This window comes from Bradyrhizobium sp. USDA 4454 (assembly GCF_054822705.1).
The window spans coordinates 2,442,675-2,667,052 of the sequence record NZ_JBTRCN010000001.1 but is presented as its reverse complement, the minus strand read 5'-3'; the positions used below and the strand labels follow the sequence as shown (position 1 = coordinate 2,667,052).

At 63.4% G+C, this 224,378-nt stretch carries 216 protein-coding genes and 6 pseudogenes (2 of these 222 cut by a window edge); 72 read left to right on the top strand and 150 right to left on the bottom strand.

The annotated features are described in order from the left end of the window. The 6 genes from ACVIW0_RS12175 to ACVIW0_RS12150 form a co-directional block, all read right to left on the bottom strand. A protein-coding gene (locus ACVIW0_RS12175; protein ID WP_461352551.1) for a cobalamin-independent methionine synthase II family protein crosses the window boundary here: on the bottom strand, nt 1-1,001 show its 5' portion. 118 nt of this gene lie to the left of the window's left edge; the window shows 1,001 of its 1,119 coding nt (coding positions 1-1,001); its start codon is at nt 999-1,001; its stop codon lies off the left edge, out of view. Nucleotides 1,002-1,020: 19 nt separating this feature from the next. After that, nucleotides 1,021-1,737: an ABC transporter ATP-binding protein gene (locus ACVIW0_RS12170; RefSeq protein ID WP_461352550.1), complete on the bottom strand. Its 717-nt coding sequence runs from the start codon at nt 1,735-1,737 to the stop codon at nt 1,021-1,023. Beyond that, entirely contained in the window at nt 1,730-2,482 is a 753-nt protein-coding gene (locus ACVIW0_RS12165; RefSeq protein WP_461352549.1) for an ABC transporter ATP-binding protein, read from the bottom strand. The genes ACVIW0_RS12170 and ACVIW0_RS12165 overlap by 8 nt, the downstream gene beginning before the upstream one ends. Further along, entirely contained in the window at nt 2,479-3,510 is a 1,032-nt protein-coding gene (locus ACVIW0_RS12160; RefSeq protein ID WP_461352548.1) for a branched-chain amino acid ABC transporter permease, read from the bottom strand. The genes ACVIW0_RS12165 and ACVIW0_RS12160 overlap by 4 nt, the downstream gene beginning before the upstream one ends. A gap of 7 nt (nt 3,511-3,517) precedes the next feature. After that, complete coding sequence (locus ACVIW0_RS12155) at nt 3,518-4,387, bottom strand: branched-chain amino acid ABC transporter permease (protein ID WP_461352547.1); 870 nt, start codon at nt 4,385-4,387, stop codon at nt 3,518-3,520. Between the two features lie 99 nt (nt 4,388-4,486). Next, a complete protein-coding gene (locus ACVIW0_RS12150) occupies nt 4,487-5,668 on the bottom strand; it encodes an ABC transporter substrate-binding protein (RefSeq protein ID WP_461352546.1) in 1,182 nt (393 codons plus the stop codon). A gap of 365 nt (nt 5,669-6,033) precedes the next feature. On the opposite strand from ACVIW0_RS12150, the gene ACVIW0_RS12145 reads away from it, so the two are divergent. Beyond that, entirely contained in the window at nt 6,034-6,324 is a 291-nt protein-coding gene (locus tag ACVIW0_RS12145) for a hypothetical protein (protein ID WP_461357306.1), read from the top strand. Nucleotides 6,325-6,339: 15 nt separating this feature from the next. Here the strand turns inward: ACVIW0_RS12145 and purU are convergent, their stop codons facing one another. Beyond that, nucleotides 6,340-7,203 (bottom strand): formyltetrahydrofolate deformylase, encoded by an 864-nt coding sequence (gene purU, locus ACVIW0_RS12140; RefSeq protein ID WP_461352545.1) that lies wholly within the window; start codon nt 7,201-7,203, stop codon nt 6,340-6,342. Nucleotides 7,204-7,340: 137 nt separating this feature from the next. On the opposite strand from purU, the gene ACVIW0_RS12135 reads away from it, so the two are divergent. After that, nucleotides 7,341-8,186: a uroporphyrinogen-III synthase gene (locus tag ACVIW0_RS12135; RefSeq protein WP_461352544.1), complete on the top strand. Its 846-nt coding sequence runs from the start codon at nt 7,341-7,343 to the stop codon at nt 8,184-8,186. On the opposite strand, the gene ACVIW0_RS12130 is transcribed toward ACVIW0_RS12135, so the two are convergent. The 4 genes from ACVIW0_RS12130 to ACVIW0_RS12115 form a co-directional block, all read right to left on the bottom strand. After that, nucleotides 8,183-9,160: a tripartite tricarboxylate transporter substrate binding protein gene (locus ACVIW0_RS12130; protein ID WP_461352543.1), complete on the bottom strand. Its 978-nt coding sequence runs from the start codon at nt 9,158-9,160 to the stop codon at nt 8,183-8,185. The two genes, ACVIW0_RS12135 and ACVIW0_RS12130, sit on opposite strands and share 4 nt — an antisense overlap. A 114-nt stretch (nt 9,161-9,274) precedes the next feature. Beyond that, nucleotides 9,275-10,219, bottom strand: a complete 945-nt coding sequence (gene fcl, locus ACVIW0_RS12125; RefSeq protein ID WP_461352542.1) for a GDP-L-fucose synthase — start codon at nt 10,217-10,219, stop codon at nt 9,275-9,277. Then, entirely contained in the window at nt 10,200-11,297 is a 1,098-nt protein-coding gene (gene gmd / locus ACVIW0_RS12120) for a GDP-mannose 4,6-dehydratase (RefSeq protein ID WP_461352541.1), read from the bottom strand. Before gmd ends, fcl begins: the two co-directional genes overlap by 20 nt. A 142-nt stretch (nt 11,298-11,439) precedes the next feature. Continuing rightward, nucleotides 11,440-12,114, bottom strand: a complete 675-nt coding sequence (locus tag ACVIW0_RS12115) for a Crp/Fnr family transcriptional regulator (protein WP_461352540.1) — start codon at nt 12,112-12,114, stop codon at nt 11,440-11,442. A gap of 401 nt (nt 12,115-12,515) precedes the next feature. Here ACVIW0_RS12115 and ACVIW0_RS12110 point away from each other — a divergent pair, with 401 nt between their 5' ends. From ACVIW0_RS12110 to ACVIW0_RS12085, 6 genes are all read left to right on the top strand, one after another. Then, nucleotides 12,516-13,337: an ABC transporter ATP-binding protein gene (locus tag ACVIW0_RS12110; RefSeq protein ID WP_076858884.1), complete on the top strand. Its 822-nt coding sequence runs from the start codon at nt 12,516-12,518 to the stop codon at nt 13,335-13,337. Continuing rightward, nucleotides 13,334-15,262: an AMP-binding protein gene (locus ACVIW0_RS12105; protein ID WP_461352539.1), complete on the top strand. Its 1,929-nt coding sequence runs from the start codon at nt 13,334-13,336 to the stop codon at nt 15,260-15,262. Before ACVIW0_RS12110 ends, ACVIW0_RS12105 begins: the two co-directional genes overlap by 4 nt. 37 nt (nt 15,263-15,299) lie before the next feature. After that, nucleotides 15,300-16,193 (top strand): branched-chain amino acid ABC transporter permease, encoded by an 894-nt coding sequence (locus tag ACVIW0_RS12100; protein ID WP_461352538.1) that lies wholly within the window; start codon nt 15,300-15,302, stop codon nt 16,191-16,193. Nucleotides 16,194-16,196: 3 nt separating this feature from the next. Continuing rightward, nucleotides 16,197-17,270, top strand: coding sequence for a branched-chain amino acid ABC transporter permease (locus ACVIW0_RS12095; RefSeq protein WP_461352537.1), 1,074 nt, complete (start codon nt 16,197-16,199; stop codon nt 17,268-17,270). 51 nt (nt 17,271-17,321) lie between these two features. Next, entirely contained in the window at nt 17,322-18,605 is a 1,284-nt protein-coding gene (locus ACVIW0_RS12090; protein WP_461352536.1) for an ABC transporter substrate-binding protein, read from the top strand. A 183-nt stretch (nt 18,606-18,788) separates the two neighbouring features. Next, on the top strand, nt 18,789-19,628 hold the full coding sequence (locus tag ACVIW0_RS12085) for an ABC transporter ATP-binding protein (protein WP_461352535.1): 840 nt from the start codon (nt 18,789-18,791) through the stop codon (nt 19,626-19,628). Nucleotides 19,629-19,703: 75 nt separating this feature from the next. Here the strand turns inward: ACVIW0_RS12085 and ACVIW0_RS12080 are convergent, their stop codons facing one another. Beyond that, complete coding sequence (locus tag ACVIW0_RS12080; protein WP_461352534.1) at nt 19,704-20,855, bottom strand: AGE family epimerase/isomerase; 1,152 nt, start codon at nt 20,853-20,855, stop codon at nt 19,704-19,706. A 107-nt stretch (nt 20,856-20,962) separates the two neighbouring features. Between ACVIW0_RS12080 and ACVIW0_RS12075 the strand changes: the two genes are divergently transcribed. Continuing rightward, nucleotides 20,963-22,186 (top strand): phenylacetate--CoA ligase family protein, encoded by a 1,224-nt coding sequence (locus ACVIW0_RS12075; RefSeq protein ID WP_461352533.1) that lies wholly within the window; start codon nt 20,963-20,965, stop codon nt 22,184-22,186. 104 nt (nt 22,187-22,290) lie between these two features. Further along, on the top strand, nt 22,291-22,821 hold the full coding sequence (locus ACVIW0_RS12070) for an HAD-IIIA family hydrolase (protein WP_461352532.1): 531 nt from the start codon (nt 22,291-22,293) through the stop codon (nt 22,819-22,821). A gap of 32 nt (nt 22,822-22,853) precedes the next feature. Here ACVIW0_RS12070 and ACVIW0_RS12065 read toward each other — a convergent pair whose 3' ends face one another. From ACVIW0_RS12065 to rfbA, 6 genes are all read right to left on the bottom strand, one after another. After that, on the bottom strand, nt 22,854-23,951 hold the full coding sequence (locus tag ACVIW0_RS12065) for a DegT/DnrJ/EryC1/StrS family aminotransferase (protein ID WP_461352531.1): 1,098 nt from the start codon (nt 23,949-23,951) through the stop codon (nt 22,854-22,856). Between the two features lie 18 nt (nt 23,952-23,969). Continuing rightward, nucleotides 23,970-24,437, bottom strand: a complete 468-nt coding sequence (locus ACVIW0_RS12060; RefSeq protein WP_461352530.1) for an acyltransferase — start codon at nt 24,435-24,437, stop codon at nt 23,970-23,972. Then, nucleotides 24,434-25,495: a Gfo/Idh/MocA family protein gene (locus ACVIW0_RS12055; RefSeq protein ID WP_461352529.1), complete on the bottom strand. Its 1,062-nt coding sequence runs from the start codon at nt 25,493-25,495 to the stop codon at nt 24,434-24,436. Before ACVIW0_RS12055 ends, ACVIW0_RS12060 begins: the two co-directional genes overlap by 4 nt. A gap of 208 nt (nt 25,496-25,703) precedes the next feature. Beyond that, nucleotides 25,704-26,534 (bottom strand): class I SAM-dependent methyltransferase, encoded by an 831-nt coding sequence (locus tag ACVIW0_RS12050; RefSeq protein ID WP_461352528.1) that lies wholly within the window; start codon nt 26,532-26,534, stop codon nt 25,704-25,706. Between the two features lie 113 nt (nt 26,535-26,647). Then, nucleotides 26,648-27,706, bottom strand: coding sequence for a dTDP-glucose 4,6-dehydratase (gene rfbB, locus ACVIW0_RS12045; RefSeq protein WP_461352527.1), 1,059 nt, complete (start codon nt 27,704-27,706; stop codon nt 26,648-26,650). Nucleotides 27,707-27,717: 11 nt separating this feature from the next. Further along, nucleotides 27,718-28,608, bottom strand: coding sequence for a glucose-1-phosphate thymidylyltransferase RfbA (gene rfbA / locus ACVIW0_RS12040; protein ID WP_461352526.1), 891 nt, complete (start codon nt 28,606-28,608; stop codon nt 27,718-27,720). 291 nt (nt 28,609-28,899) lie between these two features. Between rfbA and ACVIW0_RS12035 the strand changes: the two genes are divergently transcribed. Then, nucleotides 28,900-30,261, top strand: coding sequence for a hypothetical protein (locus ACVIW0_RS12035; RefSeq protein WP_461352525.1), 1,362 nt, complete (start codon nt 28,900-28,902; stop codon nt 30,259-30,261). A gap of 65 nt (nt 30,262-30,326) precedes the next feature. On the opposite strand, the gene ACVIW0_RS12030 is transcribed toward ACVIW0_RS12035, so the two are convergent. The 35 genes from ACVIW0_RS12030 to ACVIW0_RS11860 form a co-directional block, all read right to left on the bottom strand. Then, nucleotides 30,327-31,631: a nucleotide sugar dehydrogenase gene (locus tag ACVIW0_RS12030; RefSeq protein ID WP_461352524.1), complete on the bottom strand. Its 1,305-nt coding sequence runs from the start codon at nt 31,629-31,631 to the stop codon at nt 30,327-30,329. A gap of 155 nt (nt 31,632-31,786) precedes the next feature. After that, nucleotides 31,787-32,530, bottom strand: a complete 744-nt coding sequence (locus tag ACVIW0_RS12025; RefSeq protein ID WP_461352523.1) for a hypothetical protein — start codon at nt 32,528-32,530, stop codon at nt 31,787-31,789. Between the two features lie 8 nt (nt 32,531-32,538). Next, nucleotides 32,539-33,057 (bottom strand): GNAT family N-acetyltransferase, encoded by a 519-nt coding sequence (locus ACVIW0_RS12020; protein WP_461352522.1) that lies wholly within the window; start codon nt 33,055-33,057, stop codon nt 32,539-32,541. Next, a complete protein-coding gene (locus tag ACVIW0_RS12015; RefSeq protein ID WP_461352521.1) occupies nt 33,050-33,757 on the bottom strand; it encodes a WbqC family protein in 708 nt (235 codons plus the stop codon). The genes ACVIW0_RS12020 and ACVIW0_RS12015 overlap by 8 nt, the downstream gene beginning before the upstream one ends. 13 nt (nt 33,758-33,770) lie before the next feature. Beyond that, complete coding sequence (locus tag ACVIW0_RS12010) at nt 33,771-34,562, bottom strand: ABC transporter permease (protein ID WP_461352520.1); 792 nt, start codon at nt 34,560-34,562, stop codon at nt 33,771-33,773. Continuing rightward, complete coding sequence (locus ACVIW0_RS12005) at nt 34,559-35,776, bottom strand: ABC transporter ATP-binding protein (RefSeq protein ID WP_461352519.1); 1,218 nt, start codon at nt 35,774-35,776, stop codon at nt 34,559-34,561. Before ACVIW0_RS12005 ends, ACVIW0_RS12010 begins: the two co-directional genes overlap by 4 nt. Continuing rightward, nucleotides 35,776-36,936: an ABC transporter ATP-binding protein gene (locus ACVIW0_RS12000; RefSeq protein WP_461352518.1), complete on the bottom strand. Its 1,161-nt coding sequence runs from the start codon at nt 36,934-36,936 to the stop codon at nt 35,776-35,778. The genes ACVIW0_RS12005 and ACVIW0_RS12000 overlap by 1 nt, the downstream gene beginning before the upstream one ends. A 284-nt stretch (nt 36,937-37,220) precedes the next feature. Continuing rightward, nucleotides 37,221-37,976: a polysaccharide deacetylase family protein gene (locus ACVIW0_RS11995; protein ID WP_461352517.1), complete on the bottom strand. Its 756-nt coding sequence runs from the start codon at nt 37,974-37,976 to the stop codon at nt 37,221-37,223. Nucleotides 37,977-38,208: 232 nt separating this feature from the next. Continuing rightward, complete coding sequence (locus ACVIW0_RS11990) at nt 38,209-39,078, bottom strand: class I SAM-dependent methyltransferase (protein ID WP_461352516.1); 870 nt, start codon at nt 39,076-39,078, stop codon at nt 38,209-38,211. Then, nucleotides 39,079-40,005, bottom strand: a complete 927-nt coding sequence (locus tag ACVIW0_RS11985; protein WP_461352515.1) for an NAD-dependent epimerase/dehydratase family protein — start codon at nt 40,003-40,005, stop codon at nt 39,079-39,081. It lies immediately after the preceding gene. 6 nt (nt 40,006-40,011) lie between these two features. Continuing rightward, the gene (locus tag ACVIW0_RS11980; RefSeq protein WP_461352514.1) at nt 40,012-41,922 is read right to left on the bottom strand and encodes a glycosyltransferase; all 1,911 of its coding nucleotides are present in this window, start codon (nt 41,920-41,922) and stop codon (nt 40,012-40,014) included. A gap of 265 nt (nt 41,923-42,187) precedes the next feature. Beyond that, nucleotides 42,188-44,080: an asparagine synthase (glutamine-hydrolyzing) gene (gene asnB, locus ACVIW0_RS11975; RefSeq protein ID WP_461352513.1), complete on the bottom strand. Its 1,893-nt coding sequence runs from the start codon at nt 44,078-44,080 to the stop codon at nt 42,188-42,190. A 32-nt stretch (nt 44,081-44,112) separates the two neighbouring features. Continuing rightward, complete coding sequence (locus ACVIW0_RS11970; RefSeq protein WP_461352512.1) at nt 44,113-45,111, bottom strand: NAD-dependent epimerase/dehydratase family protein; 999 nt, start codon at nt 45,109-45,111, stop codon at nt 44,113-44,115. 135 nt (nt 45,112-45,246) lie between these two features. Continuing rightward, nucleotides 45,247-46,308 carry a non-hydrolyzing UDP-N-acetylglucosamine 2-epimerase gene (gene wecB / locus ACVIW0_RS11965; protein WP_461352511.1) on the bottom strand — a complete coding sequence of 354 codons (1,062 nt, stop codon included), beginning with the start codon at nt 46,306-46,308 and terminating at the stop codon, nt 45,247-45,249. After that, a complete protein-coding gene (locus tag ACVIW0_RS11960; RefSeq protein WP_461352510.1) occupies nt 46,308-47,366 on the bottom strand; it encodes an NAD-dependent epimerase/dehydratase family protein in 1,059 nt (352 codons plus the stop codon). The genes wecB and ACVIW0_RS11960 overlap by 1 nt, the downstream gene beginning before the upstream one ends. 2 nt (nt 47,367-47,368) lie before the next feature. Continuing rightward, the gene (locus ACVIW0_RS11955) at nt 47,369-48,301 is read right to left on the bottom strand and encodes an NAD-dependent epimerase/dehydratase family protein (RefSeq protein ID WP_461352509.1); all 933 of its coding nucleotides are present in this window, start codon (nt 48,299-48,301) and stop codon (nt 47,369-47,371) included. Between the two features lie 13 nt (nt 48,302-48,314). Next, a complete protein-coding gene (locus ACVIW0_RS11950; protein ID WP_165124661.1) occupies nt 48,315-49,262 on the bottom strand; it encodes an NAD-dependent epimerase/dehydratase family protein in 948 nt (315 codons plus the stop codon). A gap of 23 nt (nt 49,263-49,285) precedes the next feature. Then, on the bottom strand, nt 49,286-51,202 hold the full coding sequence (gene asnB / locus ACVIW0_RS11945) for an asparagine synthase (glutamine-hydrolyzing) (RefSeq protein ID WP_461352508.1): 1,917 nt from the start codon (nt 51,200-51,202) through the stop codon (nt 49,286-49,288). Between the two features lie 44 nt (nt 51,203-51,246). Continuing rightward, nucleotides 51,247-52,575 (bottom strand): hypothetical protein, encoded by a 1,329-nt coding sequence (locus ACVIW0_RS11940; RefSeq protein WP_461352507.1) that lies wholly within the window; start codon nt 52,573-52,575, stop codon nt 51,247-51,249. 146 nt (nt 52,576-52,721) lie between these two features. Then, the gene (locus tag ACVIW0_RS11935; protein ID WP_461352506.1) at nt 52,722-54,119 is read right to left on the bottom strand and encodes a hypothetical protein; all 1,398 of its coding nucleotides are present in this window, start codon (nt 54,117-54,119) and stop codon (nt 52,722-52,724) included. Nucleotides 54,120-54,152: 33 nt separating this feature from the next. Continuing rightward, nucleotides 54,153-54,749 (bottom strand): acyltransferase, encoded by a 597-nt coding sequence (locus ACVIW0_RS11930; protein WP_461352505.1) that lies wholly within the window; start codon nt 54,747-54,749, stop codon nt 54,153-54,155. Next, nucleotides 54,746-55,684, bottom strand: a complete 939-nt coding sequence (locus ACVIW0_RS11925; RefSeq protein WP_461352504.1) for a Gfo/Idh/MocA family oxidoreductase — start codon at nt 55,682-55,684, stop codon at nt 54,746-54,748. Before ACVIW0_RS11925 ends, ACVIW0_RS11930 begins: the two co-directional genes overlap by 4 nt. A 115-nt stretch (nt 55,685-55,799) precedes the next feature. Beyond that, entirely contained in the window at nt 55,800-56,315 is a 516-nt protein-coding gene (gene nusG / locus ACVIW0_RS11920; RefSeq protein ID WP_461352503.1) for a transcription termination/antitermination protein NusG, read from the bottom strand. Further along, a complete protein-coding gene (locus ACVIW0_RS11915; protein ID WP_461352502.1) occupies nt 56,315-56,953 on the bottom strand; it encodes a winged helix-turn-helix transcriptional regulator in 639 nt (212 codons plus the stop codon). Before ACVIW0_RS11915 ends, nusG begins: the two co-directional genes overlap by 1 nt. A 138-nt stretch (nt 56,954-57,091) precedes the next feature. Beyond that, nucleotides 57,092-58,309: a glycosyltransferase family 4 protein gene (locus tag ACVIW0_RS11910; RefSeq protein ID WP_461352501.1), complete on the bottom strand. Its 1,218-nt coding sequence runs from the start codon at nt 58,307-58,309 to the stop codon at nt 57,092-57,094. Further along, the gene (locus ACVIW0_RS11905; RefSeq protein ID WP_461352500.1) at nt 58,306-59,397 is read right to left on the bottom strand and encodes a glycosyltransferase family 4 protein; all 1,092 of its coding nucleotides are present in this window, start codon (nt 59,395-59,397) and stop codon (nt 58,306-58,308) included. The genes ACVIW0_RS11910 and ACVIW0_RS11905 overlap by 4 nt, the downstream gene beginning before the upstream one ends. A gap of 8 nt (nt 59,398-59,405) precedes the next feature. Beyond that, entirely contained in the window at nt 59,406-61,274 is a 1,869-nt protein-coding gene (gene asnB, locus ACVIW0_RS11900) for an asparagine synthase (glutamine-hydrolyzing) (RefSeq protein ID WP_461352499.1), read from the bottom strand. A 113-nt stretch (nt 61,275-61,387) separates the two neighbouring features. After that, complete coding sequence (locus ACVIW0_RS11895; RefSeq protein WP_461352498.1) at nt 61,388-62,572, bottom strand: glycosyltransferase family 4 protein; 1,185 nt, start codon at nt 62,570-62,572, stop codon at nt 61,388-61,390. Next, a complete protein-coding gene (locus ACVIW0_RS11890; protein ID WP_461352497.1) occupies nt 62,569-63,498 on the bottom strand; it encodes an NAD-dependent epimerase/dehydratase family protein in 930 nt (309 codons plus the stop codon). The genes ACVIW0_RS11895 and ACVIW0_RS11890 overlap by 4 nt, the downstream gene beginning before the upstream one ends. Nucleotides 63,499-63,501: 3 nt before the next feature. Further along, entirely contained in the window at nt 63,502-64,353 is an 852-nt protein-coding gene (locus ACVIW0_RS11885) for a class I SAM-dependent methyltransferase (RefSeq protein ID WP_461352496.1), read from the bottom strand. After that, nucleotides 64,343-64,912, bottom strand: coding sequence for an acyltransferase (locus tag ACVIW0_RS11880; RefSeq protein WP_461352495.1), 570 nt, complete (start codon nt 64,910-64,912; stop codon nt 64,343-64,345). Before ACVIW0_RS11880 ends, ACVIW0_RS11885 begins: the two co-directional genes overlap by 11 nt. Beyond that, nucleotides 64,909-65,751, bottom strand: a complete 843-nt coding sequence (locus ACVIW0_RS11875) for a methyltransferase domain-containing protein (RefSeq protein WP_461352494.1) — start codon at nt 65,749-65,751, stop codon at nt 64,909-64,911. Before ACVIW0_RS11875 ends, ACVIW0_RS11880 begins: the two co-directional genes overlap by 4 nt. A 148-nt stretch (nt 65,752-65,899) precedes the next feature. Beyond that, nucleotides 65,900-66,994 (bottom strand): glycosyltransferase family protein, encoded by a 1,095-nt coding sequence (locus ACVIW0_RS11870; RefSeq protein WP_461352493.1) that lies wholly within the window; start codon nt 66,992-66,994, stop codon nt 65,900-65,902. A 3-nt stretch (nt 66,995-66,997) separates the two neighbouring features. Continuing rightward, on the bottom strand, nt 66,998-68,836 hold the full coding sequence (asnB, locus tag ACVIW0_RS11865; RefSeq protein WP_461352492.1) for an asparagine synthase (glutamine-hydrolyzing): 1,839 nt from the start codon (nt 68,834-68,836) through the stop codon (nt 66,998-67,000). Nucleotides 68,837-68,838: 2 nt separating this feature from the next. Beyond that, entirely contained in the window at nt 68,839-70,392 is a 1,554-nt protein-coding gene (locus tag ACVIW0_RS11860) for a lipopolysaccharide biosynthesis protein (RefSeq protein WP_461352491.1), read from the bottom strand. A 302-nt stretch (nt 70,393-70,694) separates the two neighbouring features. Here ACVIW0_RS11860 and ACVIW0_RS11855 point away from each other — a divergent pair, with 302 nt between their 5' ends. Next, on the top strand, nt 70,695-71,888 hold the full coding sequence (locus ACVIW0_RS11855; protein ID WP_461352490.1) for a CaiB/BaiF CoA transferase family protein: 1,194 nt from the start codon (nt 70,695-70,697) through the stop codon (nt 71,886-71,888). 85 nt (nt 71,889-71,973) lie between these two features. Here the strand turns inward: ACVIW0_RS11855 and ACVIW0_RS11850 are convergent, their stop codons facing one another. The 9 genes and pseudogenes from ACVIW0_RS11850 to ACVIW0_RS11810 form a co-directional block, all read right to left on the bottom strand. Next, nucleotides 71,974-73,485: a tripartite tricarboxylate transporter permease gene (locus ACVIW0_RS11850; protein WP_461352489.1), complete on the bottom strand. Its 1,512-nt coding sequence runs from the start codon at nt 73,483-73,485 to the stop codon at nt 71,974-71,976. Nucleotides 73,486-73,507: 22 nt separating this feature from the next. Continuing rightward, nucleotides 73,508-74,050 (bottom strand): tripartite tricarboxylate transporter TctB family protein, encoded by a 543-nt coding sequence (locus ACVIW0_RS11845; RefSeq protein ID WP_461352488.1) that lies wholly within the window; start codon nt 74,048-74,050, stop codon nt 73,508-73,510. Between the two features lie 76 nt (nt 74,051-74,126). Then, entirely contained in the window at nt 74,127-75,224 is a 1,098-nt protein-coding gene (mtnA, locus tag ACVIW0_RS11840) for an S-methyl-5-thioribose-1-phosphate isomerase (protein ID WP_461352487.1), read from the bottom strand. Continuing rightward, nucleotides 75,221-76,096, bottom strand: coding sequence for an S-methyl-5'-thioadenosine phosphorylase (locus tag ACVIW0_RS11835; RefSeq protein WP_461352486.1), 876 nt, complete (start codon nt 76,094-76,096; stop codon nt 75,221-75,223). Before ACVIW0_RS11835 ends, mtnA begins: the two co-directional genes overlap by 4 nt. Nucleotides 76,097-76,364: 268 nt before the next feature. Beyond that, nucleotides 76,365-77,351: a Bug family tripartite tricarboxylate transporter substrate binding protein gene (locus ACVIW0_RS11830; RefSeq protein WP_461352485.1), complete on the bottom strand. Its 987-nt coding sequence runs from the start codon at nt 77,349-77,351 to the stop codon at nt 76,365-76,367. 324 nt (nt 77,352-77,675) lie between these two features. Next, entirely contained in the window at nt 77,676-78,473 is a 798-nt protein-coding gene (locus tag ACVIW0_RS11825) for an enoyl-CoA hydratase/isomerase family protein (RefSeq protein WP_461352484.1), read from the bottom strand. Nucleotides 78,474-78,506: 33 nt separating this feature from the next. After that, nucleotides 78,507-79,703, bottom strand: coding sequence for a pyridoxal-phosphate-dependent aminotransferase family protein (locus ACVIW0_RS11820; protein WP_461352483.1), 1,197 nt, complete (start codon nt 79,701-79,703; stop codon nt 78,507-78,509). Nucleotides 79,704-79,832: 129 nt separating this feature from the next. Beyond that, nucleotides 79,833-81,116, bottom strand: a complete 1,284-nt coding sequence (locus tag ACVIW0_RS11815; protein WP_461352482.1) for an MFS transporter — start codon at nt 81,114-81,116, stop codon at nt 79,833-79,835. A 106-nt stretch (nt 81,117-81,222) separates the two neighbouring features. Beyond that, a pseudogene (locus tag ACVIW0_RS11810) lies at nt 81,223-82,424 on the bottom strand (pyridoxal-phosphate-dependent aminotransferase family protein). 132 nt (nt 82,425-82,556) lie between these two features. Between ACVIW0_RS11810 and ACVIW0_RS11805 the strand changes: the two are divergent. From ACVIW0_RS11805 to ACVIW0_RS11795, 3 genes are all read left to right on the top strand, one after another. Then, entirely contained in the window at nt 82,557-83,309 is a 753-nt protein-coding gene (locus ACVIW0_RS11805) for a GntR family transcriptional regulator (protein WP_461352481.1), read from the top strand. Nucleotides 83,310-83,445: 136 nt separating this feature from the next. After that, nucleotides 83,446-86,418: an FAD-binding and (Fe-S)-binding domain-containing protein gene (locus ACVIW0_RS11800; protein ID WP_461352480.1), complete on the top strand. Its 2,973-nt coding sequence runs from the start codon at nt 83,446-83,448 to the stop codon at nt 86,416-86,418. Further along, entirely contained in the window at nt 86,411-86,839 is a 429-nt protein-coding gene (locus tag ACVIW0_RS11795; protein ID WP_461352479.1) for a GlcG/HbpS family heme-binding protein, read from the top strand. Before ACVIW0_RS11800 ends, ACVIW0_RS11795 begins: the two co-directional genes overlap by 8 nt. Before the next feature lie 246 nt (nt 86,840-87,085). On the opposite strand, the gene ACVIW0_RS11790 is transcribed toward ACVIW0_RS11795, so the two are convergent. From ACVIW0_RS11790 to ACVIW0_RS11780, 3 genes are all read right to left on the bottom strand, one after another. Further along, nucleotides 87,086-87,865 carry an enoyl-CoA hydratase/isomerase family protein gene (locus tag ACVIW0_RS11790; RefSeq protein WP_461352478.1) on the bottom strand — a complete coding sequence of 260 codons (780 nt, stop codon included), beginning with the start codon at nt 87,863-87,865 and terminating at the stop codon, nt 87,086-87,088. A gap of 78 nt (nt 87,866-87,943) precedes the next feature. Next, entirely contained in the window at nt 87,944-90,043 is a 2,100-nt protein-coding gene (locus ACVIW0_RS11785) for a molybdopterin oxidoreductase family protein (RefSeq protein WP_461352477.1), read from the bottom strand. A 124-nt stretch (nt 90,044-90,167) separates the two neighbouring features. Next, nucleotides 90,168-91,238: an ABC transporter substrate-binding protein gene (locus ACVIW0_RS11780; RefSeq protein WP_461352476.1), complete on the bottom strand. Its 1,071-nt coding sequence runs from the start codon at nt 91,236-91,238 to the stop codon at nt 90,168-90,170. A 625-nt stretch (nt 91,239-91,863) separates the two neighbouring features. Here ACVIW0_RS11780 and ACVIW0_RS11775 point away from each other — a divergent pair. From ACVIW0_RS11775 to ACVIW0_RS11755, 5 genes are all read left to right on the top strand, one after another. Continuing rightward, complete coding sequence (locus tag ACVIW0_RS11775) at nt 91,864-92,559, top strand: GntR family transcriptional regulator (protein ID WP_461357305.1); 696 nt, start codon at nt 91,864-91,866, stop codon at nt 92,557-92,559. Between the two features lie 42 nt (nt 92,560-92,601). Further along, nucleotides 92,602-93,633: a TRAP transporter substrate-binding protein gene (locus ACVIW0_RS11770; RefSeq protein ID WP_461352475.1), complete on the top strand. Its 1,032-nt coding sequence runs from the start codon at nt 92,602-92,604 to the stop codon at nt 93,631-93,633. A 66-nt stretch (nt 93,634-93,699) separates the two neighbouring features. Further along, nucleotides 93,700-94,173, top strand: a complete 474-nt coding sequence (locus ACVIW0_RS11765) for a TRAP transporter small permease (RefSeq protein WP_461352474.1) — start codon at nt 93,700-93,702, stop codon at nt 94,171-94,173. Nucleotides 94,174-94,204: 31 nt separating this feature from the next. Continuing rightward, nucleotides 94,205-95,500, top strand: a complete 1,296-nt coding sequence (locus ACVIW0_RS11760; RefSeq protein WP_461352473.1) for a TRAP transporter large permease — start codon at nt 94,205-94,207, stop codon at nt 95,498-95,500. Nucleotides 95,501-95,646: 146 nt separating this feature from the next. Continuing rightward, nucleotides 95,647-96,741 carry an amidohydrolase family protein gene (locus ACVIW0_RS11755; RefSeq protein WP_461352472.1) on the top strand — a complete coding sequence of 365 codons (1,095 nt, stop codon included), beginning with the start codon at nt 95,647-95,649 and terminating at the stop codon, nt 96,739-96,741. A gap of 54 nt (nt 96,742-96,795) precedes the next feature. On the opposite strand, the gene ACVIW0_RS11750 is transcribed toward ACVIW0_RS11755, so the two are convergent. The 7 genes and pseudogenes from ACVIW0_RS11750 to ACVIW0_RS11720 form a co-directional block, all read right to left on the bottom strand. Beyond that, nucleotides 96,796-97,095 carry a hypothetical protein gene (locus ACVIW0_RS11750; RefSeq protein ID WP_461352471.1) on the bottom strand — a complete coding sequence of 100 codons (300 nt, stop codon included), beginning with the start codon at nt 97,093-97,095 and terminating at the stop codon, nt 96,796-96,798. Nucleotides 97,096-97,202: 107 nt separating this feature from the next. Then, on the bottom strand, nt 97,203-97,940 hold the full coding sequence (locus ACVIW0_RS11745) for a Crp/Fnr family transcriptional regulator (protein ID WP_461357304.1): 738 nt from the start codon (nt 97,938-97,940) through the stop codon (nt 97,203-97,205). A 239-nt stretch (nt 97,941-98,179) separates the two neighbouring features. After that, nucleotides 98,180-99,019, bottom strand: coding sequence for a phosphodiesterase (locus ACVIW0_RS11740; RefSeq protein ID WP_461352470.1), 840 nt, complete (start codon nt 99,017-99,019; stop codon nt 98,180-98,182). Continuing rightward, nucleotides 98,998-100,087, bottom strand: a pseudogene (locus ACVIW0_RS11735) (ABC transporter ATP-binding protein). Before ACVIW0_RS11735 ends, ACVIW0_RS11740 begins: the two are co-directional and overlap by 22 nt. Next, entirely contained in the window at nt 100,084-100,869 is a 786-nt protein-coding gene (locus tag ACVIW0_RS11730) for an ABC transporter permease (RefSeq protein WP_461352469.1), read from the bottom strand. Before ACVIW0_RS11730 ends, ACVIW0_RS11735 begins: the two are co-directional and overlap by 4 nt. A 4-nt stretch (nt 100,870-100,873) precedes the next feature. Continuing rightward, nucleotides 100,874-101,689, bottom strand: coding sequence for an ABC transporter permease (locus tag ACVIW0_RS11725; RefSeq protein ID WP_461352468.1), 816 nt, complete (start codon nt 101,687-101,689; stop codon nt 100,874-100,876). A gap of 38 nt (nt 101,690-101,727) precedes the next feature. Continuing rightward, a pseudogene (locus tag ACVIW0_RS11720) lies at nt 101,728-102,733 on the bottom strand (ABC transporter substrate-binding protein). Between the two features lie 184 nt (nt 102,734-102,917). Here ACVIW0_RS11720 and ACVIW0_RS11715 point away from each other — a divergent pair. Continuing rightward, nucleotides 102,918-104,099 (top strand): zinc-dependent alcohol dehydrogenase, encoded by a 1,182-nt coding sequence (locus tag ACVIW0_RS11715; protein ID WP_461352467.1) that lies wholly within the window; start codon nt 102,918-102,920, stop codon nt 104,097-104,099. 6 nt (nt 104,100-104,105) lie between these two features. On the opposite strand, the gene ACVIW0_RS11710 is transcribed toward ACVIW0_RS11715, so the two are convergent. The 8 genes from ACVIW0_RS11710 to ACVIW0_RS11675 all read right to left on the bottom strand — a co-directional run bounded on the left by ACVIW0_RS11710 (nt 104,106) and on the right by ACVIW0_RS11675 (nt 112,570). Further along, on the bottom strand, nt 104,106-104,810 hold the full coding sequence (locus ACVIW0_RS11710; protein WP_461352466.1) for an ABC transporter ATP-binding protein: 705 nt from the start codon (nt 104,808-104,810) through the stop codon (nt 104,106-104,108). A gap of 4 nt (nt 104,811-104,814) precedes the next feature. Then, nucleotides 104,815-105,585, bottom strand: a complete 771-nt coding sequence (locus tag ACVIW0_RS11705; RefSeq protein ID WP_461352465.1) for an ABC transporter ATP-binding protein — start codon at nt 105,583-105,585, stop codon at nt 104,815-104,817. Continuing rightward, the gene (locus tag ACVIW0_RS11700) at nt 105,582-106,568 is read right to left on the bottom strand and encodes a branched-chain amino acid ABC transporter permease (RefSeq protein WP_461352464.1); all 987 of its coding nucleotides are present in this window, start codon (nt 106,566-106,568) and stop codon (nt 105,582-105,584) included. The genes ACVIW0_RS11705 and ACVIW0_RS11700 overlap by 4 nt, the downstream gene beginning before the upstream one ends. A 7-nt stretch (nt 106,569-106,575) precedes the next feature. After that, nucleotides 106,576-107,460: a branched-chain amino acid ABC transporter permease gene (locus ACVIW0_RS11695; RefSeq protein ID WP_461352463.1), complete on the bottom strand. Its 885-nt coding sequence runs from the start codon at nt 107,458-107,460 to the stop codon at nt 106,576-106,578. Nucleotides 107,461-107,506: 46 nt separating this feature from the next. Beyond that, nucleotides 107,507-108,760 carry an ABC transporter substrate-binding protein gene (locus ACVIW0_RS11690; RefSeq protein WP_461352462.1) on the bottom strand — a complete coding sequence of 418 codons (1,254 nt, stop codon included), beginning with the start codon at nt 108,758-108,760 and terminating at the stop codon, nt 107,507-107,509. A 68-nt stretch (nt 108,761-108,828) separates the two neighbouring features. Next, nucleotides 108,829-111,219 (bottom strand): xanthine dehydrogenase family protein molybdopterin-binding subunit, encoded by a 2,391-nt coding sequence (locus ACVIW0_RS11685; protein ID WP_461352461.1) that lies wholly within the window; start codon nt 111,217-111,219, stop codon nt 108,829-108,831. Then, complete coding sequence (locus tag ACVIW0_RS11680; RefSeq protein WP_461352460.1) at nt 111,216-111,701, bottom strand: (2Fe-2S)-binding protein; 486 nt, start codon at nt 111,699-111,701, stop codon at nt 111,216-111,218. The genes ACVIW0_RS11685 and ACVIW0_RS11680 overlap by 4 nt, the downstream gene beginning before the upstream one ends. Further along, complete coding sequence (locus tag ACVIW0_RS11675) at nt 111,698-112,570, bottom strand: FAD binding domain-containing protein (RefSeq protein ID WP_461352459.1); 873 nt, start codon at nt 112,568-112,570, stop codon at nt 111,698-111,700. Before ACVIW0_RS11675 ends, ACVIW0_RS11680 begins: the two co-directional genes overlap by 4 nt. 167 nt (nt 112,571-112,737) lie before the next feature. On the opposite strand from ACVIW0_RS11675, the gene ACVIW0_RS11670 reads away from it, so the two are divergent. After that, the gene (locus ACVIW0_RS11670; protein WP_461352458.1) at nt 112,738-113,835 is read left to right on the top strand and encodes an LLM class flavin-dependent oxidoreductase; all 1,098 of its coding nucleotides are present in this window, start codon (nt 112,738-112,740) and stop codon (nt 113,833-113,835) included. Between the two features lie 16 nt (nt 113,836-113,851). Continuing rightward, nucleotides 113,852-114,727, top strand: a complete 876-nt coding sequence (locus tag ACVIW0_RS11665; RefSeq protein WP_461357303.1) for a polysaccharide deacetylase family protein — start codon at nt 113,852-113,854, stop codon at nt 114,725-114,727. 6 nt (nt 114,728-114,733) lie between these two features. Here the strand turns inward: ACVIW0_RS11665 and ACVIW0_RS11660 are convergent, their stop codons facing one another. The 6 genes and pseudogenes from ACVIW0_RS11660 to ACVIW0_RS11635 all read right to left on the bottom strand — a co-directional run bounded on the left by ACVIW0_RS11660 (nt 114,734) and on the right by ACVIW0_RS11635 (nt 118,277). Further along, a complete protein-coding gene (locus ACVIW0_RS11660; RefSeq protein ID WP_461352457.1) occupies nt 114,734-115,420 on the bottom strand; it encodes a TetR/AcrR family transcriptional regulator in 687 nt (228 codons plus the stop codon). Further along, a complete protein-coding gene (locus tag ACVIW0_RS11655) occupies nt 115,417-115,971 on the bottom strand; it encodes a flavin reductase family protein (RefSeq protein WP_461352456.1) in 555 nt (184 codons plus the stop codon). Before ACVIW0_RS11655 ends, ACVIW0_RS11660 begins: the two co-directional genes overlap by 4 nt. 10 nt (nt 115,972-115,981) lie before the next feature. Continuing rightward, the gene (locus tag ACVIW0_RS11650) at nt 115,982-117,208 is read right to left on the bottom strand and encodes an acyl-CoA dehydrogenase family protein (protein WP_461352455.1); all 1,227 of its coding nucleotides are present in this window, start codon (nt 117,206-117,208) and stop codon (nt 115,982-115,984) included. A gap of 223 nt (nt 117,209-117,431) precedes the next feature. Then, entirely contained in the window at nt 117,432-117,860 is a 429-nt protein-coding gene (locus ACVIW0_RS11645; protein WP_461352454.1) for a GNAT family N-acetyltransferase, read from the bottom strand. Between the two features lie 86 nt (nt 117,861-117,946). Continuing rightward, nucleotides 117,947-118,096: pseudogene (locus ACVIW0_RS11640) on the bottom strand (PBSX family phage terminase large subunit); the annotation flags it as partial. Nucleotides 118,097-118,115: 19 nt separating this feature from the next. After that, nucleotides 118,116-118,277 carry a hypothetical protein gene (locus ACVIW0_RS11635; RefSeq protein WP_461352453.1) on the bottom strand — a complete coding sequence of 54 codons (162 nt, stop codon included), beginning with the start codon at nt 118,275-118,277 and terminating at the stop codon, nt 118,116-118,118. 715 nt (nt 118,278-118,992) lie between these two features. Between ACVIW0_RS11635 and ACVIW0_RS11630 the strand changes: the two genes are divergently transcribed. Continuing rightward, the gene (locus ACVIW0_RS11630; protein WP_461352452.1) at nt 118,993-119,178 is read left to right on the top strand and encodes a hypothetical protein; all 186 of its coding nucleotides are present in this window, start codon (nt 118,993-118,995) and stop codon (nt 119,176-119,178) included. Between the two features lie 78 nt (nt 119,179-119,256). Here ACVIW0_RS11630 and ACVIW0_RS11625 read toward each other — a convergent pair whose 3' ends face one another. Further along, nucleotides 119,257-119,541, bottom strand: a complete 285-nt coding sequence (locus ACVIW0_RS11625) for a hypothetical protein (protein WP_461357302.1) — start codon at nt 119,539-119,541, stop codon at nt 119,257-119,259. A gap of 223 nt (nt 119,542-119,764) precedes the next feature. Between ACVIW0_RS11625 and ACVIW0_RS11620 the strand changes: the two genes are divergently transcribed. Next, on the top strand, nt 119,765-120,025 hold the full coding sequence (locus tag ACVIW0_RS11620) for a hypothetical protein (protein ID WP_212015922.1): 261 nt from the start codon (nt 119,765-119,767) through the stop codon (nt 120,023-120,025). A 7-nt stretch (nt 120,026-120,032) separates the two neighbouring features. Here ACVIW0_RS11620 and ACVIW0_RS11615 read toward each other — a convergent pair whose 3' ends face one another. Continuing rightward, a complete protein-coding gene (locus ACVIW0_RS11615; protein WP_461352451.1) occupies nt 120,033-120,386 on the bottom strand; it encodes a phasin in 354 nt (117 codons plus the stop codon). Between the two features lie 195 nt (nt 120,387-120,581). Between ACVIW0_RS11615 and ACVIW0_RS11610 the strand changes: the two genes are divergently transcribed. After that, a complete protein-coding gene (locus ACVIW0_RS11610; protein WP_461352450.1) occupies nt 120,582-120,767 on the top strand; it encodes a hypothetical protein in 186 nt (61 codons plus the stop codon). A 66-nt stretch (nt 120,768-120,833) separates the two neighbouring features. Here the strand turns inward: ACVIW0_RS11610 and ACVIW0_RS11605 are convergent, their stop codons facing one another. Further along, complete coding sequence (locus ACVIW0_RS11605; RefSeq protein ID WP_461352449.1) at nt 120,834-121,967, bottom strand: alpha-hydroxy acid oxidase; 1,134 nt, start codon at nt 121,965-121,967, stop codon at nt 120,834-120,836. Nucleotides 121,968-122,131: 164 nt separating this feature from the next. After that, nucleotides 122,132-123,151: a GlxA family transcriptional regulator gene (locus ACVIW0_RS11600; protein ID WP_461352448.1), complete on the bottom strand. Its 1,020-nt coding sequence runs from the start codon at nt 123,149-123,151 to the stop codon at nt 122,132-122,134. Nucleotides 123,152-123,214: 63 nt separating this feature from the next. Here ACVIW0_RS11600 and ACVIW0_RS11595 point away from each other — a divergent pair, with 63 nt between their 5' ends. From ACVIW0_RS11595 to ACVIW0_RS11580, 4 genes are all read left to right on the top strand, one after another. Next, entirely contained in the window at nt 123,215-123,928 is a 714-nt protein-coding gene (locus tag ACVIW0_RS11595; RefSeq protein ID WP_461352447.1) for a hypothetical protein, read from the top strand. Next, nucleotides 123,928-125,220 carry an MFS transporter gene (locus ACVIW0_RS11590; protein ID WP_461352446.1) on the top strand — a complete coding sequence of 431 codons (1,293 nt, stop codon included), beginning with the start codon at nt 123,928-123,930 and terminating at the stop codon, nt 125,218-125,220. Before ACVIW0_RS11595 ends, ACVIW0_RS11590 begins: the two co-directional genes overlap by 1 nt. 94 nt (nt 125,221-125,314) lie before the next feature. After that, entirely contained in the window at nt 125,315-126,001 is a 687-nt protein-coding gene (locus ACVIW0_RS11585; protein ID WP_461352445.1) for a YqcI/YcgG family protein, read from the top strand. Further along, the gene (locus tag ACVIW0_RS11580; protein WP_461352444.1) at nt 125,998-126,354 is read left to right on the top strand and encodes a cupin domain-containing protein; all 357 of its coding nucleotides are present in this window, start codon (nt 125,998-126,000) and stop codon (nt 126,352-126,354) included. Before ACVIW0_RS11585 ends, ACVIW0_RS11580 begins: the two co-directional genes overlap by 4 nt. On the opposite strand, the gene ACVIW0_RS11575 is transcribed toward ACVIW0_RS11580, so the two are convergent. Next, nucleotides 126,343-126,525, bottom strand: coding sequence for a hypothetical protein (locus tag ACVIW0_RS11575; protein ID WP_461352443.1), 183 nt, complete (start codon nt 126,523-126,525; stop codon nt 126,343-126,345). The two genes, ACVIW0_RS11580 and ACVIW0_RS11575, sit on opposite strands and share 12 nt — an antisense overlap. Before the next feature lie 25 nt (nt 126,526-126,550). Between ACVIW0_RS11575 and ACVIW0_RS11570 the strand changes: the two genes are divergently transcribed. Next, nucleotides 126,551-126,736 carry a hypothetical protein gene (locus ACVIW0_RS11570; protein WP_016847356.1) on the top strand — a complete coding sequence of 62 codons (186 nt, stop codon included), beginning with the start codon at nt 126,551-126,553 and terminating at the stop codon, nt 126,734-126,736. A 156-nt stretch (nt 126,737-126,892) separates the two neighbouring features. Here ACVIW0_RS11570 and ACVIW0_RS11565 read toward each other — a convergent pair whose 3' ends face one another. The 4 genes from ACVIW0_RS11565 to ACVIW0_RS11550 form a co-directional block, all read right to left on the bottom strand. Beyond that, nucleotides 126,893-128,155: a CaiB/BaiF CoA transferase family protein gene (locus ACVIW0_RS11565; protein WP_461357301.1), complete on the bottom strand. Its 1,263-nt coding sequence runs from the start codon at nt 128,153-128,155 to the stop codon at nt 126,893-126,895. A gap of 314 nt (nt 128,156-128,469) precedes the next feature. After that, nucleotides 128,470-128,892 (bottom strand): GFA family protein, encoded by a 423-nt coding sequence (locus tag ACVIW0_RS11560; protein WP_461352442.1) that lies wholly within the window; start codon nt 128,890-128,892, stop codon nt 128,470-128,472. A gap of 361 nt (nt 128,893-129,253) precedes the next feature. Next, nucleotides 129,254-129,823 (bottom strand): DUF6456 domain-containing protein, encoded by a 570-nt coding sequence (locus tag ACVIW0_RS11555; RefSeq protein WP_461352441.1) that lies wholly within the window; start codon nt 129,821-129,823, stop codon nt 129,254-129,256. 100 nt (nt 129,824-129,923) lie between these two features. After that, on the bottom strand, nt 129,924-130,484 hold the full coding sequence (locus ACVIW0_RS11550) for a GcrA family cell cycle regulator (protein ID WP_461352440.1): 561 nt from the start codon (nt 130,482-130,484) through the stop codon (nt 129,924-129,926). Nucleotides 130,485-130,611: 127 nt separating this feature from the next. Between ACVIW0_RS11550 and ACVIW0_RS11545 the strand changes: the two genes are divergently transcribed. The 3 genes from ACVIW0_RS11545 to ACVIW0_RS11535 all read left to right on the top strand — a co-directional run bounded on the left by ACVIW0_RS11545 (nt 130,612) and on the right by ACVIW0_RS11535 (nt 132,999). Continuing rightward, a complete protein-coding gene (locus tag ACVIW0_RS11545) occupies nt 130,612-131,247 on the top strand; it encodes a LexA family transcriptional regulator (RefSeq protein WP_456753567.1) in 636 nt (211 codons plus the stop codon). A 157-nt stretch (nt 131,248-131,404) separates the two neighbouring features. Beyond that, nucleotides 131,405-131,680: a hypothetical protein gene (locus ACVIW0_RS11540; RefSeq protein ID WP_461352439.1), complete on the top strand. Its 276-nt coding sequence runs from the start codon at nt 131,405-131,407 to the stop codon at nt 131,678-131,680. 164 nt (nt 131,681-131,844) lie between these two features. Then, nucleotides 131,845-132,999 (top strand): OpgC domain-containing protein, encoded by a 1,155-nt coding sequence (locus ACVIW0_RS11535; protein WP_461352438.1) that lies wholly within the window; start codon nt 131,845-131,847, stop codon nt 132,997-132,999. 10 nt (nt 133,000-133,009) lie between these two features. Here the strand turns inward: ACVIW0_RS11535 and ACVIW0_RS11530 are convergent, their stop codons facing one another. After that, the gene (locus ACVIW0_RS11530) at nt 133,010-134,104 is read right to left on the bottom strand and encodes a glycoside hydrolase family 3 N-terminal domain-containing protein (protein WP_461352437.1); all 1,095 of its coding nucleotides are present in this window, start codon (nt 134,102-134,104) and stop codon (nt 133,010-133,012) included. Between ACVIW0_RS11530 and ACVIW0_RS11525 the strand changes: the two genes are divergently transcribed. Genes ACVIW0_RS11525 through ACVIW0_RS11515 form a run of 3 tightly spaced genes read left to right on the top strand, consistent with a single transcriptional unit; the run spans nt 134,063 to nt 138,355 of the window. Next, nucleotides 134,063-136,042: a DUF4153 domain-containing protein gene (locus ACVIW0_RS11525; RefSeq protein WP_461352436.1), complete on the top strand. Its 1,980-nt coding sequence runs from the start codon at nt 134,063-134,065 to the stop codon at nt 136,040-136,042. The two genes, ACVIW0_RS11530 and ACVIW0_RS11525, sit on opposite strands and share 42 nt — an antisense overlap. Before the next feature lie 25 nt (nt 136,043-136,067). Next, complete coding sequence (locus tag ACVIW0_RS11520; RefSeq protein WP_461352435.1) at nt 136,068-136,760, top strand: response regulator; 693 nt, start codon at nt 136,068-136,070, stop codon at nt 136,758-136,760. Between the two features lie 2 nt (nt 136,761-136,762). Then, nucleotides 136,763-138,355 (top strand): ATP-binding protein, encoded by a 1,593-nt coding sequence (locus ACVIW0_RS11515; RefSeq protein ID WP_461352434.1) that lies wholly within the window; start codon nt 136,763-136,765, stop codon nt 138,353-138,355. Between the two features lie 39 nt (nt 138,356-138,394). On the opposite strand, the gene ACVIW0_RS11510 is transcribed toward ACVIW0_RS11515, so the two are convergent. The 9 genes and pseudogenes from ACVIW0_RS11510 to ACVIW0_RS11470 form a co-directional block, all read right to left on the bottom strand. After that, nucleotides 138,395-139,249, bottom strand: coding sequence for an HpcH/HpaI aldolase/citrate lyase family protein (locus tag ACVIW0_RS11510; RefSeq protein ID WP_461352433.1), 855 nt, complete (start codon nt 139,247-139,249; stop codon nt 138,395-138,397). 3 nt (nt 139,250-139,252) lie between these two features. Continuing rightward, nucleotides 139,253-139,708 carry a MaoC family dehydratase gene (locus ACVIW0_RS11505; RefSeq protein WP_461352432.1) on the bottom strand — a complete coding sequence of 152 codons (456 nt, stop codon included), beginning with the start codon at nt 139,706-139,708 and terminating at the stop codon, nt 139,253-139,255. Continuing rightward, on the bottom strand, nt 139,709-140,485 hold the full coding sequence (locus tag ACVIW0_RS11500; protein ID WP_461352431.1) for an enoyl-CoA hydratase/isomerase family protein: 777 nt from the start codon (nt 140,483-140,485) through the stop codon (nt 139,709-139,711). After that, nucleotides 140,482-141,699 (bottom strand): annotated as a pseudogene (locus ACVIW0_RS11495) (CaiB/BaiF CoA transferase family protein). Before ACVIW0_RS11495 ends, ACVIW0_RS11500 begins: the two are co-directional and overlap by 4 nt. Before the next feature lie 60 nt (nt 141,700-141,759). Beyond that, on the bottom strand, nt 141,760-142,476 hold the full coding sequence (locus ACVIW0_RS11490) for an ABC transporter ATP-binding protein (protein WP_461348939.1): 717 nt from the start codon (nt 142,474-142,476) through the stop codon (nt 141,760-141,762). Continuing rightward, on the bottom strand, nt 142,473-143,231 hold the full coding sequence (locus ACVIW0_RS11485) for an ABC transporter ATP-binding protein (protein WP_461352430.1): 759 nt from the start codon (nt 143,229-143,231) through the stop codon (nt 142,473-142,475). Before ACVIW0_RS11485 ends, ACVIW0_RS11490 begins: the two co-directional genes overlap by 4 nt. 2 nt (nt 143,232-143,233) lie before the next feature. After that, nucleotides 143,234-144,253 (bottom strand): branched-chain amino acid ABC transporter permease, encoded by a 1,020-nt coding sequence (locus ACVIW0_RS11480; protein WP_461352429.1) that lies wholly within the window; start codon nt 144,251-144,253, stop codon nt 143,234-143,236. Continuing rightward, nucleotides 144,250-145,152: a branched-chain amino acid ABC transporter permease gene (locus ACVIW0_RS11475; protein WP_461352428.1), complete on the bottom strand. Its 903-nt coding sequence runs from the start codon at nt 145,150-145,152 to the stop codon at nt 144,250-144,252. The genes ACVIW0_RS11480 and ACVIW0_RS11475 overlap by 4 nt, the downstream gene beginning before the upstream one ends. 94 nt (nt 145,153-145,246) lie before the next feature. Continuing rightward, nucleotides 145,247-146,506, bottom strand: coding sequence for an ABC transporter substrate-binding protein (locus ACVIW0_RS11470; protein ID WP_461352427.1), 1,260 nt, complete (start codon nt 146,504-146,506; stop codon nt 145,247-145,249). A 263-nt stretch (nt 146,507-146,769) separates the two neighbouring features. Here ACVIW0_RS11470 and ACVIW0_RS11465 point away from each other — a divergent pair, with 263 nt between their 5' ends. The 7 genes from ACVIW0_RS11465 to ACVIW0_RS11435 all read left to right on the top strand — a co-directional run bounded on the left by ACVIW0_RS11465 (nt 146,770) and on the right by ACVIW0_RS11435 (nt 154,885). Next, complete coding sequence (locus ACVIW0_RS11465) at nt 146,770-147,411, top strand: TetR/AcrR family transcriptional regulator (RefSeq protein ID WP_461352426.1); 642 nt, start codon at nt 146,770-146,772, stop codon at nt 147,409-147,411. Beyond that, nucleotides 147,408-148,094 (top strand): SDR family NAD(P)-dependent oxidoreductase, encoded by a 687-nt coding sequence (locus ACVIW0_RS11460; protein WP_461352425.1) that lies wholly within the window; start codon nt 147,408-147,410, stop codon nt 148,092-148,094. Before ACVIW0_RS11465 ends, ACVIW0_RS11460 begins: the two co-directional genes overlap by 4 nt. 98 nt (nt 148,095-148,192) lie before the next feature. After that, nucleotides 148,193-150,115, top strand: coding sequence for a flavin-containing monooxygenase (locus ACVIW0_RS11455; protein ID WP_461352424.1), 1,923 nt, complete (start codon nt 148,193-148,195; stop codon nt 150,113-150,115). Between the two features lie 506 nt (nt 150,116-150,621). Then, nucleotides 150,622-151,248, top strand: a complete 627-nt coding sequence (locus tag ACVIW0_RS11450; RefSeq protein ID WP_461352423.1) for a DsbA family protein — start codon at nt 150,622-150,624, stop codon at nt 151,246-151,248. A 285-nt stretch (nt 151,249-151,533) separates the two neighbouring features. Continuing rightward, nucleotides 151,534-152,472 (top strand): GAF domain-containing protein, encoded by a 939-nt coding sequence (locus tag ACVIW0_RS11445; RefSeq protein WP_461352422.1) that lies wholly within the window; start codon nt 151,534-151,536, stop codon nt 152,470-152,472. A gap of 919 nt (nt 152,473-153,391) precedes the next feature. Beyond that, nucleotides 153,392-153,856, top strand: a complete 465-nt coding sequence (locus tag ACVIW0_RS11440; RefSeq protein ID WP_461352421.1) for a GNAT family N-acetyltransferase — start codon at nt 153,392-153,394, stop codon at nt 153,854-153,856. A gap of 243 nt (nt 153,857-154,099) precedes the next feature. Continuing rightward, nucleotides 154,100-154,885, top strand: coding sequence for a transporter substrate-binding domain-containing protein (locus ACVIW0_RS11435; protein ID WP_461352420.1), 786 nt, complete (start codon nt 154,100-154,102; stop codon nt 154,883-154,885). A 108-nt stretch (nt 154,886-154,993) separates the two neighbouring features. Here the strand turns inward: ACVIW0_RS11435 and ACVIW0_RS11430 are convergent, their stop codons facing one another. The 6 genes from ACVIW0_RS11430 to xoxF5 form a co-directional block, all read right to left on the bottom strand. Continuing rightward, entirely contained in the window at nt 154,994-156,136 is a 1,143-nt protein-coding gene (locus ACVIW0_RS11430; protein ID WP_461352419.1) for an epoxide hydrolase family protein, read from the bottom strand. 76 nt (nt 156,137-156,212) lie between these two features. Beyond that, nucleotides 156,213-157,166: a hypothetical protein gene (locus ACVIW0_RS11425; RefSeq protein WP_461352418.1), complete on the bottom strand. Its 954-nt coding sequence runs from the start codon at nt 157,164-157,166 to the stop codon at nt 156,213-156,215. 138 nt (nt 157,167-157,304) lie between these two features. Next, nucleotides 157,305-157,868 carry an S-(hydroxymethyl)glutathione synthase gene (gene gfa / locus ACVIW0_RS11420; protein ID WP_461352417.1) on the bottom strand — a complete coding sequence of 188 codons (564 nt, stop codon included), beginning with the start codon at nt 157,866-157,868 and terminating at the stop codon, nt 157,305-157,307. Between the two features lie 33 nt (nt 157,869-157,901). Beyond that, entirely contained in the window at nt 157,902-159,011 is a 1,110-nt protein-coding gene (locus ACVIW0_RS11415) for an S-(hydroxymethyl)glutathione dehydrogenase/class III alcohol dehydrogenase (RefSeq protein WP_461352416.1), read from the bottom strand. Nucleotides 159,012-159,061: 50 nt separating this feature from the next. Continuing rightward, entirely contained in the window at nt 159,062-159,538 is a 477-nt protein-coding gene (locus ACVIW0_RS11410) for a c-type cytochrome, methanol metabolism-related (RefSeq protein ID WP_461357300.1), read from the bottom strand. Nucleotides 159,539-159,661: 123 nt separating this feature from the next. Further along, nucleotides 159,662-161,467 carry a lanthanide-dependent methanol dehydrogenase XoxF5 gene (gene xoxF5 / locus ACVIW0_RS11405; protein ID WP_461352415.1) on the bottom strand — a complete coding sequence of 602 codons (1,806 nt, stop codon included), beginning with the start codon at nt 161,465-161,467 and terminating at the stop codon, nt 159,662-159,664. A 436-nt stretch (nt 161,468-161,903) separates the two neighbouring features. Between xoxF5 and ACVIW0_RS11400 the strand changes: the two genes are divergently transcribed. Further along, on the top strand, nt 161,904-162,878 hold the full coding sequence (locus ACVIW0_RS11400) for a helix-turn-helix domain-containing protein (RefSeq protein ID WP_461352414.1): 975 nt from the start codon (nt 161,904-161,906) through the stop codon (nt 162,876-162,878). Between the two features lie 30 nt (nt 162,879-162,908). Continuing rightward, the gene (locus ACVIW0_RS11395) at nt 162,909-163,328 is read left to right on the top strand and encodes a YkvA family protein (protein WP_461352413.1); all 420 of its coding nucleotides are present in this window, start codon (nt 162,909-162,911) and stop codon (nt 163,326-163,328) included. Here ACVIW0_RS11395 and ACVIW0_RS11390 read toward each other — a convergent pair. Beyond that, nucleotides 163,325-164,689 (bottom strand): histidine kinase, encoded by a 1,365-nt coding sequence (locus ACVIW0_RS11390; RefSeq protein WP_461352412.1) that lies wholly within the window; start codon nt 164,687-164,689, stop codon nt 163,325-163,327. The two genes, ACVIW0_RS11395 and ACVIW0_RS11390, sit on opposite strands and share 4 nt — an antisense overlap. Nucleotides 164,690-164,869: 180 nt before the next feature. Between ACVIW0_RS11390 and ACVIW0_RS11385 the strand changes: the two genes are divergently transcribed. After that, complete coding sequence (locus ACVIW0_RS11385) at nt 164,870-165,490, top strand: response regulator transcription factor (protein WP_146987533.1); 621 nt, start codon at nt 164,870-164,872, stop codon at nt 165,488-165,490. 30 nt (nt 165,491-165,520) lie between these two features. Beyond that, nucleotides 165,521-166,360 carry an S-formylglutathione hydrolase gene (gene fghA / locus ACVIW0_RS11380; protein WP_461352411.1) on the top strand — a complete coding sequence of 280 codons (840 nt, stop codon included), beginning with the start codon at nt 165,521-165,523 and terminating at the stop codon, nt 166,358-166,360. A 162-nt stretch (nt 166,361-166,522) separates the two neighbouring features. Here fghA and ACVIW0_RS11375 read toward each other — a convergent pair whose 3' ends face one another. Next, nucleotides 166,523-167,002 (bottom strand): DUF3280 domain-containing protein, encoded by a 480-nt coding sequence (locus ACVIW0_RS11375; protein WP_461357299.1) that lies wholly within the window; start codon nt 167,000-167,002, stop codon nt 166,523-166,525. 209 nt (nt 167,003-167,211) lie between these two features. Between ACVIW0_RS11375 and ACVIW0_RS11370 the strand changes: the two genes are divergently transcribed. The 6 genes from ACVIW0_RS11370 to ACVIW0_RS11345 all read left to right on the top strand — a co-directional run bounded on the left by ACVIW0_RS11370 (nt 167,212) and on the right by ACVIW0_RS11345 (nt 172,071). After that, the gene (locus ACVIW0_RS11370; RefSeq protein ID WP_461352410.1) at nt 167,212-168,393 is read left to right on the top strand and encodes an ABC transporter substrate-binding protein; all 1,182 of its coding nucleotides are present in this window, start codon (nt 167,212-167,214) and stop codon (nt 168,391-168,393) included. A gap of 5 nt (nt 168,394-168,398) precedes the next feature. Beyond that, complete coding sequence (locus tag ACVIW0_RS11365; RefSeq protein WP_461352409.1) at nt 168,399-169,376, top strand: YVTN family beta-propeller repeat protein; 978 nt, start codon at nt 168,399-168,401, stop codon at nt 169,374-169,376. After that, the gene (locus ACVIW0_RS11360; RefSeq protein ID WP_461352408.1) at nt 169,373-170,188 is read left to right on the top strand and encodes an ABC transporter ATP-binding protein; all 816 of its coding nucleotides are present in this window, start codon (nt 169,373-169,375) and stop codon (nt 170,186-170,188) included. Before ACVIW0_RS11365 ends, ACVIW0_RS11360 begins: the two co-directional genes overlap by 4 nt. Further along, nucleotides 170,185-171,033 carry an ABC transporter permease gene (locus tag ACVIW0_RS11355; protein WP_461352407.1) on the top strand — a complete coding sequence of 283 codons (849 nt, stop codon included), beginning with the start codon at nt 170,185-170,187 and terminating at the stop codon, nt 171,031-171,033. Before ACVIW0_RS11360 ends, ACVIW0_RS11355 begins: the two co-directional genes overlap by 4 nt. Then, the gene (locus ACVIW0_RS11350) at nt 171,030-171,647 is read left to right on the top strand and encodes a hypothetical protein (RefSeq protein WP_461352406.1); all 618 of its coding nucleotides are present in this window, start codon (nt 171,030-171,032) and stop codon (nt 171,645-171,647) included. Before ACVIW0_RS11355 ends, ACVIW0_RS11350 begins: the two co-directional genes overlap by 4 nt. Before the next feature lie 127 nt (nt 171,648-171,774). After that, nucleotides 171,775-172,071, top strand: coding sequence for a copper-binding protein (locus ACVIW0_RS11345; RefSeq protein WP_461352405.1), 297 nt, complete (start codon nt 171,775-171,777; stop codon nt 172,069-172,071). Nucleotides 172,072-172,095: 24 nt separating this feature from the next. Here ACVIW0_RS11345 and ACVIW0_RS11340 read toward each other — a convergent pair whose 3' ends face one another. Then, the gene (locus ACVIW0_RS11340; protein WP_461352404.1) at nt 172,096-172,650 is read right to left on the bottom strand and encodes a PQQ-dependent catabolism-associated CXXCW motif protein; all 555 of its coding nucleotides are present in this window, start codon (nt 172,648-172,650) and stop codon (nt 172,096-172,098) included. Beyond that, complete coding sequence (locus ACVIW0_RS11335; RefSeq protein WP_461352403.1) at nt 172,647-173,528, bottom strand: substrate-binding domain-containing protein; 882 nt, start codon at nt 173,526-173,528, stop codon at nt 172,647-172,649. The genes ACVIW0_RS11340 and ACVIW0_RS11335 overlap by 4 nt, the downstream gene beginning before the upstream one ends. 167 nt (nt 173,529-173,695) lie before the next feature. On the opposite strand from ACVIW0_RS11335, the gene ACVIW0_RS11330 reads away from it, so the two are divergent. After that, on the top strand, nt 173,696-174,622 hold the full coding sequence (locus ACVIW0_RS11330) for a quinoprotein relay system zinc metallohydrolase 2 (RefSeq protein WP_461352402.1): 927 nt from the start codon (nt 173,696-173,698) through the stop codon (nt 174,620-174,622). A gap of 42 nt (nt 174,623-174,664) precedes the next feature. After that, complete coding sequence (locus ACVIW0_RS11325; protein WP_461352401.1) at nt 174,665-175,489, top strand: quinoprotein dehydrogenase-associated SoxYZ-like carrier; 825 nt, start codon at nt 174,665-174,667, stop codon at nt 175,487-175,489. Between the two features lie 20 nt (nt 175,490-175,509). Here the strand turns inward: ACVIW0_RS11325 and ACVIW0_RS11320 are convergent, their stop codons facing one another. Beyond that, nucleotides 175,510-175,878, bottom strand: coding sequence for a hypothetical protein (locus ACVIW0_RS11320; RefSeq protein WP_461352400.1), 369 nt, complete (start codon nt 175,876-175,878; stop codon nt 175,510-175,512). Nucleotides 175,879-176,027: 149 nt separating this feature from the next. On the opposite strand from ACVIW0_RS11320, the gene ACVIW0_RS11315 reads away from it, so the two are divergent. From ACVIW0_RS11315 to ACVIW0_RS11300, 4 genes are read left to right on the top strand one after another with little or no spacing between them, the layout of a single operon-like run. Then, nucleotides 176,028-176,960, top strand: coding sequence for an ABC transporter substrate-binding protein (locus tag ACVIW0_RS11315; RefSeq protein ID WP_461357298.1), 933 nt, complete (start codon nt 176,028-176,030; stop codon nt 176,958-176,960). A 2-nt stretch (nt 176,961-176,962) separates the two neighbouring features. Further along, entirely contained in the window at nt 176,963-177,700 is a 738-nt protein-coding gene (locus ACVIW0_RS11310) for an ABC transporter permease (RefSeq protein WP_461352399.1), read from the top strand. Continuing rightward, the gene (locus ACVIW0_RS11305) at nt 177,690-178,400 is read left to right on the top strand and encodes an ABC transporter ATP-binding protein (protein WP_461352398.1); all 711 of its coding nucleotides are present in this window, start codon (nt 177,690-177,692) and stop codon (nt 178,398-178,400) included. The genes ACVIW0_RS11310 and ACVIW0_RS11305 overlap by 11 nt, the downstream gene beginning before the upstream one ends. Nucleotides 178,401-178,441: 41 nt before the next feature. Continuing rightward, complete coding sequence (locus ACVIW0_RS11300) at nt 178,442-178,795, top strand: hypothetical protein (RefSeq protein WP_461352397.1); 354 nt, start codon at nt 178,442-178,444, stop codon at nt 178,793-178,795. A 6-nt stretch (nt 178,796-178,801) separates the two neighbouring features. On the opposite strand, the gene ACVIW0_RS11295 is transcribed toward ACVIW0_RS11300, so the two are convergent. Continuing rightward, on the bottom strand, nt 178,802-179,038 hold the full coding sequence (locus ACVIW0_RS11295) for a hypothetical protein (RefSeq protein ID WP_244067406.1): 237 nt from the start codon (nt 179,036-179,038) through the stop codon (nt 178,802-178,804). A gap of 205 nt (nt 179,039-179,243) precedes the next feature. Between ACVIW0_RS11295 and ACVIW0_RS11290 the strand changes: the two genes are divergently transcribed. Further along, a complete protein-coding gene (locus tag ACVIW0_RS11290; protein WP_461352396.1) occupies nt 179,244-179,417 on the top strand; it encodes a hypothetical protein in 174 nt (57 codons plus the stop codon). Nucleotides 179,418-179,468: 51 nt separating this feature from the next. On the opposite strand, the gene ACVIW0_RS11285 is transcribed toward ACVIW0_RS11290, so the two are convergent. The 3 genes from ACVIW0_RS11285 to ACVIW0_RS11275 all read right to left on the bottom strand — a co-directional run bounded on the left by ACVIW0_RS11285 (nt 179,469) and on the right by ACVIW0_RS11275 (nt 181,378). Then, nucleotides 179,469-180,353 (bottom strand): hypothetical protein, encoded by an 885-nt coding sequence (locus ACVIW0_RS11285; RefSeq protein ID WP_461357297.1) that lies wholly within the window; start codon nt 180,351-180,353, stop codon nt 179,469-179,471. A 202-nt stretch (nt 180,354-180,555) separates the two neighbouring features. After that, nucleotides 180,556-180,636 carry a pyrroloquinoline quinone precursor peptide PqqA gene (gene pqqA, locus ACVIW0_RS11280; RefSeq protein WP_009031067.1) on the bottom strand — a complete coding sequence of 27 codons (81 nt, stop codon included), beginning with the start codon at nt 180,634-180,636 and terminating at the stop codon, nt 180,556-180,558. A gap of 343 nt (nt 180,637-180,979) precedes the next feature. Beyond that, nucleotides 180,980-181,378, bottom strand: coding sequence for a penta-EF hand family protein (locus ACVIW0_RS11275; protein WP_461352395.1), 399 nt, complete (start codon nt 181,376-181,378; stop codon nt 180,980-180,982). Between the two features lie 217 nt (nt 181,379-181,595). On the opposite strand from ACVIW0_RS11275, the gene ACVIW0_RS11270 reads away from it, so the two are divergent. The 4 genes from ACVIW0_RS11270 to ACVIW0_RS11255 all read left to right on the top strand — a co-directional run bounded on the left by ACVIW0_RS11270 (nt 181,596) and on the right by ACVIW0_RS11255 (nt 185,017). Beyond that, nucleotides 181,596-181,841, top strand: coding sequence for a hypothetical protein (locus ACVIW0_RS11270; RefSeq protein WP_461352394.1), 246 nt, complete (start codon nt 181,596-181,598; stop codon nt 181,839-181,841). A 224-nt stretch (nt 181,842-182,065) separates the two neighbouring features. Next, complete coding sequence (locus ACVIW0_RS11265) at nt 182,066-183,730, top strand: methanol/ethanol family PQQ-dependent dehydrogenase (RefSeq protein WP_461352393.1); 1,665 nt, start codon at nt 182,066-182,068, stop codon at nt 183,728-183,730. 13 nt (nt 183,731-183,743) lie between these two features. Further along, entirely contained in the window at nt 183,744-184,094 is a 351-nt protein-coding gene (locus ACVIW0_RS11260; protein ID WP_461352392.1) for a c-type cytochrome, read from the top strand. After that, nucleotides 184,091-185,017, top strand: coding sequence for a substrate-binding periplasmic protein (locus tag ACVIW0_RS11255; protein ID WP_461352391.1), 927 nt, complete (start codon nt 184,091-184,093; stop codon nt 185,015-185,017). The genes ACVIW0_RS11260 and ACVIW0_RS11255 overlap by 4 nt, the downstream gene beginning before the upstream one ends. A gap of 9 nt (nt 185,018-185,026) precedes the next feature. On the opposite strand, the gene ACVIW0_RS11250 is transcribed toward ACVIW0_RS11255, so the two are convergent. The 11 genes from ACVIW0_RS11250 to ACVIW0_RS11200 all read right to left on the bottom strand — a co-directional run bounded on the left by ACVIW0_RS11250 (nt 185,027) and on the right by ACVIW0_RS11200 (nt 195,193). After that, nucleotides 185,027-185,935 (bottom strand): flagellin, encoded by a 909-nt coding sequence (locus tag ACVIW0_RS11250; RefSeq protein WP_461352390.1) that lies wholly within the window; start codon nt 185,933-185,935, stop codon nt 185,027-185,029. A 16-nt stretch (nt 185,936-185,951) separates the two neighbouring features. After that, the gene (gene flgK, locus ACVIW0_RS11245; RefSeq protein WP_461352389.1) at nt 185,952-187,733 is read right to left on the bottom strand and encodes a flagellar hook-associated protein FlgK; all 1,782 of its coding nucleotides are present in this window, start codon (nt 187,731-187,733) and stop codon (nt 185,952-185,954) included. A 27-nt stretch (nt 187,734-187,760) separates the two neighbouring features. Beyond that, nucleotides 187,761-188,216 carry a flagellar protein FlgN gene (locus ACVIW0_RS11240; protein WP_461352388.1) on the bottom strand — a complete coding sequence of 152 codons (456 nt, stop codon included), beginning with the start codon at nt 188,214-188,216 and terminating at the stop codon, nt 187,761-187,763. A gap of 19 nt (nt 188,217-188,235) precedes the next feature. Then, nucleotides 188,236-188,490 (bottom strand): hypothetical protein, encoded by a 255-nt coding sequence (locus ACVIW0_RS11235; protein WP_461352387.1) that lies wholly within the window; start codon nt 188,488-188,490, stop codon nt 188,236-188,238. Then, nucleotides 188,487-189,776, bottom strand: coding sequence for a flagellar hook protein FlgE (gene flgE, locus ACVIW0_RS11230; RefSeq protein ID WP_461352386.1), 1,290 nt, complete (start codon nt 189,774-189,776; stop codon nt 188,487-188,489). Before flgE ends, ACVIW0_RS11235 begins: the two co-directional genes overlap by 4 nt. Nucleotides 189,777-189,795: 19 nt before the next feature. Next, the gene (locus ACVIW0_RS11225) at nt 189,796-190,467 is read right to left on the bottom strand and encodes a flagellar hook assembly protein FlgD (protein WP_461352385.1); all 672 of its coding nucleotides are present in this window, start codon (nt 190,465-190,467) and stop codon (nt 189,796-189,798) included. 237 nt (nt 190,468-190,704) lie between these two features. Further along, entirely contained in the window at nt 190,705-191,226 is a 522-nt protein-coding gene (locus tag ACVIW0_RS11220; RefSeq protein ID WP_461352384.1) for a hypothetical protein, read from the bottom strand. Nucleotides 191,227-191,319: 93 nt separating this feature from the next. Continuing rightward, nucleotides 191,320-191,763, bottom strand: a complete 444-nt coding sequence (locus tag ACVIW0_RS11215; RefSeq protein WP_461352383.1) for a flagellar export chaperone FliS — start codon at nt 191,761-191,763, stop codon at nt 191,320-191,322. Then, the gene (gene fliD, locus ACVIW0_RS11210) at nt 191,763-193,463 is read right to left on the bottom strand and encodes a flagellar filament capping protein FliD (RefSeq protein WP_461352382.1); all 1,701 of its coding nucleotides are present in this window, start codon (nt 193,461-193,463) and stop codon (nt 191,763-191,765) included. Before fliD ends, ACVIW0_RS11215 begins: the two co-directional genes overlap by 1 nt. A gap of 63 nt (nt 193,464-193,526) precedes the next feature. After that, nucleotides 193,527-194,351 carry a flagellin gene (locus tag ACVIW0_RS11205; protein WP_461352381.1) on the bottom strand — a complete coding sequence of 275 codons (825 nt, stop codon included), beginning with the start codon at nt 194,349-194,351 and terminating at the stop codon, nt 193,527-193,529. Between the two features lie 140 nt (nt 194,352-194,491). Further along, nucleotides 194,492-195,193 carry an RNA polymerase sigma factor gene (locus tag ACVIW0_RS11200; RefSeq protein ID WP_461352380.1) on the bottom strand — a complete coding sequence of 234 codons (702 nt, stop codon included), beginning with the start codon at nt 195,191-195,193 and terminating at the stop codon, nt 194,492-194,494. Nucleotides 195,194-195,305: 112 nt separating this feature from the next. Here ACVIW0_RS11200 and ACVIW0_RS11195 point away from each other — a divergent pair, with 112 nt between their 5' ends. From ACVIW0_RS11195 to ACVIW0_RS11180, 4 genes are all read left to right on the top strand, one after another. Then, nucleotides 195,306-195,680 carry a hypothetical protein gene (locus tag ACVIW0_RS11195; protein ID WP_461352379.1) on the top strand — a complete coding sequence of 125 codons (375 nt, stop codon included), beginning with the start codon at nt 195,306-195,308 and terminating at the stop codon, nt 195,678-195,680. Nucleotides 195,681-195,860: 180 nt separating this feature from the next. Next, nucleotides 195,861-198,203 (top strand): hypothetical protein, encoded by a 2,343-nt coding sequence (locus ACVIW0_RS11190; RefSeq protein WP_461352378.1) that lies wholly within the window; start codon nt 195,861-195,863, stop codon nt 198,201-198,203. Between the two features lie 91 nt (nt 198,204-198,294). Further along, the gene (locus tag ACVIW0_RS11185) at nt 198,295-199,620 is read left to right on the top strand and encodes a hypothetical protein (RefSeq protein WP_461352377.1); all 1,326 of its coding nucleotides are present in this window, start codon (nt 198,295-198,297) and stop codon (nt 199,618-199,620) included. A gap of 38 nt (nt 199,621-199,658) precedes the next feature. After that, the gene (locus ACVIW0_RS11180; RefSeq protein WP_461357296.1) at nt 199,659-200,384 is read left to right on the top strand and encodes a formyltransferase family protein; all 726 of its coding nucleotides are present in this window, start codon (nt 199,659-199,661) and stop codon (nt 200,382-200,384) included. 18 nt (nt 200,385-200,402) lie between these two features. Here ACVIW0_RS11180 and ACVIW0_RS11175 read toward each other — a convergent pair whose 3' ends face one another. Then, nucleotides 200,403-201,356: an aliphatic sulfonate ABC transporter substrate-binding protein gene (locus tag ACVIW0_RS11175; protein ID WP_461352376.1), complete on the bottom strand. Its 954-nt coding sequence runs from the start codon at nt 201,354-201,356 to the stop codon at nt 200,403-200,405. A gap of 120 nt (nt 201,357-201,476) precedes the next feature. Between ACVIW0_RS11175 and ACVIW0_RS11170 the strand changes: the two genes are divergently transcribed. Next, entirely contained in the window at nt 201,477-201,836 is a 360-nt protein-coding gene (locus ACVIW0_RS11170) for a hypothetical protein (protein ID WP_461352375.1), read from the top strand. 150 nt (nt 201,837-201,986) lie between these two features. Here ACVIW0_RS11170 and ACVIW0_RS11165 read toward each other — a convergent pair whose 3' ends face one another. Both ACVIW0_RS11165 and ACVIW0_RS11160 read right to left on the bottom strand, forming a co-directional pair. Then, on the bottom strand, nt 201,987-203,441 hold the full coding sequence (locus ACVIW0_RS11165; RefSeq protein WP_461352374.1) for a short-chain fatty acid transporter: 1,455 nt from the start codon (nt 203,439-203,441) through the stop codon (nt 201,987-201,989). Between the two features lie 52 nt (nt 203,442-203,493). Then, nucleotides 203,494-206,952, bottom strand: coding sequence for a molybdopterin-dependent oxidoreductase (locus ACVIW0_RS11160; RefSeq protein WP_461352373.1), 3,459 nt, complete (start codon nt 206,950-206,952; stop codon nt 203,494-203,496). A gap of 87 nt (nt 206,953-207,039) precedes the next feature. On the opposite strand from ACVIW0_RS11160, the gene ACVIW0_RS11155 reads away from it, so the two are divergent. Further along, nucleotides 207,040-207,717 carry a GntR family transcriptional regulator gene (locus ACVIW0_RS11155; protein WP_461352372.1) on the top strand — a complete coding sequence of 226 codons (678 nt, stop codon included), beginning with the start codon at nt 207,040-207,042 and terminating at the stop codon, nt 207,715-207,717. A gap of 135 nt (nt 207,718-207,852) precedes the next feature. On the opposite strand, the gene ACVIW0_RS11150 is transcribed toward ACVIW0_RS11155, so the two are convergent. The 15 genes and pseudogenes from ACVIW0_RS11150 to ACVIW0_RS11080 form a co-directional block, all read right to left on the bottom strand. Further along, nucleotides 207,853-208,620: a crotonase/enoyl-CoA hydratase family protein gene (locus ACVIW0_RS11150; RefSeq protein ID WP_461352371.1), complete on the bottom strand. Its 768-nt coding sequence runs from the start codon at nt 208,618-208,620 to the stop codon at nt 207,853-207,855. A 30-nt stretch (nt 208,621-208,650) separates the two neighbouring features. Next, on the bottom strand, nt 208,651-209,433 hold the full coding sequence (locus tag ACVIW0_RS11145) for an SDR family NAD(P)-dependent oxidoreductase (protein ID WP_461352370.1): 783 nt from the start codon (nt 209,431-209,433) through the stop codon (nt 208,651-208,653). A gap of 18 nt (nt 209,434-209,451) precedes the next feature. Next, nucleotides 209,452-210,702 carry an acetyl-CoA C-acetyltransferase gene (locus ACVIW0_RS11140; protein ID WP_461352369.1) on the bottom strand — a complete coding sequence of 417 codons (1,251 nt, stop codon included), beginning with the start codon at nt 210,700-210,702 and terminating at the stop codon, nt 209,452-209,454. A 261-nt stretch (nt 210,703-210,963) separates the two neighbouring features. Then, nucleotides 210,964-211,227: pseudogene (locus tag ACVIW0_RS11135) on the bottom strand (helix-turn-helix domain-containing protein); the annotation flags it as partial. 1,026 nt (nt 211,228-212,253) lie between these two features. Further along, the gene (locus ACVIW0_RS11130; protein WP_461352368.1) at nt 212,254-212,688 is read right to left on the bottom strand and encodes a hypothetical protein; all 435 of its coding nucleotides are present in this window, start codon (nt 212,686-212,688) and stop codon (nt 212,254-212,256) included. 35 nt (nt 212,689-212,723) lie between these two features. Next, a complete protein-coding gene (locus ACVIW0_RS11125) occupies nt 212,724-214,016 on the bottom strand; it encodes an amidase family protein (protein WP_461352367.1) in 1,293 nt (430 codons plus the stop codon). A gap of 64 nt (nt 214,017-214,080) precedes the next feature. Further along, nucleotides 214,081-214,764 (bottom strand): DUF2848 domain-containing protein, encoded by a 684-nt coding sequence (locus ACVIW0_RS11120; RefSeq protein ID WP_461352366.1) that lies wholly within the window; start codon nt 214,762-214,764, stop codon nt 214,081-214,083. Continuing rightward, nucleotides 214,748-215,440 (bottom strand): ABC transporter ATP-binding protein, encoded by a 693-nt coding sequence (locus ACVIW0_RS11115; protein WP_461352365.1) that lies wholly within the window; start codon nt 215,438-215,440, stop codon nt 214,748-214,750. The genes ACVIW0_RS11120 and ACVIW0_RS11115 overlap by 17 nt, the downstream gene beginning before the upstream one ends. Next, nucleotides 215,440-216,186: an ABC transporter ATP-binding protein gene (locus tag ACVIW0_RS11110; protein WP_461352364.1), complete on the bottom strand. Its 747-nt coding sequence runs from the start codon at nt 216,184-216,186 to the stop codon at nt 215,440-215,442. Before ACVIW0_RS11110 ends, ACVIW0_RS11115 begins: the two co-directional genes overlap by 1 nt. After that, nucleotides 216,183-217,106, bottom strand: a complete 924-nt coding sequence (locus tag ACVIW0_RS11105) for a branched-chain amino acid ABC transporter permease (RefSeq protein WP_461352363.1) — start codon at nt 217,104-217,106, stop codon at nt 216,183-216,185. Before ACVIW0_RS11105 ends, ACVIW0_RS11110 begins: the two co-directional genes overlap by 4 nt. Beyond that, nucleotides 217,106-218,005, bottom strand: coding sequence for a branched-chain amino acid ABC transporter permease (locus ACVIW0_RS11100; RefSeq protein ID WP_461352362.1), 900 nt, complete (start codon nt 218,003-218,005; stop codon nt 217,106-217,108). The genes ACVIW0_RS11105 and ACVIW0_RS11100 overlap by 1 nt, the downstream gene beginning before the upstream one ends. A gap of 42 nt (nt 218,006-218,047) precedes the next feature. Beyond that, complete coding sequence (locus tag ACVIW0_RS11095) at nt 218,048-219,436, bottom strand: ABC transporter substrate-binding protein (RefSeq protein WP_461352361.1); 1,389 nt, start codon at nt 219,434-219,436, stop codon at nt 218,048-218,050. A gap of 54 nt (nt 219,437-219,490) precedes the next feature. Further along, nucleotides 219,491-219,871: a cupin gene (locus tag ACVIW0_RS11090; RefSeq protein WP_461352360.1), complete on the bottom strand. Its 381-nt coding sequence runs from the start codon at nt 219,869-219,871 to the stop codon at nt 219,491-219,493. 17 nt (nt 219,872-219,888) lie between these two features. Next, a complete protein-coding gene (locus tag ACVIW0_RS11085; protein WP_461352359.1) occupies nt 219,889-221,358 on the bottom strand; it encodes a 4-hydroxyphenylacetate 3-hydroxylase family protein in 1,470 nt (489 codons plus the stop codon). Nucleotides 221,359-221,378: 20 nt separating this feature from the next. Then, nucleotides 221,379-221,897, bottom strand: coding sequence for a flavin reductase family protein (locus ACVIW0_RS11080; RefSeq protein ID WP_461357295.1), 519 nt, complete (start codon nt 221,895-221,897; stop codon nt 221,379-221,381). A 152-nt stretch (nt 221,898-222,049) separates the two neighbouring features. Here ACVIW0_RS11080 and ACVIW0_RS11075 point away from each other — a divergent pair, with 152 nt between their 5' ends. Then, entirely contained in the window at nt 222,050-222,649 is a 600-nt protein-coding gene (locus ACVIW0_RS11075) for a MarR family winged helix-turn-helix transcriptional regulator (RefSeq protein ID WP_461352358.1), read from the top strand. Between the two features lie 1,085 nt (nt 222,650-223,734). Here ACVIW0_RS11075 and ACVIW0_RS11070 read toward each other — a convergent pair. Beyond that, nucleotides 223,735-224,378 carry the 3' portion of a fumarylacetoacetase gene (locus ACVIW0_RS11070; RefSeq protein ID WP_461352357.1) on the bottom strand. Its footprint extends 103 nt past the window's final position, so the window shows 644 of its 747 coding nt (coding positions 104-747); its start codon lies off the right edge, out of view — the gene reads right to left on this strand; the stop codon is at nt 223,735-223,737.

Genomic DNA, 224,378 nt, shown 5'->3' with positions numbered 1-224,378 from the left:
GCGAGCTGCTCGAGCGGGGCGAACTTCGATGCCTCCTCCAGCCGCCGCTTGACGTCGTCCTTCTTCTCGAGCTCGCCGAACTTCGAGGTGATGACGCCGACCACCACGACCTTGTTGCCCTTGGGCAGGAAGCGCAGCGGCTCGAAGCCGCCGGCGCGGTCGGAATCATATTCGAGGAAATAGCCGTCGTAGTTGGTACCGGCGAGCATGGTCTCGGCGACCGGCTCGTAGCCGCCGGAGGAGATCCAGGTCGAGCGGAAATTGCCGCGGCAGACATGCGTCGTGATCACCATGTCGGACGGACGATCGGCGATCGAGTAGTTGATGACGCGGGCGTAGATCTCCTGCAGGCCGTCGGGATTGTCGCCGCGGTCGCGCGACTTCTGCAACTCCTCGGGCGAACACAGATAGGCCCACACCGTGTCGTCGAATTGCAAATAGCGGCAGCCGGCGTCGTAGAACGCCGTCACCGCCTTGCGGTAGGTCTTGCCGAGATCGTGGTAAAACTCCTCGAGATCGGGATAGACCTCCTTCGAGATCAGCTTGCGGCCGCCGCGGAAGTGCAGCACCGCCGGCGACGGGATCGTCATCTTCGGCGTGACATGGGCCTGGTCGGCATACTTCTTCAGGAACCTGAAGTGATCGAGCATCGGGTGCTGGTCGGAGAAATCGAGCTTGCCGATCACCCTGATGGCATCATGCCGGGTCTGCACGCCCGCGAACTGGATGCCCATGTCGGGGTGGAACAGCTCGCAGCCGGTCAGGTGGCTGAGGAAATCGAAGTGCCACCAGGAGCGGCGAAACTCGCCGTCGGTCGCAAGCTTGAGGCCGATCGAGGCCTGCTTGTGCACGACCTTCTCGATCTCCATGTCCTCGACCTTGCGCAGCTCGTCGGCCGAGATCTCGCCCTTCTCCAGTTTGGCGCGGGCCTCCTTGATCTTCGGCGGCCGCAACAGGCTGCCGACCTCGTCGGCACGGAACGGAGGCTTGGTTCGCTGCATGGTCAACTCCCGAACGTTTCTAATGCACCTTGGCCCCGGAGACGCCGAGGTGGCGCTCGAGGACGGACGGATCGGCTTTCAGCGCACTGCTCGCGGCATCGTGCACGATCGTGCCGCGTTCCAATATCACAACGCGGTCGGCGAGCCCCAGAATCTTTTGCGCATTCTGCTCGACAATGATCGAGCAGATGGCGCCAGAGCGCGTGATGGTTCCGATCGCCTTTAACAATTCCTCAACGATGATCGGCGCGAGGCCTTCGGTCGGCTCGTCGAGCAGCAGCACTTTCGGATTCAGCGTCAGCGCGCGGCCGATCGCCAGCATCTGCTGCTCGCCGCCTGAGAGCTGGTTGCCGAAATTGGCGCGCCGCTCCTTCAGCCGCGGAAACATCTCGTACACCCGCTCCACCGTCCACGGCCCGGGCTGCGCCACTGCGGTCATGTTCTCTTCCACCGTCAGCGAGCGGAAGATGTTGCGCTCCTGTGGCACCCAGCCGATCCCGACCCTGGCGCGCTGGTCCGGCCGCATCGCCGTGATGTCGTGGCCTGCAAGTACGACGCTGCCGCCGAAGCGTCTGACGATGCCGACGATCGCATTGATCAGCGTGGTCTTGCCGGTGCCGTTGCGGCCGAGCAGCGCGAGCACCTGGCCCTCGGCCAGCGCCAGCGACATGTCGGGCAGCACCACCGCCTCGCCGTACCCGGCACGCAAGCTTTTGATGGAAAGCAAGTCAGACATCGGCGGCCTCGCCGAGATAGACCGCCCGCACCTGCGGATCGCGCGCAACCTCGTCGGGTGCGCCCTCGGTGAGCAGGCCGCCATTGACCAACACCGAGATGCGGTCGGCGAAGGAGAACACGAGGTCCATGTCGTGCTCGATCAGCAGCACGGTGACGTCGCGCGGCAGCGCCGCGACCGCCGCCAGGATATCGTGGCGCTCGCTTTCGGGCACGCCGGCCGCGGGCTCGTCGAGCAGCAGCACCCGTGGCTTGGCGGCGATCGCGACCGCGATTTCGAGCAGCCGCTGCTTGCCATAAGGCAGCGTCGAGGTGAGCTCGGTCATCGCGTCGAGCAGATGGAAGCGCGACAGGATTTCGGCGATCTCGGCGTTGACATCGCTCCGCGTGCCCATCCGCCGCCACCAGTCGCCGCCGCGGCCCATTCGCTCGGATACCGCAAGCCCAATGGTTTCGAGCGGCGTCAGGTCGGCATAGAGCTGGTTGATCTGGAAGGTGCGCGACAGCCCGCGCAGCACCCGCTTGTGCACGGATAGGCCGGTGATGTCGTGGCCCTCGAGCAGGATCTGCCCGCTGTTCGGCGTCAGCACGCCGGTGAGCTGATTGATGACGGTGGTCTTGCCCGCGCCGTTCGGCCCGATCAGGGCGTGGCGGGCACCCTGCATCACCTTCAGCGAGAGGTCGCGGGTGACGCGAAGGCCGCCGAAGGATTTTTCGAGATTGCGGGTTTCCAGCGCGATCGTCATGACGCATCACCCTCAGGCACCGCGACAGTCGACTTGCGGCCCGCGAACTGGCGGATGAACAGGTTCGGCACGAACAGCACCCAGCGATGAATCCGCGCACGGCCGACCATCACGATCACCACCAGCACGAGGCCGATCCAGAACAGCCAGTATTGCGGGGTGATGCTCTGAAACAGCTCCTGTAGCATCTTGAACACGACGGCGCCGATCAGGCCGCCATAGAGATAGCCGGTGCCGCCGATCACCAGCACCAGCATCAAATCGGCCGAGCGCTCGAACGAAAACACGTCGAGCGAGGCGAGCGCCGTGGTCTGGGTGAACAGCGCGCCGGCAATCCCGGCATAGAAGGCGGCGAGCGTATAGACCGCGATCAGGCGGCGGTTGACCGGCACGCCGATCGCGGCCGCGCGCAACGGATTGTTCCTGATCGCGCGCAGCGACAGGCCGAACGACGAATGCACGACGCGCCGGGCGAGCAGGAACAGGATGAACAGCACGATCAGCGAGTAGAACAACCCGGTCTTGCCGAACATGTCGAAGGCGAACAGCCCGAGGATCGGCTGCATCTCGATGCCCTGCAGGCCGTCGGTGCCGCCGGTGATGTTGGAAAAGCGTTCGGCCAGCGCCTCCAGCAGCAGCGCGATGCCGAGCGTCACCATCAGCCGTGTCAGATCGACGCCGCGGATGACGAGGAAGCTGGTCAGAAAGCCGAGCACCGCGGCAACGAGTCCGGCGGCGACCAGCGCGATGACCGGTTCGTTGATGATGCCGTGCAGCGCCAACAGCCCGGCTGAATAGGCGCCGACACCAAAGAACGCCGCATGGCCGAGCGAGACGATGCCGGCATAGCCGAGGATCAGGTCGAGCGACAGCGCAAACAAAGCAAGCCGCACGATGTCGGTCATGATCAGGTAGCGCGACGGGAACAGGAAGGCGCAAGCGAGCACGAGAACCCAGAAGGCGACCTCGCTGATGCGCCAGCGCGCGCTGGCCATCGCGTGAGTCGAGACGTCGGACAGCGCGGTCATGACGGCCTCACCGCGCTACGGTGCGGCCGAACAGGCCGTTGGGACGCCAGAGCAGGATCACGATCATGACGGTGTAAATCACGAAGGGGCCGACCTTCGGCACGTAATATTTGCCGGCAACGTCGGCGATGCCAAGCAGCAGCGAGGCGAGGAACGGACCGGTGATCGAGGAGGAGCCGCCGACGGTGACGACGATCAGGAAGTAGATCATGAACTTCAGCGGGAAGTAGGGATCGAGCCCGAGGATCTCCGCGCTCAGCGCGCCGCCGAGACCGGCGAGGCCGCAACCGAAGGCAAAGGTGAAGGCGAACACCTGCGGCACGTTGATGCCGAGCCCGATCGCGGCACGCGGATCGTCGACCGCGGCGCGCAGCCGGCTGCCGAACCGTGTTTTCGCCAGGATCAGTTGCAGCGCCAGCGTGAGCAGGCCGCAGATCACAACGATCATCAGCCGGTAGCGGCCGATGCCGACGCCGAACACGTCGATCTGGCCCTCCAGCGCCGCCGGCAGCTTGATGAAGACCCGCGACGATCCCATGATGTAATCGACCGCCGCGACCGACATGAACACCAGACCGATCGAGAACAGCACCTGATCGAGATGGCTGCGGCTATAGAGATGGCGGTACAGCGTGCGCTCCAGCGCGATGCCGATCGCGGCGCTGCCGACAAAGGCGAGCGGCAGCGCGGCGAAGAACGGCCAACCAGAATTGTTGACCAGCACGGCGCAGATATAGCCGCCGGCCATCGCGAAGGCGCCGTGCGCGAGATTGACGAAGTTCATCAGCCCGAGCGTCACCGCAAGCCCGCAAGCCAGTACGAACAGCAGCATGCCGTAAGCGACGCCGTCGAACAGGTTGGTGAGGATTGAGGCCATCAAGTCAGCTCAGCCGAGAGGACGAAGGACACCACGTCGAGTGGAACGTCATGGCCGGCTTGTCCGGCCATGACGTGGAGGGAGGCGGAGCTTCGCGCGTCACTTCTTGGTCTTGCCGGAATCCTTGACGGCCTCGAAGGTCGCGAACTCGACGTTGTAAAGCTCGCCATCGACCTTCTCGACCTTGCGGATGTAGATGTTCTGGACGATGTCGCGGGTTTCCGGATCGATCGAGATCGGACCGCGCGGGCTCTCCCACTTCATTTCCTTCATCGCCTCGATCAGCTTGTCGCCGTCGGTGGCACCATTGGTCTTCTTCAGCGCTTCGTAGATCAAATGGATGCCGTCATAGCCGCTGACCGCCATGAAGCCCGGACGGTTGCCGAACGCCTTCTTGTAGGCGGCGACGAAATCCTTGTTCATCGCGGACGGATGCGCGGCCGAATAAAGATGCGCCGTCACCGCGCCGAGCGCGGCATCGCCCATGTTGTTGAGCAGATCGTCGTCCATGACGTCGCCGGGGCCGATCACCTTGATGCCGCTCTTGTCGAGCCCGCGCTCGGCATATTGCTTCATGAAGTTGCCGCCCTGCCCCGCCGGTACGAACACGAACATCGCGTCGGGCTTGGCATCCTTCATGCGCTGCAGGAACGGCGCGAAATCGGGATTGGCGAGCGGGACCTTGACCTCTTCCACGATCTCGCCGCCGCCGGCGGTGAAGTGCTGCTTGAAGAATGTCAGTGCGTCGTTGCCGGGCGCGTAGTCGGAGGTCAGCGTCGCGACCTTCTTGATGCCGTTCTTGACCGCCCAGTCGCCGATGATGGTGGAGGACTGCGCCAGCGTGAAGCTGGTGCGCACGATATAGGGCGAGCGCTCGGTGATGATCGAGGTGCCGGCCGCCATCACGACTTCCGGGATCTTGGCCTGCGTCGCCAACGGCGCGGCGGCAAGCGCCGCGGGCGTCACACCGAAGCCGGCGATGAAATTGACCTTGTCGTTGACGATCAGTTCCTGCGCCAGCCGCTTGGTGTTGTCGGGCACCGCGGCATCGTCCTTCAGGATGATCTCGATCTTCTTGCCGGCGATGGTGTCGCCCTTCTGCTGCATATAGAGCTTGATGGCGTTGTCGATCTGCTTGCCGGTCGAGGCCTGGCCGCCGGTCATCGGCAGGATCAGGCCGATCTTGACGGTGTCCTCCGCCCGCGCAGGCACGCTGGCACACAGCGCCGGAAGCACCGCGAAAGCGGCGCCCCATAGCAACATTTTGCGACGATTGAACATCGACGTCCCTCCCCCTTCCATTCTTCTGCGTCGAGCCTTGATCCCGGCTCTTGCCTTCCCTTAACCCAAGCATGTCGCGGCAAAGCCACAGCGCGACAAGGCGTCTCCCCGCGCCCTCTGTCAATCGGACGATGGACGTGTCGCGCGCAGCCATCGGATCGTTGCAACAGCAACCAGTATCAAGATACCAGAATTTTCCCACGAAACTCAACGTCGCGAACCGCGCGCCCCCGGCCGCGGTGTGCCTGATTTATTTGTACGATCGTACAAATGAAGCCGCGATGTCAACAAACAAGCACAATTGCAGCCGAACGGTCGCGGCCGCGATCATCATCCATAAAGACCAGCGCCGTATCCTGCCGCCAATGCCGATCCTCACCCGCTCGATTCCCGTCCTCACTGCCCTCGCGCTCGCAGCCTGCGCGCTCGGGGGATGCAGTTCCATGAACCAGAAGCTCTCGGCCGGAATGGCCGACTCGATCCCGGCCTGGGCCGGTGGCCTGCCCGCAGACGCGCCGCCGCGTGCGGGCACCCCGGAATACGACAAGTTCATGCAGGAGCGCGAACGCAAGCGCCTGATGCCGGCGGCCGAGCGCGGGGACGACACCAGCAAGCCGTCAACGCCAGCCTCCACACCGCAGAACGCGGCTCACTAGAGCCGCGATGAACCCCTAGTCCACGAACACCACGGTCTTGCGCCCGTTGAGGATGACGCGGTCGGCCAGGTGGTAGCGGATCGCGCGCGCCAGCACGCGGCGCTCGATATCGCGGCCCTTGCGCACGAGATCCTCAGGCGTGTCGCGATGGCTGATGCGCTCGACGTCCTGGTCGATGATCGGTCCCTCGTCGAGATCGCTGGTGACGTAATGCGCTGTGGCGCCGATCAGCTTGACGCCGCGCTCATGGGCCTGGTGATAGGGCTTGGCACCCTTGAAGCCCGGCAGGAAGGAATGATGGATGTTGATGCAGCGGCCCGATAGCCGCGCCGACATCTCGTCGGACAAGATTTGCATGTAGCGGGCCAGGACCACGAGGTCGGTCTTTGTATCCTGGGCCAGCTTCCACACCGCGTCCTCCTGCTGGCGCTTGGTCTCTTTGGTCACCGGCAGATAATGAAACGGGATATCGCCGAAATCGAGCGAGCCGTAGGTCTCGCGCGGATGGTTGGAGACGATCGCGGTCGGGATCATCTCGAGTTCGCCAGTGCGCCAGCGATAGAGGATGTCGACCAGGCAGTGATCGGACTTCGACACCAGCAGCATCACCCGGCGGCGGCTGGCGCGATCACGCATCTGCCAGTCCATGCCGAAACGCTCGGCAATCGCGGCAAACCCGGTCTGCAACGCCGACAGCCCGACCGCGAGGTCGGCCGCGGTGAACACCACGCGCATGAAGAACTTGCCGGTCTCGATGTCATCGAATTGCTGAGCATCCAGGATGTTCTGCCCGTTATGCGCCAGGAAGGTCGAGACCGCGGAGACGATTCCGGGCCGGTCGGGACAGGACAGGGTCAGAACGAATTGATGGTCGGGCATGCCAATTGACCAAAGCTTGAGCAGATGTGTGGAACAGTCATTTTCGGCCCTCGTCTATCACCGCGGGCGGCCTTGCGCCAATCCCGCTGCGGGGTTCAAATCGAACAAATGACGGCAATGTTCGTTTAAGGACCACCATGGCTGACCGGCTGAACGGCTACCGCATCCTGATCCTCGAGACGCGCGAGGAGGCGCAGTTTTCCCGCCTGCTCGCCGAGCAGGGCGCTGACGTGCTGCAGTGCCCGATGTTCACCATTCACGACGCGCCGGATCCGGCGCCGATCGAGGCCTGGATTCGCCGCGCCATCGAGCGGCCGTTCGACGACCTCGTGCTGATGACCGGTGAAGGCCTGCGCCGGCTGATGAAGGTGGTGCGCCGGATCGGAGGCGAGGCGGAGTTTGTCGGCAGCCTCGCCAAGGCGCGCAAAATCGCTCGCGGCCCCAAGCCCGGCCGGGCGCTGCGCGAGATCGGCCTGGAGCCGCAGATGACGACCGAGAAGCCGACCTCGGAAGGCGTCGCCGAGATGCTGTCAAAGCTCGACCTGAAGGGACATCGGCTCGGCTTGCAGCTCTATCCGGACAAGGACCACGCGACCCTGATCGGCGCGATCAAGGCGCAGGGCGCCGAGGTCGATCCAGTGCTGCCCTATGTCTATGACGCGCAAGCGGCCGACGCCAACATCGTCACTGCGATCGACGAGATGGCACAGGGCCGCATCGATGCGATCGCACTGACCAATCTCGGCCAGGTCCGCCGCCTGATCGAGGTGGCACGGGCGCGCGGGTGCGAGGACAGGTTACGCGAGGGGTTCGCGCATACCCCGATCGCCTCCGTCGGACCGGCGGTATCGGACGAACTCAAGTCGCACGGCCTGCGCACCGACATCTACCCGGCGGAAGACGCCTTCTTCATGCGGCCGCTGATCTCGGCGATGGCGGCGGCGCTTTCGAAAAATCCACCACGGGCGGCGGCGCGAGGCTAGTCCACCTTGGCGCCGGCGAACTTGACCACCTTACCCCACTTCTCGGTCTCGTCGGCCACCAGTTTGCCGAAGTCGGCAGCCGAGCCCGGCAGCAGGATCGCGCCGAGCTCGGTGAACCGCGCCTTCACCTTGGGATCGGCGAGGATTTCGTTGACGGTCTTGTTGAGCTTGTCGACGATTTCGGGCGGCGTGTTCTTCGGCGCCGCGAGGCCATACCAGGCGCTCGCCTCGTAGCCCGGCAGGAAGTCGGCGACCGGCGGCAGGTCCGGGAGCACGTCCGAACGGGTCCTGCTGGTGACCGCAAGGCCGCGCAGCTTGCCGGATTTGACGTGCTCGGCACAGGTCGGAAGATTGTCGAACATCACCTGCATCACGCCGGAGAGCATATCGGTGATCGCCGGCGCGCCACCCCGGTAGGGCACGTGCTGCATCTTGATGCCGGTGAGCATCTTGAACAGTTCGCCCGACATGTGGATCGTGGACCCGTTGCCTGACGACGCCATGTTGAGCTTGCCAGGATTGGCCTTTGCGTAGGCGATCAATTCGGGAATCGACTTGATCGGCAGCGAGGGGTGCACCACCACAACGTTGGGAAAGCGAATGATGCCCGCGATCGGCTCCATCTCGCGCATGAAATCGAACGGCAGCTTCTCGTAGAGCGTCGCGTTGATCGCATTTGCCGGCGCGACCAGCAGCAGCGTGTAGCCGTCGGGCGCTGCGCGCAGCGCCTGCTCGGTGGCGATGTTGGTGCCGCCGCCCGGCCGGTTCTCGATAATGAAGGATTGCCCGAGCTTTTCCGACAGCCACTGCCCCATCAGGCGCGCGGTGAGGTCGGCCGACCCGCCGGGAGTGTAGCCGATCACGAGGCGAACCGGCCGCGCCGGATAGGCCTCGGCACGCGCGTTGCCAAATGTGAGCGGAAGCGCAGCCGCACCGGCTGCAAGCTGTAGGAATTGGCGGCGCAGAACGTTCATGATGCCTCCTCCGACGCACGGGCGGCTCTTGCGGCCGCTTGGCTACGCGCATCCTATCGGCGGCATTGCCTGGCCGACAGCTATTCTCAGCCGGAGGGCGGGAGGATCACCGCGTCACTTCGTCTCGCGCAGATAGGCCTGGTATGTGAGCTTGATGCCATCCTCGATCGAGGTGGTGGCACGCCAGCCGAGCCTGGCCAGCCGGCCGACGTCGAGCAGCTTGCGCGGCGTGCCGTCCGGGCGCGAGGTGTCGAAGCTGATCTCGCCGTGGTAGCCGACCGTGGCCGCAACCACGCGGGCGAACTCGGCGATGGTGATGTCCTCGCCGGTGCCGATGTTGACCAGTTCCGGCGAGGAGTAGGTCTTCATCAGATGGATGCAGGCGTCGGCGAGATCGTCGACATAGAGGAATTCACGGCGCGGCGTGCCGGTGCCCCACACCACGACACTGCCGGCGCCGGAGACCTTGGCCTCGTGAAAGCGGCGGATCAGCGCGGCGACGACGTGGCTGTATTCGGGGTGATAATTATCGCCGCGACCATAAAGATTGGTCGGCATCACGCTGATAAAGTCCGAGCCATACTGGCTGCGATAGGCCTCGGCCATCTTGATGCCGGCGATTTTGGCGATGGCATAGGGCTCGTTGGTTGGCTCCAGCGAGCCGGTCAGCATCGAATCCTCACGCAGCGGTTGCGGCGCCAGGCGCGGATAGATGCAGGACGAGCCGAAGAACATCAGCTTCTCGCAGCCATTGGCGTGCGCCGCCTGGATCACGTTGGTCGAAATCGCCAGATTGTCGTACAGGAATTCGGCCCGCAGCGTGTTGTTGGCGACGATACCGCCGACCTTGGCGGCAGCGAGGAACACCGCCTGCGGCCGCTTGGCGGCAAACCAGGCATTGACCGCGGCCTGGTCGCGCAGGTCGACCTCGCTGCGCGACACCGTCAGCAGATCAGACTGTTCGCGCGCCAGCCGGCGCATCAGCGCCGAGCCGACCATGCCGCGATGGCCGGCGACGAAAACCGTCTTGCCCTTCAGTTCAAACGCCGTGCTTGCCATTGGCCGCATCCTGCCTGGCCTCGACGAGATCGCCGGCGACCATTTCCTTCACCAGTTGCGCGAACGGCGTCTTCGGCGCCCAGCCGAGCTTGGCGCGCGCCTTGCTGGCGTCGCCGATCAGGAGGTCGACCTCGGTCGGACGGAAGTAGGTCGGATCGATCTGCACCAGGGTCTGGCCCGACGCCTTGTCGACGCCGATCTCCTCGACACCCTTGCCGCGCCATTCGATGCTGCGGCCGACCTCGGCAAATGCCAGCTCGACGAATTCGCGCACCGAGCGCGTCTCGCCGGTCGCCAGCACGAAGTCGCCGGGCTCGTCCGCCTGCAGGATCCTGTGCATGCCCTCGACATAGTCGCGGGCATGGCCCCAGTCGCGCTTGGCATCGAGATTGCCGAGATAGAGCTTGTTCTCCAGGCCGGCCTCAATGCGGGCGACGGCGCGGGTGATCTTGCGCGTCACGAAGGTCTCGCCGCGGATCGGGCTCTCATGGTTGAACAGGATGCCGTTGCTGGCGAACATGCCATAGGCCTCACGGTAGTTCACCGTGATCCAGTAGCCGTAGAGCTTGGCGACGCCATAGGGCGAGCGCGGATAGAACGGCGTGGTCTCCTTCTGCGGCACCTCCTGCACCAGCCCGTACAGCTCCGAGGTCGAGGCCTGGTAGAACCGCGTCTCCTTTTCCATGCCGAGGATGCGGATCGCCTCCAGCAGGCGCAGCACGCCGATCGCGTCCGCGTTGGCGGTGTATTCCGGGCTCTCGAAACTGACCTGGACGTGGCTCTGTGCGGCCAGATTGTAGATCTCGGTCGGCCGGATCTGCTGCATCAGCCGGATCAGATTGGTCGAATCGGTCATGTCGCCGTAGTGCATCAGGAACGGCACGTTGCCGGCATGCGGATCCTGGTAGAGATGGTCGACCCGCGCGGTGTTGAACGAGGACGACCGGCGCTTGATCCCATGCACGGTGTAGCCGAGCCCGAGCAGATATTCGGCGAGATACGCGCCGTCCTGCCCGGTCACGCCGGTGATCAGCGCAACGCGCCGCTTTGAGTCCTGAGCCGAACCTTGAACCGCCATGTCATCTCCAGAGAGCGCGAAACCCGCGCGGTCCCGACGAGGCGGTCTGTAGCATCCGGGCTGGTCCAAGTCTAATGGTTAATCGGTTGAAAGATCAGTGGTTTAGAGCATCCGAAAACGGCTCGATCCGGCCCGGCGCCGGTCACTCCCCATAGTGGCGCAGCCGGTCGAGCTCGATGATCGTCACCCCGCCATATTCGAGCCGCAGCAGCCCCTCGCGCTCAAGCCGCTTCAGGCACTGGTTGGCGTTCTGGCGGGAGATTCCGGACAGCGCGCCGATCTCCTCCTGGGTGATCTCGAGGTGCAAGGTGAGTTCGGGGTAGAGAATCGGATTGAACAGCGAGGCGATCGAGCGCGCCAGCCGCGCGGTTGCATCCAGCGTCCGGCCATATTCGAGCAGCGCGATGAACTGGCCGAGCCGTTCGTTGAGCTGGCCGACCAGGAAGCGGTTGAAGCCGACGCTGTTCTCGAACAGCCAGACGAAGGTCCGGCGGTCCATCATGGCCAGCCGCGTATCGCGCAGCGCGACCACGTCGTAGCGCCGCGTCTCGTTCTTGAGGACGGTGCCCTCGCCGAACCACGCGCCGGCGGTGAGGCCCGCGAAGCTCGCGGCCTTGCCGCCGCGCGAGACGATGCCCATCCGCGCCAGCCCGGTGACGATGCCGGTCCAATACTGGAAGTTGTCGCCACGCATGAAGATGAACTCGTTGGCGCGGTAGGATTTCTCGGAAATGCCGGCGCGCGCGATTTCGATTTCTTGCTCGCTCAGTTCGCGCGACCAGGCCGCGATGCGCTTCAGGTAATCAGCAGCGATCATTCTAGCGACGGCATCCCACCCCAAGACCAGACACGATATTGCACCGCAGCAACGCCGTGCGCGACGTCCGGAACCCGCCTCCTGGAATGCCAGGGAAAATTCCTGACCAATTGTCGGGCACATGACAATTCAACCTATCGCTTTCCCGTATTCAGAGCCACCTCGCGTAACGCCGCGCGCCGCTTCTCGATGGATCGCGGACAGGCGGATGACACGAGAGACGGGCTTGCAGCAGGGTGCGGCGTTACCGCGCATGACGCAGGCGATCGGGCCGAGCGATGCTCCCGAACGTCGGCATCATTAGTCGGATGGTCTCCCTTCGGCGGCCCGTATAAGATCGAAGCAAGATCGAAGCGAAAGATAAAGAGCGCACCTAAGCGCCCGTATCTGGAGGGAACAGGGTGGCTAACAGTCTCGAGGTGCGCGGAGTCTCATTGCGTTTTGGCGGCGTCCGCGCGCTGACCGAAGTGAGCTTCGGCGTCAACGAGGGCGAGCTGTTTTCGATCATCGGCCCGAACGGCGCCGGCAAGACCTCGATCGTCAACTGCATCTCCGGCCGCTACCGGCCGACCGAAGGCCAGCTGTTCTATCGCGGCCAGGACATCACCGGCCTCACCCCGAACGCACGGCCCCGCCTCGGCATCGGCCGGACCTTCCAGAACCTGGCGCTGTTCCACCATATGAGCGTGCTCGACAACATCATGGTCGGCCGCCATCACCTGCTGAAGAACAACTTCATCACGGGATCGCTGTACTGGCTGACCGGCGCGCGCCGCGAGGAGCTGGAGCACCGCCGCAAGGTCGAGGAGATCATCGACTTTCTCGATCTGCAATCGGTGCGCAAGGCGACCGCCGGCACCCTGCCCTACGGCCTGCGCAAGCGCGTCGAGCTCGCTCGCGCGATGGCGCTGGAGCCGCAGTTGATCCTGCTCGACGAACCGATGGCCGGCATGAACTTCGAAGAGAAGGAAGACATGGCGCGCTACATCGTCGATCTCAACGAAGAGTTCGGTATGACCGTGATGATGATCGAGCACGACATGGGCGTCGTGATGGACATCTCCCACCGCGTCATGGTGCTGGATTTCGGCCGCAAGATTGCCGAGGGCGATCCGGCCACCGTGCTCGCCGATCCCCACGTCAAGCGCGCCTATCTCGGCGAAGAGGACGAGGCATTGGTCGATCCCGACGACAAACCGGCGGTGCGGGAGAGCGCGGCATGATGGACTATGCCGGTCGCGCCGCGCAGGCCGACACCTTCCCCAAGATGCTGCGCCTCAACGCCAGGGAGCACGGAGGCGAGATCGCACTGCGCGAAAAGGATTTCGGGCTGTGGCGCGAATTCACCTGGAGCGACTACCAGGCGCGCACCCATGATTTCGCGCTCGGCATGGTCGAGCTCGGGCTCGGCCGCGGCGACGTGATCGGCATCATCGGCGACAACCGGCCGGACTGGGTCGCCGGCGAGATCGCGACCCACGCGATCGGCGCGATGAGCCTCGGCCTCTACCGCGACGTGCTGGACGAGGAAGCCGCCTATCTCCTGACCTATGGCGAGGCCAAGCTGGTGTTCGCCGAGGACGAGGAACAGGTCGACAAGCTGCTCGGCCTTGCCGATCGGGTGCCTCACCTGAAGCACATTGTCTATTCCGACCCGCGCGGCATGCGCAAATACGACGATCCGCGCCTGATGGAGGCGAACAAGCTCGTTGCGCTCGGTCGCGACCGCGCCGCGCGCGACCCTGGCCTGTACGACCGGCTGGTCGACGCCACGAACGGCGAGGACGTCGCGATCCTCTGCACCACCTCGGGCACCACGGCGAACCCGAAGCTTGCGATGCTTTCGGCCGGACGCGTGCTGCGGCACTGCGCGACCTATCTCGCCTTCGACCCGAAGGGGCCGGACGACGAATATGTCTCCGTGCTGCCGCTGCCCTGGATCATGGAACAGATCTATGCGCTGGGCAAAGCGCTGCTCTCCCGGATGAAGGTCAACTTCGTCGAAGAGCCCGACACGATGATGCACGACTTCCGCGAGATCGCGCCGACCTTCGTGCTGTTCGCGCCGCGGGTCTGGGAATCTATCGCGGCCGACGTGCGCGCCGGCGTAATGGACGCCTCGCCGTTCAAGCAGCGCCTCTACGATCTCGGCATGAGGACCGGGCTTGCGGCGCTCGCCGAGGGCAAGCGCTCGGTCTTTGCCGACCAGCTCCTATTCCGCGCGCTGCGCGACCGGCTCGGCTTCACCCGGCTGCGCTCGGCGGCAACTGGCGGTGCGGCGCTCGGGCCTGACACCTTCAAGTTCTTCCAGGCAATGGGCGTACCGTTGCGCACACTCTACGGCCAGACCGAGCTGCTCGGCGCCTACACATTGCATCCGGAAGGCAAGGTCGATCCCGACACCACCGGCGTGCCGATGGCCGACAACATCGAGATCCGTATCGACAATGCCGACATCAACGGCGTCGGCGAGATCGTGGTGCGGCACCCCAACATGTTCCACGGTTACTACAAGAACCCCGAAGCCTCGGCCGCCGACATCAAGGACGGCTGGATGCATTCCGGCGACGCCGGTTACTTCAACGACAACCGGCAGCTCGTGGTGATCGACCGCATCAAGGATCTCGCCGAGACCTCGCGCGGCGAGCGCTTCTCCCCGCAATATATCGAGAACAAGCTGAAATTCTCGCCCTATGTCGCCGAGGCGGTCGTGCTCGGCGCCGGCCGCGACGCGCTCGCCGCGATGATCTGCATCCGCTACTCGATCATCTCGAAATGGGCGGAGAAGAACCGGATCTCGTTCACCACCTATACCGACCTGTCGTCGCGGCCCGAGGTCTACGCGCTGCTGAAAAAAGAGGTCGAGACGGTCAACGCCACCCTGCCGCCGGCGCAACGCATCTCGCGCTTCCTGCTGCTCTACAAGGAGCTCGATGCCGACGACGGCGAGCTGACGCGCACCCGGAAGGTCCGCCGCGGCGTGATCAACGAGAAATACGCTGACATCATCGAGGCGATCTACCGCGGCAAGGCCAACATCCCCGTCGACACCGTGATCCGCTTCCAGGACGGCACCACGCAACGCATCCGCACCACGCTCGAGGTCGTCGATCTCGGCCGCGCCGTCATCGCAGAGGCCGCAGAATGACGCCTTCGATGACAATTTGCAGATTTGGCAGCACCCCATGAACACCCAGTTCCTGATCCAGCTGATCGTCAACGGCCTCGTGGTCGGCACGCTCTATGGCGTGGTCGCGATGTCGTTCGTGCTGATCTACAAGGCGACGCAGGTCGTGAATTTCGCGCAAGGCGAATTGCTGCTGGTCGGCGCCTGGGTGTGCTGGGCGCTGCTGACGAAATATCAGCTACCGTTCTGGATCGGCATGCCGATCACGCTCGTGTTCATGTTCATCTTCGGCATCGCGATCCAGGTCGTGATCCTGCGGCCGATGATCGGCGAGCCGATCATCTCCGTGATCATGGTGACGATCGGCCTCTCGACCGTCTTCCAGGCCGCGCTGAAGTGGATCTTCGGCGTCAACCCACAGCCGTTCCCGCGCGTGTTCGAGAGCCAGTCGGTCAGCCTGTTCGGGCTGCAGATCCAGACCGTCTATGTCATGAGCCTCGTCGTCTCGCTCGCCATGATGGTCGGCATGGCCTGGTTCTTCCGCGCCTCCAAATACGGCCTTGCGATGCGCGCCACCGCCTTCAACCAGCAGGTCGCGCAGTCGCTCGGCATCTCCGTGAAGAGCGTGTTCGCGATGGCCTGGGCGATTTCGGCCACGGTCTCGGCAGTCGCCGGCGTCGTGGTCGCCGTGGTCAACGGCGTATCGTCCGGCCTCTCCGCCTACGGCATCAAGGTGTTTCCGGCCGCGATCCTCGGCGGGCTCGACTCGGTCGGCGGCGCCGTGCTCGGCGGCATCATCATCGGGCTGTTGGAAAACGTCGCCCAATATGTCGATAGCCAGTATCTGCACTGGGGCAATCTCTACGAGATCGCGCCGTTCTACGTCCTGATCATCATCCTGATGATCAAGCCGTACGGCCTGTTCGGCACCAAGGACATCGAGCGGGTCTGATCAATGGCAACGAGCACCCTCATTCCGTCAGGTGATTTCCGCACCAGCTATGCGGCCGACACCACGATCTTCCCGACCGCGACCAGCCGCAATTTTGCGATTCTCGGCATCGTGCTCGCCTGCTTTGCGCCGATGCTGCTGTCCAATTACCTGCTCTCGATCGCGATCCAGATCGGCATCTTCGCGATCGCGGCGCTGGGCCTCAACGTCCTGGTCGGCTTCACCGGCCAGATCTCGATCGGCCACGCCGCGTTCTTCCTGTTCGGCGCCTTCACCTCGGCCTACATCTCCAACAACGCGCCGATCCCGGTGTTCTTCGCCATCCCCCTCGCCGGCGTGATCACGGCGCTGGTCGGCCTGATCTTCGGCGTGCCGGCGGCGCGGCTGAAGGGACTCTACCTCGTGATCGCGACGCTGGCCGCGCAGTACATCCTGCTCGACTTCTTCTCGCGCGCCGAATGGTTCTCGGGCGGCTCGGTGCCGGCGAGCGCCAACCCGTTCTCGATCTTCGGCTACACCCTGCGCGGCGATCGGCAGTACTTCTACGTCGTGCTCGCCTACATGGTGGTCAGCTATCTGCTCGTCACCAATCTGATGCGCACCCGCGACGGCCGCGCGCTGGTCGCGATTCGCGACCACTATCTCTCCGCCGAGATCATGGGCATCAACCTCACCAAGTACCGGACGCTGTCGTTCGGGCTGGCCGCCTTCTTTGCCGGCATCGCGGGCGCGCTCTATGCGCACTACCAGCTCGTCGTGTCCCAGGAAGGCTTTGGCATCGAGCGCTCGGTGCTGTTCCTCGCGATGGTCATCATCGGCGGCACCGGCTCGGTGATGGGCACGCTGATGGGCACGGCCTTCGTGGTGCTGCTGCCGGAATCGATGGAATGGCTGAGCGCCTGGCTGAAGGGCGGCACCATCGACAGGGCGCTGCAGCTCAACAACAACATCACCTTCCTGCGCGAGATCGCGATCGGCCTGATCATCATCGGCTTCCTGATGTTCGAGCCGGACGGCCTCGCGCATCGCTGGCGGCAGATCAAGGCCTACTGGAAGCTTTACCCGTTCTCGCACTGACGCATCGGGCAACTCAAATTCGGTTCAACGAATAAGCAGGAGGAAACAACAATGACGATTAGATCCCTTTTGAGCTCGGTCTCCCTCGCGCTGCTGATCAGCAGCGCGGCCGCCACCGCACAGGCGCAGATCGCCATCGGGCATCTGCAGGACCTCTCGGGCGGCACCTCGGACGTGGGCACGCCCTATGGCCAGGGCGTCGCGGATACCTTCGCCTGGGTCAACAAGAACGGCGGCATCGGCGGCAAGCAGCTCAATGTCGACAGCAACGACTATGGCTACCAGGTACCGCGCGCGATCGCACTGTACAAGAAGTGGTCGGCGCCCGACGGCAAGGTCGCGGCGATCATGGGTTGGGGGACGGCGGACACCGAGGCCCTCACCGGCTTCCTGGCACAGGACAAGATCCCGGACATCTCCGGCTCCTACGCCGCCGCGCTGACCGATCCGGAAGGCACCAGCGGCAAGGCCAAGCCCGCGCCGTATAATTTCTTCTACGGTCCGAGCTATTCGGATTCGATGCGCGCGATGCTGACCTGGGCGGCCGAGGACTGGAAGGCCAAGGGCAAGCCGGGCAAGCCGAAATTCGTCCATATGGGCGCCAACCATCCCTATCCCAACGCCCCCAAGGCGGCCGGTGAAGCGCTTGCGACCGAGCTCGGCTTCGAGGTGCTGCCGCCGCTGGTGTTCGCGCTGACGCCCGGCGACTATTCGGCGCAGTGCCTCAGCCTGAAGAGCTCCGGCGCGAACTATGCCTATCTCGGCAACACCGCGGCCTCGAACATCTCGGTGCTGAAGGCCTGCAAGACCGCCGGCGTCGACGTTCAGTTCCTCGGCAATGTCTGGGGCATGGATGAGAACGCGGCGAAGACCGCCGGCGATGCAGCCGACGGCGTCATCTTCCCGCTGCGCACCGCGGTGAGCTGGGGCGGCAACGCGCCCGGCATGAAGACGGTGATGGAAATCTCCAAGATGTCCGACCCGTCGGGCAAGGTCTATCGGCCCGTGCACTACATCGCCGCAGTCTGCAGCGCGCTCTATCTGAAGGAAGCGCTCGACTGGGCCGCCAAGAATGGCGGCGCCACCGGCGAGAACGTCGCCAAGGGCTTCTACCAGAAGAAGGACTGGGTGCCATCAGGCATGGACGGCGTCTGCAATCCCTCGACCTGGACGGAGAAGGATCACCGCCCGACCACGAAGGTCGACCTCTATCGCTCGAAGGTCTCGGGCGCGACCGATGGCGACATCAACGACCTGATGGGCAAGGGCACGATCAAGCTCGAGAAGGTGAAGACTGTCGAACTGCCGCGCAAGCCGGAATGGTTTGGCTGGTGAGGTCGTGAGGCTGCCACCAGCGCAGCCTCGACAACAATCGTCATCCCCCGCGACAGCGGGGGGGATCCAGTACGCCGCGGCCTCTCGATTGATCGCTGGCGTCTCTGGAATACCGGGTCATTCCGCTCTGATGCGCCGTTGCGCACGAAACGCGGGTGACGACAGGGGAGAGTGATCGAGACCATGAACGAAACCCTCGAGACCACCCGCCCGGTGCCGACGGCCGTCCCGCCGCCGCCGCTGCTCAGTGTCAACAACATCGAGGTCGTCTATGACGACGTCATCCTGGTGCTGCGCGGCCTCAGCCTCGAGGTGCCGAAGAGCGCGATCGTGGCGCTGCTCGGCGCCAACGGCGCCGGCAAATCGACCACGCTGAAGGCGATCTCCGGCCTGCTCAAGACCGAGGACGGCGAGGTCACCCGCGGCGAGATCCTGTTCGAGGGTCAGCGCATCAACGGCATCGATCCGGACAAGATCGTCCGCCGCGGCATCTTCCAGGTGATGGAGGGCCGCCGCATCGTCGCCGACATGACCTCGCTGGAGAATCTGCGGCTCGGCGCCTTCACCCGGCGCGACGGCGAGGTCTCTGATGATATCGACATGGTGTTCAAATATTTCCCTCGCCTGAAGGAGCGCACCGGGCTCGCCGGTTATCTCTCGGGCGGCGAGCAGCAGATGCTTGCGATCGGCCGTGCGCTGATGGCGCGCCCGAAGATGATCCTGATGGATGAGCCGTCGATGGGGTTGTCGCCGCTGCTGGTCAAGGAAGTGTTCGCGATCATCAAGGAGATCAACCGCGATCTCGGCGTCACGATTCTGTTGGTCGAGCAGAACGCGCGCGCCGCGCTGTCGGTTGCGAGCCACGGTTACATCATGGAACAGGGCAAGGTGGTGCTCGACGGCTCCGCCGACGAGCTGCGCGACAATGAGGACGTCAAGGAATTCTACCTCGGCGGCGCCGGCGACCAGCGCAAGAGCTTCAAGAATTTGAAGAGCTTCAAGCGGCGCAAGCGCTGGCTGTGAGGCCATGGCGCGCTTTTCGCGCGGAGTTGAGGACCAGTTCGCGTGCAGAAAGCGCTTCCAGCCATGAAGACGGTTCTAGCTGAGCACCTGCTCGGCTTCGGTGACCGCGCAGAGCACATGGTAGAACGACGACGCCGGGATCGTGGCGACCAGCGAATTGCCGTCGCGGTCGAACTGGTCGTACCAGCCGCCGGCCACTGGATGGCTGAGATAATGCCGTTCCAGCAGCACGAGCGCCGCGCGCGCCTCGTCCGCGGCGCCGGCTTCGCCCGACTCGGCCTGCGCGATCCACGCTTTCGCCAGCTCGCTCTGCGGCCACAGCCGTCTGGTGTGGCGGCGGATGCTGCCCTCGGCGTCGCCCTCGTCGACAAGGCAGCCGGTGGCGGCGTCGCGATAGCGCAACGCCGACGCCAGCAACTCGCCGCGCGGGCGCCCGGTGGGGCAGCCGGTGATGCGCTCAAACCCCTTCAGCAGCCAGACCCATTCCGCGAGGTGCCCGGGTTCGACGCTGACCGGCGGAATCTTCGACCAGTCCTCCTCGAAATATTCGCCGAGCGTGCGCGTCTGCTTGTCGTAGAGATTGGCCAGGAACAGCGCAAAGAAATCGCCGGCGCGGTTCTGGAACGACAGATCGTGCGTCGCGTCGAAGCAGGCGATCATCGCCTCGAACAGATGCATTTGCGGATTCTGCCGGCGCGGCATCGACGGCGGCAGGCCTTCCTGGAAGCCGCCATGGGGCGAACGCAGTTGCTTGTCGAGGAACGCCAGCAGCGCGTCGATCTCGGCACGGACCTGGGCGTCCTGGTCGAGGCCGTAGACGGTCGCCAGCGCGAGCAGGACGAAGGCATGGCCATAGGTGTCGCGCAGCGGGTCGTGCACACCGCCTTCCGCCGTCAGGCTGTAGACGAAGCCCGGCCGGCCGTCCGGCGCCTTGGCCTTGGCGAGCAGGTACTCCAGCCCCTTCAGCGCGATTGCGCGCCCGTCCGGATACCAGCCCAGCTGGGCTGCCTTGGCGTAGCAATAGATCTGGCGGGCCTGCACCATGACCCGGCGCGGCGCCGCGTGATCGGCTGTCCCATCCTGATGCAGCCGGTCGACAAAGCCGCCGGCGGTGCCGTCCCAGCCTGTGGTCGACCACAGCGGCAGCGCCTGGTCGATGATGCGGCGCTTCAACCTCGCGACGACATCGGCGGCGCCGTCCGCCGCAACGCTCTCTGCCTCAGCCATCGTGATTCCTGGAACCGTCCCACTGTCAGCGGTCACCGTCTGATAGCACGGGCGGACCGGCACGCAACCTGCGCACATCCTCTCAAGGACCTGCCAAAGGACCTGCCATGACCGACTATTACGACGCCCTTGAAACGCGCGACCCGGCCGCGCGCGAGGCCGCGCTATTCGCCCGGCTGCCGGAGGTGCTGGGCAAGGCGATGGCGGCGCCTGCCTACGCCAACCTGCTCAGGGGTATCGATCCCGCCTCCATCACCGGCCGGGCGGCGCTGGCGGGGTTGCCGGTGCTGCGCAAGTCGGAACTGCCGGCCCTGCACAAGGCGGCGCCGCCATTCGGCGGCTTCGTGGCCGACAAGCCCGGCTCGTTCGCCCGGCTGTTCACCTCGCCCGGACCGATCTTCGAGCCCGAGGGCCGCCAGGCGGACCCGTGGCGCGGCGCGCGGGCGCTGTTTGCGGCCGGCTTTCGCGAGGGAGATGTGGTGCTGAACACCTTCAGCTATCACCTGACCCCCGGCGGCTTCATCTTCGACGCCTCCGCGCGGGCGCTCGGCTGCGCGGTGATCCCGGCGGGCCCGGGGAATACCGAGCAGCAATTCGAGCTGATCGAGGCCTATCGCCCGATCGGCTATAGCGGCACCCCCGATTTCCTGAAGATCCTGCTCGACGCCGCGGCTAGCGCCGGCCGCGACATCTCCTCGATCAAGCGCGCTCTGGTCTCGGGCGCCGCATTTCCGAAATCGCTGCAGGTGGAGATGAAGTCGCGCGGCGTCGAGGCCTACCAGGCGTTCGGCACGGCCGATCTCGGCCTGATCGCGTTCGAGACGCCGGCGCGCGAAGGAATGACGGTCAATGAGGATTTGATCCTGGAGATCGTCAAGCCCGGCACCGGCGATCCCGTTGCGCCCGGCGACGTCGGCGAGATCGTGGTGACCTCGCTCGATCCGCATCATCCCTGGATCCGCCTCGCGCTCGGCGATCTGACCGCCGCCCTGCCCGGTGCAAGCCCGTGCGGACGCACCAACATGCGGATCAAGGGCTGGATGGGCCGCGCCGACCAGACCACCAAGGTGAAGGGCATGTTCGTGCGCCCCGAGCAGATCGCGGAGATCGGCAAGCGCCATCCCGAACTCGGACGGCTGCGCCTCGTGGTCACGCGCGCCGGCGAGGCCGACGCGATGACGCTGCGGGCCGAATGTGCCTCAGCGTCGCAGATCCTGCTGAATGAGGTTGCGGCAACACTGCGCGCCGTGACAAAGCTCGGCGGAGCCGTCGAGTTGGTCGGTAGCGGTTCGCTGCCGAATGACGGCAAGGTGATCGCGGACGAGCGATAACCGCCGAAATCACCCGAAGCGTGGTCGGTCCGGATTTGTCGCGCGCGGCATTGTGAACTATTGAGCAGGCCCATGCCGCGTGGAGACGAACGGATCATCAGCTCATGAGCAGCGCTTCAACAGATCAGCCGCGACGACCGGCGGTTTTCTTCGATCGGGACGGCGTCTTGAACAGGGACATCGGCTTCCTGTTCGAGAGCCACAGATTGATCTGGATCGACGGCGCGCGCGAGGCGGTGAAGGCCGTCAACGACCTGGGCTACTACGCCTTTGTCGTGACCAACCAGTCCGGCGTTGCACGAGGCCTCTATGAGGAAGCACACGTCCAGCAGCTGCATGACTGGATGGCGGCTGAGCTCGGCAAGATCGGCGCCCGTATCGACGCCTTCGAGTACTGCCCGTTCCATCCTGAGGGGACTGTGGAGCGGTATCGGCAGGACAGCCATCGCCGCAAACCCTCGCCGGGCATGATCAATGATCTGCTGGAGCGTTTCCCGGTCGATCTCGAGCAGAGCTTTCTGGTCGGCGACCAGCCGAGGGATCTCGAGGCGGCGCGCGCGGCCGGTCTGAAGGGATACCTGTTCTCAGGCCCCAATCTGGAGCTGTTCCTGAGACCTCTGCTGCAACGAAGCTGAGCGCCGCGCGAGGCGCGAAGCCAGGATCGAGATCAGAACCTTCGGACCAGCTCGATCACCTCGTCCTGCTGCTCGCGCGTGATCTCGGCGAACATCGGCAGCGAGAGAATCCGGCCCTGATCGCGATGCGCGTTCGGGAATTGCTCCGGCCGGTGGTCGAACCGCGCATAAGCCGGCAGGAACGGCAACGCGGTGGGATAGTTGATCGCGGTCTGCACGCCGTTGGCGTTGAGATGGGCGGCGAGCGCATCGCGGCGCGGATGCCTGATCGTGTAGAGGTGATAGACGTGGCTGCGCGCCGGCGCGACCTCGGGCACCACGACGTCCTCAATCTGATTGAGGCCGGCATCATAGACTTCGGCGGCCGCCTGCCGAGCCTCGGTCCAGGCGGCCAGATGCGGCAGCTTGGCCGACAGGATCGCAGCCTGCATGCCGTCGAGCCGGCTGTTGATGCCCTCGATGTGGTGCTGGTGCTTCACCAGCCCGCCATGGCGCGCCAGCATGGCCATCTGCTCAGCCAGCGCCTTGTCGTTGGTGACGACCGCGCCGGCATCGCCCATCGCGCCGAGATTCTTGCCGGGATAGAACGAATAGGTCGCGGCTTCGCCGAACGTGCCGACCATGCGGCCCTTGTAGCGCGCGAGATGGGCCTGGGCGCAATCCTCGATCACCCAGAGCTTGTGCTTGTGCGCGATCCCCATGATCGCGTCCATGTCCGCGGGCTGGCCGTAGAGATGCACCGGGATGATGCCGACCGTGCGCGGCGTGATCGCCGCCTCGATCGCGGCCGGATCGATCGTGAACGTCGTATCATCGGTATCGCAGAACACGACGGTGGCACCGGAATGGGTGATCATCGCCGCGGTCGAGATCCAGGAATGCGCCGTCGTGATCACCTCGTCGCCCGGCTTCACCTTCAGCGCCCGCATCGCGAGATAGAGCGCGTCGGTGCCGTTGGCGCAGGATACGCAATGCGCGACCTCCGCGGCGGCGGCGAATTCGCGCTCGAAGGCGTCGACATAGCCGCCGCGGATGAAGGCGTTGTCGCGGATCACGCCGGCGATCGCTGCATCGATCTCGCCCTTGATGGACTGGTATTGCAATTGCAAGTCGGCATACGGCACAGCCATCGATATCCCCCTGTTGCCCTACTGGCTCGCCAGCAGCCGGCGCGCCGGATTGCCGGCATATGTGCCTGGCGTCGTGATGTCCTTGGTCACAACCGATCCCGCGCCGATGACGACGTCGTCGGCGATCCTGACCGGCATGATCGTGGCGTTGGAGCCGATCGACACGCGGTTGCCGATCACGGTCTCGCGCCACAGCTCCTTGCGTCCGCGCGCCGGACCGCCGGTTGCGAACGTGTCATTGACGAACATCACACCGTGGCCGACGAAGCAGTCCTCGCCGATGGTGACGAGCTCGCAGACGAAGGCATGCGACTGCACGCGGGTACGTGCGCCGATCACCACGCCTTTCTGGATTTCGGTGAACGGCCCGACGAAACAATCATCGCTGAGCGTGCAGCCGTAGAGATTGCAGGGTTCGACGATCTTGACGCGTTCTCCGAACGCGACATCGCGCACGCTGGCCTGATGCACGTCCGGCCGATTCACGAAGCGACACCCAGCCGGCTCAGCCGCGGCGTGAAGCGCAGCGCCACCTCCTCGCCGGTCTCGATCGACTCATAGAGCGCCGAGATCAGCTCCAGGCTCTTGCGGCCCTCGAGCCCGTCGACCAGCGCCGCGCGCTGGTTCTCCAGGCAGTCGACCACGTGATGATAGTAGGCCTGGTGGCCGAAGCCGTAGACGTTGGGCGGGTTGACCGAGAACTTCTCCACCACGTCCTTGTCCGATGGCAGCTCGTTGACGAAGCGCCAGTGCCGGATCTGGTTGACGGCAAACCCAGAAATCTCGACCGTGCCCTTTTCGCCGAGGATCGACAGCGAGCCCTCGAGATCGGTCGGACGCGCCGCGGTGGTCGCCTCGATGATGCCGAGCGCGCCGTTGCGGAACTTGAGCGTCGCGACCGCCGTGTCCTCGGTTTCGATGTTGGCCAGCGCCGTCGCCGCGCGTGCATGCACGCTAACGACGTCGCCGAAGAACCACTCCAGCATGTCGACATGGTGACTGGCCTGATTGGTCAGCACGCCGCCGTCATAGGCCCAGGTGCCGCGCCAATCGTCCTGGTCGTAATAGGCCTGGTCGCGGCACCAGCGCACCCGGACCGTCCCCAGGATCAGCTTGCCGAAGCGGCCGGCGTCGAGCGCCTCGCGCGCCTTGACCACCGGCACGTTGAAGCGGTTCTGCTTGACGATGAACATCTTGACGCCGGCCTCGTCGCAGGCCCGGATCATGTCGTCGGCATCCTGCAGCCGCAGTGCCATCGGCTTCTCGACCACGACATGCTTGCCGGCCCTCGCGCAGGCGATCACATGCGCGGGATGCAGCCCGCTCGGCGTCAAAACCGCAACCGCATCGATATCCTTGCGCGCCAGGAACTCGTCCATGTCGTAATGAGCCGGGACGCCGAACCTGCCGGCAACCACATCGGCGCGCGCGCGAATCGGATCGCAGACCGCGACCAGGCTCGCCCCCGCGATGTGATTGCCACCCAGGAGATCGGAGTGACGCTTGGCGATACGCCCGCATCCGAGCAGGCCAAATCTGATCATGCACAGGCCCTGTCTTGTCTCGTGGCCGGCCGTTGCGGCCGGCCGAAGAGCCGAGGGAACAAGCGGCCTTCCGGCCACGCGGTAAGGTCCATTACCCGGAAAACTCGGGATTAGGCAAGGCCATGCGCCGGGCTCGCTGCGTCATGGCGCCCAGGCCTGCGCAACCGACCAGTCCCGAAATCTGCGGCCTCAAACCAGGACATTTGGCTCAGGCGCCCGACTTGTTGCAGCTCCAATAGATGTCGAGTCCGCAGTACCGCGGAATTGGCGAGGCAAGGAGCTGAGGACGCTTCCATCGTTGGAATGGCCGCTCCTGATCGGCGTTCTCGGGTGTGGCCTGAAAATTCGAAAATCCCGCACAGAGCGTCTGCAGAGACCTGGCCGAGATGAACTCGGTCGCCGGCGCGAGCGAACCGTCCTGCGTTTTATCATAGGCGCCCGTTTCACCGTCGCGGAAGGTCCCGCGATAGCCTCCGAGTTCACGCATCATATAGCGAAGCACGCGCTTCGGCTCGAGCACGAACTGCCGATAGGAGTAGGCGTAATAAACCATGCCGATGAGGCGTCCGCCCGGCACCAGCAGCCGGCGGCAGGCCGCGATCGCGGCAGCAAGGTTGCCGGTATGATGCAGGCAGCCGATCGCGACAACCGCATCAAACGAATTGTCGGGAAGCGAGTTGCTGAGGATGCTGCCTTGAACGGCCCTGCCCTTCAGCCCGCTCTGCGCGATCCGGTGATTGACCATCGTGCACGGATTCGCAGCGATATCGAGGCCGGTGAAGTCCGCGCCGCTCTCCGCGATCTTCTGCGAGACGCTGCCGTAACCAAGCCCGATCTCGAGCACGCGCTTGCCGCGCATCGACTTCCAATCGATGTATTTTTCGAGATACGGATAGAATTGGAAATAATTCTCGTCGTAGCGACGCAGCGATTCCATCGAGGAATCGGTGATCCCCCATGCCCGCGCGGCTGCCGAGCCGCACAATTCGTCCCAGAACGCCGCATTGGCGGCGTCGATCGCCTGTTGAGTTTCAGTCATTGCGGCCCTACCTGCTTCAGCCAAGGAATGTGTCTCGACGCATCCGACGCCGAATATCCGGTATTGCTCGTTCTGCCAACAACCAAAGCCCCGCGAGCCCGGAAGCGCGTCCGCTATCCCAACCGCTGAGTCTGGTAGCCTCGCCGCAGAATCTCGTCCCACCAGGGCCTGTTGTTTAGGTACCAATATACCGTTTTCCTGATGCCAGTTTCGAAACTCTCTTGCGGGTTCCAGCCGAGGTCCCGCTCGATCTTGGACGGGTCGATGGCATAGCGGCGATCATGACCCGGACGGTCCCTGACGAACGAGATCAGGCGCCTGTGCGCGCCCGCCTCGGCTCCCTTGGCCTGATCGAGCAGTGCACAGAGCAGTTCCACGACCTCGAGATTCGTTCGCTCGCTCCTGCCGCCAATATTGTAGGTGTCCCCCACTCTCCCGTGCTGAAGAACGCGGATCAACGCGTCCGCATGATCCTCGACATACAGCCAGTCACGGACGTGCTGACCATCGCCGTAAACAGGCAGCGCCTCATCGGCCAATCCCCGGATGATCATGTGAGGGATCAGCTTCTCGGGAAACTGATAGGGTCCATAGTTGTTGGAGCAATTTGTCACCAGGGTCGGCAGTTCGTAGGTCTGGTACCACGCACGTACGAGATGATCGGAAGCGGCCTTGCTGGCCGAATAAGGCGAGTTCGGCGCGTAGGGGCTCGTCTCCACGAAATGGCCATCGATCCCCAGCGTGCCGAACACCTCGTCCGTCGAGACATGAACGAGCCGGAATGCGTCGCGCTCGGCAGGCTCCGACGCGCGCCAGTAGCGGAGGGACTCCTGCAGCAGCGTGAAGGTGCCCACAACATTGGTCTGAATGAAATCGCCGGGAGCGTCGATCGAGCGATCGACATGGCTTTCCGCAGCAAGATGGATGACCGCCTGAGGCCGGTAATGATCGAACAGCCTGCGCAAGTCCGCGCTGTTGCAGATATCCGTTCTCGAGAGAACGTAGCGTTCGCTGCCGACTGCCGACGGCACCGAGTGAAGGCTGGACGCGTAGGTCATCTTGTCGACATTGACAATCGAGGCGTCGGTGCAGTCCAGCAAACGGCGTATGACGGCAGAGCCGATGAAACCGGCTCCTCCGGTGACAAAGATGATTGCTTTGCTAGGCAGCACTGGCCCCGACCTCAGCTCGACGGTCTCGAATTGGCAAACAGATCATAGATCGACAGAAGATACTCGCCATAGCTGCTCTTCGCATTGCGAAGTGCGGCGCTACGAAAGGCCTCGAGCGAGATGTAGCCGAGCCTCAGCGCGATCTCTTCCGGACACGCAATCCGCAGGCCCTGGCGCTGCTCGAGAATTTGGACGAAATGACTGGCTTCGACCAGCGAGGCGTGCGTCCCGGTGTCCAGCCACGCGAAGCCGCGCCCCAAAATCTCGACATGCAGATCGCCACGATTCATGTAGGCGCGATTGACGTCTGTGATCTCGAGTTCGCCTCTGGCCGAGGGCCTGATCGAGGACGCAATCTTCAGGACGTCGTTGTCGTAGAAGTACAGGCCCGTCACGGCGAAATTGGATTTTGGCTGGCGCGGCTTCTCCTCGATCGAAATCGCCCTTCCATCCGCGTCGAGCTCGACGACACCGTAGTCCTGAGCCCGCTTGGCAACATAGCCGAAAATCGTGGCCCCCGAGACTCTCGCGGCGGCGCGCGCCAGCATTTCGGGGAGCCCGTGGCCGAAGAAGAGATTGTCGCCGAGGATCAAGGCGACGCTGTCGTCAGCGACGAAATCGCGCCCGACGATGAAGGCATCGGCGAGCCCACGGGGATGATCCTGGCTGGCATACTCCAGCTTGAGGCCGAAGTCCGAGCCGTCGCCCAATAATCGGCGAAACAACGGCTGATCCTGAGGCGTAGAGATAATCAGAATCTCCCGGATGCCACTCAGCATCAAGGTCGACAGCGGATAGTAGATCATCGGCTTGTCGAATATCGGCAGGAGCTGCTTCGAAACCACGGTTGTCACCGGGTAGAGGCGCGACCCGGTACCACCAGCAAGAATGATGCCCTTCATTCAATCCCGCCTGTGCAATTATCCCAATAGTCTATCAGAGGCCCGAGGTTCGGCAAACGTGCCGCCCGGTAACGGGCGCGCGGTCACGCCGAAGCAGCAAGCCGCATTTGCGCTCTTGGGCAGAAATAATAGAAAGAAATACAAGCATAATTCTTGTCGTCTTACCCGTGTCGTGCCATGTCCCTGACCCAAGAGGCGACATCGGTTGGCGATCGTGTAGGGTTAGTCTGCCCAATACGAAACCACCAACGAACCAGTCCAGACGCACAGCCGACACGGCGGTAGATGAGAATGAACGATCGCGCTATTGAGCTGGAGCCTGGTTTCGGTTGGCGCCAGGCCAAACTTGCCCTGCTCGCTTATGCCCACATCGTGGTGTGCTGCATCTCGCTGTACTGCATCACGGTCACCGAATCCTTCCCAGGCATCATCGGCTTCGACAAGTCGCATCTTGCGGCTGCGATCGTGAACGTCCTGGCGTTCAGTCCGGTCGTGATCGTGTTCGTAATCGGTCGGTTCAGCTTCGGATACCTCGTCGGCTTCTACTTCTACGTCATGGTGCTTGGATATCTCTGGCTAGTCGAATTTTCACTGCTTGACTACGATCACCGCCTGGCGCTCGTCTCGATCGTGCTGTCGGCATTTGCGTTCCTCGCCCCTGCGCTGCTCATCATCGCGCCCGTGCGGCAGGTTGTCGTGATGCCGGAACGCGCCTTTCACATGATGCCGTCCGTCATCTTGCTCGTCTCAGCGGCTATCATCGGGATCGGCTCTCTGTACAATCTCAAGCTGGTCGACCTCTCGGAGATGTACAAATATCGCGCGGAGCTGGCGCTACCGGGCGCCTTGCGATACGCGACCTGGATCGCCTCAAATGCGCTGCTGCCGCTCGCCTTTGCCTGCTTCGTCACCAGCAAGCGGCTCTGGCAGGCCGGGATCGCGCTACTTCTGATGCTTCTGTTCTACCCGATCATGCTGACCAAGATGGCGCTGTTCGCGCCGGTCTGGCTGCTGTTTCTGGCGCTCATCTGCAAGCTGGCCGAGGCCAGGGTCGCTACGATCCTTTCATTCTTCGTGCCTGTCCTGATTGGCGCGATCCTGTTCGGCCTGGTCAAGATTGGCCTGGTTCCTTTCAAGCCCGGGATGGTTTATTTCGGCACCGTCAACAACAGGATGATCGCGATCCCCTCGCTCGCCCTCGAAGTTTACAACAACTACTTCTCCGCGCACCCGCTGACCCATTTCTGCCAGATCAACGTGGTGAAGCTCGTGGTCCCGTGCGCCTACGACGAGCCGATATGGGCTGTCATGGCCAAGGCCTACGATCTCGGCGCCTTCAATGCTTCGCTGTTCGCCACCGAAGGAATCGCTTCGGTCGGGCTTGTGCTTGCCCCGCTGTCCGCGCTGGGCTGCGGCCTGATCATCGCACTCGGAAATCGCCTGTCGTCCGGCTTGCCGTCGCAATTCGTGCTGATATCCGCCGGGCTTCTGCCTCAGGTTCTCCTCAACGTACCGCTTTCGACAGCGCTGCTGACCAACGGCACCGTGCTGCTCTTCCTGCTCTGGTACGTTGCACCGCGGTCGGCCTTCGATCGGAAGGCCGCATTGACCGCCACCGTAACCGAACATCTACAAGAGGCGCACGCCGGCTAGCGCTCCGAACGTGCCGGCCATCGCTCTCCAACAGGCCGTACCGGCTGCGAGGGCAGCCGGAACGCCTACGCGCGAATGATGTTGTCTGCCGGCTGCGGGAACTTGCCACGGCAATCGACCAGCAGCGGAGCATGCGCGCCGAGCAGTTGATAGTCGAACTTGTCGTGATCGGTCGCGAGCAGGACACAGTCGAAGCGCCGCAGATTGTCCTCGGTGAGCGCGACACTCGACAGGTCGAACGAATGCGCTCGCATTTTCGGGAATGCGGGGACGTGCGGATCGCTGTAGGCGATCTTGGCGCCGAGATCGCGAAGCCTTTCCATCAGGAGCACCGAAGGCGATTCGCGAACATCATCGACATTTTTCTTGTAGGCGATGCCGAGAACCAGGATCGAGCTGCCGCTAATCGACTTGTGCCGCTGATTGAGGGCCAGCGAGATCTTCGACACCACGTAGTCCGGCATCGAGGAATTGATCTCACCGGCGAGCTCGATGAAACGCGTATGCATGCCGTATTCCCGCGCCTTCCAGGTCAGGTAGAACGGATCGATCGGAATGCAATGGCCGCCGATGCCGGGACCGGGATAGTACGGAACAAACCCGAACGGCTTGGTCGCGGCGGCGCGGATCACCTCGTGAATGTCGATCCCCATCTTGTCGGCGACCATCTTCATTTCGTTGACGAGGCCGATGTTCACCGAACGATGGATGTTCTCCAGCAGCTTGGTCAACTCGGCGGCCTGCGTCGAGCTCACCGGAACGACCTTGTCGATCACCTGGCGATAGAGGGCGATGCCGGCCTCGAGGCAGGCGGGGGTGCAACCGCCGCAGACCTTCGGGATCGACCGGGTCGAAAAATTCTGGTTGCCGGGATCTTCCCGTTCCGGCGAGAAGACGAGGAAGATGTCGTTGCCGACGGTGAAGCCGCACTTCTCGATACGTGGCTTCAATTCCTCCTCGGTCGTGCCCGGATAGGTCGTGCTTTCGAGCGACAGCACCATCCCCCGGTGGAGATATGGAAGCAGCGAATCCGTCGTGTTCAGCACGAAGCTCAGATCTGGCTCGCGATATTTGTTGAGCGGGGTCGGGACGCAGAGGATCAACGCGTCGACCTCCTTCGCACGAGAGAAATCCGTGGTCGGCTCAAAGCCGAGCTCGGTCGCTCCCTTGATGCTGTCGCTAGAAATATGCTCGATGTAAGAACGCCCGGCCCGAAGCGCATCGACCTTGGTCTGGTCGATATCAAAGCCAATGACCTTGTAACCGACCTCGCTGTAGCGAAGCATGAGCGGCAGGCCGACATAGCCCAAGCCCACGATGCCAATCCTGGCGGTCTTGCGGTCCAGCCTATCGATCAGTTCGGTATTCATGTCTAACGCTCATAGGTGGTGTGTGTTGAAATCAGCTGCCGAAAAATCCGCAAGGTCGAGCGCCTTTGGCGACGGTTGCTTAGACGCCCCGCCCCCCTCCGACAAGCCCTAAAGCGGTGGGTGGCCACCAATACCAGCGGCCGCCCCCCGTCGTCCTATTTCAAATTGTGGCGCCCGACCACCTGTAGCACCAGGTCGTAGTCACGGCGAACGTAGCTCGCCCGTCCGAGGATCGCGCGATCAATACGCTCCGAGGGCGCCATGGGCTCCGGCGTCCACCATTCGGGATGAGTGAGAAGGTGGAGTTGGCGATGTCCATGCGTGATCACTTCCGACATCGGCTTGAAACGCCAATACCCGTTGGAGTCGGAACAGTAGACGTAATCGCGCCTGTATCGGCCAGCATAGGCATTGACCAACCCGCCGATCTCCTCCGCTTCGAACTCGAGCAGATTGGTCATGTCGGGATTGTGCCAACTCATGCAGCGAACGGGAACTTCCAGCGCGAGCTCAAGTAGGCGCCGTTCGTGCTGCACGGCCGCGGCAAGTTCCGCGTCGTTCCAGTGCGTCACCGGATAAGCACCGGCATCGAAGTGCAGTCCGATTTCGTGACCTAGGCCGGCGATCCGGCGCACCAGCGCCATGATTTGAGGTTCTAGCAAATTGTGGAATGGGCAATGTGGATTGACGAAATAGGTCGCAACCGCTCCCTCCTCAGCCTCGATCTCAGCCAGCGCGGCTGCACGATGCATCGAGACGTCAACGTCATGACGCCAGATCACGTGCCTGCCGCCGGCGGGCTCGCCGTATCGCGCGAACCGGTAGCCACCAGCCTTGAGCAGCAGCAGTAGTTGTCGAAAACCGATCTCGGTGAATTCGGAGAAAGCCTGATTGGTCATATTGAAGCTCAAGCGTAATTCCGAAGTTTGGCCATTACCACCTGATCCGTCCATTTTCCGTCGATAAAGCAAGCGCGCCGCATCGTGCCTTCGATGGCCAGACCAGCTTTCTGATATGCCTTGATGGCCCGTACATTGCCGGCGAATACTGTGAGCCACACGCGTTGAAGATTTCGGTCCTTGAAGGCAAAATCAATCGCAAGCGCCACCGCCTCCGCTCCCGCGCCACGACCGCGCTCAGCCTCGTGTCCGATCCGGATCGTCAGTTCGGCGGTACGATGGATCGGATGAAGATCGATCAGCTGCACGACGCCGATCAAACGAAGGTCTGGAAGCGCGCGAATGGCGAAGACGATCTTGGTCGTTGAAGCGACGACCGATTTCAGCCAACTCTCATGAGTGGTCTCGTGAACCGGCGAGAATGGAGCGTTGAAACGGACCGTATCGGGATCGTTGATCCATTGAAACAATTGCGGAGAGTCTTCGTTTCGAATTTCAGTCAGCGCGATGACCTGCCCTCTAATCATAGCTGCCTCCAGGTAATGCCGTCGCCGGGCCCCCCTCCCACATCAGATAGTCGATCACGGAAAGGCCCGGAATGAACGCCTCGTGCGGGCCATAAGGCAGGGGCACGAAACCCTGGTTTACCAGACGGATGCCATGTTCCTGGAACAGGTCGTCCTGCTGATAGCCTCCAGCACCGCCGCCGGCAAGGTAAGCATCCCCGCCGACCGCCTTGACGAGTGATATCAGCAGTTCCGTCGCCTTGCCTGCATGCGGTAGCTCGGACTGCCGTTGAAATCGGGTCGCAAGGCCGAGGTGCTCCGCGATCGCCTTGATGGCCGCGATGTTGAACGCGACAAGGTTCGTTTCACGCTGCTCGATCAGGGGCTGCAGCAGCGCCATCGCCTCGCCAAAGTGGGGCGTCTTGCCGTAACTTGCCTGCAGCGTCGCAATCATCTTGCGACGCCAGTGCCGGCCGTCGTCGATCTCCACGGCATTGATAGGTGCCCCCGACGGCAGCCGACGGACCGGACAGGTGGCCCAGCGCGCCTCGCCCTGGATCGCAATTCGTACCCTGTTCGACCACGAACCCATGCCGCCCGATCCCGAGCGCGGATAATCGACGGCATCGAGCAGCACGAACACGTCCGCACGCCGGATCTTGTCAAAGTATCCGAGCCACGGAAAGAAGTTGGGTTGATGGATCGCAACGAGGCACCCCATTGCATGACACTCGCTACAGCCGTGTATCGAAGAACGATTTGAGCCGGCGGAACCACCACAGCCCGGCCCAGAAGATGGCCGCGCCAATCGCTGCCAGATAACAGATCATCCAGAGGCTCGGCATCGCCCCGTCCACGACTGCCAGGCGGTAGCACTCCGCGATGACATAGAACGGGTTGAATTGCAGAACGGGCCGAATGAAATCCGGGTAGGACGACAGTGGGTAGAAGATCGGAGAGGCGAACAGCAGGACGGTGAGCACATTCGGCAGCGCCAGTGCGGTATCCCGTACAAAGACGTTGAGCGCTCCCAAGAACAATCCCAGCCCCGACACGAACAGGATGTGGAGGGCCACGATCAGCGGCAGCGCCAGGTAACCCGTACCCGGCATCTCTCCTGAAATGACCTGCAAGATGAATATGATGGCGAACGCGACGACGAGCGGCACGATCCCCATCAGGGCGCCCACCATCGGCAACAACTCCGACTTGAAGGCAATGTTCTTCACGACACCGGCATTTCCAACCACGGACGTCGTTGCCGCCGACAAGCCTTCACTGATCGCGAGCCACGGCCCGTAACCGCTGAGCAGCCAGATCACGTAAGGTAAGGCGCCCGTACGCCCTGGCAACCGTCCTGGAAAAACCACGGTGAACACGAACGTGAAAATGCACATCAGCATCAGCGGCGACAGCACAGCCCATACCAGGCCCAGCGCCGACCCCAGATAACGGTCGCCCAGCGTCATGCGGAACAAATTGTTCAGCATGCCGAGGTCTCGCCGATCAAAGCCCGCCAGCATCATGTCCTGATATCCTCAAGGCGTCGCGCGGCGATCCGCGGAGGGTAGAAGATCAGCGGACGCCCACCGACCTGCCCTTCCTCGTCGATGACCTCCAGCACGCGCGACGTGACTTCCCCGTCGCATCCCTGACCGAGGAGCGCAACATCGAAGCGATACAGATCGGCTCCCAGTACGAAGGGATCCATATTGATGGTGACTGTGAAGGGTCCCGACGCCGGCAGCACCTTGCCCACCTCCCCAAGACGCCGCCGCCAGACCAGTCGTCCGTCGACCCGCGTCAGAACAAGCTCGAGATCAAGCGTCGGCAGGGCCGGATCGATCCGGCCCCGCACCACGATCGCCAACGGCACCATCGCAAGCGCGGTCGCCTTGCATGCGTCTCCGCGTTGAATGATTTCGACCGCATCGAGCTGAAGCGGCGCAGCCCGATCCGCCAAGCGCCCTTCAAACTTGCGCATCAGCTCCGCCTCATCCGCCTCGCGCACGGCGGCTTCGTAGGCCTTGGTGACGACCTGGGGCGAGCCGTCCATGACAAGCCGGCCGCCATCGAGCCAGAGGCATCGTGAGCACATTTCGACGATCGAACCGAGACCATGACTCACGACGATGACAATACGGCCACTGGCCGCGACTTCCCGCATGCGCCGCGTCGCCTTGGCCGCGAAGAAGGCATCGCCGACCGAGAGCGTCTCGTCGATGACGAGAATGTCGGGATTGATGAACGCGCCCATCGAGAACGCGAGACGGGCCTTCATCCCCGAAGAATAGGTTCGCACCGGGCGATCGATGAATTCACCGAGTTCGGCGAACGCGATGATTTCATCGGCGACTTGATCGATCTGCTGCCGGCTGCGGCCGTGCACGGCAGCGTCGAGGAAAATGTTGTCGCGGCCGCTCATGTCCTCGCGCAGCACCGCGCCCACGGTAAGCATCGCGTGCAGGTCGCCATCGACCTCCACAGAGCCTGAGGTCGGCTCTGTCAGCCCCGCAATGATTGAGAGCAACGTCGTCTTGCCGGCACCGTTGCGGCCGATGATACCGACGCGTTCGCCCTCAGCCACCGCAAAGCTGATCTGGTCGAGTGCCCGCACATGACGCGTCGTGATTTCGCGCTTGCCGGTGCGCAGCGCCTCGATCAGCGACACGGGGCCGCCGCCATGGTCGGCAAGCGCAAAAACCTTGGCTACATCCCTCACCCGAATTGCCGCGCGCATCAACCGACCACTTTCCACTCGGCCGGCAGGCTGAAACCGCGTCCGTCCATCCCCTCGACGCCGAGCTCCAGCCCGTTGCCGTCGAGCCAGCTGAATCCGTCGAGGACAATCTTGACCGCCGAGTTGTGCAGGTCCGACATCACCAGGTGCATGCTGATCTGATAGCTGCCCGGCGGCAGCGGCAATGCCGGAATATCGACGCTGAACGCGTAGCGCCCCGGCTCTTCGCCGACCGGCGTGGTCCGGCGCGACATCAGCCCGGTCTCCCAGCCGTAGGCCGGCTGCAGGCGCTCGACCGCAACCACCACACCGACCTCCGCCCGGGCGAGGATCTCGACCTTGGCCTCAAGACTGAAATCCGTTCCCGTCATGATCGTGCGCGGGTAGACCGGCGCGCTCGCGAAGCGCGCGATGCCGTCCCGGTAGGTCGATTTAGCCTGCTCGCCGTAGAGATAGCGCCGCACGGCACGTTCTGCCGGCCCGGAAAAGACCACCTTGCCACGGTCCAGCACGTGCGCCGTTTCGCACAGGCGCACGATCGCCGACCAATCGTGCGTCACGAGGACACCCGAGGCCCCGCCTGAGACCCGTTCGCGCAATCGCCGCCAGCACTTCGACTGAAAATGCTGATCGCCGACCGCAAGCACCTCGTCGAGCAGATAGACCTCGTATTGCCCGGCGGTCGCGGTCGAGAAATAGAGCCGCGCGCTCATGCCGGCTGAATATGTCAGTACCGGGTCCTCGAACCGGTCTCCAAGTTCGGAGAAGTCGTGGATATCCAGGATCATTGCCGCGCGCTCCCCGGGCGAAAACCCGTGCACGGTCAACAGCCGATCGGCGTATTGCCGCCCGGTGAGCTCCGGATTGCCAACGAGGCCGAGCTCGTAGAGGCCCGACATCGCCCCGTGCACCGCGACCCGGCCGGAATCCGGCGCGTAAACGCCGCCGATGACCCGAAGCAGCGTCGACTTGCCGGCCCCGTTGCGGCCGAGCACACCCAGGAACTGTCCTTTGGGTACGTCGAAGCTGACGTCCTCCAGCGCCGTGAAGTGAGGGACATCGCCGCGCAGTCCAAATGCCAGTCGCCAGGCGCTGCCGCCGTCGACAAGTGCAAAACTCTTCGAGACGCCCTGACAGGTGATCGCAACGGCCCGCGACATCATGCCTTCGCCTGCTGCCTATGCCGACAGATGTAACGCCATTCTGGCACAATTTGCATCCGCCTCTGGACCGCGAGCCAAGCGAGCCATGCGACCAATCGGATTGACCACGAATAACGGACTACCCGACAATCAGGTGAAGAACTAACAATCGGTCGTTCAAACATTTCCAAGGTCGAAGTACACATAATTTGATGCAGCACATTCGGGCGCCCAGAATCGTCCCGCCGAAGCCGGTCCGCAGAGCAACCCGATGCATCACGTCTCTCTGGGCGCCGGATCGTTCATCGGATGTTCGGACGATCGTGTCTGGCTGTTATTTCGTCGTACCAACGACCCATCGCGCTCGCGTAGCCGTCAATCGCTCTCTGCAGCCGAGCCCGCGGTGACATGATCTCGGGAGTCCACCACTCCGGATGCGTAAGCACTTGCAGCCGCTCCTCCGTAGCCTCCTCAAGCACCGTCTTGAGACGTCGGTAGCGCCAGACGCCGTTGCTATCGGACACATAGCCATAACTCGCCTTGAGCGAGCGGCCGTATGCGTTGATCATGCCAGCGACGATATCATCCTCGAGTTCGGATTGATCGATAATACCGAATAGGTGAAAACTAATCGCCACCGGCGGTGAACCAAATTCGTCTGCGATCAAATCGCGTTCACGGGCTATTGCGTTCAACAAGGCCTGCCCACGCAGCATCTCACCATAATATGTCGGGTCGAAATGCAACGCGATGTCGTGCCCCAGCGACTGTATGCGGCGTACGCATTCAGCTACGTCGGCTGACATCAGATTGTAGTAGAGACACCTCGGAAGCAGGAAATAGGTTGCCTTCACGCCTTCCTCGGCCTCGATCTCGGCAACCTTCGCAGCGCGATGCATCGATACGTCACAGTCGTGGCGCCAAAGAATTGTGCCGCTGGCACCGGCTGAGGGAAAATCAACGGTCCGATAGGACGATTTGGCAAGCCGAAGCAGTTGTCGATAACTTGCCTCAGTGAAGTCACCGAATTCCAATGAGTGCTGACGATCTGGCGACATCCGTGGTCAGTCCAATCCAATCTTTAGATGAACCCGTTGCGAAGAGAGTTCAAGACAACCTCCTTCAAGTCCGTCGTTCTGACAGTACCGTTCAGTTCCAAAATCCATCGGCCTCAGCAACCCATCGACAACAGAAAACGTTCCGCGACGCCATCGATCATTCGATCCGGCGCGCCATTGATGTCCAATGCCGAAGCGTCGGGGAACTTGGAGCCCATATTCTCTCTTAAAATCACAATTTTGTCGCTTCGAGATACACCCCGAAGCGATGCCGATCACCCTTCCAACCGTATCGCTTGATATGTGCGATTGAGAATCCTCTCAAAGCGCCTTGAATCTCATAGTCACGGAAGTGATGGAAGTGAATTGCATCTCGATAGAGCTCGGCTCTTTCCGTCCAGATTAGGGTTGCCAAATACAGCCTTCCGCCCGGCCTCAATACGCGCGCCGCTTCCGCTACGGCCGTTTGGTAATCAAAAACGTGATCGAGGCTGGTCAGGAAAGACACACAATCGAACGTGGCCTCAGCAAACGGAAGAAATTCGGCCATGCCAACAACGCGAAATTGCTCGCTTCTGCCGAGCGATGGCTCGATCCCAAGATATTCGCAAGAGGGCGGGAACATGCGCCGGCTCAAATCCGGGCTGTCGCAACCAATGTCCAGAACCAGCCCACGGGCGGTGGCAAGCAAGGCTCGAGAGCGGAACACGTGGCGCTTGTACCAGGGATCGTCGAATGGCGTATTCAAATCGCCTCCGGTGTTCTTGACGGCGCATAAATACAGATACTGATCAAAGGCGCTCTTTATCGAGCCGATCGACAGAGCCTCGATGTGCCGATCAGCGAAATGCCGCGCGGCCTGGGGCAAAAGAACAGGCAATCTATTGTCGATGGGAAACGATTCGCCTGAACTCGTGGACAGATCGACACCATTGAAATGCAGTGGCAGGCCCGAGTCAGGCGAAATGAGCTTTCCACTGATTTGACCAAATTCTACAGCGCTGGCGTGTTCTGCAGGATCATCAAGAACGAGCTCAAGAAGATCATCACTTTCGTCCACTTCGACATCACGCCAAGAAGTTCGCAGCCAATCCATAGTCATTCAGCTTTCTCGATGGCACAAGCGGGATATTCCGTCTTTCAGTCCAATCGTCGGCCGCCCAAGCAGTTTCACCATTCGGTCGGTCGCGCCCACATAGTGGTCAGGTGGCTTGTCGACAGGCTCAATCGCGACGCGATGATTCGATACATTCGCAATCAGCTCCACAATCTCCCGAAGTGACGCGATCTCAGGACCGGCGACATTGATAGCATAAGACTCTTTGAGGTCCAGTGCTGCCATAGTCGCTCGCGCGGCATCGTCGACATAGATTGGGTTGAGGCGCGGACCACACGCCTCAGCAAGGCGGATCGGCTCTCCGCGCGCAATTGCGTTCCTGATTCGCGCAATAAGAAAGTCTTCATTTTGCCCGGGGCCGTATATGAAGAAGTATCTGAGGCGCGAGACGACAAGATGTGGCTCAAAACACCGCAACAATGTTTCGGCTGACGCCTTCGCCTGGAGGTAGAAACCCAACTCGTTGATCGGCCGAATTGGCGCATCCTCGTTCAAAGCCTGAGCGGATGGTCCGTATATTCCACCGGACGAGGCCAGAATGAACTGGCCGGCGCCGTGGCTGACACCGTATTCCGCCAAACGTGCAGCTGCGGCAATCGCGACCGCCGCTATGGCGCCCGTCTCCCTTGGGAAATCCTTCCAGCCGCCTGCTTGCGCAAGATGAACGATTGCATCGACTCGACCTACCTGTCGCAGCTCCGATGAAAAGTTGCCTGACAGATCGGCTTCCACAGCGCGCATATTGCCGTCGCACGCTAGCTGCGTTCCCGGCCTGATCAACGCTGTTACAGAAGCTCCCCTGCCCTGCAGCAGGCCTAGCAGGCGAGAGCCAACGAACCCGGTACCGCCCGTCAGCAAGACGTGACGATCCGACAGATCCAATCCGGAATGTCCCATGTTCTGCGAAGCCATTCGCTCTTACTCTAGCGTCGCGGGAGGCCGGCCATGCCGATGCAGGTGGTCGTAGACCCGTTCATAGCGTTCGGCCAACACGTCCCTGGACCACCAGCGCTCCGCGTGCACGCGGCTCGTGGCGCCGATGCGGGCGCGTTCGCCCGAATCGGCCACCAGCCCTCGCAGCACCTCGTAGATGGTTTCCTCCGACGCGTCGACGATCGGACACTCGGCAATGGCCTGGACGGCGGGCAGACCGCGTGCCTCGACCTTGTTGACCCGACCAACGACGGGACGCCCGAGCATCATGCCTTCCCGCGCGGTGGCGCCATAGCGGCCATAGTTGAGCTGATCGACGATGATATCGGCTTGCGCGAGCATCCAGCGATTGTCGACGCTCGGCACGTCTTTGCGAAATAGCAACCGGACCGGATGCCCCTCCGCCTTCAGCCGATCGATTGCAGCAACAACCGCGCCGGTCCCCTTGACGTTGACGCCCTGGCGGGTGCGCATCTCATAGTTGCCGACCGAGTGATAGATCAGGATTTCACCGTCGGCCTTGGGCTCGCGCCACAATTCGGGTACGGCAATTGTCCGCGCAAGTTCCGGGTGCCAGAACTCGGGATCGACGGCGAAGGACAGCGGCTCGCGAAAAACAGCGGCCGCATCCCGAAAATCGAGTGGCGGGTCGGTCTCGATGCAGATCAGATCGGCCAGTTGCCGGACCTTCCAGCCCCAGGCAGACATGCGATGATCGGAACAGATCTCGGGCCGGTCGCGCCATGCGCATTTCGGGCACATTCCGGGACTCCAGGCCTCGAAGCCCGTTTGCGTGATCAAGTCATGGCATCCGGTGATGCTGTAGGCGATCTTCGCGCCGCGTCGCTTCAGTTCCAGCACATCCCAAGGGATGCTGTCGTGATTTTTCGAGATGTCGTCATAGTTGTAGGGAAAGAACGACAGGGTCCCCACGCCGGCGAAATGAAACATGTCAAATCGCTCGGCCGCTTCCTGGAATCGCTCACGCAAGACCTGTTGCTGTTTGTTGGCGTCCGCTTCGAACAGGTTCCAATCATGGCCGTGGAAATGCTGGGCGTAGTCGGAGTTCGGGTCAATAATTGCCATCGACACGGCATCCCAGCCGCGCTTGCGCAACGAGCCGGCCAGAAAGTGAAAGTTGTAATAGCTCGGATTGACGAAGAGAACCGAACGGCGGCGGGGAACGGCAGGACTCCCTTCAGGCCGCGGAACGTCTTGAATGGGCTCCTCGCCATAAGGCGGATTGAGCGTGGGCGGCTGCCCCGCGGCTTCGATATGGTGCAACGCCATCAAGCTCTTAGGGAAAGCAAGACCAAGCGCGATCATCAGCCGACGGCGGCGAACGTCAGGATTGGCCCGTTCCGGCCGGAATCCGAGCGGCCAGGTCGTTAAACTCTCCCCGCCGCCGGTTGCTTGATCAGAGGTAATCAAGGTCCTCCACACCAGTTCGTTGTCACGCGTCGACGAAGCGATCAACGCGCGCACAGCGAGACTGCTCTTCTCCGACCAACAGTCGTCGCGAGACTGGGGATCGACGGATATGCATTCGGCCAGCTTCCACTCGACGACCGTGTCCCGGGCCCACTCCCGCAATTCGGATTTGTTCGGTACAAGTGCAACCAGATCTGCCGGAAGGTCCGCTCTAACCTGGAACAACGTAACCGAAGTCGACGCGCGGATCGGCAATAGCCGCAAGCGGCGCGACCTGGTGCCCACCGTTCGGAACAGGACGGAAGCGTAAGTCCCACCGAACGGCTTCATACCCGTGATCACGGCATCTTTGGCGCGAAGGACGCGCGTCGCGTCAACCTCTGCCTTCGACTGCGAACGTGCGGTCCGGAGGGCATCCCTCCACTTCTTCGCGCGGCGTACCACGTTGAACGAAATGGTAGTCATCAACGACTTCAAAACTGGCGACCTTTCGTGGGGCCGAGCGACCGTGCAAACATCTGGATACAGATGGCCAGCCAGCTACTCCGGATCAAGGAGCTGATGTCCTCGGCCGGCACTTTAGGTGAGGCAAGTCGGCCGACTCCGACATCGGAAGATCAACTCGGCATCGGCGCACAGCATCCGGGCGTGGCGACGACTCAGCTCTACACACATCGATCCGACAATTTGTCTTTGTTGAGATCGCGCGGGAAATTGCTCCGTCGGGATATTACCCGCGGTTCTCGACATGCGCGCGCAACGCGTATTCGACGTTGATCAGCGACCAAATCAGCAGTCTGCGATTCTCCCGACCGTTGAGGTGATCATCGACCAGTTCCCTGATCGGCTTGGGATCGAGATAGCGATAGATCTTCGCCTGATCATCGAACAGGACGCTGCGGACGAAGTCGATGCTTTGGCCCTTGAACCAGCTTGCGTCAGGACCGGAGAAGCCTTGCTTCTCACGCTCCACGACTTCCTGGGGGATGTGCTGCTGCATCACGTTTCGCAACAGCCTCTTGCCATCACGGGCCTTCTGAAAGTACCGGGCCGTCTTCCTGCCCAGCGCGTTCTCATCCATTGCGACGACTTCATCGAGCTTGCCGAGCTTCATCCGGACCGGCAGCTTCATGGCGAAATCGACCAGATCGTTGTCGAGAAACGGGACGCGCGTTTCCAGCGAATGCGCCATCGACAGCTTGTCTTCGACCGTCAGCAAGCCGTGCAGAAACGTCTTGGCCTCCAGATAGAGCGAATGATTGACGTAGTCCTCCGGACGGGTCAGACACTCGGCGTGCTGGCTGAAGATGTCCCGGAAGATGTCGCGCGTCCAGACACCCTGCACCTCGCTCCATATTGGCGCAAACACGCGCTTCAGCACGCTGTTCGGAATCAGCCGCTGCCAGTACTGATAGTACTTGTCGATATATTCCTCGAAGCTCTGGTTCACGACCGCGCGGTAGTAACGCCAGGGATAGCCACCGAAGATCTCGTCACCGCCCGTTCCAGCAAGCACGACTTTGTTGAACTTGCTGGCGAGCTGGGCGACGTAGTAGTTCGGGTAGCTCTGTCCGACGCGCGGCTCCTCCAGATGCCAGGCCAGCTTGGGAAGCACACGCTCCATGTCGCCCGATTTCAGCACCATCTCGTAGTGCTCGGTGCGAAACAGATACGACATTCTTTCCGAGGCCGCACGCTCGTCGTATTGCAGCTCGATGCCCGACACGGAGCTCAGGTCGAAACCGCAGGTGAACGTGCGCATGTAGCTCAGCGACTGCGCCGCGATCGCTGTGATCGTGCCTGAGTCCATTCCGCCCGACAGATACGCGCCGATGTCCACGTCCGACACCAGCTGCCGCTTCACCGCCTGTTGAATCAGATGGTCGAGCTCGTCCTGATAGTCCGCCTCCGACCGGGTCGTCTCCGGCTCCTGAAAATTGTAATCCCAGTATCGCGTCAGTCGCGGCTGGGTTCCGGGCGCATCCTCAGGCGATATGCTCAGATAGCAGCCCGCCGGAAGGATGCGGACGCCCTTGAGCAAGGTTCGGTCCGTAAAGAAATTCTGGAACGTGAAGTATTCGAGCAAGCCTTCGGAATCGAGCCGCGCGTCGAAGTCTGGAGCGGCACGAAACGCCTTCGATTCCGATGCAAACAGCAACTGGTTTCCGCCGAACCAATAATACAACGGCTTGATCCCGTAGCGATCCCGCGCAAGCGTAAGCCGGCGTTCCTTGCGGTCCCACAGCGCGAAGGCGAACATGCCGTTGAAGCGCTGCAGGGCATCATGCCCCCACGCAGCGGTCGCCTGCAGCAGGACTTCGGTATCGCTGGTCGACCTGAAGACATGCCCCTGCGCTTCGAGTTCGGCGCGGAGCTCCCGATAATTGTAGATCTCGCCGTTGTACGAAATCACAAACCGGCCGTCGGCGGTTTGCATCGGCTGCGCGCCGGTCGGGCTCAGATCGATGATCGCCAGCCGGCGATGCCCGAGACCGATCGAACCGTCGATCCAATGGCCTTCGCCGTCAGGACCACGATGCGCGATCGCCTGCGTCATTGCACGCAGCGCATCCGGGGACACCGGCCGCCCATCGAAGTTAAGAATGCCTGCGACGCCGCACATGCCTAAATCCGCTCGATCCGGACCGCAGGGACTTACTCAATGCCGGCCTTGGCGCGACGCCGCTCGACGCCGGCGCGATGCTTCGCCCGCCATTCGATCAGCATCTGCAGGCCTTCGCGCAAATCGACCTCGGCGGTGAAGCCGATTTCGTCTGCTGCACGCTTGGTGGAGCCGACCCGGTTGCGCACGAACGTCGCATTGCTGCGCGGCGCATACTGGATCGGCTGGTTCGACCCGGTCAGCTGCAGCAGCATTTCCGCGAGCTCCTTGAGCGACGTGCGCTCGCCCGTTCCGACATTGTAATATCGGGCAACCGTATCGGCCGACATCGCGCAGATGTTTGCGCGCGCGCAATCAAGCACCGACACGAAGTCGAACGCTTCCGAACCATCTCCCAGGATGGTCGGCCCTTCGCCGCGATCGATCGCGTCGAGCATCTTCATGATGACCGCGATGTAGGCGCCTTGATAGTCCTGACGCGGCCCGTAGACGTTCATGTAGCGCAGGCCGACCGCGGGCAGGCCGTAGCGATGACAGAATGCCGTGGCCATCGCCTCACCGGCGATCTTGGTCGCTCCGTAGAAGTTCTTGTTGTTGAACGGATGATCCTCGGTCATCGGTTCTTCGATGGCATCACCATAGACCGATGCCGACGACGAATAGACCAGACGCTTGATCCGGTTCGCGACGCAGGCTTCGAGCACGTTGAACGTCCCGCGGATGTTGGTGTCGAAGGCCGCTCGCGGAAATTCATGACATTGCAGCAGCCACAGCGCGGCAAAGTGGAACACGCCATCCTTGCCCTTCATCGCGGCGTCGAGGATGTCGGGTTGGCAGACATCGCCGCCCGCCTCGAATATCTTGACCCGTGGGTCGCCCAGAATCCGGTCGAGATTCTCGAGAGAGCCGCGTGCGAAATTGTCATAGATCACGATCTCGCCGACGTCGTGCTTCGCGAGCTGCTCGACTGCATGCGAACCGATCAATCCGGCTCCGCCGATGACGAGGAACTTCTTGCCGTTGACTTCCAAGGCTGGCCTCTTGGACTGGAGTTTTACGCTTCACCGCGAGCGGACAACGTCGAGCTCGCGGCAAGGTTAAGATGACTGTCGGACGCGGGGTGACCGCCATGATGCCAACAGGTGCGCCACCCGCCGGCTATGATCTCAGCCTGCTGCATGCAGTGGGGCCTGGGCCCGCAGCAGTTCCGCGATCTCGAATGCTGCCCGTCCCTGCCCGTAGTCGGTGATGTCATTCCGCGCCAGATGCGCCGGTCCTTTCCAGAGCCGGTTCCAGCCGTTTTCGACCGTCTCCGTCCACTCGGTTTCGTCACGCAGCGTCACGCACGGCACGCGATGAAAATAGGCTTCCTTTTGCAGCCCGCCGGAGTCCGTATAGACGTCGGTGGCGTGGTGCAGCAGCTTCGCCATGTCGAGATAGCCGACCGGGTCGATGATGCGCAGCCCGTCGAGGCTCACACCCAGCCGCGAGGCGGCGCCGCGGGTGCGCGGATGCAACGGCAGCACCACGGTACGCCCGCGCGACTGCTCCAGCAGGAATTCAACAACCTCGCGGAGCCGCTCCGGATCGTCGGTATTCTCCGCGCGGTGCACGGTTGCGAGCGCGTACTGCTTGGGCTGCAGCTGCAACTCGGTCAGGATCGTGGAGCCGGCCTCGGCCTTCTCCAGCGCAAACAGGGTAGCGTCGTACATCACGTCGCCGACGTGATGTACGCCCCTGACCACGCCCTCCGCCGCAAGGTTCGCAATCGCCGTCGCCGTCGGGCAGAGCTGCAGCGTCGAGAGATGGTCCGTCACGATCCGGTTCAGCTCTTCCGGCATCCGCCGGTTGAAGGAACGCAGCCCGGCTTCGACATGGGCAACCGGAATGTGGATCTTGGCCGCGGCCAGCGAACCGGCCAGTGTCGAATTGGTGTCGCCATACACAACGACCCAATCCGGCTTTTCGGCAAGCAGGATCGGCTCGATCTCCATCAGCATCCGCCCGGTCATGTCGCCATGACCGCCGCCATTGATGTCCAGATGATGCTTCGGCTTCGGGATCGCCAGTTCCTCGAAGAACAGATCGGACATGTTGGCATCGAAATGCTGCCCGGTGTGAATCATCACCTCCGCCAAGCCATCCGTTTCGCGGATCGCCCGGCTGACCGCTGCGGCCTTGATGAACTGCGGTCGCGCGCCTACCACAGTGAGGATCTTGATGGACATCAGGAATACTTCGCGACGTCGGGCACGTGGGTCACGTGATTGCGCATGCAGCCGAGGATGCGGCCTCGGTTTTCCTGCGTCCAGGCGATGGTCCGCCTGAGGCCATCCTCATGCGCGACGCTGGCAACGAAGCCGAGCTTCTCGCGCGCCTTCGCCGGATCGCCGAAACGTTGGCCCGACCGGTCCCAGTCGCGTGCCGGCGTGAGCGCGATCGGGGTCTTGTTGCCGGTGATCGAATTCACCCGCTTCGCCAGTTCAAGAATGCTGGTCTCGACGCCCGAGGCGAGATTGTAGATCTCGCCGGGATCACCCGAGAGGGCGCAAGCCATCAAGCCGCGCGCCATGTCTTCGACGAAGATGAAGTCGCGCGAGGCGATCCCGCCATTCTCGACCGGAAGCGCTTCATCGTGCAGCGCCTTCCAGATGAAGGTCGGGGTGACGTTCCGCCAAACGGTGTGAACGGTGCCGCGCCAGCGCCCCGCACCCAGAATTTCGCCCGGCCCGTACACGTTCTGGAACCGCGCCTTCACGAACGGCAGCTTGTAGCGGGTGAAATAGTAGTTGCCGTACATCTCCCCGATCAGCTTGGAGATCGAATAGGGGCTGTCGTGATACAGCGAGACCGGAGCGTCCTCCTTGGTCGCCGAAGCGCCGTCGAAGGTCTTCTCGGCTACCGCACAGCCGGCCGCGGCATACACCACCTTCTGCAGCGAGCGGATGCCCTTGAGCCGTTCGAACAGCTTCAGGCTGGTCAGCGTATTGTTGTCGTGATCCGCCATTGGATCGGCGATCGACGACTGGTTGCCGTGGAAGCACGCAAGATGGAAGGCAAAGTCGAGATCGTCAGGCAGTGCGGCGAGCACGGCATCATCGGTGATCGGACGCGAGACGAACTGGATCCGCGGATCAGGCGGCACGTTCGAGGCGTCCGCCGACAGCAGGTTGTCGACGACGATGACCTTGCCCGGCGCTTGCTCGAGCAACAGCCGCACGAGATTTGAGCCGACGAATCCGGCTCCGCCGACGACGAGAATGGTCGATCCGTTAAAAGACTTCATGATCAGCTCTTGGGTGCCGCCAGGTGACTGTAAACGTCGCTCACGCCATGGGCGTCGTACCACGCAAGCAGACGTCGAATGGTCTCATCGAACGGCACCTTGGCCTGCCATCCGAGGCGCTCGCGGGTCCGGCTCGGGTCCGGAACGACCGACGGCACGTCGTCGTCGCCCACCGGCACGACCTTCACGTCAGGATCGGCCGGCAGCCCAAGGTGGGCACGCACGAGATCGTAGATTTCCTTGATCGAGTGGCCGATCCCGCTCGAGACGTTGAAGACGCCGGTCGGCGCCTGCTCGGCCATCGCGAGGTCGACCGCAGCGAGGAAGTCGGACATATCGAGGAAGTCGCGCTGCGCATCGCTGCAGAAGCAGCCCTGCCCGGCCTTCAGGCGCTTGTAGAAGGTCGGGATCGGACCGATCGCCAGACGGGGACCGGTCACGTTCGCAAGCCGCAACGACATGTAAGGCAGGCCGCTCATCGCCAGATACTGCTCGCCGGCAACCTTCGAGATGCCGTAGCTGGTGAACGGCCGCAGCGGATGCTCGACCGGGATCGGCGTGGTTTCCGGCCGGCCATAGCACAGCACGGTCTGGAAGTGCAGGATCCGGCTCGCGCCGGCGGCACGTGCCGCATCGATCACGTTCACGGTGCCATCGACGTTGGTTGCGACGTCTTCCCGCCAGTTCGCCGGATCCTTGTAGGACGCCGCCGAATGCACGACATGCGTCGGCCGGAACTTCTCGAACGCCGAGGCGACGAGCTCCCGATCGGCGATCGAGCCCTCGATCAAGGTCAGGCCGGGAAGCGCAGGCACGACCTCGCGCTTGCCGGTGGCGAAATTGTCGATCACGAGGATCTCGTGGCCTTGCGGCAACCAGTGCTCGATCAGGTTCGAGCCGAGGCAGCCCGCGCCGCCGGTGATGATGATGCGCATGTCGCCGTTCCGATCAGGTGCGGATTTCCGCACGCGCTTCCTTCAGGTGCGTATAGCCGCCGACGACTCCTTCTTTCTCCCAGCGCTCGACCGACAGCCGGGCGATCTCATCGAGCGAGGTGAATTCGACGGCACCGAAATCCTTGAAGGTGCGTGACGGGTCGAGCAGGATCGAAGGCGCATCGTCCGGGCCGAGCGGCTTCACCTCCGGCTCCGGATAGTCATTGATCTTCATCGCCCGCACCACGGAGTCGTAGAGTTCCTTGATCGCGACATCCTTGCCCGACGAGAAGTGATAGGTGCCGCGGCCGACACCATCGGCGGCTTTGACGACGACGCGGGCAAGGTCGCCCGCATAGCAGAAGTCGCGGCGCGCCGGGGTGACGAAGCACTTCTGTCCCTTGGCCAGCCGCCCGTAGAAGATCGGCAGCGGGCCCGACACGTTTCGCGGCCCGATCACGTTGGCAAGGCGGAACGTCACCCATTCGACGCCGGAAAACTGCACGTAGTGCTCGCCGGCCGTCTTCGAGATCGCGTAGCTGGAATTGACCGGATTGATCGGGTGGTCGAGCGGGATCGGCGACTGCAGCGGCTTGGTGCCGTAGCAGAGCGCCGTCTGGAAGTAGATCAGGCGCGAAACGCCGAAGGTCTTGCAGGCCTTGGCGATGTTGGCCGTGCCGACCGCGTTCACCAGCGCATCGCTGCTCCAGTCTTCGGGATCCTTGTAGGAGGCTGCGGTATGGATGACGACCTCGGGCCGGAAGTCCGAGAACAGCTGGTCGACCACCGCGGCATTCGCGATCGTGTCCTCGACCAGGGTCAGGTTTGCATGCTTGGTCAGGTTGTCGGCCCGGCCGGTCGCATAATTGTCGATCGCAACCACCGTGTCGCCGCGCGACAGCAGCATGTCAATGACCGTCGATCCGACCTGCCCGGCACCGCCGGTTACAAAAATCTTCATAGCCACCATCCAGATTGAGAAGTTTAAGCCTTGACCATCGCACGGAACTCGGCCGCCCGGTCATGAAACCGCTGATGCCAGAGCTCCAGACTGAGGAGACCCCAGGTCTTTCGAGAGAAGCGGGATTGCCCGCCGAAGCTGGAGAGCACGACATCGCTGTTGAAGAACGGCCGATGCTTCGAGCGCTGTTCGCCAAAGATGTCGAGCACGAAGTCCTTGAGCTCGCCGTCGAACCATTCCTTCAGCGGCACCGGGAAGCCCATCTTGTCTCGCCGCTGCAGCAGCTGCTTGGGAAGCGTGTCGCGATAGGCCGTCTTCATGAGTTGCTTCATCTGCCCGCCCATGAACTTCACGTCGGCCGGCACGGTCGCGAGAAACTCTACCAGCGGATGATCGAGCAACGGCACGCGGCTCTCCAGGCCATGCGCCATGCTCATCCGGTCCTCGACGTGAAGCAGCGCCGGCAATAGGCACTTGAAGTCGAAGTGCGTCATCTTGTCGAAGTACGCTTCCTTCTTCACGTTGTCCTGGTTGTTGAAGATCGCGCGGAACGACTCGAACACAGCTTCCTTGTTCAGCGCACTCCAATCGACCTCACCGACCATGTCGGTCGAACGATCGACCAGGCGGAAGTATCTCTGATCAAGATCCTCGAACAGGCCGGCGCGCCAGAATTCCTTGATCATGGGCTTGTATTCGCGCAGCAGACCGAGATTGGGCACGATCGATTCGATCGTGACCACGTAGTGGCCGCTCTGGTAGGTGCCATCGATCGCAGCCTTGATGCACTGCTCGAAATAGGCCACCAGGTAGCGCGCATAGCCGCCGAGCAGCTCGTCGCCGCCCTGCCCGCCGAGCACGACCTTGACGTTCTTGGCCGCGAGCGCGGACACCATATATTGCGGGAACGAACCCGGACCGGCGACCGGAAAATCCAGATGGTAGATCACGTCGGCGATGCTGTTGCGGAAATCGGCGGCGGTGATGTCGACCATGTGGAGCGACATGTCAGCCAGATCGGTCACCGTCTTGGCGTAGCCGCTTTCGTCATAGCCGGGGAATTCGAGAAAGCGGCCGTGGAATGCGTCGCGGCTGCGGTGATCCAGTTTGGAGGCCATCAGCGCGACGAGGCTGGAGTCGAGACCACCCGACACGTAACCGCCGACCGGGACGTCGGAGCGCAGATGCACCTGCATCGAGTCGGACACCAGTTCGGTGAAGCGCCGCTCGAAATAGGCGGGACTGCGATCGAAATCGACATCGTACTGCACGTCCCAGTACCGGGACGTCACGATGTCGCCGCCCTCGAGCCGCAGCAGATGGCCGGGCAGCAAGGCCGATATGCCCTTGAAGAGCGTCTTCTTGCCGATCGTGTACTGGAACGTGAGATACTCGCTCAGCGCATCGGCGTCGGTCTCGATGTCGCTCAGGAACGGCAGCAGCGCCTTGGCCTCCGAGGCGAAGTAGAAGACCCCCTGCTGCACCGTGTAATAGAACGGCTTGATCCCGAAGCGGTCGCGGGCGGCAAACAGCTTCTTGTTTCGATCGTCCCAGATCGCAAAGGCGAACATTCCGCGCAGATGATCGACACAGCGCTCGCCCCATTTGGCGTAGGCGGCGAGGATCACCTCGGTGTCCGAACTGGACTTGAACGTCCAGCCGTCCGAGAGCTGTTCCCGAAGTTCGATGAAGTTGTAGATCTCACCATTGTAGGAAATCACGGTGCCGTTCGCGCCCTTCATGGGTTGGGCACCGGAGGGGGTCAAATCGATGATCGCGAGCCGGCGGTGAACCAGCCCGACGGCTCCGGCTTCATCGCTCCATAGCCCCGAACCGTCGGGCCCGCGATGAGCGATCAGGCTGCTCATCGCATTGAGCGACGCCGTGACCCGCGCAACGGGACGACCGGACAGAGATGCTAGTCCTGCAATGCCACACATGAAGTCAGAAAACCCCGATATTCAAGCTCGTCGAAGAGACCACACTATCCGCGAATTCTGCGCGCCAGCGACAGCATCTGGCGGACTAGCGCAACGACAATTGCGTGAAGAAAATTGGGCAGCAACCTGATTTCCTTCACATCCTCGATGTGATGCTGATGCGTCTTAAGAACGGCGCGGGTAAAAGATTCACGTAAGGCAAGCTCGTCTGTTATCGCACCAGGCGGCGGATCGCAATCAGGCAGTCGCCGCCCCTTCCGGATCGCAGCATCACGAACTTCCGCTAGCAGGCCTGCCACGAAATTCCTATAGCGGAACTTCGGATCGTCGACCAATGCACGGTAGCACGCCTCGATCCGCGCCTGGTTGGCGCTCTCGTCCTGCATTTGCTCGTAAACCTCATCGGCATTCGAGCAATCAGGCGCGAGCGCGATGTAGTGCTCACCCGCCTTCAGGGCACCGGCGTAGTTGCCTGGCGTCAGGATCTGACAGGACCGCGCGATCGCCGCCTCGAACAGGCGCGGCCCGGCCGCAGTATACGCCTTCTTCATATCCTGACCGGGAAAGCACGCCTGCTCCAGTTCCTCGAAGCTCGCCGCCGGATTGCGCTGAAGCTGCCTCTCGACGCGTTCCCTTATCTCCCCTCTGGGATCCAGCAGGGAGCTTCCGCTCTCGCAGCCGAGGGTAAACCTGCTATTGCCCAGAAACTGCAGCCAGGCGTCGCCGACAAGCGCGTCACGCGCCTGCGTCGAGATATCCAGTTTCAGCCTGCGATCGGCCATTTTCGACCGGAAGCGATCGCCCAGTTCGGCCTTCACCTGGCCGACTCTTCCGTAATAGGCGGGCAACGCCCGCGCCCTGTAGCCGACGTCGATCGCCCTGTCGTTGAATGGTACGGCAAAGCGCTGCATCAGATCGATGTCGACGTCGTCAACGTATCCCGTAAGCGCCTCGAGCACCCGCGCCTTCTTCTGCGCCCGAGGATAAAACTCCTCGCGGTGCTCGTAACATACGGAATAGACGAGATCGACGTTCCAGTCCGCGAGCCAGCTGTCGAGCACCTCGGCGTGGTCGTACTCGTCTTGGGGCAGCGCCACCTTGACGGCATCCGACTTCCCGACAAAGTCGTAGGCATCGAGGATTCGATCCAGCCATAGCGACTTCGGCCGCGCCCATCTCCAGCACAGGAACGTGGTGTCGAGAACGATCGCATCGAAAACCTGTTCGCGCAGACGCGCCGTCACGGGTTGGCGCGCACTGTGCAGCGTATACTCATGTTCGGGAGCATATTTGACGAGCGCGAACGCATGATTGATCGACGTGCGTCGCGCCGACGCAAGATCGTCGAGTTCGTGCAGGATGAGGATTCGCACGATTGAAAATCAGCCCCGCGCACGGCAGCGCGACGCCAGGGCTGCCCCTTTGCGGAGCCGGCTGCACTCGAAATGGTCAATCCGGCGCATGTCATCTCGCTGACCGAACATCTGCGGACGTGTCATGACCATCCTGATGTCCCGCCTCAGGCATCAATCCCGACGAGACGGCGAATTCGCGCCCCTCTCACGAATTTTTCCTTCACCCAACGTCGGAGCGGCCCGGGTGTCAGACGCGCCACGCGGATGATCCCGATCACGACAATGATCCTCGCCGTCAGGCGTACGCGGTGACGGATCCTCTGCATCAGCGCGCGGCGCCGCTCCCGGCGCCGTTCGCGTTCGAGCAACGCGACAAGTTCCCCTTCGGCATAGGGCGATTTGGCCGCAGCCATTTCGGGCCGAAACTCGCGATCAATGGCAATATCGAACTGCTTGACCATCGCCGCGAAGCTGTTGTCGGGATTGAGAGCAACTTCTTGATAGGCGCGATCGATAATCTCCTGCGCGCGCGAAGGATCGCGCAGCACCTCGACGACCTCGGCCATGTTGGAATGATCCTTTTTCAGCGGCACGTAATGCCGCCAAGGTTCAAGCCTGCCCGAATAGGTGCCTTCATACAGGATCATCAATGTTCGCAGCGCAGCCGCCTCGAAACATCGCGGCGAGATCACCGCAAGAACGACCTGACCGTCGACATCCTTGAAATAAAGGTCACGCAGCGTTTCAAAGCTCGCCGACGGGTCGCGAGCCAGGTGTTGGTCGACGTTGCGCTGAATCTGGCCGGTGAAGTCGCAAACGCTGGCACCGCTTTCGGTGCCGAGGACGGCCTTGCAGTTGGCGAGGAACGTGATCCAGTTCTCGCCGTAGATCCGGTCCTCCTCGCGCGTGGACATGTCGCAGACCAGTCCGCACTTGTCGGCATCCGCCTGAAACCGGCCGGCGATCAGCCACTTTTCCTGACCAAAGCTTCCCAGCCAGTCGGGTACCTTTCTCGCACGGTAGCCGACATCGATCGATCGGTCTTCGTAACGCGGCACGCGCCTGCCGAGCAGTTCAGTCGGAACGTAGCCGGTGAGCACGGTTTCCCGGACGACATTCGGCAGCCGGTCCTGAGGATAGTAGGCGTCCATGATCTCCTGCGGGACGACACTGAACAGGATATGGATACCGAGCTGCCGAAACGCGCCCATCGTATCGTTGATCCAGCGATACTCATCCTGAATGAAGGCGGCCTTCAGCCCCTTGAACCGGCAGATGGCGGCCCGCAGGTTCGGGCCGATATAGGTGTCCATGCAGGCGACGAGGGAGTAGTGAATAATGACACCGTCAAACCGGTCGAGCTCAAGCAGATCGGAAACATCGCCCCGCGAATTGAAGATGTGGATCGAGTGCCGGGAGAAATCCTTCAGACCCTTGACGTGGTCAATGATCGTGGACGCGCTTCCCGGCATGAAATCGCAGAGCAACAGGAACTCAAGGGGCCGCGTATTTGGCCCATCGACCGCGGTGAGCGGGGGAACTGGATGCTTGACTGGAATCATCTGTGTAAACTGATGGTTGGAAAAACGGTTTGCTTAACGTGACTCTTTGAGAAGGCACCGGCCGTCAATTTCAACGTAGGCTTCACCGGATCGCGGGCACACGAGATCGTTGCCGAGCCGCTCGCCGGCTCGGCTCATCCAGCCGATCCGTCTTGCCGGATTTCCCGCCATCAATGCAAACGCAGGGACGTCCTTCGTGATGACGGCGCCGGCCCCGATGAAGCAGTATTCGCCGAGCGAATGCCCGCAGACAATGGTTGCATTGGCGCCGATGCTGACGCCGCGCCCGATCGGCGTCTTGCGAAACTCATCCTTCCGCGACACATCGGCGCGCGGATTGTTGACATTGGTGAAGACGCAGCTCGGGCCGCAAAATACGTCGTCGGCGAGCTCGACGCCGTCATAGATCGAGACGTTGTTCTGGATCTTGCAGCCGTTTCCGATCCTGACATTGGGACCGATCATCACGTTCTGGCCGATCGAGCAATTCTCGCCGATCACCGTGCGCGACAGAATGTGACAAAAGTGCCAGACCTTGGTACCGCGTCCAAGCACGGCACCGTCGTCGACGTAGCTCGACTGATGGATCAGTGCGCCGGGGAAGCGCGGATCCTCGCGCATCTCGCTCATTTGTGCATCGCCTTCTGGGCAAAGGCGTGAACGCCATTGCTCCGAACGATCGGCGCATGGCGGAACGTGGAGACGATATCGATCGAGGGGCGCACTTCGTCCAGCCTGAATCCGCGGCCAGCAATGATCTCCTCATAGCTTCGTGTGTGGAGATCGGTGAAGCCTTCGGAGAACTCGACCTCTTCGCCATCGACGGTGATGGAGCGGAAGGTCGTCTTCGTGCCCTTCACGCTCTCCGGCAAGTCGTTGCGGTCGAGCGACAGGAACCAGCTGACGTCGGCGCGCTCGCACTCCAGCGAGCCTGCCGCCCGCTCCGCCTCGCGCAAATGCGCCTCGTTGCGGCTGGCGGGTCCGAACACGAAGCTCAACATGTCGAAGAAGTGCACCCCGATGTTGGTCGCCACGCCACCGGACCGGTCTTCAGCGCCCTTCCAGGAGGTGTGATACCAGCGCCCGCGCGAGGTGATGTAGGTGAGCTCGACCTTGTGGCGCTTCTGCGAATTGGCGAAGCGGTCGCGAAGCGCGATGATCGCCGGATGCAGGCGCAATTGCAGAATGGTGGAGATCCGCCGGCCGGTATCGCGTTCGATGGCCGCCAGCCCGTCGATGTCGCCGGGATTGAGCACCAGCGGCTTTTCGCAGATCGCGTCGACTCCGGAACGAAGCGCAAATCGGCAATGCGCATCGTGAAGGTAGTTCGGCGAGCAGATCGTCATGTAGTCCAGCTTCTTGCCGTCGCGCTGCAGCGCGCCGACGTGGCGATCGAACAACTCGAATTCGGTAAAGAACTCGGCGTCGGGAAAATGGCTGTCCATGATCCCTACGGAGTCGTTGGGATCGTAGGCCACGGCGAGCTTGCCGCCGGTATCGGCCATCGCCCGCATGTGCCGCGGCGCGATATAGCCGGCGGCACCGATCAGCGCATAGTTGGTCATGAAATCTCCCTCTTCGAACCCTTGGCTTGCTTCAGGCAAGCTACCGCACTCGGGGTGAATCGCGCGTCACACCCGAGCACAAAATTCCAATATGCCGTGCCAGCGGCAGACGCGCTCAAGCCGCGGCGATCAGATCCGCCCCGACAAGAACGCGCACCTTGCGGCCCAACAGGTTCAACAGAACAGCCACGCGATGGTGATCGCTGGCGTCTTCAACGAGTGCAAGACTATCGACGAATGCACCCTCGACGATGCGAACCGCATCGCCCGGCGAGAACGCCGGCCTGCGCGCAAGGGCGATGAATCCGGCCTCGTCCTCGCGCGACTTCAGCGCATCGATGACGGCATTTTCCACTGCCGCGGGCCGATCGCCGACGCAGACGAGATGTGAAACGCCGAGCGTTGATTGAATGGCGCGCCAGCGCTGGGCCGCGACATCGATCGCGACAAACAGATAGCGCGGGAATAGCGGCCGGGCGACGAGCTCGACCTTCCGCGCATGACTGCGGCGCCGTTGATAGCGCGGAAGATAGGTGGCGAATCCCTGCCGCACGAGGCCGGCCGCCGCTTTTGCTTCGGCATTGACCTGTGTCTGGACGACATACCAGCGGGAACCGGACTGCATCGCCATCACGCTCCCTGCGGCTGCTTCGGACGCAAACCCAACAGCTCCGGCGCGAGCACTTTGTCTGCGCCGAAATTGCTGACGGCCTGGTCGAAGACGGTTCGAGCGGCCGTCAAATGGGTCACCACAACCGCATCGAACGGCTCGTCCACCAGCGCGTAGGAGGACACCACCTTCACGCCGATGAACCTGCTCGCGGTGACATCGGGATCGACAATGGCAAGGATCGAGATCGGCCCATCGACCGCACACAGGATCGCGATCTCGCAAAGATCCGACTGTCCGGCGAGCACGACGCGCCGGAAGCCAAGCGCCTGCGCGCGTTCAAACAACAGGCTGTATTCCTCCTTCGCCTTGCGGAACAGCGAAAAGGAGTCCGTGAGGAACTGGACGGTCAGTCGCGATTTCTCGGAGAAGCCCTGCGGGGTGAGGTAATAGGCATAGCGCCGCGCCGGCGCCGAGCCGACCTTGACGAAGCCCTTCTTGATCGCCCGCTTCAGGTAGGCATTGACCAGACCGAGCGCGACGCCCAGCTCGGCCGCGATGTGCCGCTGCGATTGCGCACCATCCGCCTCAAGCGAGGTGAGCAGGCCGAGCACCAGCCGGTCGCTGTCATTCTCATCCGTCGGTAGAATGCCCGCCATCACGCCTGTCCCCAATGGAGCAGGCTGATACCGCGTTCACTCGATGAACGTCAAGCGAAATCGTTCACGACATGAACGCCATAACCAATTGATTACAAAGGGATTTGCATCTGACCTATGTGACGCGATGGTCACACCTCAAGCCTTATCGGGCACGTCGGCCAGATATTGCGCCGCGAGCGTTGAATAGCTGTAGCGCCGTGCCGCGGCCACGCGGTCGGCCCGCGGACGTGCCGGGCCTTCCAACGCGGCGCGCAGAGTTGCGGCAAGCGCGTCGGGATCATCGGGCGCGCATCGCGCGGTCACCAGATCCTCGAGCCCGGCCAGCGCTCGCTCCTCGCAGGCAATGACGCTGCGCGGCGCGAACAGGCAGTAGTCGAACAGCTTGTTGGGGCTGATGCCGTGGCGATAGAGCGCGTTGTTGTGGAAGGCGACCACCGCGCAGTCGGAAGCGTTCAGCATACCGTGCACGACCGCCCGATCGACCTCGTCGTGAAATTCCACGTTGGCAAGCGCGGCCGCCCGCTGCTTCAGCGCCTGCTTCGAGGTACCCGAACCGATCATCACGAAATGGATCTCGGGGTTTGCTTTGCCGAGGATCACGGCCGCGTCCAGAATGGCCTCCACGGCGTTCGGCGGCCCCATGCCGCCGGCGTAAAGCACGACGCGCCTGCCCTGCTGCTTCAGCAGATTGATGCGCTCGACCAGCGGATGACTGAGCGTCTCGATCGTCAGCGCGCTCTGGATTTCGCCGTCGGACACGCCATTCGGGATCCACAGGAACTTGCCGGCGGGCAAGCCACGCGCCCGCATATGGGCTTCCGCTCCGGCCAGCAGGCAGATCACGCGATCCGCCGTGCGATAGGCGGCGCGCTCCTTCCAGCCGAGCACCTTCATCAGCGGATGCCATGCCGGCGTCATGCCGAGCGCGATGATGCTTTCCGGCCAGAGGTCGCGGACCTCCAGCCAGAGCCGCGTCCCGAATTGCCGTGCGACCTGATCCGCCGCTGAGACGAAGAACAGATGCGGGCTCGACGCAATCACCAGGTCCGGCTTGCCGCACTGCGCCGCGATTGCAGATGCCGCCGAGCGGAAGGCCGGCGCAAAGCTCAAATTGTTGCGCAGCCGCCCCAGGCTGCCATGGCCATAGCGCGGCGTGTCGAGAAACCAGAAATCAACGTCGTTGATCCGCTGCGGCCCCGGAACCCGCGGCTGCCTGTGCAGGTGATGGAAGGCGGCACTGACGATCACCACCCGGTGCCCCATCTTGCCCCAGGCGTCCGCCAGCCAGAACGGACGATAGTGGCGCCCGAGGCCAGGACCTCCGGCAAAGGGATGCAGCAGCCAGATGTTCATGCCGCTGCCCCGGGCGAACCAAGTCGCCGGTAGAGCTCGGTGAGTTCCACCGCGTCGTGCTGCCAGTTGAAATTGCTGGTCACCGCGGCCCGTCCCGCCAGCCCCAATCCGATCGCGAACTGCGGATCGTCCGCAAGCCTGGACAGGCAGTCCAGAAGACCGGCACGGTCATCGAGCGACACGACGAATCCGCACCCCGCCGCCTCGACGATCTCCTTGGATTTCGGCAGATCACTTGAAATGACTGGTAGGCCGGCAGCCATATATTCAAACAGCTTGGTTGGAAGTGAGAGCAAATAATTCGGTTCAGGCAATAGCAGGTTGAGGCCGATGAGACTCTCGTTCAGCAGCGCCGCGATCTCACCACGTCCCAGCCTGCCTCTGTATGACACGTCGGCAGTTGATTTCTCAAGCCAGGCTTGTTCCTCGCGACCGATGGTTCCGGCCAGCACCAGCGGCAGACGCACCGCGGCACATGCCTCAACCATTTCGACCAGCCCGCGATCGAAGCTGGTGCGGCCGACATAGACCGCCTGACGCAGCCGTTGTGTCGTCGGCCCAGGCTCGATGAATTCGTCCAGCCGCACGGTATTGCGCACCAGCGTGACGGCGGCACCATAGCCGCGGAAGCGATCGGCAATGGCCGGCGTCGCCGCGACGATCGCATCGAAGCGTCCGGCAGCGTACCGTTCCGCTAATTCCATTCCGCGCGACACGAAAGGCCGCATCCAAGGCCAGATCCACCGCTTGGAATGAATGTCCGCGGGCACATCCTCGTGGACGTCGTAGACCACCTTGCAATTCCGGCTCTTGAGCCGCAGCGCGAACGGGATCAGCTCCGGATCATGGAACTGGACGACGTCCGCGCTGGCCGCCCGCGCGAGGGCGACGGCAGCTCGGCCCGTGACCCACGGGCGCTTCCAGCGCGCAACCGGCGGCATCTCGATCAATCTGAAATGGATGCGGCCCGCATCGCTCGGGCGAGGTGACAGTGCCACGACGGTCACGTCGTGACCGGCCTCGGAGAGGCTGCGCGCTTCCTTCTCAACGATTCGAATGTCATCGGCCGAATGGACACTCGACAACATGCAGATCTTCATGGAGCTTCGACCCGGAAGCGTTCACCCCAAAGCGCGACGCAATAAAGCCGCCAGCGCATTCCGAGGTCGAGCCGGTGGAATTTCCGCTCCACGGCGGCCATGTCGACGTAGCGGGCAAGCAGGGCGCTGCCGACAACCTTTTCATACATCGCCGGCGAGTGTCGGCTGAGCCAGAGCCGGTCGGGTGCTGCGAAGCCGATCTTGTCCTTGCGCCAGGAGATGCTGGGTGGAAGAGCGTCCTGCATCGCCGCCCGGAGCGGCCATTTCGTCCACCCCTTGTTCAACTTGATGCGCGTCGGCAGGCTCAGCGCAAACTCGACAAAGCGGTAATCGAGGAACGGCAACCGGGTCTCGATACCAAACCGCATCGAGTTCTTGTCCTCGAAGCGCAGCAGCATCGGCAGGTTGGTTTCAGTGATCTCCAGCACCTGCATCTGCTGCGCGTCCCTCGTCTCGCGCGCAAAGCGGCGAAGACACTCCGGCAGATCCGGACTCTTCAGGAAGGCGTATTGCCAGCGGTAGTATGCGGTCCGCAGCGCTGCCGAGCTGGCGCCAAACAGGTACATCAGCAACCGTTGAGCCGAAACGCCGGCCCGCGTCGCCGCGCGGAAGGCGGACAGGAATCCCCCGACGCCGGAGCGGGCCAGCTGGTCGCGCAGCCAGGCCGCATAATAGCGGTGATAGCCTAGCAGCGTCTCGTCACCGCCCTGACCGTCGAGCAGCACGATCACGCCGTTGGCGCGCGCGGTCTTCATCACCTCGTACTGCATCATGATCGAGGGGCCGCCGAACGGCTCTTCCTGCACCTCGAGCAGGGCCTCCGCAGTCGACGCGAAATCCTGATAGCTCGGCTTGGTACGCAACCAGTTCAGTTCGGCCTTTGCGACGACGTCGGCGGCGTATGCCTCCTCGTTGTTCTCCGCCTGCTCGCTGATCGCCGTGATGGCAAAGAAGCGATGGTTGGAGGACAAAGCGTAGCGCCGGGCCGCCAGCGTCGCGACGCTCGAACTGTCCAATCCGCCCGACAGGCAGGTTCCGACGCGAACGTCCGAGCGCAAACGCAGACGCGTCGCGTCATCGAGCAGTTCCGCCAGTGAGCTGGCGGCTTCCTGCTCGCTGGCCACGGCCGCACGCGGCGCCAGCGAATAATAGCGCTCGATCTTGATCCGGCCCGTTGCCAGATCGACGCGCATCTTATGTCCAGGGGCCAGCTTCTCGATACCCTTGAAGAAGGTCCGATCGGTATGGTCGCTGAGGCCGCAGACGAGAAAGTCCCTGACAAGCTCGTCGTCGGCGACGGCGCGCCCGATCAACGGAAGCAACTGGCGAATCTCTGAACCGAAGGCGAACTGGCTCGCCGTGTCGACAAAGTAGAATGGCTTCACACCGAAGCGATCACGCGCGCAGAACAGCGTATTGTCACGCTCGTCATGAATCGCAAACGACCACATGCCGTTGAAGTGCTCGAGGCAGCTTTCGCCCCAATGGACATAGGCCGTGAGCAAGACCTCGGTATCCGACGCCGTGTGGAAGACATGGCCGAGCGCTTCAAGTTCCGCGCGCAGCTCGAGATAATTATAGATCTCACCATTGTAGGTGATCCAGATCGGCAGCAGCCTGTCACGCATCGGCTGCGCGCCGTCGTCGGTCAAATCGATGATAGCCAGTCGCCGGTGCCCCAACCCGACCTTGCCATTGACCCTGACCCCGCGCCCGTCCGGCCCGCGGTGAGCGACCAGATCGGTCAGTCGATCGACTTGATCAGCATCAACGAGTCCGTTCTTGGCGACTAGGCCGAATATGCCGCACACGTGGGACTCACCTGCATGGTCTGGGTTTCGTGGACAATTCGACAGGACGCGCATTCCGGCCGCTGCGGCACGAAATTCGGCCCAGCGCCTGCGCTCTCCTCTACCCTGTTCACGCGATGAACGTCAACCTCAGGGGTCAACGCGCGCCCGCGCGATCTGCTGCTCGACTATCTTTCGATCAGCGCGCCGACATCCTGACCGGCAGCCTGTCGCATGGTGGCCGCAAAACTCGCCGCGAATGCGCGGACGCGCTCGTCCTGATGCGCAACGACGTTCCGTACGATGAGCCCGCGCGCCTGCTGCGAAGCCTCCGCAAGCTGGTCGGCCAGCGCATTCGGATCATCGACGCCGAAATAGCGGGCGGCACCTGAGGTCTGCTCGCGGTGCACGTCGATGTCGGACAGCATCATCGGAACGCCGAATGACTTCGCCTCTTCCACCGTCGTGCTCCATCCCTCGAAGCGCGATGGGTTGAGCAGTGCGGTTGAGGCTCGCAGCAGCGCGTAGACATGGGGCAACGGGATCACACCGAGGTGACGGAAGTTCGCTTCGAGGCCGCGGCGTTTGATCTCGGAGTTGACCAGATCGTAATAGCCGGGCTCGCGTCGGTCCTCCGTGCTGCCGGATGCGCAGACAACCACGTCGACCCCACGACGCTTCAGGATCGTCAAGGTATCGAGCACCAGCTGATGGTTCTTGTGGCGATAGAACTGATTGGGCAGATAGAAATAGTTTTGCGGCAGGTTATAGGTCGCGATGACGTCCGACGGGTCCGTGTTCAGGAACGCAGCTGGCGGCTGGGTCGCGAAGCGAACGACGCTGACGCGACTCTTGGCATGCGGGTAGTAGGCCCTGAAATCGCGGAACGCACTCTCGCTGCTCAGCATGATGGTCCGCCCGGACGCAATCTGCACGCGAAAGCCGATCTCGCGGCGCCAGCGTGCCGTCGTTGGAAACAGCTGAGGCAGCGACCGGTGTTGCAGATCCGGGATCCACGCCACCGCCGGAATCGGCAGCCGCCAGCCGAAGAAGCGCGCGGCTTCAACGACGACGTCGACGCGCGCGGAGCGAAACGCCGCCGCGGCTCCACTGTCCAACCCGATCCCGAGCGCGGCAGCCAGACCCGGTTGTCCGTCGAACGCTTCAGACCTGATGACCTCGACGCCGGGTATCGCGGCAAGCTCCGCGAGTTCATTCTCATCAGCCGCCGTCCCCGCAAACACGACCGGCGTGAATTCGCCGGGCAAAAATCGGTCGAGCGCCTCGAACAGGTTGCGTTGATAATTGTAGCCGCCGGCCCAGAGCCGTCGCGAAATGTGACCAAACGCGAACCGCAATGGACGCGGCGTCACGAAGCGTGTCCCTTGAACCAGGTCACATAGTCGGCAAGGCCCCGGTCGAGCGGAATGCGCCAATCGAACCCGATTCCGCGCAGCGTCGCATCGTCGGCCAGCAAGCTGACGGGATCACCGGGCCGGCTGATGCCGGAGTGCCGTACAACCGTGTTGCCGCCCCACTGTTTGATGAGGTGCGCGGCGATATCGGCAACGCTCGTGCCGCGGCCTGAGCCGCCATTGATGACCCGGAAGTTCTGCTGCGACGATGGTTCAGCGACTTTGGCAAGCAGCCTTGCGACATCGCGAACGTCGGTCCAGTCGCGGATTTCTTGGCCGGTCCCGCCGAGCGTCAACACCGGTTCCTGGGCCTCCAGCCGCGAGCAGATGTCCCAGAGCAATTGCTTGCGCAGATTGGGGCCATAGACCGAGAACAGCCGCACGATCGTGCAATGCATGCCGAACGACTGCGCGTAGCTCCGGCACAGCTGCTCCATCATGAATTTGTGCTGCCCATAGGGCGACATCGGCGCTGCGACGGCAGTTTCAGCGATCGAGCCGGCATGGTCGGCGCCATAAACGGCCGCGCTCGACGCCGCGATCACCGCGCAGTCAGGGGCGGATCCGCGCAGCCATTCGAGCAGCCGCGCCGTGCTCGCGACCGTCCGCGAAAAATCCTCGAATGGCCGCTCGATCGAAACACCGACCGAGGAGCCGCCGGCCAGATGAAAGACATGCGTCGGCAGCCCGTGCGCCGCCGCAAGCGCGTTGAGATTGGCCACGTCGATCTCGCCGTTGATCCAGCTCTGCAGGCCAAGCCGGCGGGCTTCCGTCGCGTCGAGCGCGCCGTGGCCGACGCCATGCACAACATGGCCGGCACCCGCCAGCTCATGCACGAGATGGCGGCCGATGAACCCGTTCGCGCCGGTGACCCAGACGATCATCGCTCAGGCCTTGTGACAGACAAAGGAGTACAGCCGGCCCGGCCGATTGTCGAAGCGTTCGGCTATCGACAGCAGCGAGCCGAACACTCGGCGTGACGCAAACGCGGTTCGCCACAGCGGCGCCACCGGAATCTTTTGCGACAGCTTGGTCACGATCGCAGCCTTTAGGGTCTCCGGCGTATAGGGAAACAGGTTGATCGGGCTTTGCAGCGGCGCCAGCGTGTCGATCTTCGAAAATCCGGCGGTGGAAAGCGCACCGGTGTAGCGATCGAGCAGGAAAGCATGCTCGCCGCCGTAAAGGTGATGCAGCGGATGCTGCGCGAGGAACCGGGGAAGATCCGCCTCGTTGCTGATGACATGCTCGCGCGCCGCGATCAGCATGCCGCCGGGCCGCAGCACGCGAAACATCTCCCGGCACGCACCTTCGAGATCGCGCGTGTGATGCAGCACGGCGCGGGCGAACACGACATCGAACGTCGCATCCGCGAACGGCAGCCGCTCGGAGAACTCCTCGACCACCTGGATCGGCAATTGCGCCTGTTGCGCCAGCGCCCGGATCGCCGCCCCTCCCACGATCGCGCTGGGATCCGGCTCGAGCGCGGTCACCGCAAAGCCGCTGCGGGCGAGCGCGTAGCTCGCAATGCCACGGCCGGCGCCGACGTCGAGCGCGGTGCCGGACCGGCCAGCCAGCAGCGCGGCGACCGCCTGCCACTCGGAGCTCTGGAAATAGCGTTCGGCGGCGCCAGCCAGCGGATCGTCATAGAATGCATCGAGCACGAGCTGGTGCTGGTCGGGCTGATTGCGCAGCCAGACCACCGCTTCCTCCCAGGTGGTAAACTTGCGCTCACCGTTCATCGGCGCCAAGCTCCCTCACCAGCACGGCCGGATTGCCGGCCACGATCGAGAACGGCGCGACGTCCCTGGTGACGACTGCGCCGGCCGCGACGATGGCGCCCTGCCCGACCGTCACCCCGCGCAACACCATCGCCGCCGCGCCGATCCAGGCATCATCGCAGATCCTGACCGGGCTTTCGTCAAGCGAGATATCGTCCGGATGGCCGCGTGTGAAAATCTGCTGGACCTGTCGGTGCCGCTCCGCCGCCCGCAGCGGGTGGGTGAGATTGTCGAACACATTGGCCGAATGCGAGATCAGGACGCGGTTGCCGATCTCGATCGAGGCCGCCGACCAGATCCGCGTGCCCTCGCCGACATAGCACCACTCGCCGATCTTGATGTCCCCACCATGCGCGAAGGTCAGCAGCTCGCCGAGGATGCGGCTGTTGCGGCCGACAACGATCTTGTCGGCATCACCGCGGATGTTCCTGATCCTGGCAGAGCGGCCGAGCGCCGCGTCAGCCTGCAACCGGCAGGTGGCCCGACCGATCAGACGCTGGATCAGGTAATCGATATTCATGCGGTCAACTGCAGGCAGGCGACGGCGCGCGACGACGCCGCAAGGTCGTCGCCCTGGCCCTTGCCGGTATGGATGTCGAAGACGGTGGCGTCGGCGAGCGCCTCTGCGCTCTGGCGCGACCAGCCTTGCCGCGAGTAGCCGAAATAATCGACATGATGCGATGCCGCGCCGAACGCCTCGATGATCCGCTCGATCATGGCAAGATCGAACACTTGATACCAGCCAAGATTGTCGCGCTTGCCGAACGGCACGGAGATCAGGCACGTCCCTCCGGGCTTGAGAATGCGCTTGAACTCTTTCACCGCCGGAACGAAACCGTCGCGATCGGTCTCGGCGTCGCGCGGATCGCCGGTGTACAGCATCTGATTGTCGAGCCCGATATGCTCGATCGTCGAAATGCTGGCGACGGTGTCGAACACATGATCGCCGAACATCGTCTTGCGGAGATCGCCGAACACATAGGAATAGCCGTCGTGCCAATAGCAGCGCCGCTCCGGCGCCAGCGTCATGATGGTGAGATCCGCGCCACGCAGCGGCGGACGCCGCAGCAGGAAGTCGTGGTTGAACGTCGATCCCGCGTCCAGCATCTTGCCGACCTTGCTCAACCGGCCATAGACCCAGGGATATTCCACCACGCGTTCATCCATCGCGATGCCGTAGCCGGGCGGAAGCTCCTTTCCGGCCTGAAGCAGGCCGCCGTCGATGGCCGCGGTGATGGTGTCGCGCTTGACGGTCTGATAGCCCGGGCCGAACGGCCGCGGCCGCATCCTGAACAGCGGCGCGGCTAGTCCGTCCGCCATCCATTTCATCTGATAGATCAAGTCACTTGCAGACATCATTCCGGCCCAATCGCCCGCCCTCTGGCCGGCTCTGTGCCCCCGTGTAGAGCCTTTTCCGTCCCGATGGAATCGGAACGGGGCTCCAGAATCTCGTTTTTAGGCGTTTTCTTCACGCGAACCGGCCCTCACTTTGCTCGAAAACGCGCTGTTAAGGCTCAATCCGCGCGACGAGATCGATAAACTGCGCCCATTGCGAGGCCTTGCTATAGGTCTCCTGTACGCGGCTCCTGCCGGACGCGGCAATCCCGGCCCATAGCGGCCAATCCCGCAGGCTGCTTGAAATCGCAGCGGCGGCCTTTTCGGGAGCGTCGTAGGTGCGCATCGTGACGCCGTCCTGCATCGCCTCCGGATAGCTGCCCGAATCCGAAACCAGCAGCGAGCCGCAGCCCATCGCCTCGAAGCAGCGCATGTTGCCGCGATCGTTGCCGGCCATGTCGATGGCGCCGTTGAGCACGATCTTCGCTGATCCGAACAGTTCATAGAGGTCGCGGCCGAACAGCGGCGTCCGCGCGATTCGCGCGATGACGTCGGGGCGCCGGTGTTTTCCCAGCGGCAGCAATCGCCCGACCGGGCTCTCGGCGAGCCGCGTCAACCGCGAAGCATCGAGGCAGAACACGATGTTGCGATCGGCCGCCAGCGCCGCGACCTGCTCGAGCGTCCGGCCCCGCGCGCTATGATGCCGCGAGTATCCACCGACAAACGCCACGTCGATCGGCCGTTCGCCGTGACCGTACTGCGCCATGACAGGATCGATCGCAGGGAAGAACAGCTCCGCCCGGCACCCCTTGCCGCGCCAGGCTTCGAGGATCGAGGGGAAGTTTCCAAGCACCGCGCAATAGGCGCTCAGGTCGGCATTTCCCGAGGGCGCCGCGCGCCAGCACAGCGTCTTCTTCACACAGCCGGGAAGCTTGGCGACGAACGCACTGGGATAGCGCACCGGATCGAGATTGTAGAACACCTCGGTTCTGTGGTGCTCGATCTGCGCGAGCAGAATTGCCTCGAGCGTCGGCGTGCCCAGCATGCCCTGCTCGCGCGCCCACTGGCGCTGCAACACTTCGTCGTCGGCATTGGTGAAAAAGGCTTCAGCCGCGCCGTCGAGCACCGGCTTGAGAAAATGCGCTGCGCCAAAGCGGTCGTGCAGGAACACGTCGCGTCGCGCAGCAAAAGTCGATGCCTTTGCCGCGAGCTGGTTCAGCCGCGGCAGATAGGACGGATAGAGACCGCTATTCTGGAACAGACGCATCGGTTACGCGGTCCTTGCCAACATCCATTTCATGTTCAGATATGGCCAGATCCGGCCGACGGATTCCCAATCCCAGCCTTGCGACGCCGTCAAGCGGCCGACCACCTTTCGCAGCGGCGCCTCGTCGACGAACTCCGCGAACGCCGGGACCTTGCGATCGAGCAATTCCGTGGTCCAGCCCGCCAGCGGCCCGTTCAGCCATTCCGGCATCGGCGAGTTGAAGCCGACCTTGCGGCGCGCGGTGCGGATGCTTTCGGGCATCAAATTCGCCATCGCCTGCCGCGCCACCACCTTGGTCATGCCATCGGCCGATTTGCTCGCCTCCGGCAGCGCCATCGTATAGGTCACCAGCCGCCAGTCCATAAACGGCATGCGTACCTCGATCCCGTGCGCCATCGAAAGCCGGTCGAAGTTGCGCAGAATGGTCGGCAGGGTGGTCGAGTGGAACATGCGGTAGAGCCGCCGGTTGAGCGCGCCCCATGTAGTCGGCAACTCGTCATCCTCGGCAACGAGCGGCAGGGGCGCCGGCATCGCCGTCAGACCCCCGCGCAGGAAATAGTGCCCCTGGCGCTTGATCATCTGCGCGCGCAGGAAGTCGATGCCGCGCTGCGCGAGTTGCGATCGTGAGGTCAGCGCGGCCGCAGCGTTGCGGATTTTGAATGCGGCCGACTTCCCTTCCTGCAAATAGGCGCCCATCAATTCATCCGCGCCGTGGCCATCAAGCGAGACCGTGACGTTCTGGCGCCGCAGCTCGCGATAGATCAGCCAAGGCGCGCTCGGCAAACCGATATAGACGTCGTCATTGTCATCAAGGATGCGATCAAGGTCGGTAAGCGCGTCGGAGCGCCCGATTTCGAGAAAGCTCGGCGTCACATCGGCCCACGCGGCCGCTTCCTCCGCCATCGGCCGCTCGTCATTGCTGGCGCCGGGAAAGGTCGCGACAAAGGCGTGCCGCCAGGCGGTCGAGTCACGCGGTCCCATGCCGGCCTTCTCATGGCTCGCCATCGCGCAGATAACTGCGGACGAATCGAAGCCGCCGGACAGGCAGGTCCCGATCGGAACGTCGCTGCGCATGCGGAGCGCAACGGAATCTTGAAACAGCTCGCGAAAGCGCCCGACCCGTTCGGCTTCGCTGTTCGGGATCGCAGGCAGGTGGTCCACGGTCCGCCACCAGCGGCGCAGCTGCGCCCGCCCCTGGCGCAGCCACATGCAGTGACCGCCCTGCAGGCGACGCAGTTGCGAGAACAGCGTCCGCTCGCTGCCTTCGATCCCGAACGGGTCGAGCAATAGCCGTCGCGCCACGTCGATATCGAGCGACGTCTCGACCAGCCCGCTCCGCGCCAGCGCCCGCTGCTCCGATGCGAACACAAACCGCTCGGACGACAGCGCGTACAGCATCGGCTTGATGCCGAAGCGGTCGCGCGCAAGGAACAGATCATCCGTGACCGTGTCGTAGATCGCCAGCGCCCACATGCCGTTGAAGCGCAGCAGCATGTCCTCGCCCCAGGCCTGCCAGGCAGCGAGGATCACTTCGGTGTCGGACTGGCTGCGGAACACCGCGCCCTTCGCCTCGAGCTCGCGGCGCAGCTCGAGGAAGTTGTAGATCTCGCCATTGTAGACGATCACATGGCGGCCATCGCCCGATGCCATCGGCTGATAGCCGCCCTCGCCGGGATCGATGATGGCGAGCCGGCGATGGCCGAAGGCGACGTTTCGCTTGGCATTGAACCAGGTGCCTTCGCCGAACGGCCCACGATGCGCGATCAGGCTGGTGAGCCGCGAGATCTCGGCCGGCTCCACGGGATTGCCCCGAAGATTGACGATGCCTGCGATACCACACATGTCTAGGCGGCCTTGAAGGGCAAGAAGCGGGTGATGATGATGCGGAGATCCCGCCAGCACACGGCGCGATAGGGACCCAGCTGTGACACGGCAACGGCGGTGACAAAGATCACCGCCGCCGACACGCCGTAGAGCGACACCACATACCACCATGACGGCGCGTGGTCGAATGACACATGGCCAAGCTGCGAGCGCAGCGCGAGCGCTATGGCGACACCGGTACCGAGCGGGATCAGGACGAAGTGCAGCATCCGTGACCACATCCCCGAAAGCCTGAAGGTTCGCCGCAGCAGCAGCACCGTGATCCCCATCTGCGCGACCATGCCGACACAGGAGCTCCAACCGGCGGCCTGCCAGCCGAAATACGGCAATGCGATGGCGCTGGTCGCCAATGTGAAGATGCCCGTGACGAGCGAGATCAGCGCGTTGAAACTGGAACGCCCCTGCGACAGCAGATAGAACGCAAACACGTTGGCGCTCGACCCCAATATCCCGCTGATCGCGAGCACCACCAGCACCAGTTGCGCCTCGGCGGCGACCTCGGCGCCGGTCCATCGATACAGCAGCGCGCCTGCGACCGGGATCAGGCCGCCCAGCGCGCTCGCGGCCAGCACGTTGAGAATCCAGGACGAGCGCAGCAGCAGATCGACCTTGCGATCATCGTCTTCCCTTTGCAGCGTGCTGAAGAACGGGAACAGGATCTCGCCGATCTTCAAGATGCCGATATAGACCGCCTCTTCCAGCCGCTGCGCGACGCTGTAGAAGCCGACGAATTGCGGCTGCAGCAGCGCGCCGAGCAGATAGCGATCCGCCTGGCCGGCGAACAGCGCGCCGCTTTGTGCCGCGACCTGCCAGCCGCCGAGCTTGACCAGGGCACGCAGCGCGCTGCGATCGAGTGCCGGCGGCGCCAGCCAGTCGCTGATCGCATGTCGCGACCAGGCGAAGGCCATCAAGAGATTCGTCGCGAAGCCCAGGGCCTGACAGCCGAGGAAGGTCGAAGCGCGCGGCGCGTACGGGATCAACAGCAGCATCGACATCGTCGTCACCACCGTGCCGGTGATGCTGATCGCCGCGATCCGCCGGTAGTCCTGCCGCGCCGTGAACAGCGAGAGGAACACCGCGAACAGGCATTGGCACAGCCAGCCGGCGCCGGCCAGGGCGAAGGCAAGCCCGAGGTCGGCGGCGGCCGGGCCGCCGAGGTGAAATCCCAATCGCGCCAGCGGCGCACCGGCAAAGATCAGCAAGGCCGCGATCAGGCCGCCCCCGGCGATGGCGAGCGCCAAAGCGGTGGCGAAGAAGCGCCGTGCATCGTCGCGATCGGACAGTTCCAGCCGTTGTGCAAGCTCGCGCGCCGTCGAAAGACCCAGCGCATTGCTGAACATCAGCGCCGGCGCGACACAGGCGGTCACAAGGCCCGCAACACCAAACGCGGCGAGGCCGAGCCGGAAAATCACGAACGGGAGAATCGCCAGATTGAGCAGCACCGCGACCGCAAAGGCGGTCGCGTTCCATGCCGAGTTGCCGAGCAGATGGGACGGACCTCTCTTCACTGCCATGCCCGCTTTCGGTCCATCACGTCGAAACGCCTCAAGTCCCTCTTCCATAAGGGCAAAACCCATTCGGTGGGGCGACGGGCTAGCAGCCAGAAGCGTGATTGTCGAGTGTTGGCGGACACCGGACCGGCGCACAGGTGTGGGCAGGCGCGAATCGCACCTGATGCAGAACGGTCTGCGCGGAACCGTGACTGTTCGTTTCCGGGCGCCTTGTTATCCGGGTAACAGTTGGAAAGACCTGCCAAATTGTCTATGGCAGATAAGCAATAGCCCCCACAGCGGCCCGTCAAACAAGAGGTGTCTCAATGCCCTTTCCCCGCGCATCCCAAGCCCTGTCCCGTTTCACCGTGCTGGATTTGACCCGGGTCCGATCCGGGCCGACCTGTGTGCGCCAGCTCGCCGACTGGGGTGCCAATGTCATCAAGATCGATGCGCTGCTGGAGGACGGCGGCGGCGAGCAGCCGGGCGGGCCGCGCGGCGGTTCCGATTTCCAAAACCTGCATCGCAACAAGCGAGCGATGACGCTGAACCTCAAGGACCTCAAGGGGCTCGAGGTGTTCAAGCGGCTGGCCGAGCAGGCCGACGTCATCGTCGAGAATTTCCGGCCGGACGTGAAGGGCAAGCTCGGCATCGACTATGAGAGCATCCGCAAGATCAATCCGAAGATCGTCTACGGCAGCATCTCCGGCTTCGGCCAGGACGGCCCCTATCACAAGCGCCCGGGCTTCGATCAGATCGCGCAGGGCATGGGCGGCCTGATGTCGGTGACCGGCGCGCCCGGCCAAGGCCCGATGCGCGTCGGCATTCCCGTTGCCGACCTCACCGCGGGCCTGTTCTGCGCGCTCGGCATCCTCACCGCGCTGCTGGAACGTGACGTCTCCGGCGAAGGCCAGTGGGTGCAGACCTCGCTGCTGCAGGCGCAGATCTTCATGCTGGATTTCCAGGCGGCGCGCTGGCTGATGGAGAAGGAAGTCGCCAAGCAGGCCGGCAACAACCATCCGACCTCGATCCCGACCGGCGTGTTCAAGACCTCCGACGGCTACATCAACATCGCCACCACAGGGGGGCGGATCTGGGAGCGCTGCGCCCAGGCGATCGGCGCGCCCGACCTGATCACCGACCCCGACTACGCGACCGCGCCGGCGCGCTCGAAGAACCGCGACGCGCTCAATGCGCGGATCAACGCGCTGACCGAGAAGAAGTCGACCGAGACCTGGGTGCAGGAGCTCAATGCCGCCGGCGTGCCGTGCGGGCCGATCTACTCGATCGACCAGATGTTCGAGGACGCCCAGGTCAAGCATCTCGGCATGGCCCAGCACGTGCCGAACGACGAGAACCGTCACATCCAGCTGGTCAGCCAGCCGGTGACGCTGTCGCGGACGCCGAGCAAGATGGTGGCGCGTCCGCCTGAGTTTGGCGAGCAGACCGAGGAGGTGCTGGCCGAGTTCGGCTTCGGCAGCGACGAGATCGCCGAGCTGCGCCAGCGCAAGGTCGTCTAGTCTAGAGCTCGGAGCGCCAGATTCGTGTCTTCGCGTTTTCTTCACGCGAACCGGTGTCCACTTCGCTCGAAAACGCTCTGGAACCTTACGCCTTTGCCGGCCGCAGCAGACGCGCGGCGCCGGCAAAGGCCCGGTCGATCACCGGCCAGAACAGCAGCACGATCGCCAGGGTCGTGATGCTGCCGACGAGGCCGTTCGACCAGAACACCTTCATGTCGCCGCCGGAGCCGATCATCGAGAGCCGGAACGCGTCCTCGGCGCGGCTGCCGAGCACCAGCGCGAGCGTGAACGGCGCGAGCGGGATGCCGATCTTCTTGAAGACATAGCCGACGACGCCGAAACCCAGCATCAGCCAGATGTCGAACATCGCATTCTGGATCGCATAGGCGCCGATCGCGCAGGATACCACGATCATCGGCGCGACGGCCGCGAACGGCACGCGCAAGATCGAGGCGAAGATCGGCACGGTGGTCAGCACCAGCACGAGGCCGACGACATTGCCGAGATACATGGAGGCGATCAGGCCCCAGACGAAATCCTTGTGCTCGACGAACAGCAGCGGGCCTGGGTTGAGGCCCCAGACCATCAGGCCGCCGAGCAGGATTGCAGCGGTGCCGGAGCCTGGAATGCCGAGCGCGAGCATCGGCAGCAGCGCGGAGGTGCCCGAGGCGTGGGCGGCGGTCTCCGGCGCGAACACGCCTTCGATGCGGCCCTTGCCGAAGCTTTCCTGATCCTTGGAAAAGCGTTTTGCCAGATTGTAGCCCATGAACGAGGCCGCGATCGCGCCGCCCGGTGTAATGCCGAGCCAGCAACCGATCACCGACGAGCGCAGCAGCGTCACCCAGTATTTCGGCAGGTCCTTCCACACCGAAAGTACGACGCGAAGGGAAATGCCGGCGGCATGTCCGCGGAGCGCCAGGCGCTCCTCCATCGTCAGCAGGATCTCGCTGATGCCGAACAGGCCGATCACGGCGACGAGGAAGTTGATGCCGCGCAACAGCTCGGCCGAGCCGAAGGTCATGCGCAGCTGACCGGACACCGTATCCATGCCAACACCGGCGAGCAAAAGCCCAAGCGACATCGAGATGACGGTCTTGTGCTTGGCTTCGCGGCCGAGGCCGACGAACGAGCAGAAGGTCAGCAGATAGACCGCGAAGAATTCCGGCGGGCCGAACTTCAGCGCGAATGACGAGATCATCGGCGCTAGGAAGGTAATCAGCAGCACCGCGACCAGCGAACCGATGAACGACGAGGTGAACGCCGCGGTCAGCGCTTCGGCGGCCCGGCCTTGCTGCGCCATCGGATAGCCGTCGAAGGTGGTCGCGACCGACCAGGCTTCACCGGGGATGTTGAACAGGATCGAGGTGATGGCGCCGCCGAACAGCGCGCCCCAGTAGATGCAGGACAGCATCACGATCGCCGATGTCGGGTCCATCGTGAAGGTCAGCGGCAGCAGGATCGCGACTCCGTTCGGACCGCCAAGGCCGGGCAGCACGCCGACGAAGATGCCGAGCACGAGGCCGACCATCATCAACAGCAGCGTCTTCCACGTCAAAAGGACGGCGAAACCGTGCAGCAGGAGTCCGAAAGCTTCCATGTCCCGAGATCCTGTCGATCGCTCAGTGGCCGAAGGCCGCTTCGAGCGGCCCCTTCGGCATGATGACGTCGAATGCGATGTCGAAGGTCACGAACATCGCGGCGGTGAAGATGAAGGCGGTCAGCAGCGACTTCCACAGCGCGATCTTGCCGACCAGGCGCATGAAGCCCGCGATCAGGAGAAAGCTCGCGACATAGAGGCCGAGATATTGGGTCGCGATGCAAAACAGGAATGTCGGCACGAACACCGCCATCACCCGGCGGAGCTGGGCGCGGGTGACGAAGGTCTCGGCGGCTTCCCGGCGCGAGAGAAAGGCAGTACCCAGACCATAGAGGCTGGCGGCGCCGAGGATCACCGAGAGATAGAACGGAAAATAGCCCGGCTGCGGGCCGGTCGAGTCCCACGAGGCGCCGGTGCGCCAATTGTCCCAGCCGAGCACCAATGCCAGCGCAAGCAACAGCAGCGAGACGACGACGTCGACGACGCCGGTGGAGACGACGGCAGGGGAATTCTCTTCAGGCGCGGTCGGATCGTCGACGACGATCTCAAGTTCGGTGTTGGACATGGACTGGACGGTCTGGATTGCGAGGGCAACGATGGGGATAGCGCGCAGATGCAACCACCGTCAATGCAGCCTTCAGCTAACTGGATCGTTCGGGAAACGCGCTCGCAAGTGCAGCACGATTCGCGCCGAGCACACCGCGCTCGGTGATCAATCCCGACACCAGCCGCGCCGGCGTCACATCGAAGCCGAAATTGGCGACGCCAGAGCCGTCCGGCACCACGCGCACGGTCTCGATCCGTCCATCCGCCGTCCGCCCGGTAAGGTGCGTCACCTCGCTGGCCGCACGCTGCTCGATTGGAATCTGCCTGATGCCGTCATCGATACTAAAGTCGATGGTCGGCGACGGCAGCGCGACATAGAACGGCACGCCATTGTCGTGCGCCGCGAGCGCTTTCAGATAGGTGCCGATCTTGTTGCAGACGTCGCCATTGGCGGCGACGCGGTCGGTGCCGACGATCGCGAGGTCGACCATGCGATGCTGCATCAGATGGCCGCCGGTGTTGTCGGGGATCACGGTGTGCGGCACGCCGTGGTGGCCGAGCTCCCACGCGGTGAGCGAGGCGCCCTGATTGCGCGGCCGCGTCTCGTCGACCCAGACATGGACCTGGATACCGCGATCATGCGCCTGGTAGATTGGTGACGTCGCCGTTCCCCAATCGACGGTTGCAAGCCAGCCGGCATTGCAATGCGTCAGCACGTTCACCGGCTCGCCGGGCTTCTTGGTCGCGGCGATTCTTTCGATCAGGCCGAGGCCATGGCGGCCGATCTCGCGGTTGATCTCGACATCCTCATCGGCGATTGCGCGGGCGCGGGCATAGGCCGCATCCGCCCGCGCCGACGCCGCGAGCGGGGCGAGCGCGCGCTGCATCTCGTCAACAGCCCATTTCAGATTGATCGCGGTCGGCCGGGTCGCAGCCAGCATCTTGCCGGCGCGGCCGAGCGCGGCATCGGAGGCATCGGCGCGCATCGCCAGTGCCATACCAAAGGCCGCGGTCGCGCCGATCAGCGGCGCGCCGCGGACCAGCATCGAACTGATCGCCTCGCCGGCCTCCTCCACGGTCGTGATCTTTGCGACGATGAACTCATGCGGCAGCCGGCGCTGATCGATCGCACCGACGGACCAGCCGTCGGGCTCGAGCCAGATGCTGCGGAAATGGCGCCCGTCAACTTTCATGCGCGCAATACCCTTCCGGCGACGGCATCGAGTTTGGCAAGCAATTGCGGATCGCGGGCCGCAGGCGCCGTGATCAGCGCGGTGTCCAGCGCGCGATCCGAGCCGATTGGACAGGGCTCATGCTCGCGCGGGAAATCCCGCGCCAGCCGCGCCACCAGCGCCTTGGCCTTCTCGGCGTTCGAATTCAGCACGCGGATGATGTCCTGCACGGTCACCGCATCATGCGCCGGATGCCAGCAGTCGAAATCGGTGACCATCGCCACGCTGACGTAGCAGATCTCGGCCTCGCGGGCGAGCTTGGCTTCCGGCATGTTGGTCATGCCGATTACCGAATAGCCCTGCGCCTTGTAGGTCAGGCTTTCGGCAAGCGAGGAGAATTGCGGCCCTTCCATGCACAGATACGTGCCGCCGCGCGCAAAGCCGATACGCTCGGCCTCGGCGGCAGCCGCGAGATGTTTCGCCAGCAACGGCGACACCGGATGCGCCATCGAGACATGCGCGACGCAGCCCCTGCCGAAGAACGAGCTCTCGCGCTTGTGGGTGCGATCGACGAACTGGTCGACCAGCACGAAAGTGCCGGGCGGCAGCTCTTCCTTGAACGAGCCGCAGGCGGACAGCGCGATGAGATCGGTGACCCCCGCCCGCTTCAGCACGTCGATATTGGCGCGATAATTGATGTCGGACGGCGACAGCGCATGTCCCGGGCCATGCCGCGGCAGGAACACAATCGGCAATCCGGCGATCTCGCCACGGCGCAGCGACGCCGAAGGTTCGCCCCACGGGCTCGCGATCGCCTCGTCGCGGACATTTTCCAGGCCCGGCAAATCGTAGATGCCGGATCCGCCGATGATTCCGAGAACGGCTTTGGTCATGATCGCTCCTCACGTTCCGGCAACGGCGCCATATCGCGTCGCAATATCGATGGCGCCGCCGCGCGATGCAAGGCGATTTCGGACCGAAGGTAAAGCAAGCGCCGGTTGGTCCGGACCATGTGTCGTCAGCCATTTGATTGTGCCTCCGCCATTCCGGGGCACGCGAAGCGTGAACCCGGAATCTCGAGATTCCCCGATGCGCAATTGCGCATCTGAGGTTCGATGCTTCGCATCACCCCGGAATGACGGAAGGTTCGTGGCCGCAACCTTATTTCGCGACAAAACCCGCTGCGTTCATCAGCGCGGCATTCTGCTTGTCGTCATCCTCGAGGAACTCGACCATGTCCTTGCCGGTGAGGAAGATCGGCTTCAGCGCCTGCTTCTCCATGTAGTCTTTGTATTCAGCCGTCTGCGTCACCTTCTGGAACAGGTCGACATAGAACGCCTGCTGCTCCTGCGTGACCTTGCCCGGCAGGAACATCGCGCGCAGCATCAGATATTGCACGTCGAGCCCCTCTTCCTTGCAGGTCGGGATATCGTTCCAGGATTGCGTGTCGGTGACCTTGGTCCTGTAGGAAATCCGCTCCTTGTCGAACACGCAGAGCGCGCGGACCTGGCCGGCGCGCCAGACTTCGAGGTTCTCGCTAGGATTGTTGACGTTGGACTCGGTGTGGCCGCCGACCAGCTGGGTCGCTGCCTCGCCGCCTGACTTGTACGGCAGGTAGGAGAATTTCGCGCCGGTCTTCTGCTCCATGAACACGGTCAGCACGTGGTCCTCGCGCTTGGAGCCGGTACCGCCCATCTTGAACGGCGCGCTCGCCGCCTTGGCGGCATCGATGAACTCCTTCACGGTCTTCGGACCCGCGGTGTTATCCCACAGCACGAACTGGTCGAGCGCGATCACCGACACCGGCGTCAGATCGCGCCAGTTGAACGGAATCTTGGCCGACAGCGGCAGCATGTAGATCAGCGAATAGGCGATCAGCACCTTGTTGGGATCGCCCTCGCTGGACTTCATGTACATCAGCGCTTCCGCGCCCGACGCGCCGCCCTTCAGCGACACCACCATCGGCTGCTTCATCAGATTGTTCTTCTGGATCGCCGCCTGCATCATCCGCGCCATCTGGTCGGAGGCGCCACCGGCGCCGGCCGCCACCACGATCTCGACCGGCTTGCTCGGCTCCCAGCCGGCAAACGCCGGCGTGCTCAGCAAGAGGGCCGCGATTGCAGCCGTGGCTTTTACAATCTGTCCCACGTGTTTCTTCCCTATCTATCTGTTCGGCTTTGCAAAACCTGCGAAGCGGAAGCTCGCATCATTGTGCCGAGAATGAGGCTGAGTTCAAGCCGCCGAACTGCCGCACGGCGTATGACTTTGGAATGAGGTGGGGGTGTCGTCGAGAGAGGCAGCGATGGAGATGGTTCTCAATTCCGCAGCACGTCATCGGTGTCATCACCCGCGCATGCGGGTGATCCAGTATTCCAGAGGCAGTAGTGCTTGAGCCGAGAGGCCGGAGCGTACTGGATCGCCCGGTCGAGCCGGGCGATGACAGATGTGGATGTGGACGCAGCGCAGCCGCTACTACTTGCCCTTGAAGTTCGGCGCGCGCTTGTTGAGGAAGGCGTCCATGCCCTCGCGGAAATCCTCGCTCATATAGGCGCGCAGGATCAGGTCTTCGCCTTCCTCGCGCGACAGCGTGCGGCGGATGCGGCGCACTGCTTCCTTGGTCACCTCCAGCGTGATCGGCGCATGGCCGGCGACGAGCTTCGCAGTCTCGTCGGCGCGGCGCTGCAAGGTCTCGACATCGGGGACGACCTCGTTCAACAGCCCGAGCGCCAACGCTTCCGGCGCCTCGACCAGCCGCGCCTTGAAGATCAGGTCCTTGGTCCGGGCCGGGCCGATCAGCGACACCAGCCGCGAGATGTTGGACATCGACAGGCAGTTGCCGAGCGTGCGCGCGATTGGGAAGCCGATCCGCGTCGCCTCGGTGCCGATGCGGATGTCGCAGCAGGCGGCGATGCCGGCGCCGCCGCCGGTGCAGGCGCCGGCGATTGCCGCGATCACGGGCACGCGGCACTGTTCGAGCGTTCCCAGCACGCGGTCGATCCGCGCCTCGTAGTCCAGCGCGTCCTGCGCGGTCTTGAACGCCCGGAACTGGGAGATGTCGGTACCCGAGGCGAACGCCTTGTCGCCGGCACCGGTCATGATCAACGCCTTGATGGTGTGATCCTGATTGATGCTCTCGCAGATCGAGGCCATCTGCTCGTACATCGCAAAGGTCAGCGCGTTGCGGGCCTGCGGCCGGTTGAACGTGATGCGCGCGATTCCGTCCTCGACGGAGTAGACCAGGTCTTCGGTCGATGCCACGGGCGCGTTCATGTCTCGCTCCTTCTGTTCGTTACGATTTGATGTTCAAGCAACGGCTTTCGATGCCGGCGCGGCGTCGCGGCCCTTCAGGACCTCCATCGCCGCCAGCACGCCGCCGCCGCGATGCGGCACCTTGGCCAGATCAAGCCCCATCTCGACGCCGGACAGCGTGCCCATCAGCATCAGATCGTTGAAGTGACCGATATGGCCGATCCGGAACACCTTGCCCTTGACCTTGTTGAGGCCGGTGCCGAGCGACATGTCGAAATTATCCAGCACGACCTTGCGGAAGTGGTCGGCGTCGTGGCCGTCAGGCACGCGCACCGCGGTCAGCGCCGGCGAATGCGCGCCCTGCTCCTGGCACTGCGTTTCCAGGCCCCAGACCCTGATCGCGGCGCGGGTCGCTTCGCTGTGGCGCTTGTGGCGGGCGAACACGTTCTCCAGCCCCTCCTCCTCCAGCATCTTGACGGCCTCGCGCAAGCCGAACAGCAGGTTGGTGGCGGGGGTGTACGGCCAGGTGCCGGCCTTGTTGATGTTGATGACTTCCTGCCAGTCCCAGTACGAGCGCATGCCCGGATTCGCCTTGGCCACCGCCAGCGCCTTCTCCGATACCGCGTTGAAGCCGAGGCCGGGCGGCAGCATCAGCCCCTTCTGCGAGCCGGCGATCGAGACATCGATGCCCCAGGCGTCGTGCTCATATTCCAGCGAACCCAGGCCGGAGATGGTGTCGACCATCAGGAGCGCCGGATGCTTCAGCGTGTCGAGGATCTTGCGGACGTTAAGCGGATAGGTGACGCAGGCGGTCGAGGTCTCATTGTGGACCACGCAGACCGCTTTGATCTTGTGCGCCTTGTCGGCGGCGAGCCTGGCCTCGATCTGCTCGAGGTCGGCGCCGTGGCGCCAGTCGCCCGCAATGAAGTCGACGTCGAGCTTGAACTTGTCGGCAATGCCATGCCACAGCACCGCGAACTGCCCGGTCTCGCACATCAACACCTTGTCGCCGGGCTGCAGCGTGTTGACGATCGCGGCTTCCCAGGCGCCGGTCCCGGACGAGGGATAGATGATCACCGGCTGTTTGGTGCGGAACACCCGTTGCATCGCCGAAATCACGGCAAAACCGATCTCGGCGAATTCGGCGCCGCGATGGTCCATGGTCGGCATATCCATGGCCCGCAACACCCGGTCCGGCACGTTGGTCGGTCCCGGAATCTGCAGAAAATGCCTTCCAGTATGCACGGTCATGAGCGTCTTTCCCGGTCTTGCCTTGGTCTTGGTAAGCCGCTCGCATATCACTATTCGCACGCTTTGTCCTAGGCCCGGCGGGAGGCCGTCATGCATATCTGGCAGCGCTCCACCCGGGCCGGCAGCCCCTCATTCGGCCGCCACAACCTTGCCCGGCACCACCAGTTCGCCGGTCTCCTCGAATGGCCGCTCGGGGTGCATCAGGAACGCCGAGAAGCCGCCAAGCAGCAACAGGCCCATCGACATCAGGAACGGCAGGTACCAGTTGCCGGTGGCGTCGATCACGAAGCCGGCAACCAGCGGCGAGACGATGGCCGCGAAGGCCGAGCCGGTGTTCATGAGCCCCGCGGCGGTGCCGGAATATTTCGGTGCGATGTCCATTGGGATCGACCACATCGGGCCGATCACGAGCTCGGCGCAGAAGAAGCCGGCCGACAGGCAGAGCGCGACCACCGTGATGTCGTGAACGAACAGGATCGGCATCAGCGACAGCAGCGCGCCGGCGAATCCCACGATGGTCACGCTGAGCCGCGCCAGCCGCACATTGCCTGATCGTTCGAGGATGCGGTCGGAGATGACGCCGCCGATGCTGTCGCCGATCACCCCGGCGAAGAACACGCCGGATGCGAACAGCGCCGAGTTCTTCAGATCGAGGCTGTAGTTGTTCTTGAAGAACAGCGGCAGCCAGTTGAGGTAGAGCCACAGGCACCAGCCGTAGCAGAAATAAGTCAAGGTCACCGGCCACATCCGCTGCAGCAGCGGTCCCCACGGCACTTTCGGCCGCTCTCCTTTTGGCCGCGGCGGCAATGCCGCGAGCTCGGCTGCGGTGATCGCGCCATGCTCCCGCGGCTCGTTGCGGAAGTACCAGACCCACACGATGCCCCAGATCAGACTGACGATGCCGAGCGCGACGAACGCGCCGCGCCAGGTCAGCCAGAGGATCAGGAGCGCGACCACCGGCGGGGTGATGGCATTGCCGAGCCGCGCGAACGAATGCGTCAGCCCTTGCGCGAAGCCGCGCCGGTTGGCCGGCGTCCAGTACTGCATGGCGCGCGTCGCGGTCGGGAACGTCGCGCCTTCGCCGAACCCGAGCGCAAAGCGCGCAACGAACAGCGCCGCAAGACCATGGACGAAGCCGGTCATGATAGTTGCGGCCGCCCAGATCATGCCGCACCAGAACAGGGTCTGGCGCGGCCCGAAACGATCGCCCACCCAGCCGCCGATCACCTGGAACAGCAGATACGGGTAGGCGAAGGCCGAGAACACCAGGCCGAGTTGGGTGTTGGAGAGACCCAGCTCCTTCTGGATGTCGCCGGCCGCGGTGCCGATATTCACCCGGTCCACATAGGTGATGAAATACATCACGCAGAGCATGGCCAACACGACATGGGTGGCCTTGAACCGAAGCTTCATATCCCCTCCCCTCCGCGACTTCTTTGACCTTGTCGACGCTGGCTGTCCAAGCATGATCCGGAAAAGTGCGAAGCGGTTTTCCGAAGAGATCATGCTCAAGCAAGAGCTAGGTGCCGACCACCTTCAGATGCGACGCGTTGCGCTGATCGCGCTGCTCGAGAATCTTCATCGCGGCCTCAACGCCGCCCGCGCGGTGCGGGACGCCGGCGATCGACAATCCCATCTCGACCCCGGTGAGCGCGCCAAGCAAGGTCAGCTCGTTGCACTCGCCGAGGTGACCGATGCGGAACACCTTGCCGGCGACCTTCGACAGGCCGGCACCGAGCGACATGTTGAAATTGTCGAGCACGACCTTGCGATACTGATCGGCATCATGGCCGGGCGGCATCATGACCGCGGTCAGCACCGGCGAAAACTCCGAAGGCTCCTGGCACAGCACTTCGAGCCCCCATTGGTTGACGGCAGCCCGCGTCGCGGCGGCAAGCCGCTGATGGCGGGCGAACACCTTGTCGAGCCCCTCTTCGAGCAGCATCGCGATGGCTTCGCGCAGCCCGTAAAGCAGGTTCGTCGCCGGCGTGTAGGGGAAGAAGCCCTTGGCGTTCGGCTTCAGCATTTCCTCCCAGTCGAAATAGGAGCGCGGCATCTTGTTGCTGCGCGACGCGGCGCGGGCCTTGTCCGAGATCGCGTTGAAGCCGAGGCCGGGCGGCAGCATGAAACCCTTCTGGGAGCAGCTGACGCTGACGTCGACCTTCCACTCGTCGTGCCGGTAATCGACCGAGCCCAGCGAGGAGATGGTGTCGACCATCAGCAGCGCCGGATGCGCGGTGCGGTCGATGGCGGCACGGATATCGGCGATCCGGCTGGTCGCGCCGGTCGAGGTCTCGTTATGGACCACCATCACCGCCTTGATGCTGTGCGCGGTGTCATCAGCGAGCCTGGCCTCGATCTGGGCGCGGGGTCGGCGCCGCGGCGCCAATCGCCGGGGACGAAGTCGACCTCGATGCCGAAGCGACCGGCCATCTGCCGCCACAGCGTGGCGAAGTGGCCGGTCTCGACCATCAACACCTTGTCGCCAGGCGACAGCGTGTTGACGATCGCGGCTTCCCAGGCGCCTGTCCCCGACGACGGGAAGATCACCACCGGGCCTTTGGTCTGGAAGATCCTGGCGCTGCCCTCCAGCACCGTCCGGCCGAGCTCACCGAATTCGGCACTGCGGTGGTCGATGACCGGCATGTCCATCGCGCGAAGAATGCGATCCGGGACCGGGCTCGGCCCTGGAATCTGCAGAAAATGGCGCCCTTGATGCATGAGATCCTCCTGATCGCCGGATTTCGACCCTTCGCGATGTCTTTTTGCATTCATTTTTTGTCTTTTCAATCCAATTTTGGTATTCGATTGCGGAGATCGACGCGACCGCGCCGGCAAATTATTGTTCAGAATATGAAATCCGCGATTCCCGAGACCGGGGTTCCGATCACCCCGCCCGCCGCCGGCAATGGCAGCGACCGCCAGGAGGCCTCACTGCATGGCGAGGTGCTGCTGCGGCTCCGCGACTATGTGGTGGAAGGCAACATCCCCGAGGGCGCCCGCGTTCCCGAACGGCAGCTCTGCGAAATGCTCGGGATCTCGAGGACGCCGCTGCGCGAGGCGCTCAAGGTGCTGGCCGCCGAAGGCCTGATCGAACTGCTGCCCAATCGCGGCGCGCGGGTGCGCCAGCTCAGCCAGCGCGACCTCGAGGAACTGTTCGACGTGATGGCGGGGCTTGAGAGCCTGGCCGGACGGCTAGCCTGCGAGCTGATTACCGACGAGGAAATCGCTGCGATCGAGCGGCTGCACTACGAGATGTACGGCCACTATCTGCATCGCGACATGCACGGCTATTTCCAGATCAACCAGCAGATCCACGAGAGCATCGTCGCCGCCGCGCGCAACGAGACGCTGAAGACGACCTACGCCAATTTCGCAGGCCGGATCCGTCGCGTGCGCTATTCCGCCAATTTCGCCCGCAAGCGGCAGCGCTGGGGCGAGGCGATGCGCGAGCACGAGGCGATCCTCGACGCGCTGCGCCGCCGCGCGGCAAGCGAGCTCAGCGACATCCTGTTCCAGCACCTGCGCAACAAGCGGTCCGCTGCGATCGATCACCTCGCCGAAGGGCAGGACGCCGGCCTGGAAACGACGCCCCAGGGCGACTAAGCGGCGTGTCCGGAGGAGTGCGACGAGATCGCGATCCTTGCCCATTATGAATTCATAATATAATTCTCACGTCGAGAGAATGCATAATCCATGAGCAGGCACGACCGCCACGCCCGTGGATCACATCGGATCTGGGATGAAGAACGCCTCCTCGCTCGAACAGCGCCTGCGCTCCGAACTGACCGGCGACGTTTTCTTCGACGCCTTCAACCGCGGCCGCTACGCGACCGACGCCTCGTTCTACCAGATCATGCCGGCTGGCGTGGTGGTGCCCCGCACCGTCGACGAGGCGCTGCGGACGCTGTCGATCGTCCGCGACGCCGGGCGGATCGTGACCCCGCGCGGCGGCGGCACCTCGCAATGCGGCCAGACGGTCAATGACGGCATCGTGGTCGATCTCTCCAAGCACCTGAACCGGATCGTCTCGCTCGACGTCGAGGCTCGCACCTGCGTGGTCGAGCCCGGCATCGTGCTCGACGACCTCAACCGCCAGCTCAAAAAGCACGGGCTGTGGTTTCCGGTCGACGTCTCCACAGCGTCGCGCGCCACGATCGGCGGCATGGCCGGCAACAATTCCTGCGGTGGCCGCTCGCTGCGCTACGGCACGATGCGCGACAACACGCTGTCGATGGATGCCGCGCTCGCCGACGGCACGCTGCTGCATTTCGGCGAGGTGCCGCGCGACCTGACGCGGATCAATGCATCCGACAGCGGATTGAAGCTGTTTCGCGAGATGCTCGATCTCGGCGAGCGCGAGGCCGCCGAAATTGCGGACAAATTCCCCAAGGTGCAGCGCCGCGTCGGCGGCTATAACCTCGACGCGCTGGTGCCCCGCAACGCGCCGAACAACATGGCGCATCTGTTGGTCGGCTCCGAAGGCACCCTCGCCTTCACCACCCAGGTCGAGCTGAAGCTGTGGCCCGTGATCCGCAACAAGGCGCTCGGCGTCTGCCATTTCGGCAGCTTCTACGAGGCGATGGATGCAGCCCAGCATCTGGTCAAGCTGCGGCCCATTGCAGTCGAGCTGGTCGATCGCACCATGATCGCGCTGGGGCGCGAGATCGCGATGTTCCAGCCGATCATCTCGGCGGCCGTGCGCGGCGATCCCGACGCCATCCTGGTGGTCGAGTTCGCGGAAGAGGACCAGGCCGACAATGTGGCCCGGCTCAAGCAACTCGGCGCGCTGATGGGTGACCTTGGCTTCGGCTGGGACAAGCCGCAACGCAAATGGGGCGGCGTGGTCGAGATCGTCGAGCCCGCGCTGCAGACGGGTATTGCCGACTTCCGCGCCGCCGGCCTCAACGTCATGATGTCGATGAAACAGGAAGGCAAGCCGGTCTCCTTCGTCGAGGATTGCGCGGTGCCGCTGCCGCATCTTGCCGATTACACCGAGCGGCTCAATGCCGTGTTCGCCAAACACGGCACTCGCGGCACGATGTATGCGCACGCCTCCGAGGGTTGCCTGCATGTGCGTCCGGTGCTCAATCTCAAGCTCGAGAAGGACGTCAAGGCAATGCGCGCCATTGCCGAGGAAGCCTTCGCGATGGTGCGCGAGTACAAGGGTTCGCATTCCGGCGAGCACGGCGACGGCCTGGTGCGCTCGGAATTCCACGAGACCATGTTCGGCGAGCGCATCGTCGCCGATTTCCGCGAGGTCAAGCAGCGCTTCGATCCCGGCAATACGCTCAATCCCGGCAAGATCGTCGATCCACCGAAAATGGACGATCGCTCGCTGTTTCGCTTTGCGCCGGACTATCGCGTCGGCGAATTGAAGACGGTGCTCGACTGGTCGGCCTATCCCGGCGCCGGCGGCGGCTTCCAGGGCGCCGTCGAGATGTGCAACAACAACGGCGCCTGCCGGAAGCTCGAAGGCGGCGTGATGTGCCCGTCCTATCGTGCGACCCACAATGAGAAGGACGTCACCCGCGGCCGCGCCAATACGCTGCGGCTCGCGATCTCCGGCCAGCTCGGGCCCGATGCGCTCGCCTCCGACGAGATGATGGAGACGCTGAAACTCTGCGTCTCCTGCAAGGCGTGCCGCCACGAATGTCCGACCGGCGTCGACATGGCCAAGATGAAGATCGAGGTGCTGGCGGCGCGTGCCGCGACGCACGGCCTGTCGCTGCGCGACCGGCTGGTCGGCTATCTGCCGCGCTATGTCGATCTCGCCTCGCGCTTCGCGCCGGTCGCGAACTGGCGCAACCGTAGCCCGCTGTTGCGCGGCCTGTTCGAGAAGCTCGCCGGCATCAGCGCCAAGCGTGCGCTGCCCGAATTTCGCCGCGACACCTTCCGGCCCGACACCGAGGTGCTCGGCCCGCCGGATGGCCGCGAAGTGGTGCTGTTCGCCGATACGTTCAACCGCGGCTATGAGCGGGAGAATCTCGACGCCGCGGTCGAGGTGCTGGTGGCCGGCGGCTATCGCGTGCATCTGCCCAAACCATCGGAGAGCGCGCGGCCGCCGTGCTGCGGCCGCACCTTCCTGTCCGCCGGATTGGTCGAGCAGGCCCGCGCCGAGCTCGACCGGCTGGTTGCGACCTACGCGCCATTCGCGGCGCGCGGCGTGCCGATCGTTGGCCTGGAGCCGAGCTGCCTTTTGACGCTGCGCGACGAGCTGCTGTCGCTGCGATCGGATGACGCCGTGAAGAGCGTCAGCGCGCACGCGCTGCTGTTCGAGGAGTTTCTGGTGCGCGAAGCGGAAGCCGGACGACTGGCCTTGCCGCTCGGCGCCGTTGCCGGCAAGGCCGTCGTGCACGGTCATTGCCATCAAAAATCCTTCGGCGCGTTCAAGCCGGTGGAGAAGGTGCTGCGGCTGGTGCCGGGGCTCGAGGTCAAGACCATTGAATCAAGCTGCTGCGGCATGGCCGGCGCGTTCGGCTATGGCGCCGATACCTACCAGGCCTCCATCGAGATGGCCGAGCTGTCGCTGCTCCCCGCGGTTCGAGCTACCGACCAGGACACGCTGATCGTGGCCGACGGCACTTCCTGCCGGCATCAGATCAAGGACGGCAGCGGGCGCACGCCGCTGCATGTCGCCAGCGTATTGGCGATGAGCCTGAAACGTGCGACATCCAGTTCAGATCAATCGATAAAGGAACAGGCCCATGGCTGAGCTCACTCTCGACACCGCCCGCAAGATTCTGGACGCCGCCCTCGCCAAGGGCATCGAGAAGAAGCTGAAGCCGCTGGTCGTCACCATCCTCGACGCCCGCGGCGCGGTGAAGGTGACCGCGGCGCAGGACGGCACCAGCCTGATGCGGGCCGAGATCGCCCATGGCAAGGCCTATGGCGCGCTGGCGCTCGGCATGGGATCGCGGGCGCTGTTCCAGCGCGCGCAGGAGCAGGCCTATTTCATCGATTCCGTGAACACGCTGGCGCAGGGCCGGCTGGTGCCGGTCCCCGGCGGCGTGCTGATCATGGACGGCACCACCCTGCTCGGCGCCGTCGGCGTCAGCGGCGACACCTCGGACAATGACGAGATCTGCGCCGTGGCCGGCATCGAAGCCGCCGGCCTGAAGGCCAACGCGGGCTAGATCGCAAATGAGATTGGGTTAAATCGGCTTGGGCGGTCTCGGTTCACCTCTCCCCGATGGGGAGAGGTGGGCCCCGCGATGCGCAATTTCGGAATAATGGAAATAGAGCACTGATTTGCCCGACGTGTCAAGTGCCTTGTCGAACGCCGGCCGCGTCGGCTCCTTTGCATGGGGTTGTTTTCCATATTTTGATAGTACGCACCTGCGCCGGCCGCCTGCGGGCGGCTGAAGCGGCGCAGCGATGCCTCACCGCCCGGTCCAGGTCGGCTTGCGCTTCTCGCCAAAAGCCTTGAGGCCTTCCTTGGCGTCCTCGGTCATCGCGAGCAGCGCGATCTGGCTTTCGGTGTAGGCGATGCTTTCGTCGAACGACATCGAGGCGATCGCCCGCATGGCGTATTTGCCGCGCCGGATCGCGGTCGGCGACTTGTCGATGATGCGGCCAATCAGCCAGTCGACCTTGGCGTCGAGCTCGGCCGCCGGCACAACGTAGTTGAGCAGGCCCGCCGCCTGGGCAGCCTTGGCGTCGAACGGCTCGCCGGTCAGCGCCCATTCGTTGATCAGGCGTGCGGGGGCGATCGACTGCAGCAGGCTCAGCACCTGCATCGGAAACACGCCGACCTTCACCTCGGGCAGGCCGAAGATCACGCCATCGGCCGCGACCGCCATGTCGGTCATGCACAATAGCCCCATGCCGCCGGCCATGCAGACGCCGCCGACCCGCGCGATCGCGGGTTTTGTGGCGCTCTGCGACAGCCGCAACAGGTCGGCGTAGTCGACATTGGGCCGCGAGAAATCCATCGAGAATGCCGCGCCGCTGTTCTGCAGATCGGCGCCGGCGCAGAACGCCTTGTCGCCCGCGCCGGTCAGCACGATGACGCGCACGTCCTTGTCGTCATGCGCCTCGCGATAACCTTTCGCGATGCCCGCGATCACGCCGGCATTGAGCGCGTTGCGCTTGTCCGGGCGGTTGATGGTGATCCAGAACGCCTGCCCGCGCTTCTCGAGAACAACGCTGCTGTCGGTCATGTTTCCTGCCTGATTTGTTGCCTGTGTGCTGCTGTCAGCCCACATTTGCGGCAGGATCGGCGCAGACTGCAAGCAGGATTATGCCGCGGCGGACGCCTTCCGGATCCAGACCTTGTTATCGTGGAACGCGGCGCCGCCCAGCGGTGCGACCGCCTCCGCGCCGGTCAGCATGTTGATGCCGCGCCCGCCGATGTGGGACTTGTTCGGATGGATCGACTCGGCAATCAGCACGCCGCGGCGCACCCCATCGAACAGCTTTGCGGTCAGCGTGGTCTCGCCGCGCATGTTGCCGAGCGTGACGGCCTCGCCGTCGGCGATCGACAGCGCGGCCGCATCTTCGGGGTGGATCATCACGGTCGGCACGCCCTCGCGGGCCTGTGACGATGGCGTTTCGTTGAAGCTGGTGTTGAGGAAGCTACGCGACGGCGACGTCGCCAGCCGGAACGGATGCTGCGCGTCCGCCTGCTCGATGATGGTCCAGTGGTCGGGCAGCGAGGGCATCTGGTCCCACGCGCCCAGCAGCCCGCCGGTTCCGACCGGCACCTTGCCCCAATCCACCTTGAAGTGGAATTTCTTGTCGGCGTGGGCGAAGCCGTCGAGATAATGCGAGGTACGGAAGTCGGGTTGCAGGTCGCGCCACAGCTCGGCCTCGAGCGTCGCGATATCGCCGTGCCCGCTCTTTTGCAGCGTCGCATCGATCAATTCGCGCGCCGTCATGTCGAAGCCGGGATGCACGGCATTGAGGCGGCGGCCGAGCCCCTGCATCACCTCGTGGTTGGAACGGCACTCGCCCGGCGGATCGATCAGCTTCGGGCCAACCGAGATGTGCTGATGGCCGCCGCCGTAATAGAGGTCGTCGTGCTCCATGAACATCGTCGCCGGCAGCACGATATCGGCCATCTGCGCCGTCTCGGTCATGAACTGCTCGTGCACCGCGACGAACAGATCCTCGCGCGCGAATCCCTGGCGCACCAGCGCCTGCTCGGGCGCTACCGTCATCGGATTGGTGTTCTGGATCAGCATCGCCTTGACCGGACCGCCGCCTTTCAGCGCTTCGGCATCGCCGGTCAGGATCCGGCCGATCTGCGACTGATCGAGCACCCGCGTCGAGGGATCGATCGCGTCGTGGCCCTCGATGATCGACTCGTCGAAGCGCCAGATTCCGGCATTGTTGAAGAACGCACCGCCACCCTCGTATTGCCAGGCACCGGTGACCGCAGGAATGCACAGCGCCGCGTGCATCTGGGCGGCTCCGTTGCGGCTGCGGGTAAAACCGTAACCAAGACGGAAGAACGAGCGCTGGGTCTGTCCGACCAGCCGCGCGAAGGCCTCGATCTCCTCGACCGGCACGCCCGAGATCGCCGAGGCCCATTCCGGCGTGCGCGTCTTCAGATGTGCTTCCAGCTCGTCGGGGCAGTCGGTGTAGCGCGCAAGGTACTCGCGATCGGCAAACCCTTCGCGGAACAGCACGTGCATCACGGCGCAGGCGAAAGCGCCGTCGGTCCCCGGCCGCAGCAGGATCTTGATGTCGGCCTGCTTCATGGTCTCGTTGTTGTAGACGTCGACCGCCGCGATCTTCGCGCCGCGCTCCTTGCGCGCGCGCGAGGCATGCGTCATCACGTTGACCTGGGTGTTCACCGGATTGGTGCCCCAGATCACGACGAGGTCGGAGACGCCCATCTCGCGCGGGTCGACGCCGGCGATCTTGCCGGTCCCGGCGGCAAAGCCGATGCGCGCGATGGTTGCGCAGATCGTGCCGTAGAAGCGCGAATACTTCTTCACATGCGACAGCCGGTTGAGGCCGTCGCGCATCACGAGCCCCATCGTGCCCGCGTAGTAATAGGGCCAGACCGATTCGGCGCCGAACTCCCGCTCGGCCGCATCGAAGCGCGCCGCAATCTCGTCCAGCGCCTCGTCCCAGGAAATCCGGGCAAACTGACCGGAGCCCTTCGGACCGGTCCGGCGCATCGGATATATCAGCCGTTCGGGATGATGAATCCGCTCGGCATAGCGTGCGACCTTGGCGCAGACCACGCCGGCCGTATAGGTCTGCTGCTTGGAGCCGCGGACTCTGCCGATCGAACGGCCCTCGATCACTTCGACGTCGAGCGCACATGCCGAGGGGCAGTCGTGCGGGCAGGTGGAATGGCGGATGTCGACCTTGGCATGCTGGTTCATGCCAAATTGGTAACATCAAATATTCCCTTCGCCGAGGGGCATTATTGACCCGGTCCGGGCGAAAGCCGGGCATGAGCCATGCGGCAGGCGCCCAGATCGGCGTGCGATCAGCCGCAACCGTCCGTCAAACGCGGAAGATGCGGGTGTAGCGCGACTTGATCGCGTCCCCTTCCCGCTCCACCGCGGCGGGATCATCCTTCATCGTCTTGATGTCCTTCAGCGGCTTGCGTCCGGCTTTCTCCGGGACCTGGGCGTGAACCGATCTGAGGCCGCCGATCTCGATGTTGAGCTGCTGCCCCTCGCGGCTGAGCGCGAAGGCCTGGAACAACCTGGCGGCATTCGGATGCGGGCAGTCCTTAAAGACCCCATTCGGGCCAACGATGAGCGGTGACCCTTCGGTGGCATAGACCGGCTCAACCGGGCGGCCCATCTCCTTCATCTGGAAGATATTGTACTCGTTGCCGTCGGCCATGACAGCGCGCTCGCCGAGATCGAGCTTCTTGGGTGGATCGGTCGAGGACTGCACCTGCATGATGTTCTGCCTGGCGAGCTGCTCGAAGAAGCTCCAGCCGAGATCGCGCTGCATCTGATAGGTCGCGGTCATGATGGTGCCGCTATAGCCGGGATGCGCCTTGACGATCTTGCCCTTCCATTTCGGATCGAGCAGATCGGCAAAGCTCTTGGGCGCATCTCCGGCCTTCACCAGATTGGTGTTGTAGGCGATGATCGACAGCCAGACCCGAAAGCTTGCGAACTGACCATCGGCATCGCGATGCTCCTCAGGATAGAATCGTGCGACCTCCTCCGGGACATAGGGCGCCAGAATGCCGTCACGCTTCCACACGATGAAGTGCGCGGCATCGGAGGAGTTGACGACGTCGACCGCGTGAATGTTGCTGGCATATTCCTGGCCGACCCGCTGGAACACGCGCTCCGCACCGGTGCGTTCGACGCGTACGGCGATATCGGGATATTTCGCTTCGAACGCCCTCGCCAGCTTCTCGGCGACCGGCAGGTCGGTCGAGGTGTAGTAGATCACCTGTCCCTCTTTCTTCGCCGCCGCGATCAGCGCCGGCGTCACCGGTTCCGCCGGTGGCGCGGCGGCCATCACACGCGTCGAGAAGGCGGCGCCTGCCAACGCGGCTCCGGTGCCCTTCAACATGTCGCGGCGCGACGGCCCAGGATGTGTCCTCATTTGTCTCCCCGCACTTGATGGCGAAGTTGGCTACACCGTCCTTCCGCCCTCATTCCGATGCGCGAGGACGGAGTCCGTCGTCGACAGACGCTTCAGGTTGCAGCTAGGCTTCTCGCCAAGAAACAAGACTAAAGTTGGGGGAAGCGATCAATGGCGGGCTGTCGGTGCGCCTTGGTGTGTCGCCGCGTTGCTGAGCGTGTCCAGGACGCAGGCTCGCGACCATGTACACCGCCGCCGTTGCAACGCAGGCGGTGGCTGCATCGCAGGCGTAACGCCTGATCGCGCCGGAGTCATCGAAGCTACGCGGCAAGGCCGGCTTTGTCTCCGACTGACTCGGCCTCGCCTTTCAGCGCTCCAGCTGCGTGAGACGCGTCGATCGGCACACAGCACGTGCGCCAAGCGACGCCAGCGTCCGCCGAGAATTCGCCGATGCCCGAGGCTGCCCCCACGGCGGTCTTGCTGGTGAGATCGAACAGCTTGCGATCGGCGGTTATGTGAACCTCCCAAGGATGCGCGTGACGCCCGTTTGCCTTCGTGGATGATTTCATATACTAATATATTAATCTCGGGAGCAGAAATGCGCGCGCGCTCGCCAAAGACACCCGCGCTCCGCAGCCCGGCCAGCCTGAAGCGGACCGGCCGTCCGCGAACCGCGACCGCCGCCGCCCGGATCTATGCCGAGCTGCGCGCCGAGCTCGTCTCGTTGCAACGCAAGCCCGGCGACCCGATCCTCGAGTCCGAGATCGCGCGTTCCTATGGCGTCAGCCGGACGCCGGTGCGGGAAGCCATCCTGCGGCTGTCGGACGAGGGCCTGGTCGAGATCTTCCCGCAATCCGGCATCTTCGTGTCGCGCATCCCGCTCGCCGCCCTGCCCGAGGCGATCATCGTCCGCAGGTCGCTGGAGGAAACCCTGACGCGGATGGCCACGGAGCGCGTCAGCGCAAGCCAGATCCTCGGCCTGCACGCGATCCTCGAGCGCCAACGCGAGGCCGACATGGCCGGAGATCGCGAGGCATTCCATCAAGCGGACGAAGCCTTTCACGCAGCTATCGCCGACGTTGCCGGACATCCCGGCATCTGGAAACTGATTCTGCAGGTCAAGGTTCACGTCGACCGCTTCCGACGCCTCACCTTGCCGCAGCGCGGGCGGATGACCGAGGTTATCGCCGAGCATGAGGCCATCATGACCGCGATCGAGGCGCGCGACGCGGTGCGCGCCGGCGCCGCGATGGTCACCCATCTCGAACGACTGCTGGCCGACATCTCCGCGACCCAGCACGACAATCCGGAATTCTTCGACCAGCGAAGCGAGCCGGCATGACCGCGGCCGGACACCGGCCAGGCAGTTTTGGGAGGAAACAACATGAACCCAGCTGATCCAGCGCAGCACCGCGGTGTCGGGCTCAACCGCCGCGACGTGATCAAGATCGCAGCCGGCCTCGGGGCGGTCGCGGCGACCCCGGTGCAGACGGCCCTCGCCCAGTCGAAGGCGGTGTTCAAGGCGTCGGACGTCCAGCCACCCGGCTACCCAACCGTGGTCGCAACGGAAAATCTCGGCAAGAAGCTCGCGGCGGCGACCAACGGCCGCCTGTCGATGCAGATGTTCCCCTCGATGCAGCTCGGCGGCGAGAAAGAGACCATCGAGCAGACCCAGATCGGCGCGGTCCAGATGCTGCGCGTCAGCGCGGGCTCGATCGGCCCCATCGTCGACGACATCAACGTAGTCAACATGCCCTTCCTATTCAAGAACATGGCGCATGCCGAGCGGATGATGGATGGCCCGATCGGCCAGGAGCTGCTGGACAGGATCACGGCGAGCCCGAACGCCGGCCTGGTCGCGCTGTGCTGGATGAACTCCGGAGCGCGCAGCCTCTACAACACCAAGCACGCGATCAAGACGACCGCCGACATCAAGGGCCTCAAGTTCCGCGTCATCGGCAATCCGATCTTCATCGACATGATGAATGCGCTCGGCGGCAACGGCGTAGCGATGGGCTACGACCAGGTGTTCAGCGCGCTGCAGACGGGCGTCATCGACGGTGCCGAGAACAATCCCCCGAGCTACGTCTTCAGCAATCATTACACCGCGGCGAAGCACTTCTCACTCACCGAACACTTGATCGTTCCGGAACTGCTGGTGTTCTCGAAGCGGGCCTGGTCCGCGCTGTCAGCCGATGACCAGGCGCTGATCAAGAGGCTTGCCCGCGAGGCGCAGATGGAAGAGCGCGGGCTCTGGAACACCTACGAGCAGCAGGCAATGGACAAGGCGAAAGCCGCCGGGTGCGAGATCGTCGAGATCGCGGACAAGGCGCCATTCCAGAACGCGGTCAAGCCGGTGTGGAACAAGTACGGCCCGAAATACCAGGACATGATCGGGCGTATCCAGTCGGCCTGATATCGCGTCACACGGGACATCGACATCTGACAGGACAAGGATATGGCCGGATCATATCGCCGCGCGATGGACTATCTGTATCTTGCCTGCGTCATCACGGGCTGTGCGGCGCTGGTGCTGATTTCAGCAGTCATCCCCTGGGGAGTGTTCACCCGCTATGTCCTGAACAGCGCAGCATCCTGGCCCGAACCGCTTGCGGTGCTGCTCACCATCGCCGTGACGTTCATCGGTGCGGCCGCCGGCTATCGGCTCAACCTGCACATGAACGTCGGATATTTCGTCGGCAAACTGCCTGACCCGCTGCGCAACCTCGCGGACCTGGTCGTTCAGCTGCTGATGGGCCTCATCGCGCTGTTCATGATCATCTGGGGCACCCGGCTCGTCGAGGTGACCTGGCATAACACGATCGCCGATTTCCCGTCGCTGTCGGTCGGCGTCCACCTATCTTCCGATCCCGATCGGCGGCGGCTGCCTGCTGCTGTTCATCGTCGAACGGATCTTCCTGGGCGCGCCGCCCGATCCGATCGGCCCGCATCGTGACGCATCGATCGACTGACCACGGGAAGCAACCATGGATATCTCCATCCTGCTCGCGACCATGTTGCTCTGCTTCCTGATCGGCATGCCGATCGCCTACTCGCTGGCGATGGCGGCCATCGTCGGCGCGCTGTGGATCGGCATTCCCCTGGAAGCGGTGATGCTGAAGATCTCCGACGGCGTCAGCAAGGTCGCGATGCTGACGATCCCGTTCTTCGTACTGGCCGGCGCGATCATGGCGGAGGGCGGCATGGCCCGGCGGCTGGTTGCGTTTGCCGACGTGCTGGTCGGGCTGACCCGGCTGCGCGGCGGCCTCTCGATCGTCAACGTGCTGGCGACGACATTCCTGAGCGGCATTTCCGGATCGGCGGTTGCCGACACATCCGCGATCGGCTCGGTGATGATCCCGCAGATGGAAAAGAACGGCTATCCGCGGGTGTTCGCGACGAATCTGACGATCACCTCGTCGGTGCAGGCGCTGCTGGTGCCGCCGAGCCACAACGCGGTGCTCTATTCGCTTGCGACGGGCGGAACGATCTCGATCAGCGCGCTGTTCATGGCCGGCATGTTCCCGGGGCTGCTGCTCGGCTTCTCGCTGATCATCCTGTGCCTTGCGGTCGCCTATCGCGAGAAGCATCCGCATGGCCAGACCGTACCGGCCAAGGATGCGATCCGGATCGCGATCGATGCGGCCTGGGGCCTCATCACCCTTGTCATCATCCTGGGCGGCATTCTCGGCGGCATCTTCACCGCGATCGAGGCGGGTGCCGTCGCCTGCATCTGGGCGTTCTTCGTCACCATGTTCATCTACCGCGACTATCGCTGGCGCGATCTGCCGGTGCTGCTCCATCGCACGCTGCGCACGGTCGCGATGGTGATGACGCTGATCGCCTGCGCCTCCAGCGTCGGCTACATCATGGCGTTGACGCAGATGCCGGCCAAGATGACCGCCTTCTTCGTGTCGATATCCGACAACAAATACGTCATCCTGCTCCTGATCAACGTGTTGCTGCTGGTGCTCGGCACGCTCGTCGACATGGCGCCGTCGATCCTGATCGCAACGCCGATCCTGCTCCCGGTCATGAAGAATTTCGGCGTCGATCCCGTCCATTTCGGCATGATCATGCTGCTCAATCTCGGCATCGGTCTCTGCCATCCGCCGGTCGGCGCGATCCTCTTTGTCGGCTGTGCGGTCGGCAAGGTCACGATCGAGCAGGTCATGCGTAAGATCTGGCCGTTCTACGCGGTGATGTTCTTTGTCTTGATGTGCGTGACCTATCTGCCGGAAATCTCGCTGTGGCTGCCGCGGCAGCTTCGAGTTCTGCACTAATTGTTCCGCCACGCTTGCGCGAAAGTCAGGACCAAGCCGGTCTGAGCAGATCAACATTGCGCGGCACGCACAGCGTGCGATCTTGCGACCGCTCGCCGGCATCCGTAGGCTCGCCACTCATAACAAAAGACAGGGAGGCGATCGTCATGACCACAAGGCGGGATTTCCTGAAGGCGGGCGCAACGGCGGCGGCAGGCATCGTGTTCTGCGGCTGTGGGCTCGCCCACAACGCGAACGCGCAGCAATCGCGCCAAAAGTTGCCGGTCAGCGTCGACGGCAAGCGCGTCAAGACCATCGACATACACTCGCATTGCCACTTCCGCGAGGCGGGCGCCCTGCTCGGCGCCGACGCCGGAAAATATCAACTGCCGCCGGTGAACGGCGCCGCCGAGGCCTTCATCGAGATCGACATGCGCCTCGCTGCAATGGACGCGCAGGCGGTCGATATGGAGGTGCTCTCGATCAATCCGTTCTGGTACGATCGCGATCGCGAACTCGCCGGCAAGATCGTGAGCATCCAGAATGAAAAGCTCGCCGAACTCTGTGCCTCGAAGCCCGACCGGTTCGCCGCCTTCGCCTCGCTGACGCTGCAAGCGCCGGACCTTGCGGTGCAGGAGCTGGAAACCGCGGTCAAGAAGCAGGGCCTGAAGGGTGCCGCGATCGGCGGTGTCGTCGACGGCGTCGAATTCTCCGATCCGAAGTTTCATCCCGTGTGGGCCAAGGCCGAGGAGCTCGGCGTCCCCCTGTTCATCCATCCGCAGGGCGTGCCCGAGCTCACCAAGCGGCTGTCAGGCAATGGCTGGCTCGGCAACACGATCGGCAATCCACTGGAGACCACGATCGCACTCTCGCACCTGATCTTCGAGGGCACGCTCGACCGCTTCCCGGGATTGAAGATCATTGCCGCGCATGGCGGCGGCTATCTCCCCTCTTATGCCGATCGCTCGGACCATCCCTGCCTGGTCGGACCTAAGGGATGCAATCCGGAGATCAAGTTGCAGAAGGCGCCGACCGAATACCTCAAGCAGATCTATTTCGATTCGCTGATCTTCACACCCGAGGCGATCCGGCATCTCGCTGCCCAGGTTGGTGCCGGCCAGATCGTGTTGGGAAGCGACTATCCCTATCCATGGCAACTGGCGCCGGTCGACCATATCTTCGCCTGCGCGTCGTTGAGCGACGACGACAAGGCCAACATTCTCGGCCGGACCGCCGCAAAGCTGCTCGGTGTTGCGGCGTGAGGATGGTATCAATCGTCGTCGTTGCGCCATGGCGCGCGACGGCGGCGTCGACGATCAGTAGGCCTTCACTGTCCGCATCTGATTGCGCGGCTGAGCGGTGGGCGCCAGCTCCGCGACGTTGGGCACCGGATCGGCGTACACGGCCTCAGCTCCCGCGAACTCCGCCTGTGCCGCATCCGATATCCATTTGACCGCCGCGGGGTGGCTGACCAGCATCCCGATCAGTGCAACGATCACCAGCACCGGCAACGCGATCAGCTTGATGCTGAAGCTTTTGTAGTTGTGTTTCGGGTCCTGCCGTCGATTGTCGAATGAGCCCTGCATGGATTCCTTCACAGTGCGGATGTGATCCACCGAGGGCTCACTTACCGCAGGGCACGCAAGACCGATGTGAATGGTTTCACAGGCTTTGTCCGGTTCACCGTTTCGTGAAATCGGGGCAGGCCGAGCCGCCGAAGGGGCTACTCGCCGTTATCGGCCCCGGCGTCGACCAGCTCTTGCAGCGACCCGGGCTTCAGCACGACGATCGCTCCATGTTCGAGCCTGACCCAGCCGCGGGTCGCCCACGCGCGGAGCTGCTTGTTGATGCTCTCGCGGGTCATGCCGACCATCTCGCTGATCTCCTGCTGGGTGATCGAGATGGTACGCCCCTGCGGCTTGTGCTTATCGCTGAGACGCAGCAGCGCGCTCGCCAGACGGCCAGGCAAATCCTGCAGGATCACCTGCTCGACCTGATCGCTGGTCAAGCGCAACCGCGCGCACAGCAGTTCGATGAACTTCATCGCCAGCGTCGGCTGGCTGCGCACGAACGGAATGAACTCACGCCGGTCGATGACGAACAGCTCGCAATTTGAGTTGGCGGTGGCATCGGCGCTCCGCGACAAGCCGTCGAGCAGCGCGATCTCGCCGAAGATCTCGCCCGCCTCGATCAGGTTCAGGATCGCATTGCGCCCATCCGGCGACGAGATGCTGATTTTCACCGTACCCGAGATCACCGCGATCAGGCTGGTGCCCGGATCGCCCTTGGAGAAGATCGTCGTTCCGCGCTTCAGCGTGATGTGCTTGGCATAGCGGCAGAGCTGATCGAATGCCTCGGGCTCGAGATCAGCAAAATAGGGATGCTTGCGCAGCACCGACAGCTTGTTGTTCGAAAACGACGGCGCACCGGAAGTTCGTTCTATGGGGAGCGCACCGGTCATATTGATCCAGACTGAATATGTTGCGTTCGATCGGCGCACCAGCAGCGGCGGCACCGACGAAGCCATCGATCAATGAAAGTGGGAAGAGTATAACGCCGCCGGGGGCCTACAGCAACAAAAGGTCCGGGCCGGTGGCATCGGGATAGAGGGCATCCAAAATACAATTTGGAATAAATATGTTGCTTTACAACGCTCAATTGCAGGCGGCGACCGCTGCTTGACGCCCCGTTCGAGCCGGCTCACAGCAGCTTGCCGTCCGGCCCAAAGAACGGATGCGGCCCGTCAAACTGGCCGATCGGGACCTGATGCGTGACCAGCTGTCCGAAATTCTGCCCGGGAAACCAGGTGTGCAGGTGAAAGGCAGCCGGTTCCACCTTGAACGACGGCTCGCGAAGCTGGCCAAGGTCCAGGTCGACCGCGTGGTTCGGCGCTGGGCATAGTGTCACGGGGAACCCGGCAAAGGTCGTCAGCATGGCCCGGTGGACATGCCCGCAGCCGATCAACCGCACTCGCGGGTGACGCCTGACGATTCCCGCCAACGCGTCGGCATTGAAGAGATCCTGTCGGTCCATATGCCAGATGCCGCCCTTGAATGGCGGGTGATGCAGGAAAAGCAGCGCCGGCCGGTCGTCCCCCGTCGCCAACGCCGCATCCAGCCATTGCAGCGTGGACGCTTCCAGCATGCCGTGCGGCTTGCCGGCGACGCTTGAATCCAGCAGCAGAAGATCAAGGCCGTCGACCACGATCTTCTGGTCAAGCGGACCCGTTGCGTGGACATAGCGCGCGGCTGGAAACGCGGCGCGCATCCACTCACGCGAGTCGTGATTGCCGGGAATTCCGGCAAACGGAACACGCAGCGGCGCGAGCAAGCGCTTTAGATAGTCGTATTCCTCGACGGACGGCGTGTCGACAAGGTCGCCGGAGATGACGACGAAATCGGGGGCTGGCGCGAATGCGTTGAGCGCCGCCACACAGCGTTCAAGCGCCTTCGCGGTATCGACCCGGCCATAGGCCAACGCGCCCGGCGGCTTGATGTGGAGGTCGGATATCTGGGCGATCAGGACGGGTTTCGACGGCATCGACCATTCTCAGGGTTCGAAGGCAGAAGACGAAGCGCGTCAGGCGCGATCGAAAGCCCTACGCGATCGCCGACCTTGGCCAGGATCGTATTGGGCGCGTCGACATTAAGCGGCTTGCTCGATGCGCCGCTCACGACCATTCGCTGCCGGTCGCCGATGAAGCTGACGGAATCGACGACCCCCGCGAGCCCCCCTGCCCCGGCGTCGACGATGTGAATGGTTTCGGGACGAATCATGACGGTCGCATTCGCAGCCGTCGCGCCACCCGCGATCGGCAAGCGTCCGCCTGGCAGGATCAACGCGCCGTTCTCGATCGGGGCTTCCACGATGTTCGCCGCGCCGATGAACTCCGCGACGAACCTATCCTTCGGCGCAAAGTAGACGTCGCGCGGCGTGCCGATCTGGGCGATCGCGCCCTTCCGCATCACGACGATGCGGTCGCCCAATTCCATGGCTTCGGCCTGATCATGGGTAACATAGATCGTGGTGATGCCAAGCGCACGCAGCAGCCGGTTTGAGCTCGCTCCGCAGCCGGTCCCGCAGGGCGGCATCAAGCGCGGTCAAGGGCTCGTCGAGCAGCAAGATGCCGGGCCGGATCGCGACCGCGCGCGCCAGTGCGACGCGCTGACGCTGGCCGCCCGAAAGCTGCTCGATGCGGCGGTTCTCCAAACCCGTGATATTCGTCAGGGCGACCAGTTCGGCGACGCGCACGGCACGCTCGTCCCTGGCCACACCCCGGATCTTCAAGCCATAGGCGATGTTGTCGGCCACCGTCATGTTGGGGAACAGGGCGTAGGACTGAAACACCATCCCGACATTGCGCCGCTCGATCGGGACCGAGGTTATGTCCTTGCCGTCGAACAGGACCTTGCCGCCCGCATCCGGCAATTCAAGGCCGGCGATGATGCGCAGCATTGTGGTCTTGCCGCAGCCGGACGGGCCAAGCAACACCAGCGTCTCGCCGCGCGCGATGTCGAGCGTTGCGGGATCGAGGGCGCGGGTGCCGTCGGCAAAGGTCTTGCCGCACGCCTCGATCCGCACCGCTGCGCCGTGACCGGCCGTACTCATCGTCTGTGATCCTTGTCGGCCAGCAGTTGCATCGCGACCAGCAGCGGAATGATCATCACGAAGAAGATCAGCGTGTAGGCCGAGGCCACTTCGAGCCGCATCGAGGCGTAGCTGTCGGCGAGCCCGATCGGCAGCGTCTTCGTCAATGGCGTATGCAGCATCCAGGTCAGGTTGAATTCACCGAGCGACAGCGTGACCACCATCAATGCGCCGGCGAGAATTCCCGGCAGCGCGTTCGGCACGATGACATCGTGAAAGCGTCGCCACGGCGAGGCCCCCAGCGAGGCTGCGCCCTCGTCGAGCGTCTTGATATCCACCGTCGCAAACACCGCCATGACCGAGCGTACCATGAACGGCATGGTGAAGATCACGTGTCCAACCAGGATGAACAGCCAGGAACGGCGGAACTCGCCGAAGCTGCCATAGGTGAGCAGCAACGCAAGCGCGATCGCAAGCCCGGGGATCGCCAAGGGCAGCGTGATGATCTCCTCGACGACGCGGGCAAGCCGGCCTCCCCGCGTATGCAGGGCATAGGCCGCGGGAACACCGGCGAGTAGCGTGACCACAAGCGTCGCGAATGCGATCACGAAGGAGAGCAGAATGGTGCCGGCATAGAGCTCCCAGACCTGCGCGACCCATTGCAGGGTCACGCCGGATTGGATGCCGCGGAAATAATTGACGGTGACGCCGGCGGAAATCGAAAGCCCGGCGGGCACCACCAGGAATGCCGCAACGAGCAGCGTGAAGGCGAACTGGCCGGTGAAGATCAGGCGGTCGCGCATGCTGTCACCCGGCCGCCGCAACCGCGCTGCCGCTGAAGGTGCGGGCCAGCGCAAGGATGAGCCAGGTGATCAGGCCCAGCCCCACCGACAGCGCGGCCGAGGTCGCAAAATTGGCGGCCAGCGTGAACTCGGTGTAGATCAGCATCGGCAGCACGTCGATATTCGTCGCCAGCGTGAACGCCGTGCCGAAGGCGCCCATGGCAGTCGCAAACGCGATCGCACCGGACGCGACGAACGCCGGCGCCAGAGCCGGCAGCACGACGTCGCGCTGCACCGCCCAGGGGCTGGCGCCAAGCGAACGCGCGGCTTCCTCCAGACCGACATCGAGCTTCTGCACGGCCGCCATGATGGTCAGGATCACGCGCGGGATGGAGAAGTAGAGATAGCCGAGGAAGAGCCCGTAGATCGAATAGGCGAACACGAGTTTCTCGCCAAAAATACGGTTCGAGAGATCGCCGATCAGGCCTTGCCGGCCCGCCAGCAGGATGATCATGAAGCCGACCACCACGCCGGGAAAGGCCAAAGGAAAGGTCAACATCGCGATCAGCACGGCCCGCCCGGGAAAGCGGTGCCGCTGCAGGAACATTCCGGCAATCGTCGCTACGATCAGCGTGACGACCGTGGTCGCCGCCGCCAGCAGCACGGTATTGATCAACGTCGCGCGGTAGCGGCCTTCCGTCAGGATGGCGAGATATTCGGCGAGCCCGTGCGGCCCTTCGGCGCCTGCGACCACCAGGCGAGCCATCGGCAGCAGGAAGAATGCCGTGGTCACGACCGCAAGCGGCAGCAGGCAGAGCCAAACGAAGGATTTTTGCGACATCGGAAGAATGGTGCCCCAGCGAGGGGCATCATATTGCCTCAGCGGACCTCGGCGAGATAGCGGTCGACGAAGCCTTTTTGCACGTTTTCCATCTCGCCCCAATCGACGCTCTTGGCGCGGGCGTAGTCGCTGTCAGGGAGAAATTTGCCCTTCACGGCAGCCGGCAGCTCGATCGGGCGCGCCGGCCGCAGATAGGCATTGGTCCAGATCGCCTGCCCCTTGTCGGACAAGAGATAGTCCATCACCTTCTTGGCCTTCTCCTTGTCGGGCGCGTTCTTCACGAGGCCAACGACATAGGGAAACACCACCGAGCCCTCGCAGGGAATCACAAACTCGAAGTTGCCCTTCTCCGAATATTTCGCGCGATAGGCGTTGAAGTCGTAGTCGAACAGGATCGGCATCTCACCGGAGACGACGCGGGCATATGACGTCTGCTTGGGCACGATCGGATCGTTCTTGCGCAGCTCCTTGAAGAAATTGATCGCGGGATCGAAATTGCTGGGCGAGCCACCGAGCGCCAGGTTGACGGCAACCGCCCCGACATAGCCGACCGCCGCGGACGACGGATCGAGGTAGCCGACCATTCCCTTGTAGTCCGGCTTCAGGAGATCCTTCCAGCAGGCCGGCACCGGCTTGCCGCCGAGCGCGTCCTTGTTCACGAACAGACCAAGCGTGCCGGAGTGGATCGTGGTCCAATAGCCATCCGGATCCTTCAGGCCGGCGGGGACCTGGTCCCAATGCGCTGGCTTGTAGGGCTCGAGCGCGTCCTGGGCCTTGGCTTTCATGCCGAAGGTGACGCCGAAATAGCCGATATCGCCGACCGGGTTGCTCCTCTCGGCGAGGATCTGCGCCAGTGCCTGGCCGGAATTCTTGTTGTCATGCGGGATATCGTAGTTGAGGTCCGCCTTGATCGCCTTCAGCATCGAGGCCCAATCGGCCCACTCCGGCGGGCAGTTGTAGCAGATCACGTCAGCCGCCTTGGCGGATTGACGGCGCGATCAGTGTCAGCGCCAGCAACGCAAGGACAAGGCGGACGGTCTTCATGGGAGGCTCCGGTCTGGGAGAGGTGCAATGCGGATTTCAACATCAACGGAGCGACCAAGTATAGGCCGCGTATGAAGGTTTTGCGACGCGCTTGCTGCCGTGCAGCAAATGCAATGTCAACGATGGGCCCCTCGCCGCCGTCGGTCGTTTGGCGCTAGGCTGCCAGCCAAAAGAGGAAGCGCCCATGTACCAGCCCACCGGCGTCACGACATCGCCCGACCTTCCCGTGCCCGACCGGATGAAAGCCTGGGTCCTTGGCGATCCCGACCAGCTCCTGCTTCGCGAGAAGCCAACGCCGGTCCCGTCGCGCGCCGAGGTGCTGGTCCGCATCGACGCGGTTGCGATCTGCGCGACCGACCTTGAGATCATCCACGCGGGGTCGCCGGCGAGCATTCAGGGCGGCCTGCCCTTCAACAAGAACTTCACGCCGGGTCACGAATACATGGGCACGGTTGCCGCGCTCGGCCCTGATGTCGACGAGTTCAGGATCGGTGAGCGGGTCAGCGTCGAAATCCACGCTGGCTGCGGCCAGTGCAAACGCTGCCGCCAGGGCATGTACACGTCCTGTCTCAACTATGGAAAGCCGGAGAAGGGTCACCGCGCCAACGGCTTCACGACCGACGGCGGATTCGCCGAATACGCGGTCAATCACATCAACACGCTCGCGCGCGTCCCGGACAGCATGAGCGACGCGGAAGCGACGCTTGTGGTGACCGCCGGAACGTCAATGTATGGCTTGACGGAATTGGGGGGATTGGTGGCCGGCGAGAGCGTCGTGGTGATCGGCCCGGGACCGATCGGACTTCTCGCAGTTGCCGTGGCCAAGGCACTTGGCGCAAGTCCGGTGATCCTGACCGGCACGCGCGACAAGCGGCTGGCGATCGGCGGGGAATTGGGAGCCGATCGCGTCATCAACATCAACGACGAAGACGCCGTTGCGGTGGTGAAGCAACTTACAGGGGGGATCGGTGCGGACTATGTCGTCGAATGCGCCGGCACCGAAGCGACACTCAACCAGGCCATTCACATGGCCAATCGCGGCGGAAAGATCTGTCTGGCCGCCTTCCCGCACGGGGCCGCGACGCTGGACATCGCGCATCTCGTGCGAAACAACATCTACGCCTACGGCATCCGCGGCGAAGGCAAAAGCGCGACCCATCGCGCGATGGAATTGATGGCGGCGAAGCGGTTCGATGCGACCAAGATCCACACGCATACCTTTCCGCTGGCCGACCTGCCGACCGCGCTGAGATATGCGCGGGATCGCGTCGATGACGCGATCAAGGTCGTGGTGACCAATCGCGAGGCCGGTGCGATCGCGAGCGCTGCGGAACGAAGCTTATTGGTGCGGACGCAGGACTGCTGATCCGGTTCACACCGAACAGTAGCGTTCCTTGATCTCGTCGTCAGCCAGCAGCTCTTGCGCGGACGCCTGGTGCACCACGGACCCCTGATCGAGGACGTAGGCACGATCGGCGATGCCGAGCGCAAGCTCGACGTTCTGCTCAACCAGCAGAACCGTCGTTCCCTGCGCCTTCATGCTGCGGAACAGCTCGAACATCTCGTCGACCAGGACGGGCATGATACCCTCTGACGGCTCGTCCAGCATGATCAGGTCGGGCTTAGCGATCATCGCGCGCGCGATCGCCAGCATCTGCTGCTCGCCGCCGGACATCGTGACCGCCTCCTGATCCATGCGTTCGGCCAGTCGCGGGAAGATCACCGCGATCTCGTCGATCAGCTCGGCTTCGCGCTTCTTCTGCTTTGATGCCACCAGCCCGAGGCGCAAGTTCTCCCGCACCGACAGCCCCTGCACGATCCGCCGCTCTTCGGGGACATAGGCGAGCCCCAACGCGAAACGCACATGCGCCGGCCGGTTCAGCAGCTCTTCGTCCTTGAAGCTGACCGAGCCGCGCGTCCGCCCCATCAAGCCCATGATCGATTTCAGCGTCGTCGTCTTGCCGGCGCCATTGCGGCCGATCAGACAGACGATCTCGCCCCTGATCACCTCGAGACTGATGTCCTGCAGCGCGTGGCTCGCGCCGTACCAGGCATTGAGCTTGCTGATCTGCAGCATCCCGTCAGTGCTCCCGCTGGCCGAGATAGACACGCTTCACCGCCTCGTTCTGCCGGACCTGCTGCGGCGTTCCCTCGGCGAGCAGCTCTCCATGATGCAGCACGAGGATGCGATCGCTGATCCCAAGCACCAGCTTCATCTTGTGCTCGACCAGGATGACCGTGCGCTCCTTTGCGAGCTTGACGATCAAATCCATCATGGTCCGGGTTTCTTCCGGGCTCATGCCGGCCGTGGGCTCGTCCAGCAACAGCAAACGGGGCTGGCTCGCAAGCGCCATGCCGATTTCCAGCGCACGTTGCTCGCCATGCGCCAGCGTCCTGGCGGCGCGTTCCCGGGAGTCCCACAATCCGACCAGAGCCAGCAGCTCGTCCGCCCGCTCGACCAGTTCTGTCAGGCGCGCGCGGGGCCGCCAGATGTCATATCTCGACACCAGCGCCTGCAGGCCGACCCGGATGTTCTCACGCGTCGTGAGCTGCGGAAACACGTTGGTGATCTGGAAGGACTTTGCGATCCCCATATGGGCAAAACGATGTTGCGGCAGGCCGGTGACATCCTTGCCCTCGAACTCGACGCTGCCCTTCGTCGGCGGAAAAGCGCCGCACAGCAAATTGAAGTAGGTGCTCTTTCCGGCGCCGTTCGGACCGATAATAGACGTGATCGCCCCCCTGGAAAACTCGGCCGAGATGTTGTTCAGAGCGACAAACTTGCCGAACGCCTTGCCGACGCCCCTGGTGCGCAGAATGATCTCGCCGGCCTGGTTTGCTGCGGCGCTCATCGCTTGCCTCGCGCGATCAGCGTGCCCCAGATGCCGGCGGGGAAGAACAGCACGCACGCAATGAAGATCGCGCCAACGATCAGTTGCCAGTGAACGGTCCACACGGAGACGATATTCTCCAGGACCAGGAAGACCGCGGCGCCGATCACCGGCCCGAAGTACGTCCCCATCCCGCCGAGCAGGGCGATCATCACGACAAGGCCCGAGGTCTCGTAGTGCAGGATTTCGATCGGAACGATCGACAGATGCACGGCCTGCAAAGCACCGGCGAGGCCGCAAAAGCCTCCCGATAAAACGAACGTCAGCAAACGCGTCAGCGTCACGTCGTAGCCCGAAGCACGTGAACGCATCTCGTTCTCGCGCACGGCTTCAATGACGGCACCGAAGGGCGACGCGAGAATGCGCGACATCACGAAAAATGCAGCGATCACGAAAGCCGCAATGACGTAATATCGGACCATGGGATTGATGAAGTCGATCCGCAGGCCGAACAGATCGATGGTGCGGACATTGATGCCCCGGAGGCCATTCTCGCCGCCGGTCAGGTCAACCGCCTGGTAGAACAGGTAGTAGACGCATTGCGACAGCGCCATCGTGACCATGGCGAAGTAGATGCCGCGGGTCCTGATCGCGAGCACGCCAATCAGAAGGGCCATCAGCAGGCCACCGGCGATGCCTGCGGCGATCGCCGCATACCATGGCCAGCCGAAGTGCACGATGGCGATCCCGCAGAGATAGGCGCCGGTCCCGAACAACGCGGCATGACCAAACGACAGCAGGCCCAGATAGCCGAACACAAGGTTGAAGCCGAGCGCGTAGAGCCCATAGATCAGGATGTTCACGGCAAGCGCCGTGAACGGCATCACCAACGGGAAAACCAGGATCACCGCAGCCACAATGCTGGCGCGATGCCGCGTTGCGAACTCGTACCAGCCGACCGTCGTGGCAGGGGGCTGTTTGATCGATTGAGTCGTTTCGGTCATGCCGGGCTCAGCTCATCAATCCGGCGCGGCCGAAGAACCCCTGGGGACGCACGATCAGAACGATCGCCATCAGGGCAAAGATCGAAACCTTGGCCATCTCGGGTGCAAACAGCGAGGTCATGCTGACCACCACACCGACCAGCAGGCCCGCCAATACTGCGCCGCCGATCGACCCCATGCCTCCCACCACCGTCACGACGAACGCCTCGGCGAGGATCGTGCCGCCCATCTCAGGAATGACGCCCTGGAGCGGAGCTGCCAACAGCCCGGCAAGGCCAGCAATCGCGGTGCCTATCCCGAACACGATCAACCAAACCCTGGAAACATCGACTCCAAGGACGCGGACGATCTGCGGATCGCGCGCGCCGGCCCGGATAATGAGCCCGAAGCTGGTTTTCTCGAGAAACAGCCAGAGTGCCAGCAGGACGACGGCCGTCGCTCCAATCACAAACAGACGGTAGAGCGGGAAATAACCGACACCGATGTTGACGGCGCCTTGCAAGACCTCCGGCGTATCGAAGGGATAGCCAGTCTTGCCGAAAGCGATGCGCACGCATTCGACCATCACGTAGCTCAACCCGAAGGTCAGCAGCAGCGGATAGTCAATCCCGCGACCGTAGAGCGGCCGGATCAGCACGCGCTCAACGGCGAGGCCAAACAGGCCGATCAGGATCGGCACAGCCACGAGACAGATCCAGAAATTACCCCCGATCGAGACCAGATAGAGCCCGACATAGGCGCCAACCATGTAGAACGCGCCGTGGGCGAAGTTGACGACCGTCAGCATCCCGAAGATCAGCGAGAGCCCGATCGCAAACAGCACGTAGATCGCACCGAGCGCCAGCCCGGCGAACAGTTGCAGCGCTATTAGGTCGAAGCTCAGGCCCGCCATTTGTTCCCCCTCGGACGACGCGCACCGCTACCGGCGCGCATATCGTTCAGCTTTTGTGGCCAAGGGATTCGCAGCTACGCAGGTATTTCTCGTTGGGCTCTTCGGTCGAAAGTACCTCGAACACATCGGACTCGTTCTTCATGTCCTTGGACTTCGACTTGATCACGAGCACCGATTGCACCGACTGGTGGTCACATTTGCGATAGTACTGCGGACCCTTGTAGTAGTCGTACTTCAGCGCTTCCAATGCGGCGACGACCTTGTCTGTCTCGACGCTGCCCGCGTTCTTGACCGCCTCGAGCACGGTCCGGACTCCACCATAGCCGAGCGCGCCGTAATCGGTCGGCAGCTTGCCGTCATACATCTTGCGGAAAGCTTCGTTGAACGCCTTGGTGGAAGCGAACTTGTCCTCGATGCCCCAGTAAAACGAGCAGCCGCCGACGACCCCCTCGAATGCCTGCGGGCCCGCTGCAACGCGGCTGGCATGCGAGAGCAGCGGTGCAATGATCTGGATCGACTTCTTGATGCCGAAATCGGTCGCCTGCTTCAGAGCGATCTGCTGGTCCCGTCCGAAATTGCTGATGCAGAGAATATCGGGCTTCAGCGCCTGAAGACGGGGCAGCAGCGTGGAGAAATCGGTCGTTCCGAGCGGATGACGGACGTCACCTAGATTCTCGATGTTGAATTCCTTGCCGACCTCGAGGAAGCCACGAACCATCTCGTGACCATAGGCGTAGTCCGCGGTGAGGAACGCAACCTTCTTGCCGAATTTGGCGAAGGCGTAACGGCCGACCGCGCCCGACGTCATATGCGGGTTCAACGCCTCGTGGAAGGTATACTTGCTGAAGTCCGCCGCCTCGTTGATGGCGTCCGATTGGCTGATCGAATTGAAGATGACGCTGCGCTCCTTGGTGACGTTGTTGATGGCGAGCTGAACCGCGGCCGACAGGCTGCCGACGACGAAATTCACCTTCTCCTTCTCGACCAGCTCCAGTGTCCGCGTCGCCGCCTCACCAGGATTGAGCTTGTCGTCGCGCACGACGAGTTCGGCCTTGCGGCCGTTGAGACCGCCGGCATCATTGAACTGGGCGACGGCGAGCTGGCCAGCCCGCACCTGGTCCTGGGCCTCGGCACCATACGGACCGGTCAGGGGAACGGGGAAGCCGATCTTGATCGGTGCTTCCTCGGCCTGCAGCAGATTGATGCGAAACGGCGAGACGGCGAGAGCGGCGCCGGCGCTTGCCGTCGTCAGCAGACGACGCCGCGATAGCGATCCAGTTTTGGTGACCTTGCTCGTCATGACTATCCCTCCCCAAGACCTGTCTTTGTTTTGCTTAGCGTATTGTCTTTGCCCAGAACGTCTCCACCTCAGATTCGTCCCAAGGCCGTCAGGATAACCTGAGGCGTCAGCGGAATCTCGGTAATTGTTGCGCCGAACGGCCGCAGCGCGTCGTTGACCGCGTTGGCAACCGCAGCTGCGGCGCCGGCCGTGCCCGCCTCGCCCGCCCCCTTGGCGCCCAGCTCGGTTTCCTGCGTGGGAGACACCACGTGACCGATCTCTATATCGGGCATCTCACCGGACATCGGGACCAAATAGTCCGCCATGTTGGCGTTGGTCAGCTGACCGCGTTCGTCATAGATGCACTTCTCGAACAGCGCCGCACCGAGCCCCTGCACCACACCGCCCCGGATCTGCTCGTCGACCAGTTGCGGGTTGATGATGGTGCCGCAGTCTTCGACAACCCAGTGCCTGAGCAGCGTCACGAACCCGGTCTCGGTATCGACCTCGAGCCATGAGGCCTGCACGCCGTTGGTGAACGCAAAGGGATACTGGCGCGGAACGAAATGCCGGGTCGCCATCAATTCGGGCTGGATGCCGGGCGGAAGGGTGTCCGGCCGGAAATACACGATCCGCGCCAGCTCGTTCAGCTCCATGCGTGGCGTGCCGTCGTCGGCGTTGACGATGCTGTTGTTGACGATATCGAGCCCGGCCGGCATCGATTGCAGGATGGCTGCCGCGACATCGAGAATATTCCGGCGCAGACCCTTGGCTGCCTGCAACGCGGCTTCGCCGCCGATGCCGGCGCCGCGCGATGCCCAGGTGCCGCCGCCATAGGGTGTATTGTCGGTGTCGCCCAGGGTCACGCGGACCCGGTCCATCGAGACACCAAGCACACTGCCCACGATCTGGGCGGTCAGCGATTCCGACCCTTGCCCCTGTTCGGTGATGCTGGTTTGGCAGATCACCGATCCCTGCGCGTCGAGCCGCACCGCGACACCATCCTGCGACGAGATTTTCGCGCCGCCGACGCCATAAAAGGCAGCACTGGGATTGGTCACCTCGATGAAGCTGGCAATTCCGATGCCGCGATGCACGTTCCGGGCGCGCAATTCCGCTTGCTCGGCACGCAACGCGTGGTAATCCATCATCTGCAGCAGCTTGGCCAGCGAGGCGTGATGCGAAAGCTGCTCGAAGTTCATGCCGGAGGGCGATGCACAGGGATAGGCATCGTCTGGGATCAAATTGCGCCGGCGGATCTCAACGGGGTCCATGCCGATCTTGGCTGCGGCAAGGTCGACTAGGCCTTCGGTGACCGAACAGGCAATCGGGTGCCCGACCGCCCGGTACTGGCACATCACGTTCTTATTCTGGAAGACGACCCGCGCCCGCGCCCGATAGTTCGGTGTGACATAGGGCCCGCCGACAAGGTTGACCACCTGGTTGGCCTCAATGGCGCTGGTGCGCGGGTACATCGAATAGGGCCCGATTCCCGTCAGGTCGTCGATCTCGAAGGCGGTGATGATGCCATCTGGCCTGATGCCGATCCGCCCTCGGCATCGGTGATCGCGAGCGTGAATATCCGTACTGAAGCTCTCGACGCGGTCGGCCACGAATTTGATCGGCCGCCGCAGCAGCTTGGACAGTGCGTAGGTCGCCATTTCGTCGGCGTAAATGTGGACCTTGATGCCGAACGAGCCGCCGACATCCTTGCAGACCACCCTGACCTGCGCTTCCCTCAATCCGAGATGCAGCGCCGCGATGTTCTGCACCATGTGGGGCGCCTGCGTACCCTGATAGATCGTGAGCCGCGCCTCGGCCGCATTCCAGTCGGCAACCACCGCCCGCGGTTCAAGCGTCACGCCGGTGTGGCGCCCGAAGATGAAGTCGGCCTCTACCACCTCGGAAGCCGACAACGCATGGTCAACATCGCCGGCATCGAGCGTTCGCTCGAAGGCAAGATTGTCGCCGAGCGAGGGATGAATGACAGCAGTTGCCGGATCGAGCGCAGTGCGCATGTCCGTGACCGCCTCGAGCTCCTCGTAGTCGATGGAGATATGCTCCATGGCATCTTCAGCCGCCGCGCGGCTGCTTGCCACGATCGCCGCAACAGCCTCCCCCTGCCAGCAGACCCGATCGACCGCGATCGCGTGTTGCGGTGCCGATTTCAATCCCTTCAGATGCGAGAGCACGCCGACCCACGGCGTGATGACGGCTTCGAGCTCACGCCCCGAGACGATGGAAATGACGCCGGGCATACGCCTCGCTGCATCGGCATCGATCGCCACGATCCTAGCATGGGCATGGGGCGACCGCAGGAAAACCACGTGCGCCATCCGCGGTAATTCCAGGTCGCTGACATATTGGCCGCGCCCTTGCAGCAGCCGGTCGAGGTTCGGCCGTGGCACCGTCTTGCCGATGTAGGAGTTCGGGCGATCGAGCACCGAAAGCGTCTCTGCTGGCGCAGGGGTCACCGTCATGCGGACCGCTCCGCGCGCGCCCTGGCTGTCGCCTCCACTGCGTCCACAATGGCCTGATAGCCGGTGCAGCGGCAATAATTGCCGGATAGGTGCTCGCGGATCGCTTGGCGATCGGGCATGAGCGTATGCTTCAGCAGGTCCTGCGCTGTCATCAGCATCCCGGGCGTGCAGTAACCGCACTGCAAAGCATTGCGCGCGCGAAAGGCCGCCTGAAGATCGGCGATTTCGCCGCTGTCGGACAGCCCCTCGATCGTCTCGACTGACGCGCCCTGCGCCTGGACCGCCAGCATCAGGCAGGAGCGAACGATCTCGCCGTCGACCCGGACCGTGCAGGCTCCACACACACCGTGCTCGCAACCGACGTGAGTTCCGGTCAGCTTGAGATTTTCGCGAAGGAAATCCGCAAGATTGAGCCGCGGCAGGACGAAGGCGTCGGTCGGTTCGCCATTGACCCGAAGCCATACCGGTACCGGAGCGCTCACTTGGTCGCCCCCAGTTCGGGGCGCGCAAGCAACGCCGCCACACAGCGCCGGAGCAGCACCGTGGCGAGATGTCGGCGCATGGCAGGGCTCGCTGCTTGATCCTCCTGCGGGTCGAGTTCATCGGTCAGCGCTGCCGTCACTTCCGCGAGCAAGTCGGGCGTTACCGATACGTTGATCAGCCTGCCGGCGACCGCTGCGAGCAGAGGTCGATCGCCCACCGCAAAGAAGCCGAGCCGAAGATCCAGGAACCTGCCAGCTGCAACAACAGCCCGAGCGGCGAGACCGACGACGGCATAGTCACCATGCCGACGGGCGTACTCCTGAAAGAAGAATGTCGAGCCCTGTGCGACCGGCACCTCGATCGCGACCAGCAACTCATCAGGGGACAGCGCAGTTTCGTAGATTCCCTTGAAAAACCGGGTTGCCGCGATCCGGTGCTCGCCGGCCGGGCCACGAATGACGATCGTGGCGTCAAGGGCCACGACACATGCCGGCAGCTCCGATGCAGGATCGGCGTGAGCGAGGCTACCGCCGATCGTTCCGCGATTGCGAATAGCGGGATGGGCGACATGGGCGACGGCATCCCGCAACAGCGGCGCGTGCAGCGCAATTTCAGGCGACCTGAGGAGGTCGACATGCCGCGTCAGCGCGCCAATGACCAGCAGGTCTCCCCTCACGGCGATGCCGCGCAATTCGGCGAGCCCGCCAATATCGACCAGGACGTCCGGAGACAAAAGACGCAGGTTCATCGCCGGCATCAGGCTCTGGCCACCCGACAGTACCTTCGCCCTGTCGCCATGCGCGGCAAGCAGTTCCAGCGCATTCACGACGCTGGTCGCGCGGACGTAGGCGAAAGCCGCAGCTTTCATGTGAGCGTGGCCTCCCGGGCCCAATTTTGGTTTCCCCGATTAGAGGGTGGCCCCGATCAAAGGTCAAGTTTGTTTATCGAGTGATTATTTGCTCGGGGGGACTTGTCTTCGTAGCGGCAAGGACGCAGGTTCCTAGCCAACTAAAGTCCAACGCAGGGAGGCGGATCATGAAGCTCGGGTTCTTTACGATGCCGATCCATCCTCTCGATAAAGATTGGCGGCAATCGCTCCGGGAGGATCGTGAGGCCTTCCTGCTCGCCGACGAACTGGGATTCACCGAGGCGTATGTCGGCGAGCATGTCACCGACAAGGCCGAGAACATCACATCCAGCATCGCCTTCATCGCCTGGCTCGCGGCCGCGACCAAACAGATCAAGCTCGGAACCGGTACCATCAACATGCCGAACACCCATCCGGCAACCGTCGCCGCATCCGTCGCCATGCTCGATCACATGCTCGATGGCCGTTTCATATTTGGCATAAGTCCCGGCGGATTGCTGTCAGACGCGGAGATCTTCGGCAATCTCGATGCCGACCGCAATGCAATGTTCCTCGAGGCCATCAATCAGGTTCTCGATATCTGGGCCGGCAAGCCGCCCTATGATTTGCAAGGCAAGTACTGGAATCTCTCGGTCAAGAAGACGCTGATCGACGACATCGGCCAGGGCATGGTGGCTCGCCCGCTGCAGACCCCGCACCCGCCGATCGTGGTGACCGCGGTTGCGCCGTTCTCAAAGGGCGTCACGGAAGCCGCGGCACGCGGCTGGGATCCGATCTCGGCAAACTTCCTGATGCCCGCCTGGGTGAAGAGCCACTGGCCCAAATATGTCGAGGGGTGCGAGCGTGTGGAGCGGGCCGCGGACACCGCCAATTGGCGCGTCGCCAAGAGCGTGTTCGTGGCAAAGGACGCTGCAACGGCGAAGGCCTACGCCACGTCATCAGACAGTCCCTATGTCTACTATTATCATCAGCTGTTCACGAAACTGAAACGGAGCGGGCGGCTCGAGCTGTTCAAGACACGGCGCGACCAACCAGATGCCGAGGTTACGCTGGAGTCGATCTGCGACAAGCTAATCATCTACGGCACGCCCGAAAGCGTAACCGATCAACTACTCGCGTTCCAGGAGGAAACCGGCCCCTTCGGAACTCTGCTCTATGCCGGCAAGGACTGGAAGGATCGAGAGCTTGGCCGTCAATCAATGATCCTGATGGCCGAGAAGGTCCTGCCACGCATTAATGCCGCAGGCGCCGGATCAGCAGCGTGATCCAGGGAGTTTCGACATGGCCTTTACTGATCGCATTCCGTACCAGGCACAGGTCGATCGGCCGAAACTGACATTGCCTGGCGGCAAGAAGCTTGCCGTCTGGGTCATCCTCAATGTCGAAGAATGGCGGATTGGGAATGCGATGCCGCGCACCGTCCTCAGCCCGCCGATGGGCCAGCCCCTGCTGCCTGACGTGCCGAATTGGTCCTGGCATGAATACGGTATGCGCGCCGGCTTCTGGCGCCAATTCAAGGCATTCACCGATCGAAAGGTACCGGTGACGCTCGCTGCGAATGCCAACGTCTGCAACAGCTATCCGCGCGTGGCGTCGGCTGCGCTCGAGGCCGGGTTCGAATTCATGGGTCATGGATTTGTCCAGGGCCCGATGCACAAGCTGGACAACCAGGCGGATGCAATCAAGCGCGCGGTCGACACCATTGCTGAATTCACCGGCAAGCCACCGCGATCATGGGAAAGCCCGGGCTTGACCGAGACCGAAGAGACGCTCGATCTCCTGCGTCTCAACGGGATCGAATACGTGGCGGACTGGGTGATCGACGATCTGCCGCAGGACATCGCCACGCCGCACGGAATCGTAACGACGATTCCATATTCCGTTGAGACCAATGACATCGTCATTCACGCGCTACAGCATCTTCCGTCGGAGCAGTTCCTGACGCGCTGCACCGATCAGTTCGATCGGCTGTATCTCGAAGGCGCAGATAACGCGCGGATCATGGCAATATCGGTGCATCCCTACATCACCGGGGTGCCACATCGAATCAAGTACCTTGAAGCCTTGCTCGATTACGTGGTCGGTCACGACGCCGTAGCGCTGATGACCGCAAGCGAGATCGGCGATTGGTATCGGAGCCAGATGGCGACGACGTAGAGCGGTTCAGCCGACGACCTTGATCGGCGCCCGTCGACGGTCGGTTGCGACTTCCGCCATCCTCTCAAATCCCGCGAGGAAGATATCCAGCGCATCACTGATCATCTGCGCCTTATCCTCCAGGACAGGCGCCTCGTAGATGTACTTGCGTACGCCATAGTAGAAGATGCCGCCGTGGAACACCCAGGCCAGCTCCAGCTCGGCGGCGCTGGGCTTACTTTGTATCGCAAGGCCGGCCTCGTGACGGCATTCCCTGAGGATACGTGTCAGGATCTTGTCCTTGACCATGCCAACATACCACCGATTGATATCCAGGCCCTTCAGGCCCGAGTAGAGATAGATTCTCAGCCACTTGCGGTTGAAGATCGCGTCCGTATAGATCTCGTAGAATTCCTGCAGCCGCACGCGGAGCGGTCGCGAGCGATCCGACAGTAATTTTTCCCAGCCGATTTCAAGCGGTTCAAGATATACCTTGCGGTAAACCTCCTTGATGAGATCGTCCTTACTTGGAAAGTATCGGTAAAGCAGCGGCTGCGTCACACCGAGCTTGCGAGCGAGCGTACGCGTGCCGCCGCCAAATCCCTCCTCCGCAAAGAGCTCGGTTGCCTTGGCGACGAATTCGCTGCGGCGATCGTCGGCTGATAGTCGCCTCTGCTTGGCTTGAACTCGCTTGGCCGGCGTCTTTCGATTCATGATGACTTGTTACCATCGTCAGCCAGGAACCGGCCAAAACCTCCGTGCGCGAACAGCAGCGGATTGTTCCGGTTATACGCGTATGCTTCGACCGCTCCCAGGAAAATAACGTGATCGCCACCATAGTAGCGATTGGCCGCACGGCATTGAAAATTTGCAACCACGTCGGCCAGCACGGGAGCGTTCCCGAGACCTGCTGTCCAGCTCACTCCTGCAAACTTGTCACCGGACGATCGGGCAAACTGCGTCGCCAGCGCCTGCTGGGACACGTCAAGCACGTTGACCGTGAAATGAGTGGCATTCTGGAAGATCGGCAGCCCCTGCGAGAACGTGCCCAGGCTCCACAGCACGAGCGGCGGGTTGAGCGACACCGATGCGAATGAATTGCATGTGATACCGTACGGCCGTCCTTCGGCAGACATCGCGGTGACGATCGTCACACCGGTCGCAAACGTACCGAGCGCATTGCGGAAGTCCCGCGGATCGATCGTCGAACTGTCGGTTGCAAGCTCATTGGCCGGATCCGTTGGATGTTTGGGTGAGTCAGACATCCAGCAAGCCTCAGAGCGTCAGGTTTTCAGACGGCAGCCCGAGAGCCACCCGCCCATAATTGGTGCCCGCCGCATCAAAATTGAAGGCGAGATGAGCGTTTACCGCATGCGCGTCGCGGAATTGACGCTGCAACGCCCCCGAGGTGAACAGGCTGCGTGCCCCGCTCGCGGCAAACAGAAGCGACACCGCTTCGGTACACAGATTGACCGTGAACGCACCATCGCGCCGGAGCTTCGTCTTTTGTGCAATACCCGGGATATCGCCGCGCCGGACTTGCGCAAGCACCTCAACGCAGTTCGCACGCATGATAAGCCGCGCGGCATCTATCTTCGCCGACGCCTCGGCGATCTTGATCTGTGTGCTCTGCAGGTCCCCGATCTTGGCCCGGTTGTATGTCGAGGCGCGGTGTCGCGCGATCTCGACATAATCGTCAAGGCAAGCCTGGGAGTTTCCCAGTCCGACTCCGGACAACACATAGGGAAACAACGAAAAGACTGGAAGCTTGTAAAGCGCATTCGGATTGACGACGCTGCCTGGCGTCGCACCTCCGGCAAGATCGCTGACGGCAACTGTCATGTGCTCAGGAACGAATGCATCTGTCACCCGCACATCGTTCGACCCAGTTCCGCGCAGGCCAGCCGCATTCCAGGTATCATCAATGCTGTAGTCCCGTCGATTCAACAGGAATAGCCGATACTCGACACCATCGGCCTCATCGTCCGAGGCAACCACGCTCGCAAGCATGTTCCATCCGCAGGCTTCCACCCCGGACGAGAACGGCCAATGGCCAGTCAGCACGTATCCGCCAGTTGTCTTCCTGGCGCGGCCCGCCGGGAAGACAAAGGAAGACGCGATCAGCGCATCTGGATTTTCGCCCCACACCGCCGTCTGCGCCTCGGGCGCGAACATCCCCAGCATCCAGTGATGACTCGCAAGATTGGCAAAGTTCCAGGCGACAGAGGCATCACCCTGCCCCAGAGCATCGGCGCAATCGACGAGGGCAACATAGTCGAGTTCGCTGCCTCCGACGCGCGCGGGCTGCAGGATCCGGAAAAGACCACTATCCTGCAGCTCCCGTTCGGTCTCCGGCGGCAAGCGGCGCAACTCTTCAGTTCGCTGCGCCCGCTCACGCAACACCGGAGCAAGCGCCGTGGCCCGCGCGACCATGACTGCATAGCGGTCCACGTCCAAGCCTGGCGGCACCTTCGTGTCGAGCCCGCGGCCAACCTCCACCATGGTCTCTTCCTTCGTACGATCTCCAGGACGTTTCGCGCGTGCGACCGAGCTGTGCAGCTTAGTTTATCGATCGATCACCAGAGATCAAGGCTACATCCCGCAACGGCTGCTCGCCGGAGCGTGCGGTTTGCGGGCCAGGAACGCAAAAGCGCCCGGTGGCCTATTGGCCACCAGGCGCTCAGCGTCGTCGCATATTGCATTCATTCGTCCCACCCCAGCGAGTCTAGACAAGCTCCTTCCGCCAATATAGCGAGTGCTGCCACGCCCACGGCGCGATGGGCTCAAAGAGCCGATACCTCAGCCTGATAAAGTTGTTGGCCGAGATACAGTTGTCAGTCGTGTCCGAGACGATCGTTTTCCAGCCGGCCCGCCGCCCTCGCGCTTCCAATGCGCGTGTAAGCCGCACTTGTAGACCATGACCGCAGTGCGGCATCGCGACGCCAACCCGGCACAGATATCCGGCAGTTGTGACATGGGTCGAAGGTACCACGCCCGCGAATGCGATCGGACTGGCTCCGCGGAATGCGATCCACCAATATCCCTGCTCGACGTCAGGCACCCGCGTCCCGTCGCAGAAAATCAGCTGATGAAGCTCGGCAAGCGAGTCCGCGATCTCATCGTCATGCGGATCAACCTCACGTATCCGATACATTACCACACCTCGAGAGTCGTGTTGTCAGCTAAGGCGCCCAGATCCACGACATGGACGTCTGTCCTCGAACGCGGTGCCGAGGCGCGTTACTTTCCGAGCGTGGCCTTGATGCCCAGCCAAACCGCGCCGAGAAAGCCAGTAGCGATCACGGTAATGACCGCTTCGAAGGTATAGCTCTGCGCCTGCTCGACGCTGCGTCGCCAGCGCCGGAGGTGTTGAAAATCCGCGCGCATTTGTGTAATCGTCTTCGCCACCTTACTTCTCCTGCCAATCGGACGGCAGATATTCGCTCGGCGCCGTGTCCGCGTGGTACGGCTCGGGGCCGGGCAGTGCCGAGCGGAATGCAATCGTCGGAAAGTCTGTCTGCTCGCGATCCCGGCGTGGGCGCGGAATGAACTTGATAATCTCGGCGCTCATGCCGCCTCCAACAATGCAATGGCGATCAGGCTCACGAGCGCGAGCGATATCAGATAGGCGGTCATGCAACCCTCGTTGATTGGCCGTCGGCGCGTGATGCGGCCATGGAATGAAATGTGCGGCAGATCGCGCGACGGGCGGCGATCTTTGGGGCGCGAACCTTATCCCTGACGAACGGGGCCGCGGGCGGCGCCGGCTTGCGCCGCGCCGCAGGACCGGCGCGTTCGCGCGCACCGGCCAATTCGTTGTTCGTTTCAATTGGGTTCGGACGGCGGCACGCTTGCGACGCTCAGACGACGGGCTGGGAGGATGTGGCGTCGTGGCGGTGCGGCCGCCGTCCGATTGGTGAAACGGCAAACAAAAAGCCCGCCGCGGATTGCTCCGCGCGGGCTCAACAATTTCTGATTTTCGGATTATGCCCCTGAGTTGCCCGACGTGTCAAACCCTTTTTGCGGGCTGAATGCGATCGGTAAAATGTGATGCGTCAGCTTCGACGGTGAGAAACCGCCTTGATCGAAAGTCTGAGTTTGATCCGGGAATCGCAATACGAGCCGGCGCCGATCGCCTTATGCTCGTTGCGATGATGTCAGTGTGCCGCTGAGTTGCCCGACGCGTCAAGGGGACAAAGCAGCTTACAATTTGGATCGACATCAGGACAGTTTTGGCTCGCGTCGATCGACCGGCGCCGCAGTTCGATTGCAAGGAGGAAGCGTCGATGTATTTCGTTGCTGCCGTGCTCGCCGTCCTGTCCGGCCTGTTCTATGCCGCGGGCCATCATCAGATCGGTTCGCTCGGTACCACGATGTGCCAGTACGGCGGAGTCTTCTGCGACAGCCCGGTACTGGTTCTCGTCGGTGCGGGATTCGCCGCGGCGTGGGGCATGCTCGTCAGCGTCCGCTGATCATCGGCGATGATTTCGCCGCTGATTGCCCGATGAGTCAATCGGGGCACCTTACGCCGGCTGCGTCGATGCCGCGCATTATTGCGCAGGGATCGGGTTGGCTGGTTGAGCGGGCTTGGGACCAAGCGGAGCAGGCTCAATCGGCGCCCTTGGTTCGGTCGGCATCACCCTTGCACCAGCAGCGCGTGCTGCCTCGCCGGTCGTTGAGTAGTTCGCGGAGGCGGCCGGCTGCACCTTCGGCTTGTTCCACGGACCGTGGTCGACGATCAGCATGCCCAACACGCCGAGAATCGCAACCACGGCCGCGACCAGCAGCGGCGCGCCGCCGTGCCGGCTTCGGTGCCCGGAACGGCCATCCGCCATGCCATGCGCATGCAATGTCATCATCGTCTCCTCCATGGAGACAAACCGCGACCTGCGCGCAAGTTTCCGGTTCCCAGATGAGAAAGCGACGCATGCCGATGGAACCAATCCATACCTGCTGAATTTCCACGATATGTGGCCGTCACCGGCCATTCAGGACATGCGAGTGCACAGAGGCCGAAGACGCAGTCACCTGCCCCCGAATCAAACAGCAGCACGCCACATGAGCACCGAAACGCCCGAGTCCCCACTTCAGCCCACGCTCGGTGAGCGCGCGATCGACACTGCGACGGACGTTTCGCGCACCATCACGGAAGTGTCGGACGGACTTCGAGCGGCGGCAGATCGCCTCAGCGACGCAATCGCGACCTCGCGCCGGCCTGGCGGAGCCCTCGCCACGGTCAGTGCGGTCACGCGCGAAGCGCCACTCGCGAGCCTGTTCGTCGCGTTCCTGCTCGGCGTCGCCGTGGCGCGCCGGCGCTAGGCCTGTCCTAGAACTTGCCTTTGGCCGCGTCCTTGGTTGCGGACAGCACGCTTCCGCTGATCTGGCGCATATGTTCACCGGCATTGGTGAACTGGCTGCGCAGGAACTCCGACTGGATCCGCATCGCCTCCTGCAGATCGGTCGCATGCACGAGTTTGCGCGCATGCTCGAAGGCCGCCTTCATGTTCTGTTCGGTGAACGACAGGGCCTGTTTGGAAATCTCGGTGCCCGTGCCCGGCATCGCCGTCATCGACTTGCTCGCGGCATCAAAGAACAGGCTGAACGCCTGCTCGGCCTGGTCGATTGTCTTTTCCGCGAGATCGCGCAACTCCGCGGGAACTTCCAGCTTCGGCTCAATCATGATCGCGTCCCCTGAAATAAGCGTCCGCCGACGTTAGCATAGATCGTGCCGGCGTCAGCGCCCGTATCGAGGAAAAATTACCTAGCGGAGGCCGGACCGGGGCGGCGGCCGATTCCAATCATGTCGGCACTGTGGCATAGTGATTCGGCCTCGTTGTTGGTCGCGTTCGCGTCTCTTGGGGAATAAGGGGATCCGATGCCGCGCGCCGTTCGTCCGACACCGACCTGCACCCGATTCAAGACCAGCATCGAGATGCCGTGCATGAAGTGCGGCACACAAATGCGGCTCGCCCTGATCGAGCCGCGCGACCAAGTCTACGACGTCCTGACCTATCAGTGCACGCCCTGCAATGCCGGCGAAAGCTTCCTGAACGCGCGCTAAGCCGCCGGCGCTCAGTCGTTCGGCACCGCAGACCCGCCTCCGATCGCGTCACGCCTCTCGCATCGGTCAGTAGCGGTAGGGCTCGATATCGAGCAGTGGGAATGCGCTGAACACGCTCGGCGGATTGGTCGGCATCGCCGGATGCAGATAGGTCTTGTCCAGTTCGGCGAAGCTGGTGACGCCGAGCAGCCCAAGGCAGCGGATCACCTCGTCCTCCAGCAATTCAAGCATCCGAACGATGCCTGCCTCGCCGGCTGCGGCCAGCGCCCAGCACTGCAATCGGCCGATCCCGACCAGGTCCGCGCCCGAAACGATGGCCTTCACGATGTCGGTGCCGCGGCAGATCGAGCCATCGACCATGATCTTGGCACGGCCGGCGACGGCCTGAACGATCTCGGGCAGCACATGCATGGACCCGCGGCCGTGGTCGAGCTGCCGCCCGCCATGATTCGAGACGTAGATCCAGTCGACTCCGTGGTCGACGGCGATCCTTGCGTCTTCGGCGGTGGCGATCCCCTTGAGGATCAGCGGGATCTTGAACTTGTCCTTGATCAACTTCACCGTCCGCCATTCCAGGCCTTTCTGGAAATCGCCGCCGGTGGCGCGGATGCGGCTTTCGCGGACATAGCGCTTGGCGATGTCGCGCTCGCGCCGGCTGTAATGGGCGGTGTCCACGGTGAGACAGAACGCGGCGTAGCCATTGTCGATGGTGCGGCTGACCACATCCTCGACGAACGCATCGTCGCCGCGCACATAGAGTTGGAAGATGCGCAAGGCGTCAGGCGCCGCCTTGGCGGTGTTCTCGAGCCCGGGCTCCGACACCGAGCTCAGCATGTGCGCCGCGCCGAACGTTCCTACACCGCGCGCGACGGCCGCGCCGGCATCCGGATCGAAGATCTCAAGCGCGCCGACCGGGGCGATCATCACGGGAAGGCGGAGCTTGCGGCGGAAGACTTCGATGGAGGGATCGACATTGATGACGTTGCGAAGCACGCGTGGCCGGAACGCGATCTCGTCGAGCGCCATTCTGTTCCGGCGCATCGTGGTCTCGGTTTCGGAGGCGCCAACGATGTAGTCCCAGGCGTTCTGGTTCAGCCTGGCGCGAGCCTTCTGCGCGAATTCGTGCAGGTTCTGGAATTCCTCGCCGCTGGCGCCGAGCTCGACATTGCGCGCCTGTCGAATGGGGGTCCCGTCATTCATGGTGTTTCTTCTCCCGATTTGGCCGGCACAATAGCCGCAGACAAACCGGAAAAGCTACCACCTGAGCGACGAATCCGGCTAGCGAAGGCCAGCTATTCGCTTGTGGGGTAGATCCGCTTGCGACGCGAAGCGCCCGCATCCGAACCGAGCTCGCATGAGGCGAGCTAGCTGCCCGAGAACCGGTTTCGGTACTCAGTCGGCGACACACCGAGGTGGCGCAGGAAGGCCCTCCGCATGCGCTCGTCGTCGCCAAACCCCGCACGCTTGGCGACCTCGACGACGCCGCCGATCTGGCGGCTTTCGAGCAGCAAGCGCGCAGTCTCCACACGCAGCGCCTCGACGCCGCTTGCCGGAGTCATGCCGGTGCGGCTGACATAGGTCCGTGCAAAAGTTCGTGGCGTCATCCCTGCCTTTTCCGCGAGGGTCTCGACCTTGAGGTCATCAGTGATGTTCTCGATGATCCAGGCGTGTAGCGCGCTGAAGCGTCCCTCGACGTCCGATGCCTGGGCCGCAAGGACGGTCGAAAACTGGCTCTGACCGCCGGGCCGTTTGAGAAACACCACAAGCCTGCGCGCGACATCGAGCGCGATGGTGTGGCCGAAATCCTCCTCGATCATGGCGAGCGCCAGATCGATGCCGGCGCTGACCCCTGCCGACGACCAGACATGTCCGTCCTTGACGAAGATCGCGTTGGGCTCGACTCGGATGTTGGGGAAGCTGTCCTGCAAACGGGGACAATAGCGCCAGTGCGTTGCAGCACGCTTGCCGTCCAGGATTCCGGTCCAGGCCAGGGCAAAGGCACCGAGACAGACCGACGCGATCCGGCGCGCCTTCGGCAGCGCCTCCGCGATCCAATTCATCAACTCGGCGTCGTTGCGGATCTTCCAGATGCCTGGCCCGCCGGGGATCACCAGCGTGTCGACCTCGGCGGGCGCAAGGCTGGCGATCGGCGCCGTGTCGATCATCATGCCGACGTCGGTCGGCACCAGGCCTCCCGAGGCCGACAGGTAGGACAGCGCGTAGTCCGGCCCGGGTAGCTCGATCGCCTCCAATTCTGCGAACACCTGCGCCGGCCCCGAGATGTCGAGCAAGGTGACGCCAGGAAAGGCGACCATCGCGATCCGCCGCGCGGCTTTCCTGTCGCGCGCCTCGGGCCGGGGCGGTTTGGCAGTTTTCGAGGGCATATTGTCCTTTAAGCCATTGGAGGCTCCCCTGTATAGCTCGCGATGGAATTCTGGAGTTCTGCCATGTCTCGACATCTGGGCAGCGGATATGAGGCGATCAGATCGCCTTGGACGGACTACGCGGTCTACAGTCTAGCCGACGCCTCCCGGATCGAAGCCTGCGACCGTCAGCCGGTGATGGACGCCATGAACGCCATCATTGCCGTCAACTGGCAGGCCACCGAGCCGCATTGGACCGCAACCTCCTCGCCCTTCGACAAGAAGTACAGCCTGATCCTCGTTTATGACGGCTCCGGCCTCGTGGCCTTCTCGGTCTACCGCGTCCTGCAGATGTCGGCCGGACTTGGAATCTATCGAAGCGGCACGGAAGTGCTCCCGGCGCACCAGGGCCGCGGCTTCTACGGCTTCTTCACATCGGAAGTCCTGAAATGTTCGGGTGCTGCCGAACGAGCCGACGGCAACGTGCTCTACGGCTGGCGTACCCGCAATCCGATCGTCTGGGCAGCGAACGCTAAGATTTGCGCAAAAGTGTCCCCATCATTGCTCGATGATGCGCAGGATCCTGCGTTGCAGGCCGCCTGTGTCGAGATGTGCACCTCACTCTATCCAGGCAAGCCGCTCGAACTGCCCGACATGATCATGCGTGGCGCTTACGGCCACATTAAACACCATCGGCAGGCCTATCGTGGCACCGCGTCGCTGGTCGATGCCGCGATGTCGCGCAAGATTCCGAATTCAGCGGATGCCCTGTTCTCGGTCGGTTACGCGAGGGTGTGATGTCGATGCTCGGACAACAAGCGGTTTACGCCCCGGCGTCGCGCTTCACCGATCGCGCCTACCTCGCCTGGACGGCGGTGGCAATCGCCTACGCCATCGCCTTCCTGCAGCGCGTGTCGCCACAGTCGGTAAGTCTCAGCTTCATGCACGACTTCAACACCGATGCTGCCGGTGTTGCGATGCTGGCCTCGAGCTATTTCTGGGGCTACACGCTGATGCAGATTCCGGCCGGACTTCTGGTCGATCGCTACGGCGTCAAGCGCGTCGTCCTCGTCAGCATGATGGCCTCCTCGCTCGGCAGCGCCGCATTCGCGCTGGCGCCGAACTTGCTCGACGTCTTTGCCGCGCGCCTGATCGTCGCCTGCGGCGATGCGCTGGTCTTCACCGCACTCTTGAAGCTGGTGGCGCAGAGCTTCGCCGACGAGCGGTTCGGCATGATGTCGGGCATCTCGCAGGTATCCGGCTATGTCGGAGGCGTGATTGCGACCACGCCGCTTGCCGCCGCCGTCTCGGGGTTCGGGTGGCGGGCCTGCTTCCTGTTCATCGCCTGCATCGGGCTTGCCAACCTCGCCTTCGCCAAGCTCGCGCTCAAGCCCGATCCGGCCTCGCACAGCAACAAAACGCTGAAGGGCGTCGTGCTGGCTGCGCGGCAAGCGCTGACCCATGTCGCGAACTGGGGTTGCGCAATGACGTTTGCGTCACACTTCGCGGTGGTGACGACGCTATCGGGCGTTTGGGGCATTCCGATGGTCGCCCACTTCTTCCACATCTCGCCGACGGCGGCCGGCACACCGCTGCTCGCCTTCATGATCGGCAATGCGCTCGGCTCGATCTTCCTGGGTCATGTCGCCGATCGTGCTGCGGCCGCGCTCGACCGCGCGCTGATCGGCATTTGCGCGTTGCGCATGTTGCTGATCGCGATGCTGCTGCCGCCGATGGCCCAAACCTTCGGTCTCGCCTATGTCACCGTCGTGTTCGCGGTCCTGGGCCTCGTCGCCGGCGGCACCGTCCCGCTGGTGCTGAAATGCGTCAAGAAGCTCTACACCGCCGACCTGATCGGCGTCGGCGCCTCAGTCAACACCACTGCTGCCGGGATTTTCGCCGGCGTCGCGCAGCCCATCATCGGATTCGCGATGCTTGCGGCGAGCCACGCCTCCGGAACCGACGCCGTGCACAACACGGCCGCAATCGGTGACGGCGGCTACAGCGCCTTGATCGTCATTCTGCTTCTCATGTCGTTGCCGGGTATTGCCGGGCCGCTCGTGATGAGAAGCAAGTTGATAGCTCGTTAGTGTCGTTATGAGTGTAGGGGGTGTTATGGAGCGCTTGTTCTTGAGAAAAGGCGAAGTCGCGTCAAGCTTTCCGGTCAGCAGTTGGCAGAGCGTGATGTTCTCTGAGTTTGAAGCCCAGATGAGCAGCGAGGCGAGGCCGTTCCCTTGCGTGTTCGGGGTGACCGGACATCGCCAGGATCAGCTCCGCTACCTCTTCCTCGATCCGTATGATGTCGCGGTGCTCGGCGAACAGCTCGGACAATATGTCTCGCAGGCGCGCTCGTTCGGTCCCAACACCTCGTTGATCGTGTTCACGCGGCCCCGCCCGGTGCAGACGCTCGACGCCTATTATCGCAAGATGTGGCTGACGCTCGACCAGCTCGCGCGACTGGACAAGAATCCATGGCCATCAGAGATTCCCGAGCAGATCGATCACCCGATGTGGGAGTTCTCGTTTGCGGGTGAGCCGATCTTCGTCGTCTGCACGACGCCTGCACATGTGATGCGCCAGAGCCGGCGGTCCAGCGCCTTCATGCTCACCTTCCAGCCGCGCTGGGTGTTCGAGAAAATCCTCGGGACCGAAAAGGCGGCGACCGCCGCGTTCGCCGAGGTGCGAAAGCGCTTGATCCCGTACGACAGCGCAAGCCCCTCTCCGCTCCTCGGCCGTTACGGCGCGAGCGACGGCCGCGAATACCTGCAGTACTTCCTGCACGACGACAACAACGCGAGCACCGGCTGTCCCTTCGCCAAGCTCGCGCAGAACAAGACGCCGCCGATCGCAAACAAGGAACAGGCAGCATGACCCAGATCATCGCAGGCACGAAGACCGAATTTGCCATCGATCCGGAGATCCTGAACCTGCTTCCGGCACAGGGCTCGGTCGAGCTGCAGCATGATGCAGCCGGCAAGGTGCATCATTTCCATACCCATCCGGTCGATGAGATCCTGATGATCATCAGCGGCCGGCTGAACTTCATCTGGGATGGCGGCGAGCGGGTGGTCGGTGCCGGCGACACCATCCTGCTGCCTGCCGGCACCCGGCATCAATCCGAGGCGTTGGAGGGCGGCGCAATCTACGTGATCGCGATACAGCCGCCCGCCAAACTATTGAACCACTCACCCACAGGAGAGATTGCGAGCACCTCAGGACAGTGAAGGATCGCCCGGCGGTTCAACCGCCAAACGTTCGACCAGTTCGACGACCTCGGAACGCTGGTCGGGCGCAAGTCGAAGGAAGGCCTTCAGCAGTCGCAGGCTTTCCAGTGTTTCGCTCGATGGAGCTCCGAGCCTCTTCTGCAGCTCTGCAACATATGTGGGATTTTTCATCTCGCACCTTAAGTGAGGATTACGAATGGCATACCCAGGTAAACGTGAAGGCTTGGCCCAGAAGGTCGACACCGCAGCACAAGAGGCCGAACGCCTCGGCCTGACCACGGCAACCCTCATACTCCGGATGGCGCGCCTCGAAATTGATCGAGCGGAGCCCGAGGAGGTTGAAAGTATGCCAAGGAACAACTTGCGCAGCAAGCCGAACTGAGGTCCCGAAACCGACCAATTCCGGCTGGAAGGCCGCCGGCGCGCTCCGGGGCCCGTGACGTCTGAACGACGCACCGGTAAGGCGAGAGGTGTTCCTCTCGCCTATGGCTGAGTTGCTGTGCGAGCATCCGATCTTCGGTGCAGGCCGGCAGCGTGGCTAACCGGTGTTTCCTGCCTTGCCGAACGCACCCGCCTCCGCCAATGCAGCAATGCGGCGGTCGTCATAGCCAAGCGTCTTCGCCAACACATCGTGCGTGTGCTGACCGAGCAATGGCGCGGCAACTGGATCGACGGTCGGCGTCAGGCTCATACCGATCGGCTGCTCGATGTTCGGAATCGAACCGGCGGTTGGATGCGCGATCTTGCTCAGTCGGTGACGGTCGCGCACCTCGGGTGCATTGAACCCCTCCTCGACCGTGCGGAGATAGCCAACCGGAATGTTGGCCTTCTTCATCTTTGCCATCCAATGCTCGATCGTGTCGCTTGCAAACACGCTGGCGATGATGGCGCGCAACTTCTCCTTGTTGGCCGTCCGGTTCTTCCGGTGGGCAAATTCGGGATCGGTAACGAGATCCGGGCGCTCCAGGACGTCGGTGACCAGCCGGCGATAGAGCCGGTCATTGGCACAAGCCATGTAAAGCGGACCATCGGATGCCCGGTAAACGCCGACGGTCGGCGAACCGTTCGGGGAGTTGCCGAAACGACCGGGGTTGTTGCCGTTGATCAGATAGGCCATGCCGTAGAAACCGGTCATCGACACCGCGGTGTCGATCAAGGCGACCTCGACCTGCTGGCCGCGACCGAGCCGCTCGCGCGCAATCAACGCCAGCAGGATGGCGTTGCAGGCCGACATGCCCGTTGCCATGTCGACGATCGGCGGACCGGTGCGCACCGGCTCGCCATCCGGAAAGCCATTGAGCGACATGAAGCCGCTTTCGGCCTGCGTGATCGGGTCAAAACCTGGACGTAGCGCGAAATCGCCTTTGCGGCCGTAGGCGGAGATCGAGCAATAGACCAGCCGCGGATTGGTCGACGCCACCGACGCATAATCGAGACCGAATTTCTTCATCACGCCGCCGGAGAAATTCTCCACCACGACGTCGGCCTTGGCAATCAACGCGCGCGCGACGTCGAGTGCGGCCGGATTGTTGAAATCGAGCGCGATGCCGCGCTTGTTGCGATTGAGGCTGAGATATGCGGCACTTTCGCCGCCGATTTCGGCATGCTCGTAAGCGCGCGTGTCGTCACCGCCATCCGGATTCTCGATCTTGATGACCTCGGCACCGAAGTCGGCCAGGGTTTGCGTGCAGGCCGGGCCTGCAACGACGCGGGTGAAGTCGACAACCAGCAGGCCGTCGAGCGCCGTCGGAACCCCTTCCCCGCGCGGCGTGCGCCCAGGCAGTTCTGGTCTGGTCATGATCTGACGCTTCCTCTATTCATTTTTGTCAGGCGAAATACGATGGCCGCTACCAAGGCCGACACCGCTAGCCTTTTAGCGGAAGCCTATCACCAAGACCAAACCCGGATTTTGCAAGGCGGGACCTTCGTCTGACATGGCTGCGGTCGGCCAAGACGATCCCTGCGGCGCAGGGGCACCGACAAGCCGCCAGTTCAATGTCGAGGAAATTGCCGGTCAGCGAATATGGCGGGGAGTCCGGCCGATGGAATGACGAGATATCGGCGGGTGGCGACGTTCCGTCGCCCCCGCTTTCGTCGTTGAGAACGACCGTCGCGCTATTCAGCGATCACCTCGCCCGAGCCGCCAAACTCGGCGGGAAAATCCTTCAACTTGGGCAGACCATCGCGGATCGGCAACACCGCCTCGGAATAATTGACGTGAACGCCGGGGTTGAATTTCAGCGTCGGAATCGTCGCCGTGAACACGTCGACGAGCCCAAGCGTTGGGTGGTTGGTCATCAGGTGACCGCCACACTTGCTGCAATATTTGCGCTGGCTCATCGCGGTCTTCTCGAATGTCGCGATATGATCGGCGCCCTTGGTGACCTCGACCGCCCCGGGCTTCCAGAGGCTGAACGCATTCACCGGACCGCCGGACCAGGAGCGGCATGAACGACAGTGGCAGTAGCCCATCGCCTCGGGCTCCCCCGTGACCTTGAGTTCGACGGCACCGCAAAAGCAGTTTCCAGTGTGATTCATCGGTCGTTCCTCCTTGGGTGGTTTGATCGGACTCCGCGCCGGCACCGACCCACGTTGCTCGTGATGTTCGCGATGCTGGGTGAGATGTAGTCGGGCGTAGAAGCTGTGAACTCCCTTATGGTCGTACCGGAACATTCCCGCAGAAGAGGCAATCATATTCCGCCCGAATGCGGGAAGGTCATCGATGCGAGCGAAGTTACATGAGAGACCGCGCCACTGTCGACCATCTTCTACACAACATGGTGGGGCACATCGCGATCACAGACAAGGATTGGGTGTGGGGCAAAGTACAGTCTTGCAATGTGACGTACCGGCCACCTGCGCGACAACCGGCGCGTGAGCGCATCGCCTTACACCAGCATTATTGGCCCTTTGCGGGAACCTTGTTCGCCGTTGCAAGCCCGTACATCAACGCCAGCCGATCCAGGCATTCCTTGAGACGCCGCGCGAAATAGTCGTGCCAGCGCTGCGTGCGCAGCCCGCGCCGCTGCCCAACCTGCTCCATGGTCATGCCGAGGATAAGGACGTCGTGCACCAACGCCGATCCGTCGGCGCCAAGTTCATGCTCGGCGCGGTTCAAACGCAAGGCCGCCTGGCGCTGGCCTTCTGTGATCGGCTCACGTTGCTGACCGCCATCAACGTATTCACGCGTGGTATCCACGGCACGCGGGCCACGCTCGGCCTTCTCCCAGTCGTTCTGGAAAGCCCGACCGCTCCGATACTGCGCGTCGTCGATCTGTCGGTGCGCATGCAACCGGCCGAGCGGATCGTTGCGTATCGAGCGAAACGCAACGACCTTATCACCTTGCTCGAGCGCAAGCGGATCGTCGACCTCGACGGTCGCCACTTCGGCATTAAAGGGCAGATCGGTCGAGCGTCGATCATGCGTTCCGGCGGGATCGTATGGTTTCCGGCGTTTTGCGCGCGACATTGGTGGCTCCTGATATCTGATGATGAGCGCGCAGCGTGTTCCGCGCGGTTGCAGTTTGCGGATTGCGGACCGAGGTCCTGCCGGTCGGGAGAAGATCGCCTCAGATGGCGCCGACGGCTCGAAGCCACGCATCGTTCAGGACAGGCCTCGCCGAGGCGTCGGGATCGCGACTCAGGTCAAGATGCGGGGTGCAGTAACTCGAGCCCGAGCGGCTTGGATGACCGCAGAAGGTCATGACCTCGCCGTCGGCATCCCCGCCGTAGGGATAGCGGCAATCGCCCGGTTTGAGATCGAGCAGTGAAAGATGCCGAGGCGCGACCGCAGCGCAACGAAGCGGAGGTATCTCCACCGTTTCGGCGCACATCTTCGGCCAGCGAACCGGATCGGGCTTCGGTTCGGCCCGTCCTTCGCGCGGCCGACCGATCCCCGGAAGTTCCGGCGAGGACGGCTTGGGTGGGTCGAGGCGCCCCGGCAGGGACGGTTCCGGCCGATCGAGGCCCGCCAACCCCATGCGCTGCGCCCGGCTGAGGGCCGCATTGCGTGTGTAGGCGGTATTGAAGGATGTGTTGATCCTGTCAGCGATTTCCGAATAGGACAAGCCGCGGGCGCGCAGGTCCTCCAAGGCTGCCGAGTGCTCGGGCAGCCAGTTCATCATTTCCATTCCAGATTCCCATTTCTGTCAGTTCACCGGCGCCGTAGATACCTTCCGATATTCCGAAGAAAAAGTCAAGCTTGAATTCTGATAATCGTAACGCTATTAATATGTCCAGGCTTGGAGAGGATGAAACATGCTGGACGCTGCACTGATCGAACGAGCACTGGAAAAGACCGGGAAGAGCAAAGGCGGGCTTGCCCGCGCAATGGGGGTTCGGGCCGGGGCGGTGTCCGAAATCCTGTCCGGAATACGCCTGATCAAGGCATCGGAGATCGCCCCGATCATGGAATATCTGGAGTTGAACTCGGTGCCGATCGTGGGCCGGGTCGGCGCCGGCGCCTCGATCCAGCCGGAGCTGGAGCAGGTCCCGCCGGAGGGGCTCGGCGAAATCGAGCTTCCGTTCCCGATGACGGAGGAGACCGTCGCTTTCGAGGTTTCGGGCGATTCGATGCTGCCCAAATACGAGAACGGTGACGTCATCGTGGTATACCGCGAACAGCGCTATCCGCTGTCGAGCTTCTACGGAGAGGAAGCCGCGGTCCGGCTGAAGAGCGGCGAACGCTATCTGAAGACAATCGAACGCGGCAGCTCGTCCGGCACCGTCAACCTCAAGAGCTTCAATGCCAAGCCGATCAACGGCGTGAAGCTCGAATGGATCGGCGAAATTTGCGTCACCCTTCCCCGTGGCCAAATCGAGAGGCTGCGCGGCAAGACAGCGGCCAAGGGCCGCAAATCGGCCTCCAAGGGCGGCCGATCATCCGAGAAATAGGCGCCGTTTCGGGACCGGGCTGATCGATTCGGGCGCCTCGCCGCCGAATCGGTCAGCGCCCCCGCCTGAATTCCGATTATCGGCATTTTTCCTTGACAATATTCCGATTATCGGAAATAGTGGTCGGTGCAAGTCAACGCATCGAACTTCCTGGCAAATGCAGTATTTTGTCGTGATGATCGACTATGGCCGCCGCGGCCGCGAGGCGATCGTCGATCCCGAACTGACACGGCGCGAGATCGTTTCCCGGGTCGCGTCGCGGGAATACACAAACATCAGCTTCATCCACGAGATTGCCGAACGCTCGGTCGAGGATGTCACCCACGACATCCTTGCGGAGGCCGCCCTGCCGGGCATCCCCCCAACCGGCGCGGACCTGCAAGCCAATGCGCTGGATCACGCCCGCGACCTGCGCAAGCACGAGCCGGTCTGAGGCCGCTCGATTGGCAATTGCGAAAACGTGAACTTTCTTGAACCGACCACTTGGCCGGAACCCGAAACGGATTAGATAGGTTCACGCAGAGTCTATTCGGACCGGGCACGGGTTCCCTTTAGATTGCCGTTTCGCTTTCTCGGGCCAGCAGATTTCAGCTTCAGATGACCTCGACATTAAATCCCGAGATCGCGCGAGCCGATGGCGATCTCAGGATCGCGCTGCTGCTTGGCATTGCAAACTGGTTTCTGTTCCTCGACCACGTTCCGCACAACGTCGTCAGCGCACTCACCATGCGCAATTTCGGCTTCAGCGGCGCGACCGACCTGTTTGTCTTCACCGGCGGCTACGCCGTGACGCTGTTCTACGCCAGGATGGCGCTCGAGCGCGGCTTCGTGGTGGCCGCAACCCGCATCTTCAAGCGCGTATGGCAGCTCTACGCTGCCTATATCGTGCTGTTCGTGATCTATGTCGAGTTGATCAGCTATGTCGCCGCACGAACCGCGGCGCCCGAGATCATCAGCGAATTCAACATCACCGGCTTTATCGATCACCCGATCCGAACGCTGATCTACGGCTTGTTCCTGCAGGCCAAGCCGCTCAATCTCGACGTGCTGCAACTCACCATCGCGCTGATGGCCTTCCATCCGATCGTCGTCTTCGGGCTGCTGTATGTCCCGAACGCGACGCTTCTCGGATCCGTGGCCCTCTACGCAACCGCCCGTGTCCTCGACTGGAACCTGACGTCATCGACGTATGGAGCCTGGTATCTCAATCCGTTCTGCTGGCAATTGTTGTTCGTGATGGGTGGCTGGGTTGCACTCATCGGCACGCGCTACGCGCCGACGATCCGCGCGATGCAGGCCGCCCCCGCGCTGCGCGCCACCGCGCTGCTGTATCTGCTGTTTGCGCTGACGATCGTCTCGAGCAGCGAGATCCCGGCACTCGCGCAGATGATGCCGAGCGAATTTAGCGATGTGCTCCTGCAGAACGATCAGGAGGAAGTCGCGCCGCACCGCATCCTGCATTTTCTAGCCCTGACCTTCCTGTTCACGTGGTTGGTGCCGCGCGACTTCGAGTACCTGCGATCCTATGCCCTGCAGCCGGTGATCAAATGCGGCGAGGAATGGCTGGCCGTGTTCTGCGCAGGCGTGTTCCTCTCCTTCGCTGCTCACCTGATCCTGATCACCGGCCCCTACTCGCTGACAAGGCAGGTCGCGGTCAGCATCGCCGGTATCGCAGCGATGACCGCCGTCGCCTACTATGTCTCCTGGTCGAAGCAGCAGGACAACAAATCGGCCATCGGCGCGCATTCCTGACATCCCTCTGCTAGTCGATCAGCATCGCGCGCCTGAGCCGAGTCTCGCTGTCGCGCAACATGGCGGCATCGAGGGCGCCGCGTGCAGCGGCTTCGGTGGCGCAGGCGAACAGCCGGTAGAATTGCAGTCCGTCATAGGCGACCAGCAAGAGATCGACACCGGCGTTCAACGCCTCCACGACCGCGGTGCAGACATCGTGCTGATAGATCGCGCCCATCACCAGATCATCTGTCATGACGATCCCCTGGTAGTTCCAGATCTTCCGGATCAGCCCATCGACGACGGCCTTCGAATGTGACGCAGGCCGTCCGGGGTCGAGCGCACTCAGCGCCACGTGCCCGACCATCAGGCGCGCGCCGGTCGTTGCAAGCACGTCACGGAACGGACGCCAGTCGGTCGCCTCGAGCTCGCCGAGCGGCGTATCGAGATCGGCCGTGAAATGATGCGTGTCCGCGCGCACCCGGCCTAAACCGGGAAAGTGCTTCACGGTGGCGTTCACACCCGCGGACTCGAGGCCGTCAATGTAAGCCCTTGCGATCGCACTCACCTTGGCCGGATCGTCGGAGATCGCCCGCTGATTGATCAGCGTGTTGAAATCGAGCCGGTTGTGCTTGGCCTCCGGACGCAGGTCGAGCACCGGCGCAAAGTTCAGGTTGATGCCGAGCGACGCCAGATCGCCGCCATGGATGCGGCCGAACTCCCTGGCTTTTGCTTTTCGTTGATCCGGCGGCAGGTCGGCCAGCGAGGCCAGCGCGGGCAGCCTCGTCAGCGGCGGCGCGAGGTGCGAAACGATGCCACCCTCCTGGTCGGTCGCGACCGTCAATGGCGGCAGTCCCGCCGCACGTCGCTTGGCCTGCAGGGTGGCGATCTCCGCCTTCAAATCGCCGGCCGTCCTGCCGACAATGTTTCGCTGCGTAACATAGATGCCCGCGATGAACCCGTTCTCGACCAGCGGCGCGACTTCGTCGAACGACCGGTAACCGATGATGAAGTGCTGCCCAACCGACCGCGCCAGCACCGGTTCGGTCTGCAGAACGCGCTGCTTGCGCAGCTCGAACACACCGTGCGCGGCCAGCATCGCGAGCGGCGGCAGGCACCACAGCATCACCAGAAGCCTGCCCGTCCACGCCCGCCAGCGCCAGGCGCCGCGCCGAACCAGCAGGAGCACGACGGCACCGCTTATGGCCACGAGGAAGAGATTTCCCGCCCCACGCAATGGGACCAGATAGGGATCGTTGTTGTTGATGCCCGCGAAGACGAAAACGAGGCCTGCGATCCAGAGCAGGGCAATGCCGACACATTTGCTGATTTGCATGGGGACCACGAAGGACTGAAGAGGTCGATCGGCTTGGTCCGTATCAGACGAGATTCGCCGGCGCGAGCCGACAATCCGTATCTGCACGCAATCTGCATAAAAATCCTGAACTCCTGCTGGTCGCGCTCCAGCCGTTTGCACATGCAGGCGTCAAGGTCGGCCAAGCAGCGCGCCGGATCCCGTCCCGGCGCAAACGGCCCCACCTGCTGCAGCGGACCGCATCCCTTCGATCCTGAGGTCATCATGACAAGCCTTGCGCCACCAGAGATCACGCCCCAATCAGTCGGCAGCAAGCTCCCGCCGGCGAAAGTCGCGGTGATGCTTGCCCTCGCGGCACTGGCCGACTGGTTGTTCTATGACCAGCACCTCGGACTCTCGGTCGTCATTTTCGCAATCGCGCTGACTTCAGCGTCGCTGATTGTCAACCTCGGCCATCTCGAGCATCGTCGGCTGCTGCTTGCCGGGTCGATCGTGTTGACGGGGCTGCTGCCGGCGCTCGAGGATATCAACGCGGCTTCACTCGTCATCATTGCACTTGCCCTCGGCGCAGCCCTGATGCTGACGACCAATCCTTATCTCGACAGTCTCGTCCGCGGAGCTACGTCCCTGCTCGAGCTCTATCTGGTCGGCCCCTTCAGACTATTCCAGGATGCGATCCGCGCGTTCAATTTGCCCATGCTCACGCGAAGCTTCACCCTGTGGTGCGTGCCGTTGCTGCTCGGAAGCCTCTTCGTCCTGTTGTTCATGGCAGCCAACCCATTGCTAACGAAATGGATCAGTCAGCTGAACCCGGGCGATCCCTCCTCCTATCTCAGCATCAGCCGTGCGTTTTTCTGGATCGCGGCAGTGGCGCTCGTCTGGCCCTTCATCCACATCCGATGGCGCAACGACATCGAGGTGCCGAACGATCGCGCCAGATTTGCCGAGAATGATCGGTCCGGTCCAGCCGACCTGGGTTTCTTCGGCCCAGGTACGATCTTGCGCTCGCTGATCCTGTTCAATCTGCTGTTTTCGATCCAGACCATCCTCGACCTGATCTATCTCTGGGGCAATGGGACGCTACCCGCCGACGTTACCTATGCGTCCTATGCACATCGCGGCGCATATCTTCTGATTATCACCGTGCTGCTCGCCGCGAGTTTCGTTCTGCTGACCATGCGGCCGGGCGGCCCTGCCGAGCGATCGCGCGTGATGCGTTCGCTCGTTTATCTCTGGATCGGACAGAATGTCTTGCTGGTCATCTCCGCGATGCTGCGGCTTGATCTCTACGTCCAGATTTACCTGCTCACGTATTGGCGTATCGCGGCGTTCGTCTGGATGCTGCTTGTCGTGGTCGGGCTGGTCCTGATCCTGGCACGCATCGTCCAGCGACGCTCGAACGAATGGCTGATCCACGCCAACCTGGCCGCATCGGCGATCGTCCTCTACACCTGCTCCTTGATCAATTTCGCGGCCATCATTGCCGACTACAACGTAGCCCACAGCCGGGAAGTCTCGGGCAGCGGGGTCAATCTGGATATGGATTATTTGATCCGGCTCGGCCCGCAGGCCCTCCCGGCCATCGACAGGGCGCTCCAGCTCCGCTCCTTCGACCCCAGTCTTGTTTACCGGCGCAATTGCCTTGTAAAAGAGCAACGCGAGCAGATGACATCATGGCGCAGCTGGGGCTTCCGAAGCTGGCGGCTCCAGCGTTTCCTGGATCGTCAGCAAGTGGCGGCCGTAGGCTAGATTACGTTCGTTTCGGAGTGGACTCGTGACCCACCGTATTCTTATCGTCGACGATGACCTCCATATTCGGGAGGTCATCCGCGTCGCTCTCAAGAAAGCGGGCATGAATGTGGTCGAGGCCCGCGATGGCAAGGAAGCGCTAGTCAGATTTTCAAACGACCGGCCGGATCTGATCGTCCTCGATATCGGCATGCCGGAATTCGATGGCCTCGACGTATGCCGCGAGATTCGCAAATCATCCGACGTGCCGATCCTGTTCCTATCCGCCCGCGACGATGAGATCGATCGCGTCCTCGGGCTCGAGATCGGTGGCGACGACTACGTGACCAAGCCGTTCAGCCCGCGCGAGCTCGTCGCGCGCGTCAATGTGATCCTGCGGCGGCTGACGCCGCGGCCTGGCGCGCCGGAGCCGGGCGCGCTGTCCAAAGGACAGCTCTCGGTCGATGCTGAGCAGCACGTCGCAACATTCGCCGGAACGCCACTGCATCTGACGGCGATCGAGTTCGGCATCCTGCGGACCTTCCTGACCCGGCCGGCGGCAGTCTTCAACCGTGAGCAGATCATGAGCGCCGCTTATCAACTCAATATCCAGGTCTCCGACCGTACTATCGACAGTCACATCCGCAACATCAGAGCCAAGTTCGTGGCGGCGAATTGCGCCAGCGTCATCGAGACCGTGCACGGCGTCGGGTTCAAGCTCGGCCGGTGCGAGCCTTAGGCATGACGTCCTTCCGTGCCCGCCAGAAGTGGCGACCGTCGCTCAGCTTCATCATCTTTGCCGTCCTCGCCCTTGTCGCGGTTCTCCCGTTACTCGGGCTTTTCTTCTTCCGCCTCTACGACAACCAGCTCATTCGTCAAACTCAGGCCGAATTGATCGCACAAAGTCGTGTGCTGGCTGTGATCTACGCACAGGACGTCCGCGCACAGCTTCGCAATGACATCCCGCTCGGCGCCGCAGTTCCAACGGAGGCGCTGCCGGACCCTGGCGATCAGGTGACGCCGATCCGGCCCGAGCTCGATCTTGCCGGCAACGACCTCTTGCGGCGACGGCCCGACGCGCTGCCGGCGACCAAGCCCGCAGACCCGGCCTATGTCGCAATCGGTGCACGGCTGATGCCCCTGGTGCTGGACACCCAGAAGGTGACGCTCGCGGGCTTTCGAATTCTCGATCCGCAGGGCGTCGTCATCGCGGGACGCCAGGAGGCCGGGCAGTCGCTGGCCCATATCGACGAGGTGGCGGCCGCGCTACGCGGCCAGTATAGCGCCGCGTTGCGCATCCGTGTCCCCGACAAGCCTCCGCCGCCAATCTATTCGATCAGCCGCGGCGTCGGCGTTCACGTCTTCTCGGCGATGCCGGTCATCGTCAATGACCGCGTCGCCGGCGTGATCTATGCGTCGCGGACACCGAGCAACATCTTCGAGCATCTCTATCGGGAGCGCGGCAAGTTCCTGCTGGCCGCGATGGCCGTCATCCTGGCGACAACCGCCATCGGCCTGGTGTTCTCACGAACGGTCACCCGCCCCATGCGCGAGCTCGTCGATCGCGCCGTGCGAATCGGACGCGGTGACCGCAATGCGTTTCGGCCGCTGCAGCACTACGGCACCCGTGAGCTCGCCCAGCTCTCCGACAGTTTTCTCGGCATGGCCCAGCAGCTGTCGCGCCGCTCCGACTACATCGCCACCTTCTCGACTCACCTGACGCACGAATTGAAATCGCCCCTGACCTCCATCCGGGGCGCAGCCGAGCTGCTGCAGGATTCGCTGCAAAGCAAGTCGGATACCCTGACACGGTCCGAGCAACAAAGCTTCATCTCGAACATCATTGGCGACGTCGAGCGGCTCGATACGATGAGCCAGCGGCTGCGCGAGCTGGCGCGTGCCGAGAGCGTACCGCAGAACGAGCAGACCCTGCTCTCCACCGTCATCGAAACCCTGAGGAGCCGCTTTCCCGGCCGTACCATCGCGGCCAGCGGTTGCCTCGAGCGCTCGATCGGGATGTCCGGCGAAAAGGCTCTGATGGTGCTGGCGCATCTGGCCGACAACGCATTCCGCCACGATGCGACAGCCGTCCAGATCGAGGCCAGCGGCGACGCTTCCCGAATCCGGATGACGGTGCGCAATGACGGCACCCCGATCTCCTACTCCAACCGCGACAAGATCTTCGAGGCCTTCTTCACTACCCGTCGCGACAGCGGCGGCACCGGCATGGGGCTCGCGATTGCTCAAGCGGTGATGGAGACCCATGGCGGCTCGATCCGTCTCCTGCCCCTAAGCCACGGCGCCGCCTTCGAACTGGAGTTTTCCGCGGTCTGACCGGCTCGCCGTCGCCTTGCGGGGGTGCCTGACCGCGGACTAGCTCCGCCGCGACGCCAGGATCTTCTCGGCAGCGCGCAGATGCGGCTTATCCAGCATCTTGCCGTCCATCTTGGCGACCCCGGATGGATTGCCGGCGAATGCCGCGAGCACGCGCTCCGACCATGCGATCTCCTCGTCGGTCGGCATGAAGGCCGCGTTGACGACATCGACATGCTTGGGATGGATCACGGCCTTGGCAAGGAAGCCGTCCTGCCGCGCTGCGATCGCCTCCGCCTTCAGCGCCTCGAGATCGTTGATGTCGGTGGCGATGGTGTCTATCGCAACCACACCGGCGGCAGCGGCACCGATCAGGCAGAGATCGCGAGCCAGGATAAAGGGTGAGTGATAGCGGCCGTCGGTGCGGTTGCGGGTCGCGCCGAGCGAAGCCGCAAGGTCCTCCGCACCCCACATCATGCCCCAGAGCCGCGGGCTCATATTCTCGAAATCGAGGATTTTCAGGACTGCGCGCGCCGTTTCGGTTGCGACGGTGACGATCCGTGTGGTGCCCTGCGCGATCCCAGAGGCGGCCTCGAACGCGTCGAGATAGAGCGCCAGCTTGTTGACGTCGGCGGCGCCAGCGCATTTCGGCAGCACGATGCCGTCAGGCTTCCCGGGCATCACGGCGGCCAGGTCACTCAGTGTCAGATCCGTGTCGAACGCATTGACGCGGACATACATCTTCTGGCCCGGATTGCGCGTATCGAGCATCTGGCGCGTGATAGCGCGCGCGACCACCTTCTGGTCCGGCGCGATGGAGTCCTCGAGGTCGAGGATCAGGGCATCGGCCGCGGTCTTCTTCGCGCTCTCATATTTCCGGGTGCTGTCGCCGGGAACGAACAGGAACGATCGCATCGTCTATGCCTTTGGCTTGCAGTGCATCAGCCCGGTGCGGCGGCAGCTCGCCACCACTTCGCCGCGCTGATTGGTCATGGTGTGTTCGAATTCGACGATGCCCTGGGTCGGCCGCGACTTGCTGGCGCGCTTGCCGATGATCTTCGTGTGTGCCTTCAAAGTGTCGCCGTGGAACACCGGCTTCGGAAACTTGACGTCGGTCATGCCGAGATTGCCGACCGTGGTTCCCAGCGTCGTGTCGTACACGCTCATTCCGATCATGATGCCGAGCGTGTAGAGGCTGTTGAACAGCCGCTGGCCGAACTCGGTCTTCTCGGCGAAATGCGCATCAAGGTGCAGCGGCTGCGGGTTCATGGTCAGCAGGCTGAACATGGTGTTGTCCATTTCCGTCACGGTCCGGCTGAACGCGTGATGGAATTCCTGCCCGACCTCGAACTCCTCGAAATACAATCCAGCCATCTACCGTCCCTTGTAATTGGGCGTCCGCTTCTCGAGGAACGCATTCAGCCCTTCCTGGCAGTCCTCCGTCGAAGCGACCACCACGAAGCTTTCAGCCGTGTTCTCGACCGAGCGACGGAAGTCGGCATCCACCGCGCGCATGAATGCGTCGCGGCCGATCTTCATCACGATCGGCGACTTGGCCGCCAGCTTGCGCGCGATCTCGCGAGCCCGCGCGAGCGCGGTGTCCTTCGGCACCACCTCGCTGAGCAAGCCCATGCGGAAGGCGGTCGCCGCATCGAACGGCTCGCCGAGGAACAACGGGCCGAACGCCTGGTGCTTTCCCACCAGCCGCGGCAGCTGCACGAAATGGATCGCCGGGATCAGACCGACGTCAATCTCGGGATAGCCGAAGGTCGAGCTGTCGCCCGCGATGATCATGTCGCAGGAGATTGCGATCGTCATGCCACCGGCCCGCACCGCGCCGTCGATCGCGGCAATGGTCGGCTTGCCGATGCGGTACTGCGTATCGTTCAGCGCGAAATACAGCCGCTCCAGGAATTTCTTGGTCTCGATCGCGGGCTTGCCCCTGACGATGTCGAGATCGAGGCCGGCGCAAAACACCTTGTGGGCGCTGCTGATGATGACGGCGCGCACGGCCTCATCATCGCGCGCCTTCGCCAGCGCCGCCAGCAAGGCGTCGATCAGGGGGATGCTGAGCGCATTGACCGGCGCGCGATCCAGCACGATCTCCGCGATCTGGTCGGTGACCGAGTAGCGAACGAGGTCCGTGCTCATGATGTCTTGCCTCCAACCGATTGCTTGGCTTGCCGCACGGCGCCGGACAGCAGCACGGCATCGATCTCGTCCGGGCCAAATCCGGCCTCGATCAGCACGGCGCGGCTATCCTGCCCGACGTCCGGCGCCGGACAAAGATGATCCTCGGACAGGCTCGCGATCCCCGGCGTACGCGGCGAGTAGACCGCGCCGACCCCCGGCGTATCCTGGCGCACCGACGCCCTGGTCGCCTCGACATGGGCGTTGCGCAGCCATTCGCCGGGATTAAGTATCCGCTCCGCGATGATATCGGCGGCGTGCAGCCGGGTCAGCCACGTCTCCGTCGCCTCGGTCAGGAACACCTCGCGCAATTGCGGGATCAGCGTGTCGGCGGCGTCGGCACGCCGGGCGAAATCTGCGAAGCGCGGATCACTGGCGAGATCCTCGCGGCCAATCGCACCGCACAGCCGCTTGTACTGTGGCTCGTTCACCAACGTCACCATCATCCAGCCATCCTTCGCCTGGTAGGTACCGGCCGGCACATTGAGCGCGCGCGGCGCACCACCTTCAAGGATAAACTCTGCGACCTTGTGGCCGAGCAGTGCCGTCGACTGGCAGAGATTGACGTCGATCCAGCGGCCGGTGCCGACGGTCGCTCGCGCGAACAGTGTTGTGGCGATGGCCTGGAACGCATAGACGCCGGTAACGACGTCGGAGATCGTGGTGCCGACCCGATGCGGCACGCCATCGGCGCCGACATTGACCGAGACCAGCCCCGAAAATGCCTGGGCCACCGAATCGGAGCCGGGCCGTTTCGAATACGGCCCGCTCTGCCCGAAGCCGCTGACCGAGAGATAGACGAGGCCAGGATTGTCGCGAGACAGGCGCTCATAGCCGAGTCCGAGCCGCTCGGCGACGCCAGGACGAAATCCTTCGATCAACACATCGGCCTCGTGCGCCAGACGCTGCGCGATCGCAATGCCGTCCTTGTGCTTCATGTCGAGGCAAAGGCTGCGCTTGCCGCGGTTGTAAACCGCCGACAGCGTGGTGTGATTGCCGTAGGTCGTGCCGAGATAGCGCGACTAGTCGCCTTCGGGCGGTTCGACCTTGATGACTTCGGCGCCATAAACCCCGAGCAGCATTGCGCAATAGGGCGAAGCGATGCCCTGCCCGAAATCGAGCACCCTCAGCCCGCGATACGGCGCCTCGTGCGTCGGCGTCAGCTTGCCCGCCATTTGTCCTCCCACTTCTGTCGAAGAGCCCTGTCCCTTCGGGAATGATCTCCGGATCATGCCCTACAGCGCCAGATAGCGCTGCCGGATGTTGTCGTTGGCCTTCAGCTCTTCGATGGAGGATGTGTAGACGATCTGTCCCTTGTCGATAACCGTCGCGTGGCTCGCAAGGCCAAGGCAAAAATGCATGTTCTGCTCGGCGATTAATACTGTGGCACCGGTGCCGCGGAGCTGCCGCAGCAGCTCGCCGATGCGCTGCACGATGATCGGTGCCAGCCCCTCACTCGGCTCGTCCAGCAGCAGCAGCACCGGATTGCCCATCAGCGTGCGGGCGATCGCGAGCATCTGCTGCTCGCCGCCGGACAGCCGCCCGGCGATCCGGTACCGCAACGGCTCCAGCAGCGGAAATACGTCATAGACGCGGCGGATCGACCACTCGTCCTCACCATCAGGTCCCTTCTTCTGCCCGATCACGAGGTTGTCCTCGACGGTATGCTCGGGGAAGATCTGGCGGTCTTCCGGCACGAAGCCGAGCCCGGCCCGCGCGATGTGATGCGGCCGCATCCCGGATACCACCTGGCCGCGCAAGCTCACCTTGCCGCGGCGTGCTGGCGCCAGCCCCATGATCGCTTTCATGGTGGTCGACTTGCCGGCGCCGTTGCGGCCGAGCAGCGCCATGGTCTCGCCTTTCCGCACGGAGAGGCCGACGCCGAACAGGATCTGGCTGGTGCCATAGTAAACATCGAGGTCTTCGACCTGCACCACCGGCTGCGCGCTCATGCCACCGCTCCCGCGTGGTCGTCGCTGCCGAGATAAGCTTCGATGACGGCCTCGTTCCTGCGGATCGCGTCCGGCGTTCCGGTGGCCAGGATCCGGCCGTAGCAGAGCACGACGATCCGCGGCGCGATCTTGAACACGATATCCATATCGTGTTCGATGAACACGACGGTGATCTTCTGCGTCTCCCAGAGCTCGCGCACCTTGTCGATCATGCGCCAGCGCTCTTCGGTGCCCATGCCCGCGGTCGGCTCGTCGAGCAGCAGCACCTTGGGATCGAGCACCAGCGCGAGCGCGATATCGAGCAGTTTCTGATCGCCATGCGACAGCGTCGCCGCAGTCCTGTTGCGCTTGCCGGCGAGGCCGAGCAGCTCCATCGCATGCTCGGCGCGATCACGCGTCTCGGCCAACGGGAAGCGGCGATGCATCACGCCGGCGTGGCGCTGATCGGCGCAGACCGCAGCCAGCATCGTCTCCTCGACCGTCAGCGACGGGAAGACGCTTGCAACCTGGAAGGCGCGGCCGATGCCGTGGCGCACGATCTCCGGCGGCGTCTTGCCTGCCAGGTCGACCCCGTCGAGCAGGATCTGGCCGGCATCGGGCCGCAGCGCGCCGGTGATCAGGTTGAAGAAGGTGCTCTTGCCGGCTCCGTTGGGGCCGATCACGGCGGTAAGCGAACCATCGGCAAAGTCGAGCGAGACCTTGTCCGTTGCCTTGACGCCGCCAAAGGATTTCGAAATCCCGCGAATTTCCAGCATGGCTAACCGAGCTCCTCGCCGCGTCGCCGCGCGAACCATTCGACGACGAAGTCCATCAGTCCTTTGCGCAGACCGATGGCAAAGAACAGGATCACGATGCCGAGCACGATGCCGTGGTACTCGGTCAGGCGGGTAACGGTGTCATTCAGGATCAGGAACAGCATCGTGCCGACCATCGGCCCGAGGAAGGTGGTCACGCCGCCAAGCATATTGATGAAGATGCCCTCGCCCGACATCGTCCAATAGGCGAACTCGGGATAGGCGCCCGAGACGAACAGCGCCATGATCATGCCGCCGGTCGCAGCAAACAGCGCCGCCAGCACGAAGATGGTCAGCTTCGCCCGCCAGACATCGACGCCGATGAAGCTCGCCCGGGTGGCGTTGTCGCGGATCATGCGCAGCGTGTAGCCGAATGGCGACTGCGCAATCTGGCGCATCAGGAACAGCCCGATCACTAGCAGCGCGCAGCTCGAGATGTAGAGATGCAGATGGTTTGCGAGATCGATACCGAGGAACGGCGGCCGCGGAATGCCGCCGCGCAGACCCTGGTCACCGCCGGTCAACGATTGCCACGACAGGATGGTGGAATGGATCAGCATCTGAAACGCCAGCGTGACGAAGGCGAAGTAGATTTCCTTCAGCCGCACGCAGATCGCGCCGATCACGACCGCGACGACGAAGGTCATTGCCAGCGTCGCGACGAAAGCGACCGGGATCGCGACGCCGGTCTTCTGCATCATGAGGCCAAAGCCATAGGCGCCAAGGCCGAAGAACATGCCGTGCCCGAACGAGATCAGTCCGGTGTAGCCGACCAAAAGGTTGAGCGAGGTCGCGAACAATCCGTACGCGGCGCAGCGGATCACGAAGTCGAGCAATTGCTTACTGCCGAACAGCAGCGGCAGCAGCGCGAGCAAGACGAACGCCGCGAGCGCGATCAGAAGATCGCGATAGCGCTGCGGTCTGGCGTCGATCCGGGGCACTTCGAGCGGCTGCGCGTCTTGCCCGGCCTGCAACTCGGTCATGCGACCTCCTTGCCGAACAGGCCGGTCGGACGCGACACCAGCACGATCACCATGAAGAGATACATCAGCCCCTCGGTGAACAGCGGGAAGCCGAGGGATCCGAACGAGCGGATCAGGCCGATCAGCAGCGCGCCGATCAACGCGCCGAGGATCGAACCCATGCCGCCGATCACGGTCACGATGAAGGACTCGATCAGGACAGAGAAACCCATGCCCGGCGTCAGGGAGCGCACCGGTGCGGCCAGCGCGCCTGCCAATCCTGCCAGCATGCCGCCGAGCGCGAACACACCACCATAGATCAGCCCGGTGTTGATGCCGAGCGCCGACACCATCCCGGGATTGTGGGCGGCCGCGCGGATCACCTTGCCGATCCGGGAACGCGCCAGTCCCAACCCGAGAACCACCGCAGCGGCGAGGGCCACGCCGATCAGCAGCAGATAATATGGCGGCACCACGCCGCCGGCGATGAATAGCGGCGGTACCTGGAATGCGGACGGCATGCCCATCGACTTGAATTCAGGTCCCCAGATCATGCGGACGACATCGTCGAAGATCAGCACGAAAGCGTAGCAGACCAGCAGCTGCATCAGCACGTCGCGGCCGTAGACGCGGCTCATGAACACGCGCTCGAAGACCAGGCCGAGGATCGCCGTGCCCACGGCGCCGCTCAGGATCGCCAGCGCAAAGCTGCCGGTGAGCTGGTAGGCGGTCATCGCGAAATAGGCGCCGAACATATAGAAGGCGCCGTGGCTGAAATTGACCACCTTGAGCACGCCGAAGATCAGCGTCAGCCCGACGGCGACGAGGAACAGCAGCATGCCGATGATCAGGCCGCTGGTGGTCTGTGTCACCAGACAGGCAGGGCTGGCGAAGCAACTGGCGAGCGCGTCGAGGTCCACGGGAATCTTCCATTACGGCGGGCCGCAATGCCGGCGCGCGACAAACATCAGATCGAAGGCGGAGGCAGCCGACTGCCTCCGCCTCGCATGCGGATCAGGTGTAGCCCTTGCTCTTCTTCCACTCGGCTTCGAGTTCGAAGATGGTCTTCCAATCACCGGCCTTCACGTCTGGAACGTAGGGCTCCTGCGGGATCGTCGTGCCCCAGCCGATCGCGTAGCCGACCAGCGTGTGATCATCGGCGCGCATGGTGACGGTGCCGTCGGCGCCGAACGGGCACTTAATGGTGAGCCCGGTGAGAGCCTCCGCGACCTTCTTGCCATCGGTCGAATTCGCCTTCTTGACGGCCTCGTTGAGGAACATGACCGCGGTTGCGTTCTGCCACGACCAGTTGGTCGGGTACTCGCCGTACTTCGCCTTGTAGGCATCGCCCCAGGCCGCATTCTCCGGCGTCGGCGGGAAGGTCTTGATGTAGCGGTCGCCGGAGTGAATGCCCTTGGGCAGGTTCTTCACCACGGTGAGCGCGGTGTAGTCGGCCATGTTGACCGCGAACACTTCCATCTGGGTGAACAACGCGTAGATGTTGGCCTGATCGATGTAGGAGGTGAGATCGCCGCCCCACAGGCAGGAATACATCGCCTGCGGCTTGGCCTGCAGGATCTTGGTCACCACCTCGGTGTAATCGGGCTGGAACAGTTTTGGCCAGGACTCGCTGATGATCTCGACATCGGGCGCGAACTTCTTCAGGTACAGCACGAACTCGCCGGTGGTGTCGCGGCCATAGGCATAGTCGGGCGAGCAGGTCGCCCATTTCTTCAGGCCCTTGGCCTTGGCGATCCCTGCCGCATAGCCGGCGCCGACGATCGAATCATGAATGCCCTGCCGCACGCAGCGGAAGGCGTTCGGGATGTGCTGCTTGGGATCGGCCGTCAGCGACGAGGCTTCCGAGCAGGTGTGGATGCAGAGCACGCCGAGATCGCGCGCCACTTCGTGAACCGCGAACGATCCCGACGATGCCTCGCCGTCGAGCAGCATCTCGCAGCCGTCGGTGTTGACGAGCTCGCGCGCGATCCGCGCGGCTTCCTGCGGCTGCCCCTTGGAGTCGCGGATCACCATCTCGATCTGCCGCCCGGCTAGGCCGCCGGCGGCGTTGACCTTCTCGACTTCGAGGATCACCGCGTTGCGCGAGGACGTTCCGAGCTGCGCGACGCGGCCCGACAGAATGGTCGGCATGCCGATCTTGATCGTCTTGGCCTGCGCACGCGCCACCCATGGCGCGGCAAAAGTCATCGCACCGGCGCCCATCAACGCAAGCGTCGAACGCCGGCTGATGCCCGGTTTCCGGGTCCTCGTCATCGTTACCCTCCCTGTCGGGTTCGCGTTCCCAAAAGCCCTGTCGGAGATCGTTTCGTCTCCATGGCCACAATGTTTTCAGAGCAAGGGGGGTGACGTCAAGCCAAATATGAATTACGACTCATAATTCATCTAGGGAGAAAACGGCGCCGGAATCGGCCCGGCGGGCGGCAAATGATCAATCTTTCCAGCTTCATCGCATTTCGTGCCAGGCGGACTCCGCACCGCTGTGCGCTGAAATATCGCGGCGAACTCGAGGCCATCGCATGACGCAAGCGACATCCGCCAAGGTGACAAAGCTCAACCGGGTTGAGCGCAACGCCTGGACCAAGCAGAAGATCTTCGACGCCGCGACCAAGGTCGTCGGCAAATACGGCTATGCCGAAGCCTCGGTGGCGCGCATCACCGAGGCCGCCGGCGTCGCGCAGGGCACGTTCTACAATCATTTCGAGAACCGCCAGGAGCTGCTCGACCAGTTGCTGCCGAAGATCGGCCTCGACATGGTCCGCTTTATCCATGCGCGGACCGGTACCGCCATCGAGGCCCGGCAGGAGGTGGAGCGCTTCAGCGCCTTCTTCGATTTCATCCGCGAGGTGCCGGAGTTTCTCCGCATCCTGAACGAAGCCGAGTTCTTCGCGCCGATCGGCTACCAGAAGCACTTCGACAATATCTCCAATGCCTATGTCCGGATCCTGCAGCGCGCGCGGGCTGCGGGTGCGACCAATACATTCAGCGACGAGGAATTCGAGGCCATCGTGCAGGTCTTGATGGGTGCGCGGGGTTATCTCAGCCGCCGCTATTCCTATTCCGAGCAAGGCGTCACCGCCGTGCCCGACTACGTGATCACGGCCTATCAGAAGCTGGTCACGCATGGCCTGTTCAACAGCAGCGAAGGGAAGAAGCGATGAGCGCCGACGGTACCATCCTCGTCACCGGCGGCAGCCGCGGCATTGGCGCGGCGACCGCAACGCTGCTCGCCGATCAGGGACACCGCGTCGTCATCGTTGATATCGCGCCCGAACCGCTGGTCGGCACGAACGCCATTCTCTGGCCGGCGCCATTCGACGTCGCGAGCGAGAGCGCTGTGGTCATAGGCGTCGCCGGTATCGAGAAGGCGCACGGGCCGATCACGGGCCTCGTCAACGCGGCCGGCGTATTCGGCAAGATGCACCCGATCGAGCGGGTGCGGATGGAGCAATGGGACCGCGAGGTCAATATCGACCTGCGTGGCACCTTTCTGGTCGCGCGCAGCGTCGGCATCGGCATGGCGAAGCGGCGGCATGGTGCGATCGTCAATGTCGCCTCGGTGGCCGGCATGACGTCTGGTCCGATCCATGCCTATACCGCGGCGAAGGCCGGCGTCATCCAGATCACGCAGACGCTCGCCGCCGAATGGGGCCGCGCGGGTGTGCGGGTCAACGCGGTGTCGCCCGGCTTCACCCGCACGGCCGCGCTCGAGGCCGGCATCGCGTCGGGTGCGCTGAACAAGGAGCTGCTGGCGCGCCCCACCGCGATGAATCGGCTGGTCGAGCCGATCGAGGTGGCGCAGGCGATCGCCTGGCTGCTCTCTCGCCACAGAGCAGCGGCGTGACCGGCATCAACCTGCCGGTCGACGCCGGCTACATCGCGGGCACCACCTGGGCCGCCTATGGCGGTCTGCCCGACGCACCGGCGAGCTGAGGGCACCGCATGAATATCGAGCTTTCGCGCAAACCTCTCGATCTGTCCTCCGCCATCGCCGAGGGCGACATCCGTGTGCTGCTGATGGTGTTGGTGCACATGACCGGCGACGAGAAGTGGCTGGAGCCGCCCTACAAGCCGAAGCGCGACGTGCGCCTGATCCCTGATCCGGACGCCGGCGTGCCGAAGGAGATTCAGGACGAGATCCGCGCCGCCGTGCTGAACCTGTTCGCCAACGGCACGCCGAAGCCAGCCATCACCGATCCCGGCGATGAAATGATGCTGCGGATGATGCGCGCGACGCTCGGCGAGAACGTCACCCCGGAGTATGCGCCGCTGATGCGAGAGGAGATGGGTTTCGTCCCGCGCGATGCGCGCTGGCGCGCGCGTCCGTCCGCCGCAAAGCTGGCGCAGCAGCATGTGCTGATCGTCGGCGCCGGGGTATGCGCGATCGCACTCGGCGTCGCGCTCGGACGGCTCGGCATCCCCTACACCATCGTCGAGAAGCAGGACGAGATCGGCGGGACCTGGTACGTCAACCGCTATCCCGGCTGCGGCGTCGATACGCCGAACCACTCCTACTCGTTCTCGTTCGGCCCCCGCAATCCGTGGATGCGCTATTTCGCGCAGCGTCAGGAGCTGCTCGACTATTTGCTGAAGGTCGTCCGCGAATACGACATTCGCACGCATGTCCGCCTCTCGACCGAGCTCGTCAGCTCGCGCTGGGACGAAGGCAGGCGGCGCTGGATCTCGACGCTGAAGACCGCCGGCGGCGAAGAGACCTTCGAATCCACCGCGCTGGTCAGCGCGATCGGCCAACTCAACGATCCCCTGCCCGCCCGCTTTGCGGGAGACGAGGATTTCACCGGCCTCAAGGTTCATTCGGCGCTGTGGTCCGACGACATCAAGCTCGACGGCAAGCGTGTCGCCGTGATCGGCACCGGCGCGACCGCGATGCAGCTGGTGCCATCGATCGCCGACCGTGTCGCCTCGGTCACCGTCTACCAGCGCACCGCGCAATGGGCGCGCCCGGTGAAGGGCTATTCCGATCCGATCACCGAAGGCGCGCAGTGGCTGCTGGCCCATCTGCCGTTCTATGTGCAGTGGTATCGCTTCAACATGTTCTGGCGCTACGGCGACGGGCTGCTGCCGTTCCTGCGCAAGGATCCGGCCTGGCCGCATCCGGACCGCGCCGTCAACAAGGGCAATGACCGGCATCGCCAGGAGCTGGCCGACTTCATCCTCTCCGAGCTGAAGGATCGCCCCGATTTGATCCAGAAGTGCATGCCGACCTATCCGCCCTACGGCAAGCGCATCCTGCTCGACAACAACTGGTTCAAGACGCTGACCAAGCCGAATGTCGAGCTGGTCACCGACAAGATCGACCATTTCGCGGCGAACGGCATCGTCACGGCCGACGGCACATCGCGGCAGCACGACGTCATCGTGATCTCGACCGGCTTCAAGGTCTCCGAAATGGCGGCGCGTCTCAACATCACCGGGCGTGACGGCAAGAATCTCAAGCAGGTCTGGGGCCACGACAATCCGACCGCGTATCTCGGCCTCACCGTGCCTGACTTCCCCAATTTGTTTCTGATGCTCGGACCCAACTCGGGACCGGCGCATGGCGGCAGCGTGATCTTCCAGTCGGAATGCCAGAGCCGCTACATCTCCGCCTGCCTCGTCGAGATGATCGAGAACGACATCGCCGCGATCGACGTGCATCCCGACGCGCATGATGCGTACATCCGCAAGGTCGATGCCGAGCATGCGCAATTGATCTGGACGCATCCGGGCATGACGACCTACTACCGCAACAGCAGCGGCCGGGTGTTCTCGGCGATGCCGTGGCGGTTCGTCGACTACTGGAAAATGACGCACGATCCGGACCTCACCCAGTACCGACAGACCAAGTCGCGACAGGAATTCTGACCTGAATTCCCTCGCTCGTTAACTTGACACGCGGCCATAACTGCCGCAGCATTTCGCTGGCTGCACCTGTTGGGGTGCTGGAGCGCCTGCTCCTCGCGTCGCAGGAATTGACGGACGATTATGGGATCGGCCGCCAGGCAGCAGAAGCGGACAGAGGTCCGTCGGCCCACTCTTGGAGAGGAGCATGACGCCACCGGCGCAAGCCAGTGACCTTGCTCAGCGGCAAGGTCTCGGTGCACGTTGAGGCTGAAAGCAGCTGCGAGCCGCGTGTACCGCCGACAATCTGAACATATCCGCAGGACGAGAGCGCGAAGGCCAAGCGCTTTTAGGTCCCGAAACACCACTGGTCCATACCAGATATCCTTCGCTAAAACGAAGTAGCAGGGCCCCGCGATGCTTGACTGCACCGGGGCCCACTCGTTTGCGCGCCATCTCCCCTTCGCTACGCCGCGTTGCGCCACTACACCGGATTGGAAACAATTGCGCCGAAGGGGTGAGGAACGAACATGGTAAAGCCGAAGGTCAGGATCTACACCGACTACAAGTCTCCCTACGCCTATGTCGCGAACAGGCGGCTGTTCGAGCTCGAGGAGAGGCACGGCGTCGAACTGCAATGGCTGCCCTACACGCTGCGCATTCCCGAATTCATGGGCACGGTCGAGGCGCGCACGCCGCACTTCTGGCGCAAGGTGCGCTACCTCTACATGGATGCGCGGCGGTTCGCCAACGCGCAGGGGCTCACCATGAAGGGTCCGCGCCGCATCTACGACGCGTTCTACGCCAGCGCCGGGATGCTGTTCGCGCAGCGCCACGGGCTGTTCCGGCCGTACCACGACACGGTGTTCCACAAGTTCTGGGATCACCAGCTCGAGATCGACGACCTCGCGGCGATCGCCGGCGTGATCGCCGCGATCGGCGGCTCCGCCGAGGCGTTCGAGGCCTATGTGCACGGCCCTGCCCGCGCCGAACACGATCGCATCATCGATGAGGCCGAAGCGCTCGGCGTGTTTGGTGTTCCCAGCATGGTATTCAACGGCGAATTGTTCTGGGGCGGCGACCGCATCGATATGCTGATCGAGCGGATCAGAAACCCGGAGTCGATCGCGTCTGCGCTCGGCAGCAGGCGGCCGTAGGGCATCAACCGTCTCGAATTCGCCTATGACCCTTCTATCCGCCGCGGGACATCCTCGAGGACACCTATGAGCGGATGCTGCCGAGACCCGGCCGTGCCGCCCGCAACGGCGAACTCGCCTGGCCGGCGCTGCTGCGCAAACTCGACCGGACCGATCCGTCGTATCGGGACTGAGGCGAAATCGGGCCGTCGCATCGGCTTTGGGCGCCGCTTGCCCGCAATTTGAGCGCACGTTTTGCCGTGACTTCGCCGATGCTAGCCATCGGCGAGGCGGCAGGTGCGTGCGATGAAGACCTTCATTCGCGTTGTTGAACTGTGGGTGCCCGATCGAACACGAACGCGGCTGGAATTCGGCGGCAGCCTCTCCAGCAGTAAGTTCGCGGAGTTCAACGCCGTCAGCGAGAACGCGTTGTTCGCCTATGACGAGGGCCTTCCCGGCAAGGCCTGGGCGAGCGGCCATCCGGTCATCCTGACCGAATTCGCCAATTCCTATTTCAGGCGAACCGACGAGGCGATCGAAGCTGGCCTGACCTGCGGTGTCGCACTTCCGGTCTTCGCCGGCGAATTTCTGATGGCCGTGATGGTCCTGCTCTGCGGCGACGACAGGAAGCATGTCGGCGCGATCGAGCTCTGGCACAACGACCCCGACAGATCCCACGAGATGGCGCTGGTCGACGGCTACTACGGCACCGCCGACATGTTCGAGTTCAACTCGCGCCACACCAAATTCCCGCGCGGCTTCGGCCTGCCCGGCCGGACCTGGAAGGCCGGCATGCCGCTGATCATCAAGGACCTGCACAATTCCAAGAGCTTCCTGCGCTGGGAGGACGCATCCGAGATCGGCATCAATTGCGGTGTCGGCATCCCCTATAGCATCGGCGACCAGACCTGGGTGGTGACATTCCTGTCGGCCCAGGCGACGCCGATCGCACGCCGGTTCGAGATCTGGGTGCCGAACGAGCAGCGCTCGGCGCTGCTGTTCCACGCCGGCGATTGCAGCGAGCAATCCGATCTCGCCAAGCTCTATGCAACAACAACGATCCGGCGTGGCGAAGGCAGCATCGGAGGCGCATGGGCGACCGGCATGCCCGCGCTCACCGAACATCTGAAGCAGGATGAATCGATTGCGGCAACATCGGCGCGTGCCTCCGGCCTCGACCAGGTGGTTGCGCTGCCGGTGATCGAGAACGCCCGGCTCAAGGCGGTGCTGGCGTGGTATTTGTAGTTGCCGCGTTTGCAATTGTCGCCTCCGCAACATTGGTCGTCCCGGGAGAGCCGGGACCCATACGCTGCGGCGGATGTAGTGAACGGGACTTTCCGTTGTCGTCCTGGCGGAGGCCAGGACCCATAACCACCGCATTTCATTATGAACGAGATTGTGTCCCCAGCGTCGCGCAACAATGCGCATTCGGGGTAATGGGTCCTGGCGTTCGCCAGGACGACATTGAGTTTGTTGCGCGAGCTGTGAGTCATACATCCGCGTTCTCGCGGCATGATTTGCCCGAGTCTTGGATCACGTTCCGCCCTCTCCGTCAGCAGAGGGCGCAGGGAAAGCCGGGTGCCGATCGCACCCATGGGCCCCGAGCAAAAGGGTAGAAAGCTCGGGGGTAGGACCACAGGTGTAACCGGAGCAATCCGGCTTTCCCTGCGCGATGGGTTACGGCTTATACGTGCTCTCCCCGGCGAGACTTGGCTTTGTTGTCACCGTCTTCGCGACGCGCATCTGCGCAATCCGAAAAGACACCTACCGCTAGGGCGTCAGGCCTGCACGATTTCGCCGTCCGCTTCATGCGCGTTCGTCAACTGCGCAATCGGCGTCCACCGCATCTCGACCCGCGTTCGTGACGACCGCGAAGCGCCCCTCGTGTCGGGCGAGACGGGTATATTGAACATCTGAGTTGGGTCAAACGCGAAGCGAAAATTTGCCCGTCGGGGTGATTTGCCGCACCCTGTCGTTCCGGGGTTCGCAGAGCCCGAGCCTGGAATGACGAGTGACTCACAGCTTCGGCCGCCAGGTGGGCAGGAGCCTCGGGTCGCCTCATAGGGCAGCATTGAGCGGCGGTCCACGCCGCCGTCGCCATGCTCGGCCGCCCTGTCGTGCGCGCGATTTGCCCACCGGGCGCGTTTTCAACTAAGCTTGGCGGATGGACATGCTCGTCAAGCTCTACGCCCTGCCCAATTCCCGGCCCGCCTACGATCGATTGCAGCAGGGTGGAATCGTCATGCGCCGGGCGCTCGCGCCCGAAAAGCACAAGGTCACAGCCTGGGTGCGCGAGACATTCAGCGAGGCATGGGCCAGCGAGACCGATGTCGCGTTCAGCCGCCAGCCAGTCTCGTGCTTCATCGCGACCCAGCAAAAGAAGATCGTGGGATTCGCCTGCTACGACGCGACCTGCCGCAACTTCTTCGGTCCGACCGGCGTCGCGCCGGCGGCGCAACAGGGCGGAATCGGCAAGGCGCTGCTGTTCGCCTGTCTCGAGGACATGAAATATCAGGGCTTCGGCTATGCCATCATCGGCGGCGTCGGACCGGCGGAATTCTACGAGAAGGCTGTCGGCGCGGTGGCCATCGACGGCTCCGCGCCGGGGATTTATCGGGGACTGCTGTAGGTCGTGTACTCATAAACGCCGGCTCCCGGCCATAAAGCCGAAGTCGCCCGGTCTGGCCGCCAAAGGCGGCTTTGACCTAGAGCGGGCACTTGAGGATCCGAATGAGAATCCATCGACGGCCGGAATACTATCGCGAGTGACTAGGCATAAAGATCTGCCTGATCGTTGCACGCCGTGGCTAGCCACAAAATGCTTCTCATAGATTAGGTAAGCAGTTTTGAGTTTCGCTGGAGAATTATGGAAATGGTACGACCGAGTGTTCATTGGATTCTCGTGGTTGCGACTCTTATCGGAATTACGACAGCTTCGGCGCAAACTTCTGCCGACCGCGCCGTTCTTGCGCCCACTGGAAAGCTCCGTGTCGGCGTCTACCCAGGCAGCCCTTTTCAACTAGTAAGGGGAAAGGGCGGCGAAAACAGGGGCCTATCGGTCGATCTAGGAGGAGCACTTGCGCGTCGACTGGGCGTCGAAGTTGAGTTAGTCACCTTTACGCGTGTTGCTGAGGTGCTCGACGCCGTGAAAAGTGGCGAGGTCGATTTTACGATAACAAACGCTACCCCGGCGCGAGCGAAAGACGTCGACTTTATGCAAAATTTGTTGTCGGTCGAAGTGGGGTATCTCGTGCCAGCCGGCTCCGAACTCTCCACAATTGAAGCGATCGATCAGCCCGGCGTGCGGATCGGAGTCGTAAAAGGAAGTACCTCGGAAACAAGCCTCCCCAAATTGTTAAAGAACGCAACGGTTGTCGCGGTCCCGTCCATCAAAGAAGCGCCGAGATTTTTTGCGGCGAAAGATCTGGACGCGTTCGCTACTAACAAGCCCATCTTGTACGAATTGGCCGATGGTTTGCCCGGTTCTCGCGTCCTTCCGGGCCGATGGTCCATTGAACACGTCGCCATCGCCAGCCCCAAAGGTCGCGAGGCTGTGCATGCATTTCTCAGGAGCTTCACAGAACAAGTGAAGACTGACGGGTCTCTTGACCAAGCAGTGGCGTTGGCCGGCTTGCGGGGAACCATTCCAGCACAATAATACATGGATTTTCGATGGCGCCTCGCCAATCTGGCTTCCGTGGCGGCGCCTTCGCTCTTCGCGCGACGGCGGACAAGTCGCTCCACCCATCCGACGCATCTACCGTCTTCAACGCAGCGTTCCAAAGAACTTCCGCACCTCGCCGACGAACAGCTCGGGCTGTTCGAACGCCGAAAAATGCCCGCCCTTCGGCATCTCGCTCCAGTGCTGGATGTTGGTGAAGTTGGTCTCCATCCATTTGCGGACCGGCGTGACGATCTCCTTGGGGAATACGGCAACGCCGGTCGGCACGCCCACCTTGTGTAGGGTTCGCTTGCCCGGCCCAAAGCTTTCCCAATAGAGCCGCGCCGACGACGCAGCCGTCGCGGTGACCCAATACAGCATGACGTTGTCGAGCAATTCGTCGCGGCTCAGGATGTTTTCCGGATGCCCGTCGCAATCGGTCCAGGCCCAGAATTTTTCCAGGATCCAAGCCGCCTGCCCGCTCGGCGAATCCGTCAGGCCATAGCCGAGCGTTTGCGGCCGGGTGGACTGCTGCTTCGAATAGCCGGAATCCCAGTCGGCGTAATATTTGATGCCGTTGAGCGCACGGGTCTCCTCCGGCGTCGGCTGGCCCTCGACATTGGGCCGCGTCGACATCGCAAGCGTGATGTGGATGCCGCCGCAATGGGCCGCGTCCTGCCCGCCGATCGCGGTCGTGACCGCCGAACCCCAGTCGCCGCCTTGCGCGAAGTAACTGGTGTAGCCGAGCCGCTGCATCAGGACGGCCCAGGCGCTGGCGATCCGGTCGACGCCCCAGCCCGTCGCGGTGGGCTTGGCCGAGAAGCCGAAGCCCGGCAATGACGGGCACACCACATGGAAGGCGTCGGCAGGGCTGCCGCCATGCGCGGTCGGATCGGTCAGCGGCTCGATCACCTTGTGGAATTCGACCACCGATCCCGGCCAGCCGTGGGTGATGATCAGCGGCCGCGCCTCCGGATGCCTGGAGCGGACATGGATGAAGTGGATGTCGAGCCCATCGATCTCGGTGGTGAACTGGCTGAAGCGGTTAAGCTGCGCCTCGCGCTGCCGCCAGTCATATGTCTCGGCCCAATAGTGGCAGACGTCCTTGATCCATGTGAGCGGCGCGCCCTGGCTCCAGTCGGAGACCAGCTCGGCTTCCGGCCAACGGGTCCGGCGCAGGCGGGAGCGGAGATCCTCGAGGATATCGTCGCTGACAGCGATGCGAAACGGGCTGATGGCGGTCGTCATGGCGTCTCCCCGGGATGCAGAAACTTTCCAGGGAAGATAGGGTCGGACCATCAGCCGATCAAATCAGCGCCTGACGCTACTTGCCGATTGCTGCCTCGAGCAGCGCCTGGGCCTGCCTGGTGGCGTCAGTGAATGCCGGCTGCTGTGGCGCCTGCTGAACGAAGCAGCGCTTGAAGGCGTCGTCGCCCTGCTGGCGCAGGTCGCCGAGCTTGTCATAGTCCTTCCTGGTGATCTGCTTGCGCGCGAGCTTCTCGGCCGCATCGTCGGCTTTCTTGTTGTAGTCGGCATGGATCGCCGTACAGGCCGGGACTTTCACCGTGGGCTCGATCTCGCCATAGGCGATATAGAATTTGCCGTTGGCGAGTGCCGCGACAAACACCTCGTCGGCGGCCTCTGGGGTCGAATCCTGGGTGCGGCCCGCGAGGAAGCCGTAGGTCAGACTGGCCGATGCCGGCCTGGCGAGCGGCAGCGCGTTGAAATTGATCACCGCGGCATCGGTCGAGATCGCCTGGGTGTAGAGGCCTTCGAACTTCAGCGCCGCCTCCACCTGTTGCGGCACGTTCTTGCTGCCCTTGTCCCACCAGGTCTTGTGCTCGTGCAGCCAGCGGGTGAACAGGGCTTCGGTGGTGACGACGATATGGGCCTTGGGTTCAACGAAGCTGCCGTCAGCGCGCTTGTCTCCGATCTTGGCACCGTCCCGGCCGGTGTCGGCATCGAAGCGCAGGCCGTCCAGCATGCCGAACCCCATGTCGCCTTTATACAGAGTGTCGAGGTTGAGCTGGGCGGGGGCAAAGCCGGGCCGCAACGGCTCGGCCAGGATAGTGGCGAGCTGCGCCTTCAGCCCGTCGCGCGCGGCCGCCTCGGCCTTGTCGGCAGCCTCGTCGATCTTGTTGTCGTTCGACAGCTTGGCGAATTTGGCGATCGCGGCGTCGCGCGCGGCGATGTAGCGGTCTTCCGGCGACGCCGCGCGGGCGTGCGAGAGGGCCAGGATGGGGAAAAGGACGACGGCAAGGCGGAAAATAAAATGCATGCCCTGTGGTCGCCCGCAGGGCATGCAAGGTTCAAGGTCACGGGTACTACCAGCATATCCGTCGCCGACAGGCCCGCTGCCGGCGCAGGATTTCTTCAGGGCCCGGCCATCGGGCCGTGCCCGTCGGCTGCCTCTTCCTTAGGCCGCTTTGGACTTCGCCACGTGGGTGGCAATCGCGTCCATCAGCGCCGGCGACAGGCAGTCATAGGGCTCGAGCCCAAGCTCCTTCAGCCGCGACCTGATCCCGGTCATCTCAGCCGGCTTGACGCCGGACTCGATCACCGACGACACGAAGGCGGCAAATCCCGGAGCCGCCGAGCCGGATTCCTGGAACAGCTCGGGGTGGATGAAGTCGAGGCCGTAGAACGGATGGCCCTTGTTCTCGATCCGGCCGTACATATGGGTGCCGCAGCCGGTGCAGGCGTGGCGCTGGATCACCGCCGCGCTATCTACGATTTTCAGCTTGTCGCCGTTCTCGAGCACGGTGACGTTCTCGCGCGGGACCACTGCGACCACCGAGAAGATGGCGCCCGCGGGCTTCCAGCATTTGGTGCAGCCGCAGGCGTGGTTGTGGGCGACGTCGCCCTTGACCCCGACCTTGACCTTCTTGTCCGCGCATTTGCAGACCAGCGTGCCGCCGGCAAAATTGCCGGAGCCTTGCTTGACGCCATTGTCGACCGACGGGTGGATATGAACAGTCATTGACCTATCCTCCTAGTGCTTGGTGTTTTGATTTCAGTATACGACGACCGAACGGATCGATTTTCCCTCGTGCATCAGGTCGAAGCCCTTGTTGATCTCCTCGAGCTTCAGCACATGGGTGATCATCGGATCGATCTGGATCTTTCCGCCCATGTACCAGTCGACGATCTTCGGCACGTCGGTGCGGCCCCGCGCGCCGCCGAACGCGGTTCCCTTCCAGACCCGTCCGGTGACGAGCTGGAACGGCCGCGTCGCGATCTCCTTGCCGGATTCCGCCACTCCGATCACCACCGAGACGCCCCAGCCGCGGTGACAGGCTTCCAGCGCCTGGCGCATCACGGTGGTGTTGCCGGTGCAGTCGAAGGTGTAGTCGGCGCCGCCGTCGGTCAAGCCGACCAGATGCTGGACGATGTCCCCCTGCAGCTTGGTCGGATTGACGAAATGCGTCATGCCGAACTGCTTGCCCCAGGCTTCCTTTGAGTCGTTGATGTCGACGCCGATGATCTTGTCGGCACCGACCATCTTGGCGCCCTGGATCACATTGAGGCCGATGCCGCCGAGGCCGAACACGACGACGTTGGAGCCCGGCGTCACCTTGGCGGTGTTGACGACCGCACCGACGCCGGTGGTGACGCCGCAACCGATGTAGCAGCTCTTGTCGAACGGCGCGTCCTCGCGAATCTTGGCGACCGCGATCTCGGGCAGCACGGTGAAGTTCGAGAAGGTCGAGCAACCCATGTAATGGAAGACCGGCTTGCCCTTGTAGCTGAAGCGCGAGGTGCCGTCCGGCATCACGCCCTTGCCCTGCGTCGCGCGGATCGCGGTGCAGAGGTTGGTCTTCTGGCTCAGGCAGCTTTTGCACTGCCGGCATTCCGGCGTGTAGAGCGGGATCACATGATCGCCCGGCTTCACCGACGTCACCCCGGCGCCGACCTCACGCACGATGCCGGCGCCTTCGTGGCCGAGCACCGAAGGGAAGATGCCTTCGCTGTCGAAGCCGTCCAGCGTGTAGGCATCGGTGTGGCAGATACCGGTCGCCTTGATCTCGACGAGGACCTCGCCGGCCTTGGGGCCTTCCAGGTCGAGCTCGACGATCTCAAGCGGCTTCTTTGCTTCAAATGCGACTGCGGCGCGGGTCTTCATCTCGGTCTCCACTAAACATCAAACAGGTTTGCCATTCGCGCCGGTCACGCTCACTTCTTGTTGCCCATGCAGGCGTCTTCGGCCTTGCCATAAGCTTCGGACTTGTCTTCATGCTTGGCCGGCCGAACACGCCCAACCGCATTATTGGCGCGGGCGCGCAGATACACATAGAGGTCGTCCATGTAGCAGGCAACGTTCGGGTTATCGCCGAATGCCGGCATCACATTCTCCTGTGCCGTGGACACGTTCTTGCGTCCGCTCGCGACGACGCCGATGAAGTCCGCGTAGTTCATGCTCTTCAGCGAATTCGCCAGCGCCGGAGCATAGGTCGATCCCATGCCGTCGGGGCCGTGGCAGACGTGGCACTCCGAATGGTAGCGGCGGTATCCGGAGTAGGTGTACCAGTCCACCGTGCCGTCGGACGCGACCTTGAACGTCGGGTCTCCATCCTTGTCGAGATACTTGCCGTCTTCGTTCTTGACGGCGGTCGGATCACCCGCATCCTCGGCGGAGGCAACTCCACCCATTGCCACGACGAAGATCGCAGCAGTCACCAACCAGATCTTACGCAAAAGCATATCCTCGCGTGCAGATTGAAGACGGACCGGCGCATGGAGTCCGCTCCATGCGCCGGAACGAGGTCGCTCAGCTCACTGCTGCGGCAGCGAGAACACGGTGAGCGTTCCACCGAGCGCGGTGTAGTTGCTCAGCGCGGCATAGCCGCCGACTGCGCCGAGACCGGCCGTCGGATCGGTCAGACCAGCCGCGAGGCCGATGCCTGCCCAACCGCCAACACCCGACAGAACCGCGACGTACTGCTTGCCGTTGTTCTCGTAGGTGGTGACGTTGCCGATGATGCCGGACGGGGTCTTGAACTTGTAGAGCTCCTTGCCCGTCTTGGCGTCGACGGCCTTCAGGTAGCCTTCCAGCGTGCCGTAGAACACCACGCCGCCGGCGGTCGCGAGCGCACCCGACCAGACCGAGAACTGCTCCTTGTTCGACCAGACGATCTTGCCGGTCTTGCCGTCCCAGGCGATGAAGTTGCCCATGTTGGTCTCACCGGGAGGCGGATACATCGACAGCGTCGCGCCGACATAGGGCTGACCTGCGGTGTAGCTCACCTTGAACGGCTCGTAGTCCATGCAGACGTGGTTGGTCGGCACGTAGAACAGCTGCGTGTCGGGCGAGTAGGCCGCCGGCTGCTCGTCCTTCGAGCCGAGCGCTGCCGGGCAGATGCCCTTGACATTGACGTCCTCGCCGGCCTTGTCGGTCGACGCTGCGTCAAGAACCTTCGGACGACCATAGGTCGGCGAGTCCTTCTTCATGTCGACGCCGGAGGTCCAGTTCACCTTCGGATCATACTTCTCGGCGACCAGCAGTTCGCCGGTGGCGCGATCGAGGGTGTAGCCGAGGCCGTTACGATCGAAGTGGGTCAGGAGCTTGCGCGCCTTGCCGTCGATCGACTGATCCGAGAGGATCATCTCGTTGATGCCGTCATAGTCCCATTCGTCATGGGGCGTCATCTGGTAGACCCACTTGGCGACGCCGGTATCCGGGTTACGCGCCCAGATCGTCATCGACCACTTGTTGTCGCCGGGCCGCTGCTTCGGATTCCAGGTCGAGGGGTTGCCCGATCCGTAATACACGAGGTTCAGCTCGGGATCGTAGGAGATCCAGCCCCAGGTCGCGCCGCCGCCGATCTTCCACTGATCGCCTTGCCACGTCTTCAGGCTCGAATCCTTGCCGACCGGCTTGCCGAGCTCGGTGGTCTTGTCGTCGACCAGGATCTGATCGTCCGGACCTTCCGAGAAGCCGCGCCAGACCAGCTTGCCGGTCTTGATGTCGTAGGCGCTCATATGCGCCTGCACGCCGAACTCGCCGCCGGAGATACCGATCAGGACCTTGTCCTTGATCACCATCGGCGCGGAGGTGCCGGTCGAGCCCTTGCTCGGGTCGCCGTTCTTGACGCTCCACTCCACCTTGCCGGTCTTGGCATCGAGCGCGACAAGCGTGGTGTCGGCCTGGTGCAGGAAGATCTTGCCGTCACCGTAGGCGACGCCGCGATTGACGGTATCGCAGCACATCACCGGAATGACGTTCGGATCCTGCTTCGGCTCGTACTTCCAGACGATCTGGTTGTCCTTCGAAAGGTCAATAGCGTAGACCTTGTTCGGGAACGGGGTGTGCACGTACATGATGTTGCCGATGATCAGCGGGCCGCCTTCGTGGCCGCGCAGCACGCCGGTCGAAAACGTCCAGGCGACCTGCAACTTTCCGACGTTCGAGGCGTTGATCTGATTCAGCTTCGAGTAACGCGTGTTCGCGTAGTCGCCGGTCGGCATCACCCAGTCTTTCGGGTTCTGCGTCATCTTGTGGAGTTCGTCATTGGCAGTGGCAGCTCCGGCGGCGAACACCGCCATGGCCCCAAGGCTGGTCGCGTATAGCAGCTTGCGCATCGTGGATTTCCTCCCAGGTTCAAGAGCTCAAGGGTTTCCGCCGAAACGGCCCCACTTCTTCCATTTTGGTACCCCAGTCGTAGTCCGATCGAATCCGGCTGACTTGCCCAAAAGAGAAGAGCCGTTTGCTCAGAAGCGAAGCTTTGTCAGATTTTTCCAGCCCGGGTCCGAATGGGCAGGAACGGTTGCTTCATGTTGCAGGGCATCATTCGCGGCTTGCACCGTTCGAGCGCCGATTTGACGCGTGCTAAGGTTGCGCTTGACGAGCCCAGAACTAAGTCGGAGGATCACCCGACATTAACCGGGAAGATGTCCCGTCGCCTCCCTAAGCTGTTCAGAATCAGCAAGAAGGCGCATCATCCCGGACCAGACTTAAGCGCGGTATGCAGTCACGTTGGGGATCGAATCGGTGGCTGGAAAATCGGTGGCTGGAAAGATGTCCGATACAGTCCATTCACTCAGCACGAACGGATTGACGCCCAAGCGTCAGATCCAGCGCTGGTCGGATGCGCTCACCGACCTCTGCGGTCAGTTCGACGTCGATGCGCTGGAAGGATCCTCGCTTGAAGGCCGGATCAACTACACCACCGTGTCGCGGCTGAAGCTGTGCCAGATCGAAGCAAGCCAGCACCGGATCGCGCATACCATCTCGCGCATCAAGCTGAGCGAGCACCCCTACATCAAGATCGTCTTCCAGACCTATGGCGTCTCGCATTTCGAGCAGGACGGTCTGCACTTCGATATCATGCCGGGCGACTGCTTCGCCTATGACGTGTCGTGTCCGCATACGATCATCAGCCCGTCCCTGACGCGTCACGAGGTTGTCATCGTTCCAAAGGACCTGCTCAAGGAGCGCGGCTTCCAGCTCTCCAAGATGGCGCCGTGCAAGCTGTCGGCGCGCAACGGCACCGGCCGCATCGCCTATGATTTCGTCCATGCCGCGTTCGGCGAGGCGCCGACGCTGACCCCGGTCAACGCGGTCGGCGTCGCCGACGCGCTGATCGACCTGCTGCTGCTGCCGCTGCGCGAGACCGGCGCGATGTTCGACCGCGGCAGCGCCGAGGCGACCTATGTGCGGGCCCAGGGTTTCATCCGCGAGCATCTGCGCGATCCGGATCTCTGCATCGACCGCATTTCCGCGGCGCTGGGCTGCTCCAAGCGCTATCTGCATATGCTGTTCAGCGATCGCGGCATGACGGTCAGCGACTACATCTGGAAGGCGCGGCTGCAGAATTGCCGGCAGGAGCTGGAATCCCAGAACGGCAAGACCATCACGGATGTCGCGTTCTCGTGGGGCTTCTCGAGCTCCTCGCATTTCAGCCGCGTATTCCGGAAGTATTTCGGCATCGCGCCCTCCTCCGTCCACAAGGGTCTGCACGGCGGCATACCGGTGGACGTGGTGCTGGAGTAGCGTTTCCGTCTGGCGTGCAGGCGCCACGCCATGCTGTCGGCCTTCAAACTCTCCTCACGCAAGCTGTCTTCGATCAAGCTTTGGGCGCGCAACCTCAAACGTGACAGCGTTGCGCTCTATTTTGCTTCGCGCGATCCGCGCGTGCCGTGGTACGCAAAAGCCCTTGCGATCGCCATTGCGGCCTATGCGCTCTCGCCGATCGACCTGATACCGGATTTCATCCCGGTGCTGGGCTATCTCGACGACCTGATCTTGCTGCCACTCGGCATCTGGCTTGCGCTCGCGCTGATTCCGGAAGAGGTCATGGCAGATTGCCGCACCAGGGCCGCAGCCGTCTTGCAGCGCCCGATCAGCCGGGCCGGCATGATCGCGATCGTTGTGCTCTGGATCGCCGGCGCACTGGCGCTGGCATGGGCCGCCTTCAGATATTGGACACCATCAGCGACCTAAGCGGGCGCGGCCTTCGGCACCAGCGCCTCGACCGTCACGCCGTCATTGGCGGAATCGATCTTGAGCGTGCCGCCAAGCGCGAGGATGCGCTCCCGCATCCCGGTCAAGCCGCGGCCAAGCCGGTGATCGGCGAGCAGGCCGCGGCCATTGTCGCGGACCCGCACCAGCGCGCAGCCGCGGCTGCCGCGCACACCGGCTTGCCGCTCCGCAGGCTCGATCGTGATATCGACCGTCGTTGCGCCGGCGTGGCGAAACACGTTGGTGAGCGCTTCCTGGACGATGCGGTAGATCGTCAGGTCGGCCATCTCGCCGGTATCGCCGAGATCGGGCGATACGTTGCTGTCGATCTCCACCTCCGGGTGGGTTTCGCTCCACATCCGCACCAGCGCGCCGAGCGCTTCCGCAAGCCCGAGCTCGGCCAATCCAACCGGCCGCAATCGCTCCAGGATGCGGCGGGTGAACTGCTGCAGCGCATTGACCTGCTCGAGGATGGCATTGCCGTGCTTGCGCAGCGCCGCGGGATCGGGCTTTTCGAGCTCCGCCAGCCGGGTCAGCGCGCCGGCATGCGCGCGCAGCGCGAACAGATAGGGCCCGAACTCATCGTGCAGTTCGCGCGCGATTTCCTTGCGTTCGGAATCCTGCAGCGACACCGCGCGTTCGGCCAGTTGCCGCTTGCTGTCCACGGCTTCGCCCAGTGTCGCCGCCAGATGGTTCAGTTTGGCACAGATCGCGGCCAGTTCCGGCGATCCGCCGGGCTCGACGCGCGCATCGTAATCTCCCGCCTCGATGCTGATCATGGCCTGCGACAGCGCTTCCAGGGGCGCCAGCGCGCGGCCAACCACCAGCATGGTGACCAGCAGCAGCGCCACCGCGATCGCCGAGCCGACCTCGAGCTGGGTGACAATGCCATCCCAGATCTCGGCGATTTCGTCGTCCGGATGCGAGGTGATGACAAGCGATTGCGGCTTGCCGTGAACCGAGATCGGCACCCGCACCGAGGTCTGCTCGGGATGAACCAGCGCGACGAACCACTCCGGCGCAGCGCGCAGACCACCGGCGTCCTCGGGCCGTCCGGCGGATTTGGCGGTCGCGCCATCCTGCCGCGAGATGCTGACGTGACGCAGCCGGCTCAGGTCCTGGACGATCTGGTCGAGCCGCGCATCGGGGTCTGGTGCCTCGTCGAGGCCCGCCACGATCGTCGCAACGAACTCGCGCGCCAGCCGGATCACGCTCTGGTCCTCGGCCTGGACGCGCGGGCCAGCTTCGAGCACAAGCCGCGCAATATTGATGCCCAGCCCAAGCGCCAGGATCACTGCCAGCAGCAGATTGATCCGTGCGCGCAAGGATAGCTTTTGCCACATGACGTTGCCCCCGACCGCGATGCCTCCTCCGAGAGGATCGTTGACAGCCAAATTTGCCCGGCTATCTAATCGCACCCTATCGCAATCCCGTGCGAGATGCACAACGGCCGGAACCGAGGTGCTCTTCGCGCAAGCCGATGTGACGATGAGTGAACCGATGCAGGTTGCCGGAACAATGCCATGCGCATTCTGATCGTTGATGATCATCCCATCGTTGCCTCCGGCTGCCGCACCGTGTTCGCCGACGATCCCGAGATCACCCTGCTGGAAGCCGCGGATGCCGAAAGCGGCGAGCGGGCGTTCGTCGCGGAAAAGCCCGATCTCTGCGTGATCGACATCAACCTGCCGACCGTCTCGGGCTTCGAGCTGGCGCGCCGCATCCTGACGCGCGATGCATCCGCGCGGCTCATCATGTTCAGCATGAACGACGACCCGGTGTTCGCCGCCCGCGCCATCGACATCGGCGCCAAGGGTTACGTCTCGAAGACCGGCGATCCCAACGATCTGGTCGAAGCGGTGCGCGAAGTCGGCAATGGCGGCGTCTATCTGCCGCCTGCGATCGCACGCAACGTCGCGTTTGCGCGGCCGGGCTTTGCGCAAAACCCGCTGTCCAAGCTCACCTCGCGCGAGATGGAGATCCTGCGCCTGCTCAGTTCCGGCAAGAGCCTGTCCGAAATCGCCTGGCTGGTGCATTCGTCATACAAGACGGTCGCGAACACGTCATCGATCATGCGCCAGAAGCTCGGCGTGCGCACCTCGGCCGAGCTGGTGCGCCTGGCGATCGAGAGCGGCGTCGCCTGACGCAGCACTCCAACCGAGAGGAATACGACAATGCAGACGGTTTCCCAGAACAAGTCGCATGGCGGCACGCAGGGCGTCTACCGGCATCCGAGCCGCGAGACCAAGACCGACATGACCTTTTCGGTGTTCGTCCCGGAGCACGCGGCCGGCGCCAAATTGCCCGTCGTTACCTATCTGTCGGGCCTGACCTGCACCCACGCCAACGTCACCGAGAAGGGTGAATTCCGCCAGGCCTGCGCCGAGCTCGGCCTGATCTTCGTTGCGCCCGACACCAGCCCGCGCGGCGAAGCCGTTCCCGGCGATCCCGCCAATGCATACGATTTCGGCCTCGGTGCAGGCTTCTACGTCGACGCGACGGAGCAGCCGTTCGCGACCAACTACCGGATGTGGAGCTACGTCACCGAGGAATTGCCCAGACTGATCGCCGAACACTTCCCGGTCGACACCAAGCGGCAATCGATCCTCGGTCACTCCATGGGCGGCCACGGCGCGCTGACCGTCGCGCTGACGTACCCTGGTCGTTATCGCGCGGCCAGCGCATTCGCGCCGATCGTGGCGCCGTCGCAGGTGCCGTGGGGCAACAAGGCACTGGGCGGCTATCTCGGCAGCAACAAGCAGGCGTGGCGCAAGCACGACGCGGTCGCGCTGATCGAGGACGGCGCCCGCTTCTCCGACCTGCTGGTCGATTACGGCGATGCCGACGGCTTCCTTGCCGAGCAGTTGCGGCCCGAGCTGTTGAAAGCCGCCTGCGAGAAGGCCAACATCCCGCTCACCTTCCGGCGTCAGCCGGGCTACGACCACAGCTACTACTTCATCTCGACCTTCATGGCCGATCACCTGCGCTGGCACGCCGCGCGGTTGAAGGGTTAGGCTGTGGCCAATCCATCTCCGTCATCCTGAGGAGCCGCACAGCGGCGTCTCGAAGGATGCACGGCCCGGCTGGTGGCCGTCCATCCTTCGAGACGCGCGTTCCGCGCTCCTCAGGATGACGGAGATCGACCGCCGTCAACGACATCGCGAGCGAAGGGCGCCCTACCGCGCCTGCGGCGCGCCGTAGTTCGGCGCGAGCAGGCGGTTGCGCACGAGGTAGTCGGTGGCCCGCGACCAGGATTCATCGGTATTGCCGCGCATGTCGACGCTCGCGGCGGTAACCAATTGCCCAGTGTGCACGTCGCGCAGATAGAGATTAATGTTGAGGATGAGGTTGGAGACCTTCTGCACCACGCCGGTCATCGCGAGGTCAGCACCCAGCTCGCCGGCCAGTTTCACGTCGCATCCGCCGCAGGCCTGAAGATTGCTGCCGTGCGCCGCAGCATTGACCGGCGCGATGTCGAGCACGCGGAACTTGCCGGAGTCCGCAAGCTCCTTGCGCACCTGATCGCCGGTCCGCAGCAGCCGCGCCTGCTCGTCGGTCCGCGGCCCGTTCACCTCCCCTTGCAGGCTGGTGTCGATCATCTCGAGATCGAACACGGCGAGCTTGGGCGGCTCGGCGCGGGCCGCCGCCAAAGACATCAACAGCAAAGATACGACGACAGCGGACGCTGATCTCATGCAAACCCTGGTCTCATCATTGTGAACCAATCGAATTTGTAATCTTGCAACGACAAAAAGCGGGGTTGCAAGCCAGGCCAATTCCGGCATCTTGCACATCAGCGCATGGCCAGAAAAGCGGAAGCTTTCGACAATGCCATGCCGAGTGAGGAAAGACTGCGGGAGGAGTTATGTTGCGATGGCTGATCGGCATGATCGCGCTCAGCATGATGGCGACCGGAGCGCTGGCGGCTGATCCCGTCGAGATTCATATCGGCTATCTTGGCCATGCCGGCGCCAAATCGACGCTGTCGCTGGTCGAACAACCGGCCGACAATGACGGCATCGCCGGCGCGCGGCTGGCGATCGAGGACAACAACACGACCGGAAAATTCCTCAACCAGCGCTTCACACTCGACGAGGTCAAGGTCAAGGACAGCGACGATGTCGCCAAGGTTGCGGCCGATCTCGCCGGCCGCAACGACTACATCATCACCGACCTGCCCGCGGACGCCCTGCTCAAGGCCGCCGACGCATTGCGCGATCGCGGCACCGTGCTGCTGAACGCGGGCGCGATCGACGACCGGCTGCGCGAGCAGGACTGCCGCGGCAATGTGATCCATGTCGCGCCGACCCGCTCGATGCTGGCGGATGCGCTCGGCCAGTACCTGGTGTGGAAGCAGTGGAAGCGCTGGCTGCTGGTGACCGGCTCGCATGATCAGGACAAGCTCTACGCCGATGCGTTGCGCCGCGCCGCCGCCCGCTTTGGCGCCAAGATCGTCCAGGAACGGACCTTCGAGGACACCGGCGGCGCCCGCCGCACCGACTCCGGCGTGACGCTGATCCAGCGCCAGATGCCAGTGTTCACGCAGCAGGCGCCAGCATACGACGTGCTGGTTGCCGCCGACGAGAGTGAGGTGTTTGCGAATTATCTGCCGTACCGGACCTGGGACCCGCGCCCCGTCGCCGGTTCGGCGGGCCTGGTGGCGACCAGCTGGGACGCGGCGCATGACCAATGGGGCGCAGTCCAGATTCAGAACCGCTTCGTCAAGCTGAACATGCGCCGCATGACCGCGCTCGACATGCAGGCCTGGACTGCCGCGCGCATGATCGGCGAAGCTACCTCCCGCTCCAGCTCGGGCGATCCCAAGAAGGTCATCGCCTTCCTCAAGGGCAAGGATTTCTCGATCGCCGCCTTCAAGGGCACGCGATTGACCCTGCGTGACTGGAATTGGCAGCTGCGCCAGCCGATCCTGCTGGCCGATGGTCGCATGGTCGTTTCGGTCTCGCCGCAGGAAGGTTTCCTGCATCAGGTTTCCGAGCTCGACACGCTCGGAGTTGACCGCCCAGAAACGAAGTGCAAGCTGCCGTGAGGGAGATGAAACGCATGTGGCGCCGCCGTCTGCTGACCGGGATGCTCGTTTGGCTTGCCGCGACCCCGGCGTCCGCCTTCGTTGCCTATGTCTCGAACGAAAAGGGCAACACCGTCACGGTGATCGACACCAACAGCTGGACGGTGACAAAGACCATCAAGGTCGGTCAGCGGCCGCGCGGCATCGAGTTCTCGCGCGACGGCAAGTTCGTCATGGTCGCGGTCGGCGACGACGACACCATCCAGGTGATCGACACCAAGACCCAGGAGATCGTCGACACCCTGCCCTCCGGCCCCGACCCGGAATTGTTCACCCAGGATGCCGCCGGCAAGACCATGTATGTCGCCAACGAGAACGACAACACGGTCACCGTGATCGACCTCGAGAAGCGCGCCCGGATCGGCGACATCCAGGTCGGCGTCGAGCCTGAGGGCATGACGATCAGCCCGGACGGCAAGATCCTGATCAACACGTCTGAGACCACCAACATGGCGCATTTCATCGATACGTCGACGCGCCAGATCGTCGCCAATGTGCTGGTCGATTCGCGGCCGCGCTTCGCCCAGTTCAAGCGCGATGGCTCCGAATTGTGGGTCTCCTCCGAGATCGGCGGCACGGTGTCGATCATCGATCCGGCCAAGCGCGAGGTGACCGGCAAGATCACCTTCGAAATTCCGGGCCTGCGCAACGAGGCGATCCAGCCTGTCGGCATCGGCATGACCAAGGACGGCAAGACCGCGTTCATCGCGCTCGGCCCCGCCAACCGCGTCGCTGTTGTCGACGGCGCAACCCACAAGGTGCTCAAATATCTCCTGGTCGGCCAGCGGGTCTGGCACATGGACTTCACCCCGGACGAAAAATATCTGATGGTCACCAACGGCGTCTCCAACGACGTCTCGGTGATCGACGTCGCATCCCAGAAGGTGATCAAGACCATTCAGGTCGGCGAACTGCCCTGGGGGATCACAATCGCGCAACCATGACCGCAACGGATGCCCATATCGCGAGCCAGTCCGCGCCGGATGCAGGCCCTGTAGCGGCCGTGCAGCCGGCATTGTCGATCGGCAATGTCAGCCACAGCTATGGTGCGCGGCGCGCCCTGATCGACGTCAATTTCACGGTTCAGCCTGCGAGCTTCACCGCCCTGCTGGGCCTCAACGGCGCCGGCAAGAGCACGTTGTTCTCGCTGGTGACGCGGCTGTTCGGCATCCAGAACGGCCAGATCAAGATCTTCGGGCACGATATCAGCCGGACGCCCGGCGAAGCGTTGCGGCTGATGGGCGTCGTGTTCCAGCCGCGCACGCTCGATCTCGATCTCTCGCTGACGCAGAACCTGCTGTATCACGCAGCCCTGCACGGCATCTCCAGGCGCGAGGCGCGGCTGCGCAGCGCCGAGGTGCTCACCCGAATCGGCCTTGCCGACCGCGCCGGCAGCAAGGTGCGCGATCTCTCGGGCGGCCAGATGCGGCGGCTCGAGATTGCCCGCGCGCTGCTGCACCGGCCCAGGCTGTTGCTGCTCGACGAGGCCACCGTGGGGCTCGACGTCAAGGCGCGCGCCGACATTCTCGACCATGTCCGCCAGCTCGTCACCGAACAGGGCATCGGCGTGCTCTGGGCGACGCATCTGTTCGACGAGATCATGCCGGGCGACGACCTCGTCGTGCTGCATCAGGGTCGGATGCTGGCGCACGGGCCGGTGCCGCGCGTCATCGCCGATGCCGGCGCCCAGGACGTCAACACCGCGTTCATGCGCCTGACCGGAACGGCAACCCTCACCGGAAAGCCGCCCACATGAGCAGCACGACGGTCACGCCCGCGCGCAGCGGCTTCTCGCTGTCGGAATACATCGTCTGCCTGAACGGCATCGTGTGGCGCGAGGCGCTGCGCTTCCTGCATCAGCGCGAGCGCTTCGTCTCGGCGCTGGTGCGGCCGTTGGTCTGGCTGTTCATCTTCGCGGCCGGCTTCCGCCAGGTGCTCGGCATCTCGATCATCCCGCCCTATGAGACTTACATCCTCTACGAGGTCTATATCGCGCCCGGCCTGATGGCGATGATACAGCTGTTCAACGGCATGCAATCCTCGCTGTCGATGGTCTATGACCGCGAGATGGGCAACATGCGCACGCTGCTGGTCAGCCCGCTGCCGCGCGGCTATCTCTTGTTCTGCAAGCTGCTCGCCGGCACCGCGGTGTCGCTGCTGCAGGTCTATGCCTTCCTGCTGATCGCCTGGTTCTGGGACATCACGCCGCCGACCATCGGCTACCTCACCGTGCTGCCGGCACTGGTGCTGTCGGGCCTGATGCTCGGCGCATTGGGCATGCTGATCTCGGCCAGCATCAAGCAGCTCGAAAACTTCGCCGGCGTGATGAACTTTGTCATCTTCCCGATGTTCTTTGCTTCGTCGGCCCTCTACCCGCTGTGGCGGGTGCAGGAAGGCAGCCCGATGCTGTATTATATCTGCCAGTGCAATCCGTTCACCCATGCGGTGGAGCTGATCCGGTTTGCGCTGTACGGCAAGATGAACTGGGTTTCGCTCGCGGTGGTCGGCGGCTGCATGGTGGTGTTCATGATCGGCGCGATCCTGGCTTACGATCCATCGCGCGGCCTGGTGCGCCGCGGCCCCGGCGGGGGCGAGGCATGACGATCTCGCGCATGGCATTTTGCGTGCTGCTCGCGATGGTTCTGTCGAACCAGGTCGCGTCAGCTGCGGACCCGCGCTATCCGGACTGGCCCTGCCAACAGGCCAAGGTGCCGGAGATCTCGCTCGCCGCGGTCTGGGCTGGCCCACCGCTCGGCGATGCCGAGACCAAGTGGCGGGACGATCCGAAGGTCAGCGCGCTCGTGGCTAGGCTCGCGGCGCGCCGCGTTCCCCTGGAGGATGCGCAGAAGGAGATCACCGAATTCCTGCAAGCCTCCGCCGCCGACAAGGCCAATGCCGGAAAGCTGCTGTTCGCGGGCCTGTTCGATACGCTCAACGGCCAGCGCGCCGCGGTCATGAACGGGCTCGAGCGCGTGATGCGCAAGCAACGCGAGGCGGCGGAAAAGATCCGCGACGATACGATCAAGCTGCAGGCACTGCAGGACGCGACCCCGCCGGACCAGGCCAAGGTCGACGAGCTCGGCAATCAGCTGGTCTGGGAGACGCGGATCTTCGAGGACCGCGGGCGCGTGGTCAAATTCGTCTGTGAGGTGCCGACCGCCATCGATCAGCGGCTGTTTGCGCTCAGCCGCACCATCCAGCAGGAGCTGGATTAAGGCATGCGCCGATCGCCCCCGGGCGATCACCGATGCGCCATTGAACTCGCTGGGCCGCGCGCTGTTCGGGAACCAACTGCGCTCCCCGCTCGTTGTCTCCAACTATATCTGAAGTTGGGAGGCCTCCATGAGAGCAGCCAAGATCGTCATGACCAGCCTCGCCGCCGCGAGCCTGATCACCTCAGCGGCTTTGGCCCAGCAACCGATGACCGGAATAGTCACCAAGATTGACCGATTGAGTGGAACCATCTCGCTTCAGCAGACGCAGAGCGGAACGGTGGGCGCGGCCGGCGGGGCGATGCAGGAATACAAGGTGCCGAAGGGACTATCGCTGGAGGACTTCCACGCCGGCGACAAGGTGGCGTTCACCACCTCAGACAGCGATGGCGGCAAGACCATCAGCAAGCTCGACAAGCAGAAATAACCGGCACGACGCGTGAGGACGGGCTCAATGCTCGCCCTCGCGCGGCTCAGGCTCCGATTCCGCCAGCGGCAATTTGGCGCGCCCCCAGCCGTCGGTCCCCTCCGGATACCACGCCACGTTGCGGTAGCCGTAGGACAGCACACGCTTGGCCGCGTTCCACGACATCCAGCAACTCTCCTGGCAGTAGATCACCAGTAATTTTGCCTTGTCACCGCCGGAGGCGTGGACCAGGCCGCGTCGCAGATAATTCTCGGTCGATGCGGCGAGCTTGCCGTAGCCGGTGTCGGGCAACCAGATGCTGCCGGGAATATTGAGGTGCGGCCGCTCGCGCCACACCGTGCCGGCGGGAAGATTTGGCTTCGGCGCGCGCGGCAGCACGTCGACGAAAGCACCCGATCTGTCGCGCCAGATCGCTTCCGCTTCCGCGGTCGTGAGCACGCGCGCGCCGGCAAGCGTTGTCGGCACCGGCGCACGATAATCCTCGGTGCGATAGCCCTCCGGCTCAGCGGGCGGGTCCTGCGCGCGGACAGGCGAAGCGGCGACCAACATCACCGCAAGCATGGCCGCGAGGCGGATCATGGCGACTTGGTCGCGCTCTCCGGACCGATCGGACGGTCGTTCTCGTCGAGCAGCGGCACACCGTAATCGAGCAGGATCTTGTTGATCGCCGGCTGGTTCTCCTGGATCAGCCGGTTGAGCTGCCGCTTCCAGTTCTGATCGGACCCGCGCACGCCCATGCCGATGCGATAGACCAGCTTCGGTCCCGTGGTCTCCTTGACCAGCGGCGTGACGTGCAGCGCCGGGTTCGCCTTCTTGGCGTAGAAACCCGCCATCGGCCCCCACAGGATGCCGGCATCGATTTCGCCCTTGGCAAGATCATCCATCATGGCCTGGGCCGACGAATCGTAGCGCGTGTCGATCATCAGCGGATAAGGCTTCGCATTGCCCATCAGGCCGGCGGCGGCCATGTTGGTGGCGGGCGGCGTCCCCGCAACGATGCCGATATGCTTGCCCTTCAGCCGCTCGTCCTCGAGCGTCGTGACCTGATCGAGCTCGCCGCCCGCCTTGGTCACCAGCGCATAGGCCGTGCGGTAATAGGGATTGGTGCCTTGCGCGAGGTCATCGCCCTGCGGAAAGCCCATGATCACGTCGCAACGATGCGCCGCGAGGGTCATCCGCACGAAGCCGGTCGCCTGCGGAAAGAACATGTAGTCGAGCTTCTTCTGCAGCTTCTCGGCGAACAGCTCGCCGATCTTGTTCTCGAACCCCTCGCCCTTCTCGTTCGAGAACGGCAGGTTGCGCGGATCGGCGCAGATCCGCAGCACCTTGGCATCGACCAGCTCGATCGAGAGTTCGCCCTGATCATTGACCTGCGCGCGCGCGATATCGCGGCCGGCGAGAGTTACGATCAGGCCGGCAAGCGCAAGCAGAACAGGACGGCATCCGACAATTCTCATTACGTCGTCTCCTCGTGATCGGATCGATCGCCGCGATCCACCAATTGCCCGGTGCAGCATGACGTGCAACAGGAATAATCAGCGCGATTGCGCCGCGTTGCTTGCTGCAGCGCACATCGGCGCGCGGCGACATCGATCGCGCGTGCCGGAGAAACTGAGGCGGAAACATGGTTCATGGCGGATCGGTGCTTGCGCTGTTCCTGGTGCTTTGGGCGCCGACCATAGCGCGGGGGCAAGAGGCGGAATTGCCTGTGAGCGAAGTCGCTCCGGGAATCTTCGTTCACAGCGGGGTCACCTCCTTGATGACGCGCGAAAACGAAGGCGCCATCGCCAATATCGGGTTCGTGATCGGCGACAGCGCGGTTGCCGTCGTCGACACCGGCGGCAGCGTTCGCGAAGGGCGGCAATTGCTCGCCGCGGTCCGCAGTCACACCGACAAGCCGATCCTCTACGTAATCAACACCCACGCGCATCCGGACCACAGCTTCGGCAACGCGGCGTTCGTCGGCGGCGGGACCAGTTTCGTCGGCCACAAGATGCTGCCGCGCGCGCTGGCGGCACGCGGGCAATTCTATCTCGACGGCTTTCGCCGGACGATGGGCGACGCCCTGATGGACGAGGTGAAGATCATTCCACCGACCGTGCTGGTCGAGGACACCATGAAGCTCGATCTCGGCGGACGAAGCCTCTCCTTGAAGGCATGGCCGCCCGCCCATAGCGACAACGACCTTACCGTCTTCGACCCGCAAACCAGCACCCTGTTCGCGGGCGACATGGTGTTCCTGGTCCACATTCCCGTGGTCGACGGCAGCCTCAAGGGCTGGCTGCGTGCGCTCGACGACCTCCAGGCTATCCCGGCCGAGCGCGTGGTTCCCGGTCACGGACCCGTGAGGGCGTGGCCTGCGGCGCTCGCCGACGAGCGGCGTTATCTTGAGACGCTGGCCGCGGACGTCCGCGCCCTGGTCAAGCGCGGCAAGCCGATTACGGCCGCAGCAGAGCATGCCGCGGAAGCCGAGCGACCGCGCTGGCAATTGTTCGACGATTACAACGCCCGCAACGCAACTGCAGCATTTTCGGAAATTGAATGGGAGTAGCCGTTGGTCCTATAATGGCGGCTCGCACCGGATTTCGCGAACATGACCGGACATCGCGCCCGCCTGCTTTGCATCGCCAGCCTCTTCACGATCGCGCTGGGCACTCCGGCTGCGTTCGCCGCCGAGGCCTATGATCCGTGGCCGGGCCTGGTCCAGGACATCTTCAACAGCCGCCCGATGAATGACGGCAACGACGTCATCGGCATCGAGATGCCGGTGCGCGCGGAGGACGCCGCGATCGTCCCGGTGACGCTGCGCAGCAAGCTTCAGCCCAGCGACAGCCGCCGCGTCGTCGCAATCACGCTCGTGATCGACGAGAACCCGGCACCGATGGCCGCCAAGTTCACGCTGGGGCCAGACGCCAACGTTACCGAGATCTCGACCCGCGTCCGCGTCAACAACTACACCAACGTTCACGCGGTTGCGGAGCTCAGCGACGGCAAGCTCTATGTCAGCAAGGTCTATGTCAAAGCCTCCGGCGGGTGCTCGGCGCCGGCCGGCAAGAACGTCGAGGAAGCCCAGAATCGCCTCGGCCAGATGCGCTACCGGCAATTCACCAGGTCCGAACAGGGGCCGGCGAGCAGCACACGGGACGCCCAGATCATGATCGGGCATCCGAACAATTCAGGCCTGCAGATGGACCAGGTCACGCAGCTCTATATCCCGGCCTTCTTCGTCAACGAACTGCACGTCTGGCAGGACGACAGCCCGGTGCTGGCGATGGAGGGCGGAATCTCGATTTCCGAGGATCCCAATATCCGCTTCACCTACGTCTCGAATGGCGCCAAGCGTTTCCGCGCCGAGGCCAAGGACACCGAAGGGCACGTCTTCGAGCACGAATGGAAGGTCGAGAATCCCGGGACCTGACGCGCTCTCACACCCGGACTTCAGAAGCACCTGACTTCGGCCTCGGCCTGCGCGCGCCTCAGGTCGTTGAGCGCGTTGGCGGCCTGCTCCGACGAGCGGAACTGGCCGCCCAGATTGCCCCGCACCTGCGCCATGCTCAGCACGGTCTCGGCGGTGACGTAGCGGTCATAGGGGATGATCGAAGCGACCACATCGATCGAGCAAGAACATTGCTCGATCGACTGCCGGGATTCGCCATTGGCCTTCATGCAGCCGAACACATATTCCGCCCGCGCCGAGGTCGGATAGTCGTTGATCTCCTGGGCCCGCGCGCCCGTGGGCGCCCCGGCGAGCACGGCCAGGAGCGCTGCCAAGATCACGGGCGGGACGGCGACAATCGGTCGTAGCATGCCAGCTCCTGCCATGGTCCTGCTTCCTCTTCTCTTTCCGCAAGCTATGCTATGGAGGTTGATCAGAAAAGAAAACATTCGGGGAAGTGGCTCAAGAAGCGATGATCATCTCTGTACGCACGGTGTTGGCTGCGGCAGTTCTGGCGGTCATGCAGTTCGGCACCTCGTGCAATGCGGAGACCGTCCGCGTTGCAGCGCAGAAGACCGGAACGCTGGCCTGGGAACTGGCCGTCATTCGCTCCCACGGTCTCGATAAGAAGGCCAATCTGTCGATCGACGTCGTCGAGCTCGCCAGCCCCGAGGCCGGCAAGATCGCGCTGCGCTCCGGCACGGCTGACGTGATGGTGTCGGACTGGCCCTGGGTGTCGCGCGAGCGCTCGCTCGGCGCCAGGCTGCAATTCTATCCCTATTCGAGCGCGCTGGGCGCCGTGATGGTGCCGGCCGCCTCGCCGCTCAAGACTCTCCCGGATCTCAAGGACCACAAGCTTGCCGTTGCCGGCGGCGCGATCGACAAGAACTGGCTGCTGCTGCAGGCCGCATTGAAGCAGGACGGCGTCGACCTGAAGTCGCAGGCGACCATCGTCTATGGCGCGCCGCCGCTGCTCGCCGCCAAGACGCTCGGCGGCGAGATGGACGCCACGCTCAATTACTGGAATTTCTGCGCCGCGCTTGAAGCCAAGGGTTTTCGCCGTCTTGCCGGCATGGAAGACGTGCTGAAAAAGCTCGGCAGCAAGGGCCGCATCGCGATGATCGGTTATGTATTCGACGAAGCCTGGGCAAACGCCAACAAGGACCTGGTGGCCCGCTTCATCGGCGTGACGCGTGCCGCGAAACAGATCCTGGCGACCTCGGATGCCGAATGGGACACCATCGCGCCGCTGACCGGCGCGCAGGATCAGGCGACGCTACACGCCTATCGAGACCGCTACCGCGAGGGGATCCCGCGCCGTCCGATCGCGGACGAAGAAGCAGATGCACGCGTGCTGTACCGGGTGCTGGCGCAGCTCGGTGGCCGCGATCTGGTCGGCACCGCGACCGAGCTCGATCCCGGCACGTTCTACCAAGCGATCCCGGGAGACTAGCGGTGCTGCGTCTGCTGTCCTTCGCACTGTTCATCGCGACCTGGTGGATTGCCTCGCTCGTGATCGGCGATGCCAAGCTGCCGGCACCGCCGGCGGTGCTGTCGGTGCTCGCAGCCGAGGCACGATCGGGGGCGCTGTTCGTCAATCTCGGCGCAACGCTCGCCCGTGTCGCGCTGGCCTTCACGCTTGCAATGGCCCTCGGCTCGGCGATCGGCTATCTAATGGGCCGCGTTTCGCTCGCCAATCGCCTCGGCGATCCCTGGCTGATCCTGCTGCTCAATTTGCCGGCGCTCGTGGTCATCGTGCTGGCCTACATCTGGGCCGGCCTGACCGAGGTCGCCGCAATCGCGGCCATCGCCATCAACAAGCTGCCGACCGCCGTCGTCACGCTCCGCGAGGGCGCCCGCGCGCTTGATCCCGCGCTCGACGAGATGGCGACCGCCTTCGCCGTCCCTCGCGGCCGCGCCTTCCGGCATGTGATCCTGCCGCAGCTTGCGCCCTACATTGCGGCGGCTGCGCGCTCCGGGCTCTCGCTGGTCTGGAAGATCGTGCTGGTCGCCGAATATCTCGGCCGCCCCAACGGCGTCGGCTTCGAGATCGGTGTCGCCTTCCAGCTGTTCGACATTCCCCTGCTGCTCGCCTATTCGCTGAGCTTTGCCGGCGTCGTGCTCGTCATCGAGACCCTGATGGTGCAGCCGTTTGAAACCAGACTAACCCGGTGGCGGCTCCGTGCAGCTTGAGGTCAATATTTCAGGCAAGAGTTTTGCGAGCGCGGCCGGCAAGCGGCACGACGTGCTCGACAAAATCACCTTCAGCTTGAACGCCGGCGAAGTTGGCGTGCTGTTCGGCCCCTCGGGCTGCGGCAAGAGTACCCTGCTCCGGATCCTCGCCGGGCTCGATGACAACTATCAGGGCCACGTCATGCGCTCGCCCGGCATGCGGCTTGGCATGGTGTTCCAGGAGCCGCGGCTATTACCCTGGCGCACCGTCGAGGAGAACGTGCGGCTGGCCGCACCTGATGTCGGCGACAGCACGCTGTCGGCGCTGTTCGAGGTGCTCGAACTGGACGCGCATAGCAAGCACTTTCCCGGTGAGCTGTCGCTCGGCCTCGCCCGCCGCGTCGCGCTGGCGCGCGCCTTCGCCATCGAACCCGATTTCCTGATCCTCGACGAGCCGCTGGCCTCGCTCGACAATGCGCTCGCGGGGCGGCTGCGCGACCAGATTGCCACGCTGGTGGCCAGCCGGAAGATGATGACGCTGCTGGTCACCCACGATCTCGACGACGCCGTCCGCCTCGGCGACCGCCTGTTCTTCCTGTCACCGCGGCCAGCGCGAATCCTTCACGTCGAAACCATCGCCGCGCCGCGCGCCGTGCGCGGCGAGCCCGAGATCGGCGAAATCAAGCGGCAGCTCTCACAGCTGGACCTTGCAAATATGTGAGACGCCGTCATCCTTCGGCAAAATTGATAGGGAGAGACCGGATGGCCCGTGCGTTGATCGCTGTTGGTGTTGCGTTGCTGGTGCTGCCGGCGACCGTGCTCGCCCAGAGCAAGGGCAAGGGCATTCGGCTGTGGAATCTGACCAGCGCGACGATCACGAGCTTCGAGCTGTCGCCGGCCGGCAAGAATGAATGGGGTCCGAACCAGACGCTGAACGACAAGGACAAGGAAGTCGACCACGACGAGCGTCTGCGCATCACCGGCGTCGAGCCTGGCCGCTACGATGCCAAGGTCGGCTACAGCGGCGGCAAGCAGTGCGTCGCCCGCGACATTGAGATCAAGGCGGAGGCAGTGTTTTCGGTCTCCGACAAGGATCTCAGGGATTGCAACAAATAGGGGGAGCTAGCCGGCCGGCGGTTCGCCGCCCGTGCTCGCACGATCGTTGGTGTGCGGATATTCGCAGCGCCATCGCACCGCAGTCCATTTCGGATGGTCGCCGACCCATTGCGCAATGTAAGGCGGCGCGGCCATGGCGCATTGCTGCAGCGAGCCGCTCCAGTTGAACACCAGATGCTGCTCTTCGCAGGTGGCGGGCGACAGCACGGCACATACAGTGACAATCAGGTCAATCGGGTTCATGCGCGATCCCTAAGCGTGCTCACGAAATAGATAACACAACGGAATACGTGTTCAGCCAAGCCAGGGTTTCACAGCCCCGTGAAAGGACGGGGAATCCGGAGCCATTTCGCTCGAAAAATGCGGCATTATGGCGCAAACGCCACAAGGAGCCGAAAGTGGTAGCCGTGGCGGCTGCAGAGGCTTGGCTGGCGAGGGAAACCAAAGGGTGAGCGGTACTGGCTTCATCATGTTCGGTGCAGTGTTTCTCTTATTCGGCAGTATGCTTTGGGCGGCGCTTCAGATGTGGCGAGACCAAGCCTCGACGCTTAAGGGGCCGATGGGTCTTATGCTCTGGGGATTTCCCGTCATCATTCTTATTGCAGCGCTTTTCTTCAAGTAGCCATCACTAGAGGGATTTGTGACGTTTGCGCCATAATGCCGCGAAAATGCCCTAGAAATTCAGACCGTACACCAGCCGCGCCTGGTGGCGCTCGAAATTGACCAGGTCGAGGGCGGCATTGCTCCCGGCTCGCTGGCCCCAGGCCTGGATGCTCCAGGTCGCGGTCAGGCGCGAGCGCTCGGAGAGCTGGAAATAGGCGGTGGGGCCGATGAACAGCGCCTGCCCGGACAACTCATCCAGGCCGATCCCCTCATACTTCCTGAAGTAGCGCGCTTCGCCGCCGATCAGGATATCCGGCCTTACCTTGGCCATCAGGCCGAACGCAACGCCGACCGTGGCATCCTGTTCTGCCGTGCCGGTACGCGGAAGGCGCGTCCATTCCGGCTCATAGCTGACGTTGAGCGCCGCGATCATAAAATTCGGGATCACCTCGCGGTCGAACGCCGCCGTGAGTTCGGTGCCGTAGCTGCGGACCGCCGCGGCCGTCGTTTCGTCGACACGTTCGGCGCGTGTCTCCAGCGCGACCGTCATGCCGAAGGGCGCCGTCTCACGATCGAGGAAACGATAGCGGAAATCGGCCGAGACGCCCTGCCACGACAATTGGCGGCGATCGTCAAGGCCGGGGACGCGGTTGATGTCGTACGCACCGAAGGACGCGCCGAGCTCGACACGAAAATTCGGCGCCGGAACGAGCTCAAGCTCCATTTCCTGATTGAGCGTGCGGTAGCGCCCGCCGTCCTTGACGAAGCGCCCGGTGGTCTGGCTCTGGAATTCACGCTCGCCGACCTCGCCGACGTCGGAGCCGATCATGAAGCCGAAGATGTGCTCGGTATCAAAACCCTCGGCATACGCGCAAAGTGGCAGCACCGCGGCGACGCCGGCGATCGCCGCCCCCACCAAGCCTATCCAACGCCCTCGCTTGATTTCGAAGTTCATCGTCCCCCGGACCATCGCCACAATCCGCACTGTAGGACAAAGCAATGCAGCCCGCCAATCGCGCAGGGCGGTGTCGCTGGCAAGGTCTTGTGGGAAGGATGTGAGGGAAGCTGCTCGAGCGGCTGCATCGCGGCCGCAAAAGGCGTCTGCCCGGCTCGATGCAGCAAGCCACTCGAGCCGGGCAGACGTTACGCGTGTTAGATTACTTGCGCGCTGCGCAGGCGTACATGTTGATTTCCATGCCCACCGGCACTTCGACGATCTTCGGTGTTTTCCAGGCCATTTCCTTCTCCCAAAGTAAAGTTGGCGCAAGCCTCGCGCCGCGCGGCAAGCTAGGACTGCCTTTTCCAGGGCGCAAGCTGGGCCGGTAGGAACCCGACTTCGCTGCTGGACATGCCGCAACGGACGACGGCTCGCTGGCGCCTGCCCGGCCTTGAGGCGGCTGGGAAATTCCGACACTGATCTGTCAGGCATTTTCCGGCTGCCGGGTAGCGACGCGCCGATAAGCAGACCCGATCGCGCCGCCCTGGTCTTGCCCAAGAGCGAAATCGCAACTTTTTTTGTTGGGCGCGGAATCCAGGATCAATATCCCGGAATCCGCCCAGCCGGACTCGCCGGCAACGCGGCTATTTGAGCAGGCGCAGCAGGGCCCGGCCGGCGCGTGAGTTCAGCTCTTTCGCGTCCAGCGTTCCGTCGCGGTCGGGATCGGCAGCCTTGAAACGCTGCTCGACGACCGCGAGATATTCGTCGAGCGTCAAGGTGCTGTCGTGATCCGGATCAGCCATCTTGAGCTCCTGCGGGGTGAGCCGTCCGCGCAACTCGCGCACGTCGAGCGTGCCGTCATGATCCGGATCGAGCTTGGCGAACAGATCGGCGGCAGCCTTCTTCGCTTCGGCAAGATCGACCGTGCCGTCATTGTCGGGGTCGAGCATCTTCAGCGCGTTGCGGCTGCCGGATGCCGCCAAAGCGGGACCCGCGAGGGCGGCCATGGCGAAAATCAGAGCAAGCGATCGGCGCGAAATCATCGTCGGTCTCCCTTGAGAGCCGCCCCTGCCGAGACTCCCGTCAAGACAAGAAACGGAGCCCACCCGGCGTCGAGCCCACCATAGCAGCTCCGACGAAGCTGCCTACCGGTCAAGAACGCGGCAGACCGTGTCGGGTTTCGGGTGGAAAGCGATTGTCTCACGGATCATTTTTGGCATTCGGCAGATTGCATTGCGCGGGGGATCAGCGAGGCGACCCATGAGCGAGATTGACAGGACCATATTGGGCTGCCTCGTTGCTCTCCTCCTGATCGCGCCGGTGTCCGCGCAGAACGGGGCCCCCGCCCCCACAGTGGATGCGGTCCAGCATCGCACCCTCACCGGCAAGGAGCGGCTCGGGCGCAAATGGACTGACGAGCAGCGCATCGACAATTGCAATGTGCCGCCGGACAAGCGGGGCACCAAGCCGCGGCCGAGTGCGTGTCCGCATGCGCCGTCAAGCTGATCGAACGCTTCGCACTGCGGCATAGCGGCGGTCCCGCCTGGTGTTGAGTATTCCAAGCGACAGTAAGCTTCATTTGCGAAAAACCTGACAAGCTCAACCAGCCTGCCAAGCTTGGCCGGGGGTTCGTTCACGTTTTCGTATTGACCCGTTTTGGTTTCAGGCGGATGGTTCCGCCCGCAACGTCAGGAATAGGCGTGCAGAAAAAGGTTCATTGGGAGGATAGGATGAGACGCATTGCGCTGGCCGCAAGCCTCGTAATTTTTGCATCGTGTGGTGCAAGCGCCCAGACCAACGAGCAGTTGGTCAAAGGGGCCACCGACACATCGAACGTTCTCAATTATGGAATGGGTTACAATCTTCAGCGCTTTTCGACGCTGAACCAGATCAACAAGGACACCGTCAAGAATCTGGTGCCGGTCTGGAATTATAGCTTGAACGACGACCGCAGCGAGGAATCGCAGCCGCTCGTCTACCAGGGCGTCCTCTACGTCACCACGCACAACGCCACGATCGCGGTCGACGCCAAGACCGGCAAGCAGATCTGGAAGACCAAGGTCGAGTATCCCGCCGAGACGCCGCGGATCGTCTGCTGCGGCATCATCAATCGCGGCGCCGCGCTGTATGACGGCAAGGTGTTCCGCACCACCCTCGACGCCAATGTGATCGCGCTCGATGCCAAGACCGGCAAGGAGCTGTGGCGCCAGAAGGCGGCCGACATCAAGGAAGGCTACTCGATGACGGTGGCGCCCTTGGTCGCCGACGGCGTCGTGATCACCGGCATCTCGGGCGCCGAATTCGGCACCCGCGGCTTCATCGACGGCTGGGATCCGGCCACCGGCAAGCAACTCTGGCGGACCTACTCGATCCCGACCCCGGACGAGCCCGGTGGTGACACCTGGAAGGGCGACACCTGGAAGCTCGGCGGCGGCTCGACCTGGATCACCGGCTCCTACGATGCCGAATTGAACACGGTGTATTGGGGCATCGGCAATCCCGGCCCGTTCAACTCGGCGGTCCGTCCCGGCGACAACCTCTACACCTGCTCGGTGCTCGCGCTCGACCCAAAGACCGGCAAGATCAAGTGGCATTACCAGTTCTCGCCGAACAATCCGTTCGACTATGACTCGGTGGCCGAGATGGTGCTTGCCGACATGAATGTCGAGGGCAAGCCGACCAAGGTGCTGATGGATGCCAACCGCAACGGCTTCTTCTATGTGCTCGATCGCACCAACGGCAAGCTGCTCGCGGCCAATCCCTATGTGAACGTCAACTGGGCCACCGGCATCGACATGAAGACCGGCCGCCCGATCGAGACCGACGTCTCCAAGGATGCGCGTGACGGCAAGAAGGTCACGGTCTACCCGTCGATCCTCGGCGGCAAGAACTGGGAGCCGATGTCGTTCAATCCGCAGACCGGCCTCGCCTATGCCAACACGCTCGCCTTCGGCGGCCACTACAAGGCCGAGCCGGTGACCTTCAAGCAGGGCGAATGGTATCTCGGCATGGACCTCACCGATCCCTGGGAATGGGGCACCGGACCGCGCGGCCATCTCAAGGCGATCGATCCGATGACCGGCAAGGCGAAGTGGGAAGCGCCGAGCGACATTCCGCGCTTCTCCGGCGTGCTCTCCACCGCCGGCGGCGTGGTGTTCTCCGGTCAATTGACCGGCGAATTCGAAGCGTTCGACGCCGACACCGGCAAGAAGCTCTGGCAGTTCCAGACCGGCTCGGGCATCGAAGGACAACCGATCACCTGGCAGCAGGACGGCGTGCAGTATGTCGCCGTCACCTCGGGCTATGGCGGCGTCTATTCGCTGTTCTCCGGCGATGAGCGGCTTGCCAAGGTGCCGCCCGGCGGCTCGCTATGGGTCTTCGCGGTCAAGAACTGAGCGCGGAGCACACGTGACTGAAAGAGTAACCCTGTTGACGGCGGCGATCTTCGCCGCCGTCGCGGCGGCCTTGATCACATTGATCCCGGCGGCCGCACAGCAAACCAGTGCAATCGATCTTCAGGGGCAGGCCGACCAGGGCAAGATCACCTACGCCAAGAACTGCTCGCATTGCCATGGGCCCAACATGGTCAATTCCGGCACCATCACGCCGGATTTGCGCGCATTTCCCGACGACAAGACGCGCTTCGTGACCACCGTGAAGCAAGGCAAGAACGGCAAGATGCCGCCCTGGCTCGACATCCTGAGCGAGCAGGAGATCGCCGACGTCTGGGCCTTCCTGGTGACCCGGAGGCCGCAATGAGAGCAATCCTCGCGGGCACCGCGGCAGCCCTGCTGCTTGCCATGACGGCGGCGGCACATGCCGTCGACGAGCCGCTCACGGTGTGCCTCGACGAGGATCTGCCGCCGCTGTCGGCGCATCATCGCGGCAAGCCGGATTCCGGCTTTGACGTCGCGCTCGCGCAAGCGATTGCCGAGCGGCTCGGGCGACCGCTCAAGATCCAGTGGTTCGAGAGCAAGCTCGACGAGGACTCGAGCCCCGCCCTCGAAGCCAACGCGCTGCTGTCGGACGGCCGCTGCGCGCTGGTCGGCGGCTACGCCCTCACCACCGACTCGCTGAAGGTGCCCGGCGTCACGACCGCCAAGCTGCCGGACTTCGACGGCGCGACCCGCGACGATCGCCGCCGGCGGATTCCGATCGGGGTGCTGGTGCCGAGCCGGCCCTATATCTATTCGCCGATGACCGTCGTGCTCGGGCCGAAAGCGAAACAGCGCAAGATCACCGATATCGGCGATCTGGCCGGCCTTCGCCTGACGATCGAAAGCGGTACGCTCGGCGACGCCATCCTGATGACCTTCGACAAGGGCAGGCTGATCGACGACATCACCCATCTGGTTCCCGGCCGCAGCGACCTGCTGGGCGAACTCGAGCGCGGCGAATACGACGCCACGCTGCTCGACCTGCGCCGCTTCGACGCCTACCGCGCCGAGCATCCCGACACCAAGATTTCGGCCTCCGGCTATTACTATCCGATCGGCGCCAACCGCGGTTACGTCGCGCTCGAAACCGACAAGGCGCTGCTGGAAGCCGTCAACAAGGCGCTCGCCGATCTGCAAGCCAAGGGCACCATCGCCGAGCTCGGCAAGGCCGCCGGCCTCACCTGGCTCGCGCCGCGCGAGCCGATCATCCTCGGCGATGTCTGGCTGAAGATCCTGAACCGGTGATGCCGGCAGCTACCGCAGATAGCTCGCCAGGTTCATGCTCTGGATCTTGGAGATCGCCGAATAGGACGCCGTCAGCTGCGCCTGATAGGTCGACAGCTGCGCCGTCACCGCGGCGACGTCAACGCTGGTGAGGTCGGTCGACAGGGTCTTGGCAAAGTTCTGGTAGTCGCTCTGGTCGGTGCTGGCGGTCTCCATCTGCGATGCCGCGGTCGAGAGCTTGGCCTGCACCGTCGACGTCGCATCCAGCGCCGTGCTGGCGAGGTTGAGCGCCTGCGAGATATCGCTCGACGACAGGCTCGAGCTGTTGCCGACATATTTCAGCAGCCGCATGACCTGCTCGAACGCCGGATTGTCGGCGGTGATGCCATAGGACACCGACTGGCTGTCGGAGACGCGCACGGTGGCGATCTCGCTGTCGCCCTTGTAGTAGCTGGTGTCTGATGTCGTCAGCGAACCGGTACCGGTGCCGAAGGTCGACATATCGACCGGGGCGGTGTCGGTGCGGGCGCCGCTGAAGACATATTCGCCGTCATATTGGGTGTTGAGCAGTCCCTGCATCTGCGCCATGGCCTGCTGGGCATAGTTGATCACCGATGCCGTCGCCGTGCTGCTGCCGGTGGTGGCGGCGCTGAGCTGGGTCCGTAGCTGGGTGATGATGTCGGTCACCGAGCCGACCGCCGAATACATCGCCTGCACCTTGTTGTCGGCGAGATTGGCGGCATCGATATAGGACTGGGCGCGCGCCACCGAGACCTGCAGATTGATGACCCGCCCGGCGCCGGAGCCGTAGCCGCCGAAATCCTCCGACTGCATCCCGGAGGATTCCTGCACCTGCTCGTTGGCCATCGCCGCCTGCAGCCGCAGCGCACTCGTGATCATCTGGTCCGACTGCGCGAAGGTGGCAACACGCATCAACATGACGACGGCCTCACACTCAGCTTGCGGTCATCGCGGTCATCAGTGCCGAGAACATGGCGTTGATCGCCGTGATGATCTGGGACGCGGCGGCGTATTTGCTCTGCAAGGCACTCAGATTGGCGCTTTCCTGGTCGATGTTGACGCCGGACTGCGACGATAGCGAATTCGCATAAGTCGACTGCGCGGTCTGCCTGGCGGTGTAGGTCGACGATGCCTGGGTTGCCTTGCCGGCGACGTTGGCGACGATCGCGGCCGCATAGTCGGTGAACGAGCCTGTGGTGGCGCCGAGCCCGCCCGCCATCGCGAAATTGGTCGATCCCGTCAGGGCGCTCGAGAGCGCGTTGATCACCGTTGCCGAGCCGGGCGACAGCACCGAGTTTCCACTGGAGAGTGTCGCGGAGCTGTCGAGCGTCGCCGTCGGCAGCCCCGACGTGCCGTTGAGGATGTCGCTGCGAACTGCGACATCCGAAGCACCGGTTCCCGTGATCAGGTCGTTGAGCCCGAAATAGTCCGAAAATCCTTCGCCAGAGCTGCCGACCGCGCTCGTCATCTCGTTGATGACAACGCCATTGCCCGATCCGGTCGCGGAGATCGTCAGATGTCCGTTGGAATCGATCGAAGCCGTGACGCCAGGGACGTTGCTGTTGATATCGCCGACGAGCGCGCTAACCGTCGTATCAGACGCGAGATCGAGATCCTTGTAGGACACCAGGTTGCCGCTCTTGTCCGTAACCGCAATCCGCACCGTTCCGGTCGCCGACAACGCCGTCGCATTGCTTACGGTGGCGGTGCCGGTCAAGGTAGCCGGCGGCGGCAGCGATGTGCCCTGGTTCGACACGGCGTTGACGGTCGCGGTCAGCTGCCGGGCGAGCTCGTCGAGCTGCGACTGCGCGGCCGGCAGTGTCTGGTCGCGCAGCGCGATCAGTGCACTGACCTTGCCGGAGGTGATCTGCGAGGTGATGTCGACCCCGTTGACGGTAATGGCGCTGAAGCCGCTCGTCGCCGATCCCGCGGTGTACGTCGTCGCCGCCGTGACACTGGACGTCGGCGTGTAGCTCAGCGGATGCGCCGTGCTGTCGACCAGGGCCTGTCCCGAGCCGGTATAGACCTGCACGTCGCCGCTCGAGTTGGTGAAATAGCTCACATTCATTTGCGATGCGAGGTCCTGCAGCGCGCTGTTGCGCTGGTCCTCAAGATCGGCAGTCGGCTGGCCTGCGGCAGCTTCCTGCTTGATCTGCTTGTTGAGATCCGAGATCTGCTGCAGATCTGAATTGATGTCGGTGACCGATGACGCAATGTCCTGGTCGGCGTTGGAGCGCAGCTTCTGAATTCCGCTCGAGGTTTGCTGCAGCTGCGTCGTGACCGCATTCAGCGCACTGACCACGTTGGACTGCAGCGACGCGCTGCTCGGCGTGCTCGCCAGCGACGACAACGCCGACTCGAATGCCGCGATCGTATTTGCCAGCGAGGTGCCCGTCGTGGAGCTGCCCGAGCTCGACGTCGAGCCATAGAGCTGCTGAAGCTCGGTCAGATAGTTGTTGTTGGTGTCGGCGGCGCCGAGATCGGAATCGGCGCTGACCAGCGACTTCAACAGCAGCTTGTCGACTGTGCTGGTGATCCCCGTGATCGTGACGCCGGTGCCGACACCGGCGGTGACGCTGCTGCTCTGGTTGGCGGTCTTCTCGGTATAGCCCTTGGTGTCGGCATTGGAGATATTGGCCGAGGCTATGCTGATCTGCACCTGCGTGGCTGACAGCCCGCTGAATGCGATGCTACGTGCGATATCGAGCGACGACACGGCCTACTCCCTCCGGCGCCGGCCCGATCAGGCCCGCACGTTGGTGCCATAGGACATCGCGGGGGTGACGCGACGGCCGCCGGCCCCATAAGGCGATACATTGGCGAGCTGCTCGCGGATCGCCTGCATGATCGCCTCGATCCGGCGGTTGCTGGCATCGATCGCCGCGCGCAGCCGCATTACGTTCTCATCCATCGCGATCCTAAGCTTCAGGATGCGGTCCATCAGTTGCTCGCGCAGCATGCGGTCCTGGACGTTGAGATTGGCGGCCTTGCCGACCGCCTCGGCCACGCACTGCTCGAACAGGATGGCAAGGCGGTTCTTCTCGTCGACCTGCTTCAGCCGCGAGGCCGGCAGGCCCTTGGCGAGCTCGACGTTCTCCTCGTTCACGATCGCGATCAGATTATCGATCAGCGCGATCAACGACCTGGCGCGCTCGTCATTGCCCGCGGGATTGATCTTGATGTTGCGTTCCGGCGTCATGTCATCGCTCCCGTTCAAGCTAGTGTCCGCGGCGCAGGTCGCGAACCGATTGTGCGCTGCGCCCGTATGCGGTGATCGCGGTTATCCGGGCCGTGGCCCGGTTGAATTCCTGGTCGAGCCGCGCACATTCGCGCATCAGCTGATCGCGCAATGTTCCGATGTCGTCGAGCAACGCGGTGAGCTGCGCCCGATCGTCCGGCTGGACGGTAGCCGCCTTCGCCTTCAGCCGCCGAAGCCTGACCAGCAATCGGTCATTGGTGTTGTTGGTTATCATCGCGACACCGCCGAGATCAGCGTATCGAACATCTTGTCGACGGTGGTGATCACCTGCGACGCCGCCGAATAGGCCTGTTGCGCCGAGATCATGTTGGAGAACTGGCCGCTGGTGTCGGTGGTGCTCGATTCCAGCTCGCTGCCATAGATCGTGCCGGCGCCGTTGCTGCCCGAGGTCTGCAGCGTGGCGTTGCCGGAGGCGGCGGTCGCCGAGTACATGCCGTCGCTGGCCGCACTCAATCCGTTGGGGTCGCTGAAGGTCGCAACCGCAATCTTGTAGATCGCGATGGTCTGCCCATTGGAATAGGTGGCGTCGACCACGCCGCCCTTGCCGATCGAAATGCTGCTCAGCTTGCCGTAAGGCAGCCCGTCCGAGGTGATGCTGGTGAGGTCGACGGCTGGTGTGCTCTGGCCCGACGAATACTGCGTGAGGCCATCGGTCTTGCCAGCCGTACCGAGATTGAGCGTGATGGCGGTGCCATTGGCGGTTGAGCTGTCGGCCGCGCCGTCCTTCCAACCGGTGATCGAGATGGTCGGCGGGCTCGGGCTTGTCGAGGCAAGCGAGCCGTCGGCGTTGAAAGTAATATCCACCGTATCGGTGATCGCGTTGGCGCTGGCTGTGGTGGAGTCCGACGCGAGCTTGGGCTGCTCGAAGCTGGCCTGCCAGGTATTGTCGGCGGTCTTCTTCCAGTCGATCTGGATCGTGTTCGCCGTACCCAGCGAATCGTAGACCGTCATCGAGCTGTTGAAGGTCGCGCCGACGGCGGCATCGGCCGGCAGGTTCGCTGCGACTGTGGTCTTGGTGGTGGCGCTACCGCTGGTCGAGGCCACCTGGGTGTTGATCGGTCCGAGGCTCGCGGCGGAGGCGTTGCCGATGATGTTGCCGTCAGCGTCGGTGCGCCAGCCCTCGAGGTAATTGCCGTTGTTGACGAGGTAGCCGAGATTGTCGGTGGTGAAGGCACCGTTGCGCGTATAGGAGGTTGTGCCGCCGGTCGTTGCGTTGGTGGTGACGAAGAAGCCGCTGCCCTGGATCGCGACGTCGGTGGCGTTGGTGGTCGCAGCCAGCAGGCCCTGCTGGGTGATATTGGCGCGGCCGGACACGTTGACGCCGCCGGACGTGTATGACGTGGCGCTGTTGGATGCCGTCACCAGGTCTTCGAACATCGCCGACGTGGTCTTGTAACCCGTGGTGTCGGCGTTGGAGATGTTGTCGGAAATCATTGCCAGCGACTGGCTCTGCGCGTTGAGCGCCGAGATCGCCGAGGAAAGTGCACCAGTCAGACTCATGATAATACTCCGGAAGCAATCAGGACGTGACGCCGATGATGTTGGCGGCGCTGACCGGGACGCCGTTCACGAGCAGCGACGGTGTCGAGCCGGAGGCATCGATCCCGGTCACCGTTCCCGTCATCGTCGTGTAGCTGAGCAGCGAGTTTCCGGCGGGGTCGGTCGCGGTCACCTGGATGGTGTACTGGCCGCCATTGCTCAGCTGCGTGCCGCTCGTGGTCTGGCCATTCCAGGTGAAGGTGTTGGAGCCGGCGTTTCCGGTCCCCTTGCCGCTCCACACCGTGTTGCCCGAGGAGTCCTGGATCGTGATCGCGACGTTTGACGCGGGCGAGGTCAGCGAGTAGCCGAACGTCGCCGAGCCGTTGGTCAGCTCCGCCGTATTCGTCTTCGCCTCGACGGTGTGACCGATGTAGTTGACCGAGTTGAGCGTCACGAGGCTCGAGAACGAGCTTGCCAGCGACGTCATGCTGGCGTTGGTCGACTGCTGCTCGGTGAAGTTGGCGTAGGAGGTGAGCTGATTGATGAAGTCGGTCGTGCTGGTGGCGTTCAGCGGGTCCTGGTTCTGCAGCTCGCTGACCAGCAAATTGAGGAAGTCGGTCGAGCTCATTCCCATCGACGCAGTCGACGATGAACTCGAGGACGAGCTCGAGGCGGTAGACGTTGCAGCAGAGGTTGTCGAGGAAACGGTCATGACAAGGCTCTCTTCGCCGCGGGTGAGTGCGACGGAACGCGGTGGAACATTGGGGTCGTGGTGTCGTTCGCAGATAAAACGGATGGCGCGCCGAATTCAGGCGCGGATTCATCCGTGTGAAATCATTTGATTAATCGGCAGAATTTGCCGTGTCGGCCGCGGCCGTGAAGACCCGCAAAAGATCCGCAGGCCGAGCCGCCGCGGCAGCGCGGAACACGCTCAAAGGTGTACGGGGGCTTAGAGCGGAAGGCTGACCGGCAGCTCCGGCTCGCCAAGCAGCAGCGCCGGCGGCGCCAGCGCGGGCAACAGGCACAGCGCCAGCAACAGCGCAGGCAGCACCTTGCCTGGCTGTGTCGATTCGTCCGGAGCGTGCGCCTCATTCGGCTGAACCTCGGACGGATCCGGCTCCAGCGGCCTCTCCTCGGGCAGCTTCTCTTGCGGCAATTTCGCCGCTGCGGCCGCGATGCGGCCGACAAGACCCCTGGGTGCGCGAACCGGCGGTGCCGCAAGGGCCCGCCGCAACGCGCTGGCCTCTTCATAGAGCGTCCGCGCCTCGGCCGAGGAGGCCAGCAGCTGGACGGCGGCAAGACGTTGATCATCGGGCCAGCGGGACAGATCCTCCCCCAGCCGGTCGATCAGGTCTTCGAATGTCGCAACGTCCATCCCGCGCGCAGATCCAGCCTCGTCGCCACGGCTGTCATAAAGCATTCGCGGGACGGCGGAAATCAATTTCCGCCGCCGGTCCGCCAGGTCCAGCATGGTGCTCACCGGGCAGCCTTTTTCCCCAACAGGACGCCCGCCCTGGCGCCCTGCCCCGCCGGGCGAAACGGATTCGTCGGCCGATTCGCCCGCTCAACGGCCGGCGGCTGATTCGAGCGCCTTGTCGAGCGTCTTGGCCTTAGCCGCCTTGCCGGCGTTTGCCTCGACATACGTCCAGGCATCGCGGAGTTCCGTCAGGCTGGCGATGATGCGCCGGAAATTCTCCCTGGCGTGCGGCCGGCCGTAGCAGCGCAAGCACGCCATGATCAGGGCGTTGTAGGTCCGGAACAGACGATCGGCCATCGCGCCGCCGCGAGTGATGTCGAGATGGTGGCTCAGTCCGCGCAGGATCGCGGTCGCCCGCGTCAGATAGGCGTGCCCTTCCTCGAAGCGCTTCGCCTCGTGCGCATCCAGCGCCTTCTGCAGTAAGGTGATGGCGCCATCGCACAGCATCACCACCGCCTTCAACGGCGGCACCGCCACCGCGGCGGATCGATAGGCATTGTTGGCGAGGTAGGCCGTGGCATTCTGGGTCATTATTTACTCGATGATGCGTTCAGGAGGGCACTCAGGTAGCCCAGCGTATTGTTCGCGCTTTCGATGGCGGCCTGATAGTTGGCGTATTGAAGCTGCAGCTGCGCCTTGAACGTCGCCGCATTGCTCTGGATGTCATTGACCTGGGACTGCAGATCGGTGTCGCGCGACTGCAAATTCGTGATCAAGGTCTGCAGCTGGCCGCTGGTCCCGGAACTGGTCTGTGCCAGCTGATAGATCTGCGTCGCGAGACCGGAAGTCGACGTCACCGTGATCGATTGCGAGGTCGAGCCGGTAAAGGTGAAGGCCATGCCGGCATAGATCGTGCCCGCATTGCCGATGATGGAATTGCCGACAATCGAAAAGCCGGAGCTGTCGCCGCCGATGGAAGCGCCGGTCAGCACGCCGCTCGAATCCACCGTCACGTCGAGCGTGAAGGATTGCGGCGACGTGCCGGTATTGACCACGCTGAGCTGGCTGGACGACGTTGTGGTCTGCGCCGCCAAAAGCTTGGTCACACCGGCCAGATTCTGCGTCAGCACCGTCGACAACGTGCCCGTGTCGAGCTGCAGCTCGTTGTTCTCGTTGAAGGACAGGCCGAGGTCGGCCATCGTCATGCCGTTCACGGTGCCGCTCAGCACCTGCTGGAGCTGGGTCATGATATCGCGCATCGTGCTGTCGCCGAACAGCACCGCGGTGGATGCGGCGGTACCGTCGGAATTCTGCGCGGACTGCGCGATCACCTGGTCGCGAAACGCATTGTAGTTGGTGACGAATGTCTGCAGCGCGGACGTGATCTGACTGGTGTCGGTCTCGATGCTGATGTTCAGGCTGGTGCCGCTCGGCGTCGGCTGCAGCAGGTCGAAAGTGACGCCGGTCAGAACGTCGGAGATATCGTTGGTGTTGCGGGTGAGCGCGATGCCATCCAGGGTGAACTGTGCAGACTGCGACTTCTGCAGCACGTCGGTGAAGGCCCCCGATGTGTCGGTGACGCCGAGCTTGTTCAGGATGTCGTCGCCCGAGGTCGACGAATAGGTGATGTCGGCGGCGTCCTGGGTGCCGGTCAGCACCATCTCGTACGACCCGCTCGACACCTGGACGATGGAGGCCTGGACATTGGTGGTCGAGGTCTGGGCATTGATGGTGTCGACGACATCCTGCATCGACATGCCGCTGGTGATCGAGATCGCCGTGCTGGTGCCGCCGGCGAGCCCCAGTGAAAACGTGCCGGAAAGGCCCAGCGCCGTCGACGCGCTCGACTGCGTGGAGCCGATCACCTTCTGCGCGGTCGCGAGCTGGGTGATCTGGAGCGTATGATCGCCGGTCGCCGAGCCGCTGTTGACGCTCATGTTGAGCGCCGAGGAGGCGCTGACGTCACCGGTCGACGAAATCGTCGCCGAGCGCGTGGCAAATGCGTTTGTCGCGATCGAGTTGATGATCGAGGTGCTGAGCGACGACAGCCCGGTGGCCAGCGTCGACAATTCCGTCTGCAGGGATTGATAGGCCGTGATCTTGGCCTGGTTCGCAGTGATCGAGGTCGTGATCGTGGTCGCCTGCGTGAGCTTGGCGTTGACCTCGGCTTCGATCAGGGCATCCCAATCGATACTGGTCGAATTGGTCGTGCCGGTCGTGGTCACCGTGCTGGCAGAACTGGGCGACGTCGTGCTTGATGTGCTGCTCGAGGTGGCGCTGCTAACCGTCATGTCGACACTTCCGCCGCAATAGGAATCAGGCCGGCATCATGCCGGCCCGATCGGTCTGTCGAATTAGCCGAGCAGCTTCAGCAGGTACTGCGGCATCTGGTTCGCCGCCGTTTCCGCCGAAACCGCGGCCTGGGTCTTCACTTCGGCCGAGGACAGTGTCGCCTGCTCGGCGGCGATATCGACGTCCTTGATCGCCGAATTGGCGGACTGCAGGTTCTGGGTCTGGGTCGAGATCGAGTCGGCGCTGAAGTTGAAGCGCGATTCCTGGGCGCCGATCTCGGCGCGGGCGGACGACACGGCGTCGATCGCGCTGTCGAGCGCCGACATCGCGCTCGTGGCGGTCGAGAGGCTCGAGACGTCGAGCGAGGTGACGCCGAGCGAGGACGCCGTCAGGCTGGTCAGGGTGATCGTGATCGTGTCGGCCGAGGTCGAGCCGACCAGCACCGAGACGCCCGAGGAGAACACGCTCGAACCGTCGAGCAGGCTCTGGCTGCTGTAGCGGGTGCCGCTGGCGATCGAGTCGATTTCGCCCTTGAGCTGCGTGAATTCCGAGTTGATGTAGGCGCGGCTGGAGTCGGCCACGGTGCCGGAGGCGGACTCGGAAGCCAGCGACTTCATGCGGGCCAGGATGTCCGAGATGTTGGAGGCGCCGCCGTCGGCGGTCTGCAGGATCGAGGTCGCCTGCGCCGCGTTGGTGGCGGCCTGCTGCAGCGTCGTGATGTCGGAGGAGATGCGGGTCGAGATCGCGAGGCCGGCGGCGTCGTCGGAAGCCGAGGTGATGCGCGAGCCGCTCGACAGCTTCGACAGCGCGCTGGTTTCCTGCTGCGAATTGATGTTGAGGTAGCGGACGGCGGAGTTGGCGGCGGTGTTGGTGGAAATTGCGGGCATGAGTAGCTCCTGTGATGATGGGGCATGGCATGCCGCATCGGGAAGAAGAGAGGTGACGCGGATCCAGCCCCCGTCCGCCCGATCAAACGGGTCGGCCGCCGGTGGTCAGGCGCGAAATCTTCAGAAGCCGAAATTTATGGTTAGCAGTCGGTAAACGCGCCGCGCAGGTCGCGCTCGTGCCGCTTGAGCATCTCGCGCAGCTGTTGCCGCCCGCGCTTCAACAGCGACTCGACCGCCGCGACGGTCGTGTCCATCACTTCGGCGATTTCGCCGTTGCTCATGTTCTCGTGGTAGGAGAGGATCACCGCGACGCGCTGCTGCTCGGGCAGCCGCTGCATCGCGAGCTCCAGAAGATTGCCGATTTCGTTGCGCTCGATGACGGTCGATGCGTCGAGCTGCGTGTCGGCGACCTCGGGCACGACATCGACATTCTCGGTGCGCGGCTTGCGGCGCAGATCGATGCAACGGTTGCTGACGACGCGATAGAGCCAGGTCGAGAACTTGGCGCGGCCATGCTGCCAGCGGCCGCGATGCGTCCACACCTTCAGCATCGTGTCCTGCACCACGTCTTCGGCGTCGGCGGCGTTGCCGACGATGCGCAGCGCGATCGCGTAGGCGCGATCGACATGGCGTTCGACCAGCGCACGAAACGCCGCCTCGTCGCCGGCGGCGAGGCGGTCGAGCAGCTCCTTGTCCTCGTCCTGGATCTCGACGGTGTCGAGCGGGCCCGCATCGGCAACCGTGGGGACGTCGCTCCAGCGAGCCGTCGCTTCGGCCGGCGCAGCCGCAACCGTCGTGGCCTCCACCTCGACCGCTGCCATCACATCAAGCGCGTAACTCATCCGCCGCTCTCCAACCACCGCCGCTGGCACACATTCCATGCGGTTTCTGAGCGTTGAACGCAGGGGTCAGGCAAACCAGGCGCACTTTTTTCGTTATTTTTCAAATGCTTAGATGGATCTTTTTGCCGACTGCCCGGCAAAAGCTGCCGCTGCGCAAAGGCGCAGCCGGCAATTCTACGGAGAATGGAGCAGTCGTCTTGCATCGCCTCGCATGCCTGCGGAAAAGTTCGTCGCGCCGGAAAACGCTGTTGTCACATCAACTAACGCCACGCGAACACATGCATGCGCGGGGCATGCGAGTGATCCATCGCCGTTGGTCGCTATCTTGCATTGGACGATTGCGACTAGGCAATTTTTTCCGAATCACCGTTTCGACGTTATCGGATTTTTTGAATCTGTCAGTCGTGAAGCGCGCGTTTTCGAATCCCGCATCAACTTTTTTGAAGCGACGCGCCTGATTTGTCTCATGCACGCGTTCAACGCATGAGGACTGGCGGGAATTTTGCGCATGACGATGATGACGGTCGACGCGACGCGTCGAGCGCAGAATGTTTCTGCATGTTCATTCGACGTTTTCGATACATTTCTGTTGCGCACCTGCACGACGCCAGACGGCGTATTTGAAAGGGTTTTTCAGCTTTCTCGCATTGCTGAAAAATTTCCGAGTATGTCCGTCAGTTTCGTTCAGCATCGAATCCAGGCCGAAGCGCGCGCGCGCAAGCTCGCGCTGGAGCGCAACGGCTCCGCTGAAGTGCATATCGCCGATATCTATAAGTACTTTCCATTCAAGCTATTCGGCCTGAACCGCGACGCGTTGCAGGATCTTGCGCGAATCGAATTCGAAGCCGAGATCGAGCTGTGCCGCGCCAATCTGGAAATGCTCAAGCAATATCTCGACATGAAGCGCGGCGGCTTTCGCGTCGGCTTCATTTCCGACACCTATTGGAGCACCGACCAGCTTGCGCAGCTGCTGCGCTCCTGCAGCCCAGGGCTGAGCTGGGATTTCCTCTACGCATCCTGCGATCACGGCTCTGGCAAGAGCGAAGCGCTGTTCGAGGCCTATCTTGCCGAGCAAGGCGTCGATGCGGCGAACTCGTTCCATGTCGGCGACAATCACGACGCCGATATCAAGGGCGCCCGGCGTCATGGCATCCGTCCGCGCTACTATCCACAGGCCAGCGCGGCGTTGGCCTCGAAGTTTCAGCGCGAAACATCGATTTACGAACTGCTGTGTCCCGATCAGCCGTCACGGCTCGATTGCGGCGCCCGCACGCTGCGGCGTGCGGTGGCGGCGCGGAGCGCGGAGCATTCTCCCGCCTTCAACCTCGGCGTGACCGTGCTCGGCCCGGTCATGGCGGCGTTCGATGCCTTCATCGAGGCGCGGCGCGCGGCGCTGGCACGCGACGGCGCGCGCGTTGCGATCGGCTTCCTTGGCCGCGACGGCCTGCTGCCGCATCGCGTCTGGCAGGCCAACCATGGCGAGACCGGCGCCTATATCGAGATCAATCGCCGTGTCAGCCTGGTCGGATCCGCCGATACGCTCGAACCGCTGATCGAGCTGCTGAGCCGGGTCGTCAAGATCGACGCACCGACCTTTGTCGATATCGTCAAGGTGCAGCCATCAGCGGTGATGAATTTCTTTGCGCACTATCCCGGCGGCATCGCGAGCGGCCGCGAACTCGCCGACGCCCTGCCCGATCTGATGGACCCGCGCGAGATCACCGATATCGCGGCCGGCGTGCGCGACCGCCTGCTTACCTATTTGCGCGCCCAGATCCCGGATTTCGACCACTGCACCGACCTGATCCTGGTCGATCTCGGTTATTCGGCGAGCGTACAGAAGTCGCTGCGGCGGATCTTCGATCGCGAGGGCATACGCATCCGCCTGCACGGCGCCTATCTGCTGACGCTTGACGATGCCTTCGACGACATCGCCGATGACGACACCGCAGAAGGCCTGATCTCGGATCGCATCGTCACGCCGCACGTCAAGCGCATGCTGATCCGCAACGTCGCATTGCTGGAGCAGCTCTGCTGTTCCGCGGAGGGATCGGCGCGCGACTATCGCGGTGGCGAGGTGCTGCGCGAGGGCGATCAGCGCCCCGCCGCCCAACTCGCACTAGCCACCGAAGTGCAGTCCGGGACGATCGCCTATGCATCGCGCGCCCGCGAACTGGCGGCGCGCTATGCATTGCAGCCCGACGCGGACCCCATGGTCGCCGCGCGCTGGACCGCCGCGGTGCTCGGGCGCTTGCTGCTGCTGCCCGACGACGACGAGCTGGTGCTGCTCGGCGGCATCAAGCATGACGTCAATCTCGGCACCCAGGCGCTGGCGCCGCTGCTCGATGCCGGCTTCGTCAATGATTGCATCATCGCCCGCGGCCTTGTGCCCGCCTGCACGACCCCGGCGCCGCCGATGTGGCTGGCCGGCAGCTTTGCCGCGTTGTCACCGTCCCACGGCTATCTCTACACGCTGTTCGGCGTCAATCGCCTGCCCGCCAACGTATTCGGCGAGTCGCACTGCGGGACCTTGCAGGTCGGCCTGTTCGGACGGGACGGCCAGGCGTCGCTGGAGGCGATCACCGTCTATCACACCGGGCTCGGCGACCTTCGGCTGCGGGTCCCGCTGTCGCGGCGGATGGCGGTTGCGACCATCGCGCTGCCGTTGCCGAAACTTGCCCGCAACGGGCTGCTCCACGGCGTCACCGTCCAGTACGGTGAAAGCGCGGCGAAAGCTGCGGCCAGTCCGAACGTAAAGACGATCGCCGGGGAACGGCTCGCCGATGCCGGCATCGAGCGGAGCGGCCGCCAATTCCGCGCCAGCAGCGACGACGGCATGCTGCTGATCCCGATCGACGGCTTCGAGGACGACGTTGCAATCTACACGATCGCGCTGACCGCCCTCGACCATGACCGCATCCTCGCGGTTGAGAACCGTGATGGCAACGGCTCCTCGGCCGCGCTGACCTGGCGCCGCACCAATTGCGCGCCGGCAACCCACGGCAACTGATTTGTCCGCCTGATCTGGCCGCCCCGCTCGTAGAAGGTTAACGAGAGGTAGTGCGGGCATGATTTCGGCTGACACGGCGCAAGCAGACGGCTTGCAGACGAATTCCGACCAATTGCTGGTGGCGAACGGCATCCGGATGAGCGCGGCGCAGCGCCAGCGGCTGGCATGGCTGTCCGAGCGGCTCGGGCGTGTGTCCGTTCACCACGCCGGCTCGGTGCCGGCGCGGGATGATGGTGTCATCATCGTCGTCGAGCCGCCGAGCGGCCCCGCTGCCGAGATGCTCTACCGGTCGCTTCGCGCCGACAGCGCGGTCGTTGTCCCGTTCGGCGAGAACCCGGCGTTCGATTTCCTGAAATCCAAGTTGACCGACTTCGGCACCATCGGGCCGAGCTTCGATGGCCCGCACGAAATGTGGTGGGGCGGCCCCAACTGGCGCCCGATCGCACCCGAAGCAGGCGCAAGCTCCGAGGCCGCGTTGCGCGTGGTCTCCTGCTATCCCCGCGCCCTGGGCGACGATCATGCCCGCGCGCTGCGCGACAAGCTCGCCGAATTCCAGATCGCGGGCGACATCGTGCCAATCGACACTGCGGACGGCGCGGGCCTGTGCGCGTCGGAAAAATCCGCCTTCATGCTGCGGATGTGGCAGACGCATCACGAGCCGCTGCTGTTCATCGAAGCCGACGCAACGCTCAGCGAACCGCCGCTGCTGCCCTCGCACCTGGCTTGCGACGTCGCGCTCCACAAATGGAACCGGTGGGAGATGTCGGCGCGTACCCTCTATCTCGGCCGCTCGCCGGCCGCCGAAGCGCTGCTGCGCAACTGGCATCACATCGCGACCGCCTATCCCGCGGTGTGGGAGGGCTATCTGCTCGACCAGGCCTGGAGCCTGACGTCGTCGCAGATGGCGCTCGACACCGCCTGGCTGCCGCGCTCATACCACGCGCCGGCCGAGGACGCCGGTACACCCCGCCACACCACTGTGATCCACAACCTGCCGACCGACAACAGCGATCTCGGTCCCGACGCCGAATTCGGCGCCACGATGCGCGCCGCGCGGCGCGCCAGCCGCAGCGGCGGTCGCGACGCCATGATCGTGGTCAACTCGCAGGCGGCTTCGAACGATGCGATCACCGTGATCATGCGCGATATCGCAACCAGCGACGCGCGCGAAATGGCGGCCAGCATCGAGGCGGTCACCGGCGCCTTCGCCGCCGATTGCGGCGGGTTCGGCCGGCTCGAGCTTGCGCTCTGCGCCTGGCAGGACGACATCCGCGCGACGAAATCGGCCGCGAAGAGCGCCAACAACCGGATCATCGAGATCGCGCCGTGGCAAACGCTGCCGTCCGACCTGTTCCGCACCGTGGGCCAATCCGGCGATGCCGGCAGCCTCGTCATCATGGCCGGGCAGCGCGGCTGACAAGCGAGCAAAACGGTAGAGCAAGAGACGGACACCCCATCATGAAGACCATCATCCTTCTCACCGGCGTCGCCGACCAGCAATTCGCGCTCACCGAATTGTTGAAGGCGCACAACCCGGCGCTGTCGTTTCGCTGCGCGGTAACGGCTGAGGAGCTGGCCGCGATCGAGCCCGAGGTGTTGCGCGAAGCCCGGCTGCTCGCCTTCACCACCAGCGTCATCGTGCCGGAGAGCATTCTGGCGGCGCTTGGCCACGGCGCCTATAACTTCCACCCCGGCCCACCGCAATATCCCGGCTGGGCGCCGGCGCATTTCGCGCTCTATGACGGCGCGCGCGCCTTCGGCGCGACGGCCCATGTGATGGCTGCGCGCGTCGATTCCGGTCCGATCGTCGGGGTCGAGTCCTTCATCATTCCCGACAAGATCAGCGTGCGCGGGCTCGAGCAGATCGCCTATGTGCGGCTCGCCCATCTGTTCTGGCGGATGTCGCGCGATCTCGCCTGCAATCCGGCGCCGCTGGCCGAGCTGGAGATCGCCTGGTGCGGCACCAAGAGCACAAGGCAGATGTACCGCGAGATGTGCGAGCTTCCCGCCGGCATCAGCCCCAGTGAGCTGGCGCGCCGGATCCGCGCCTTCCACGACGATTTCCGCGGCGTCCCGCTGACCGTCGACGTGCACGGCATCCGCTTCCAGCTGGCGACGACGGCGACACAGACGCCCGAGGCGCCGCAAGTGATCTCGCCGCCGCTCGCCGCGGCTTCCTGACCGTGCCGCCAAATCGGCTCACGAGCCGGGAGTCCACTTCCAGACGATATCGGACACGTTGATCTGCTTCGGGACCAGCCCGATCGCCTTGAAGCGGTTGGCAATCGCCTGCTGGCTCCTGACGATCTCAGCGTCGACCGGCACCACCTGGTAGTTCGAGCGCGCCACGAAGCGCCTGACCGCCTCGATGTCGACGCCGGTGGCCTCGGCCTGCGCGCGAGCCACCTCCTCGCGGTGATCGGCGGCCCATTTTCCTTCGGCGGCAAAGATAGAGTTCAGCTTCGCAACGATGGAGGGATATTTCGCAACAAAATCCGATCCCGCGATGTAGAACGCATTCGGCTTGTGCACGTCCTTGTCGAAGGCGATGACGCGCACCTTGTCCTTGATCTCCGCCAGCGCCAGGTAGGGATCCCAGATCGACCACGCGTCGACGATGCCTCTCGAGAACGCAACGGTCGCGTCCGCCGGCGCCAGTGGCGTCGGCGTGATGTCGCTCCAGGAAAGGCCGGCCTTGTCGAGCGCCGCGACGAGCAGGTTGTGCGCGCTCGAGCCCTTGCCGAACGCGACGCGCTTGCCCTTGAGGTCGGCGAGCGTCCGGATCGGAGAGTCCGCCGGCACGATGATCGCCTGGGTGCTGCCATCAGAGGTGACCGCCGCCACGTATGTGATCTTGGCCGCGCCGGCCTGTGCGAAAATCGGCGGCGTATCGCCGACGAATCCGAAATCGACACTACCGACATTGATCGCCTCGAGCAGCGGCGGCCCGAACTGGAAGTCGATCCACTTCACCTCGATGCCGAGCGGCTTGAACGCGTCCTCGACGGTGTGACGCTGGCGGACGGCGGGAAACAGGCCGCCCTTCTGCGTGCCGATGCGGACCTCGGTCGGCTTGTCCTCGGCCAGAGCCGGCGCGACGGCGAATGCCGACAGCGCCAATGCGGCAGCAAGGATGGTACGTCTGGTCGTCATGACAGTCCTTTCAAAGGTTGTCTTTCAGGTATTGCGTGAAGCCGATGACGGCTGGCCGCGCGTCCGGCGGCGCTGCAAATGCGCCCTCACCGCTCGCTCCGCGGCGCGGGCCGAGCCGAAATGGCCGCCATCGAGCCCATCAAAGGCGCGATCCGAGGAAAAAAAGCAGAAGCCGCTGTTATCGCCGACGACGATACCCGCGGTGCGATCCGAGACTTCGATGACGTAAGCTTGGGACGTTTGGGGTTGGGACATGCGTATTCCATCGCCGAACAACGGCGTTCCTGTCTGATTGTCGGGTGCTTTGGACTTGTCGAAGCGATCAACAACAGGCGCCGGTCGCCGCCGAGACGCAGCGATGCTGCATGCGGCTTCGCATGTCGCACATCAAGCTGCGGTGGATATGTCTCATTTGCGGTGACCCTGGACAACACGAATATCGCGCATCAATATCCGGCCGAACCGCGCAACGGTCAATGAAATGGCTGACCAAAGATCAGGGCCCGGCGCGATACCTCATTCGCCGCGGGCTGAAAAACAGCACAGTTTTAGTGATGCCGAGCGCGAACGGCATGAACTGGCGGAATGTTGGCCGGGCATCCACCTCCCGATGCCCGGCCGTCATCCCGCTCAGGGCAGGATCGGCGGATGATAGGTGAAGGTCGCCATCAGGATGGCAGCCAGCAGCATCACGATCGGGAAGTGGATGAAGAACTGCACCGACGTGTAGCCGATCAGATCCTTCGACTTCAGGCCGAGAATGCCGAGCAGCGGCAGCATCCAGAACGGGTTGATGAAGTTCGGCAGCGTCTCGGCGATGTTGTAGACCATGACCGTCCAGCCGAGATGGGCGCCGATATCGTTGGCCGCCTTCATGATGTAGGGCGCCTCGATGATCCATTTTCCGCCGGCTGATGGCACGAAGAAGCCGAGCAGCGCTGAATAGATTCCGACCAGAAACGAAAATACAGTCGAATTGCTGGAGGCGCCGACGAACCAGTGCGCGATCGTGTCCGACAGTGTGGTGCCGCTGCCGTTCGGCACCTTGGTCAGGATCTGCGCGACGCCGGCGTAGAACGGAAACTGCAGCAGCACGCCGGAAACGCTCGGCATCGCCTTGGAGAAGGATTCGACCAGGCTGCGCGGCCGCCAGTGCAGCAAGATGCCGAGAATCAGGAAGACGAAGTTGTAGGTGTTGAGCCCCGACAGCGTGATCAGCGGGTTGCCCGACTGAAACGTCTGCCACAGCCAGCCGGCAGCAAGCAGCGCGATCAGGATGGTCAGCAGCGGGCTGAATTCCAGCCAATCGCCCGGCCGGGCCGGCTTCCTGGCTTCGATGCGGTCATCACCGAGCGCGACGCCGAGGTCTTCCGCGGTCTTGGCCTGCTCGGGCGCCGGCGTCGTGAAATAGCAGATCGCGGCCGACACGACAGTGACCATCACGACGGTGACCATGTTCTGCCAGGTCAGGATGGTCTCCGAGAAGCCGATCACGCCGGTGATCGGTAGGAGCGACGCCGGAATGCTGCCGGCATTGGCCTGCAACTGCGCAGCCGACGACGTGATGCCGAGGGTGAAGCCGCAGCCGAGCCCGAGATAACCGGCCGCGCCGGCCGCCCGGTAGTCGAGCCGGATATCCGTGCGCCGCGCGATCTCCCGCACCAGCAGGCCGGAGAAGATCAGGCTGAGGCCCCAGTTCAGCAGCGAGAGGAAAACGCTGAGCACGCCGACGAACACCACCGCGCCGCGGCCAGTCTTCGGCACGCTGGCGAGCCGCGCCAGCACGGCGGCGACCGGCGGCGACATCGCCACGACGTAGCCGCCGATCGCGACCAGCGCCATCTGCATCGTGAACGGGATCAGGTTCCAGAACCCGTCACCAAAGGCGCGACTGACGGCGAGCGGCGAACCGCCATGCAGGATCGCGCCTGCGGCGACCGCAATCACCGCGATCAGCACGAAGACATACGCATCCGGAAACCAGCGCTCCGCAAACGCCACCAAGGCCTGCGAAAAGCGCGCGATGATGTTGTCCGCGACGGGATTTCGTAAGTCCACGGTTTGATCGTGCGTAGCATTCGTCATCAATTGATCCCCTTCCGGTGATGCGGTTCGTCTTCAATCCTGATTGGTCATTCTAAAGTGCGAGCGTCAGATCGGTCAGCGGCACGGCCTGGCAGGCGAGGCATTGGCCCTCGCTGCCATCGACGGGGCCGAGATGGGTGAACTGCCCATCGATCACCTCGACCGCACAGCTCTCGCATTGCCCGACGCGGCAGCCGCTCGGCAGCGCAATGCCCGCCGCGCTCGCGGCGTCGAGCAGCGTCCCCTGCTCCGGCCCCCAGGAGAAGCTCTGCTTGCTGCTCGCAAGCCGGACCGTCCTTGGCGCAAGATCGATTGGCACCGATGGTGGCGACACGAAGCTCTCGGCGAAGATGTCGAATCGCGGCACACCGAGCGCCGCCACGGCCGCAATCTGCGCCGCGACGAAATCCGGCGAGCCGCAGATGTAGACCAGCGGCCGGTACGATATCAGCGGCTTGACCTGTTCAAGATCAAGCCGCCCCTTGCGCAGCGAATGCGAGCCGATCGGATCTCCTGCGGGTGGCGCCGAATAGAACGTCACCCGCGTCAATCCCGGCGTATTGGCTTCCAGCTCTGCGAGACGCTGTGCAAACGGATGCTCGCGGCTGCTGCGACAGCCATGCAGCAGCAAGATTTCGGCAACGCGATCCTGCGGCGCTGTGTGTTGCAGCGTCTCGAGATGGCCGATGAACGGCGTGATGCCGATACCGGCTGCGAGGAAGACCAGCGGTCGCGGTCCCTTCAATGGCGGCGTGAAGATGCCGCCCGGCGGCTCCAGCAACACCTCGTCGCCGACGGCAACATCATGCAGACGATCCGGCATGAAGAACGGCGCGTCGCCGCTCCGCAGTTCATTGAAGAACCGCCCCTTCACCGCGATCGACAGCGCATCCGGCAGATCGCCCGATCCGGTCAGCGAATAGGCCCGTGCCTCTGTCGTGCCGGGCAGCGAGATCATGACATGCTGGCCCGGCAGGAAGTCGGGCAGCGGACCACCGTCGAGCGGCCGCAGGCTGAGGGCCACGACGTTGTCGGCCTCGGCCCGGCGCGCGGCAACCATGAAGCGGCGCTGGCCGCTCCAGACGCCGCGGCTTGCCTCGGCGTCGCGCCTGATCTCGCAGACGATCGCGCGCAGCGGGACCGAGCCGCTGACGGGATCGCGCACGTCGTCGTGCAGCACGGCGTTGATGTTCCGGGTGTGGACGCCGGCCGCAGCTGACCGATCGCGGCCGAGCGGCGGACAATCCTCCCACCAGCCGAACTCGGCGACGACGACGCGATCGTCGAGCGCCGCGTTGAGCCGCACCTTCAGACGCACAGCGCCGCCCGTCGTCTCGACCACGGCCCAGTCGCCTTCGACGAGCCCGCGCCGCGCGGCAAGCTGCGGGCTGATCTCGACCGCCGGGTCCGGCGACTTCCGCCGCAGCGAGGCGATATGCCGATGCGAGGAGTGAACGAACCATCCGCTCTTGGCGGTGGAGAGCACCAGCGGAAAGCGTTCGTCCGCCGCTGCCGTGAGCGGACTGCCGACCGGCTCGACGTGATCGGGCAAGGCATCATACCCGTGGCCCAGCATCAGCTCCGAATAGATCTCGACGCGGCGCGTCGGCGTCGCGAAACCGGTCATCGTGCCGTCTTCGCGCGTCACGGCGTATTTTTCGTTGCGGAAGGCCTGCGGGAAGCGGCGCCCTTCCGGATGCGCACGCAGATCGTCGACGCCGATGCCGAGCGGCGCGAGCTGATAATTCCAGCCGGCCTTGATGTCGCCACCGAAGAACAAGTCGCCCATGCCGAGCTTGAGCGCGAGCGCCGCGGCAATCTCGTAATCGGCCTTGACCTCGCCAACCGGCTCGACCATGCGCGGGCGAAACTGAACGGTCTCGACGGCCTCCTGGGTGATCTCGAACCCGATCTTGAGGGCGTCGCGCTCCCAGGGCGTGCTGGCCGGCAGCACGAAGTCGGCGCTCTCCGCGGTCGGGTTCATGAACATGTCGATATGAACCTGGAATTCCAGCGCGTTCAGCGCCGCACGGTTGCGCTCCGAGTACCCCTGCGAGACGACGAAGTTGGTGCCGAAGGCGACCAGCGCACGCACGCGGTAAGGCTCGCCCTCGAGCACGGCGCGGCTGAAATCGCGCGCCGTGATCCAGCCCTTCGCCGGCGGACCGAGCGGCAGTTCGGCAAGACCCAGCGCCTTGGCCTGCTGCTCCGGCGGCAGGATGCTGTAATCGTTGAGCGGACGCGTCGGCGGCGGCACCGGCCAGCGATTGCCGCCGGGCCGGTCGCAAGCGCCGGTCAATGCGTAGAGCGAGGCGATCGCGCGCTCGATCGCGGTGGCGTTGGTGTGCTGACCGACGCCGGTCCAGGAATGATAGGCAAGCCGCGGTCGGGCAGCGAGCAGCGCGTTGAATGCATCGATATCAGCGACATCAAGCCAGGTCAGCTCCGCGACGCGCGCCGGCGTATAAGGCGCGGCGCGCTCGACAAGCAGTTCGAACGCGGTTGCCGCCGCGATCATGCGGCCGTCGCATGCACAGATCGACAGCGCGCCACGCAGCAGGCCGCCGCTCTCCGGCGCGTAGCGCGTATCGCAAGGCACGGGCGCGCCTGACGCATCGAGGCGAACGAAAGCATCTGCCGCGCCATCCGACCACACTTCGTCGGCGCGCAGGAAGCGCCCGGTCGCGCGATCGACCAGCAGCGATCCATTGGTCCACGCGTCGACGAAGTCAGCATCGAACTTGCCGGTCGAGATGAGATGACGGATCGCGCCCATCGCCAGCGCGCCATCGGCGCCGGGACGGATGCGCAGCCAAAGATCGGCCTGCTGGCCGGAGCCGTTCGGCTTGGGATCGACCACCACGACCTTGGCGCCGCGTCGCCGCGCATCGGCGATCCGCGTCGCCTGCGCGAGCCAGGTGCGCGCGGGATTGTGGCCCCACAGGATGATCGCATCGGCATTGTCGTAGTCGGGAAAGCCGATGCCACGACCGAAGGTCAGCGCGTGCGCAAAGTCCTTGTGCCAGCCGCAGATCTCGACCGCATAGATCAGGTTCGGACTGCCAAAGCCGCGGATGAAGCGCTCGACCCACTCGAAGCTGTCGACCATCGGCGTGCCGCTCGGCGTGGTGACGCCGAACGCCACCGCCTCGGCGCCGCTCTCGGCGCGGATGCTGCCGAGCCGGTCAGCGATCTCGGTCAACGCCTCGTCCCAGGACACCTCGACCCAGCCGGGATCGGCGGCATCGCGCGGCCGGGTCCGCTTGAGCGGGACGGTCAGACGGCGCGGACTGCCGACGATTTCCGGCGCCGCCCGGCCCTTGGCGCACAGCGCCCCGCCGGTCGGATGGTTATTCAATACCTCCACCCCGACAAGACGCCCGTCCTCAACCACGGTGACAGCACCGCAGCGCGAACGACAAAGCGTGCAATAGCCGGGTAGCCGTTGTTTCACCGCTGCCTCGTGGTCCAGGTTAACCCATGTGGCGCATTTTTGTAATGCGTTACACATTTACGTCATACGCTACCGGTGCCGTCAAGGCTAAGTAATAATCAGGGACGAATCGGAGTTCCGAACGAGAGGCAACTGCGACCACCCATGGACCAGAATTTGCGCGAACAGGTGCTGCAGCGGGTGCGCGCCGAGATCATTTCCGGGCAGAGCCTTCCGGGCACGATGTATTCGGTGCCGAGTCTCGCGGCGAGCCTCGGCGTTTCCTCGACGCCGGTGCGCGAGGCGCTGCTCGAACTCGCCCGCGGCGGCCTGGTTGAGCCGATGCGCAACCGCGGCTTCAAGGTGGTGGAGCCGTCGCTGACCGAGCTGCGCAACCTGTTCGACATGCGCGAGGTGCTGGAGCTGCACGCTGCCGTTTTGGTCGCCGCCAATCCGCCGAAGGATCTACCGGCGGTGCGCGGCTGGGCCGATCAGATCGCGAGAGCCGTCGAGACCGACGACGTCCAGCTCTATCTGGAAGCCGACCGCAACTATCATCGCGAGTTCATCGCCGCCGCCGGCAATGACCTCCTGACCGAGATGGTGATGGGCCTGCGCGACAAGATGCGGCTCTACGGCATCAGCTCCCGCGCCGGCCACGAGCGGCAGCAAGCCTCGGTGCCGGAGCACTACAAACTGATCGAACTCGCGCTCGCCGGCGAGACCGAGGCGCTGCCGACCCTGCTGCGCAGCCACATCCGCTCCTGGGAGCCGATCTTCGTCGACGCCTTGATGCGCTCGAAGGAGCATGCGCGCGAGCCACTGCGGCAGGCACGCGCGTGATGCGGGATGATGGAGCTAGATCGTCTGCCGCGGCGACCGGCTAATCCAAAATGCTCTTGTAGTGCGAGCCAAAAAAAGGAACGCCGGTTCTGCTGCAATCAAAACCGACGCTCCGTCATCGAAACAGTCGCGGCCTTACTTGCCCTTCCAGTTCGGCGCGCGCTTTTCCGCGAAGGCCGCCGCGCCCTCGCGGGCATCCTCGGAGACGAAGACCGGACCGACGATCTCCTGCTGCTTCTTCCACATCTGGTCTTCCGGCCAGAGGCGGGATTCAACCACCACCTGCTTGGACGCCCTTACCGCGAGCGGACCGTTGGCGCCGATCGCGGCCGCAAGCTCAAGCGCGGCATCGAGCGCCGGGCCATCGGTTACGCGATTGATGATGCCGAGTTCATAGGCGCGCTCGGCGCCGAAGAACTCGCCCGTCAGCGCGAACTCCATCGCCACACGGAACGGCATCTGCCGCGGCATGCGGATCAGCCCGCCGGCCGCCGCCGCCAGCCCGCGCTTCACCTCGGGGATCCCGAACTTGGCGTTGCGGTTGGCGACGATCATGTCGCACGACAGCGCGATCTCCATCCCGCCGGCGAGCGCATAGCCATCGACCGCCGCGATCAGCGGCTTCTTCGGCGGCGCCTCGGTGAGACCGGCGAAGCCGCGGCCGGGGATTGACGGTCGTTCGCCCTTCAAAAACCCCTTGAGGTCCATTCCCGAGCAGAACGTGCCGCCGGCGCCGGTGATGATGCCGACGCTCAGCGCATCATCGGCGTCGAGCCGGTCAATTGCCGCAGCCACGCCCTTGGAGAGGGCGAGGTTGGCGGCGTTCTTGGCTTCCGGCCGATTCAGGGTGATGATCAGGATCGGTCCGCGGACTTCAGTGAGGACCGGAGTTTCTTCGGACATCGCTTCGCCTCCTGTTACGCGCGCAGACGCTTATCTCGGCGCCATGCGGATGGCGCCGTCGAGGCGGACGTCTTCACCATTGAAGTAGCCGTTGGTGATCATGGTCAGCGCCAAATGCGCATATTCGTCCGGCATGCCGAGACGCTTCGGGAACGGCACCGACGCGCTCAGCGCGGCCTTGACGTTCTCCGGCGCGCCCTGCAGCAGCGGCGTGTTGAATATGCCCGGCAGGATGGTGTTGACACGGATGCCCTCGGCCATCAGGTCGCGCGCGATCGGCAGGGTCATGCCGACGACGCCGGCCTTCGAGGCCGAATACGCCGCCTGCCCCATCTGGCCGTCCTCGGCCGCAACCGAAGCGGTGTTGACGACCGCACCGCGCTCGCCGTGCTCCAGCGGAGACAGCGACAGCATGCCCTGCGCCGACTTGGCGATGCAGCGGAAGGTGCCGACCAGGTTGATCTGGATAATGCGGTTGAAGGCATCGATCGGGAAATGCGTGGGCTGGCCGGTCTTCTTGTCCCGGCCCGCGGTCTTCACCGCGTTGCCGGTGCCGGCGCAGTTCACCAGGATACGTTCCTGGCCGTGCGCCGCGCGGGCCTTGGCGAAGCCCGCATCGACCAGTTCGTCGGAGGTGACGTCGACCTTGCAGAACACGCCGCCGATTTCCTTGGCGATGGCCTCGCCCTTCTCTTCGTTGAAGTCGAAGATCGCGACCTTCACGCCTTGCGCGGCGAGCGCCCGCGCGGTGGCTGCGCCGAGGCCGGACGCGCCGCCGGTGACGACGGCGGCGACCGATGAATCGAGTTTCATGGCAGTGTCCTTTCGCGATCAGATGCGTTCGATGATGATGGCCGGCGCCATGCCGCCGGCCGCGCACATGGTGACAAGACCATAGCGACCGCCGCTGCGCTCGAGCTCGTCGAGCGCGGTACCGATCAGGATCGATCCGGTTGCGCCGATCGGGTGGCCAAGCGCGATCGAACCGCCATTGATGTTGACCTTCTCGCGATCCAGCTCGAGGTCGCGGATGAACTTCTCGGCAACAACAGCGAACGCCTCGTTGATCTCCCAGACGTCGATGTCGTCCTTGGTCAGGCCTGCCTTGGCGAGAACCTTCTTGGCCGCCGGAACCGGCGCGTTGAGCATCAGGGTCGGATCGTCGCCCTGATTGGCATAGGCCACAATGCGGCCACGCGGCTTGAGGCCGTGCTTGTCGGCGTATTCCTTCGAGGTGATCAGCACCGCGGCGGCGCCGTCCACCACGCCCGAGCTGTTGCCGGCATGATGCACGCCCTTCCACTCGAGGCCCGGGTAACGGCGCTGGATCTGTTTCCTGAAGGTCACGCCGTTGCCGAGATCGAAATCGGCAAGCTGCTCGAAGCTCGGCTTCAGCGAAGCCAATCCTTCGGCGGTGGTCTCGGGGCGCGGGAATTCCTCGCGATTGAGGGCGACGCTGCCGTCGTCGTTGAGCACGGGGATCACCGACCTGGCGAAGCGGCCTTCATCGATTGCTCGCTTCGCGCGCTGCTGGCTGGTCAGCGCCAGCGCATCGCAGGCCTCGCGGCTAATCCCCTCGCGCGTCGCGATGGCGTCGCCGCACACGCCCTGGTGCGACTGCGGGTGAAGCTCGTCCAGCGCCGGATTGCCCGACCCCATCATCCGCGCCGGCTGTCCGGCCTTGGAGCGCTCGGCGGCGAGGGTCTGCTGATAGCTCATCATCTCGGTGCCGCCGGCGATGACGCAATCTTCCATCCCCGACATGACCGAGGCTGCCGCCAGGTTCACCGAGGTGATGCCGCCGCCGCAGAAGCGATCCAGCGTCGTGCCGCTGGCGTTGATGTCGTAACCGGCCGCAAGCGCCGACATGCGTCCGAGATCGCCGCCCTGCTTGCCTTCCTGGGTCGAGGTCGACCAGATGATGTCGTCGACGGTCGAGGTATCGAGCTTGTTGCGCTCCTTGAGCGCGCCGAGCACGGTTGCGGCCAGCTGCTGCGGATGCAGGTGCGACAGCGCGCCCTTGCCCGGCTTGCCGATGCCGCGCGGCGTGCGCACCGCGTCGATGATGTATGCCTCAGACATGCGTTTCCCCTTGCTTTGGACGTTTCATTGCTGTGAGCCCGTGCCGATGCCGACGGCCGCTTCCGCGGCGCCGTCTGCCCGGAACGAGCCGAGGTGTCAGCGGTGTGGCGTCACCGCAAGCGGCTCGGCAACCGGGCTGCGCTGATCGTCGAAATATTCGAAGCGAGGGTTGATCCCCCGCAGCATCGACGCTTGCGCGGCGTTGTCGCGCTGCCGCTCGTCGGCACAGTCGGGCTTGTCCGCAAACAGCGGGGCGCCGGGCGCGGTGGCGTGCGGACCGAGAGCATATTTCTGCTCCTGCGGCAGGTAGATCAGCTGGCCGATCTGGGTCAGGGTCAGCGTCAGACGGGAGACCGTCGATCGCGGCAGACCGCAGCGATCGGCGATGTCGCGATTGCCGAGGCGTATGCTTCGACCTTCGAAGCAACGCACGATGTCGAATGCACGCGAGACCACCTGGATCACGCGCCGGTTGTCCGTGCTGGCGGCATCTTGCGCCATCAGTACTTCAGATCGACGTCCCATCGTTTACGCCTCACTCCTCATGTTTCGTACGGGTGAACGAAGCCCACTCTGCCTGGCGCAGAGCGCGTTGATCCGCGCCGGCGTTGCCCGCCGCGCGATGCATCGCGACCACGCGGCGCGCGGACTTGTGAGCTGAATTCTGTCGGAAGGGATCGGCGCATGCCGCGCCTGCGATCACCGGGGGTCACAGGCCGCGCATGCTCGACGATGCTTGCGGCCCGCCGGACGAGGCCGCTACCGGCCTTTTCGAGACCTATCCGCGTGGACGCGATCAATACCTGGCCTTCCAGCCGAACGACGCCGCGCCCGAGCGAGGAAAGCAGCTTCGAACGTCTTTGGCCGGGCAGCATCGGGCGGATTCTTTCCCTAGGGTTTCGGACCTTAATTAATTGATTAATTAGCCGAGTGATTAAAGTGGGCGCTTCCCCCTGTCAACCGCGCTCGCCGCAGGGCGCCCCGCGCTGGGATGACACCTCGCATCGCTCGAGCCGCGCGGGGCAGATTTACGGGATTGCGGATCCGCCTGGGCGAACGTCAAACCAGTGCCGAACGGCGATCGGGGCAGAACGGGCGACACGCCTCGCAGCAAGCGCGCGGCCGGCTCAGGAATGTTGTGGGAAGCGAGCAGCTGGGTGTCCGAACAGACGCGACTGCTAGTAGGCGTGGCCGATACGAGGACGAACCTGAGCTTTGAAAGCTTGGTGGGCGCACCAGGGCTCGAACCTAGGACCAGCTGACTACGATCCGGACGTGCAGCTTTCCCGCATCCGGCTCCTCTGACGAGTAGGTTGATCAGACCATTTAGTGACGCCAGTCGCATACATGCCCGATCGACCTTCAGGATCGCGTTGAACCGCTCCCACGACAGCTTCGGCCGTTGGCTTCGCCGTAATACGACCCGCCGCCACGCCCCCATCACCTGAAAACGGAAGCGACCAAGGCAGGTGCCATTGCCAGCGATGCCGTAGTAGGCGGAGTGCCGACACAGCACCGCAGCCATCCGCCACGCTTTGATAGGCAAAAGCGTCAATCGCGCCCGGCCTCGACGAACTTCCTTGCCGTAAGTTCCGGATTTGTCAGCAATACCTCATGACTGCCTTCCATCCCGACGAGCCGGAAGATGCCCAGTCGATTGGAAAGGCGCGGGTGACGGCCCCATTCTCCTTGTGTGATATCGTTGTCCTCGTACGGCGCCAAATAGCCGAAGGCCGGCGGTACTTTTTCCCAGCCAGTCATGTCCGCCTTGTCTGTGAAGGCGCCGAACGGCTGCGGCCTCAGGACATCGTAGATCTCCTGCGCATGCTCTGCTGTGCCGTCGTTAAAAAAGGCGTCGCGCCAAACAGGAAACGGAAGAACGACCGATCCGTCCTTCCGGTCTACAGCACTGGCCTTGAGAGCATCGTGCAGATGCGGCGGAATCTCGTCTACGAGAGCACGGCCGTGAGCAGGGCGGACACGCAAGCTGCATCGGGCGGCGGCCCTTTCGCGCGAACGGGCTAAGCCTCCTGCGGCGAAGCGCGCAGCATTGTCTCCACGCAGGATGCGATCTCCAGCAGGCTGCGGTCCGCGTTCCTGCGGCCGATCAGCATCAGGCCGACGGGCAGGCCGTCGACCGGGAGTGGCAGCGAAACCGATGGGCAATCGAGCATGTTGGCGATACGAGGATTGCGCAGCACCAGGCCGTTGGCCTGATGGAACGCACTGTCCTCCTCGACCGACGACAGCAGCGGCGCGCGGATCGGCGTCGTCGGCAGGATGAAAGCCTCACTATTGCCGAAGGACTGTTCGAAGGAGCGGATCGCGGCCTGCCGGAGCCGCGCCATGCGCACATAGTCGACACCGAGGATGCCGGCTCCCGCTTCGATGCGAATCCGGGTTTTCGGATCGACTCCATCCAGGCTCGACAGCCCAAGACCGCGCAGCGTTGCGCCGACCTCGATCGACGGAAAAGTGCCGATCCGGTCGATCTCGGCAACATCATCAAGAGCAGCCTCAATCGAGCCATCCTCGATCCGCAAGCCGCATGATCGAAGCCGCTCCACGGCATTCTCAAACGCGCTGAGGACTTCCGGCTCGCAGCGATCAAACAGGCGGCCGCGGGCCACGATGAGACGAAACGTATAGGGCGAGGCCATTTGCGGCCGCGACGCCACGCCCTCCCCCGAAAGTACCTGATCGGCCGCAAAGCAGTCAGCGACGGACTTGGCAATCGGGCCGATGGTGTCGAGGCTCGACGACAGCGAGAAGGCCCCGGCAGTCGGCACAAATCCGCTGGTCGGCTTGAAGCCGACCGCACCCGACAATGCCGCCGGAATTCGGATAGACCCTCCCGTATCGCTCCCGATGGCGATGTCCGCCATGCCGTCGACGACCGAAACGACAGCTCCCGACGAGGACCCACCCGGCGCGCGCCGGCGATCCCGGGGATTGCCCGGCACACCGTCATGCGGGTTTGTGCCGAGCGCGGAGAAGGCAAACTCGGTCATCTGCGTCTTGCCGATGATCACGGCCCCGGCCGCGCGCAAGCGCGTCACAACCAGCGCATCGTCAGTAGCGGACGGCAGGGAGCGCAATACGGCGGAACCCGAGCTCGTCACGGTGCCCGCGACATCGAAGAGCGCCTTGACCGAGACAATGCGGCCATCGAGCGGGCCGCGTGTGGTCCCGGCGGCGGCGCGCCGATCGGCCGCTTCGGCCTCACCGCGTGCACTCTCTGCGAACAAGGCGGTGAAGGCATTCGCGGCGGCCGATGATTGCGCACGCGCGAGTGCGGCCTCCAATCGTGCCACGGCTGAGGGATGGGATGGGTCTGGCCTTGAAGTCATTGATCGAAGCCGCACGCAAGAGTGATGGTCACGAGACGACCGGCAGGACGTCGATATCGTAGCCGTGGACCAGCGAGCGCTTGAGGACCGGATCGCTCAGGTCCATCTCGAAGCGCGTGCCCGGGCGAATTCCGCCGATGGCACCCGGCGTCCCGCAGAACATCAACGTCCCCGCTGGCAGGATATCGGCGTTCGCATAGCGCCGAATGAGATCGCGCGGCGTTCGCAGCGACGACACCGGGCTCTCCTGATAGAGCACCCGCTTGCCGTCGATCGTCGCCCAGGAGCGAAGGATCAGTTGATCCCAATGGCCTTCGACATCGGCATAAGACCAGAGCTGCGAGCCGACCGGCTTGCCGCAGAGCTGCTTCGACACGGCGATGCCCGAGGCTTCCGCCTTGCGATCGGTATGGTCGGACCCAAGTCCGATCCAGAGGCCGTCGGCCATGGCGACGACGACGGGCTCGACCTCGCCGGAACTGTCGGGCCCGAGCACCGTCAGGCGGTCCGCCTGGGTCAGCGTCTGCGCCGCGACGCGGTAGTAGAGCGGCGTCGTCGACGGACGTGGAATGCCGAGCGCGGCGAGCTCCTCAACATGGTGCTCGATTGCCGCGGCGTCCCGGCCCGCCCAGCCCGCAATCACGAGCGATGCGATCTCGACGCCGACATGATCGATCCGGTCCTTCGCGATACGGTCAAACTTCATGAACATGGGCTTTGTCATCCTTGGTCGATGGAAGAAGAATCTCGCCGCGCTCGATCTGCAATGTCCGGTCGGCGACACGGTCCAGCAGGGCCGGCGAGGATTCGGTGATCAGCAGAGCGAGCTCCGGACGGTGCTTGCGCAGCTCGCCGAGGGTGCGCGCATAATCGAGCGCCAAGGCCGGCGCCAGCCCCTGGAAGGGTTCGTCGAGCAGCAGGACCTTGCGTGCCACCGTCAGCGCGCGACCGAGCGCGACCATCTTTCCCTGGCCGCCGGAAACGCCGCCCGCGGGCCTCGACCGCATCACATGCAGCTCGGGCAGCAGTCCATAGATCTCGTCGAGCCTGCGCGCGATCTCCGCCCGGTCGAGCTTCAGCGCCAGCGCCGGAAGCCGAATATTCTCCTCGACGCTCAACTCCGGAATCAGGCGGCGATCTTCCGGTGCATATCCGATCCCGGCCCGCGCGCGGGCATGGGCCGGCATTTTGCCGAGATCGTCGGCGTCGAGGCGGATCGCTCCTCCGGTGTGCGCGATCAGCCCCATGATCGCACGCAGCGTCGTGGTCTTGCCGGCGCCGTTGCGGCCGATCAGCACCGTGGTCTTGCGCGCGACGATGGCGCAGCTCACCTCGCGCAGCACGCGGACGCCTTCGATCGAGACGCTGACCTTGTCGAGACTGAGCATCAGGCGACCCCTACGACACGTTCGCGGACCTGCGCGTTGCCGAACACCTCGTCGGGCCGCCCCTCGGCCATGATATTTCCGGCGTTCCACACCAGGACCCGGCTCGCATAGCGGGCGACCACGTCCATGTCGTGCTCGACGAACAGTGCGGTGATGCGGCGCTGGCGCAGCGCGCTCATCAGTGCCTCCATCAGCGGGAAGCGTTCGAGCGCACTCACGCCGCTGGTCGGCTCGTCCAGCAGCAGAAGCCGCGGTTTGAGGGCCAGCGCGACGGCGATATCCAGCAGCTTGCGATGCCCTTCCGGCAGCGTGCTGCTGATCCGCTCGGCATCGTCGGCGAGCCCGACCAGGTCGAGCAGAGCCTTCGCTTCCGCGCGTCGCACCTCGGTATCGAGCGGGCGGATCGCGCTCCACAGGCCGTCCGTTGCGGCGAGCGCCAGCATCATGTTGTCGATTACGCGCTGCGCGGAAAAGAGCTGCGGGATCTGGAACGCGCGCGCGACGCCCCGGCGCGAGATGGCGCGCGGCGACAGGCGCGTGATGTCATGACCGTCGAGCAGCACGCTGCCCGATCCCGGGCGAATATACCCGGTGCAGATGTTGAGCAGGGTCGTCTTGCCCGAGCCGTTCGGACCGATGATCGCCAGGAACTCGCCGTCGTGGATCGCGATGCTCACGCCGTCGGCGGCCTTGACTCCGTTAAATGCGACGTGGAGGCCACTTGCCTCGAGGATCGGACGCGTCATAGGCTCGACGCCTCCTTGCCGGAGAACAGTCCGTAGAACCCTTGCGGCAGGAACATGATCACGATGATCAGCGTCAGACCCACGATCAGATTCCAGGCATCCGTCACAGTCACGGCTGCGCTGTGCAGCAGTTCCAGAAACAGGGCGCCAATGAACGCACCGGGCACGCCGCCGATGCCGCCGAGCACGGCAATCAGCACGAGGTGACCGGACGCTGTCCAGAACGCGAAATCCGGGACCACGCGGCCGATTGCAAAGCCGGCGATCGCGCCGCCTAGTCCCGCGAGCGCCGCCGAGATGACATAGGCGATCAGCAGCACCGCCCAGACCGGAATGCCCAGATATTCGAGCCGGATCTCGTTGGAGTGAACGGCCGAGAGCGCGTGACCCAGCGGGCTGTTGAGATAGCGCTGCACGGCAAGACCGACGAGCAGCATCAAAGCCAGGCTGAGGTAAAATAGGATGCTCTTGAACAGCGGCTCGCCGAGCACGATGCCGAACACCGCCGGAATCGGCACAGGCATGCCGTCCGTTCCGCCGGTTAAGCCGTAGAGCTTGGCACACAGCGCGTAGAACACCATGGAGATCGCGAGGTTCAGCATCGCGAAGAAGATCGCGCGATAGCGCACGAGGAACAGTCCGGCGATCGCGCCGACCAGCGCCGCGACCAGCACCGAAAGGATCAGCAGCAGGCCAAGGTCGTTGATGCCGGCCCGCGCCAGGAATGCGACGCCATAAGCGCTCGCGGCGAAGAACATCGCATGCCCGATCGAGATCAGGCCGGCGCGGAGCAGAACGGCGACGCCGAGCGCGGCGAACCCCTTGGCGATCGCAAGTGTCAGCACGAATTGCAGCCACGGCGCGGCGACAGGCAGCACGGCAAGCAGGAGCACCGCCAAAGCTGTGACGATTGTTCGCATCATATCCTCCGCGCGGTCACCGACCCGAACAGGCCGTAGGGGCGGATCAGAAGCACGACAAGCATTGCCGCATAGGGCGCAACGGCATCCAGCGAGGGCACGAGATAGATCGCGAGCACGCGCACCGCGCCAACGATCAGCGAGGCCACCGCGGCGCCCTCGATCTGTCCGAGCCCTCCGATCGCCGCCACCGCGAAGGCGAGCACCATCGTGTCGGCACCAAGCCCCGGGGCGATGCCCGAGGTCGGTGTTGCCAGCGCGCCTCCCAGCGCCGCCAGAAATACGCCGAGCGAGAACGCCAGCATGAAGATCCGGTTGGTATCGATGCCGATCGACTGCGCCATCTCACGGTCGGTCACGACGGCCGTGATCAGGCGCCCGAGCCGGGTCCTGTTGATCAGGAGCCGCAGGCCGACGACGACCAGAAACGCCATTCCGATCAGGAGGAGCTGGTAGTTGAGATAGACGACACCGCCGATGGTCAACGTGCCGAGCAGCCGCATCGGCGCATCCTCATAGAGGGACTGCACGCCGAAGATCATGCGCTGCAGATCCTCCAGCATGAGGAACAGCCCGAACGTGATCAGGATCTGGACCGCTTCCGACTTGCCATAGGTCCAGCGGACCAGGCTGCGCTCGATCAGCGGGCCGAATATCGCCGCAACGAAGACGGCGCTGAACAACAACGCAACGAACGACAGATAGGGGTTGAGCTGCCGGCTCGCGATGAACAGGCAGATCGAAGCTGCGACATAGCCGCCGATCGAATAAAGGCTGCCATGGGCGACGTTGAGAACGCGCAGCACGCTGAAGACCAGCGTCAGGCCAACCGCCGCGAAGAAGATCAACGCGGCGCTGGCGAGACTGTCCAGCAGCAGGGGGATGATTGCATTCGACATCGGCTTTCGCCCTGCGTGAATGAGATGAACGCTATCGCCCGCCTATTTGTAGGTCCCCGGCTTCGGCAGGCTCTTGGCGAATTCGGGCTTGAGCGTTGAAATCCAGGCCAGCGGATCCTGGCTGGCCTGCGGCATCAGGCTGTCGCCCTTGTAGCGAACCATGTCGCCGATCACGGGAAACTGCTGCGCCGGGGCCTTCACGGTGACGCCGACGATCTGGTCAACGAGGCCGTCATTGTCGGCGCGCGTTTGCGCGGTGCCGGTCAGGGTCGCGACCTTGCTCCCCTTCATGGCTCCCGCGAGCTCGGCACGCGTCGGCCATTTTCCGCCATTCTTCTGCATCGCGGCCTTGTAGGCGGCCTTCACGTAGATCAGCGTGTTGGCCATTTTGATGGACGGGAACACCGGGTACTCGCCGAAGCGCGCCTTGTACGCCTCGGCGAACTTCACCGTCTCCGGGTTGGCCTTGGCATCCGGCGACATCCACCAGCCGTCGCCCAGAACGCCGACGATCACCCCGTCGGGTAACGGCACGCGCTGCAGCACCGTCTCGCCAAGCGCAAGCACCACCTGGCTGGACGTGAACAGCCCGCGCGGCGTGGCCTGGCGAACGAAGTTCTCGAGATCGGCGCCCCAGAGATTGGAGAACACGACGTCGGGTCGTGCCGTGGTGAGGCGGGAAATCTCGGTCTGGTAGTTCGGCGAGCCGAGCTTGGGATAGAGTTCGGCGACGATCTCGACGTCCGGCTTCAATGCCTTTAGTGCCGCAGTGAAGATCTTGGCTGCGTCATGGCCGAACGCATAGTCCGGGTTGATGATCGCGACCGTCTTCACATCCGGCTTGCGCTCCAGAAGATAGATCGCATAGGCAATGAACTCCGGCACGGTGTTGCCGTTCGGGCGGAACACATACTTGCTCTTGCCGTCGATCAGCAACTGATGGGTATCGCAGTTCCAACCCACGGTCGGAACTTCGAGCTGCTCGGCAAGGGGCGCCAGCGCCAGGCAGTTCGCGCTGGACAAGGCGGCGATCATCACCTGGTTCTGCGCGTCTCCCGCCAAGCGGCGATATTCCGCGATCACGCCTTGCGCACCCTGCGCTTCATCGACGTATGTCGCCTTGACCGGCACACCTTCGATGCCACCCGTCGCATTGATCTCGTCGATCATGAGGTCGGCGGCATTCTTGCCGGGCACGCCGTATGCCGCGGCAGGACCGGACGTGAAGGTGAAGACGCCAAGTCCGACGGTGCTCGGCTTCTCCTGCGCGGCCACCGACGTGGTCGCAACAACACCTATCGCGAGGGCGCCCGCGAGGCCACCGGCCACCAACCGGAGATTGGCCTGCGGCAATCCGCGCTCCACCCCGAAAAGCAGTCCGAGCGACGACAGGCAGCGCGCGACGACGGTGGAAATACTCTTGAACGCCATATTTTTCCCCTTGGCCGGTCAATCAATGATGTTGGTGGCGACAGCGAGCCGGCATCAAACCGGATCGAAGTAGTGCATCTCCAGGAGCAGGCAGCCGTTGACGGACTTGAACGGTCCGTGCGGCGCGTGCGGCGGCCGGCAGGCATAGGTGTTCGGAGGGAAGCTCTCGCCGCCCTCCCCCTTGGCATCGTTTCCGACGATCAAGTCGCCCGAGACCAGATAGACCTCTTCCCAGTATTCGTGCGAGAACGGCGCGGTCGTGTAGACGCCCGGCTCGAAACGGAGCAGCCGGGTCCGCGTCCCGCGCCGATTCTCCTCATCGAGGCCACCTGAGATGACCTTCTGCTGGATGCCGGCCGGATAGCCTGCGGGGACTTCCCAGCCGGTCGTCATGTCGAGCGTGTAGAATTCGTCGTGCTTCTTGTTGACGGGCATGTGCTGTCTCTCTGGGTTCAGGCGGCTTTGCTGGAGGTCGAGACGCCGTTGAGGTCGTAGGAATCGAGCATGGTCTGCACCAGCCGGTCGGCGCCGGCCCAGTCGTAGGTGCGATAGGAATGGCCCTTGGTGACGAAGGTCGCGCCGGCGTAGAACATCTCGTATTGCTGATGGCGCGAGCCGAACTCGGAGCCGACGGCGTCCCAGGCGAGCTTGTAGAACTTCACGCGGTCGTGCGAATTGGCCTTCGGGGACTGCTGGGTCTTGCGGATCAGGGCGGCGATCTCAGGATTGTCGAAGTCCGCCACCGATGAGGGCAGCATGATCATGCCGCCACCGGCGAGCTCGCGCAGCGTATTGATGATGTGCGCGTAGAGCTGCTGCGTCAGGACCTGCGCCGAATAGAGCGTGTGCCGGTCCGGGATAAAGTAGGGACCGACCTGCGTGCCCTTTGCCTCCATCGCGGCCACCAGCGCATCGACCATGCCGGTCTCGGCTGCGAGCTGACCGAGCATTTCGCGAACCTGCGGGAACTGCGTGACGCCGTTCATTTCGGCGGTCCGATGCGCAAGACCGGTCAGGAACTTGAGCTTCACGCTGAGACGGACCATCGCCTGGTAGTTCTGATAGACGTGACAGGGCGTCGCGTGAAACTGCTTCTGGCACATCTCGACGTTGCCCTCGATGAAGACGCGGTCCCACGGCACCTTCACGTCGTCGAAGTAGAGAACCGAATCGTTCTCGTCGAAACGGCTCGACAGCGGATTGTCGAACACCGCGCCCGCGGCACCCTCATAGGACTTGCGCGACAGCATCTTGAGGCCCGTCGTATTCATCGGGATCGCGAAGGACATCGCATAACGCTCTTCACCCGGACGCATCGGCTGGATGGTCGTGACGAAGACCTCGTCGGCGACCACGCCACCGGTCGCGAGCATCTTGGCGCCGCGGATCGTGATGCCTTCGGCATCGCGATCGACGACGCCGGCGGTGAGGAACGGATCGGACTGTTCGGCAGTGCCCTTCGAGCGGTCCGCCTGCGGATTGATGATGACGTAGGTGAGGTAGAGATCCTTGTCGCGCGCGTAGCGGTAGTAGCTCTCGAGTGCGCCGGCACGAGCCGGATCGTAGGCCTTGAATATGTCGAGGCCCATGTACAGGCCCGAAATGCACGATGCGACGTGGTCCGGCGCGCGACCCATGAACCCCGCGTGCAACCCTGCCCATGCCTCGAGCGCCTTCCGCCGCTGAAGGAGGTCGGCGTAGGACGCCGGAAGCTGCCAGATCCGGTTGGCACGTCCGGCCCCGGTCTCGAACGTCATGAGATCGGCGTTCTCCCTGGCACTGGCAAAGTCGAACAGCCCGGCCATCGAATTTGTCAGATTGCGAAAGGCATGGTGCGTCGTCACATCGCCCACCGAGGCGCCGTTGATGTAGATGGTCCGGCCGTCCTTCAGGCCCGACAAATAATCCTTTGCGGTACGCATCGCGGTTCTCCGGTTCGAAGCTAGTAGTGAATGGGAAGCGGCCAGGTCGGCTCGCGCTGGGTTTCATCGACAAGATCGCGGTAACGCCCGCGAAAGAAGATCAGGGGGGCGGCCGCCTCGGAGCGAGTCGCGTGGCGGACGACCCGGACGACGAAGATGACGTGGTCGCCACCCTCATACACCGCGTAAGGCGCGCATTCGAAATGAGCCATCGCACCCGCGATCAGCGGCGCCTCGGCGTGGCCCACCGACGTCTTCACCTGGTCCCATTTGTCGGAAAGAGCGCGCGCGAACTGGTTGGAGATCTGCTCCTGGTCGCGCGCGAGGATGTTGACGGCGAAGCCCTTCGCCTCGAGCATCGCGGGCAGGCTTTTCGCCTTGCGGTCGACGCTGAACAGAACCAGCGGCGGATCGAGCGAGACGGAATTGAAGGAACTCATGGTCATGCCAATGAGCCCGTCGCCCCTACCACGCGCGGTCACCACCGCAACGCCGGTCGCGAATTCTCCCAATACACGTCTGAACGCACGGTCCTCCATTGGACATCGCCTCGCTGCTTCAGCTGATTTATAATTTTCAACTAGCTTTTTGACAAAGCTATCTGAGAATGTCAAGCCTACTTGCTGGGCGGGCGCATGCGTGCTTTTTAAGCAAGCTCGCGATGCCATGATTTGGCGAGGAGAATGACCGCGTGACCGATGCACTCCTGACGGCGTCGAAACCCGAGCTGCTCGACAAGGAGGGAGACCGCACGCTGCGCGGCCTCCTCTACGATTATTTCGCGTTCGGACGCAGTCTTGAGGCCTGCCGCGAAATATTCGCGGGTTTCGTCGACCTGTCGCCTACCCAATATCTGATCCTGATTGCGATCAAGAATTCGACTGCGGAAGAACCGATGGGCGTGAATCAGGTCGCCGAGCGGCTATATCTGAGCGGCGCCTTCGTTACGAACGAGATCAACAAGTTGGTTTCCGATGGCTTGCTCGAAAAAAGCCCCCATCCCGAAGACGGACGGCGGGTGCAACTTGCGCTCACCCAGCGCGGAATGAGTCTACTGATCCGCCTTGCCGCTTTGCAGCGCCCGGTCAACGACGCCTTGTTTGGCATGCTGACGCGTGAGGAGTTCAAAATGCTGTCCCAGTTGCTGTCGCGGCTCGCTTCGAACGCCGACAACGCGTTGAAACTCGCCGAACACGCCAGAGCGACGCTCAAACTTCAGGAGGATCTGCGGGCTTCCACAACGAGCGCTCCGGAATCCCGTAAGAAACGACGTCCGGCGCGTACGCGGTAACACCGGCGGGATGGCCACCGCTCACTCGATCGAGAAGGCGTGGAGTCCGATCATCCAGAGGGGCGCATCGTGCAGGCTACGATGCCCGAATTGTCCGCATGGGTTGCTCAACCGGTCTATTCTGCCGAGGAATTTAAAAAAGCCCTTGCGGGCCAGTCTCTTAAGGGTGGTGGGCGCACCAGGGCTCGAACCTGGGACCCGCTGATTAAGAGTCAGCGGTTTTACCAGTTATTACAGGCAGTTAGCTGTAAAATTACTTCATAGTAGGGCTTTACAGATCAATAGGTTACGACCGAATTGTAAATCACCAATTCGCCGCTTCCCAACCCGCGGCCCCTGCGCACCGAACGTAATCAGCGGCCGAAAAAATCAACAAAAACAATCAAGCTCGATCCTGATTGACCACCGTTATCGCTGTTTGTTCACGGGGTTTCGGTGGTCAATCGGTGGTTGGCGTCGGATCTTAAGCCAGCGAAACCGACGGTCCGTCGGGGGTTCGCGTCGCCAGAGCGCCACCCACGTTCCCCCCGACAGCTTTCCGCCGATTTCTTGGTATCAGTGGCCTGACGCAGTCCCCTTGCGGCCAACGCGGGCAGCGATCGCAACTGAACAAGCGACCTCCGGAATTTCCTCAAGGCCATGTTCTCTATTCCAAGCCTGAATGTTCGGTTTAAAATGCAGTTCTCGATATCGGTCCTAAACGAACGCATCGAAGACAAGACGAAATTGAGAGCCTTCGCGGCGTCGCGAAGCTAGTTGGTCCAAAGATCATATCCGCAGCTTCGTGCCCGCAGCGCCTGATCGCTTGCATCAACTACCTCGCGTGCTAGTTTCGCTATTTGTCGGCAGCGACATAGCTGACCAAGCCCACGTATTCGCCACGGTGAATCTAGAGCAAACAAAAGTCGCCAAAAGTCTCGCAATGGATCTGTTTGATCTCGCGAGGACGCGGAAAGCCGCGGCACCCTTCGCGCCGATCATCTTGCGAACGCGAACGTACAGAATCCTGCTCTAGCGTGGAAAAGCGTAGCATGGTGCCCAGGGAGGGAAACATACGCAACCACCGACACGACGAAGGACCGGCCTCAAATCATCAATCGCGCGGGTGCTCCACCAATGCGAACCATCGCGTGGAAATTCCGGAGCAGCGATCGATTTTCCGATCTACCCGAGAGGAGTAATCGTTCCGCACGTTTCCGGGATGGCAATGCCCGCGTTCTGCGTCCGCGTTCGGGCATCGCATCGCCAGGCCGTTTGATCTGGCCGCACGGGCGCTGGACTGCACATCCGCTGACCCGAAAGCTCGGGGCGCGGCCCTGGTAGGCTATCGGAACGTATTTGTAGTTTGGCAGCAACGGATTGTCTGGCCGGAACATCCGGCCTGCGTTGGTGGCGTGACGAATCGAGGCGAAAAAGTCGGTAAAGTTCGATATCCGAAACGGCAGCAGCATCTCGACCTCTGACTGCCGAACCAGCCACTCTTCGGCAGATCGCCGGCCTTTGAGATTCGATTTGTCGAGTAGCCGCGACAGCCCTAGCCTTAGGGCCGACCAAGCCTCTCCGCCTTGCTGCATCAGCGGCCGCAGGCTTGGTGCCGCGCACGCTTCAGCCGCTGCCCTCGCGGTACCCTCCAAGGCAGGTGCACAGGCGGCAACGTCTAAAATCTGATCGCCAATCGCCACCCCGGCCCGGGCGGCATCTGCAGCGCCGCGACGGCGAAAGATGCCGA

What these genes read in the sequence shown, in the direction of transcription:
- ACVIW0_RS11715 (WP_461352467.1), top strand. Translation starts at nt 102,918, where the DNA reads ATGTACCAGCCCACCGGCGTCACGACATCGCCCGACCTTCCCGTGCCC.
- ACVIW0_RS11390 (WP_461352412.1), bottom strand. Translation starts at nt 164,689, where the DNA reads ATGTGGCAAAAGCTATCCTTGCGCGCACGGATCAATCTGCTGCTGGCA.
- ACVIW0_RS11665 (WP_461357303.1), top strand. Translation starts at nt 113,852, where the DNA reads ATGGCCTTTACTGATCGCATTCCGTACCAGGCACAGGTCGATCGGCCG.
- ACVIW0_RS11675 (WP_461352459.1), bottom strand. Translation starts at nt 112,570, where the DNA reads ATGAAAGCTGCGGCTTTCGCCTACGTCCGCGCGACCAGCGTCGTGAAT.
- fliD (WP_461352382.1), bottom strand. Translation starts at nt 193,463, where the DNA reads ATGACGGTTAGCAGCGCCACCTCGAGCAGCACATCAAGCACGACGTCG.
- asnB (WP_461352492.1), bottom strand. Translation starts at nt 68,836, where the DNA reads ATGTGTGGTATCGCAGGCATCGTCAATCTTCGGGGCAATCCCGTGGAG.
- ACVIW0_RS12025 (WP_461352523.1), bottom strand. Translation starts at nt 32,530, where the DNA reads ATGACCAATCAGGCTTTCTCCGAATTCACCGAGATCGGTTTTCGACAA.
- fcl (WP_461352542.1), bottom strand. Translation starts at nt 10,219, where the DNA reads ATGGCAAGCACGGCGTTTGAACTGAAGGGCAAGACGGTTTTCGTCGCC.
- ACVIW0_RS11785 (WP_461352477.1), bottom strand. Translation starts at nt 90,043, where the DNA reads ATGAACCAGCATGCCAAGGTCGACATCCGCCATTCCACCTGCCCGCAC.
- ACVIW0_RS11175 (WP_461352376.1), bottom strand. Translation starts at nt 201,356, where the DNA reads ATGACGACCAGACGTACCATCCTTGCTGCCGCATTGGCGCTGTCGGCA.
- ACVIW0_RS11590 (WP_461352446.1), top strand. Translation starts at nt 123,928, where the DNA reads ATGTCGATGCTCGGACAACAAGCGGTTTACGCCCCGGCGTCGCGCTTC.
- asnB (WP_461352513.1), bottom strand. Translation starts at nt 44,080, where the DNA reads ATGTGCGGCGTCGCAGGCATTCTTAACTTCGATGGGCGGCCGGTGTCC.
- ACVIW0_RS11995 (WP_461352517.1), bottom strand. Translation starts at nt 37,976, where the DNA reads ATGTCGCCAGATCGTCAGCACTCATTGGAATTCGGTGACTTCACTGAG.
- ACVIW0_RS11450 (WP_461352423.1), top strand. Translation starts at nt 150,622, where the DNA reads ATGGTAAAGCCGAAGGTCAGGATCTACACCGACTACAAGTCTCCCTAC.
- ACVIW0_RS12020 (WP_461352522.1), bottom strand. Translation starts at nt 33,057, where the DNA reads ATGATTAGAGGGCAGGTCATCGCGCTGACTGAAATTCGAAACGAAGAC.
- ACVIW0_RS12130 (WP_461352543.1), bottom strand. Translation starts at nt 9,160, where the DNA reads ATGAACGTTCTGCGCCGCCAATTCCTACAGCTTGCAGCCGGTGCGGCT.
- ACVIW0_RS11455 (WP_461352424.1), top strand. Translation starts at nt 148,193, where the DNA reads ATGAATATCGAGCTTTCGCGCAAACCTCTCGATCTGTCCTCCGCCATC.
- ACVIW0_RS11960 (WP_461352510.1), bottom strand. Translation starts at nt 47,366, where the DNA reads ATGAAGTCTTTTAACGGATCGACCATTCTCGTCGTCGGCGGAGCCGGA.
- ACVIW0_RS11760 (WP_461352473.1), top strand. Translation starts at nt 94,205, where the DNA reads ATGGATATCTCCATCCTGCTCGCGACCATGTTGCTCTGCTTCCTGATC.
- ACVIW0_RS11700 (WP_461352464.1), bottom strand. Translation starts at nt 106,568, where the DNA reads ATGACCGAAACGACTCAATCGATCAAACAGCCCCCTGCCACGACGGTC.
- ACVIW0_RS11560 (WP_461352442.1), bottom strand. Translation starts at nt 128,892, where the DNA reads ATGAATCACACTGGAAACTGCTTTTGCGGTGCCGTCGAACTCAAGGTC.
- ACVIW0_RS12135 (WP_461352544.1), top strand. Translation starts at nt 7,341, where the DNA reads ATGGCTGACCGGCTGAACGGCTACCGCATCCTGATCCTCGAGACGCGC.
- ACVIW0_RS12050 (WP_461352528.1), bottom strand. Translation starts at nt 26,534, where the DNA reads ATGACTGAAACTCAACAGGCGATCGACGCCGCCAATGCGGCGTTCTGG.
- ACVIW0_RS11470 (WP_461352427.1), bottom strand. Translation starts at nt 146,506, where the DNA reads ATGACGAGGACCCGGAAACCGGGCATCAGCCGGCGTTCGACGCTTGCG.
- ACVIW0_RS11695 (WP_461352463.1), bottom strand. Translation starts at nt 107,460, where the DNA reads ATGGCGGGCCTGAGCTTCGACCTAATAGCGCTGCAACTGTTCGCCGGG.
- asnB (WP_461352499.1), bottom strand. Translation starts at nt 61,274, where the DNA reads ATGCGCGTCCTGTCGAATTGTCCACGAAACCCAGACCATGCAGGTGAG.
- ACVIW0_RS11805 (WP_461352481.1), top strand. Translation starts at nt 82,557, where the DNA reads ATGAAATCCGCGATTCCCGAGACCGGGGTTCCGATCACCCCGCCCGCC.
- ACVIW0_RS11595 (WP_461352447.1), top strand. Translation starts at nt 123,215, where the DNA reads ATGTCTCGACATCTGGGCAGCGGATATGAGGCGATCAGATCGCCTTGG.
- ACVIW0_RS11550 (WP_461352440.1), bottom strand. Translation starts at nt 130,484, where the DNA reads ATGGAAATGATGAACTGGCTGCCCGAGCACTCGGCAGCCTTGGAGGAC.
- ACVIW0_RS11910 (WP_461352501.1), bottom strand. Translation starts at nt 58,309, where the DNA reads ATGAACATCTGGCTGCTGCATCCCTTTGCCGGAGGTCCTGGCCTCGGG.
- ACVIW0_RS12090 (WP_461352536.1), top strand. Translation starts at nt 17,322, where the DNA reads ATGACGATTAGATCCCTTTTGAGCTCGGTCTCCCTCGCGCTGCTGATC.
- ACVIW0_RS11340 (WP_461352404.1), bottom strand. Translation starts at nt 172,650, where the DNA reads ATGATCCGCCTCGCGGCCATGCTTGCGGTGATGTTGGTCGCCGCTTCG.
- ACVIW0_RS11610 (WP_461352450.1), top strand. Translation starts at nt 120,582, where the DNA reads ATGCCGCGCGCCGTTCGTCCGACACCGACCTGCACCCGATTCAAGACC.
- ACVIW0_RS11160 (WP_461352373.1), bottom strand. Translation starts at nt 206,952, where the DNA reads ATGTGTAACGCATTACAAAAATGCGCCACATGGGTTAACCTGGACCAC.
- ACVIW0_RS11890 (WP_461352497.1), bottom strand. Translation starts at nt 63,498, where the DNA reads ATGATCGTCTGGGTCACCGGCGCGAACGGGTTCATCGGCCGCCATCTC.
- ACVIW0_RS11215 (WP_461352383.1), bottom strand. Translation starts at nt 191,763, where the DNA reads ATGACCCAGAATGCCACGGCCTACCTCGCCAACAATGCCTATCGATCC.
- ACVIW0_RS12005 (WP_461352519.1), bottom strand. Translation starts at nt 35,776, where the DNA reads ATGCGCGCGGCAATTCGGGTGAGGGATGTAGCCAAGGTTTTTGCGCTT.
- ACVIW0_RS11100 (WP_461352362.1), bottom strand. Translation starts at nt 218,005, where the DNA reads ATGTCGAATGCAATCATCCCCCTGCTGCTGGACAGTCTCGCCAGCGCC.
- ACVIW0_RS12070 (WP_461352532.1), top strand. Translation starts at nt 22,291, where the DNA reads ATGAGCAGCGCTTCAACAGATCAGCCGCGACGACCGGCGGTTTTCTTC.
- ACVIW0_RS11770 (WP_461352475.1), top strand. Translation starts at nt 92,602, where the DNA reads ATGAACCCAGCTGATCCAGCGCAGCACCGCGGTGTCGGGCTCAACCGC.
- ACVIW0_RS11480 (WP_461352429.1), bottom strand. Translation starts at nt 144,253, where the DNA reads ATGACCGAGTTGCAGGCCGGGCAAGACGCGCAGCCGCTCGAAGTGCCC.
- ACVIW0_RS11835 (WP_461352486.1), bottom strand. Translation starts at nt 76,096, where the DNA reads ATGACCAAAGCCGTTCTCGGAATCATCGGCGGATCCGGCATCTACGAT.
- ACVIW0_RS11150 (WP_461352371.1), bottom strand. Translation starts at nt 208,620, where the DNA reads ATGTCCGAAGAAACTCCGGTCCTCACTGAAGTCCGCGGACCGATCCTG.
- ACVIW0_RS11105 (WP_461352363.1), bottom strand. Translation starts at nt 217,106, where the DNA reads ATGCGAACAATCGTCACAGCTTTGGCGGTGCTCCTGCTTGCCGTGCTG.
- ACVIW0_RS11440 (WP_461352421.1), top strand. Translation starts at nt 153,392, where the DNA reads ATGGACATGCTCGTCAAGCTCTACGCCCTGCCCAATTCCCGGCCCGCC.
- ACVIW0_RS11300 (WP_461352397.1), top strand. Translation starts at nt 178,442, where the DNA reads ATGGCCCGTGCGTTGATCGCTGTTGGTGTTGCGTTGCTGGTGCTGCCG.
- ACVIW0_RS11710 (WP_461352466.1), bottom strand. Translation starts at nt 104,810, where the DNA reads ATGCTGCAGATCAGCAAGCTCAATGCCTGGTACGGCGCGAGCCACGCG.
- ACVIW0_RS11650 (WP_461352455.1), bottom strand. Translation starts at nt 117,208, where the DNA reads ATGGTGGAGGTTGGCCGCGGGCTCGACACGAAGGTGCCGCCAGGCTTG.
- ACVIW0_RS11885 (WP_461352496.1), bottom strand. Translation starts at nt 64,353, where the DNA reads ATGAACGGTGAGCGCAAGTTTACCACCTGGGAGGAAGCGGTGGTCTGG.
- ACVIW0_RS11500 (WP_461352431.1), bottom strand. Translation starts at nt 140,485, where the DNA reads ATGAGCACGGACCTCGTTCGCTACTCGGTCACCGACCAGATCGCGGAG.
- ACVIW0_RS11855 (WP_461352490.1), top strand. Translation starts at nt 70,695, where the DNA reads ATGCCCTTTCCCCGCGCATCCCAAGCCCTGTCCCGTTTCACCGTGCTG.
- ACVIW0_RS12035 (WP_461352525.1), top strand. Translation starts at nt 28,900, where the DNA reads ATGAACGATCGCGCTATTGAGCTGGAGCCTGGTTTCGGTTGGCGCCAG.
- ACVIW0_RS12075 (WP_461352533.1), top strand. Translation starts at nt 20,963, where the DNA reads ATGACCGACTATTACGACGCCCTTGAAACGCGCGACCCGGCCGCGCGC.
- ACVIW0_RS11225 (WP_461352385.1), bottom strand. Translation starts at nt 190,467, where the DNA reads ATGACCGTTTCCTCGACAACCTCTGCTGCAACGTCTACCGCCTCGAGC.
- ACVIW0_RS11140 (WP_461352369.1), bottom strand. Translation starts at nt 210,702, where the DNA reads ATGTCTGAGGCATACATCATCGACGCGGTGCGCACGCCGCGCGGCATC.
- ACVIW0_RS11530 (WP_461352437.1), bottom strand. Translation starts at nt 134,104, where the DNA reads ATGCTGTGGTGCCTGCCGCCGCTCGCGATGCTGGCCGCGCACGGTGTG.
- ACVIW0_RS11860 (WP_461352491.1), bottom strand. Translation starts at nt 70,392, where the DNA reads ATGGCAGTGAAGAGAGGTCCGTCCCATCTGCTCGGCAACTCGGCATGG.
- ACVIW0_RS12105 (WP_461352539.1), top strand. Translation starts at nt 13,334, where the DNA reads ATGATGGACTATGCCGGTCGCGCCGCGCAGGCCGACACCTTCCCCAAG.
- purU (WP_461352545.1), bottom strand. Translation starts at nt 7,203, where the DNA reads ATGCCCGACCATCAATTCGTTCTGACCCTGTCCTGTCCCGACCGGCCC.
- ACVIW0_RS11460 (WP_461352425.1), top strand. Translation starts at nt 147,408, where the DNA reads ATGAGCGCCGACGGTACCATCCTCGTCACCGGCGGCAGCCGCGGCATT.
- ACVIW0_RS11690 (WP_461352462.1), bottom strand. Translation starts at nt 108,760, where the DNA reads ATGACGAGCAAGGTCACCAAAACTGGATCGCTATCGCGGCGTCGTCTG.
- ACVIW0_RS11115 (WP_461352365.1), bottom strand. Translation starts at nt 215,440, where the DNA reads ATGCTCAGTCTCGACAAGGTCAGCGTCTCGATCGAAGGCGTCCGCGTG.
- rfbA (WP_461352526.1), bottom strand. Translation starts at nt 28,608, where the DNA reads ATGAAGGGCATCATTCTTGCTGGTGGTACCGGGTCGCGCCTCTACCCG.
- ACVIW0_RS11195 (WP_461352379.1), top strand. Translation starts at nt 195,306, where the DNA reads ATGGATCTTTTTGCCGACTGCCCGGCAAAAGCTGCCGCTGCGCAAAGG.
- ACVIW0_RS12010 (WP_461352520.1), bottom strand. Translation starts at nt 34,562, where the DNA reads ATGATGCTGGCGGGCTTTGATCGGCGAGACCTCGGCATGCTGAACAAT.
- ACVIW0_RS11255 (WP_461352391.1), top strand. Translation starts at nt 184,091, where the DNA reads ATGAGAGCAATCCTCGCGGGCACCGCGGCAGCCCTGCTGCTTGCCATG.
- ACVIW0_RS11315 (WP_461357298.1), top strand. Translation starts at nt 176,028, where the DNA reads ATGCAGTTCGGCACCTCGTGCAATGCGGAGACCGTCCGCGTTGCAGCG.
- ACVIW0_RS11205 (WP_461352381.1), bottom strand. Translation starts at nt 194,351, where the DNA reads ATGCCCGCAATTTCCACCAACACCGCCGCCAACTCCGCCGTCCGCTAC.
- ACVIW0_RS11575 (WP_461352443.1), bottom strand. Translation starts at nt 126,525, where the DNA reads ATGAAAAATCCCACATATGTTGCAGAGCTGCAGAAGAGGCTCGGAGCT.
- ACVIW0_RS11430 (WP_461352419.1), bottom strand. Translation starts at nt 156,136, where the DNA reads ATGACGACCGCCATCAGCCCGTTTCGCATCGCTGTCAGCGACGATATC.
- ACVIW0_RS11905 (WP_461352500.1), bottom strand. Translation starts at nt 59,397, where the DNA reads ATGTTGTCGAGTGTCCATTCGGCCGATGACATTCGAATCGTTGAGAAG.
- ACVIW0_RS11950 (WP_165124661.1), bottom strand. Translation starts at nt 49,262, where the DNA reads ATGAAGATTTTTGTAACCGGCGGTGCCGGGCAGGTCGGATCGACGGTC.
- ACVIW0_RS11435 (WP_461352420.1), top strand. Translation starts at nt 154,100, where the DNA reads ATGGTACGACCGAGTGTTCATTGGATTCTCGTGGTTGCGACTCTTATC.
- asnB (WP_461352508.1), bottom strand. Translation starts at nt 51,202, where the DNA reads ATGTGTGGCATTGCAGGACTAGCATCTCTGTCCGGTCGTCCCGTTGCG.
- ACVIW0_RS11295 (WP_244067406.1), bottom strand. Translation starts at nt 179,038, where the DNA reads ATGAACCCGATTGACCTGATTGTCACTGTATGTGCCGTGCTGTCGCCC.
- ACVIW0_RS11635 (WP_461352453.1), bottom strand. Translation starts at nt 118,277, where the DNA reads ATGAGCGCCGAGATTATCAAGTTCATTCCGCGCCCACGCCGGGATCGC.
- ACVIW0_RS11925 (WP_461352504.1), bottom strand. Translation starts at nt 55,684, where the DNA reads ATGACCAACTATGCGCTGATCGGTGCCGCCGGCTATATCGCGCCGCGG.
- ACVIW0_RS11605 (WP_461352449.1), bottom strand. Translation starts at nt 121,967, where the DNA reads ATGAATGACGGGACCCCCATTCGACAGGCGCGCAATGTCGAGCTCGGC.
- ACVIW0_RS12100 (WP_461352538.1), top strand. Translation starts at nt 15,300, where the DNA reads ATGAACACCCAGTTCCTGATCCAGCTGATCGTCAACGGCCTCGTGGTC.
- ACVIW0_RS11730 (WP_461352469.1), bottom strand. Translation starts at nt 100,869, where the DNA reads ATGCGCGACCGCCTGATCTTCACCGGCCAGTTCGCCTTCACGCTGCTC.
- ACVIW0_RS11630 (WP_461352452.1), top strand. Translation starts at nt 118,993, where the DNA reads ATGTATTTCGTTGCTGCCGTGCTCGCCGTCCTGTCCGGCCTGTTCTAT.
- ACVIW0_RS11120 (WP_461352366.1), bottom strand. Translation starts at nt 214,764, where the DNA reads ATGTTCATGAAGTTTGACCGTATCGCGAAGGACCGGATCGATCATGTC.
- ACVIW0_RS11820 (WP_461352483.1), bottom strand. Translation starts at nt 79,703, where the DNA reads ATGACCGTGCATACTGGAAGGCATTTTCTGCAGATTCCGGGACCGACC.
- ACVIW0_RS11200 (WP_461352380.1), bottom strand. Translation starts at nt 195,193, where the DNA reads ATGAGTTACGCGCTTGATGTGATGGCAGCGGTCGAGGTGGAGGCCACG.
- ACVIW0_RS11095 (WP_461352361.1), bottom strand. Translation starts at nt 219,436, where the DNA reads ATGGCGTTCAAGAGTATTTCCACCGTCGTCGCGCGCTGCCTGTCGTCG.
- ACVIW0_RS11375 (WP_461357299.1), bottom strand. Translation starts at nt 167,002, where the DNA reads ATGTCTTTGGCGGCGGCCCGCGCCGAGCCGCCCAAGCTCGCCGTGTTC.
- ACVIW0_RS11845 (WP_461352488.1), bottom strand. Translation starts at nt 74,050, where the DNA reads ATGTCCAACACCGAACTTGAGATCGTCGTCGACGATCCGACCGCGCCT.
- ACVIW0_RS11825 (WP_461352484.1), bottom strand. Translation starts at nt 78,473, where the DNA reads ATGAACGCGCCCGTGGCATCGACCGAAGACCTGGTCTACTCCGTCGAG.
- ACVIW0_RS11220 (WP_461352384.1), bottom strand. Translation starts at nt 191,226, where the DNA reads ATGCTGGACCTGGCGGACCGGCGGCGGAAATTGATTTCCGCCGTCCCG.
- ACVIW0_RS12085 (WP_461352535.1), top strand. Translation starts at nt 18,789, where the DNA reads ATGAACGAAACCCTCGAGACCACCCGCCCGGTGCCGACGGCCGTCCCG.
- ACVIW0_RS11505 (WP_461352432.1), bottom strand. Translation starts at nt 139,708, where the DNA reads ATGGCTGGATTGTATTTCGAGGAGTTCGAGGTCGGGCAGGAATTCCAT.
- ACVIW0_RS11445 (WP_461352422.1), top strand. Translation starts at nt 151,534, where the DNA reads ATGAAGACCTTCATTCGCGTTGTTGAACTGTGGGTGCCCGATCGAACA.
- ACVIW0_RS12000 (WP_461352518.1), bottom strand. Translation starts at nt 36,936, where the DNA reads ATGTCGCGGGCCGTTGCGATCACCTGTCAGGGCGTCTCGAAGAGTTTT.
- fghA (WP_461352411.1), top strand. Translation starts at nt 165,521, where the DNA reads ATGCAGACGGTTTCCCAGAACAAGTCGCATGGCGGCACGCAGGGCGTC.
- ACVIW0_RS11815 (WP_461352482.1), bottom strand. Translation starts at nt 81,116, where the DNA reads ATGAAGCTTCGGTTCAAGGCCACCCATGTCGTGTTGGCCATGCTCTGC.
- ACVIW0_RS12115 (WP_461352540.1), bottom strand. Translation starts at nt 12,114, where the DNA reads ATGATCGCTGCTGATTACCTGAAGCGCATCGCGGCCTGGTCGCGCGAA.
- ACVIW0_RS11425 (WP_461352418.1), bottom strand. Translation starts at nt 157,166, where the DNA reads ATGCATTTTATTTTCCGCCTTGCCGTCGTCCTTTTCCCCATCCTGGCC.
- ACVIW0_RS12165 (WP_461352549.1), bottom strand. Translation starts at nt 2,482, where the DNA reads ATGACGATCGCGCTGGAAACCCGCAATCTCGAAAAATCCTTCGGCGGC.
- ACVIW0_RS11535 (WP_461352438.1), top strand. Translation starts at nt 131,845, where the DNA reads ATGACCTCGACATTAAATCCCGAGATCGCGCGAGCCGATGGCGATCTC.
- ACVIW0_RS11880 (WP_461352495.1), bottom strand. Translation starts at nt 64,912, where the DNA reads ATGAATATCGATTACCTGATCCAGCGTCTGATCGGTCGGGCCACCTGC.
- ACVIW0_RS11875 (WP_461352494.1), bottom strand. Translation starts at nt 65,751, where the DNA reads ATGATGTCTGCAAGTGACTTGATCTATCAGATGAAATGGATGGCGGAC.
- ACVIW0_RS11395 (WP_461352413.1), top strand. Translation starts at nt 162,909, where the DNA reads ATGCTGTCGGCCTTCAAACTCTCCTCACGCAAGCTGTCTTCGATCAAG.
- ACVIW0_RS12150 (WP_461352546.1), bottom strand. Translation starts at nt 5,668, where the DNA reads ATGTTCAATCGTCGCAAAATGTTGCTATGGGGCGCCGCTTTCGCGGTG.
- ACVIW0_RS11795 (WP_461352479.1), top strand. Translation starts at nt 86,411, where the DNA reads ATGGCTGAGCTCACTCTCGACACCGCCCGCAAGATTCTGGACGCCGCC.
- ACVIW0_RS11800 (WP_461352480.1), top strand. Translation starts at nt 83,446, where the DNA reads ATGAAGAACGCCTCCTCGCTCGAACAGCGCCTGCGCTCCGAACTGACC.
- ACVIW0_RS11285 (WP_461357297.1), bottom strand. Translation starts at nt 180,353, where the DNA reads ATGAACTTCGAAATCAAGCGAGGGCGTTGGATAGGCTTGGTGGGGGCG.
- ACVIW0_RS12155 (WP_461352547.1), bottom strand. Translation starts at nt 4,387, where the DNA reads ATGGCCTCAATCCTCACCAACCTGTTCGACGGCGTCGCTTACGGCATG.
- ACVIW0_RS11090 (WP_461352360.1), bottom strand. Translation starts at nt 219,871, where the DNA reads ATGCCCGTCAACAAGAAGCACGACGAATTCTACACGCTCGACATGACG.
- ACVIW0_RS11570 (WP_016847356.1), top strand. Translation starts at nt 126,551, where the DNA reads ATGGCATACCCAGGTAAACGTGAAGGCTTGGCCCAGAAGGTCGACACC.
- ACVIW0_RS11515 (WP_461352434.1), top strand. Translation starts at nt 136,763, where the DNA reads ATGACGTCCTTCCGTGCCCGCCAGAAGTGGCGACCGTCGCTCAGCTTC.
- ACVIW0_RS11325 (WP_461352401.1), top strand. Translation starts at nt 174,665, where the DNA reads ATGACCGGACATCGCGCCCGCCTGCTTTGCATCGCCAGCCTCTTCACG.
- ACVIW0_RS11410 (WP_461357300.1), bottom strand. Translation starts at nt 159,538, where the DNA reads ATGGGTGGAGTTGCCTCCGCCGAGGATGCGGGTGATCCGACCGCCGTC.
- ACVIW0_RS11465 (WP_461352426.1), top strand. Translation starts at nt 146,770, where the DNA reads ATGACGCAAGCGACATCCGCCAAGGTGACAAAGCTCAACCGGGTTGAG.
- flgE (WP_461352386.1), bottom strand. Translation starts at nt 189,776, where the DNA reads ATGAGTCTGACTGGTGCACTTTCCTCGGCGATCTCGGCGCTCAACGCG.
- ACVIW0_RS11615 (WP_461352451.1), bottom strand. Translation starts at nt 120,386, where the DNA reads ATGATTGAGCCGAAGCTGGAAGTTCCCGCGGAGTTGCGCGATCTCGCG.
- ACVIW0_RS11555 (WP_461352441.1), bottom strand. Translation starts at nt 129,823, where the DNA reads ATGTCGCGCGCAAAACGCCGGAAACCATACGATCCCGCCGGAACGCAT.
- ACVIW0_RS11355 (WP_461352407.1), top strand. Translation starts at nt 170,185, where the DNA reads ATGAGCAGCACGACGGTCACGCCCGCGCGCAGCGGCTTCTCGCTGTCG.
- pqqA (WP_009031067.1), bottom strand. Translation starts at nt 180,636, where the DNA reads ATGGCCTGGAAAACACCGAAGATCGTCGAAGTGCCGGTGGGCATGGAA.
- ACVIW0_RS11275 (WP_461352395.1), bottom strand. Translation starts at nt 181,378, where the DNA reads ATGATTTCGCGCCGATCGCTTGCTCTGATTTTCGCCATGGCCGCCCTC.
- nusG (WP_461352503.1), bottom strand. Translation starts at nt 56,315, where the DNA reads ATGGCGATGCAGTCCGGTTCCCGCTGGTATGTCGTCCAGACACAGGTC.
- ACVIW0_RS11265 (WP_461352393.1), top strand. Translation starts at nt 182,066, where the DNA reads ATGAGACGCATTGCGCTGGCCGCAAGCCTCGTAATTTTTGCATCGTGT.
- ACVIW0_RS11360 (WP_461352408.1), top strand. Translation starts at nt 169,373, where the DNA reads ATGACCGCAACGGATGCCCATATCGCGAGCCAGTCCGCGCCGGATGCA.
- ACVIW0_RS12055 (WP_461352529.1), bottom strand. Translation starts at nt 25,495, where the DNA reads ATGATCAGATTTGGCCTGCTCGGATGCGGGCGTATCGCCAAGCGTCAC.
- ACVIW0_RS11955 (WP_461352509.1), bottom strand. Translation starts at nt 48,301, where the DNA reads ATGCGCATCATCATCACCGGCGGCGCGGGCTGCCTCGGCTCGAACCTG.
- ACVIW0_RS11190 (WP_461352378.1), top strand. Translation starts at nt 195,861, where the DNA reads ATGTCCGTCAGTTTCGTTCAGCATCGAATCCAGGCCGAAGCGCGCGCG.
- ACVIW0_RS11240 (WP_461352388.1), bottom strand. Translation starts at nt 188,216, where the DNA reads ATGACGCCGGAACGCAACATCAAGATCAATCCCGCGGGCAATGACGAG.
- ACVIW0_RS12080 (WP_461352534.1), bottom strand. Translation starts at nt 20,855, where the DNA reads ATGGCTGAGGCAGAGAGCGTTGCGGCGGACGGCGCCGCCGATGTCGTC.
- ACVIW0_RS11155 (WP_461352372.1), top strand. Translation starts at nt 207,040, where the DNA reads ATGGACCAGAATTTGCGCGAACAGGTGCTGCAGCGGGTGCGCGCCGAG.
- ACVIW0_RS11705 (WP_461352465.1), bottom strand. Translation starts at nt 105,585, where the DNA reads ATGAGCGCCGCAGCAAACCAGGCCGGCGAGATCATTCTGCGCACCAGG.
- ACVIW0_RS11320 (WP_461352400.1), bottom strand. Translation starts at nt 175,878, where the DNA reads ATGCTACGACCGATTGTCGCCGTCCCGCCCGTGATCTTGGCAGCGCTC.
- ACVIW0_RS11655 (WP_461352456.1), bottom strand. Translation starts at nt 115,971, where the DNA reads ATGTCTGACTCACCCAAACATCCAACGGATCCGGCCAATGAGCTTGCA.
- ACVIW0_RS12160 (WP_461352548.1), bottom strand. Translation starts at nt 3,510, where the DNA reads ATGACCGCGCTGTCCGACGTCTCGACTCACGCGATGGCCAGCGCGCGC.
- ACVIW0_RS11400 (WP_461352414.1), top strand. Translation starts at nt 161,904, where the DNA reads ATGTCCGATACAGTCCATTCACTCAGCACGAACGGATTGACGCCCAAG.
- ACVIW0_RS11545 (WP_456753567.1), top strand. Translation starts at nt 130,612, where the DNA reads ATGCTGGACGCTGCACTGATCGAACGAGCACTGGAAAAGACCGGGAAG.
- ACVIW0_RS11725 (WP_461352468.1), bottom strand. Translation starts at nt 101,689, where the DNA reads ATGTCGCAAAAATCCTTCGTTTGGCTCTGCCTGCTGCCGCTTGCGGTC.
- ACVIW0_RS11660 (WP_461352457.1), bottom strand. Translation starts at nt 115,420, where the DNA reads ATGAATCGAAAGACGCCGGCCAAGCGAGTTCAAGCCAAGCAGAGGCGA.
- ACVIW0_RS11790 (WP_461352478.1), bottom strand. Translation starts at nt 87,865, where the DNA reads ATGACCGACAGCAGCGTTGTTCTCGAGAAGCGCGGGCAGGCGTTCTGG.
- ACVIW0_RS11585 (WP_461352445.1), top strand. Translation starts at nt 125,315, where the DNA reads ATGTTCTCTGAGTTTGAAGCCCAGATGAGCAGCGAGGCGAGGCCGTTC.
- ACVIW0_RS11235 (WP_461352387.1), bottom strand. Translation starts at nt 188,490, where the DNA reads ATGATAACCAACAACACCAATGACCGATTGCTGGTCAGGCTTCGGCGG.
- ACVIW0_RS11250 (WP_461352390.1), bottom strand. Translation starts at nt 185,935, where the DNA reads ATGTTGATGCGTGTTGCCACCTTCGCGCAGTCGGACCAGATGATCACG.
- ACVIW0_RS11740 (WP_461352470.1), bottom strand. Translation starts at nt 99,019, where the DNA reads ATGCCGTCGAAACCCGTCCTGATCGCCCAGATATCCGACCTCCACATC.
- ACVIW0_RS12030 (WP_461352524.1), bottom strand. Translation starts at nt 31,631, where the DNA reads ATGAATACCGAACTGATCGATAGGCTGGACCGCAAGACCGCCAGGATT.
- ACVIW0_RS11745 (WP_461357304.1), bottom strand. Translation starts at nt 97,940, where the DNA reads ATGACCGGTGCGCTCCCCATAGAACGAACTTCCGGTGCGCCGTCGTTT.
- ACVIW0_RS11755 (WP_461352472.1), top strand. Translation starts at nt 95,647, where the DNA reads ATGACCACAAGGCGGGATTTCCTGAAGGCGGGCGCAACGGCGGCGGCA.
- ACVIW0_RS11365 (WP_461352409.1), top strand. Translation starts at nt 168,399, where the DNA reads ATGAAACGCATGTGGCGCCGCCGTCTGCTGACCGGGATGCTCGTTTGG.
- ACVIW0_RS12145 (WP_461357306.1), top strand. Translation starts at nt 6,034, where the DNA reads ATGCCGATCCTCACCCGCTCGATTCCCGTCCTCACTGCCCTCGCGCTC.
- ACVIW0_RS11540 (WP_461352439.1), top strand. Translation starts at nt 131,405, where the DNA reads ATGCAGTATTTTGTCGTGATGATCGACTATGGCCGCCGCGGCCGCGAG.
- ACVIW0_RS11620 (WP_212015922.1), top strand. Translation starts at nt 119,765, where the DNA reads ATGAGCACCGAAACGCCCGAGTCCCCACTTCAGCCCACGCTCGGTGAG.
- ACVIW0_RS11485 (WP_461352430.1), bottom strand. Translation starts at nt 143,231, where the DNA reads ATGCTGGAAATTCGCGGGATTTCGAAATCCTTTGGCGGCGTCAAGGCA.
- ACVIW0_RS11765 (WP_461352474.1), top strand. Translation starts at nt 93,700, where the DNA reads ATGGACTATCTGTATCTTGCCTGCGTCATCACGGGCTGTGCGGCGCTG.
- ACVIW0_RS11165 (WP_461352374.1), bottom strand. Translation starts at nt 203,441, where the DNA reads ATGACGAATGCTACGCACGATCAAACCGTGGACTTACGAAATCCCGTC.
- ACVIW0_RS11490 (WP_461348939.1), bottom strand. Translation starts at nt 142,476, where the DNA reads ATGAGCGCGCAGCCGGTGGTGCAGGTCGAAGACCTCGATGTTTACTAT.
- ACVIW0_RS11580 (WP_461352444.1), top strand. Translation starts at nt 125,998, where the DNA reads ATGACCCAGATCATCGCAGGCACGAAGACCGAATTTGCCATCGATCCG.
- xoxF5 (WP_461352415.1), bottom strand. Translation starts at nt 161,467, where the DNA reads ATGCGCAAGCTGCTATACGCGACCAGCCTTGGGGCCATGGCGGTGTTC.
- gmd (WP_461352541.1), bottom strand. Translation starts at nt 11,297, where the DNA reads ATGGCGGTTCAAGGTTCGGCTCAGGACTCAAAGCGGCGCGTTGCGCTG.
- ACVIW0_RS11990 (WP_461352516.1), bottom strand. Translation starts at nt 39,078, where the DNA reads ATGACTATGGATTGGCTGCGAACTTCTTGGCGTGATGTCGAAGTGGAC.
- ACVIW0_RS11145 (WP_461352370.1), bottom strand. Translation starts at nt 209,433, where the DNA reads ATGAAACTCGATTCATCGGTCGCCGCCGTCGTCACCGGCGGCGCGTCC.
- ACVIW0_RS11625 (WP_461357302.1), bottom strand. Translation starts at nt 119,541, where the DNA reads ATGGCGGATGGCCGTTCCGGGCACCGAAGCCGGCACGGCGGCGCGCCG.
- ACVIW0_RS11645 (WP_461352454.1), bottom strand. Translation starts at nt 117,860, where the DNA reads ATGTATCGGATACGTGAGGTTGATCCGCATGACGATGAGATCGCGGAC.
- ACVIW0_RS11345 (WP_461352405.1), top strand. Translation starts at nt 171,775, where the DNA reads ATGAGAGCAGCCAAGATCGTCATGACCAGCCTCGCCGCCGCGAGCCTG.
- ACVIW0_RS11670 (WP_461352458.1), top strand. Translation starts at nt 112,738, where the DNA reads ATGAAGCTCGGGTTCTTTACGATGCCGATCCATCCTCTCGATAAAGAT.
- ACVIW0_RS11685 (WP_461352461.1), bottom strand. Translation starts at nt 111,219, where the DNA reads ATGACGGTGACCCCTGCGCCAGCAGAGACGCTTTCGGTGCTCGATCGC.
- ACVIW0_RS11335 (WP_461352403.1), bottom strand. Translation starts at nt 173,528, where the DNA reads ATGAGAATTGTCGGATGCCGTCCTGTTCTGCTTGCGCTTGCCGGCCTG.
- ACVIW0_RS12015 (WP_461352521.1), bottom strand. Translation starts at nt 33,757, where the DNA reads ATGGGGTGCCTCGTTGCGATCCATCAACCCAACTTCTTTCCGTGGCTC.
- wecB (WP_461352511.1), bottom strand. Translation starts at nt 46,308, where the DNA reads ATGTCCATCAAGATCCTCACTGTGGTAGGCGCGCGACCGCAGTTCATC.
- ACVIW0_RS11350 (WP_461352406.1), top strand. Translation starts at nt 171,030, where the DNA reads ATGACGATCTCGCGCATGGCATTTTGCGTGCTGCTCGCGATGGTTCTG.
- ACVIW0_RS11870 (WP_461352493.1), bottom strand. Translation starts at nt 66,994, where the DNA reads ATGCGTCTGTTCCAGAATAGCGGTCTCTATCCGTCCTATCTGCCGCGG.
- mtnA (WP_461352487.1), bottom strand. Translation starts at nt 75,224, where the DNA reads ATGAAAGTTGACGGGCGCCATTTCCGCAGCATCTGGCTCGAGCCCGAC.
- gfa (WP_461352417.1), bottom strand. Translation starts at nt 157,868, where the DNA reads ATGACTGTTCATATCCACCCGTCGGTCGACAATGGCGTCAAGCAAGGC.
- ACVIW0_RS11385 (WP_146987533.1), top strand. Translation starts at nt 164,870, where the DNA reads ATGCGCATTCTGATCGTTGATGATCATCCCATCGTTGCCTCCGGCTGC.
- ACVIW0_RS11080 (WP_461357295.1), bottom strand. Translation starts at nt 221,897, where the DNA reads ATGGAGGACCGTGCGTTCAGACGTGTATTGGGAGAATTCGCGACCGGC.
- ACVIW0_RS11930 (WP_461352505.1), bottom strand. Translation starts at nt 54,749, where the DNA reads ATGAGCGAGATGCGCGAGGATCCGCGCTTCCCCGGCGCACTGATCCAT.
- ACVIW0_RS12065 (WP_461352531.1), bottom strand. Translation starts at nt 23,951, where the DNA reads ATGGCTGTGCCGTATGCCGACTTGCAATTGCAATACCAGTCCATCAAG.
- ACVIW0_RS11600 (WP_461352448.1), bottom strand. Translation starts at nt 123,151, where the DNA reads ATGCCCTCGAAAACTGCCAAACCGCCCCGGCCCGAGGCGCGCGACAGG.
- ACVIW0_RS11935 (WP_461352506.1), bottom strand. Translation starts at nt 54,119, where the DNA reads ATGATTCCAGTCAAGCATCCAGTTCCCCCGCTCACCGCGGTCGATGGG.
- ACVIW0_RS11170 (WP_461352375.1), top strand. Translation starts at nt 201,477, where the DNA reads ATGGCCGCCATCGAGCCCATCAAAGGCGCGATCCGAGGAAAAAAAGCA.
- ACVIW0_RS11510 (WP_461352433.1), bottom strand. Translation starts at nt 139,249, where the DNA reads ATGCGATCGTTCCTGTTCGTTCCCGGCGACAGCACCCGGAAATATGAG.
- ACVIW0_RS11330 (WP_461352402.1), top strand. Translation starts at nt 173,696, where the DNA reads ATGGTTCATGGCGGATCGGTGCTTGCGCTGTTCCTGGTGCTTTGGGCG.
- ACVIW0_RS11980 (WP_461352514.1), bottom strand. Translation starts at nt 41,922, where the DNA reads ATGACTACCATTTCGTTCAACGTGGTACGCCGCGCGAAGAAGTGGAGG.
- ACVIW0_RS11850 (WP_461352489.1), bottom strand. Translation starts at nt 73,485, where the DNA reads ATGGAAGCTTTCGGACTCCTGCTGCACGGTTTCGCCGTCCTTTTGACG.
- ACVIW0_RS11370 (WP_461352410.1), top strand. Translation starts at nt 167,212, where the DNA reads ATGTTGCGATGGCTGATCGGCATGATCGCGCTCAGCATGATGGCGACC.
- ACVIW0_RS11270 (WP_461352394.1), top strand. Translation starts at nt 181,596, where the DNA reads ATGAGCGAGATTGACAGGACCATATTGGGCTGCCTCGTTGCTCTCCTC.
- ACVIW0_RS11085 (WP_461352359.1), bottom strand. Translation starts at nt 221,358, where the DNA reads ATGCGTACCGCAAAGGATTATTTGTCGGGCCTGAAGGACGGCCGGACC.
- ACVIW0_RS11415 (WP_461352416.1), bottom strand. Translation starts at nt 159,011, where the DNA reads ATGAAGACCCGCGCCGCAGTCGCATTTGAAGCAAAGAAGCCGCTTGAG.
- ACVIW0_RS11110 (WP_461352364.1), bottom strand. Translation starts at nt 216,186, where the DNA reads ATGACGCGTCCGATCCTCGAGGCAAGTGGCCTCCACGTCGCATTTAAC.
- ACVIW0_RS11915 (WP_461352502.1), bottom strand. Translation starts at nt 56,953, where the DNA reads ATGGCGGGCATTCTACCGACGGATGAGAATGACAGCGACCGGCTGGTG.
- ACVIW0_RS12095 (WP_461352537.1), top strand. Translation starts at nt 16,197, where the DNA reads ATGGCAACGAGCACCCTCATTCCGTCAGGTGATTTCCGCACCAGCTAT.
- ACVIW0_RS11780 (WP_461352476.1), bottom strand. Translation starts at nt 91,238, where the DNA reads ATGAGGACACATCCTGGGCCGTCGCGCCGCGACATGTTGAAGGGCACC.
- ACVIW0_RS11985 (WP_461352515.1), bottom strand. Translation starts at nt 40,005, where the DNA reads ATGGCTTCGCAGAACATGGGACATTCCGGATTGGATCTGTCGGATCGT.
- ACVIW0_RS12170 (WP_461352550.1), bottom strand. Translation starts at nt 1,737, where the DNA reads ATGTCTGACTTGCTTTCCATCAAAAGCTTGCGTGCCGGGTACGGCGAG.